Origin of the sequence: Burkholderia sp. BCC1640 (assembly GCF_902833125.1) — a bacterium.
In the GTDB taxonomy this organism is placed as follows: Bacteria; Pseudomonadota; Gammaproteobacteria; order Burkholderiales; family Burkholderiaceae; genus Burkholderia; species Burkholderia diffusa.
The window spans coordinates 1-230,686 of record NZ_CADFEF010000002.1 but is presented as its reverse complement, the minus strand read 5'-3'; the positions used below and the strand labels follow the sequence as shown (position 1 = coordinate 230,686).

At 67.9% G+C, this 230,686-nt stretch carries 179 protein-coding genes and 3 pseudogenes (1 of these 182 cut by a window edge); 100 read left to right on the top strand and 82 right to left on the bottom strand.

Annotated features, from left to right (window positions below; genetic code table 11):
* The 6 genes in view from HWX25_RS03460 to HWX25_RS03435 are tightly spaced (at most 50 nt apart) and all read right to left on the bottom strand, a layout consistent with a single transcriptional unit that may run on beyond the window.
* Positions 1-390, bottom strand: the beginning of a protein-coding gene (locus HWX25_RS03460; RefSeq protein ID WP_175907116.1) for a cytochrome c. 792 nt of this gene lie to the left of the window's left edge; 390 of the gene's 1,182 nt are visible here — the first part of the coding sequence; its start codon is at positions 388-390; its stop codon lies off the left edge, out of view.
* Between the two features lie 50 nt (positions 391-440).
* Entirely contained in the window at positions 441-1,265 is an 825-nt protein-coding gene (locus HWX25_RS03455; RefSeq protein WP_175907114.1) for an ABC transporter ATP-binding protein, read from the bottom strand.
* Positions 1,259-2,359, bottom strand: coding sequence for an ABC transporter permease (locus HWX25_RS03450; protein ID WP_175907112.1), 1,101 nt, complete (start codon positions 2,357-2,359; stop codon positions 1,259-1,261). The genes HWX25_RS03455 and HWX25_RS03450 overlap by 7 nt, the downstream gene beginning before the upstream one ends.
* Before the next feature lie 4 nt (positions 2,360-2,363).
* A complete protein-coding gene (locus HWX25_RS03445) occupies positions 2,364-3,398 on the bottom strand; it encodes an ABC transporter substrate-binding protein (protein WP_059689977.1) in 1,035 nt (344 codons plus the stop codon).
* A 36-nt stretch (positions 3,399-3,434) separates the two neighbouring features.
* Positions 3,435-4,280, bottom strand: coding sequence for a class II aldolase/adducin family protein (locus tag HWX25_RS03440; RefSeq protein WP_175907110.1), 846 nt, complete (start codon positions 4,278-4,280; stop codon positions 3,435-3,437).
* Between the two features lie 20 nt (positions 4,281-4,300).
* Positions 4,301-5,386, bottom strand: coding sequence for an LLM class flavin-dependent oxidoreductase (locus tag HWX25_RS03435; RefSeq protein WP_175907108.1), 1,086 nt, complete (start codon positions 5,384-5,386; stop codon positions 4,301-4,303).
* 427 nt (positions 5,387-5,813) lie between these two features.
* Between HWX25_RS03435 and HWX25_RS03430 the strand changes: the two genes are divergently transcribed.
* Complete coding sequence (locus tag HWX25_RS03430) at positions 5,814-7,133, top strand: acyl-CoA dehydrogenase family protein (protein WP_175907106.1); 1,320 nt, start codon at positions 5,814-5,816, stop codon at positions 7,131-7,133.
* A 61-nt stretch (positions 7,134-7,194) separates the two neighbouring features.
* Here HWX25_RS03430 and HWX25_RS03425 read toward each other — a convergent pair whose 3' ends face one another.
* Positions 7,195-8,118, bottom strand: a complete 924-nt coding sequence (locus HWX25_RS03425) for a LysR family transcriptional regulator (RefSeq protein ID WP_175907105.1) — start codon at positions 8,116-8,118, stop codon at positions 7,195-7,197.
* Positions 8,119-8,192: 74 nt separating this feature from the next.
* Between HWX25_RS03425 and HWX25_RS03420 the strand changes: the two genes are divergently transcribed.
* A complete protein-coding gene (locus tag HWX25_RS03420; RefSeq protein WP_059689982.1) occupies positions 8,193-8,759 on the top strand; it encodes a cysteine dioxygenase in 567 nt (188 codons plus the stop codon).
* A gap of 111 nt (positions 8,760-8,870) precedes the next feature.
* A complete protein-coding gene (locus HWX25_RS03415) occupies positions 8,871-10,496 on the top strand; it encodes a rhodanese-related sulfurtransferase (RefSeq protein ID WP_175907103.1) in 1,626 nt (541 codons plus the stop codon).
* 99 nt (positions 10,497-10,595) lie between these two features.
* Here the strand turns inward: HWX25_RS03415 and HWX25_RS03410 are convergent, their stop codons facing one another.
* The gene (locus HWX25_RS03410; protein WP_175907101.1) at positions 10,596-11,741 is read right to left on the bottom strand and encodes a glycerophosphodiester phosphodiesterase; all 1,146 of its coding nucleotides are present in this window, start codon (positions 11,739-11,741) and stop codon (positions 10,596-10,598) included.
* Between the two features lie 370 nt (positions 11,742-12,111).
* Between HWX25_RS03410 and HWX25_RS03405 the strand changes: the two genes are divergently transcribed.
* Both HWX25_RS03405 and HWX25_RS03400 read left to right on the top strand, forming a co-directional pair.
* The gene (locus HWX25_RS03405; protein ID WP_175907098.1) at positions 12,112-13,176 is read left to right on the top strand and encodes a phytoene/squalene synthase family protein; all 1,065 of its coding nucleotides are present in this window, start codon (positions 12,112-12,114) and stop codon (positions 13,174-13,176) included.
* 490 nt (positions 13,177-13,666) lie between these two features.
* Positions 13,667-14,887 (top strand): porin, encoded by a 1,221-nt coding sequence (locus HWX25_RS03400; protein WP_059689985.1) that lies wholly within the window; start codon positions 13,667-13,669, stop codon positions 14,885-14,887.
* Positions 14,888-15,042: 155 nt separating this feature from the next.
* Here the strand turns inward: HWX25_RS03400 and HWX25_RS03395 are convergent, their stop codons facing one another.
* The 8 genes from HWX25_RS03395 to HWX25_RS03360 form a co-directional block, all read right to left on the bottom strand.
* Entirely contained in the window at positions 15,043-16,521 is a 1,479-nt protein-coding gene (locus HWX25_RS03395; RefSeq protein ID WP_175907096.1) for an efflux transporter outer membrane subunit, read from the bottom strand.
* 10 nt (positions 16,522-16,531) lie between these two features.
* A complete protein-coding gene (locus HWX25_RS03390; protein ID WP_059689987.1) occupies positions 16,532-17,686 on the bottom strand; it encodes an ABC transporter permease in 1,155 nt (384 codons plus the stop codon).
* The gene (locus HWX25_RS03385; RefSeq protein ID WP_175907094.1) at positions 17,683-18,654 is read right to left on the bottom strand and encodes an ABC transporter ATP-binding protein; all 972 of its coding nucleotides are present in this window, start codon (positions 18,652-18,654) and stop codon (positions 17,683-17,685) included. The genes HWX25_RS03390 and HWX25_RS03385 overlap by 4 nt, the downstream gene beginning before the upstream one ends.
* Positions 18,651-19,616, bottom strand: coding sequence for an HlyD family efflux transporter periplasmic adaptor subunit (locus tag HWX25_RS03380; protein WP_175907092.1), 966 nt, complete (start codon positions 19,614-19,616; stop codon positions 18,651-18,653). The genes HWX25_RS03385 and HWX25_RS03380 overlap by 4 nt, the downstream gene beginning before the upstream one ends.
* Entirely contained in the window at positions 19,613-20,311 is a 699-nt protein-coding gene (locus tag HWX25_RS03375) for a TetR/AcrR family transcriptional regulator (RefSeq protein WP_175907090.1), read from the bottom strand. The genes HWX25_RS03380 and HWX25_RS03375 overlap by 4 nt, the downstream gene beginning before the upstream one ends.
* Before the next feature lie 255 nt (positions 20,312-20,566).
* On the bottom strand, positions 20,567-20,989 hold the full coding sequence (locus HWX25_RS03370; protein ID WP_175907088.1) for a cupin domain-containing protein: 423 nt from the start codon (positions 20,987-20,989) through the stop codon (positions 20,567-20,569).
* Positions 20,990-21,002: 13 nt separating this feature from the next.
* Entirely contained in the window at positions 21,003-21,440 is a 438-nt protein-coding gene (locus tag HWX25_RS03365; protein ID WP_175907086.1) for a carboxymuconolactone decarboxylase family protein, read from the bottom strand.
* 95 nt (positions 21,441-21,535) lie between these two features.
* Positions 21,536-23,017: a PLP-dependent aminotransferase family protein gene (locus tag HWX25_RS03360; protein WP_175907084.1), complete on the bottom strand. Its 1,482-nt coding sequence runs from the start codon at positions 23,015-23,017 to the stop codon at positions 21,536-21,538.
* Positions 23,018-23,178: 161 nt separating this feature from the next.
* Between HWX25_RS03360 and HWX25_RS03355 the strand changes: the two genes are divergently transcribed.
* The gene (locus HWX25_RS03355; RefSeq protein ID WP_175907082.1) at positions 23,179-24,096 is read left to right on the top strand and encodes a LysR family transcriptional regulator; all 918 of its coding nucleotides are present in this window, start codon (positions 23,179-23,181) and stop codon (positions 24,094-24,096) included.
* A 146-nt stretch (positions 24,097-24,242) separates the two neighbouring features.
* Complete coding sequence (locus HWX25_RS03350; RefSeq protein ID WP_059819009.1) at positions 24,243-24,992, top strand: SDR family oxidoreductase; 750 nt, start codon at positions 24,243-24,245, stop codon at positions 24,990-24,992.
* Positions 24,993-25,063: 71 nt separating this feature from the next.
* Here the strand turns inward: HWX25_RS03350 and HWX25_RS03345 are convergent, their stop codons facing one another.
* Together HWX25_RS03345 and HWX25_RS03340 are read right to left on the bottom strand one after the other, a co-directional pair.
* On the bottom strand, positions 25,064-26,719 hold the full coding sequence (locus HWX25_RS03345; protein ID WP_175907080.1) for a glycoside hydrolase family 32 protein: 1,656 nt from the start codon (positions 26,717-26,719) through the stop codon (positions 25,064-25,066).
* A gap of 166 nt (positions 26,720-26,885) precedes the next feature.
* Positions 26,886-28,472, bottom strand: coding sequence for a glycoside hydrolase family 68 protein (locus HWX25_RS03340; protein WP_175907078.1), 1,587 nt, complete (start codon positions 28,470-28,472; stop codon positions 26,886-26,888).
* Between the two features lie 168 nt (positions 28,473-28,640).
* Here HWX25_RS03340 and HWX25_RS03335 point away from each other — a divergent pair, with 168 nt between their 5' ends.
* The 5 genes from HWX25_RS03335 (at position 28,641) to HWX25_RS03315 (ending at position 33,851) form a co-directional block, all read left to right on the top strand.
* Positions 28,641-29,675: a substrate-binding domain-containing protein gene (locus tag HWX25_RS03335; protein ID WP_175907076.1), complete on the top strand. Its 1,035-nt coding sequence runs from the start codon at positions 28,641-28,643 to the stop codon at positions 29,673-29,675.
* Positions 29,676-30,089: 414 nt separating this feature from the next.
* A complete protein-coding gene (locus HWX25_RS03330) occupies positions 30,090-30,776 on the top strand; it encodes a type 1 glutamine amidotransferase domain-containing protein (protein ID WP_175907074.1) in 687 nt (228 codons plus the stop codon).
* A 144-nt stretch (positions 30,777-30,920) separates the two neighbouring features.
* Positions 30,921-32,030: an NADH:flavin oxidoreductase/NADH oxidase gene (locus HWX25_RS03325; protein ID WP_059819014.1), complete on the top strand. Its 1,110-nt coding sequence runs from the start codon at positions 30,921-30,923 to the stop codon at positions 32,028-32,030.
* Positions 32,031-32,191: 161 nt separating this feature from the next.
* The gene (locus HWX25_RS03320) at positions 32,192-33,262 is read left to right on the top strand and encodes an AI-2E family transporter (protein WP_175907072.1); all 1,071 of its coding nucleotides are present in this window, start codon (positions 32,192-32,194) and stop codon (positions 33,260-33,262) included.
* 214 nt (positions 33,263-33,476) lie between these two features.
* Positions 33,477-33,851: a hypothetical protein gene (locus tag HWX25_RS03315; RefSeq protein ID WP_175907070.1), complete on the top strand. Its 375-nt coding sequence runs from the start codon at positions 33,477-33,479 to the stop codon at positions 33,849-33,851.
* A 39-nt stretch (positions 33,852-33,890) separates the two neighbouring features.
* On the opposite strand, the gene HWX25_RS03310 is transcribed toward HWX25_RS03315, so the two are convergent.
* Positions 33,891-34,685 carry an SDR family NAD(P)-dependent oxidoreductase gene (locus HWX25_RS03310; RefSeq protein WP_059690000.1) on the bottom strand — a complete coding sequence of 265 codons (795 nt, stop codon included), beginning with the start codon at positions 34,683-34,685 and terminating at the stop codon, positions 33,891-33,893.
* Positions 34,686-34,846: 161 nt separating this feature from the next.
* Here HWX25_RS03310 and HWX25_RS03305 point away from each other — a divergent pair, with 161 nt between their 5' ends.
* Entirely contained in the window at positions 34,847-35,695 is an 849-nt protein-coding gene (locus HWX25_RS03305) for an AraC family transcriptional regulator (protein WP_175907068.1), read from the top strand.
* A 93-nt stretch (positions 35,696-35,788) separates the two neighbouring features.
* On the opposite strand, the gene HWX25_RS03300 is transcribed toward HWX25_RS03305, so the two are convergent.
* The 7 genes from HWX25_RS03300 to HWX25_RS03270 all read right to left on the bottom strand — a co-directional run bounded on the left by HWX25_RS03300 (position 35,789) and on the right by HWX25_RS03270 (position 45,600).
* Positions 35,789-36,394 (bottom strand): LysE family translocator, encoded by a 606-nt coding sequence (locus tag HWX25_RS03300; RefSeq protein WP_175907067.1) that lies wholly within the window; start codon positions 36,392-36,394, stop codon positions 35,789-35,791.
* Between the two features lie 94 nt (positions 36,395-36,488).
* On the bottom strand, positions 36,489-37,946 hold the full coding sequence (locus HWX25_RS03295) for a heavy metal sensor histidine kinase (protein ID WP_175907065.1): 1,458 nt from the start codon (positions 37,944-37,946) through the stop codon (positions 36,489-36,491).
* A complete protein-coding gene (locus HWX25_RS03290) occupies positions 37,943-38,638 on the bottom strand; it encodes a heavy metal response regulator transcription factor (protein ID WP_059450219.1) in 696 nt (231 codons plus the stop codon). Before HWX25_RS03290 ends, HWX25_RS03295 begins: the two co-directional genes overlap by 4 nt.
* A gap of 21 nt (positions 38,639-38,659) precedes the next feature.
* Complete coding sequence (locus HWX25_RS03285; RefSeq protein ID WP_175907319.1) at positions 38,660-40,165, bottom strand: efflux transporter outer membrane subunit; 1,506 nt, start codon at positions 40,163-40,165, stop codon at positions 38,660-38,662.
* Positions 40,166-40,170: 5 nt separating this feature from the next.
* The gene (locus HWX25_RS03280) at positions 40,171-41,403 is read right to left on the bottom strand and encodes an efflux RND transporter periplasmic adaptor subunit (protein WP_175907063.1); all 1,233 of its coding nucleotides are present in this window, start codon (positions 41,401-41,403) and stop codon (positions 40,171-40,173) included.
* A gap of 33 nt (positions 41,404-41,436) precedes the next feature.
* Positions 41,437-44,604: an efflux RND transporter permease subunit gene (locus HWX25_RS03275; RefSeq protein WP_175907061.1), complete on the bottom strand. Its 3,168-nt coding sequence runs from the start codon at positions 44,602-44,604 to the stop codon at positions 41,437-41,439.
* 228 nt (positions 44,605-44,832) lie between these two features.
* A complete protein-coding gene (locus HWX25_RS03270) occupies positions 44,833-45,600 on the bottom strand; it encodes a Crp/Fnr family transcriptional regulator (RefSeq protein WP_175907059.1) in 768 nt (255 codons plus the stop codon).
* A gap of 168 nt (positions 45,601-45,768) precedes the next feature.
* Here HWX25_RS03270 and HWX25_RS03265 point away from each other — a divergent pair, with 168 nt between their 5' ends.
* A complete protein-coding gene (locus HWX25_RS03265) occupies positions 45,769-47,421 on the top strand; it encodes an acyl-CoA synthetase (RefSeq protein WP_175907057.1) in 1,653 nt (550 codons plus the stop codon).
* Between the two features lie 39 nt (positions 47,422-47,460).
* On the opposite strand, the gene HWX25_RS03260 is transcribed toward HWX25_RS03265, so the two are convergent.
* The 4 genes from HWX25_RS03260 to HWX25_RS03245 all read right to left on the bottom strand — a co-directional run bounded on the left by HWX25_RS03260 (position 47,461) and on the right by HWX25_RS03245 (position 51,993).
* Entirely contained in the window at positions 47,461-49,443 is a 1,983-nt protein-coding gene (locus tag HWX25_RS03260) for a methyl-accepting chemotaxis protein (RefSeq protein WP_175907055.1), read from the bottom strand.
* A 139-nt stretch (positions 49,444-49,582) separates the two neighbouring features.
* Positions 49,583-50,014: a YqaA family protein gene (locus tag HWX25_RS03255; RefSeq protein ID WP_175907053.1), complete on the bottom strand. Its 432-nt coding sequence runs from the start codon at positions 50,012-50,014 to the stop codon at positions 49,583-49,585.
* 37 nt (positions 50,015-50,051) lie between these two features.
* Complete coding sequence (gene kch, locus HWX25_RS03250) at positions 50,052-51,227, bottom strand: voltage-gated potassium channel protein (RefSeq protein WP_175907051.1); 1,176 nt, start codon at positions 51,225-51,227, stop codon at positions 50,052-50,054.
* A gap of 124 nt (positions 51,228-51,351) precedes the next feature.
* The gene (locus HWX25_RS03245) at positions 51,352-51,993 is read right to left on the bottom strand and encodes a LysE family translocator (protein ID WP_059819023.1); all 642 of its coding nucleotides are present in this window, start codon (positions 51,991-51,993) and stop codon (positions 51,352-51,354) included.
* A 285-nt stretch (positions 51,994-52,278) separates the two neighbouring features.
* Between HWX25_RS03245 and HWX25_RS03240 the strand changes: the two genes are divergently transcribed.
* Positions 52,279-52,761: an Lrp/AsnC family transcriptional regulator gene (locus HWX25_RS03240; protein ID WP_006755380.1), complete on the top strand. Its 483-nt coding sequence runs from the start codon at positions 52,279-52,281 to the stop codon at positions 52,759-52,761.
* Between the two features lie 644 nt (positions 52,762-53,405).
* On the opposite strand, the gene HWX25_RS03235 is transcribed toward HWX25_RS03240, so the two are convergent.
* Entirely contained in the window at positions 53,406-55,058 is a 1,653-nt protein-coding gene (locus HWX25_RS03235) for an IclR family transcriptional regulator C-terminal domain-containing protein (protein WP_175907049.1), read from the bottom strand.
* 178 nt (positions 55,059-55,236) lie between these two features.
* On the opposite strand from HWX25_RS03235, the gene HWX25_RS03230 reads away from it, so the two are divergent.
* The gene (locus HWX25_RS03230; protein WP_059525310.1) at positions 55,237-56,196 is read left to right on the top strand and encodes an MBL fold metallo-hydrolase; all 960 of its coding nucleotides are present in this window, start codon (positions 55,237-55,239) and stop codon (positions 56,194-56,196) included.
* A gap of 182 nt (positions 56,197-56,378) precedes the next feature.
* Positions 56,379-57,746, top strand: coding sequence for an MFS transporter (locus HWX25_RS03225; protein WP_175907047.1), 1,368 nt, complete (start codon positions 56,379-56,381; stop codon positions 57,744-57,746).
* 141 nt (positions 57,747-57,887) lie between these two features.
* Here the strand turns inward: HWX25_RS03225 and HWX25_RS03220 are convergent, their stop codons facing one another.
* Positions 57,888-59,666 carry a sensor domain-containing diguanylate cyclase gene (locus HWX25_RS03220; protein ID WP_244138726.1) on the bottom strand — a complete coding sequence of 593 codons (1,779 nt, stop codon included), beginning with the start codon at positions 59,664-59,666 and terminating at the stop codon, positions 57,888-57,890.
* A gap of 270 nt (positions 59,667-59,936) precedes the next feature.
* Positions 59,937-60,737: an SDR family oxidoreductase gene (locus HWX25_RS03215; protein ID WP_175907043.1), complete on the bottom strand. Its 801-nt coding sequence runs from the start codon at positions 60,735-60,737 to the stop codon at positions 59,937-59,939.
* Positions 60,738-60,877: 140 nt separating this feature from the next.
* On the opposite strand from HWX25_RS03215, the gene HWX25_RS03210 reads away from it, so the two are divergent.
* Positions 60,878-61,837, top strand: a complete 960-nt coding sequence (locus HWX25_RS03210; RefSeq protein WP_175907042.1) for a GlxA family transcriptional regulator — start codon at positions 60,878-60,880, stop codon at positions 61,835-61,837.
* A 74-nt stretch (positions 61,838-61,911) separates the two neighbouring features.
* The gene (locus HWX25_RS03205) at positions 61,912-63,060 is read left to right on the top strand and encodes an epoxide hydrolase (protein WP_175907041.1); all 1,149 of its coding nucleotides are present in this window, start codon (positions 61,912-61,914) and stop codon (positions 63,058-63,060) included.
* A gap of 116 nt (positions 63,061-63,176) precedes the next feature.
* Here HWX25_RS03205 and HWX25_RS03200 read toward each other — a convergent pair whose 3' ends face one another.
* Complete coding sequence (locus HWX25_RS03200) at positions 63,177-63,668, bottom strand: 2,4'-dihydroxyacetophenone dioxygenase family protein (protein ID WP_059450233.1); 492 nt, start codon at positions 63,666-63,668, stop codon at positions 63,177-63,179.
* Positions 63,669-63,767: 99 nt separating this feature from the next.
* Positions 63,768-64,733, bottom strand: coding sequence for a LysR family transcriptional regulator (locus HWX25_RS03195; RefSeq protein WP_244135178.1), 966 nt, complete (start codon positions 64,731-64,733; stop codon positions 63,768-63,770).
* A 105-nt stretch (positions 64,734-64,838) separates the two neighbouring features.
* Between HWX25_RS03195 and HWX25_RS03190 the strand changes: the two genes are divergently transcribed.
* Positions 64,839-66,197 (top strand): aspartate aminotransferase family protein, encoded by a 1,359-nt coding sequence (locus tag HWX25_RS03190; RefSeq protein WP_175907039.1) that lies wholly within the window; start codon positions 64,839-64,841, stop codon positions 66,195-66,197.
* A gap of 50 nt (positions 66,198-66,247) precedes the next feature.
* Complete coding sequence (locus tag HWX25_RS03185) at positions 66,248-67,765, top strand: CoA-acylating methylmalonate-semialdehyde dehydrogenase (protein ID WP_175907038.1); 1,518 nt, start codon at positions 66,248-66,250, stop codon at positions 67,763-67,765.
* Between the two features lie 132 nt (positions 67,766-67,897).
* Here HWX25_RS03185 and HWX25_RS03180 read toward each other — a convergent pair whose 3' ends face one another.
* The 3 genes from HWX25_RS03180 to HWX25_RS03170 all read right to left on the bottom strand — a co-directional run bounded on the left by HWX25_RS03180 (position 67,898) and on the right by HWX25_RS03170 (position 70,598).
* On the bottom strand, positions 67,898-68,272 hold the full coding sequence (locus HWX25_RS03180; RefSeq protein WP_059468071.1) for a hypothetical protein: 375 nt from the start codon (positions 68,270-68,272) through the stop codon (positions 67,898-67,900).
* A gap of 344 nt (positions 68,273-68,616) precedes the next feature.
* Complete coding sequence (locus HWX25_RS03175; RefSeq protein WP_175907037.1) at positions 68,617-69,549, bottom strand: AEC family transporter; 933 nt, start codon at positions 69,547-69,549, stop codon at positions 68,617-68,619.
* A gap of 164 nt (positions 69,550-69,713) precedes the next feature.
* Positions 69,714-70,598 (bottom strand): LysR family transcriptional regulator, encoded by an 885-nt coding sequence (locus HWX25_RS03170; protein ID WP_175907036.1) that lies wholly within the window; start codon positions 70,596-70,598, stop codon positions 69,714-69,716.
* A 359-nt stretch (positions 70,599-70,957) separates the two neighbouring features.
* Between HWX25_RS03170 and HWX25_RS03165 the strand changes: the two genes are divergently transcribed.
* Complete coding sequence (locus tag HWX25_RS03165) at positions 70,958-71,335, top strand: nuclear transport factor 2 family protein (protein WP_175907034.1); 378 nt, start codon at positions 70,958-70,960, stop codon at positions 71,333-71,335.
* Positions 71,336-71,356: 21 nt separating this feature from the next.
* On the opposite strand, the gene HWX25_RS03160 is transcribed toward HWX25_RS03165, so the two are convergent.
* Positions 71,357-72,295 carry a helix-turn-helix domain-containing protein gene (locus tag HWX25_RS03160; protein ID WP_175907032.1) on the bottom strand — a complete coding sequence of 313 codons (939 nt, stop codon included), beginning with the start codon at positions 72,293-72,295 and terminating at the stop codon, positions 71,357-71,359.
* A gap of 87 nt (positions 72,296-72,382) precedes the next feature.
* Here HWX25_RS03160 and HWX25_RS03155 point away from each other — a divergent pair, with 87 nt between their 5' ends.
* Positions 72,383-73,822: a cytochrome P450 gene (locus HWX25_RS03155; protein ID WP_175907030.1), complete on the top strand. Its 1,440-nt coding sequence runs from the start codon at positions 72,383-72,385 to the stop codon at positions 73,820-73,822.
* A gap of 16 nt (positions 73,823-73,838) precedes the next feature.
* Here HWX25_RS03155 and HWX25_RS03150 read toward each other — a convergent pair whose 3' ends face one another.
* Entirely contained in the window at positions 73,839-74,639 is an 801-nt protein-coding gene (locus HWX25_RS03150) for a helix-turn-helix transcriptional regulator (protein ID WP_175907028.1), read from the bottom strand.
* A gap of 132 nt (positions 74,640-74,771) precedes the next feature.
* Here HWX25_RS03150 and HWX25_RS03145 point away from each other — a divergent pair, with 132 nt between their 5' ends.
* Together HWX25_RS03145 and HWX25_RS03140 are read left to right on the top strand one after the other, a co-directional pair.
* Positions 74,772-76,178: an APC family permease gene (locus HWX25_RS03145; protein WP_175907026.1), complete on the top strand. Its 1,407-nt coding sequence runs from the start codon at positions 74,772-74,774 to the stop codon at positions 76,176-76,178.
* A 52-nt stretch (positions 76,179-76,230) separates the two neighbouring features.
* Positions 76,231-77,340, top strand: a complete 1,110-nt coding sequence (locus HWX25_RS03140; RefSeq protein WP_175907025.1) for a P1 family peptidase — start codon at positions 76,231-76,233, stop codon at positions 77,338-77,340.
* A 138-nt stretch (positions 77,341-77,478) separates the two neighbouring features.
* Here the strand turns inward: HWX25_RS03140 and HWX25_RS03135 are convergent, their stop codons facing one another.
* Both HWX25_RS03135 and HWX25_RS03130 read right to left on the bottom strand, forming a co-directional pair.
* Complete coding sequence (locus tag HWX25_RS03135; RefSeq protein ID WP_175907023.1) at positions 77,479-77,691, bottom strand: hypothetical protein; 213 nt, start codon at positions 77,689-77,691, stop codon at positions 77,479-77,481.
* A 158-nt stretch (positions 77,692-77,849) separates the two neighbouring features.
* A complete protein-coding gene (locus HWX25_RS03130) occupies positions 77,850-80,033 on the bottom strand; it encodes an FUSC family protein (RefSeq protein WP_175907021.1) in 2,184 nt (727 codons plus the stop codon).
* A 192-nt stretch (positions 80,034-80,225) separates the two neighbouring features.
* On the opposite strand from HWX25_RS03130, the gene HWX25_RS03125 reads away from it, so the two are divergent.
* Positions 80,226-81,173: a LysR family transcriptional regulator gene (locus HWX25_RS03125; protein ID WP_059525343.1), complete on the top strand. Its 948-nt coding sequence runs from the start codon at positions 80,226-80,228 to the stop codon at positions 81,171-81,173.
* Between the two features lie 153 nt (positions 81,174-81,326).
* Here HWX25_RS03125 and HWX25_RS03120 read toward each other — a convergent pair whose 3' ends face one another.
* The 3 genes from HWX25_RS03120 to HWX25_RS03110 form a co-directional block, all read right to left on the bottom strand.
* Positions 81,327-81,629, bottom strand: coding sequence for a DUF4148 domain-containing protein (locus HWX25_RS03120; protein WP_059525344.1), 303 nt, complete (start codon positions 81,627-81,629; stop codon positions 81,327-81,329).
* A 223-nt stretch (positions 81,630-81,852) separates the two neighbouring features.
* A complete protein-coding gene (locus HWX25_RS03115; RefSeq protein ID WP_175907019.1) occupies positions 81,853-82,995 on the bottom strand; it encodes a porin in 1,143 nt (380 codons plus the stop codon).
* Between the two features lie 117 nt (positions 82,996-83,112).
* Positions 83,113-83,283, bottom strand: a complete 171-nt coding sequence (locus HWX25_RS03110) for a hypothetical protein (protein ID WP_175907017.1) — start codon at positions 83,281-83,283, stop codon at positions 83,113-83,115.
* Between the two features lie 21 nt (positions 83,284-83,304).
* Here HWX25_RS03110 and HWX25_RS03105 point away from each other — a divergent pair, with 21 nt between their 5' ends.
* The 4 genes from HWX25_RS03105 to HWX25_RS03090 all read left to right on the top strand — a co-directional run bounded on the left by HWX25_RS03105 (position 83,305) and on the right by HWX25_RS03090 (position 87,559).
* Positions 83,305-83,769 (top strand): VOC family protein, encoded by a 465-nt coding sequence (locus HWX25_RS03105; protein WP_175907015.1) that lies wholly within the window; start codon positions 83,305-83,307, stop codon positions 83,767-83,769.
* A 73-nt stretch (positions 83,770-83,842) separates the two neighbouring features.
* Entirely contained in the window at positions 83,843-85,084 is a 1,242-nt protein-coding gene (gene codA / locus HWX25_RS03100; RefSeq protein ID WP_175907013.1) for a cytosine deaminase, read from the top strand.
* Positions 85,085-85,259: 175 nt separating this feature from the next.
* A complete protein-coding gene (locus tag HWX25_RS03095; protein WP_175907011.1) occupies positions 85,260-86,594 on the top strand; it encodes a chloride channel protein in 1,335 nt (444 codons plus the stop codon).
* Between the two features lie 233 nt (positions 86,595-86,827).
* Complete coding sequence (locus HWX25_RS03090; RefSeq protein WP_175907010.1) at positions 86,828-87,559, top strand: class I SAM-dependent methyltransferase; 732 nt, start codon at positions 86,828-86,830, stop codon at positions 87,557-87,559.
* Positions 87,560-87,583: 24 nt separating this feature from the next.
* Here HWX25_RS03090 and HWX25_RS03085 read toward each other — a convergent pair whose 3' ends face one another.
* Together HWX25_RS03085 and HWX25_RS03080 are read right to left on the bottom strand one after the other, a co-directional pair.
* A complete protein-coding gene (locus HWX25_RS03085) occupies positions 87,584-89,002 on the bottom strand; it encodes a cytochrome c peroxidase (RefSeq protein ID WP_175907009.1) in 1,419 nt (472 codons plus the stop codon).
* Positions 89,003-89,103: 101 nt separating this feature from the next.
* Positions 89,104-90,777: an alkaline phosphatase family protein gene (locus HWX25_RS03080; RefSeq protein ID WP_175907008.1), complete on the bottom strand. Its 1,674-nt coding sequence runs from the start codon at positions 90,775-90,777 to the stop codon at positions 89,104-89,106.
* A gap of 401 nt (positions 90,778-91,178) precedes the next feature.
* Here HWX25_RS03080 and HWX25_RS03075 point away from each other — a divergent pair, with 401 nt between their 5' ends.
* Complete coding sequence (locus tag HWX25_RS03075) at positions 91,179-92,036, top strand: EamA family transporter (RefSeq protein WP_175907007.1); 858 nt, start codon at positions 91,179-91,181, stop codon at positions 92,034-92,036.
* Positions 92,037-92,084: 48 nt separating this feature from the next.
* On the opposite strand, the gene HWX25_RS03070 is transcribed toward HWX25_RS03075, so the two are convergent.
* Positions 92,085-92,558: an Lrp/AsnC family transcriptional regulator gene (locus HWX25_RS03070; RefSeq protein WP_006479071.1), complete on the bottom strand. Its 474-nt coding sequence runs from the start codon at positions 92,556-92,558 to the stop codon at positions 92,085-92,087.
* Between the two features lie 320 nt (positions 92,559-92,878).
* On the opposite strand from HWX25_RS03070, the gene HWX25_RS03065 reads away from it, so the two are divergent.
* The 6 genes from HWX25_RS03065 to HWX25_RS03040 all read left to right on the top strand — a co-directional run bounded on the left by HWX25_RS03065 (position 92,879) and on the right by HWX25_RS03040 (position 97,225).
* On the top strand, positions 92,879-94,264 hold the full coding sequence (locus tag HWX25_RS03065; RefSeq protein WP_059525363.1) for an amino acid permease: 1,386 nt from the start codon (positions 92,879-92,881) through the stop codon (positions 94,262-94,264).
* A gap of 43 nt (positions 94,265-94,307) precedes the next feature.
* Positions 94,308-95,510, top strand: a complete 1,203-nt coding sequence (locus HWX25_RS03060; RefSeq protein ID WP_059819044.1) for an amino acid aminotransferase — start codon at positions 94,308-94,310, stop codon at positions 95,508-95,510.
* A 130-nt stretch (positions 95,511-95,640) separates the two neighbouring features.
* Positions 95,641-96,039, top strand: coding sequence for a DUF488 family protein (locus tag HWX25_RS03055; RefSeq protein WP_175907006.1), 399 nt, complete (start codon positions 95,641-95,643; stop codon positions 96,037-96,039).
* 115 nt (positions 96,040-96,154) lie between these two features.
* Entirely contained in the window at positions 96,155-96,445 is a 291-nt protein-coding gene (locus tag HWX25_RS03050) for a DUF1488 domain-containing protein (protein ID WP_059525369.1), read from the top strand.
* A gap of 16 nt (positions 96,446-96,461) precedes the next feature.
* Positions 96,462-96,701: a hypothetical protein gene (locus HWX25_RS03045; RefSeq protein ID WP_059819047.1), complete on the top strand. Its 240-nt coding sequence runs from the start codon at positions 96,462-96,464 to the stop codon at positions 96,699-96,701.
* A gap of 170 nt (positions 96,702-96,871) precedes the next feature.
* A complete protein-coding gene (locus HWX25_RS03040) occupies positions 96,872-97,225 on the top strand; it encodes a metal ABC transporter ATPase (RefSeq protein ID WP_175907005.1) in 354 nt (117 codons plus the stop codon).
* 18 nt (positions 97,226-97,243) lie between these two features.
* On the opposite strand, the gene HWX25_RS03035 is transcribed toward HWX25_RS03040, so the two are convergent.
* The 3 genes from HWX25_RS03035 to lhpI all read right to left on the bottom strand — a co-directional run bounded on the left by HWX25_RS03035 (position 97,244) and on the right by lhpI (position 99,566).
* Positions 97,244-98,023, bottom strand: a complete 780-nt coding sequence (locus tag HWX25_RS03035) for a helix-turn-helix domain-containing protein (protein WP_059525375.1) — start codon at positions 98,021-98,023, stop codon at positions 97,244-97,246.
* A 17-nt stretch (positions 98,024-98,040) separates the two neighbouring features.
* Positions 98,041-98,448: a response regulator transcription factor gene (locus HWX25_RS03030; RefSeq protein WP_059690044.1), complete on the bottom strand. Its 408-nt coding sequence runs from the start codon at positions 98,446-98,448 to the stop codon at positions 98,041-98,043.
* Between the two features lie 182 nt (positions 98,449-98,630).
* The gene (gene lhpI / locus HWX25_RS03025) at positions 98,631-99,566 is read right to left on the bottom strand and encodes a bifunctional Delta(1)-pyrroline-2-carboxylate/Delta(1)-piperideine-2-carboxylate reductase (RefSeq protein ID WP_059525712.1); all 936 of its coding nucleotides are present in this window, start codon (positions 99,564-99,566) and stop codon (positions 98,631-98,633) included.
* 266 nt (positions 99,567-99,832) lie between these two features.
* Between lhpI and HWX25_RS03020 the strand changes: the two genes are divergently transcribed.
* From HWX25_RS03020 to HWX25_RS02990, 7 genes and pseudogenes are all read left to right on the top strand, one after another.
* Entirely contained in the window at positions 99,833-100,570 is a 738-nt protein-coding gene (locus HWX25_RS03020) for a FadR/GntR family transcriptional regulator (RefSeq protein WP_175907004.1), read from the top strand.
* 122 nt (positions 100,571-100,692) lie between these two features.
* Positions 100,693-101,814 (top strand): annotated as a pseudogene (locus HWX25_RS03015) (branched-chain amino acid ABC transporter substrate-binding protein).
* A 55-nt stretch (positions 101,815-101,869) separates the two neighbouring features.
* Entirely contained in the window at positions 101,870-102,781 is a 912-nt protein-coding gene (locus HWX25_RS03010; RefSeq protein ID WP_175907002.1) for a proline racemase family protein, read from the top strand.
* 198 nt (positions 102,782-102,979) lie between these two features.
* The gene (locus HWX25_RS03005) at positions 102,980-105,544 is read left to right on the top strand and encodes a transglycosylase domain-containing protein (RefSeq protein WP_175907000.1); all 2,565 of its coding nucleotides are present in this window, start codon (positions 102,980-102,982) and stop codon (positions 105,542-105,544) included.
* A 78-nt stretch (positions 105,545-105,622) separates the two neighbouring features.
* Positions 105,623-106,498, top strand: coding sequence for a PilZ domain-containing protein (locus HWX25_RS03000; protein WP_175906998.1), 876 nt, complete (start codon positions 105,623-105,625; stop codon positions 106,496-106,498).
* 227 nt (positions 106,499-106,725) lie between these two features.
* Entirely contained in the window at positions 106,726-107,055 is a 330-nt protein-coding gene (locus tag HWX25_RS02995) for a DUF4148 domain-containing protein (protein ID WP_059525394.1), read from the top strand.
* 271 nt (positions 107,056-107,326) lie between these two features.
* On the top strand, positions 107,327-107,731 hold the full coding sequence (locus HWX25_RS02990) for a lysozyme inhibitor LprI family protein (protein WP_059819053.1): 405 nt from the start codon (positions 107,327-107,329) through the stop codon (positions 107,729-107,731).
* A 51-nt stretch (positions 107,732-107,782) separates the two neighbouring features.
* On the opposite strand, the gene HWX25_RS02985 is transcribed toward HWX25_RS02990, so the two are convergent.
* Positions 107,783-108,430, bottom strand: a complete 648-nt coding sequence (locus tag HWX25_RS02985) for a response regulator transcription factor (RefSeq protein ID WP_059819054.1) — start codon at positions 108,428-108,430, stop codon at positions 107,783-107,785.
* Entirely contained in the window at positions 108,427-110,538 is a 2,112-nt protein-coding gene (locus tag HWX25_RS02980) for a PAS domain-containing sensor histidine kinase (protein WP_175906996.1), read from the bottom strand. The genes HWX25_RS02985 and HWX25_RS02980 overlap by 4 nt, the downstream gene beginning before the upstream one ends.
* A 319-nt stretch (positions 110,539-110,857) precedes the next feature.
* Between HWX25_RS02980 and HWX25_RS02975 the strand changes: the two genes are divergently transcribed.
* From HWX25_RS02975 to HWX25_RS02955, 5 genes are all read left to right on the top strand, one after another.
* A complete protein-coding gene (locus tag HWX25_RS02975; protein ID WP_059525714.1) occupies positions 110,858-111,328 on the top strand; it encodes a universal stress protein in 471 nt (156 codons plus the stop codon).
* Positions 111,329-111,684: 356 nt separating this feature from the next.
* A complete protein-coding gene (locus tag HWX25_RS02970) occupies positions 111,685-112,191 on the top strand; it encodes a cupin domain-containing protein (RefSeq protein ID WP_175906994.1) in 507 nt (168 codons plus the stop codon).
* 166 nt (positions 112,192-112,357) lie between these two features.
* Positions 112,358-113,383 (top strand): DedA family protein/thiosulfate sulfurtransferase GlpE, encoded by a 1,026-nt coding sequence (locus HWX25_RS02965; protein ID WP_059525400.1) that lies wholly within the window; start codon positions 112,358-112,360, stop codon positions 113,381-113,383.
* Positions 113,384-113,823: 440 nt separating this feature from the next.
* Positions 113,824-115,206 (top strand): amino acid permease, encoded by a 1,383-nt coding sequence (locus HWX25_RS02960; RefSeq protein ID WP_175906992.1) that lies wholly within the window; start codon positions 113,824-113,826, stop codon positions 115,204-115,206.
* A gap of 230 nt (positions 115,207-115,436) precedes the next feature.
* On the top strand, positions 115,437-116,372 hold the full coding sequence (locus HWX25_RS02955) for a universal stress protein (RefSeq protein ID WP_059700346.1): 936 nt from the start codon (positions 115,437-115,439) through the stop codon (positions 116,370-116,372).
* Between the two features lie 485 nt (positions 116,373-116,857).
* Here the strand turns inward: HWX25_RS02955 and HWX25_RS02950 are convergent, their stop codons facing one another.
* Entirely contained in the window at positions 116,858-117,268 is a 411-nt protein-coding gene (locus HWX25_RS02950) for a hypothetical protein (RefSeq protein ID WP_175906989.1), read from the bottom strand.
* A 555-nt stretch (positions 117,269-117,823) separates the two neighbouring features.
* Here HWX25_RS02950 and HWX25_RS02945 point away from each other — a divergent pair.
* Complete coding sequence (locus HWX25_RS02945; protein WP_059819058.1) at positions 117,824-118,078, top strand: DUF3562 domain-containing protein; 255 nt, start codon at positions 117,824-117,826, stop codon at positions 118,076-118,078.
* A gap of 218 nt (positions 118,079-118,296) precedes the next feature.
* A complete protein-coding gene (locus HWX25_RS02940; protein ID WP_175906987.1) occupies positions 118,297-120,096 on the top strand; it encodes a methyl-accepting chemotaxis protein in 1,800 nt (599 codons plus the stop codon).
* A gap of 54 nt (positions 120,097-120,150) precedes the next feature.
* On the opposite strand, the gene HWX25_RS02935 is transcribed toward HWX25_RS02940, so the two are convergent.
* Positions 120,151-121,188 carry a sigma-54 dependent transcriptional regulator gene (locus HWX25_RS02935; RefSeq protein WP_175906986.1) on the bottom strand — a complete coding sequence of 346 codons (1,038 nt, stop codon included), beginning with the start codon at positions 121,186-121,188 and terminating at the stop codon, positions 120,151-120,153.
* A 330-nt stretch (positions 121,189-121,518) separates the two neighbouring features.
* Between HWX25_RS02935 and HWX25_RS02930 the strand changes: the two genes are divergently transcribed.
* Positions 121,519-123,486 carry an ATP-binding protein gene (locus HWX25_RS02930; RefSeq protein WP_175906984.1) on the top strand — a complete coding sequence of 656 codons (1,968 nt, stop codon included), beginning with the start codon at positions 121,519-121,521 and terminating at the stop codon, positions 123,484-123,486.
* 100 nt (positions 123,487-123,586) lie between these two features.
* Positions 123,587-124,216 (top strand): DUF4142 domain-containing protein, encoded by a 630-nt coding sequence (locus HWX25_RS02925; RefSeq protein WP_175907317.1) that lies wholly within the window; start codon positions 123,587-123,589, stop codon positions 124,214-124,216.
* 7 nt (positions 124,217-124,223) lie between these two features.
* Here HWX25_RS02925 and HWX25_RS02920 read toward each other — a convergent pair whose 3' ends face one another.
* The 3 genes from HWX25_RS02920 to HWX25_RS02910 form a co-directional block, all read right to left on the bottom strand.
* Complete coding sequence (locus tag HWX25_RS02920) at positions 124,224-124,724, bottom strand: PRC-barrel domain-containing protein (RefSeq protein WP_059819062.1); 501 nt, start codon at positions 124,722-124,724, stop codon at positions 124,224-124,226.
* A gap of 66 nt (positions 124,725-124,790) precedes the next feature.
* Positions 124,791-125,222: a CBS domain-containing protein gene (locus tag HWX25_RS02915; RefSeq protein ID WP_059525418.1), complete on the bottom strand. Its 432-nt coding sequence runs from the start codon at positions 125,220-125,222 to the stop codon at positions 124,791-124,793.
* Between the two features lie 340 nt (positions 125,223-125,562).
* Positions 125,563-125,811: a hypothetical protein gene (locus HWX25_RS02910; RefSeq protein WP_175906983.1), complete on the bottom strand. Its 249-nt coding sequence runs from the start codon at positions 125,809-125,811 to the stop codon at positions 125,563-125,565.
* Positions 125,812-125,952: 141 nt separating this feature from the next.
* Here HWX25_RS02910 and HWX25_RS02905 point away from each other — a divergent pair, with 141 nt between their 5' ends.
* The 5 genes from HWX25_RS02905 (at position 125,953) to HWX25_RS02885 (ending at position 132,041) form a co-directional block, all read left to right on the top strand.
* Positions 125,953-126,252, top strand: a complete 300-nt coding sequence (locus HWX25_RS02905) for a hypothetical protein (RefSeq protein ID WP_059525422.1) — start codon at positions 125,953-125,955, stop codon at positions 126,250-126,252.
* 300 nt (positions 126,253-126,552) lie between these two features.
* The gene (locus tag HWX25_RS02900; RefSeq protein WP_044843100.1) at positions 126,553-126,864 is read left to right on the top strand and encodes a hypothetical protein; all 312 of its coding nucleotides are present in this window, start codon (positions 126,553-126,555) and stop codon (positions 126,862-126,864) included.
* A 206-nt stretch (positions 126,865-127,070) separates the two neighbouring features.
* Complete coding sequence (locus HWX25_RS02895; protein ID WP_059690225.1) at positions 127,071-127,949, top strand: MipA/OmpV family protein; 879 nt, start codon at positions 127,071-127,073, stop codon at positions 127,947-127,949.
* Positions 127,950-128,049: 100 nt separating this feature from the next.
* The gene (locus HWX25_RS02890) at positions 128,050-129,744 is read left to right on the top strand and encodes a VRR-NUC domain-containing protein (protein WP_175906981.1); all 1,695 of its coding nucleotides are present in this window, start codon (positions 128,050-128,052) and stop codon (positions 129,742-129,744) included.
* Positions 129,741-132,041 (top strand): ATP-dependent DNA helicase, encoded by a 2,301-nt coding sequence (locus tag HWX25_RS02885; RefSeq protein WP_175906979.1) that lies wholly within the window; start codon positions 129,741-129,743, stop codon positions 132,039-132,041. The genes HWX25_RS02890 and HWX25_RS02885 overlap by 4 nt, the downstream gene beginning before the upstream one ends.
* A 39-nt stretch (positions 132,042-132,080) precedes the next feature.
* Here the strand turns inward: HWX25_RS02885 and HWX25_RS02880 are convergent, their stop codons facing one another.
* The 3 genes from HWX25_RS02880 to shiA form a co-directional block, all read right to left on the bottom strand.
* Positions 132,081-132,851, bottom strand: coding sequence for an IclR family transcriptional regulator C-terminal domain-containing protein (locus tag HWX25_RS02880; RefSeq protein WP_059525428.1), 771 nt, complete (start codon positions 132,849-132,851; stop codon positions 132,081-132,083).
* Between the two features lie 267 nt (positions 132,852-133,118).
* Positions 133,119-134,420: a UDP-N-acetylglucosamine 1-carboxyvinyltransferase gene (locus tag HWX25_RS02875; RefSeq protein ID WP_175906977.1), complete on the bottom strand. Its 1,302-nt coding sequence runs from the start codon at positions 134,418-134,420 to the stop codon at positions 133,119-133,121.
* A 209-nt stretch (positions 134,421-134,629) separates the two neighbouring features.
* Entirely contained in the window at positions 134,630-135,937 is a 1,308-nt protein-coding gene (shiA, locus tag HWX25_RS02870; protein WP_175906976.1) for a shikimate transporter, read from the bottom strand.
* A gap of 356 nt (positions 135,938-136,293) precedes the next feature.
* On the opposite strand from shiA, the gene HWX25_RS02865 reads away from it, so the two are divergent.
* The gene (locus tag HWX25_RS02865) at positions 136,294-137,421 is read left to right on the top strand and encodes a VOC family protein (protein WP_175906975.1); all 1,128 of its coding nucleotides are present in this window, start codon (positions 136,294-136,296) and stop codon (positions 137,419-137,421) included.
* 29 nt (positions 137,422-137,450) lie between these two features.
* On the opposite strand, the gene HWX25_RS02860 is transcribed toward HWX25_RS02865, so the two are convergent.
* The 5 genes from HWX25_RS02860 to HWX25_RS02840 all read right to left on the bottom strand — a co-directional run bounded on the left by HWX25_RS02860 (position 137,451) and on the right by HWX25_RS02840 (position 142,782).
* On the bottom strand, positions 137,451-138,686 hold the full coding sequence (locus tag HWX25_RS02860) for an NADH:flavin oxidoreductase (RefSeq protein WP_175906974.1): 1,236 nt from the start codon (positions 138,684-138,686) through the stop codon (positions 137,451-137,453).
* 104 nt (positions 138,687-138,790) lie between these two features.
* Complete coding sequence (locus HWX25_RS02855) at positions 138,791-140,125, bottom strand: type II toxin-antitoxin system HipA family toxin (protein WP_175906973.1); 1,335 nt, start codon at positions 140,123-140,125, stop codon at positions 138,791-138,793.
* Between the two features lie 2 nt (positions 140,126-140,127).
* Positions 140,128-140,550: a helix-turn-helix transcriptional regulator gene (locus HWX25_RS02850; protein WP_059819071.1), complete on the bottom strand. Its 423-nt coding sequence runs from the start codon at positions 140,548-140,550 to the stop codon at positions 140,128-140,130.
* 172 nt (positions 140,551-140,722) lie between these two features.
* On the bottom strand, positions 140,723-141,847 hold the full coding sequence (gene ribBA / locus HWX25_RS02845; protein ID WP_175906972.1) for a bifunctional 3,4-dihydroxy-2-butanone-4-phosphate synthase/GTP cyclohydrolase II: 1,125 nt from the start codon (positions 141,845-141,847) through the stop codon (positions 140,723-140,725).
* On the bottom strand, positions 141,844-142,782 hold the full coding sequence (locus HWX25_RS02840; RefSeq protein WP_175906971.1) for an alpha/beta hydrolase: 939 nt from the start codon (positions 142,780-142,782) through the stop codon (positions 141,844-141,846). Before HWX25_RS02840 ends, ribBA begins: the two co-directional genes overlap by 4 nt.
* A 281-nt stretch (positions 142,783-143,063) precedes the next feature.
* Here HWX25_RS02840 and HWX25_RS02835 point away from each other — a divergent pair, with 281 nt between their 5' ends.
* A complete protein-coding gene (locus HWX25_RS02835; RefSeq protein WP_059525725.1) occupies positions 143,064-144,254 on the top strand; it encodes a LuxR family transcriptional regulator in 1,191 nt (396 codons plus the stop codon).
* A gap of 210 nt (positions 144,255-144,464) precedes the next feature.
* Here the strand turns inward: HWX25_RS02835 and HWX25_RS02830 are convergent.
* A pseudogene (locus HWX25_RS02830) lies at positions 144,465-144,647 on the bottom strand (cation transporter); the annotation flags it as partial.
* A gap of 268 nt (positions 144,648-144,915) precedes the next feature.
* Here HWX25_RS02830 and HWX25_RS02825 point away from each other — a divergent pair.
* The 8 genes from HWX25_RS02825 to HWX25_RS02790 all read left to right on the top strand — a co-directional run bounded on the left by HWX25_RS02825 (position 144,916) and on the right by HWX25_RS02790 (position 154,083).
* Entirely contained in the window at positions 144,916-145,926 is a 1,011-nt protein-coding gene (locus HWX25_RS02825) for a DNA-binding protein (protein WP_175907315.1), read from the top strand.
* 123 nt (positions 145,927-146,049) lie between these two features.
* Positions 146,050-146,670 carry a TetR/AcrR family transcriptional regulator gene (locus HWX25_RS02820; protein ID WP_059525468.1) on the top strand — a complete coding sequence of 207 codons (621 nt, stop codon included), beginning with the start codon at positions 146,050-146,052 and terminating at the stop codon, positions 146,668-146,670.
* 203 nt (positions 146,671-146,873) lie between these two features.
* Complete coding sequence (locus HWX25_RS02815; RefSeq protein ID WP_175906970.1) at positions 146,874-147,932, top strand: NADP-dependent oxidoreductase; 1,059 nt, start codon at positions 146,874-146,876, stop codon at positions 147,930-147,932.
* A 93-nt stretch (positions 147,933-148,025) separates the two neighbouring features.
* Positions 148,026-148,325 carry a putative quinol monooxygenase gene (locus tag HWX25_RS02810; protein WP_059525472.1) on the top strand — a complete coding sequence of 100 codons (300 nt, stop codon included), beginning with the start codon at positions 148,026-148,028 and terminating at the stop codon, positions 148,323-148,325.
* A gap of 136 nt (positions 148,326-148,461) precedes the next feature.
* Complete coding sequence (locus HWX25_RS02805; protein WP_059525474.1) at positions 148,462-148,917, top strand: (2Fe-2S)-binding protein; 456 nt, start codon at positions 148,462-148,464, stop codon at positions 148,915-148,917.
* A 1-nt stretch (position 148,918) separates the two neighbouring features.
* Positions 148,919-151,141: a xanthine dehydrogenase family protein molybdopterin-binding subunit gene (locus HWX25_RS02800; RefSeq protein ID WP_175906969.1), complete on the top strand. Its 2,223-nt coding sequence runs from the start codon at positions 148,919-148,921 to the stop codon at positions 151,139-151,141.
* Between the two features lie 15 nt (positions 151,142-151,156).
* A complete protein-coding gene (locus HWX25_RS02795) occupies positions 151,157-152,476 on the top strand; it encodes a cytochrome c (RefSeq protein ID WP_175906968.1) in 1,320 nt (439 codons plus the stop codon).
* 161 nt (positions 152,477-152,637) lie between these two features.
* Complete coding sequence (locus HWX25_RS02790) at positions 152,638-154,083, top strand: NAD-dependent succinate-semialdehyde dehydrogenase (RefSeq protein ID WP_059690083.1); 1,446 nt, start codon at positions 152,638-152,640, stop codon at positions 154,081-154,083.
* Between the two features lie 169 nt (positions 154,084-154,252).
* Here the strand turns inward: HWX25_RS02790 and tagH are convergent, their stop codons facing one another.
* Both tagH and HWX25_RS02780 read right to left on the bottom strand, forming a co-directional pair.
* Positions 154,253-155,665 (bottom strand): type VI secretion system-associated FHA domain protein TagH, encoded by a 1,413-nt coding sequence (tagH, locus tag HWX25_RS02785; RefSeq protein ID WP_175906967.1) that lies wholly within the window; start codon positions 155,663-155,665, stop codon positions 154,253-154,255.
* A gap of 47 nt (positions 155,666-155,712) precedes the next feature.
* Positions 155,713-156,099: a TssQ family T6SS-associated lipoprotein gene (locus HWX25_RS02780; protein ID WP_059525484.1), complete on the bottom strand. Its 387-nt coding sequence runs from the start codon at positions 156,097-156,099 to the stop codon at positions 155,713-155,715.
* Between the two features lie 632 nt (positions 156,100-156,731).
* Between HWX25_RS02780 and tssJ (HWX25_RS02775) the strand changes: the two genes are divergently transcribed.
* The 20 genes and pseudogenes from tssJ (HWX25_RS02775) to HWX25_RS02680 form a co-directional block, all read left to right on the top strand.
* Entirely contained in the window at positions 156,732-157,247 is a 516-nt protein-coding gene (tssJ, locus tag HWX25_RS02775; RefSeq protein WP_059690085.1) for a type VI secretion system lipoprotein TssJ, read from the top strand.
* Positions 157,244-158,626 carry a type VI secretion system baseplate subunit TssK gene (gene tssK / locus HWX25_RS02770; RefSeq protein ID WP_175906966.1) on the top strand — a complete coding sequence of 461 codons (1,383 nt, stop codon included), beginning with the start codon at positions 157,244-157,246 and terminating at the stop codon, positions 158,624-158,626. The genes tssJ (HWX25_RS02775) and tssK overlap by 4 nt, the downstream gene beginning before the upstream one ends.
* A 15-nt stretch (positions 158,627-158,641) precedes the next feature.
* Positions 158,642-159,961, top strand: coding sequence for a DotU family type VI secretion system protein (locus HWX25_RS02765; protein WP_175906965.1), 1,320 nt, complete (start codon positions 158,642-158,644; stop codon positions 159,959-159,961).
* 1 nt (position 159,962) lies between these two features.
* Entirely contained in the window at positions 159,963-163,592 is a 3,630-nt protein-coding gene (gene tssM / locus HWX25_RS02760) for a type VI secretion system membrane subunit TssM (RefSeq protein WP_175906964.1), read from the top strand.
* Positions 163,574-164,269 carry a type VI secretion system-associated protein TagF gene (gene tagF, locus HWX25_RS02755; RefSeq protein WP_175906962.1) on the top strand — a complete coding sequence of 232 codons (696 nt, stop codon included), beginning with the start codon at positions 163,574-163,576 and terminating at the stop codon, positions 164,267-164,269. The genes tssM and tagF overlap by 19 nt, the downstream gene beginning before the upstream one ends.
* Positions 164,270-164,334: 65 nt before the next feature.
* Complete coding sequence (locus HWX25_RS02750; protein WP_175906960.1) at positions 164,335-166,716, top strand: serine/threonine-protein kinase; 2,382 nt, start codon at positions 164,335-164,337, stop codon at positions 166,714-166,716.
* Positions 166,703-167,827 carry a type VI secretion system protein TssA gene (gene tssA, locus HWX25_RS02745; protein ID WP_175906958.1) on the top strand — a complete coding sequence of 375 codons (1,125 nt, stop codon included), beginning with the start codon at positions 166,703-166,705 and terminating at the stop codon, positions 167,825-167,827. Before HWX25_RS02750 ends, tssA (HWX25_RS02745) begins: the two co-directional genes overlap by 14 nt.
* Positions 167,828-167,886: 59 nt before the next feature.
* Entirely contained in the window at positions 167,887-168,441 is a 555-nt protein-coding gene (tssB, locus tag HWX25_RS02740; RefSeq protein ID WP_059525499.1) for a type VI secretion system contractile sheath small subunit, read from the top strand.
* Positions 168,434-169,951 carry a type VI secretion system contractile sheath large subunit gene (gene tssC, locus HWX25_RS02735; protein WP_059525500.1) on the top strand — a complete coding sequence of 506 codons (1,518 nt, stop codon included), beginning with the start codon at positions 168,434-168,436 and terminating at the stop codon, positions 169,949-169,951. Before tssB ends, tssC begins: the two co-directional genes overlap by 8 nt.
* Before the next feature lie 59 nt (positions 169,952-170,010).
* Positions 170,011-170,502 carry a type VI secretion system tube protein Hcp gene (locus HWX25_RS02730; RefSeq protein ID WP_059525502.1) on the top strand — a complete coding sequence of 164 codons (492 nt, stop codon included), beginning with the start codon at positions 170,011-170,013 and terminating at the stop codon, positions 170,500-170,502.
* A 16-nt stretch (positions 170,503-170,518) separates the two neighbouring features.
* A complete protein-coding gene (gene tssE / locus HWX25_RS02725) occupies positions 170,519-171,067 on the top strand; it encodes a type VI secretion system baseplate subunit TssE (RefSeq protein ID WP_175906956.1) in 549 nt (182 codons plus the stop codon).
* A 4-nt stretch (positions 171,068-171,071) separates the two neighbouring features.
* A complete protein-coding gene (gene tssF, locus HWX25_RS02720; protein WP_175906954.1) occupies positions 171,072-172,943 on the top strand; it encodes a type VI secretion system baseplate subunit TssF in 1,872 nt (623 codons plus the stop codon).
* The gene (gene tssG / locus HWX25_RS02715; RefSeq protein WP_175906952.1) at positions 172,940-174,064 is read left to right on the top strand and encodes a type VI secretion system baseplate subunit TssG; all 1,125 of its coding nucleotides are present in this window, start codon (positions 172,940-172,942) and stop codon (positions 174,062-174,064) included. The genes tssF (HWX25_RS02720) and tssG (HWX25_RS02715) overlap by 4 nt, the downstream gene beginning before the upstream one ends.
* A 12-nt stretch (positions 174,065-174,076) precedes the next feature.
* Positions 174,077-176,749 (top strand): type VI secretion system ATPase TssH, encoded by a 2,673-nt coding sequence (gene tssH, locus HWX25_RS02710; RefSeq protein ID WP_175906950.1) that lies wholly within the window; start codon positions 174,077-174,079, stop codon positions 176,747-176,749.
* The gene (tssI, locus tag HWX25_RS02705) at positions 176,746-178,950 is read left to right on the top strand and encodes a type VI secretion system tip protein VgrG (protein WP_175906949.1); all 2,205 of its coding nucleotides are present in this window, start codon (positions 176,746-176,748) and stop codon (positions 178,948-178,950) included. Before tssH ends, tssI begins: the two co-directional genes overlap by 4 nt.
* A gap of 15 nt (positions 178,951-178,965) precedes the next feature.
* Positions 178,966-180,231 (top strand): hypothetical protein, encoded by a 1,266-nt coding sequence (locus HWX25_RS02700; protein ID WP_175906947.1) that lies wholly within the window; start codon positions 178,966-178,968, stop codon positions 180,229-180,231.
* Positions 180,232-180,252: 21 nt separating this feature from the next.
* Positions 180,253-184,884, top strand: a complete 4,632-nt coding sequence (locus HWX25_RS02695; RefSeq protein ID WP_175906944.1) for an RHS repeat-associated core domain-containing protein — start codon at positions 180,253-180,255, stop codon at positions 184,882-184,884.
* A 1-nt stretch (position 184,885) separates the two neighbouring features.
* Positions 184,886-185,563: a hypothetical protein gene (locus HWX25_RS02690; RefSeq protein WP_175906941.1), complete on the top strand. Its 678-nt coding sequence runs from the start codon at positions 184,886-184,888 to the stop codon at positions 185,561-185,563.
* Positions 185,564-185,686: 123 nt separating this feature from the next.
* A complete protein-coding gene (locus tag HWX25_RS02685) occupies positions 185,687-186,022 on the top strand; it encodes a hypothetical protein (RefSeq protein ID WP_175906940.1) in 336 nt (111 codons plus the stop codon).
* Between the two features lie 487 nt (positions 186,023-186,509).
* A pseudogene (locus HWX25_RS02680) lies at positions 186,510-186,758 on the top strand (helix-turn-helix domain-containing protein); the annotation flags it as partial.
* Positions 186,759-186,842: 84 nt separating this feature from the next.
* On the opposite strand, the gene HWX25_RS02675 reads toward HWX25_RS02680, so the two are convergent.
* Positions 186,843-199,181 carry an LWXIA domain-containing protein gene (locus tag HWX25_RS02675; RefSeq protein WP_175906939.1) on the bottom strand — a complete coding sequence of 4,113 codons (12,339 nt, stop codon included), beginning with the start codon at positions 199,179-199,181 and terminating at the stop codon, positions 186,843-186,845.
* Between the two features lie 565 nt (positions 199,182-199,746).
* Between HWX25_RS02675 and HWX25_RS02670 the strand changes: the two genes are divergently transcribed.
* The 3 genes from HWX25_RS02670 (at position 199,747) to HWX25_RS02660 (ending at position 202,235) form a co-directional block, all read left to right on the top strand.
* The gene (locus HWX25_RS02670) at positions 199,747-201,003 is read left to right on the top strand and encodes a porin (RefSeq protein WP_175906938.1); all 1,257 of its coding nucleotides are present in this window, start codon (positions 199,747-199,749) and stop codon (positions 201,001-201,003) included.
* A gap of 331 nt (positions 201,004-201,334) precedes the next feature.
* Positions 201,335-201,826 carry a peptidoglycan-associated lipoprotein Pal gene (pal, locus tag HWX25_RS02665; RefSeq protein WP_059468012.1) on the top strand — a complete coding sequence of 164 codons (492 nt, stop codon included), beginning with the start codon at positions 201,335-201,337 and terminating at the stop codon, positions 201,824-201,826.
* 238 nt (positions 201,827-202,064) lie between these two features.
* A complete protein-coding gene (locus HWX25_RS02660) occupies positions 202,065-202,235 on the top strand; it encodes a hypothetical protein (RefSeq protein ID WP_175906937.1) in 171 nt (56 codons plus the stop codon).
* Between the two features lie 92 nt (positions 202,236-202,327).
* Here the strand turns inward: HWX25_RS02660 and HWX25_RS02655 are convergent, their stop codons facing one another.
* Genes HWX25_RS02655 through HWX25_RS02645 form a run of 3 tightly spaced genes read right to left on the bottom strand, consistent with a single transcriptional unit; the run spans position 202,328 to position 207,155 of the window.
* Positions 202,328-203,590: a cytochrome c gene (locus HWX25_RS02655; protein ID WP_175906936.1), complete on the bottom strand. Its 1,263-nt coding sequence runs from the start codon at positions 203,588-203,590 to the stop codon at positions 202,328-202,330.
* A complete protein-coding gene (locus tag HWX25_RS02650; protein WP_059819105.1) occupies positions 203,587-204,282 on the bottom strand; it encodes a (2Fe-2S)-binding protein in 696 nt (231 codons plus the stop codon). The genes HWX25_RS02655 and HWX25_RS02650 overlap by 4 nt, the downstream gene beginning before the upstream one ends.
* Positions 204,279-207,155 (bottom strand): molybdopterin cofactor-binding domain-containing protein, encoded by a 2,877-nt coding sequence (locus HWX25_RS02645; RefSeq protein ID WP_175906934.1) that lies wholly within the window; start codon positions 207,153-207,155, stop codon positions 204,279-204,281. The genes HWX25_RS02650 and HWX25_RS02645 overlap by 4 nt, the downstream gene beginning before the upstream one ends.
* Positions 207,156-207,657: 502 nt before the next feature.
* Here HWX25_RS02645 and HWX25_RS02640 point away from each other — a divergent pair.
* The 9 genes from HWX25_RS02640 to HWX25_RS02600 all read left to right on the top strand — a co-directional run bounded on the left by HWX25_RS02640 (position 207,658) and on the right by HWX25_RS02600 (position 218,123).
* Positions 207,658-209,208 carry a sensor domain-containing diguanylate cyclase gene (locus tag HWX25_RS02640; protein ID WP_175906932.1) on the top strand — a complete coding sequence of 517 codons (1,551 nt, stop codon included), beginning with the start codon at positions 207,658-207,660 and terminating at the stop codon, positions 209,206-209,208.
* A 268-nt stretch (positions 209,209-209,476) separates the two neighbouring features.
* Positions 209,477-209,755: a hypothetical protein gene (locus HWX25_RS02635; RefSeq protein ID WP_059819108.1), complete on the top strand. Its 279-nt coding sequence runs from the start codon at positions 209,477-209,479 to the stop codon at positions 209,753-209,755.
* A gap of 231 nt (positions 209,756-209,986) precedes the next feature.
* Positions 209,987-211,024, top strand: a complete 1,038-nt coding sequence (locus HWX25_RS02630) for a succinylglutamate desuccinylase/aspartoacylase family protein (RefSeq protein ID WP_175906929.1) — start codon at positions 209,987-209,989, stop codon at positions 211,022-211,024.
* A gap of 274 nt (positions 211,025-211,298) precedes the next feature.
* The gene (locus HWX25_RS02625; RefSeq protein ID WP_059525532.1) at positions 211,299-211,859 is read left to right on the top strand and encodes a GNAT family N-acetyltransferase; all 561 of its coding nucleotides are present in this window, start codon (positions 211,299-211,301) and stop codon (positions 211,857-211,859) included.
* A gap of 63 nt (positions 211,860-211,922) precedes the next feature.
* Positions 211,923-212,864, top strand: coding sequence for an ABC transporter substrate-binding protein (locus HWX25_RS02620; protein WP_175906927.1), 942 nt, complete (start codon positions 211,923-211,925; stop codon positions 212,862-212,864).
* A 38-nt stretch (positions 212,865-212,902) separates the two neighbouring features.
* Positions 212,903-213,952: an LLM class flavin-dependent oxidoreductase gene (locus tag HWX25_RS02615; RefSeq protein ID WP_175906925.1), complete on the top strand. Its 1,050-nt coding sequence runs from the start codon at positions 212,903-212,905 to the stop codon at positions 213,950-213,952.
* 7 nt (positions 213,953-213,959) lie between these two features.
* The gene (locus HWX25_RS02610) at positions 213,960-215,318 is read left to right on the top strand and encodes an LLM class flavin-dependent oxidoreductase (RefSeq protein WP_175906923.1); all 1,359 of its coding nucleotides are present in this window, start codon (positions 213,960-213,962) and stop codon (positions 215,316-215,318) included.
* A gap of 59 nt (positions 215,319-215,377) precedes the next feature.
* Positions 215,378-217,159 (top strand): amino acid ABC transporter permease/ATP-binding protein, encoded by a 1,782-nt coding sequence (locus HWX25_RS33690; RefSeq protein WP_175906921.1) that lies wholly within the window; start codon positions 215,378-215,380, stop codon positions 217,157-217,159.
* A 34-nt stretch (positions 217,160-217,193) separates the two neighbouring features.
* The gene (locus tag HWX25_RS02600) at positions 217,194-218,123 is read left to right on the top strand and encodes an ABC transporter substrate-binding protein (RefSeq protein WP_175906919.1); all 930 of its coding nucleotides are present in this window, start codon (positions 217,194-217,196) and stop codon (positions 218,121-218,123) included.
* 116 nt (positions 218,124-218,239) lie between these two features.
* Here the strand turns inward: HWX25_RS02600 and tssJ (HWX25_RS02595) are convergent, their stop codons facing one another.
* From tssJ (HWX25_RS02595) to HWX25_RS02555, 9 genes are all read right to left on the bottom strand, one after another.
* Positions 218,240-218,767: a type VI secretion system lipoprotein TssJ gene (gene tssJ / locus HWX25_RS02595; RefSeq protein ID WP_175906917.1), complete on the bottom strand. Its 528-nt coding sequence runs from the start codon at positions 218,765-218,767 to the stop codon at positions 218,240-218,242.
* Between the two features lie 12 nt (positions 218,768-218,779).
* Positions 218,780-219,898: a type VI secretion system baseplate subunit TssG gene (gene tssG / locus HWX25_RS02590; protein ID WP_175906915.1), complete on the bottom strand. Its 1,119-nt coding sequence runs from the start codon at positions 219,896-219,898 to the stop codon at positions 218,780-218,782.
* Positions 219,895-221,709, bottom strand: a complete 1,815-nt coding sequence (gene tssF / locus HWX25_RS02585) for a type VI secretion system baseplate subunit TssF (RefSeq protein WP_175906913.1) — start codon at positions 221,707-221,709, stop codon at positions 219,895-219,897. The genes tssG (HWX25_RS02590) and tssF (HWX25_RS02585) overlap by 4 nt, the downstream gene beginning before the upstream one ends.
* A gap of 12 nt (positions 221,710-221,721) precedes the next feature.
* Positions 221,722-223,302, bottom strand: coding sequence for a type VI secretion system protein TssA (gene tssA, locus HWX25_RS02580; protein ID WP_175906910.1), 1,581 nt, complete (start codon positions 223,300-223,302; stop codon positions 221,722-221,724).
* Positions 223,302-226,811, bottom strand: a complete 3,510-nt coding sequence (locus HWX25_RS02575) for an ImcF-related family protein (RefSeq protein ID WP_175906908.1) — start codon at positions 226,809-226,811, stop codon at positions 223,302-223,304. The genes tssA (HWX25_RS02580) and HWX25_RS02575 overlap by 1 nt, the downstream gene beginning before the upstream one ends.
* Before the next feature lie 98 nt (positions 226,812-226,909).
* Positions 226,910-227,200: a PAAR domain-containing protein gene (locus HWX25_RS02570; protein WP_175906906.1), complete on the bottom strand. Its 291-nt coding sequence runs from the start codon at positions 227,198-227,200 to the stop codon at positions 226,910-226,912.
* An 89-nt stretch (positions 227,201-227,289) separates the two neighbouring features.
* Positions 227,290-228,543, bottom strand: a complete 1,254-nt coding sequence (locus HWX25_RS02565) for a hypothetical protein (RefSeq protein ID WP_175906904.1) — start codon at positions 228,541-228,543, stop codon at positions 227,290-227,292.
* Between the two features lie 10 nt (positions 228,544-228,553).
* The gene (locus tag HWX25_RS02560; RefSeq protein ID WP_175906903.1) at positions 228,554-229,645 is read right to left on the bottom strand and encodes a T6SS immunity protein Tli4 family protein; all 1,092 of its coding nucleotides are present in this window, start codon (positions 229,643-229,645) and stop codon (positions 228,554-228,556) included.
* A complete protein-coding gene (locus HWX25_RS02555) occupies positions 229,642-230,355 on the bottom strand; it encodes a hypothetical protein (RefSeq protein WP_175906901.1) in 714 nt (237 codons plus the stop codon). The genes HWX25_RS02560 and HWX25_RS02555 overlap by 4 nt, the downstream gene beginning before the upstream one ends.
* Positions 230,356-230,686 lie beyond the last annotated feature (331 nt).

The following is a 230,686-nucleotide window of genomic DNA, read 5'->3' as shown; positions in this document are numbered from 1 at the left end:
GTTCGTGACGGAAAGCGGCGCGGGATTGCGCTGGAAACTGGTCGGCACCGCGGGTGCGAGCCACAGCGATGCCGGCGGCCACGGCGCGAACCACGCGACGGCGAGTGCGGCGATCGCCGATGCCGCCCGCCACTTGCGCGAAACGAGCGCGATGGCGCCCAGCGCCACGGCGAACGCGGTTGCCGCGCAAGCGACCGCAAGCTGTCGCGTGAGCCCGGCATCGATGCGCAGCGTTTCGAGCGCGATCCGGTGTGCCCAGGGCCACGCGGCCTGTCCGTCGGTGTCCCCGGTCAGGCCCGCCGCATGCAGCGCCCGGACGAACGCGATCTGCGCGCGATACAGCAGTTGCAGGAACAGCAGCGCCCAGTCGGCGAACGGCGGTGCATTCATCGGGGCGGCCTTTGCCGTGCGCGGGCCATCCTGCCAGCGGCACTCGGCATCTACCAGCTCGCATCGAGTCCGAGATGCCGCAGCGCTTCGTGGCGCAGTTCCGCGAGACGCGGATCGCCGCGATGGCGCGGATAGGGCAGGTCGACGCGCAGTTCCGCGACGATCCGCGCGGGACGCGGGCCGAACACGATCACGCGCTGCGCGAGAAACAGCGCTTCCTCGACATCGTGCGTGACGAGCAGCGCGGAAAAGCCGTCGCGTTGCCACAGCGCGGTCAACTCGGCCTGCATCGTCAACCGCGTCAGCGAATCGAGCTTGCCGAGCGGCTCGTCGAGAATCAGCAGGCGCGGATCGTTGACGAGCGCGCGTGCCAACGCGACACGCTGCGCCATCCCGCCCGACAACTGATGCGGAAACACGTTCGAGAATTCCTGCAGCCCGACGCGCGCGAGCGCATCGTCGACGCGATGTTGCGCGGTGCGAGCCACGCCGCGCGCCTCGAGGCCGAGCGCGACGTTCGCGCGCACGCGGCGCCACGGGTAGAGCGTCGGATCCTGGAACACGACGATGCGCGACGGATCGGGCCGCTCGATCGGCACGCCGTCCTGCGCGATTCGGCCTTGGCGCGCGGCGTCGAGGCCCGCGACGAGCCGCAGCAGCGTCGATTTTCCGCAGCCGCTCGGGCCGAGCAGCGCGACGAATTCGCCGGCCGCGACCGACAGCGTGACGTCGTCGAGCACCGGCAGCGGGCCGCCGGGGCCGTCGAACGCATGGCTCACGCGGCGAATGTCGATGCGCGCGCCGCGCGGCGCCGTGGCATCGGGCGTGGCGGGGGCCGTCGAGACGGACGATTCGAGAGCGGCGGCGCTTACCATTTGACGGTTCCTTTCTGCCACGCGAGCACGCGGTCGCGCACCGCGAACAGCAGCGCGATCAGCCCGGAAAACAGCAGCGCCATCACGATCAGCGCCGCATACATGTTCACGTACGATGCCCAGCCCTGCGCCCAGCTCAGGTACCAGCCGAGCCCCGACTTGACGCCCATCATCTCGGCGACGACGAGCACCGTGAACGATGCGCTCAGCCCCATGAAGATGCCGACGAACACGTGCGGCAGCGCGGCGGGAATCGCGACGCGCAGCACCAGGAAGCGCGCATTCGCGCCGAGCGTGCGCGCGACGTCGTAGTACTGCCGGTTCACGCTCGCGACGCCCGACCACGTCAGCACCGCGACCGGGAAGCCGGTCGACAGCGCGATCAGGAACGCGGCGGCCGAATAGCTCGTCGGGAAGAAGTAGAACGTGAGTGGCAGCAGCGCGGTGGCCGGCACCGGGCCGAGCACGCGCAGCACCGGATGCACCCAGTAGCCGATGCGGCGCGACCAGCCGATCGATACGCCGACCGCGAACCCGACCGCGACGCCGTACGCGAACCCGAGCGAAAGCAGCTTCAGCGTATTGCCGGCGCTGCCGGCGAGGCGCGGCCAGTCGTCGACGTAGACCTCGATCAATGCTTGCGGCGGCGCGAAGAACGGCGTCGGCAGCCAACCGGTTTTGGCCGTGACGATTTCCCACGCGGCAAGCACGAGCGGCAGTGCGACGAGCCACGGGCCGGCCGGGCGCACGCGGGCAAGTCGCGCGCGCGTGGCCGGCACGCGATGGCCGAGCGTCGCGGCGACCAGCAGCAGCGCGGCGATCGCCCACGCGGCGATGCCGAACGTGTCGGTGTATGCCCAGTCGGTGAAACCGACGACGCGGTTCGGCCACACGGCAGTCACCGCGCCGAGCGCGGCCCACGCGAGCGCCGCGACGACGCCGGTCGGCCAGGTACGCGCACGGCGGGCTTCGGCCGCGAGCGTCGCGTCGCAGGCCGTGCATGCTGCGCGGGACGTGGCAGGCGCGGCGGCGGTACTGCCGGTTGCGGTTGCGGATGCGGTGCGCGCTGCGGACGCGTGTTCGATCGTCGACATCGCGTCACCCCAGCACGTTCGCATAGACCTGCTGCGCGAAGCGCTGCGGGTCGGTGCTCTTCTTCAGCACGCTGATCCGGCGGAAATCGTCCGCGTAGAACGCGATTTCCTGCTGCAGATCGACGTTGGTCGGGTGGTGCGTGTAGGTCAGCGTCGCGTACAGCTTGCGCAGATCTTCCGGATTGATCTTCGGCGAATACTTCGCGAACGCCTTCGCGGCTTCGTTCGGGTTGTCGTGCGTGTATTCGGTTGCCTGCACGATCGAGCGCGCGAGCGCGGCGGCCGCCGGCCGGTCGTTGCGCACGAGGTCGCCGCGCGCGCCGATCACGCAGCACACCTTGCGCGCGTATTCGCCGGACAGGTTCGTCGCGAGTTCCGTATATGCGCCGTTGCTGCGCTTTTCGAGCAGATAGAGATTCGGGTCGCCGTCGGCGATCGCCTGGATCTCGCCCTTGTCGACCGCGACGCCGAGCAGATCGGCCGGATACTGCCGCCACGTGATGTCGCGTTCGGGATCGATGCCGTTCTTCGCGAGCAGGATCGAGAAGAAGTGCTTGCCGGGTGCCGCGAGATCGCTGACGCCGACCGTCTTGCCCTTCAGCGCCTGCAGCGTCGTCACGCCGGCCGTCTTCGCGCCGAGCAGCCGGACGCACCCGCCGTGCGAGCTGCCGATGATCTTCACGTCGAAGCCGGCTTCGAGCGGTTTCAGCCAGCGGTGAATCATCCCGACCGCCGCGTCGGCCTTGCCGGTCGCGATCGATTCGAGCAACTGGTCGGTCGATCCGCTGTAGTTGATCAGCTCGACCTTCAGCCCGTTCTTCTCGAAGAAGCCGTTTTCCTGCGCGACGACGATCGGCGTCAGGCAGAACGCGTTCTGGTTCCACGCGAACGTGAGCTTCTTCAGCGGCGGCGCGGACCATGCTTTGCGGCCGAGCGTGATCGCCGGCGCGGCGAGCGCGGCGGCGCCGGCCGCGCGCAGCAGCCGGCGGCGCTTGTCGTCATGGGCGCCGGTCGGCGCGGGTGCGGTGGGTTCGGTCATCGTGTGGTCTCCGGTTCCGGTCGTGCGGCAGGGCGCTCAGTCGAGCAGGTCGGGTTCGTCGGCGACGACGCGCGCGAACAGGCTGTCGAACGCGTGCAATGCGCCGTCGGGGCCGCCGATCTGGCCATGCGTGTGTCGCGCGGTCGCGTGATCGATCGGTTGCGGCGTGCCGGCCGCTTCGGCCAGCAACTGCGTGTGCGCGGCGTTGTCGAGCGCGATGTACCACCACGCGGCGGCCTCGACCGTCGGGCCGGCCGTCAGGATGCCGTGGTTCTTCAGGATCACGCCCTTATGCGTGGTTCCGTCGGGCTTCGCGAGCGCGTCCGCGATCCGTGCGCCTTCGCTCGTGTCGACGACCATGCCCGTGAAGTCGTCGAACAGCGCGTGATCCTCGTAGAACACGCACGCGTCCTGCGTCAGCGGGTCGAGCGGGCGGCCGAGCGTCGACCACGCCTTGCCGTAGGTCGAATGCGTGTGCGCGGCGGCGACGATGTGCGGATGCGCGTCGTGAATCGCCGCGTGGATCGCGAACGCGGCCTTGTTCAGCGGCCGGTTGCCGATCGCGGTTTCGCCGCGTGCGTTGACGAGCAGCAGGTCCGATACCTTGATCCGCGAGAAATGCACGCCGAGCGGATTCACCCAGAAGTGGTCGGGCAGTTCGGGGTCGCGCGCGGTGATGTGGCCGGCGAGGCCCGACGCGAAGCCGAAGCGCGCGAACAGGCGGAACGCGGCCGCGAGCCGCTCCTGCCGGTGGCGGCGCTCGGCGGCGACGTCGACGCGCGGCGCGGGCGGATCGAACCAGAAATGCTGGCGCGGCGTGTCGGCGAGGACGAGGCCCGACGCGGTGCGCGCGGGCGATGACGAAGCCAGGACGGCGGACATGATCGGCGTCTCCCTTTGCGTCAGGCCGCGCGGCGCGCCGCGTCGCGTGCGGCGACGGCGCTGCGCACGCGCGGAATCAGTTCTCGACCGTAGTCGATCGCATCTTCGAGCGGATCGAAGCCGCGGATCAGGAACGTCGTCACGCCGAGGTCGTAGTAGTCGAGCAGCGCGTCGGCGACCTGTTCGGGCGTGCCGACCAGCGCGGTCGAATTCGAGCGCGCGCCGGTGAGCTTTGCGATCTCGGTCCACAGCCGCTTGTCGACGCGCGAGCCGCGTTCGGCCGCGGCGAGCAGGCGCCGCGCGCCTTCGCTCTGCTGCGGGCCGCCGCTGCCGAGGCCGGCCGCTTCGCGCAGCCGGCGCGTTTCGTCGAGGATCCGGTGCGCGCGCGCCCATGCTTCGTCTTCGGTCGCCGCGAGGATTGGCCGGAACGACACGGAGAAGCGCACCTGCCGGCCGTGCTTCGCGGCTTCGGCGCGCACGCGGGTCGTCAGGTCGCGCACCTGGTCGAGCGATTCGCCCCACAGCGCATAGACGTCCGCGTGCCTACCGGCGACTTGCAGCGCCGCTTCCGAGGCGCCGCCGAAGTAGATCGGCACATGCGGCTGCTGGAACGGCTTCACTTCCGAAAAACCCTGCGTGAAGCGGTAGTGCGCGCCGTCGTGATCGAACGGCTGCGTTTCGGTCCAGATGCGGCGCAGGATGCCGAGATATTCGTCGGTGCGTGCGTAGCGTGCGTCGTGGTCGAGGAAGTCGCCGTCGCGTTGCTGCTCGCTGTCCGAGCCGCCGGAGATGAAGTGCACGGCGAGCCGTCCGCGGCTGAACTGATCGAGCGTCGCGATCTGCCGCGCGGCGAGCGTCGGCGCGGTGAAGCCCGGACGATGCGCGAGCATGAAGTGAATGCGCTCGGTCGCGGCGGCGGCGAACGCGATCGTCAGCGTCGCGGACGGGCCGGTCGAATGGTGCGGGACGAGGATCCGGTCGAAGCCGGCCGTTTCGTGTGCGCGGGCGAAGTCGCGCACGTAGTCGGGGTCGACGACGGGGCCGGCAGGTGGATGGATTTCCGACTGCTTCTGGCTCTGGATCATGCCGATGAATTCGACGCTCATCTGGGTCTCCGATACAAGGACGGCCCCACGCGGCCGGCAACGGCCGGCGGGGGCGGGAATGGAGCGCAGATTACCGCCGGGATCATGCGGAACGGAAATAATCAATCCCGATTTGAATATCAGATTTGCATGGTTTGGCCGCGTGTGCGTTGCGCATACGCTATGGGCTCGCGATGGCGTAGAAAGGGCGTCGGGGCGTGTCGGGCGGGGCTTTCGCGCCGGGCGGGAACCGGCTCGGCATGCGGCCCGGTGCGAATGCCGATGCGTGCGCACGCATTCGCGGCAAACGTCCGCGAACCGGCACGGCGCGCGAGTGCGCAACCGGTCGCCGCCGGCTTCACGCGCCGCTGCGCCATCCGCCGATCGATCTCTGCCATGAGCGCCGATCCGTTAGCCAGCTACCCAGTCACCGAGGGAATCCGTACCGATGTCCGCCAGCCTTGCCGCTTCCTCGCCGCTACCGCCGCAGTCGTCGCTGCGCCACCTGCCTGCCGACGATGCGCGCGTCGCGGCGCTGCTCGAGCGCCTCGCGCCCGAACTCGCCGCCGACGCCGCCCGTAACGACGTCGACGGCCGCTTCCCGCACGAGAACTTTGCGCGGCTGCATCGCGCCGGGCTGATCGCGCAGGTCGTGCCGCGCGAGCATGGCGGCGCGGGCGCGACGCTCGCGCAGGCGAGCCGGATCGTGGCCGCCGTCGCCCGCGCCGATCCCGCGACCGCGCTGGTGCTGACGATGACGTATCTGCAGCATCGCGCGCTCGGCCGTGCGGACAACCGCTGGCCCGCGCGCGTGCGGCGTGCGGTGTTCGACAGTGCGGTCGCCGAAGGCGCGCTGATCAACGCGTTGCGCGTCGAACCGGCGCTCGGGTCGCCGTCGCGCGGCGGCCTGCCCGAAACGATCGCGCGTCGCGACGGCGACGGCTGGCGGCTGTCCGGCCACAAGCTGTACAGCACCGGCATTCCGGCGCTGCGCTGGCTCGCCGTGTGGGCGCGCACCGACGAACCCGAGCCGCGTGTCGGCGTATTCCTCGTGCGGCGCGAGCGCGATGTGGAAGACGACGCAGGCATCCGCGTGATCGAAAGCTGGAATCACCTGGGCCTGCGCGCCTCGGGCAGCCACGAGGTCGTGTTCGACGACGTGCGGCTGCCCGCCGATCATGCGGTGGACGTGCGCGCGCCCGATGCGTGGGCCGTATCGGCCGCGAGCCATGCGGATGTCGACGCGCAGGCCGACCAGCAGGCGTGGATGGTCGCGCTGCTCGGCAGCCTCTACGATGCGGTGGCGCGCGCGTCACGCGACTGGCTGCTCGCGTTCGCGACGACGCGCGCGCCGAGCGGGCTCGGGGCCCCGCTCGCGACGCTGCCGCGCATTCAGGAGGCCGTCGGCGAGATCGAAGGGTGGTTGCACACAAACCGCGTGCTGCTTGACGAGCACATCGCGCGCACCGATGCGGGTGACGCGCCGACGGTGACGACGAGCGGCCTCGTCAAGCGAACCGTGACGGAGCAGGCGATCCGCACGGTCGAGCACGCGTTGAAGCTGTCGGGCAATCACGGGCTGAGCCGCCACAATCCGCTCGAACGTCATTATCGCGACGTGCTGTGCAGCCGCGTGCATACGCCGCAGGACGATGCGATCGCGGTCGCCGCCGGGCGTGCGGCGCTCGACGCCGCGGCGCGAAGCGCGAACGCGGAGACTGGCGGGACGTCGCGCGATGCACCGGCATCCGGTCGACGCGATGCGTGAGCGGGACCGCAGGACGGTCGGCGCAAACGGGACAGCGCGGTGCCGGCGTCGCCGGCCTCGGTCAAGCGGCCTCGTCGTGCGCGGCGGCATCCGCGGGCAGCGCCAATGCCGCGCGCGCATGCGCGCCCAAGGCCGCGAGCGGCGCCTTGATGCGCGCGGCGTCCTGCCGGTGCAGCAGCCACAGATCGATCTGCGGCTTGAAATCGGCGAGCGGCACGATCTCGACCGCGTCGCGCAGCGGGCTGCCTTCGACGAGCGGCAGCGGCATCAGCCCGATGCCGAAGCCGTTCGCGACGCTCTGCAATTGCAGGTCGCGACCATACACGTCGAGCGTGACGGGCATCGGCAGCCCTTGCGCGTCGAGCGCGCGGCGCAGGCCCGCGCGAAAGCCGCAGCCGTCGGGATTGAGCACCCAGCCGCGCGCTTGGCAGTCGGCGAGCCGGTAGCTGCGGCGCGGCCAGTCGCCCTTGCGGCCGACCGCGACGAGCCGGGTGGCCAGCAGCCGCTCGCCCTCGACGTGCGGCGGCAGCACCATCTCGCGGGCCAGAAACACCAGCGCCGCATCGAGTTCGCGGCGCGCGACGCGCTCGACGAGCATGCCGCCCCAGGCGGTCGTGACCTGCGTGGCGAGTGCGGGCCATTGCCCGGCGATCCGCGCGATCAGGCCGGGCAGCATCAGTTCGCCGAGGCCTTGCGTGAGGCCGACGCGGAATTCGCCGGCGGGCGGCCGCTGGCCGGCCATCAGTTCGCGCAGCGCATCGACCTCGCGCAGGATCGCGCGGCACTGCTCGAACACCTGCAGGCCGATGTCGGTCGGACGCGGCGGTTTCGTGTTGCGGTCGAGCAGCGTCGCGCCGAGCGCTTCCTCGAGATTCTGCACGCGCCGCGTGATCGCCGGCTGCGTCATCCCGAGCTCGGCCGCGGCCTGGCTCAGCGTCTGGCAGCGGACGACCGCTGCAAAAGCGTCGATATCGGTAATTTTCATGTTTGTTCTGCATGGTATTTCGGGTGCATCATGACGATCCATCATATTCGGCATCATATTCGAGGAGGCAGCCGATGAGTACGCTTTCGTTGCATCAGACGCCGCTGCGTCCGTTCGTCGACGGGCTGGGCGCGCTGCTCGCGTCCGGCGCGAACGAGGCGCGCATTCTCGACGAGGGCGGCGCGCTGCTTGCCGCGCTCGTCGCGCACGACGACTGGCTGCCCGATGCATTCGCGCAGCCCGATCCCGAGCGCTACCGCCAATACCTGCTGCATCTCGATCCCGACGAGCGGTTCTCCGTCGTCAGCTTCGTGTGGGGGCCTGGCCAGACGACGCCGATCCACAATCACACGGTGTGGGGGCTGATCGGCATGCTGCGCGGCGGCGAGTTTTCACAGCCGTACCGGTTCGACGCGACCGGCAAGCCGGTGCCGTCGGGCGATGCGGTGCGGCTGAAGCCGGGCGACGTCGAGGCCGTGTCGCCGCATATCGGCGACGTGCATCGCGTGACCAACGCGTTCGCCGACCAGGTGTCGATCAGCATCCACGTGTACGGCGCGAACATCGGCAAGGTCGAGCGCGCGGTGTTCCTGGACGACGGCACCGTGAAGCCGTTCGTGTCCGGCTATTCGAACGTGTGATCGAACGTGTGACGCCGCAACGCGCGCCCGTCCCGTTGCGAGCACACACGCCCGCAGCCCCGAGCTTCTTTGCTTTCTTCACCGACTTCAACAGAATCCGACAGAGACATCGTGACGCAATCCGTTGATTCCACTTCCCGTTTCCCCGTCGCGTCGTACCAGGACGTACGCGCACGCCTCCTGGCCCGCGACGAGCTCGCGCTGATCGACGTGCGCGAGGAAGATCCATACGCGCAGGGCCATCCGCTTTGGGCCGCCAACTTTCCGCTGTCGAAGCTCGAACTCGACGCGTGGACGCGCATTCCGCGCCGCGACACGCCGATCGTCGTGTTCGGCGAGGCCGACGGCGAGGATCTCGCGCCGCGCGCGGCCGCGAAACTTGCGCAGCTCGGCTATACCGACGTGCGGCTGCTCGACGGCGGTCTGGCGGGCTGGCTTGCCGCGGGCGGCGAGCTGTTCATCGACGTGAACGTGCCGAGCAAGTCGTTCGGCGAATGGGTCGAGGCGGAGCGCCATACGCCGTCGCTGTCGGCGCAGGAAGTGCAGGCGCTGATCGACGAGAAGGCCGACGTCGTGATCGTCGACGCGCGCCGCTTCGACGAGTATCAGACGATGAACATCCCGGCGTCGACGAGCGTGCCGGGGGCGGAACTCGTGCTGCGCGTGCGCGCGCTCGCGCCGGACCCCGCGACCCGGGTCGTGGTGAACTGCGCGGGCCGCACGCGCAGCATCATCGGCACGCAGTCGCTCGTGAACGCGGGGCTGCCGAACCCGGTCGCGGCACTGCGCAACGGCACGATCGGCTGGACGCTCGCGGGCCAGACGCTCGAGCACGGCGCCGCGCGACGCTTTCCCGACGACATCGAACCCGCGCAGCGGGAGGAAGCCCGGCGCGCCGCGCGCGCGGTGGCCGAGCGCGCCGGCGTGCCGCGCATCGCGCTCGCGGACGTCGCCGCGCTCGACGAGCCGGGCCGCACGCTGTATCGCTTCGACGTGCGCACGCCGGAGGAATACGAGGCCGGCCATCTGCCAGGCTTCCTGGGCACGCCGGGCGGCCAGCTCGTCCAGGAGACCGACCATCACGCGGCCGTGCGCGGCGCGCGCATCGTGCTCGCCGACGACGACGGCGTGCGCGCGGACATGACCGCGTCGTGGCTCGCGCAGATGGGTTGGGACGTGCGCGTGATCGAGCCGGCCGGCACGGCGACCTTCACCGAGCGCGGCCAGCCGCCGCGCGACGTGCCGGCGACGCCGCAGGTGGCCGAGGTGTCGCCCGCGACGCTCGCGGGCTGGCTGAAGGAGGCGGGGGTGGGCGAGATCACGATCGTCGACGTGACGACCAGCGCGAACTACGTGAAGCGGCATATTCCCGGCGCGTGGTTCGTCGTGCGCGCGCGGTTGCGCGACGCGCTCGCCGCGATTCCGCCGGCGAAGCGCTATGTGTTCACGTGCGGATCGAGCCTGCTCGCGCGGTTCGCGGCGGACGACGCGCGCGCGTTGCTGCCGGCTTCCGCGGCGATCTCCGTGCTGACCGGCGGCACGGCTGCGTGGATCGACGCGGGGCTGCCGCTGGAGCACGGCGAGACGCATCTGGCGTCGCCGCGCGTCGACCGCTACCGGCGCCCGTATGAAGGCACGGACAACGCGGCCGCCGCGATGCAGGCGTATCTCGACTGGGAATACGGGCTGGTCGACCAGCTGAAGCGGGACGGTACGCACCACTTCCGCGTGATCTGAGCGCGGCGCGGCATCCGGTGTGCGGCACGACATGCGCCGCGCCCGGTTGCCGCGCGTTCAGCGGCGCATCGCATGCCGCATGCGACGCGTTCGGTACGCTCACCGCTTGAACGTATCGACGGCCGTGCGGCCGACGGCCGGATCGTCGGTGAAGAAGCCGTCGATGCCCGCGCGCAGGTACGCCTGGATCTCGCGTACCGAGCCCGCGGTGTTGCGCGTGGCCGGCGTACCGCCGTCCTTCAGCGACGCGGGCAGGAAGTTGTTCTCCGGACGGAACGTGTACGGATGCACGACGAGGCCGGCTTCGTGCGCGTAGCGCACGTACGGCGTCGGCTGCTGCAGCGTGCCATCCGCGGCCACGGCGATGATCGACGTCTTGTACGGGCCGACACCGTTCGCATAGGACGCGATCTCGCGCATTCCGTCGCGCGTCGACAGGTCACCGTAGGTGCGCTTGTCGTTCGCCATCACGAAGTCGTACGGACGCTGGCCGGCTTCGTCCATCAACTGCACGAGCTTCCAGTTCGGCTGGCTCGACTTGATCCGGTTGCGGATCGCCTTCAGGTTCGCGACCTCGAACGACTGGATGTAGACGGTCGCCGTGCGTGCCGTGTACGGATCCTTCAGAAGCGCATCGACGAGACGGTCCTCGAGCGGCAGGCCGACCGACTGGAAGTAGGTCGGGTGCTTGGTTTCCGGATACAGGTGGATCGTGCGGCCGGTCTGCGCGGACATCAGTTTCGCGAGCGCGACGATCTCGTCGAAGGTCGGAATCTCGAACTGGTCGTTGTACGCGGTGTTCGCCGGGCGGACCTGCGGAATGCGCTCGCGGGCACGCAGCGTCTTCAACTCGGCGAGCGTGAAATCCTCGGTGAACCAGCCGGTCAGCTGCGCGCCGTCGATCGTCTTGGTCGCCTTGCGGCTCGCGAACTGCGGCAGCGTCGACACGTTCGTCGTGCCGGAGATTTCATTCTCGTGGCGCGCGACGAGCACGCCGTCGCGCGTCGAGACGAGGTCGGGCTCGATCACGTCCGCGCCGTCCTCGATCGCCTTGCGGTACGACGCGAGTGTGTGTTCGGGGCGCAGCGCGCTCGCGCCGCGATGGCCGACCACCTGGACCTTCGCGGAGATCGGCTGCGTCGAATCGGATGCCGACACGTCGTCGCCGCCGCAGGCGGCGAGCAGGAGGGCGGCGGCACAGGCGAACGGGATGCAGCGCAGGGCGGTCGGGCGCGTGAAGAGCATGTCGGTGAACCTTCGAAACGTAAGTCGGTGAAAGGGGCGTCGTTCCGGCGCTGCGGCCTGTCTCGGCGGGCCGCGTGGGATCGAACGGGACGCGATCGTCGCATCGAATAATTACATATGTATTACTCGCGCCTTTCTTTTGCGTTGCTGCACAAGACGCACGGGACGGGCGGATTGCGCGACCGTGCGAGCGGCGCGATCCGGCCGTCGCCGGGAGCCGGCGCGCCGGATGCACTAAACTTGCGGGACTTTTGCATCGCCGCGCCGGGCCGACGCCCGCCCGCGCGACGATGCGGCGACTCGCGGGCCGGCGCGGGCGCCCGGCGCCCGTGTGCGTCCGGGGCCCGCGCCGGCCGATTTTTACCGACCCATGACGACCCATACCGATCCCGCCTACCTGCTCGGCGACCTGCTGAAGAACGTTTCCCGCTCCTTCTACCTGACGCTGCGCGTGCTGCCCGTCGGCATGCGCGACCCGGTCGGCCTGGCCTACCTGCTCGCGCGCGCGGCCGACACGATCGCCGACACGGCGCTCGTCGCGCCCGATCGTCGCGCGGCGCTGCTGACCGACCTGCGCGACGAGGTCGAGCGGCTCGGCGACGGCGCGGCGCTGTCGCACGCGCTGGAGGACGTGACGCGGATGCAGACGGATTCGCACGAGCACGTGCTGCTCGGCTCGATGCAGCCGATGCTCGCGCTGCTGCGCGCGCAGCCGGAAGCGGATCGCGCATCGATCCGAAAGGTCGTCGCGACGCTGACGTCGGGGATGGAGTTCGACCTGCGCACGTTCCCCGACGAACAGTCGGGAGAGGTCGCGTCGCTGCCGGACCGCGACATGCTCGATCGCTACACGTATCTGGTCGCCGGCTGCGTCGGCGAATTCTGGACCGACATGACAGGCGCGCACACGCGGGCCGCGCGCGGCTGGGACCTGGCGGACATGCGCGAGAAGGGCATTCGTTTCGGCAAGGCGCTGCAGATGACCAACATCCTGCGCGACTGCGCGAAGGACCTGCGGATCGGCCGCTGCTATCTGCCGGACGACGTGCTGGCCGCGCACCGCGTGAGCGTCGCGGACCTGATGTCGCCCGATGCGTCGGCGCGCGCGCGCGGCGTGCTGGTCGACCTGCTGCGCGTGGCGCTCGATCAGTATCGCGACGCGTGCCGGTACACGCTGGCGATTCCGCGTCGTTTCGTGCGTCTGCGGCTCGCATGTCTGTGGCCGATCATGATCGGCCTCGAAACGCTCGAACGGCTGGCCGGCCATGACGCGTGGCTCGATCCGGCGAGGCCGGCGAAGGTGCCGCGCAAGCGGATCTACCGGATCATGGCGTCGTCGCTCGCGCTCGTCGGCTCGAACGCGGCGATCCGTGCGCGCATGAACGCGCTCGTCGACGCGGTGAACGCGCGGATCGAGCAGCCGGCCGCGCGCTGATTCTCGCTGAACGATGCCGGCGCGACAGGCGCGGGCATCGCCCCTCGGCCCGCATTCGCCGGGCCGCTTCCGTCCGATTCTCCCCACACGCACTGAAACGTTTTCACGATTTCGCTTTCCGAAACGTGGGTGTCATGAATGTCAGCGATCCTGCGCGGCGGCGTTGAATCGTGGCAGCCGCCGCGGTCGCGCATTTGTAAGAAGGTTGTTGCCGAAGGCGTCTGACGACATTGGACGGTCGCGATGCACCAGTAAAAATGTAAAGCTAGGGTTTTCACCGGGAAATGCCGGAAAGGCCCACCGCGTAAGCGTTTTCAGGTGTTATGTAACCGTTTGGTGAACCCCTGCGTTGCGTCGATCATACGATGACCGACTGCACATGTTGGGAAACGATTGGTAATCCGTCAGAATCGCACCGGCATGTACTCGCACATGTGTCAGTCATAAAACCACACCAGAAAAGAAATCATTCTTTGAGGACGGAGAATCAATGAAAAAGCGCGTCGCTTTCGCCATGACGGCAGTGGGTCTCGCAGCCGCTACCGCCGCCCACGCCCAGAGCAGCGTGACCCTGTACGGTATCGTCGATAACGCCATCGCCTGGCAGAACAACTCGTCGGCGACCAGCGCGGTTTCGGGCGGTCACTCGAAGGTCCAGATGGCCACCGGCATTTGGGCAGGCAGCCGCTTCGGCCTGAAGGGCAGCGAAGATCTCGGCGGCGGCACGAAGGCGATTTTCCAGTTGGAAGCCGGCTTCAACGCGAACAACGGCTCGTCGCAATGGACGAACGGCATCTTCACGCGTCAGGCGTGGGTGGGTCTGACCAACCCGACGTACGGTACGCTGACGGCCGGCCGCCAGTACACCGCGTACTACACGCTGCTGTCGCCGTATAGCCCGACGACCTGGCTGACCGGTTACTACGGCGCGCACCCGGGCGATATCGACTCGCTGGACACCAGCTACCGCGCGAACAACTCGCTCGTCTACATGTCGCCGAAGTTCTACGGCTTCACGGTCGGCGGTTCGTACTCGCTCGGCGGCGTGGCAGGCAGCTTCAACCGCGGCTCGACCTGGAGCGCGGCGATCCAGTACCTGAACGGCCCGGCAGGCATCGCGGTCGGCTATCAGCGCATCAACAACGCGACGCTCGGCGGCGGCGTGTGGGGCGCGAACTCGACCGCGCAAAACGGTCTGGATTCGAACGGCAACGGTGCCGAGCAGGCCGTGTCGTCGATCAACGGCGGCTACAAGACGGCACAGTCGCAGCAACGTGTCGCCGTGACGGCCGGTTACCAGTTCACGCCGGCGTGGGACATCTCGGTGTCGTACTCGAACGTCCAGTACATCCCGGGCAACCTGTCGGCATTCCACAATACGGCGATCTTCAACACGGCGGGCGCAGTGCTGCACTGGAAGGCAGCGCCGCAGTGGGACTTCGCGGCAGGCTACTCGTACACGCGTGCGACCCAATCGAACGGCGTCTCGAGCGCGGCCAAGTACCACCAAGTCACGCTGTCGCAGTACTACAGCCTGTCGAAGCGCACGGGCCTGTACGCGGTTGAAGCGTACCAGCACGCCAGCGGCAACACGATCAGCGGCCTGACCGGCGGCATCGTCAACGCAACGACGTCGATCGGCGACGGCGTGGGCGCAGGTTCGAAGCAGAACCAGATCGCTGCAGGCGTTGGCCTGATCCACCGCTTCTGATGTCGCGCGGCGCGCGAGCGCCGCTCACGGCATGCGGTATGAAAAAACCGGCCTTCGGGCCGGTTTTTTTTCGTGGGTGCGCGCCGCACGCGTGGCGCGGGTGCCCTCGTCGAGCGAGCAGTGTCCGACGACGTGTGCGCAAGCCGTCCCGATCGTCAGCGGCTCGAATCGTCCGACCAGTTCCCCGCCAGCGACTGAAACAGCGCCGCCGTATCGGCAAGCCGGTCTGCCTGTGCGCGCGTGCGATCGAGCGCGGTCTGCAGTGCCTGCCGCTGCGCGTCGAGCAGCGCGAACGTGCTGATCCCGCCTGCCGCGTAACGGTCGACGGCAATCGCGTTGCCTGCCGCCGCTTCCCGTGCAGCCGTGTCTCGTGCCTCCAGCTCCGCCGCATCGTGCTCGACCGCGCGCATCGCGTCGGCGACCTGCTGGAGCGCCAGCAGCACGGTTTCTCGATAGCTTGCGAACGCGGCGTCGTATGCGGCTTCGGCCGCGCGCTTTTTCGCGCGCAGTTCGCCACCGTGAAAGAGCGGCTGCGTCAGGCCGAGACCGACATTCCAGACATTGAGCCCGCTCACGATATCCGCGATGCGCGTGCGTTCCGAACCGATCCCCGCCGAAATCGAAAAACGCGGATACAGGTTCGCGGTCGCCACGCCGACGTTCGCGCTCGCCTGGTGCAGCACGGCCTCCGCCGCGCGGATGTCGGGCCGTTCGCGCGCGAGCGTCGACGGCAGCGCGACCGGCAACGTGTGCGGCAGGGCGAGCGCATCGAGCGTGAGGGCGGGCAGTGCGGCGTCGGACGGCGGCGCGCCCAGCAGGATCGCGAGCCGGTGGCCGGCCTGCGCGAAGCGGGCCGCGAGCGGCGGCAGCGAGGCCTGCGTCTGCGCGAGCAGTGTGCGCTGCGCATGCACGTCGGCCTGCGATACGCCGCCCGCCGCGAAGCGCGCTTCGACGATGCGCAACTGCCGCGCCTGCGCGTCGACGAGCTGGCGTGTGAGCGCGATCTGCTGCGCGAGCGACGCGCGCAGGATCGCGGTCGCGACGACGTTACCCGCGAGCGTCAGGCGCGCGGCGTCGAGCGTATATGCCTGATAGTCGACCTGGGCGCGCAGCGCTTCGAGCGCGCGCCGGTTGCCGCCGAACACGTCGAGGACGTACGACACGCTCACCGACGCGTCGTACAGCGTGAATGGCCCCGGATTCGGCACGTTGGCGGGCAGTCCGAACGCGGCGACGTCGACCTTCTGGCGTGTGGCGGACAGGTTCGCGTCGACGCGCGGCAGCATCGTCGCGCCGGATTGCGCCGCATGGTTCTGTCGCGCTTCGTCGAGCCGCGCGCGGGCCTCGGCGAGCGTCGGGCTGTTTTGCCACGCGGTATCGACGAGCCGGTTAAGCGGCGCCGAATCGAACCGCGTCCACCAGCGTTGCAGCGTGTGTGCGGCCGGCGCGAATGTCTGCGCGTCGCCGGCCGCCGTCGTCGCCGCGGGCGCTTCGTCGCGTGTGTAACGCTGCGTGGCCGGCGCGTCCGGCGTGCGGAAATCCGGCCCGACCGCGCATCCGGCGACGAGCAGCGCAGCGGCCGCCAATGCGCTGCCGCGGGCGGTGTGGGAGGCGTGACGCGAAGCCGGTTTCATCGCGCGGCCCCTAGTCGAGCGTGCGCCGGTAGAAGCGCAGCGCGATGCCCATCACGACGAGCGTGAAGAGCGCGACCGGCCACACGGACGGCCACAGGTCGGCCCAGCCGTTGCCTTTGAGCAGGATGCCGCGCACGAGGCGGTTGAAGTAGGTGAGCGGCAGCAGGTTGCCGATGAATTGCGCCCACCGCGGCATCCCTGCGAACGGAAACATGAAGCCCGACAGCAGGATGTTCGGCAGGAAGTAGAACACCGCGAGCTGCATCGCCTGGAGCTGGTTCTGCGCGAGCGACGACAGCGTGATGCCGACCGTGAGGTTCGCCGCGATGAACAGCAGCGCGGACAGGTAGATCGCGAACACGCCGCCGACGAACGGCACGTCGAACACGTAGCGCGCGGCGGCGAGGATGATCGACACCTGGATCAGCCCGATGAACACGTACGGGACGATCTTGCCGGTCATCACCTCCAGCGGCCGCACGGGCGTCGCCAGCAGATTCTCCATCGTGCCGCGCTCGCGTTCGCGCGTGATCGCGAGGCCCGTCATCATCACCATCGTCATCGTCAGGATCACGCCCATCAGCCCCGGCACGACGTTGTACTGCGTGATGCCTTCGGGGTTGTACAGGCGGTGCAGCACGACGTCGAACGCGGCCGGGCGGCCGTTCAGGTGCGCGAGCGGGCCGGTCAGGTCCTTGTCGGCGACGGGTTGCACGAGGCCCGGCAGCGCGCCGATCGCCGACGCGGTCGCGACGGGATCGGTCGCGTCCGCCTCGACGAGCAGCGCCGGGCGCTCGCCGCGCAGCAGCCGCTTCGAGAAATCGGCCGGCACGCTCAGCACGAACTGCACGTCGCCACGGGCAAGCGCATGCCGGCCGGCCGATTCGTCGGGCAGTGTCGCGACGATGTCGAAGTACGCGGAATTGCGCATCGCGGCGATGAAGCTGCGCGCGAACGGGCTCGAGTCGGCGACGATCACCGCGGTCGGCAGATGCTTCGGGTCGGTGTTGATCGCGAAGCCGAACAGCGCGAGCTGGATGATCGGCACGCCGACGATCATCGCGAACGTCACGCGGTCGCGGCGCAGCTGCAGGAATTCCTTCAGCACGATGCTCCACCAGCGCGCGACCGAGAAGGATTCGCGCAGGCCCGTCCACGCGTTCATGTCGCCGCTCCGCCGGGCGGCCCGGACGCGCGGCCCATCATGTAGATGAAGACGTCTTCGAGCCCGGTGTCGATCGGTGCGACCTGCAGCGGTGCGCGACCGTCCGTCTGCGCGTCGGCTTGCGACGCGACCTGCGCGAGTGTTGCATCGAGCAGCGCGCGATCGCGGCCGCTCACGTGCAGCGTCGAACCGAACACGACCGTCTGGTCGACGCCCGGCATCGTGCGCAGGCGCGCGGACAGTTCGGCCAGATGCCCGCCGGTGACCGAGCGTGTCGACAGGTGCTGCGACGCGACGATTTCCTCGGACGTGCCCTGCGCGAGCAGTTCGCCGGACGCGATGTACGCGAGCTTGTGGCAGCGTTCGGCTTCGTCCATGTAGTGCGTGCTGACGAGCACCGAGATGCCTTGCGCGGCCAGCCGGTGCAGTTCTTCCCAGAAGTCGCGGCGCGCGGCCGGATCGACGCCGGCCGTCGGCTCGTCGAGCAGCAGCAGTTCCGGCTCGTGCAGCATGCACGCGGCGAGCGCGAGACGCTGCTTCCAGCCGCCCGACAGCGCGCCCGTGAGCTGGTCCGCGCGGCTCGCGAGGCCGAGCCCGTCGAGCGCGCGCGAGACGGCCGCCCGGCGATCGGGCATCCCGTACACGCGTGCGACGAACTCGAGGTTCTCGCGGATCGACAGGTCTTCCCAGTACGAAAAGCGCTGCGTCATGTAGCCGACACGCCGCTTGATCTGCGCGCTGTCGCGCACGATGTCGTAGCCGAGGCAGGTGCCGCTGCCCGAGTCGGGCGTGAGCAGGCCGCACATCATGCGGATCGACGTCGTCTTGCCGCTGCCGTTCGGCCCGAGAAAGCCGAAAATCTCGCCGCGCGCGACGCGCAGCGACACGTCCTTCACGACATGCTTGTCGCCGAAGCGTTTGTTCAGGCGGTCGACGTCGATCGCGTACGGAGCGGGCGGCGCGTTCATCGCATCCTCACGGCGACGGGCTGGCCCGGGTGCAGCTTCGGCGCGTCGGCGACGGCGGGGCGCGCTTCGACCATGAACACGAGCTTGGTCCGGCTCTCGTTGCTGTAGATCACGGGCGGCGTGTATTCGGCCTCGCGCGACACGTAGGTGACGTGCGCGGGGACGTCGGCGGGGCAGCCGTCGCAGCGGATCGCGACGGTGCGCCCCGGGGCGATCGATGCGAGGGCGGCTTCCGGCACGAAGAACCGCACCTTCAGGTTTTGCGGCGGCAGCATCTGCACGACCGGATTGCCGGCCTGCACCCATTCGCCGACGCGGTACAGCGTGTCGTACACACGCCCGGCGGCGGGCGCGGCGACGCGCTTCTGGTCGAGCTTCCATTGCGCTTCGGTGACGGCCGCCTGCGCGGCATCGACTTGCGCGGCCTGGGCGGCCACCTGCTGCGCGCGTCCCGGCAGGCGCGCGACGTCGACCTGGTTCTGCAACTCGCGCACCTGCGCGGCGGTGGTCTGCGCGGACGTGCGCGAATCGTCGAGCTGCTGCTTCGACAGACCGCCGGCCGCGTACTGGCGCTCGTCGCGCGCGCGTTGCGCGGCGGCACGCGCGGCCTGTGCGGTGGCCTGCGCGAGCTGGGCCCGCGTGACCGCGACTTCCGGCGGACGCTTGCCGGTCTGCAGGTCGGCAAGCTGCGCGCGTGCGGCCGCGAGCTGATGCTGCGCCTGCAGCAATGCGGCCGTTTCGTTGACGGCTTCGAGCGAGAACACCGACATGCCGGCCGCGACGGCCTGGCCGCGTTCGACCGACAACTGCGTCAGCGTGCCCGCTTGCGACGACGACAGGTACACGAATTCGCCTTCGACATAGCCTTGATAAGTTGCCACGTCGTTCGCCGGCCGTCCGCAGCCGGCGAGCAGCGCGACGGCTGCGGCCAGTGCGAGCGGCGGCGGGCGGGACACGTTCACGACGGCCTCCGGGGCGAATGTGCGCCGGCATCCGGCACGGCGGCGGGCGGCTGCAAGCCGGAACCGAGCAGCGCGCGGACGTGGCGATGCAGCACGTCGCGATCGATCGGCGGCAGGCCGCGCGCGCTTTGCCACAGCTTCGCAGTGGCGAGCGGCAGCATCACGAGCGCAATGATCGAATGGAACAGGAATGCGGGTTCGAGCGCGGGGTTCAGCGTGCCGGCCTGCTGTGCGGCGCGGATGCGCTCGGCAAAGCGGCCGACGTGCTCGAGCGGAATGCGCCGGATCATCCGCTCGCGCAGCAGGCCGCCTTCGTGGACGATCTCGCGCAGCCAGATCGACGGCAGCCAGGGCATGCGATGCGTGACGTCGAAGAACCGGTCGACGAGTTCGGCGACGAGCGCGAACGGATCGTTTTCGATCTGCGGGGCGGTCGGCCGCCACACGAACGCGATGACCTGCGCGAGCCGCTCCTCGACGATCGCGTCGAGCAACTGCTCGCGATTCGTGAAGTAGTAATGGACCATCGCCGACGTGACGCCGGCGGCCGCGGCAATCTGCGCGACGGTCGTCGCCGCGATGCCGCGCTCGGCGAACAGCTGCATCGCGACGTCGAGCATGTGGTCGCGCAGGTCGAAGTCGTCCACCGACGGGCGGCGCCCGCGCGGCCTGGCGACGGTGGATTTCGCGTTCATGCAGACGACGCTAATTGACGGGTTAGTTAATTTCAAGGAAGGGTTTTCGCCCGCGTTGATCGAGATCAGGCGTACGTCGAACGGCGGTGCAGACGAGCGGGGTGGCGGCGTGACGACCGGGCGTATGCCAGTGGCGGAATGTAGGAAGCGGCTAATGGGGAAACCACGGGGAACCGGGGGAAGAAGCGCCCGAGGCCGGCGAGGAAGCCGTGCGTCGCGGGTGCGTGCCCGACACGGCACGCACCCCGAACGTCGTCACTGATCGATCGGCGACTTCAGCGGCTGGTGCTCGCCCGTCAGCCCGAACACGACGAGTTGCGCGGGCTCGGTCGCGCTCGCATTGCGCGACACCTGGTGGCGCGAACCGGGCGGCTCGTACCAGCCTTCGCCGGCGCGATAGCGGCGCACCGGGCCGTCGTTCACCTGCGACAGCACTTCGCCTTTCGACACGACCGCGAACACCGAGCCGAGGTGTTTGTGTGCTTCGGACGCCTGACCAGGCGCATAGTCGACGGTCGCGACGACGGCGAGCTTGCCGGGCGCTTCGGGCACGGCCTGTTGCATGATCGCGTGCACGTTGTCGCCGGCGTCGTGCGCAATGGCGGCGGCCGGCAGCGCGACGACGAGCGCGAGCAGCGTGCACAGCATCGCGCGGCGGAGCGTGAAGCGGGAGCGCATGATCGTCGTCTCCTTATTCGGGCATCTTGCGGAATGCGATCGCGAAGCGGTTCCACGTGTTGATCGTCGCGATCAGCATCGACAGTTCGAACAGCTCCGTGTCGTTGAAGTGCGGCTTCACGGCATCCCAGACGGCATCCGGCACGTGGTTGTCGGCGATCAGCGTCAGCGCCTCGGTCCATTCCAGCGCCGCGCGTTCACGCTCGGTGAAGAACGGCGTTTCGCGCCACGTGACGACGGTCGCGAGACGGCGGTCGGTCTCGCCGCCCTTGCGCGCATCGGTGGTGTGCATGTCGACGCAGAACGCACAGCCGTTGATTTGCGACGCGCGCAGCCGGACCAGTTCGGCGAGCGGCTTCTCGATCGAGCTTTTCGCGATGAATTCCTCGGCGTTGCGCATCACCTTGATGGCGTTCGGGCTGGCGGTATAGAAGTTCAGGCGCGGTTGCATGGCAGGTCCTTTTTCCGGTTGATGCGCACGGTGGCGCGACAGGACCCACTTTAAGCGTGGCACTGGCCTGCTTGAATGGCCAATTCCGGGAAAATTCAGGTAACCAGTGGTGCGCCGCCGATGTTGCCCGAGTCCAGCAGCGCGGCCAGTTTCGCGAGCGCGGCGTCGATGCGCAGCGCGTCGATCCCGCCATAGCCGAACAGCAGCCCCGCGCGCGCCGCCGAGCCGACGTGGAACGCCGAGATTCCGTACAGGCCGATGTCGTGCTCGCGGGCGGCGCGGACCAGCGCGGCTTCGTCGAGCCCCGGTTTCAGGTGCGCGGCGAGGTGGATGCCGGCAGTCGGAACGATCGGGTCGAACCACGGCGCGAGGTTGCCGCGCAAATGCGCGAGCAGCATCTTGCGGCGCGCGTCGTAATGCTTCTGCACGCGCCGCAGGTGTCGCGCGAAATCGCCTTCGTGCATGAAGCGCGCGAGCGCCGCCTGCGTGAGCGTGCAGGTATGCCAGTCGACGATCTGCTTCGCCTTGGCGAGCGCGCCGCGCAGCGCGCGCGGCGGAATCGCGTAGCCGATCCGCAGTTCGGGAAAGATCGTCTTCGAGAACGTGCCGACGTACGCGACGAGGCCCGTGCGGTCGAGGCTCTTCAGCGATTCCACCGGCCGGCCTTCGAAGCGGAATTCGCCGTCGTAATCGTCCTCGATGATCACCGCGCGGCGTCGCTGCGCCCATTCGAGCAGCGCGACGCGCCGGTCCAGCGTCATCGGCATTCCGAGCGGGAACTGGTGCGACGGCGTCACGTAGACGAGGCGCGCGTCGTCGGGCAGCCGGTCGATGATGAGGCCGTGCGCATCGACCGGCACGCCGATCACCGTCGCGCCGAGCGACGCGAACGCCGCGCGCGCCGGCGGATAGCCGGGATTCTCGACCGCGACGACATCGCCCGGCCGTACGACCACGCGCGCGATCAGGTCGAGCGCCTGTTGCGCGCCTTGCGTGACGAGCACGTCGTCCCAGCTGCACGCGACCGCGCGGCTGAACGCGACGTAGCGCGCGATCGCGCCGCGCAACTGCGGATCGCCGGCCGGATCGTGGTACTGGCCGGGGCCGCGCGCCTGCTGGCGCAACGCGTGATGCAGGCAGCGGCGCCACGCGTCGAACGGGAACAGCGTCTTGTCGGTCACGCCGCCGCGGAAGTCGAACGCGGGCGTGTCCTGCGGCGCGGGCATCGCGAGCGCGTCGGGCAGTTCGTCCCACAGCGCGCGTGCGTCGACGGCATGGACGGGCCGTGCAGCCTCGACGAGCGACGGCGTCGAGTTTGCCGCGTGCGGCACCCGCGCGAGGCCGTCGGCGACGAACGTGCCGTCGCCCGCGCGCGTGTTCAGGAAGCCCTCGGCGACGAGACGCTCGAACGCGTCGAGCGTCGTCTTGCGCGACACGCCGAGCTGCCTGGCGAGGTCGCGCGTCGACGGCAGCCGGGCGCCGCCTTCGAGCCGCCCGTCGACGATCGCGGTGCGCAGCTGCCGAAAGATTTGCCCGGTCAGGTCGTGACGGCCTTCGATGCGGATCGCGATGTCCATCGCAGTGGTTACCTCGAATAGGGCAATTTGATGTCGATGAGCATACCGGAAGTTCGTGGACGGCCCGGCATCCGCCGAACGTAGCCGCACGGCGCCATTCGATTGGACCGCCGCCCGCCGGTGCCTTACGATCCATCACAATCCCCGATCGGAGTGCCCTCATGCTGTCCGAAGACGAACTCGCGCTGCTCGATGCGATCCGCGCCACCGGCAGCCTGTCGCGGGCGGCCGCGCGGCTCGGCAAGGCGCCGTCGACCATCTCGCACGCGGCGCGGCAGCTCGAAACGCGCTTCGACGCGCTGCTGTTCGACCGGCGCGGCTACCGGCTGCAGCTCACGCCGGCCGGCCAGTTGCTGACCGACGAGGCGTCACGCCTCGCGCTGGACGTCGCGCGGCTCACGCAGCGCGTACGGCAGGTCGCGAGCGGCTGGGAGGACCGGCTGTGGATCGTCAGCGACGAGGTGCTGGAGTTCGATACGCTGCTGCCGGTCGTCCGTGCATTCGATGGGCTCGATTCGGGCGTGTCGCTGCGTTTCACGCACGAAGTGCTCGGAGGCACCTGGGAAGCGCTGCGCGACGGCCGCGCGGATCTGGTCGTCGGCGCGACCAACGAGCCGCCGGCGATTCCGGGTTTCAAATGGTTCGAGCTCGGCGCGATGGAATGGGTGTTCGCCATATCGCCGCGCCATCCGCTGGCCGCGGCAAGCGAGCGGCTGACCCGCGACGCGATCTGCGCGCATCGCGCGGTCGTCGTCGCCGATTCGTCGCGGCGGGCCGTCGGCCGCGCGTACGGGCTGCTCGGCGGGCAGGCGGTGCTCGCGGTGCCGTCGATGCGCGCCAAGATCCTCGCGCAGCGCGACGGGCTCGGCGTCGGCTGGGTGCCGCGCCGGCGGGTTGCTTCGCTGCTCGCGCGCGGCGAGCTCGTCGAGAAGGAAACGGCCGATCCGCGCGAGCCGAACGTGCTGTACGTCGCCTGGCGCGGCGACCGCGACGGCCGCGCGCTGCAATGGTGGCTGGAGCAACTGCGCGAACCGCGGCTCGCGCAGCGCCTGCTCGACGGGATCGACGTGACGGGCTGAGTGCGTCAGCCGTGCAACGGACGGACAGGTCCCGACAAACACGTTCGAAGATTTCGAACATGTCCGCCGCGCCGGTCGTACGGCAAGGGCGGGCGCCGCGCGCATCCTGTGTTCACGGTCAACTCACCGGTTCACAGGAGAACATCATGCAACGCTTCGAAGGAAAAACGGTCCTCGTCACGGGCGGCAACAGCGGCATCGGCCTGGCGGCCGCACGGGCATTCGCGGCCGAAGGCGCGCGGGTCATCATCACCGGTCGCGACGAGCAGACGCTCGCCGCCGCGCGCGCGTCGCTCGGCGACGGCGCGCTCGCGATCCGCAACGAGGCCGGCAGCGTCGCGTCGGCGCGGGCGCTGGCGGATGCGATCGCGGCCTCCGGCGCGCGGCTCGATGCCGTGTTCGTCAACGCGGGCGTCGCGAAACTCGCGCCGTTCGCGGATATCGACGAAGCGTTGTGGGATCTCGTGTTCGACACGAATGTGAAGGGCGCGTATTTCCAGATCCAGTCGCTCGTGCCGCTGCTGAACCGCGGCGCGTCGATCGTGATCAACGGCTCGATCAACGCGCATATCGGGATGCCGGGCTCGTCCTTGTACGCGGCGAGCAAGGCGGCCGTCAATTCGTTCGCGAAGACGTTGTCGACGGAACTGCTGCCGCACGGCGTGCGGGTGAACGTGGTGAGCCCCGGCCCGGTCCAGACGCCGCTGTACGGCAAGCTCGGGCTCGACGCGGCGACGCTCGACGAGACGGCCGAGAAGATCAAGGGGCTCGTCCCGATCGGCCGGTTCGGCACGCCGGACGAAATCGCGTCGACGGTGCTGCATCTGAGCGCGCCGGAATCCGCGTTCATCGTCGGCGCGGAAATCATCGCGTCGGGCGGGATGGGCTTGCTTTGAGCGGATGACCGGCGGGGCCGCACGACCCGACGCGAGGTCGGGCGGCGCAGCCCCGCCGGGCGATCGCATCGCTAGCGCGATGTGCAGGCGTCGCGAACCTCGTCGGCCCGATCGCGTCCGTGGAGCTGCGTCACCGTCAGCCCCGAGAACGTCGCGCTGCCGTGCTCGGCGAACACGGCGACGCGGTCCGCATCGAGCGGCGGAAAGATCAGATCCGTCAGCGCGACGCGGCCGCCGTTCGCGAACACCTCGACCGACCCGCGATCGACGACGATTTCGAGCCGCAGTTGCCCATGATCGAGCGGCAGATCGACGATGTGCTCGCGGCTGAACGTGCCGGCGAAATCCGTCGAGCCGGCGCGCGAGCGGTCGAGCGTCAGCGTGCGCTTCGCCGTGTCGTACACGATCCGGGTGCCGATCGAGCCATCCGCCGATCCTCGCACGATCACACCCGCGCGGGCCGCGTGCCGCGGCGCGATCGTCACCGTGATGCGCTGGACGACACCGCGCGTCGCCTCCGACAGCGCGCGGGTGGCGGACTCGACGTTCAGGTTGCCTTCGTGCACGGCGGGCCGCCCGTCGGCCCACGCATCGAACGCGGCGGCCGGCGTCACGACGAGCGTCGGTTCGCCGTCGATCGTCTTCAGCGCGAACTCGCGCGGCAGCGTCGTCGCGCCGCGCCAGGGCGCCGTCGGCACTTTCGCCGCGTAATCCCAGTTGCTCATCCATGCGATCGCGACAGGCCGCGCGCCCGGTGCGCCGGAGAACGTGCCGGCGGCGTAAAAATCGGCGCCGTGATCGACCCAGCGGAATCGCGCGGGATCGGAACCGGCCGGCGCGACCTGGTCGGGCGTGAACGTGCGACCGTCGAAGTCGCCGACGAAATACATCGCGCCGGAGCCGCCGGCGATCGACCACGGGTTGACGTTGACGATCATCACCCACTTGATGTGTCGCGGATCGTCGTCGACGGGCAGCGGCACGAGGTCGGGCATTTCCCACAGCACGCCCGCATGCGGCACGTCCGGCAACGTGAAGTCGCTCAGGAAGGACCAGTGAATCAGGTCATCGGATCGATAAAGCTTCACGACCTGCGCGTCCGCGACGACGGTCGTCATCAGCCAGTAGCCTCCCGGCGCGTACCACGACACTTTCGGGTCGCGGAACTGCTTCGACTCGGGATCGAGCGTGAGCACGGGGTTGTGCGCGTAGGGCCGCCACGTCGCGCCGTGGTCGAGGCTGTACGCGAGCGATTGCGCCTGCGTGCCCGGTGCGTGACCCGAGCCGTCCTTGTAGACGCTCGTGTAAAGCGCAACCAGCGGCGTCTCGCCCGGCGCGCCGAGGCCGGACGTGTTGCGCGTGTCGGCGACGATCGAGCCGGAGAAGATTTCCTCCGTCGCGTTCGCGCGCATCGCGACCGGCTGCTCGCGCCAGTGGACGAGGTCGGTGCTGGTCGCATGGCCCCACGACATGTTGCCCCAGTCGTGGCCGAGCGGGTTGTACTGATAGAACAGGTGATAGCGGCCGTTCTCGTAGACGAGGCCGTTCGGATCGTTCATCCAGTTGCGTTGCGGCGTGTAGTGCACGGCCGGCCGCCATTGCGGCGTGCCATGCTCGGGTGGTGCGTCGCAGGGCGCGGCGGCGGCGTGCGTGCAGGCCGCGCTTGCCGCACACGCGAGCAGCAGCCGGGTAATCAGGAGGGGAAAGCGAAGAAACGTCGATCTCATGCGGGGTTCCGTGCTTCGGCGCGCGAAGCGGGAAAGGTGGCGCATGCCGCTTGCGAAGGCAGCATGCGCGATTCTGCGAAAGAGGGAGGCGGCACACACGCGACACGCGCGATGTGCGCCGCCTCGACGCCGGCGGGCGATGCCCGCTGCATCCGTAGCGGACCCGTTACGGACGGGTGCCGGGGCCGCCGTTGTGGTCGGCGCCCGTCGCCGGCAGGTTTGCCGGGATGTCGCCGTAACCGCCGAGGCCGCTACGTCCGTACGCGCGGTCGACGGCCGTCGACGTGCCGTTGATGTTCACCTTCACCGTCGGCGCGAGCGTGCCGCCGCGACGCGGGCCGATCGCATCGATGAACGACTCGACGAGCCCGCCCGGCATCACGTAGTGCGAATACGACTGGAATTCGCGCGGGTTCTGGTTCGGGTCCTGCGAATACGGCGCGCCGGCCGGTGCGGAGAAGTCGGTCGGGTTGCCGAGCACGAGGCCGCTGCCGCCGTTCAGCGGCAGGAAGTCGCTGCGGATGCCGTTGCCGACGAAGCCGTAGACACCGTCCGGCCCGTCGACGCCCGCGGCCATCGTCGTGCGGTGGCTGATCGTGAACAGGTAATACTTGCCATCCTTCAGATAGATCTGCGGGCGCTCGGTCTGGTCGTCGACGCAGTTCGCCGACAGGATCGGCGGCAGGAACTTCCATTCGGTCAGTTGCGGGTTCGTCGCGACCGCCAGGCCGACGTTGGCCTTTTGATACACTGCGCCCGAGTTCATGACGGCGTTGAGGTCTTCCCGGTGCGGATCGTTCGGCGCGTAGCCGAGGTCGGCCTCGGTGCAGGTCCGGGCGCCGCGCTGGCCGCCGGTGTTGCCTTCGAACACCATGTAGGTCTTGCCCGGATGCGCGGGGTCGGTGAACACGAACGGATCGCGGAACGAGAAATAGGTGTTCTGCTGGCCGCTCTGGTAGTAGTTGCCGTCCGGTTGCAGCAGCGCCTTGTGATCGTCGAAGCCGCTGAACCACACGTGTTTGTCGTCGGCGTGGATGTGGCCGTCGGCGCGCGTGATGATCGCCTGCGGCGGCGTGATGTCGGCGCCGCCGGGGGCCGAGCGGTTGAACGAGGTCGCGGTGTAGTACAGGCTGACGTTGTCACCTTGCGTGAGGCGTGCGGAGCCCGACCATTCGGCGTTGTTGGTCATCGGCGACGTGCCGAACACCTTGGCGCTCGCGCCGTCCGGGAACAGGTGGCCGCCCCAGGTCCAGCCGCCGTTCACGGGACGCTGCGACGCGGGAATCCCGGCACGGCGATAGAAGAAGCCGATGCGCGCATGGACGTGACGATCGTCGAACGTGTAGCCGGCGTGCGGATCGGCCGTGAGCGAGAAGATCACTTCCCAGCCCTTGTAGCTGAGCTGGTTCGCGCGCAGGTCGGCCAGCGGCCAGGTATCCCAGACCCACACGTTCGAGTTGATCAGCGGGAAATCCTGCGGGATGTCCGGCATCGTCAGCGACTGCGGCAGCGAGTTCTTGTCCGCGCCGGCCGTGTGCGACTGCGCGACGATCTGGCGGATGTCCGCGCGGGTCCAGCGCATCGTGAAGTTGCCTTCGGGATCGTAGGCCTGCTGCGTATGCGGCGTGGGCGCGGGGGCGCCGGTGCTTTGCGCGTGCGCGACGGATGACGCGGACGCGAAGGCGGCCAGTGCCGCGCCAGCGAACAGCAAACGTTTGGCCGCGGTCGCGCGGCAAAAAGGAAAGTAAGTCATGTCGGCGTTGTTTCCGTTGACGGTGAAAAGGAACTGCTGAGGTGGCGTTGATATCCAAACCGGTTTGGATGCTATTTCAAACCGGTTTGGACGTCAAAAGATAAATATTTGACGGTAATAACTACCATTCGGAAATAATTGCCGCCGCACGCGGATTGAACGAATGGCATGCACAACGCGAGGAGCGACGTGAAGGTGAATCTGAAGGCGCTGTCGGATGCGCTCGGACTGTCGCGCACGACGGTCAGTCGGGCGCTGAACGGCTACGACGATGTGAGCGAGGCGACCCGCGAACGCGTGATGAAGGCTGCGCGCGAACTCGGTTATGTCGCGGATCCGACCGCACGGCGGCTGGCGACGGGGCGTGCCGATGCGATCGGCATCGTGTATCCGTTCGGAGCCGGCGATCTGGGCGACCCGCGCTTCGGTGAGGTCGTTGCGGGCATCACCGAGCGGCTTGGCGAGCGCAATCTCGACTTCATCATCGCGGCCGCACGGCCGAACGCCGAACTCGACTCGTATCGCCGGCTCGTCGACGGCCGGCTCGTCGATGGGCTGATCGTCGCGCGCACGCTGGTCGACGACCCGCGCCTCGCGTACCTGCGCTCGAATGCGTTTCCGTATGTCGCGTATGGCCGTACGCAAGCCGCCGAGCCTTACGCCTGGTTCGATTTCGACAACGAAGCGGGCGCGCGCGATGCGGTGCGGCGTCTGATCGGCTTCGGTCATCGACGGATCGCGATGATCAGTGCGCCGCTGTCGCTGAATTTCGCGATGCAGCGCCGCGCCGGCTATCTCGCGGCGCTGCGCGAGGCCGGCATCGAACCCGATCCGGCGCTGCTGGTCGAGTGTCCGTTTACGCGCGACGGCGGGCAGCAGGGCGCGCAGGCGCTGCTCGCACAGGCCGAGCGGACGACTGCGCTGCTCGTCGACAACAACATTTCGGGGGGCGGCGCGTTTCGGGCGCTGGTCGACAGCGGCTTGCGGCTGGGGCGGGACATGTCGCTCATCGTCTATGACGGGGTGCCGCCGGAGGTCGCGTACCCGCATCGGGTAACGGCCGTGGTGCAGCCGACCGGGCATGCGACCGGGCGTGCGCTGGCGGACCTGATGCTGGGCCTGCTCGCCGACGGCGTTCGCGGCCATCGGCTCGAGATGCCGATCATCGAGGCAGGCGATACGGACGGGCCGTTGCACGGCTAGCCGTGTCGGCGGCACGCCCCCCGTGGGGCGCGATCGGCAACGCACGTTGCGGGGCGCGCTCCGGTGCAAAAGCCATGACGGCGGCAGGGCTGAATGTCAGGTTTCTAGACGACCGGTCTAATCCGGGGCTATCATCCAGCCTCATGAATGCGACGTCGTTCCTGCCAACGGACGCGAAGATGCCATATCGCGCTGCGATGCTGGTGGTGCAGGAGATGCCGTCGTTTTTTTCGAGCTGCTTCTAGACGACTGGTCTAATAGACTTGAGCAATATTTTTGGCACGGGGCCGGCACGTTGACGCGTGCCGGCGGCCTAACCGGCAGGCGCGCCGTCGTCGCCGGCACGCGGCGTGCGTCGCGTGGGCTGCCGCCGCGACGCGGCCCCGTTCCCCCATTTCGAAGGAGTGTCCGATCATGAAGATTCTGGTTGTCCTGACCTCACACGACACGCTCGGCGACACCGGCAAGAAGACCGGCTTCTGGCTCGAGGAACTGGCCGCGCCGTACTACGCGTTCACGGATGCGGGTATCGAGCTGACGCTCGCATCGCCGAAGGGCGGCCAGCCGCCGCTCGACCCGAAAAGCAGCGATCCGGCCGCGCAGACCGACGCCACGCGCCGCTTCGACGCCGATCCGGCGGCCAAGGCCGCGCTCGCGGCCACGCGCAAGCTGGCCGACGTGTCGATGGACGATTACGACGCGGTGTTCTATCCGGGCGGGCACGGCCCGCTGTGGGATCTCGCCGAGGACCTGCACTCGATCGGCCTGATCGAGCGTGCGCTGGCGGCGGGCAAGCCGGTCGCGGCCGTGTGCCACGCGCCGGGCGTGCTGCGCCACGTGAAGGATCCGAAGACCGGCGAATCGGTCGTGCGCGGCAAGCGTGCGACGGGCTTCACCAACAGCGAGGAAGCGGCCGTCGAGTTGACGGAAGTGGTGCCGTTCCTCGTCGAGGACATGCTGAAGACCAACGGCGCGCAGTTCGAGCGCAGCGCCGACTGGGCGCCGCATGTCGTCACCGACGGGTTGCTGATCACGGGGCAGAACCCCGCGTCGTCGGAACCCGCTGCCGAGGCGCTGCTCGCGAAGCTCGGCCGTCAGTAAGCCGGCGCGGTGCCGGCATGACCGGCACCTGGCCGTTTCCGTCGTCGGGCGCATCCGGCCCGGCGACGGCCCGAACCGTTCCGTCGTGCGCACCGCACGGCGGCTCATCCAGTCGTTTCGTAGAACCAAGCAAAGGAGTGGTGGATGTCTGCCCTGTTCGAACCGTTCAAACTGAAGGATGTCACGCTGCGCAACCGCATCGCGGTGCCGCCGATGTGCCAGTACGTCGCCGAAGACGGCGTCGTCAACGACTGGCATCACGTGCATCTGGCTGGCATCGCGCGCGGCGGCGCGGGCCTCGTGATCGCGGAGGCGACGGCCGTGTCGCCGGAAGGCCGCATCACGCCGGGCTGCGCCGGGTTGTGGACCGATGCGCAGGCCGAGGCGTTCGCGCCGTCGGTCGCGGCGATCAAGGCGGCTGGCGCGGTGCCGGGCATCCAGATCGCGCATGCGGGCCGCAAGGCGAGCGCGAACCGTCCGTGGGAAGGCGATGACCACATCGCCGACGGCGATCCGCGCGGCTGGCAGACCATCGCTCCGTCGGCCGTGCCGTTCGGCGCGCATTTGCCGAAGATGCCGCGCGCGATGACGCACGACGACATCGCACGCGTGCAGGCCGACTTCGTCGCGTCGGCGAAGCGTGCCCGCGACCTCGGCTTCGAATGGCTCGAACTGCACTTCGCGCACGGCTATCTCGGCCAGAGCTTCTTCTCCGTGCATTCGAACCGGCGCGACGACGAGTACGGCGGTTCCGCCGAAAACCGCGGCCGTTTCCTCGTCGACACGCTGAAGGCCGTCCGCCAGGTCTGGCCGGAGCATCTGCCGCTGACCGCGCGTCTCGGCGTGATCGAATACGACGGCCGCGATGAGGAAACGCTCGCCGAATCCATCGCGCTCGCGCAGCGGATGAAGCAGGAAGGCCTCGACATGCTGAGCGTGTCGGTCGGCTTCTCGACGCCCGACGCGCGCATTCCGTGGGGCCCGGCATTCCTCGCGCCGATCGCGGAACGCGTGCGTCGCGAGGCCGGCCTGCCGGTGTCGTCCGCATGGGGGATCGACACGCCGCAACTGGCCGAGCGCGTCGTCGCCGAACAGCAGCTCGACCTCGTGATGGTCGGCCGCGCGCATCTGGCCGATCCGCACTGGCCGTACTACGCGGCCAAGCAGCTCGGCGTCGAGCGTCCGTCGTGGACGCTGCCTGCGCCGTACGCGCACTGGCTCGAACGCTATCGCGTCGCCGACAAGGTGGCCTGAGCGCACGTCGCACCGCGCGGCGCGCGCGACGTTCGCGCCATGCATTTGACAATGCTTGGCATCGCGTCCGCGTGCCGTGGCGGTATCGATGGATAGAATGGCGGTTCGCACCGGCCCTCGGGCCGCGCGAACCGCCATTTTTTCATTTCGACAGAGGTGCCATGCGCGCACATGTCTCGCCTTCCCAGGAATCCGCCGCGCGGCCGCGTGCCCAGCAGATCGCCCGCGCCGTGCTGTATGCGGCGCTGCTGGTGCTCGCGCTGTGGGTGATCCGCGATTTTCTTCCCGCCATCGCGTGGGCCTGCGTGATCGCGATCGCGTTGTGGCCGTTGCTGAAACGCTTCGAATCGGACAGCTGGTTTCGCGACCGGCCAACCCTGATCGCGACCGCGATCACCGCGGGCGTGTCGCTGCTGGTCGTGCTGCCGGTCGCCATCGCGCTGGGCCAGGCGATCTCGCAAGCGCATGACCTGCGCATCTGGCTGCACTCGATCCAGGACAACGGCATTCCGCTGCCGGACGTCGTCGGCCGGTTGCCGTACGGTGCCGCGCAGGTCACCGAGTGGTGGCAGGCCAATCTCGGTCATCCGCTGCACGCGGGCACCGCGATGCATGGCCCGAGCGGCGAGAAGTTCATCGCGTTCGGGCGGCAGTTCGGCACGAAGCTCGCGCATGCGCTGTTCGAGTTCGGCTTCATGCTGGTCACGCTGTTCGTGATCATGCGGGCCGGCCACAAGTTGTCGGGCGCGTTGCTGCAGGGCGCGCGGCGTGCGTTCGGCCGCGGCGGCGCGCACCTGATCGAACGGATGGTCGCGGCCGTGTACGGCACGGTGACGGGGCTGGTCGTCGTCGGGCTGGGCGAGGGCGCCATTCTCGGCGTCGCGTATGCGCTCGCGGGGGTCCCGCACGCGGCGCTGCTCGGCCTCGTCACGGCCGTCGCCGCGATGCTGCCGTTCTGCGCGCCGATCGTGTTCTGCGGCGCGGCGCTCTGGCTGTTCGTGCAGGGTGCGACCGCGTGGGCCGTCGTGGTGCTGGCGGTCGGCTTCGTGGTCGTGTTCGTCGCCGAGCATTTCGTGCGGCCGGTGTTGATCGGCAGCTCGACCCGCCTGCCATTCCTGCTCGTGCTGTTCGGCATCCTCGGCGGCGCCGAGACGTTCGGCCTGATCGGACTGTTCGTCGGCCCGGCACTGATGACGGTGTTGACGATGCTGTGGGCCGAGTGGGTCGCTTGACCATGAAGGCACCGCGCGGGCTCGCACACGCGTCAATGCCGTTGCGCCAATGGCCCGGATCGGCACACCGAGCCTCGTCGATCGGGCGCGAGCCGGGCGGCGCCGAGCGCGGCGTCGGACACAAGTCTCTACATTTCTTTTCGATCCGGACCCAAAGGTCTAGTAGCATGGGGCTTTCGATCACGCCGGCATGGCGCGGCAGATTCTTCCAAGCATGCGATTGATTCCGATGTACCGTCCTGCAGCGACGCTGTCGCTGGCCGCCAGCTGCCTGATGCTGCACGGTTGCGCGTGGTTCGACTCGTGGCTGCCGTTCTCCTATTCGCGCACGCCGCTGGCGCGGGCCGCGTCGCGGCACGGCGCGACGCGCGCCGACGTTGTACGCGCGGGCGGCAACCCGCGCAGCGTGTGGATGGTCCGTAACGGAAGCGGCGTCTGCTACAACTACTTCATCGAGCACGGCAACGATCACCGGGCGTACTTCGTAGTGTTCGACAAGGCCGGTGCCGTCACGCAATACGGCTTCGATACCTGCATGGACGCCGACCGCAAGGGCACGCTTCAACCGGACAAGGCGGCTTCGCGATAGCGCGGCCGCCATGCGCCGCGCGAGCGTGTCACGCAGTCGTCACGCGATCGTGTCGACCACGCCGCCGTCGACGCGCAATGCCGCGCCCGTCGTCGCCGAGGCCTGCGGCGAGCAGACATACACGACCAGATTCGCGACTTCCTCCGTCGTTGCCGGCCGCTGGATAATCGAGCTCGCGCGCTCGCTGCGCACGAAATCCACCGCGACGTCGTCGATGCTGCGGCCCGTCGCGTCGGCCGTTTCCTTCAGCAGCGCGCGCACGCCCTCCGACATCGTCGGCCCCGGCAGCACCGAATTGACGGTCACGTTGGTTCCGGCCGCGAGTTTCGCGAGGCCGCGCGCGATCGCGAGCTGCGCGGTTTTCGTGAACCCGTAGTGAATCATGTCGACCGGGATGTTCAGGCCCGATTCCGACGAAATGAACACGACGCGGCCCGTGTTGCGCGCGAGCATCCCCTTCAGGTAGTGCCGCGCGAGACGCACGCCGGACATCACGTTCATCTGGAAGTAATGGGCCCATTCGTCGTCGTCGATGTCGAAGAACGCCTTCAGCCCGTAGATGCCCGCATTGTTCACGAGGATGTCGGCCTCCGGCGTGTGCTGCGTGACGCGCGCGACGCCGGCGGCGTCGGACAGGTCGGCGGCGACGCCGTCGACGTCCGCGCCCGGTACCGCGCTGCGCAGCTGCGCGAGCGCGGCATCGACCGACTTGTCGCTGCGTCCGTTGACGACGACACGTGCGCCCGCCTGCGCGAGCCCTTCGGCGATCGCCAGCCCGATGCCGGCGGTGGAAGCGGTGACGACCGCGGTTTTGCCTGTCAGATCGATGTGCATGAATGTACCGGTTGGAAGAGGGGAACGGAACCCGCCGCGTCTGCCGTGGCGGCCGAAATCAAAGCTTAGGCGATCCGGCCGCGGAGCGTCGGTTCGCGGTTGCATCGCGCCGCGCAGTCTTGTACGGTGTGCGTTCGCCATCCGATCCGGGAGCCCGTCGCGTGAGCCGTTCCGCCAAACCCCTCGCCGTGCCGTCGCCGTTCTGGCGCGACGCCGCGCTGCCGTTCATCGAGGCGCGCACCGTCGACGACGGTCGGACGATCTGCTACGCGAAGCACACGCACGACACGTTTTCGCTCGGCGCGATCGTCGGCGGCACGAGCACTTACCTGAACGGCGCGACGAAGGAGCACGTCGGGCGCGGCGTGCTCGTGATCATCGATCCGGAACAGGTGCATGCGTGCAACCCGTATGGCCCCGACGCGTGGGCGTACCGGATGGTCTACGTCGACGTGCCTTGGCTCGCGCGGCTGCAGCATGCGCTCGGACGCGACCCGAACAGCGATTACCACGGGTTTTCGCCGAAGTTGACGGAGCGGCGCGACCTGTTCGCGCAGTTCGGCGGCTTTTACCGCACGCTCGTGGCACCCGGCGTCGATCCGCTCGGCAAGGAAAGCGCGGCGGTCGAATTCTTCACGCGGCTGCACGGCGCGCTCGATCGCGAAGCGCCCGTCGATACGCGGCGCGGGACCGACAACGCGAAGCTCGCACGCGCGGCCGACTACATCGCCGCGCATTGCCGTCAGGCCGTCACGCTCGATGCGATCTGCGCGGCCGCCGACCTGTCGCCGTCCTACCTGATCCGCGCGTTCAACGCCCGCTACGGGATGACGCCGCATGCGTTCCTGGTCGACCGTCGCGTGCAGTACGGCCGCACGGAACTGCGCCGCGGCCGGCCGATCGCCGAGGTCGCGCTCGATGCGGGCTTTGCGGACCAGGCGCATTTCCAGCGCGCGTTCCGACGCATCGCGGCCGCCACGCCGGGCCAATATCGAAGCGCCGCGAACTGAGCGGGGAAGGGCCGGCCCATGCCGGCGCCGCTGCGGGCGGGCGACGGCTCGCACCGCCGCCGCCCGCAGCAACACCCGTTCGAAGCGACGACGCTAGACGTCGAGCAGATAAAGCGCGCTGCCCGCGAGCAGCAGCGCCATCGCGCGGTTGAACAGCCGCATCCGCCGCGCGTTCGCGAGCCAGTGCCGCAGCGACGCACCCGCATACCCCCAGCACGAGATCGACGCGAAGCAGATCACCAGATACAGCGCCGCGAATTGCCACACCTGCGCGCGACCGCCATCGGCCGCATACGCGCCCATCGCGGCCACGCATGCAAGCCAAGCCTTCGGGTTCAGCCATTGCATCGCCGCGCCGGCCGCCACCGACGGGCCGGCGACGTTTGGCGCGTCCGGATCGGCCGGATCGGTCGACAGCCGGCCGTCGTCGAGCGCCAGCCGCAGCGCGAGGTAAAGCAGGAACGCGATCCCCGACCATTGGGTGGCCGTGGTCAGCATCGGCCAGCGGGCGAGCGCCACGTGCAGCCCGAGGCCGATCAGCAGAAACAGCGCGACGAAGCCGAGCGTCGCGCCGGCCGCATAGCGCAGGCTCGCGCCGAGACCGTGGCGCGCACCCGCGCCGAGCGCGACGATATTGACGGGACCGGGCGTAATCGACGACGCCAGCGCGAACGCGGCCATCGAAATCAGCATGCTCATCATGTGTCTCCATGCGAATGTGAAAGTCGCATCGAGACTAAAGAAGCCGCGCGTGTCCGTATTGAAGAAAACTGCCCTGGGCGGCGCGGTGCCGTCAGTGCATCGCGCGCGGCGCGTGCGTCGGCCGCAGCACCTGCGGGTCGCCCGCGTCGCCCGCCTCGGCTGAGCGTATCGGGCCGACGCTGCACGCCTGCGTCGACACCGAGAAGCCGAACGTATTGACGCCGCCCGAGCACGCGACGAACACGCTGCCGCCGTGCATCTCCGCGACGGCCTTGACGATCGACAGCCCGAGCCCGTGGTTCTCCTTGCTGTTCGCGCGCGCTTCCTCGAGCCGGTAGAAGCGCTCGAACACGTGCGAGCGCTGCACGGGGTCGATCGGCTCGCCGGGGTTGGCGACCGACACGTCGACGAGCGTGTCGCGCGGCGTGATCGTCACGTTCAGCGTCGCGCCGGGCACCGAATGCTGGATCGCGTTGATCAGCAGGTTGGTCATCGCGCGGCGGAACAGCGACGGGTCGACGGCCGCGCGCGCATCGCCGTGCAGTTCGGCGCGCAACTGCGCCTCGTCCAGCGGAATCTCGAGGAAGTCGAGCATGCGCCGCACTTCGTCGGCGAGCGACACGTGCTTCAGGTCGGTCGCGCGCTCGCCGCGATCGCTGCGCGACAGGAACAGCATGTCGTTGATGATCACGCGCAGACGCTCGAACTCCTCGAGGTTCGACTGCAGCGTCTGGCGCATCCGGTCGACGGAGCGGTCGCGGCTCGTCAGCGCGACCTGGGTCTGGCCGATCAAAATGCTGATCGGCGTGCGCAGCTCGTGCGCGACGTCCGCGTTGAAGGCCTCGAGCCGCGCGTAGGTCTGCTGGATGCGCTCGAGCGCGCCGTTGAACGACGCGGCCAGATCGCGCAGCTCGGTCGGCAACGCGTCGGTGTGCAGCCGCTGGCGGCGGTTGGTGGCGTTGATCGCCGCCGCGTCCTGCGACATCCGTTCGAGCGGCGCGAGCCCGAAGCGCGCGACCGCGCGGCTCAGCAACAGCGTGACGACGGTGGCGATCGCGATCAGCGCGGCGAGCGTCCACACGAAACGGCGCAGCATCCGCTGCGTGCGCTCGCACGACGACGCGACGATCAGCTTCAGGTCGGGGCGCTCGCCGCTGCCCGCGATCGGGACGGTCTTCGTCATCACGTCGTAGCTGCTGTGGTTGAGCGCGTATTGCTGGAACGCACCGAACGGCTTGCCGACGGGCACGCCGTCGACCGGATGACCGAAGCGGAAGTTGGCGTCGGGGCTGTCGATCTGGTAACGCGTCGACCCGTCGGGCGGTTCGAGATCGGCGAGCTTTTCCTGCATCAGGCGGCCGCGCGCGGCGGTGGTCGCGTGCGACACGATCATCTGCGCGACCTTCGCGCGCGTGTCGATCGTCGCGCGCAGTTCGGCAAACAGCTGGCGCTCCATCATCACGAACAGCCCGCAGCCGACCAGCGTGAACACAAGCAGCGACACGATGCCGAACATCGCCGACAGACGCAGGGTGATCGAGCGCTTCATGCGTGCCTCTCGCTGTCGGCGTCCTCGCGCGCCTCGAGCACGTAGCCCATGCCGCGGATCGTGTGCAGCAGCTTCTCCGCGAACGGGCCGTCGAGCTTGGCGCGCAGGCGCTTGATCGCCGTCTCGACGACGTTCGCGTTGCTGTCGAAGTTCACGTCCCACACGAGTTCGGCGATCGTCGTCTTCGACAGCACCTCACCGCTGCGCCGCGCGAGCACGCCGAGCAGCTGGAATTCCTGCGCGGTCAGGTCGAGGCGCGTGCCGTCGCGGGACGCGCGCCGGCCGATCAGGTCGACGCGCAGGTCGCCGATCGAGATCAGCGTCGATTCCTGCACGCGCGCGCGGCGCGTGAGCGCGCGCAGCCGCTCGATCAGTTCGAGGAACGAGAAGGGCTTGGTCAGATAGTCGTCGGCGCCGCCGCGCAGCCCGCGCACGCGATCGTCGACGCGGTCGCGCGCGGTCAGCATGATCACGGGCGTCTGCTTCTGCGCGCGCAATGCGCGCAGCACGCCGAAGCCGTCGAGCTTCGGCAGCATCACGTCGAGCACGACCACGTCGTATTCGAATTCGACGGCCTTCCACGCGCCGTCCTCGCCGTCCAGCGCGGTATCGACGACCCAGCCTTCCTCGGTCAGGCCGCTCTTCAGGTATTCGACGACTTTCGGTTCGTCTTCGACGATCAGGACCTTCATGGGTGTGTCCTTGTAACCGGGTTAGGGGCCGACGCTCGCGGCGGGCCGGAGGGTTGCCGCCGCGACGTCGGTCGGCGTGGCGCCGCCTGTCGCGCCGCCGTCCCAGCCGCCGCCGAGCGCCTTCGCGAGAAACACGACGAGCGCCGCACGCTGGCCCTGGATCTGCACGGCCTGGCGCTCGCTCGTCAGCAACTGCTGCTGGGCCGTCAGCACGTCGATGAACGGCGTGAGGCCGCCGGCATAACGGTCCTGCGCGAGCGACACGAGCTTGCGCGCGTCGTCGACGGCCGCCGACGCCTGCTGCGCGGCTTCGGCCAGCACCGCCAGGCCCGTCACCGCATTCTGCACCTCCTGGAACGCGGTGAGCACGGTCTGCCGGTAACTGGCCTGCGCGGCCACGTAGCCGGCCTGCGCGAAATCGACGCCGGCCTTCAGCTTGCCGCCTTCGAACAGCGGCTGGCTGACCGACGCGCCGATCGACCACAGCAGCGCCGGCACGGTGAACAGCCCGGAGAAGCGCGTCGCGTCCCAGCCGATGTCCGGCGACAGCGCGATGCGCGGGAAGTACGCGGCGCGCGCGATGCCGATCTGCGCGTTCGCGGCGGCCATCGCGCGCTCGGCCGACGCGACGTCCGGGCGCCGCTGCAGCAGGTCGCTCGGCATCCCGGTCGGCAGCGCGGGCGCGTTGATCGGCACCACGCGCGGCGGCAGCGAGAATTCGGGGGCCGGCGTGCCGACCAGCGTCGCGATCGCGGTCTCGACCTGCGCGCGCTGCTGGATCAGCAACTGCGCCTGCGTGCGCGTCGCATCGAGCTGCGCGCGTTGCTGCAGCAGGTCGAGGCCGGACACCGCGCCGAGGTCGTGGCGCGCGCTCACATAGTCGAGCGCCTTCTGCTGCAGGTCGATCGAGCGCTTGACGACGTCGATCTCGCTGTCGAGCTCGCGCAGCGCGAAGTAGCTGGACGCGAGATCGGCGGTCAGCACGAGGCGGGCGTTCGCGAAATCGTCGCGCGCCTGCTCGGAGCTGGCCTGCGCGGATTCGACGCTGCGCCGCACGCGGCCGAACAGGTCGAGTTCGTAGCTGACGCTTGCGCCAACCTGGATGTCGTTCTGCACGGTCGACATGCTGCGCGTCGCGTAGTTGGTCTGCGGCCGGTCGGCGGAGATCTTGAAGCGCTGGCCGCTCGCATTCAGGCCGACGGCCGGATACTGCGCGGACGCGACCGACGCGAGCGTCGCCTTCGCCTGGTCGTAGCGTGCGGCAACGGCCTTCAGGTTCTGGTTGTTGCGCAACGCGTCGGCTTCGAGCGCGTCCAGCTGCGCGTCGCCGAAGGCGGTCCACCAGGCCGGATCGAGCGGCGCACGGGCGGGCGCGGCCGGGTGCCAGTACGCGTCGGCCGGGTCGAGCCGCCACGCGGCCGGCGTCTCGACGGCGGGGCGCCGGTAGTCGGGGCCGACCGTGCAGCCGGCAAGGGCCGCGACCGCGACGACGGCCAGGACCGCGGCGGGGCGCAGGCGGGCGCGCATCGCGCTCACGACTTCGCTCCCGCGGCGGCGGACGCCGGTTTCACGGCCGGCGGCGCCTGCACGATGACGGTGTCGCCGTTCGCGAGCGCATCGCTCGGGTTCGCGACGAGGCGGTCGTTCGGCGTGAGCGGGCCGTCGACTTCGAGCGTCTGGCCGATCGTGCGCGCGATCGTCACTGCCTTCAGGTGCACCTGGCCGTTCGCGTCGACGGCTGCGACCGTCGGTCCTTCGGCGCGGAACAGCAGCGTGTTGGCCGGAATCTGCAGGCGGCCGACCGGTGTCATCGGCAGCGTGGCCTGCACATACGAGCCGGGGAGCAGCCGTCCGTCCGGGTTCGGCAGCGTGATCTCGATCTGCAGCGAGCGCGTCGCGACGTCGATCGCCTGGGACGTGCGCGTGATCGTGCCGTCGAAGGTCTGGCCGGGCAGCTCGGCCTGCGCGACGCTCACGTGCTGGCCGACCTTCACCTGCTGCGCGTACGCCTGCGGCACCTGCACGTACAGGCGCAACTGGTCGGCCTGCACGACCGTGAACAGCGAGCGGCCCGCGTTGCCGGAATTGACGAGGTCGCCGACGTCGACGTTGCGCTGCGTGACGATTCCGTCGATCGGCGCGACGATGCGCTGGAAGCCCTTCAGTTCGGTGAGCCGGCGCATGTTCGCATCGGCCGCGGCGAGGTTCGCGCTGCCCTGGTTGAACGCGCCTTGCCGGTCGTCGAGTTCCTGCTGCGACACCGCATCGCGCTGGCGCAGCTGCTGCGCGCGGTCGAACGACGTCTTCGCGAGCGCGAGCGCGGCCTGCGCCTGCTGACGCTGCGCGGTGGCCTGCGCGAGTTCCTGGTTGAGCTCGGGCGTATCGAGCTCGGCGAGCAGTTGCCCCTGCTTCACGTGCGTGCCGATGTCGGCCTGCCAGCGCAGCACGTAGCCGCTCGCGCGCGCATAGATCGGCGCCTCGACGAAGCCGCGCAGCGTGCCGGGCAGCGTCAGCTTGCCGCCCGTGGCCGCATCGACGGGATGCACGACGTTCACGTACTGGCGCGTGTTCTGCTCGGCCACCGCGTCGAGCCGGTTGCGGTTCAGCACGTTGACGACGATCGTGCGCGCGGCGCCCGCGGCCAGCAGCACGCCGACCACGATCAGTACGACCCGCCCGCGCCGCGACACCGACGTGCGCGTCGGCAGGTGCATGCCGTGTTCGTCCACCTGGATGCCGACGGAGCTGTGATGTTTCTCTTCCATGAATTGACCGGGTCTAAAGGCTAGGGGCGAAAGTCAGTGTCCGGCCTGGCGCGCGCGCCGGCGGGCCAGCCGCGAATGCACGCCGCCGAACACGAGCGGCACGAACAGCAGCGTCGAAACGGTGGCGAACAGCAGGCCGCCGATCACCGCGCGGCCGAGCGGCGCGTTCTGCTCGGCGCCTTCGCCGAGACCGAGCGCCATCGGCACCATCCCGATGATCATCGCGAGCGCCGTCATCAGCACCGGGCGGATCCGCGTCGCGCCGGCCTCGAGCGCGGCCGTGAGCGGCGGCGCGCCGGCGGCGAGGCGCTGGCGCGCGAACGACACGACCAGGATGCTGTTCGCGGTCGCGACGCCCACCGTCATGATCGCGCCCGTCAGCGCGGGCACGCTCAGGTGCGTGCCGGTGATGAACAGCATCCACGCGATGCCGGCGAGCGCGGCCGGCATCGCGCTGATGATGATCAGCGGATCGAGCCACGACTGGAAGTTCACGACGATCAGCAGGTAGACGAGCACGATCGCCATCGCGACGCCCGCGCCGAGACCGATGTACGACGTGCGCATCGTCTCGACCTGGCCGCGCACCGTGAGGTCGGTGCCGCGCGGCAGCGTCGCGCGCGCGTCGGACACGATCCGGTCGATCGCGCCCGCAACCGAGCCGAGGTCGCGGCCCTCGACGCTCACGTACAGGTCGATCGCCGGGCGGATGTTGTAATGCGTGATCACGGCCGGGTTTGAGACGGGGTGGATCTGCACGAGGTTGCCGAGCAGCTGCAGCGGCATGCCCGTGCGCCCGCTCGCGGAAATCGGCGTGCCGAGGAGGTCGTCGATCGACGCGATGTTGTATTGCGGGGTCTGGATCTGCAGCGGGTACTGGACGCCGGTGCGCGGGTTGATCCAGAACGACGGGGTCGTCTGGGAACTGCCGGACAGCGAGATCAGCATGTTCTGCGCGACGTTCTGCGCGGAAAGGCTGAGCTGCTGCATGCGCGTACGGTCCATATCGGCCACCAGGGTCGGTTCGTCGTTGCGCTGCAGTACGTGCACGTCGACGGTGCCGGGGATTTGCCTGATCTTTTTCATCAGGCTGCTCGCGATAGCCATGTTACTCGCGAGATCGTTGCCGAGCACCTGCACGTCGATTGCGGCCGGCTGACCGAAGTTGAGGATCTGCGTGATGATGTCCGACGGCTGGAAGAAGAACTCGACGCCGGGGAAGCGCTGCGGCAGCAGCGTGCGCAGCGTCTGCACGTAGTGCTGGGTCGAGCGGTGGCCCGGCTTCAGCGCGATCATCAGTTCGCCGTCGAGCGTGCCGATCGTGCCGCTGTTGCTGTACGACAGGTTGATGCCGCTCACCGGCAGCCCGAGGTTGTCGACGATCGCGCCGAGTTCGTCGGGCGGCACGACTTCACGGATCGCGCGCTCGACCTGGTCGGCGAGGCGCGCGGTTTCCTCGATCCGGTAGCCGGTCGGTGCGCGCATGTGCAGCCGGATGTTGCCGGAATCGGCGTTCGGGAAGAAATCGCGGCCGAGCACGAACACGAGGCCGGTCGACAGCAGGCAGAAGCCGAGGAAGCACGTCGCGTAGAAGCGGCGGCGCACCAGCAGGATGCTGAGCAGCACGATGTACCACGCGCGCAGCCGCTCGAACGCGGCGTTGAACGCGTGATGGAGCCGCGCGAAACGCGACGTCGAGTGCTCGGGGCCGGTGCTCGCCTGCTGCGGGCGGAACAGCAGCATCGCCAGCGTCGGCACGAGCGTGCGCGACAGCACGTAGGACGCGAGCATCGCGAACACCACGGCTTCGGCGAGCGGCACGAACAGGAAGCGCGCGACGCCCGTCAGGAAGAACATCGGCACGAACACGATGCAGATGCACAGCGTCGACACGAACGCGGGCACCGCGATCTCGCCCGCGCCTTCGAGAATCGCGTCGTGCAGGTTGGTGCCGAGATGCAGGTGCCGCTCGATGTTCTCGATGGTGACGGTCGCGTCGTCGACCAGGATCCCCACCGCGAGCGCGAGCCCGCCGAGCGTCATGATGTTGATGGTCTCGCCAAGCGCGGCCAGCGCGATCAGCGACGTGAAGATCGACAGCGGAATCGAGATCGCGATGATCAGCGTGCTGCGCCAGTTGCCGAGGAACAGCAGGATCATCATCGCGGTCAGCACGGCGGCGATCAGCGCCTCGTGGATCACGCCCTGCACGGCTGCGTTGACGAACACCGACTGGTCGAACAGCGGCGTGATCGTGAGCCCTTCGGGCAGCGTCGGGATCACCTTCGGCAGCAGCGCCTTCAGGTCCGACACGACCTTCAGCGTCGACGCGTCGCCGGTCTTCAGGATCGACATCAGCACGCCGCGCTGGCCGTTCTGGCGCACGACGTTGGTCTGCGGCGCGAAGCCGTCGCGCACCGACGCGACTTCGCGCAGGTAGGTCGTCGCACCGTTGACGGTCTGCACCGGCAGGCCGTTGATATCGGCGACCGTGTCGGCCGACGCGTTCGTGTCGATCCGGTATTCGGTCTGACCCATCTTCGCGGTGCCGGTCGGCAGCACGAGATTCTGCGCGTTGACCGCGTTGACGATGTCGGCGGGCGTGAGGCCCTTCGCGAGCAGCGCCTGCGGGTCGAGGTCGATCGCGACCACGCGCGTGCGGCCGCCGTACGGAAACGGGATCTGCGCGCCCGGGATCGTGATCAGTTGCGGGCGCAGGAAGTTGAGCGCGATGTCGGCGAGCGACTGTTCGCTGAGCGTCTTGCTGGACAGCCCGAGCTGGATCACCGGGATGCTCGACGCGGAATAGGTGATCACGAGCGGCGGCGTCGCGCCCTGCGGCATCTGCCGCACGATCGCCTGCGCGGACGATACTGTCTGCGCGATCGCGGTCTGCACGTTCGCGCCGGGCTGCAGGAACACCTTCACGACCGCGATGCCGGGCAGCGAGGTCGACTCGATGTGCTGGATGTTGTTGACGGTCGTCGTCAGGATCCGTTCATGAACGGCCGTGATCCGGTTGGTCATCTCCTTCGCGGAGAAGCCGGTGTAATTCCAGATCACGCTGATGACGGGAATGTTGACCGCCGGCAGGACGTCGACAGGCGTGCGCATCAGCGCAAGCGGGGTGGCCAGCACGATCATGATGGCCATCACGATGAACGTGTAGGGGCGCCTGAGCGCGAGATTGACGATCCACATGGAGGCAGCGGGACAGGCGGTGATCAGGCGTCGATGAAGGGAACCCGAATGATAGGCGTCGGGGCGGAACGGGTCACTGGCGCGAAACTGGCGGAATTGTCAGGTTGGGGCGGGGCGGCGCAAGGTCGATTCGTCGGATGAAAGGTGCGCGGACGCGGGTGCGCGGAAACCGCCGCCGGACCGCACGTGCATGCCGCATCGGCGGCGGTTCCGCGCATCGGACGCCGCTCAGATCTGTTCCATCCCGACCCGCGCGAGCGCGGCCAGATCGACGACCTCGATCTGGTTGTACGCGAGCCTCAGCACGCCGAGTTTCTCGAGCTGCTGCAACGCCTGGTTGATCCGCTGCCGCGACACGCCGACGAGCATCCCCAGTTCCTCCTGCGAGATCGCGAGCGACGGGCCGGTGTCCGGGTACAGCGCGGGGTTGAACAACTGCGCGAGCGCCTGCGCGACGCGCGCGTCGACATCGAGCAGCCGGCTGTTCTGGATCGACGCGATGAATTCGCCCATCCGGTTGTTCAACTGATGGATCACGAAGCGCGTGAACGGCAGGCTCGTGTCGAGCAGCGCATGGAACGTGTCGACCGGGACGAACAGCACGATCGAGCGCTGGACGGCGACGACTTCGTATTTGCGCAACTCGCGCTTGATCACGCTGCCTTCGCCGAACCAGCCGCCCGACGGCACGCCGGAAAACGTGCAGCCGCGGCCCGACGCGTTGAAGATCGCCAGCTTCAGCAATCCGCGATGCACACCGATCCAGTATTCGGACGGCGCGAGCCGCTGCGCGATCACGTCGCCGGCTTCGCGCCGTTCCGCGTGGGACTGCGCGAGCACGAGCGCCTGGTGTTCCGGCGCCAGCGCGCGGAACCACGCGCACTGGCTGAACAGCACGGACAGGGCCGGCAACGGGCCCGGTTCGAGCGGCGGGTTGGCCGGCGAGTGGTCCGGCGTATCGGCCGCGTCGGGCGGTGCAACGGAGTGGTCGTGCATGGGTGCGGGTTTGCGAGGATAGGGATAACGCGCAGCGTTCATCGGGCACTCTGTCGTTTCGATGACAGACGGCTCACAATAGCGCCCGTTAGGCTATCGGCAATTGAACCACATCAAAACCGATCGGGGTGCATGCGCGCCGGCCGGCAGAAAACGGGAGACAGGATCATGACGCAGATGTTCGAGGCCGGACTCGGCCGCCGCGATGCCAACTACGTGCCGCTCACGCCGATCGACTTTCTGGTCCGCGCGGCCGAAGTCTACGGCGAGCGCCTCGCGATCGTGCACGGCGACGTGCGGCGCAGCTGGGGCGAGACCTACAAGCGCGCGAAGCAGCTCGCGAGCGCGCTCGCGCGGGCCGGCGTCGCGCGTGGCGAGACGGTCGCGGCGCTGCTGCCGAACATCCCGGCGATGGTCGAGGCGCACTTCGGCGTGCCGATGGCCGGCGCCGTGCTCAACACGATCAACACGCGGCTCGACATTTCGTCGGTGCTGTTCATGCTGCGTCACGGCGAAGCGAAGGTGCTGATCGTCGATACCGAATACGCGGAGCTCGCGCATCGCGCGGCGCTCGAAGTGCCGGGCCTGAAGATCGTCAGCGTCGCCGATGCGATGCCGGCCGACCCCGCGCGCTTCGCCGGCGCGACCGACTACGAGGCGTTCGTCGCGGGCGGCGACCCGGACTACGCGTGGACACTGCCCGCCGACGAGTGGGAGGCGATCGCGCTGAACTACACGTCCGGCACGACCGGCGACCCGAAGGGCGTCGTCTATCACCATCGCGGCGCGTATCTCGCGGCGATCAGCAACATCCTCGAATGGGACATGCCGAAGCACGCCGTGTATCTGTGGACGCTGCCGATGTTCCACTGCAACGGCTGGTGCTTCCCGTGGGCCGTCGCGGCGCGCGCGGGCGTGAACGTCTGCCTGCGCAAGTTCGACGCGAAGACGGTGTTCGACCTGATCCGCCGCGAACGCATCACGCATTACTGCGGCGCGCCGATCGTGCAGAGCGCGATCGCGAATGCGCCGGCCGAGTTCCGCGCGGGCATCGATCATACGGTGCACGCGATGGTCGCCGGTGCCGCGCCCGCACCGGCCGTGATCGCGAAGATGAAGGAGATCGGCTTCGACCTGCTGCACGTGTACGGACTGACCGAGGTCTACGGCCCGGCGACCGTATGCGCGAAGCAGGCGCACTGGGACGACCTGCCCGACGACGAGCGCGCGCGGCTCAATGCGCGGCAGGGCGTGCGCTATCACCTGGAAGCGGGCGCGACGGTGCTGGACCCGGACACGATGGCGCCGGTGCCGGCCGACGGCGAGACGCTCGGCGAGATCATGTTCCGCGGCAACATCTGCATGAAGGGCTACCTGAAGAACCCGCACGCGACGGACGAGGCATTCCACGGCGGCTGGTTCCACACGGGCGATCTCGGCGTGCTGACGCCGGACGGCTATATCCGCATCAAGGATCGCCGCAAGGACATCATCATTTCCGGCGGCGAGAACATCTCGAGCATCGAGGTCGAGGATGCGCTGTACCGGCATCCGGCCGTCGAGGTCGCCGCGGTGGTCGCGATGCCCGACCCGAAATGGGGCGAGGTGCCGTGCGCGTTCGTCGAGCTGCGCAACGGCATGAGCGCGACCGAGGAGGAAATCATCGCGCACTGCCGGCAGTTGCTCGCGGGTTTCAAGGTGCCGAAGGTCGTGCGCTTCGGCGAGCTGCCGAAGACGTCGACCGGCAAGATCCAGAAATTCCAGCTGCGCAACGCGGTCGGGTCGGACAAGGCGATCGACCTGGCGGGGGACAAGAAGTGATCGACGCGACCGGGCGGTTGCCCGGTCGTTCGTCGTGCGTCACGCGTCGCGGGCCAGCCGGAACACGCTGACGGCTTCCGACAATTGCGCGGCCTGGTCGCGCAACGCGACGGCCGCGCGTTCGGCATCCGAGATCAGCGTCGCGTTCTGCTGCGTCGCCTCGCCGATCTGCGTGATGGCCTGGTTCACCTGCTCGATGCCGGTCGATTGCTCGCGCGACGCGGCGCTGATCTCGCCGATCAGCGTGCTGACCTGATCGACGCGCTGGACGATGTCGCGCATCGTGCCGCGCGCGGCGTCCGCGATCCGATAGCCCTGTTCGACGGTCGTCGACGATTCGGCGCTCAGCGCGTCGATTTCCTTGACCGCGGCCGCGCTGCGCTGCGCGAGCGCGCGCACTTCGGCCGCGACCACCGCGAAGCCCCGACCGTGCTCGCCCGCGCGCGCAGCCTCGACGGCAGCGTTCAGCGCCAGGATATTGGTCTGGAACGCGATGCCTTCGATCGTGCCGGTGATTTCGGCGATCCGGCGCGTCGCACGGCCGATGTCGTCCATCGTCGCGACCACGCGTTGCACCGCCGTGTCGCCGTCGGTCGCGGCGGCCGATGCGTCGGCGACCAGCGCGTTCGCCTGAGCCGCATGTTCGGCGTTCTGCTGCACGGCGGCCGTGATCTGCTCCATGCTGGCTGCCGTCTGTTCGACGCTGCTCGCCTGCGTCGCGATCCGCGCGGCGATGTCGCCGCTGCCGGCCGCGATGCCGACCGTGCCGCGCGCGATGTCGGACGAGCCGCTGCGCACCTGCGCGACGATCCGCGCGAGGCCGTCGCCGATTCCGTCGACCGCCTGCACGAGCCGGCCGATCTCGTCGTTGCCCGCCGCGCCGCGCGCGGCGGCGCCGTCGCGGATGCGGATGCTGAGGTCGCCGGCCGCGAAGCGTTCCGACGCACGCGCCGCCGCATCGAGCGGCCGGCTCACCACGCGTCGCACGACGACGAGGAACAATGCCGCGAACGCCGCGACGAGCACGGCCCCGATCATCAGGAAACGGTTGCGGACGGTGCGCATGCTCGCGAGCAGTTCGTCGTCGAGCGCGATGCCGCCGACCAGCCATTGCCACTGCGGAATCGTCGTGAACGACACGAATTTGGCGGTGGGCCCGGTGTCGTGCGCGGCCGGATCGGCCGACGTGTAAGCGAGCCGGCCCTGGCCGGCGGCGAGCATCTGCGTGTACGGCGCGCGCGCGTCGTCCGCGCGCTGGCCGGCCGCGTCGGGATGGACGACGAAGGTGCCGCGCGATGCACCCGGCGACGCATCGAGCACGAAGTAATAGCCGTTTTCACCGATCTTCAGCGCCCGGATGCCGTCCTGCACGACTTGCAGCTCGGCACCGACGTCGAGGCCGACGAACAGCGCGCCGATCACGCGGCCCGTCGCGTCCGTGACCGGCTTGTACTGCGTGATGTACGGCCGGCCGAACAGTTTCGCGAGGCCCGTATAGCTGCGTCCGGCGACGAGCGGCGCGTAGGCGGGGCTTGCGCGATCGAGGCGCGTGCCGACCGCGCGCGTGCCGTCCTGCTTCTTCAGCGACGTCGTGATGCGGACGAAATCGTCGCCGTCGCGCGCGAAGATCGTCGCGATCGCGCCGCTTTTCTTCAGGAACTGGTCGGGAATCGCGTAATCGAGGTCGAGCGGCTGGCCGCCCGCGGAGAGTGTCGGCGCGGCGACGCCGCCGATGTCGACGGTGCGGGCCGGGTCGAGCGCGAAATCGGCCGGCAGGAAACTGGCGAACAGCGCCATCGAGCGCGTGGCTTCGGCGGACAGCGCCTTGTCGAACATCTCGACCATCGCGCGGATCGACTGCTCCTTGTCCGCGATGCGCGCATGGGCCTCGTCGGCGAGTTGCTGGCCGGCGAAATGGGCGAGCGCCCATGCGAAGGCGGTAAACAGCAGCGCGACCAGCACGCATGCCAGCGCGGCCAGGCGCGCGCCGACGCTCGCCCGGCCCAGTTGGGTCAATCTCATACGAATCCTGAGTGGAGAGGGAGAGAGGCGGAACGCACGCGCCACCGCATACCGTAAGGAATACGGCAGGTTCGGCGAATTCTTTAGCGGTGCGAAGCCGCAAGGGGCGAGCAGGTTCGCCCGACGCGGGCGGGCGGCGTCAGTGCATCACGAGCCATGCGACGGCCAGATACCGCCCGACCTTCGCGATCGTCACGATCGCGAGGAAGGTCGGCAGCGGCTCGCGCAGCACTCCGGCGATCATCGTCAGCGGATCGCCGACCACCGGCGCCCAGCTCAGCAGCAGCGACCAGCGGCCGTGGCGCGCATACCAGCGCTCGGCGCGCGCGAGCGCGGCCGGCTTGACCGGGAACCAGCGGCGGTCGCGGAAGTGTTCGATGCCGCGGCCGAGCGCCCAGTTGACCGCCGAGCCCGCGACGTTGCCGACGCTCGCGACCAGCACCAGCGCCCACACGGGCTCGCGTCCGGCGAGCAGCAGGCCGGCGAGCACGGCTTCGGACTGGAGCGGCAGCAGGGTCGCGGCGACCATCGACACGGCGAACAGGCCGCCGTAAGTGAGCAATTCGGACATCGCGCGATTGTACCGGCCGCACGCCGGCCGGCACCGGTCACGCGGCGGCGTCGGTGCCGAACAGCAGGTGCGAGATCACCGACTTGTCGACCGGTTCGTCGTTGAGCGTGCTGGCGAGCAGTTCGCCCGCGAGCTGCTGCGGCGAGAACACCATGTCCGGCTTCAGCAGGCGCAGCCGCTCGAGGTTGCGTTGCTGGTTCACGAGCGCGACGGTACGCACCGTCGATGCGATCTCGCGGATCGCGAGGATGATGAACGCATTCTCGGCATCGTCGGAGCGCAGCGCGAGCACCGCGCGGGCCGTGGCCGCGCCGGCGCTTTCCAGCACCGCGTGGTCGGTGGCGTCGCCGACGATCAGGTCGGTCGCGCCCGCATAGTTGTGCTCGACGCCGGCCGGCACGATGACGGTCACGGCGTAGCCGCGCTTGCGCAGCCCGTCGTGCACTGCATGCGCGACGGGCGTCGCGCCGACGATCAGGAAATGATGCTTGCGGATCACGTTCGAAATGCCTCCCTTGACGATCCGTTTCAGGCTGCCGCCGATCACCGGCCCGATGACCGCGCTGATCGACGTCGCGAACACCGTGATGCCTAGCACGATCACCGACGCGGTGAACAGGCGCGCGGTGGGTGCGTGCGGCACGATGTCGCCGTAGCCGACCGTCGACATCGACACGATCGAGAAGTAGACGGCCGTGGCGAGGTCGTGGACCGGCGGCGTGAATTCGTCGCCGAGATACAGCACGCCGAAGGTCGCGTAGATCAGCAGCGACACGATGCTGAGCAGCGCGAACAGGCTGCTCGCGGCGACGCTCGCGCGGTCGAAATGGCGCCAGTAGCAGATCAGCGTGACGGCGAGGACGGCCGTGTACACGAATACCGCGTTGCTGCGGTAGCCGCCGAGGATGCTGATCGCGGCGGCCGCGACCAGCAGCAGGATCGACAGCACCCACGCGACGCGGGCACGCAGCACGATGCCGATGGCCATCGTCGCGAGGCCGGCCGCGACGACGACCTGCGGCAGCACGACGAGGCCGGCATTGTCGACGAGGTTCAGCGCATCGGTGAGCCAAGCATGATGCGCGCCGAGCTTCGCATGGGCGACGACGGGGCGCAGCACCATCAGTGCATCGAGCGCGAGGAGGAGAGCGAGATACCCGTGCAGGCCGATCGGCGCGAACAGGCGCCGCAGGCGGGTAGTGACGTGCTTCATGCAATCGCCCGGGCGAGCCGGGCATGTCCAACGAACCAGCCGCTACCCTAAAGCATTCGGCGATCCGCTGCTTTTTCGCGGGGCACGGGGCTGACCCGGCACCCGCGCGTGAGGCCGCCCGGTCTCAGTTCCAGCCGGCCATGATCGCGCCCATGCCGACCAGCAGCCCGCCCGTCACGCGATTCATCGCGCGCATCCGCGCCGGACGCTGCAGCGCACGGCTCAGCCGGTGCGAGAAGAGCGCCATCGACGCGACGCCGCCGGCGAACAGCAGCGCGAAGGACGTCGCGAGCAGCAGGAACTGCGCGTTCAGGCTCCAGTCCGCGTTCGGAACGATGAACTGCGGAAAGAACGACGGAAAGAACAACAGCGTCTTCGGATTCAGGCCGGAGGTAGCGACGCCGCGCCAGAACAGCGCGCGTTCGCTGTCATCGGATGTGGTGCTGCCGGGTTGGGCCGACGTGGTGGACGCGGCGATCGGCGTGCGGCCGAGCCATTGCTTGCAGCCGAGCCACACGAGGTAGGCCGCGCCGGCCCAGCGCAGCACGTTCAGCGCGTGCTCGTCGAGACGGACCAGCGAATTCAGGCACAGCGCGGTCAGCGCGAGCTGCAGCAGCACGGCGAGCGTGCCGCCCCATACGCACGGCAGCGCGCGGCGCCAGCCGGTGCGCAATGCCTGGTTCATCGTGAGGAGGTTGACGGGGCCGGGGGCATAGATGAGGACGGCGGACGCAGCGAGGAACGACAGATAAAGCCTGAACGACATGACGGGATGTGCGAAAAACGATGGATCAGGCGCCGGCCCGTGCAGCCGGATAGGCGCGCGGGAGGCGGGACACCGCATGCCTGCGTGTCCGGCGCCGCAACTCGTGATTGCGGCCGGGCGTCCCGGCGCGAAGGGGTTGTCGCGGGGAGCGTGCCGGACAACAGGCATGGAGAAAATGTATCAAGCGGGCCGGTTAAAAGGATTCCTGTTTTCCAGCAAAACGCACCCGAAACCGGAATCCTGTTCAGATAGAATGCCGATTTTCAGTAGAAGATTCTTTTCATCATGGCTACCCGCGAACGCACGCCGAAAACCCTCGACAACCAGGACCGCAAGATCCTCGGTGCACTGCAAAAAAATGCGCGTCTGTCGAACGCAGAACTGGCCGAACAGATCGGCATGTCGACCACCGCATGCTGGAACCGCACGCGGCAGCTCGAGCTCGACGGTTACATCGACGGCTACGTCGCTCTGGTCAACCAGCGCATGCTCGGCTACGCGGACATCGTGATCCTCGAAGTCACGCTCGATCGCCACGAGGACGACGCGCTCGCGCGTTTCGGCGCCGAACTCGCGGCGCTGCCCGAAGTGCTCGAGGCCTACCTCGTGTCGGGCGAATACGACTACTGGATCAAGGTCGCGGTGGACGGCACGGCCGGCTACGAGCGCTTCTTGCGCGAGAAGCTGTACAGGATTTCGAGCATCCGCCACAGCCGCTCGATGTTCGCGCTGCGGTGCATGAAAGACGTGCCGTCGATCCAGGTGTGACGACAGGGGGAGACGGCACGCGGATCGTCGTGACGACGAGATTCGCGGGTGTGCCGGAGAGGAGCGGCAATCGGGCTGTCGCGTCGAATGGGCGCGGCCCGGAGCCGGAAACAGGCGGGAAATGCCTGCGGGGCCGGAAAACGGATGAATCTTCCGTCGGCTTTTGCGGCGCTCATCCGCCACGCCGATGCCGGGTGCGGCGGCCTTACGGCGCGCGTCCCGGCAGGCGGGTCAGACGGATGATGTGACGCTGCGCTCAGCGCGGCAGGCGTGCGTGCGCTTCAGCGATGACTTCGCAGTTCTCGAGGTGCAGTGCCCATGCTTCTGCAAGCAGCTCGCCAACACGTGCGAGCCAGCCAGCGGATTGGGTGGAACGATCGGAGACATTAGACGTTTGCATGACGAAGCCCCATGTAGGTGGCGAGTTAGGGATAACCCTAATCATAGAGGAACGTCACCGTGCTGTGAAATGCGATTTCGTTATATGAGAATTACTGACAATTTGTGTTGCTGCTGCGCAACATGAATTGCATCTGCTTCCGCGTGGCGGACGCGCGTGACGAAGCCGTGGCGAGCACGGCCTCGCATTGACGGGCGGAAGGGGAAGTCAGGCGCGGAGAAAGGGCGCGGCGGCGGGGCGGCGCTTACCCGCCGATCCATCCGAAGCGCCACGACAGGCGGCGCGTCGCGGCGCGCAGCGCATGCGCGAGTTCGCTGTCCGGCCCGCGCGGGAAGCCGCGCGACGAGCCGATGATGGCGATCACGAGCCGGATGCTGCCGGTGTGATCGAACACGGGCGCGGCGATCGTCCCGATGCCCGGCACCGGCGCATCGAACGCGAAATCGAGCGCGTCCGCGCGGATCGTCGCGAGCCGCGCGCGGAACGCGTCGTCGACCTGCGTCGCGCGGCCGGCGAGGCGCACCGGCTCGTCGGCCAGCAGGCCGGCCAGCACGTCGTCGGACATGCCCGCCGCGAAGATCCGCCCGATCGCGGTATTCACGAGCGACATCACGGTGCCGACCTGCAGGCTCACATGTTGCGGCCGCGCGGATTCCTCGAGACGAATCACCGTCGGCCCGAGCGGCCCGAGCGTCGCGGCCGCCACGCTCATGTCGGTCGCGGCCGCCAGCGCGACGATCTCGGCTTCCGCATCGCGCGTCGGCGACACGCGCTGCATCGCGATCAGGCCGAGCGCCTGGGCGAGCGGCCCGCCGCCGAAGCAGCCGGCGTCGTCGCGGCTCAGCAGGCCGATCTTCTGCAGGCTCACCAGATGCGGAAACGCCTTCGCGGCCGGCATGCCGGCCGCCGCCGCGAGATCGCGCAGCGGCAGCGCACGGCCCGCCGACACGAGCGCCAGCAGCAGTTCGCCCGTGCTGTCGAGTGCGTTGATGCCGCGCTGCGCTTTCGTATCGTCGGCGAGCGCGGGCGGCATGCGCTGCGTGGCCGGCGGCATGCCCGGCGCGACCGGCGGGGCATCGCGTCCCGCGCCGAGCGAGGCGGTGGCTTGCCGTGCCGCATCGCGCAGCGCCGTCGCGATCGGGCCGTCCCAGCCGACATCGATCGATCCGGTCGAGCCGATCACCGTCAACGCGAGTTGCAGGCGTCCGTCCGCGTCCAGCACCGGCACGCACATCGCGCTGACGCCGGGGCTCGGCCGGTCCACGCCGCGCTCGATCCCGCGCGCGCGGATCGCGTCGAGTTCGGCCTGCCACGCGCCGGCGTCGGACGTGGGCTGCACGCCTTCCGCGCCGGCGAGCGTGTCGCCGGCGCCGGCCTGACTGGCCGCCATCGCGTCGAGCTGGGCGGGGTCGCCGAACGCGCGGAACACGCGGCCGGTCGCCGTCGTGTCGAGCGACATCACCGATCCGACGTGCAGGTTCACGTGCAGCGGATAGCCGCCGTGCTCGATGCGCACGATCGTGGGCCCGAGCACGCCCGGCACCGACAGCGCCACGCTCAGGCCGACCGCTTCCGCGAGCCGCGCCGCGTGCGGCAGCGCCGCGCGATAGGCCGGCTGGCGTTCGATCGACATCAGCCCGAGCCGCAGCGACAGCGGCCCCGGCTCGTAGTTGCCCGTGAGCGCGTCGCGTTTCACGAGCGCGAGCCGCGTCAGGCTGACGAGATAGGTGTGCGCCTGCGCGGTCGACAGCTCGGCCGCGGCCGCCAGCTCCGACAGCCCGAGCGGCTTGCGCCGGCGCGCGAGCGCGTCGAGCAGCCGGCCGCCGACCTCGACGCTCTGGATTCCGCGCTGCGCCTTGGGCGGCGCGTCGTCCGCGCTGACTTCGTGGTTCTGCACGCGATGATTCTTCCGTTGACGAAACCCCGCATGGTATCCGACGCCATTTGACGCGCCAGCCCGCAGGTTTACCCGTATTGGACAATAGCAAGCGCATTTGTCATTGACAAATAATCGACGCGGGCAGATGATCCGCCTCACTCCCCTCAACACATGGCTCGCAGCCACGGAACGCAACATGGCCAAAGCATTCGCCTCCCAAGCCGATCTGGAAGAGAAGAAAGTCACCTGGACGCAGCTGTCCGAGAACGCGTACGCGTACACCGCCGAAGGCGACCCGAACTCGGGCGTGATCATCGGCGACGACAGCGTGCTGATCGTCGACACGACCGCGACGCCCGCGATGGCGCAGGACCTGATCGCGAAGATCCGCAGCGTGACCGACAAGCCGATCAAGCACGTCGTGCTGTCGCATTACCACGCGGTGCGCGTGCTCGGCGCGTCCGCGTATTTCGCCGAAGGCGCGCAGCACGTGATCGCGAGCCGCGGCACGTACGAGATGATCGTCGAGCGCGGCGAGGCCGACATGAAGTCGGAGATCGAGCGCTTTCCGCGCCTGTTCGCGGGCGTCGAGACGGTGCCGGGCCTGACCTGGCCGACGCTCGTGTTCGAGCGCGAGATCACGCTGTTCCTCGGCAAGCTCGAAGTGAAGATCATGCACGTCGGCTCGGGCCACACGAAGGGCGACACGATCGTCTGGCTGCCGTCGCAGAAGGTGTTGTTCTCCGGCGACCTGGTCGAATACGACGCGGCCTGCTATTGCGGCGACGCGCAGCTCGAACAATGGCCGGCCACGCTCGAGGCGCTGCGCGCGCTCGGCGCGGAAAAGCTCGTGCCGGGCCGCGGCCCCGCGCTGTTGAACCCGGCCGAGGTCGACAAGGGCCTCGACTACACGAAGGATTTCGTGACGACGCTGCTCGCGCAGGGCCGCAAGGCCGTCGAGCGCAAGCTCGACCTGAAGGCGTCGATGGCGCTCACGCGCGAAGCGATGGATCCGAAGTTCGGCCACGTGTTCATCTACGAGCACTGTCTCCCGTTCGACGTGTCGCGTGCGTTCGACGAGGCGAGCGGCATCACGCATCCGCGCATCTGGACCGCGCAGCGCGACAAGGAAATGTGGGACGCGCTGCAGGACTGAGCGGCTCACCGCGGCGCGGCGTCCAGGCGGGCGCCCCGCCGTTTTTCTGACGGCGCCTGAACGACGGCGGCATTGGGCCGCGGTTCGGGGCGCCGGCTTCCGGTCTCACAAGAAAGCAGGGCGCACGTACGCCCTCGGAGACTGCTGCGCGCTCGAATCGCGCGGCCCGTTTGGAGAGAGACATGCCCCAATCGCTTCCCGCCGAAGCGACGATCGCGCACGCGAGTGTTGCGACGTCGCCTTCCGCATATGAATCCACACCGGCGTCGGACGCCGGCGACGCGCTGCTGTTCCGCAAGATCGCATGGCGGATCGTGCCGTTCCTGTTCCTCTGCTACGTCGTGTCGTTTCTCGACCGCATCAACATCGGCTTCGCGCAGTTGCAGATGAAGCACGACCTCGGCTTCAGCGATGCGATGTACGGCCTCGGCGCCGCGGTGTTCTACGTCGGCTACGTGTTCTGCGAGGTGCCGAGCAACCTGCTGCTCGCGCGCTTCGGCGCGCGCCGCACGTTCACGCGGATCATGCTGTTGTGGGGCATCGCGTCGACCGGGATGATGTTCGTGTCGCAGCCGTCGCATTTCTACGTGCTGCGCTTCCTGCTCGGCGTGTTCGAGGCCGGCTTCTTTCCCGGCATCGTGCTGTACCTGACCTACTGGTTTCCGGCGAACCGTCGCGCGGCGGCGATCTCGGTGTTCTTCGCGGGCGTCGCGGTGGCCGGCGTGCTCGGCGGCCTGATGTCGGGCTGGATCATGCGCGACATGAGCGGCGTGCTCGGATTGCACGGCTGGCAATGGATGTTCGCGATCGAAGGTGCGCCGGCGATCGTGCTCGCGTGCTTCGCGTTCGCGTATCTGGTCGACCGGCCGCAGGACGCCGCGTGGCTCACGTCCGACGAAAAGGCGCGCGTCGCCGCGCTGTGCGGCGACGGCCGTGCGCATGGCGCGCACGACACGCGCAGCCTGGCGGCCGCGCTCGCGAACCCGCGCGTCTATCTGTTCGCGTTCATCTATTTCTCGCTGACCTGCGCGTCGCTGACGCTCAATTTCTGGATGCCGCTGATGATCCGCGATTTCGGCGTGACCGACGTCGTGGCCGTGAGCCTCTACACGGTCGTGCCGAACGCGGTCGGCGCGGTGGGACTGATCCTGATCGCGCGCCGCTCGGACCGCACCGGCGAGCGCCGCAAGCATTTCGCGTGCTGCACGATCGGCGGCGGGCTCGCACTCGCGGCGCTGACGCTGCACCTGCACAGCTTCGCGGCGATGCTCGCGTGCCTGTCGATTGCGGCGACGCTGATCTTCGCCGCGCTGCCGATCTTCTGGGCCGTGCCGACCCGCTATCTGTCGGGCAACGCGGCCGCGGCCGGGATCGCGCTGATCAGCAGCATCGGGATCACGAGCGGCATCGTCAGCCCGTGGGTGATCGGGCTGATCCGCACGCGCACCGGCAGCATGGATCTCGCCGTGTATCTGCTGGCCGCGCTGCTCGCGCTGAGCGGCGCCGCGCTGATGCTCGGCGTGAAGGGCGAACCTGCGCGGCGGGCCTGAACCACGGCCGGGCGATGATCGTGATCGCGCGGCGCCCGGACCGCAAGCGCGAGCGTCGCTGGCACGTCGCCGCGTGCGCATTCGGCGGCGCGGTCGCGCGCGCGTCGCGTTGATCGGGGGATGCGCCGGCGCGGTGCGCGGCTAGGGGCGATACACCTCGACCCGGTTGCGGCCGCGTTCCTTCGCGACATACAGCGCCTTGTCCGCGCGCGACAGCGCCTGGTACGCGCCGAAGTCGGACGTCCGCATCGCGTCGATGCCGATGCTGACGGTCAGCGCCAGCACTTGGTCCTCGTGCACGAGCCGCGCGTCGGCCGCGCGCTGCTGCACGCGCAGCGCGAGCGCGCACGCCGCATCGATCCCGGCGTGCGGCAGCACGATCGCGAATTCCTCGCCGCCGATGCGCCCGACGATGCCGTCCGGCCCGATTTCCGCGAGCAGCAGCCGCGCGAAATGCCGGAGCGCGCGATCGCCGACCGGATGTCCCCAGCGGTCGTTCAGCGCCTTGAAGTGGTCGAGATCGAGCATCAGCACCGCGGCGTCCTGGCCGGTGGCGCGCACGCGGCGCAACGCGGCTTCGCCTTGCCGCATGAACGCGTGGCGGTTCGACAGCTGGGTCAGGTGATCGGTCGTCGCCATCCGGTGCAGCTCGGTCTCGATGTGCTTGCGCTCGGTCGCATCCGTGATGAAGCCGTGCCAGACCGTGCCGCCGTCCGGCGTGCGTTGCGGGCGCGCGTCGCCTTCGCGCCAGCGCATCCCCTGATCCGGCAGCAGCACGCGGTATTCGAGCCGCCACGGCGTCAGTCGCTCCGCCGACGCCAGCAGCGACTGGCGGTACGCGACCAGGTCGGCCGGATGAATCCGGGTCTCGACCGCGTCCGCGTCGCGGGAGATCTGCTCGGGCGTCAGTTCGTAGATGTCGCGCACGCCCGCGCTCGCGTACGAAAAGAATCGGCGACCGTCGGCGGTCTGCCGCAGCTGGAACACGAGACCGGGGACCTGGTCGGTCAGGTTCGTCACGAGTGTGACGGAGTCGCTCAGCCGGCCGGCGAGTTCGCGCAGCGCGGTGATGTCCGTGGTCGTGCCGACCATGCGCAACGCACGCCCGTTGTTGTCGCGGGCGATGACCTTGCCGCGGCTGCAGATCCATTTGTACGTGCCGTTCTTGCAGCGGATGCGGTGCTCGACCGCATAGCTGTCGGTGCGGCTTTCGAAATGCGCGAGCATCGCGGCCTTCACGTCGGCGACATCGTCCGGGTGCAGCCGTTCGTACGCATCCTCGATCCGGCTCGTCAGTTCGTGGGGCTCGTAGCCGAGCAGCGCCTTCCAGGCCGCCGAATAATGGATCTCGCCGGTTTCCACGTTGCGGTCCCACATGCCGGTGCCGCTTTCGGTCAGCGCGAGCGTGGTCAGCGCGCTGCGTTCTTCTATGCCGCCGAGCCGTTCGTGCAGCGCGGCCTGTGCATTCGCGCGGGCGATCGCGTGTTCCGCGAGCGTGGCCAGGTCATGCAGGAAAGCCCGTTGCGCGGCGTCGAGCATCAGGCCCGCGTCGCCGACGATACACAGTGCGCCAGGTGTGGTGCCGTCGGCCGCAATCAGTTCGCAGGCCGTGACGACGTGCGGCGCGTCGAGCGGGAGCCCACTCGCCTCGGGTGTGATGAATCGGCGGTCGGACGCCGAGACGCGCTCGACACGCGGCGGGAAGTGCACGGCAGGCAGCGTGGCGGGCAGCGTTCCGTCGGACGCCGCCACGCGCTGCGTGCCGGCTTCGGCGAAAGTGACGAACGCGCCGGCCGTGCCGACATGCGCGCGGGCGAGCCGGCACACGGTCTCGAGTTCTGGCAACGGCGCGAGCGCCGGGCGATCGTCGGCGGGGACGCGAGAGGAGCCGGGTGTGTCGCCGGCCCCGGAGGTGAACATTCGGAACCGCATGGTCGAATTCCGCGACGGTCGATTGCGCCGATCATCGGACGAATGTCGCGTGGCGCTGCTTCGGGAGTTGCAATCGCGAAGCTTATCGTCGCGGAAAATGCGTGGCAAGCGGGGTGAAACCGGCTTTGGCGGGAACGCAACGCAGGGTCCGGAATGCGTCGCGGCGTCGACGGCTGCGGTGGCGCAAGCGCCGTCGACGCGCTTCGATTCGCAAGCGTCGCGCCCGGACAGCACGGGCGCGACGCGGGTACTGCGCGACTAGCGCGCAACCGTATAGCGCGGCGCCGGCGAATCCGTCGACAGGTGCGGCGCCATCGTGCGGCGCGCGGCCTCGTACGCATCCCATTCGCCGGCCGCGTGCAGCGACGGAATCGACACGAGTTCGCCGCGATCGAAGCCGACCAGCGCCGCGTCGACGAGGTCGGACGCCGACATCACGATCTCCTTCGGCAGGTGTTCGAGCGGCAGGCCGCCGGTCTGCCAGAACTCGGTCGCCGTCGCGCCTGGCAGCACGGCCTGCACCTGCACGCCTTGTTCCGCGAGTTCGTGGTGCAGCGACTGGCTGAACGCGAGCACGAATGCCTTGCTGCCGCCGTAGACGCCGTTGAGCGTTTCCGGCGACAGGGCGACGATCGACGAGATGTTGATCACGGCGCCGCGGCCGCGCGCGACGAAACCGGGCACGGCGGCATAGGTCAGGCGCGTGAGCGCGGTCACGTTCAGGTCGATCATCCGCGTCATCGCGTCGACGTCGCTGTCGAGCAGCGGCGCGTGCGTGCCGACGCCCGCGTTGTTGACGAGCAGCGTGATGCTCGCGTCCTGCTTCAGCTTCGCCTCGACGGCGGCGAGCGCCGCGCGGTCGTTGAGGTCCGCGCCGACGATCTCGACGCTGCGCTGCGTGTCGTTCGTGATGCGCTCGGCGAGCGTGGCCAGCCGGTCGCGGTTGCGCGCGACCAGGATCAGGTCGTAGCCGCGGCGCGCGAGGCGATCCGCATAGATCGCGCCGATGCCGGACGATGCGCCGGTAATGACGGCGGTACCGCGATGTGCTTCAGTCATGATGTCGCTCCATGTCGAGGAAAGGGTGAGTGCGTGAAGGCATTCTGGCCTCGAATCGCGGCGACACAAATGACGTAGATGGGTATGATTTCGGACATCGGGCCGGTCGTCACGATCATGCCCCGCTACTGGAGATACGCATGCACCGCATCGGTTTTCTGATCAGCGACGGCTTCCAGATCATGGCGCTCGCCGCGCAATCGGTGTTCGAGTACGCGAACATGATCGCGGGCGAGCCGTTCTATGTGATGGACAACTATTCCGTCGACGGCGGCGGCGTGCCTTCGTCGCTCGGATTGCCGGTCGCGACGCGCGCGCTGCGCGGGCGGATCGACGTCGATACGTGGATCGTCGCGGGCGTCAACGATCCGCTCGCGTCGCCGGCGCCGGCCGGCGTCGTCGCGTTCCTGCGACGCGCGAACGCGCGCGCGCGGCGCATCGCCGGCATCTGCACGGGCGCGTTCGTGCTCGCCGAGGCCGGGCTGCTCGCGCAGCGCCGCGCGACGACGCACTGGGCGTACGGACGCGGCATGCAGCAGCAGTTTCCGGACATTCGTGTCGAGGAGGACCGGATCTACATCGTCGACGGCCCGATCTGGACGTCCGCCGGGATGACGGCCGGCCTCGACCTGGCGCTCGCGATGGTGGAGAAGGATCTCGGCGCGGACACCGCGCGCTCGGTCGCGCACAAGCTCGTAATGCATCAGCGCCGTGCGGGCGGACAGTCGCAGCATTCGGAAATGCTGGACCTCGCGCCGAAATCGGACCGGATCCAGAACGCGCTCAACTATGCGCGGCGGAATCTCGGCCGCGCGCTGACCGTCGAGGAACTGGCCGACGCCGTCCACCTGAGTCCGCGCCAGTTCAGCCGCGTGTTTACGCTCGAAACTGGGCAGTCGCCGGCGAAGGCGATCGAGCGGCTGCGGCTGGAAGCCGCGCGGCTGATGATCGAGCAGAGCCGGCATTCGCTCGATGTGATCGCGAAGGAGAACGGTTTCCGCGACCGGCGCCACCTGCGCGATGCGTTCGTGCGCGGCTTCGGCGTGCCGCCGCAGGCCGTGCGGCGCGACGCGCGGGCGGACGAGCGCGAAACGGGCTGACGCTCGCGGGCGCGCCGCCAGCGCGGGTCGGAAAAATCGCGCAGAATCTCCGGCATTCCTCGCGAGGAGACACCATGCACGCCGCCCCGTTCAGCATTGCGATTCCCGATCACGCGCTCGATGACCTGCGTCGGCGCCTGCGCGACACGCGCGCACCGGTGCTGACACCCGCCGCGCCGTGGCAGCAGGGTGTGGATGGCGCGTGGCTGCACGAACTGGTTGCGTACTGGCGCGAGGGCTTCGACTGGCGGGCGGCGGAGCGTGCGCTGAACCGGCAGCCGCAGTTCGTCGCGGACGCAGACGGGCAACGCGTGTATTTCATCCATCGGCGTGGGGCGGGGCCGAAGCCGTATCCGCTCGTCATCACGCACGGCTGGCCGGGCTCCGTACTCGAATTCGACGCGCTGATCGATCGCCTGTGCGATCCGGCCGCGTTCGGCGGCGATCCGCACGACGCGTTCGACGTGGTCGCGCCGTCGCTTCCCGGCTTCGCGTTCTCGCCCGCGCCCGCGGCACCCGGCATGTCGGCATTTCAGGTCGCCGACCGCTGGGCGACGTTGATGTCCGGGCTCGGATATCGTCGCTTCGGCGCGCAAGGCGGCGATCTCGGCGCGGGCGTGTCGATTGCGCTCGGCGCGCGACATGCCGACGTGGTGAACGGCATCCATCTGAACTACCTGCCCGGCAACTACGAGCCGCCGACCGACGCGGCTTCCCCGCTGACCGAGGACGAACGCGCCTTTGTGACGCAGCGTGGAGAGTGGGTTGCGCTGGAGGGCGGATACGCGCACGTGCACATGACGAAGCCGCAGACGCTGGCCGTCGCGCTCAACGATTCGCCAGCCGGGCTGGCCGCATGGATCGCCGAGAAATTCCGCACGTGGAGCGATTGCGACGGCGACGTCGCAAAGCGGTTTTCGCACGACACGCTGCTGACCGGTATCTCGCTCTACTGGTTTACCGGCTGCATCGGCTCGTCAATGCAGATGTATTGGGAAAACCGGCTGCAGCCGATGCGCTTCGCGGCCGGGCAGCGCGTGGCGGTGCCCGTCGCATTTGCGCGCTTTCCGAAGGAAATCAGTCGTCCGCCGCGCAGCTGGCTCGAACGCGTGTTCGACGTCGTGCAGTGGACCGACATGCCGAGCGGCGGCCATTTCGCCGCGATGGAGGAGCCGGAACTGCTGGCCGACGATATTCGCCGATTTTTCCGGCGCTTTCGGTAATGCCGCCGGGGGCGGCTTGGGTGGTGAAGTGCGCCGGCAGTCATTCATGCGCGTGTTGGCGAGTGCCGGCGCCGTGCGGATCGTGATGCGACGATGTCGCCCGTCTTGCCGCGCGATTACCGTGTGACGAACGGCGCCGCATCGTGCGGCGCGGTGCGCGCATGCTTGCGCTGGCGCAGCAGCGCGACGCGGCAATTCTCGCGCGCGGTCTCGCGGCCGTCGTCGTCGAGCAGCACCAGATCGCCGCGCATCACGTTGAGCGTAATCACGTCGTCGCCGGGTGCGCCGAGCGTTTCCGGCGTATGCACCGACCCGGCCGGTTCGAGCACCGTCGAGCCGGCCTGCGCGATCCACTCGTATTCGCGGTAGCGCCACGCACCCTGCAGCGTATGGACGAAGACCTCGCCATCGTGGCGATGGCGCGGCAGCGTGCCGCCGGCCGGCATCTTCAGCAGCGCGGTCAGCGTGTCTTCCGCCGCATTGATATGCAGATACTTGATCGCGAGCCCCGGCAGGTCGGCGCTCATCGGCAGCCATGGCAGCGCGTCGCCGGGCAGGCACGAAATCGGCGGCAGGTCGGTCGGGAGCGGGGCGGACGGCTGCGTCATGGCGGGAGGCGAGCGGAAACGGGAAGTGCGCATTATCGCAGAGCCGGATCGGGCCGCAGCCTCTGGGCGGACGGCGCCGCCCGCGAAACCTGAACGCGGCTACGCGTCGCTGCCGTCGTCGCCCGGCCATGCCACCGCATGTGCCGCTTCGAGGCACGACTGGAACAGCAGCGCTGCCCGAGTCGGTCGCGGCGAGCGCCGCAGCAGGCTCACGAACCGGCACCGGTAGTTGAAGCGGTGCGGCGCGATCGGCTGCATCAACCCCTTGTTTTCGAAGCTCTCCGCGTAATGGTCGGGCAGGAAGCCGAGATAGCGGCCGGACAGGATCAGCGTCGCGATCGATTCCTGGTCCGATGCCGTCGCGCTGCGCGTGAGCTTCGCGCGATGGCTCAGCTCCATGTTCGGCGAATGGAAGCCGAGGCCGGCGAACGCGTGGTTGCGGATCGTCGTCCACGTGAGCTTGCCGTGCGGCGCGTCAAAGAGCGGATGCTGGCGGCCGCAGTACAGCAGCATCCGTTCGTCGAACAGTTCCGAATACACGAGGCTGCCCGAGCTGCGGTGCGCGGGGATGATCCCGACCTGATAGCTGCCGTCGATGATCCCGCGCTCGACCTCGTTGATCGACGCGACATGCAGGTTCAGCGCGACGTCGGGCGCTTCGTCCGTGAACTGGCGGATCGCGTCGCCAAGCCGCGCGTTCGGGTTGGTGGCGGTCTTGTCGAATACGGCGACGTGCAGTTCTCCGCCCATCTTGTCGTGAATGCCATCGATCCTGCTGCGAAATGCCTCCATCGACGCAAGCAGTCGCAAGGTTTCCTCGTACACCGTCTGTCCCTCGGCGGTCAGCGTGAAGCCCGCGCGGCCGCGCCGGCACAGCACGAGGCCGAGGCGCGTTTCCAGATCCTTCACGTGCCGGCTGATCGTCGAGATGCCGATATTCAGCTCGAGTTCGGCCGCCGCCATCCCGCCGCACTGCACGACGCCCTTGAAGACCCGCAGCAGCCGCAGATCCATGTCGCTGAGCTGCCCGAGCAGCGCGCGGCTCTTCGGTTTCTTTGCTTGCATAATTGCGCAAGTGAACATTGATATTGCGATATTGAAGAGACTAATTGGCCTCCCGACAATGCGCAACATCATCACAAGAAGGAGGGGCGCGCCGCGCCGACCGACATGACCGACACGATCACCGCCAGCCAGCAGGACGAGACGAACCTCCGCACCGACGCCGCCTGGCTCGACGCCCACTGGATGCCGTTCACGGCGAACCGCCAGTTCAAGTCTGATCCGCGCATGATCGTGTCGGCCAAGGACGCGTATTTCACGGATGGCGAAGGCCGCAAGATCTTCGACGGCCTGTCGGGCCTGTGGTGCACGGGTCTCGGTCACGGCCGCACGGAAATCACGGAAGCCGTGAGCCGCCAGGTCGCGCAGCTCGACTACGCGCCGGCGTTCCAGTTCGGTCATCCGAAGTCGTTCGAGCTTGCGAACAAGATCAAGGACCTGACGCCGGCCGGCCTCGACTACGTATTCTTCACGGGCTCGGGCTCGGAAGCGGCCGACACGTCGCTGAAGATGGCCCGCGCGTACTGGCGCGCCAAGGGCAAGGGCACGAAGACGCGCCTGATCGGCCGCGAGAAGGGCTATCACGGCGTGAACTTCGGCGGCATCTCGGTCGGCGGGATCGGGCCGAACCGCAAGCTGTTCGGCCAGGGGATCGACGCCGACTTCCTGCCGCACACGCAACTGGCCGAGAACAAGTTCTCGCGCGGGATGCCCGAGCACGGCGCCGATCTGGCCGACCGCCTGCTCGACCTGATCGCGCTGCACGACGCATCGAACATCGCGGCCGTGATCGTCGAGCCGTTCTCGGGTTCGGCGGGCGTGGTCGTGCCGCCGAAGGGCTATCTGAAGCGCCTGCGCGACATCTGCACCGCGCACGACATCCTGCTGATCTTCGACGAAGTCATCACGGGCTTCGGCCGTGCCGGCGCGATGACGGGCGCCGACGCGTTCGGCGTGGTGCCGGACATCATGAACTTCGCGAAACAGGTGACCAACGGCGTGCAGCCGCTCGGCGGCGTGATCGCGACGAAGGAAATCTACGACACGTTCATGGCCGCGGGCGGCCCCGAATACATGCTCGAGTTCCCGCACGGCTACACGTATTCGGCGCACCCGGTCGCGTGCGCGGCCGGCGTCGCGGCGCTCGACCTGCTGGTGAAGGAAGACGCGGTGGCCCGCGTGCGCGATCTCGCGCCGCATTTCGAGGCGGCCGTGCACGGGCTGAAGGGCCAGCGCCATATCACGGACATCCGCAACTATGGGCTGGCGGCCGGCCTGACGATCGCGGCGCTGCCGGGCGAGCCGGCACGGCGCCCGTACGAGATCGCGATGCGCTGCTGGGCGAAGGGTTTCTACGTGCGCTACGGCGGCGACACGATCCAGCTCGCGCCGCCGTTCATCTCGGAAAAGCGCGAGATCGACAACCTCGTGAACGCGCTGTCCGACGCGCTGAACGAAGTGAACTGAGCGCGGCCCGTGCTGCGCGACAACCGAATTCACGAGACAGAGCCAGAAACATGAAACACGACAGCAATGTGACCTCCACCGTCGGCCATCTGATCGACGGCAAGCGCGTCGACGGCGGCAGCCGCGTCCAGCCGGTGTTCGACCCGGCCACCGGCGAATCGCACAAGAGCGTCGCGCTCGCCGACAAGCTGACCGTCGAAGCCGCGATCGCGTCCGCGCAGGCCGCGTTCCCGGCGTGGCGCAACACGCCGCCGCTGAAGCGCGCACGCGTGATGAGCCGCTTCAAGACGCTGCTCGAGGAGCATGCGGACGAGCTGTGCGCGCTGATCACCGCCGAGCACGGCAAGGTGCTCGCCGACGCGATGGGCGAATTGCAGCGCGGCATCGAGAACGTCGAATACGCGACCTACGTGCCCGAGTTGTTGAAGGGCGAGCACAGCAAGAACGTCGGCCCCGCGATCGATTCGTGGAGCGAATTCCAGGCGCTCGGCGTCGCGGCCGGCATCACGCCGTTCAACTTTCCGGTGATGGTGCCGCTGTGGATGTGGCCGATGGCCGTCGCGTGCGGCAACACGTTCGTGCTGAAGCCGTCGGAGCGCACGCCGTCGTCGACGCTGCGCATGGCCGAGCTGGCGCTCGAGGCCGGCCTGCCGCCGGGCGTGCTGAACGTCGTGAACGGCGACAAGGAAGCGGTCGACACGATCCTGACCGACCCGCGCGTGAAGGCGGTGAGCTTCGTCGGCTCGACGCCGATCGCCGAATACATCTACGCGACCGGCTGCGCGCACGGCAAGCGCGTGCAGGCGCTCGGCGGCGCGAAGAACTTCGCGGTCGTGATGCCCGACGCCGACATCGGCAACGCGGTGAACGCGCTGATGGGCGCCGCGTACGGCTCGTGCGGCGAGCGCTGCATGGCGATTCCGCTGGTCGTCGCGATCGGCGACGAAACGGGCGACAAGGTGATCGACGGCCTGAAGGCCGAGATCGCGAAGATGAAGGTCGGCCCGGGCGACGGTGCGGGCGTCGACATGGGGCCGCTCGTCACGAAGCAGCATTTCGAGAAGGTGACGGGCTTCGTCGACGCGGGCGTGGAAGCGGGCGCGACGCTCGTCGTCGATGGCCGCGGCGTGAAGGTCGACGGCCACGACGGCGGCTACTACCTCGGCCCGTGCCTGTTCGACAACGTGAAGCCCGGCATGCCGGTCTATCAGCACGAGATCTTCGGGCCGGTGCTCGGCGTGATCCGCCTGAAGTCGCTCGACGAGGCGATGGCGCTGATCGACGCGCACGAATACGGCAACGGCACGTGCCTGTTCACGCGCGACGGCGAAGCGGCGCGCTACTTCAGCGACAACATCCAGATCGGCATGGTCGGCATCAACGTGCCGCTGCCGGTGCCCGTCGCGTATCACTCGTTCGGCGGCTGGAAGCGCTCGCTGTTCGGCGATCTGCACGCGTACGGCCCGGATGCGGTGCGCTTCTACACGAAGCGCAAGACGATCACGCAGCGCTGGCCGTCGGCCGGCGTGCGCGAAGGGACGGTGTTCAGCTTCCCGTCGAACCGCTGACGCGTGATCCGGCCGCGACGTGACGCCATGCGGCCGGCGTAAAGACGCACAGGCCCGCCCCGGTCGACGACCGGGGCGGGCCTTTTCACACGTGCGGCGGCCGTGCCGACACCGAAGACGGGGAAGGCACGTTTACGGCGCGACCACGTGCCACATGTTCTTGAAGTTGTCGCCGTTGCGGTCGCCCTGTTTCATGTCCTTCGCGAAGAAATACAGCGGCTTGCCCTTGTAGGCCCATTGCGGGCTGCCGTCGTCGCGCTTGACGATCGTGTAGGGGCCGACCGGGACGTCGGTCGCGCTGGCCTTGTAAGGCGGCCAGATCGATTCGCATTGGCCCGTGCAGGCGCTGGTGCCGGCGTTGGGCTTGTCCTTGTCGAATGCGTAAACGGTCATGCCGTTCGCGGCGACGAGCGCGCCGTTTTCGACCTTGGTGATCGAGCCTTGAGCCGAGGCTGAAACGGACGCCATGGCGAGCACGGCGGAGCTGACGAGCAGCACGGCTTTCATGATTACCTCCTTGTGGTCCGGTGGGCGGCGCAGCCGCACGCATGGCCGGGCGTGCGCGCGACTGCGGGGAATGGTGCCGGAACGCGGCGCCGTGGCCGCCGGTGCGAGCGACGTGAAGTCGAATGGCGGAGGCACGGACCCGCTTCATTCACCATAGGCGGTTTTTGGCGGGGCTGCGAGAAGAACGGGGGGCGCATCGGCGATGCGTGTATCTCGCGCAACGACGCGGCGGTTGCACCCGTGCGGCGGGATTTGCCATCCGTCCCCGAACCTTCGTGAGTCGAACGGGCCTCCTGCGGCCGCGCTCCCTCGACAGGTCAGCGACGCGCCGCAATGCCGGGCCGTCAGCGAAACACCGGCGCCGACGCGAGCGCCGTCAGCACGGCCGGCATCGCGAGCGCGGCGGCGATCGTCTGGAACGCGGTGATGCCGGCCATCAGCGGCGCGTCGCCGCCGAGCTGGCGGGCCATGATGTACGACGAGGACGATGTCGGCAGCGCCTGGAACAGCAGCGCGATGGTCAGCGCGGCATCGCCGAGCCCGAACAGGCGGCCGGCCGCGAGCGTGGCGAGCGGCATCGCCATGAACTTGAACGCCGACGCGATGCACATCGGCTGCATCCATTCGCGCGCCGCGTCGAACTTCAGCGCCGCGCCCACGCACAGCAGGCCGAGCGGCATCGAGGCGGCGCCGAGCGCGCGCACGGCCGGTTCGACGGCGGCCGGAAACGCGATGCCGGCGACCTGCATCGCGATCCCCAGCGCGCACCCGACGACCAGCGGATTCGACAGGATCTGGCGCACGAGCGCCCACGCGCCGAGCCGCGTGTCGCCGTAGCGCGCGAACACCAGCACGCACATCAGGTTCACGGTCGGCACGATCGCCGCGACGCACACGGCCGCGAGCGCGATTCCGTGCGCGCCGAAGAGTCCGGCGGCGAGTGCCGTGCCGACATAGTTGTTGAAGCGCACCGCGCCCTGGAACACCGACGTGAACCCGGCGCCGTCCACAGAAACGAAGCGGCGGACCAGCAGCAGAAGCGCCGCGACGAGCACGGTCGAACCGACCAGCGCCGCCGCGAGCGGCAAGACGGGCAGTGCCTGCAGCCGCGCATTCGCGAGGCTGTTCGCGAACAGCGCGGGCAGCAGCACGTAGTAGCAGAGCCGCTCGGCGTGCGGCCAGAACGCATCGCCGATGAAGCCCGTGCGCCGGAGGCCGTGGCCGAGCGCGACCAGCAGCGCGACCGGCGCCAGCGCGAGCAGGATCGGGCCGATCATCGACGCGCCTTCAGGCGACACGGGCCGGACGGCAGGCGCGAGAAGCGGCGGAACGAAGCGGGAATCCATCCGGCGGGCAACATGGCGACACGCAATCGAAAGAGTGACGATGCCCCCAAGTTAACACGCAGACGCAGCAGGAATAATGGTTAATTATCGGGCGTTCAATGAGAAATTCTCATTGATGACGCGGTGACTTCGGCGGCCAGCGCACGCGCGAAACGCTCGGCCGGCCGTGACTGATGTTCGAGCAGCACGACCTCGCGGCCCATCTGCGGCTGGCCGAACGGCAAGCGCGTGACGGGCGGCAGCCGCGCGAGCGTCGAGTCGGGAAGCGCGACGATCGCCGCGCCAAGCCCGCGCGCGACCATCCGCGCGATCGTCTCCGCGCTGTCGAGCACCATCTCCTCGCGTACGCGCACGCCGATGCGGCGCAACTCGGCGGCGATCATCCGGCCGGCCCACGCCTGCGCGTCGAAGCGGATGAACGGCAACGCCTCGAGCAGCGTGCCCGCGTCGCGCTCCGCATGCTGCGGCGGCGCGAGCAGCCAGAAGCGGTCTTCGTACAGCGTGGTCCACGTCAGCTCCGCCGGATGCGGGCGCACGGGGCGCGTCGTGATCGCGGCGTCGAGTTCGCCGGCCGCGACGCGGTTCGCCAGTTCGGCCGACATGCCGGCCGATACGTGCACGCGCAACGACGGGTGCGCGGCGCGCAGCGCGAGCAGCGCGTCGGGCAGCGGGCCGGACAGCGCGGTCTGGATCGCGCCGATCCGCAGGCGGCCGACGAGCTTCTTCTCGTCGCTGAGCGCATCGGGAATCCGGTCGACCATCGCGAGCACCTGCTCGGCCTGCGCGACGAGGATGTTGCCGGCTTCGGTGAGTACCGGCTGGCGGCGCGAACGGTCGAACAGCCGGACGTTGTATTCGCTTTCGAGCGTCTTGATCTGCAGGCTCACGGCCGATTGCGTGAGTCCGATCGCTTCGCCGGCGCGCGCGAAGGTGCGGTATCGGGCGATCGCGACCAGCGTTCGGAATGCGCGTAGTGACATGGACTCGGTGAGGTGAGCGGCCGGGGCCGGCACGCGGATTGCTCGGTGATGCCGGAGGCGGCGCATGGGCGGCAAGCCGATCGCGGCGCCGACGACCGCCGAAGCCGGCGGCCGCGGCCGGCACGCTGGCGGACATCATGCCCGTGCGTGCGGAAACGGGCAACCGCGGCATCGGCGCGCGCAGGCGGTCGCGGCGATCGCCCGGTGCGGGTTTTCGTGAATGGCATCGGGCCGGGCGTGCGCGCATAGGTGCCTGCGGGGGCGGTCGTGGTCGGTCGTGCCGCCCGCAAGCGTTTGATCGATGCCTCGGGGCGACGCGGGCTGTCGCGTCGGCCCCGTCCTTCGCGGAGGTAACGACAATGACAGACGACCCCGGTGACGTTGCGCGCGCCAGCTATCGCGCGTACGTCGACAAGGACCGCGACGCGATCGAAGCGCTGATCGCACCGGACTTCCATTTCACGAGCCCGCTCGACAACCGGCTCGACCGCGACGCGTATCTGGCGCGCTGCTGGCCGAACAGCGCGATGCTCGCCGGTTTCGAGTTCGTCGACGTCGCCGTGCATGGCGAATACGTGTTCGTGGTGTACGAGGCCGACACGACAGCCGGCAGGCGGTTCCGGAATGCGGAGCGGTTGCGTGTCCGCGATGGCCGGATCGTCGAGGCCGATGTGTATTTCGGCTGGTACGTGCCGCACCAGGCGCCCGAGGGCGGGTTCATCGAATCGGGCGGCTGACGCGTGACGGGGCGCGGCCCGTCACACCCAGAGCCGGTACATCCAGAACGATTCGTCCTCGGCGAAGCGTCGTACGAACTCGGTCGGCGAGAAGCCCGTGATGCGCCGCGTCGCGCGGCTCAGGTGTGCCTGGTCGGCGAATCCCTCGTCCAGCGCGAGCGCGGCCCAGTCGACCGGCTGCCCGGCGTCCTGACGGTCGCGCGCGGCGAAGAACACGCCTTCGGTGCGCACCAGCGTTTGCCAGTCGCGCAACGAGCGACCGCTGTACGACTTGATGCGCCGTTCGACCTGACGCGGGCTGTGGGTGTACCGCCATTCGCGCGCTTTCGACGCGAGACGCCCGACCCAACTGCGCCCCGCATCGCGCAGCGACGACAGCGGCGACACGCTGCCGCGCAGCGCATGCCAGCGCGGCGCGAGGTGGCGGTCGAGCGCGGCCAGCGCGTCGTCGTCGTGTTCGGCATCGGCGAGCGCATCGAGCAGCGGCCGCCAGCTGTCGTCGAGACATGCATGCGCGTCGACGAAGGTGTCGTGGATCGCCGGCAACGCGACGCCGAACAGCGCGCGTGCCGCATCGGCATGCAGGCAGACGATGCCGCCTTGTCCGCTCGTCGGCGCCCAGCTCGCGACCGGCATCGACTGGCTGCCCGACAGCGTCGCCGATGCGCCGAACGGCCGCCATACGGGCCCGTCGCCGGTGCGCCGGACGAGCCCGACGTCGAGGCCGCGATACCACGACAGGCAGACGATCGGCGACGCGGGGAAATGCGTGAGCCGCTGCGCGTCGCTCAACGTGAAGCCGCGCGTGTCGCGCGTGATGATCGCGACGACCGCGCCTTGCAGCGCAGCCGGCGGCTGATACAGCCGCGTGGGCGGCGACCGGCCGTCGCACAGCACGCGCGGCGCACGCGCGAGCGGATCGGGACACGGCGGCAATGTCGGAGACGGACCGAAGGGCATGACGCCGGAGTATAGGGACCGGCGCCGCACGTGTCGATGTCGTTTGCGTTCAAGACCCGCAGCGCGTCGATCCGGACAATCCGGCGCATGAACACACGATCCTCTTCCCGATGCCCGTTTGATGCGGACGCCGCCGATGCGGCGCCCGCGCTTCACCCGCCCGGCGTATGGCCGCCGGGGCCGCGTGCCGGCCTGACGGGGTGGCGGCTCCTGCGCGCGATGTCGCGCGACCTGACCGGTGCGCTCGCGGGCTGGCAGCGCGCGCATGGCGACGTCGTGCACCTGCGCATGTGGCCCGAACATGCGGTGGTCGTGACCGATCCGGCGCTCGTGCGCGCGTTGCTGGTCACGCATCACGATGCGTTCGTGCGCTGGGAGCGCGGCATCCGCGTGTTTTCGCAGGTTCACGGGCACAGCGTGCTGATTGCAGAGGGCGACGCATGGCGCGACAAGCGGCACGCGCTGCAGCCGAATTTCATGCCGAAACCGGTGCAGGCCTTCGTGCCGTCGATCGCCGCGACGGCCGGTCATGCGCTCGCGCAGTGGCCCGCGCACGACGCGCACTGGCCGATCGAAAGTGCACTGACGTCGCTTGCGATGGACGTGATCATGCGCACGATGTTCTCGGATGCGATCGGCGCGGACGCGCGCGTGGCCGAGGCAGCCGTGCGCACGGTCAGCGCGGCCGCGAACGCCGAGTTCTACCAGCCGGCCAGCGTGCCGGACTGGATGCCGTGGAAGCGCGGCAAGGCGAGGGCGCTGGCGGTGCTGAACGGATTGATCGACCGCCAACTTCATGCGCGTCTGGACATGCCGGAGCACGGCTGGCCGGACGATCTGCTGTCGCGCCTGTTGCGGCTGCACCGCGCCGACGTGCGCGCCTGGCCGCTGCAAGCCGTGCACGACGAGTGCATGACGGCGTTCCTGGCCGGTCACGAGACGGCCGCGGCCACGCTGACCTGGTGGGCGTGGAACATGGCCGCGAATCCGGCCACGCAGGCCGCCGCGCGCGACGAAGTCGTGCGCGTGCTGGGCGGCCGCGCGCCGACCGCCGACACGCGCGCCGCATTGCGCTATCTGACGCAGACGCTCGAGGAAACGATGCGCCTGTATCCGGCGGCACCGATCCTGATCAGCCGTCGCGCATCGCGGCCGGTCGCGCTGGGCGCATGGCAGTTTCCGGCGCGAACGCTGTTCATGCTGCCGATTCAGCTGATGCATCACGACGCGCGGTGGTTTCCGGAACCGCAGGCATTCCGGCCCGAGCGCTTCGCCGACGACGCGCCGGCGATTCCGCGCGGCGCGTACCTGCCGTTCGGCACGGGGCCGCGCGTATGCCTCGGGCAGCATCTGGCGATGACGGAAATGACGGTGGTGGCGGCCATGATCCTGCAGCGTCATGAATTGTCCGTGCCGCCCGGCATGGCGGCGCCGCGCGCGACGCTGAACGTGACGCTGCGGCCCGAGCGCGCGCTGCACCTGGCGATCGCGCCGACACGACGGGCGGCGGCGGTCGGACCGTCGTGACGCGGCGGCATCGCGCTCAGCCCGCCGCATCCTCCCCCAACGCCTGAATGAACCGCGAAAACAGCTCCGGCTGCGACGAGATCCCGAGCTTCGCGTAAAGATGGCGCCGATGCACCTTCACCGTCTCCGGCGAAATCGCCAGCCGCTCCGCGATCGCCTTCGACGAATTGCCGCGCAGCACCATTCTTGCGATCGACATCTCGCGATCGGTCAGCACGCCCGCGCCGAAGCGCGCGAGCGCCTGCTCGACGCGCGCGCCGAGATCGTCGTCGGGCGTCGTGCGCGCGGCATCGCCCACCAGCCGCCAGTGCTGCCGGATCGTCGCGAGCACCCACGGCATCGCGGCCGTCAGCTTGCCGAGCGGCTCGACGTCGAAGCGCGCCGACGCGCCGAGCGACAACGACAGCAGCAAGTCGGGGTTCGGCCGCAGCAGGATCTGGATTTCGTCGTCGCCGACCGCATCGCGGAAGTAGCTCAGGAAATACTCGCTTTGGCGGAACAGGTCGGGCGCGACTTCCTCGAGCCGGTAGCAGCCGTCGGCGAGCCCGTCGTGCGCGGCCTGCAGGAACGGGTCGAGCAGATATAACCCATTGAGGTAAAGCGGCACCGGCGACGCGCTGTCGGAGCCGCCCGTGTCGTATTCGTCGAGCACGAGCGGCACGCCGTCGCGGCCGATCGCGGTCGCGAGCGCGTTGTCGAACGGCACCATTTCGTTGAGCAGCAGCACCAGGAAGCGCCAGAAGCGCGGCTGGCCCAGATGATCGATCGCGCGGCCAAGCGCCTGGTGCATCGCGATTTCGGAGAAGAGTCGATCCATACCACCACCGAAGGGTGTAACACGAAGGGGGAATAGCGGTCCTGAATTTGGCTTCCTAGACTGCCACGCAATCAATCGGGCCCGAGTATGGGTGTTCAAAAAAGTGCAGGGTAGGAGCAACAGGAGAACGAAATGGCGATGATGTCGGAATCGACGGGCACGCTGCAAGCGACGCCTGCCACGGAACACGCGCCGCGCGCGCTGTCGCAGACGCTCAGCGTGCGCGATGCGGTGATGATCACCGTGTCGGGCGTGACGCCCGCAAGCTCGATCTTCGTGATCGCGCCGTTCGCGATCCAGCAGGCCGGCAGCGGCGCGGTGCTGTCGTTCCTGCTCGGCGGCGTGCTCGCGCTCGCGTTCGCGCTCTGCTACGCGGAGCTCAGTGCCGCGCATCGCAGCGCAGGCGGCGAATACGTGATGGCCAAGCGCGTGTTCGGCACGCTGCCCGGCTACCTGACGTTCATCACGGTGCTGTCCGTCAGCGTGTTCATCCCGGCCGTGCTCGCGAGCGGCGCAGCGCCGTACCTGAACAACGCGCTCGGCACGCACTTCGGCAACCAGTCGGTCGCGCTCACGATCGTCCTGCTCAGTTACGTGCTCGGGATGCTGAACATCAAGACGAATGCGTGGATCACGGGCGCGTTCCTCGTCGTCGAGATCGGCGTGCTGATGCTGATCGCGGGGCTCGGCTTCGGCTCTCCGCATCGCGGCGCCGACGCGCTGATCGCGCCGGTCGTCGCGAGCGGCAATGCGCTGGTGCCGGCCACGCTCGCGGCGATCGTGCCCGCGATCGGCACGGCGATCTTCTGCTACAACGGCTTCGGCTCCGCCGCCTATCTCGCGGAAGACCTGCGCGGCGGCAACCGCAACGTCGCGAAGGCGGTGATCTATTCGCTGCTGGTGATCCTCGTCGTCGAGCTGATTCCGCTCACCGCGATCGTGCTCGGCGCGCCGTCGCTGACGGAGCTGACGAAGAGCGCCGACCCGATCGGCTATGTCGTGCGTTCGCTGAGCAACCCGGCGGTGTCGCGGGTGGTCAGCGGCGGGATCTTCCTGTCGGTGTTCAACGCGATCATCGCGATCGTGATCACGATGGGGCGCCTGCTGTACAGCAGCGGCCGGCATGCGCTCTGGTCGCGCACCTGCAACCGCGCGTTCTCGACGATCCATCCGCGCTTCGAGTCGCCGTGGCTCGCGACGCTCGCGCTGGCGGTGCCGTCGTCGGGGCTGGTGTTCGTGTCGAGCCTCGACGAGCTGACCGCGTTCACGGTCGACCTGCTGCTGCTGATCTACCTCGTCGTCGGGCTGGCCGCGCTGGCGAGCCGGCTCGTGCGGCGCGACGTCGAGCATCATTACCGGATGCCGCTGTGGCCCGTGACGCCGCTCGTCGCGGTCGCGGGCGCCGCGTACACGCTCTACACGACACTGGCGACGGCGACCAAGCCGACCGACCTGATCATCATCGGCGGGCTGCTGGTGGCCGCGCTCGTCATGTATGCGGTCTGGGCGCGCCACAGCGATGCGTTCCGCTCGCTCTGACCATATCGACACATCGAACTATCGAACCATCGAAAGACGGAGGAATTGCATCATGCGCACGAGGGATCTCGGCATCCGCATCGGACTCGGCACGCCGGGCCGCTTCAACGCGATCACGGACGTACCGGGCGTGCGGGTCGGACATTGCACGCTGAACGTCGAGAACGGCGATGCGTCGATCCGCACCGGCGTCACGGTCATCGAGCCGCGCGCCGGCGCCGCGCACGATTCGCCGTGTTTCGCGGGCGTCCATGTGCTGAACGGCAACGGTGACGCGACCGGGCTCGAATGGATCCGCGAAGCCGGCCTGCTGACGACCCCGATCGCCTATACGAACACGCACAGCGTAGGCGCGGTGCGCGATGCGCTGGTCGCGAACGAGCGCGAAGCGGCGGCCGGCCGCGTGTACTGGTGCATGCCGGTCGTGATGGAAACCTACGACGGCCTGCTCAACGACATCTGGGGGCAGCACGTGAGCGCCGCGCACGTGCAGCGCGCGCTGGCCGCCGCGCAGTCGGGGCCGGTCGCCGAAGGCGGCGTGGGCGGCGGCACCGGGATGATCTGCCACGAGTTCAAGGGCGGCATCGGCACCGCGTCGCGCGTGGTCGCGGCCGACGCGGGCGGCTGGACCGTCGGCGCGCTCGTGCAGGCGAACTACGGCGTGCGCGAGATGCTGCGCGTGGCCGGTTATCCGGTCGGCGAGGTGTTGCGGCACGTGCATTCGCCATTTCGCGCGCCCGATGCACAAGGCGAGGCCGGGATGGGTTCGATCGTCGTCACGATCGCGACCGACGCGCCGCTGCTGCCGCATCAGTGCACGCGCCTCGCGCAGCGGGCGAGCGTCGGGCTGGCCCGCGTTGGCGGCGGCACCGAGGATTCGAGCGGCGACATCTTCCTGGCGTTCGCGACGGGCAACGACGGGCTGCCGGCCGCGAACTATGGCAGCAAGGGCGTGCCGACGACGGCCGTGAAGATGGTGAACAACGACCACATCTCCGCGCTGTTCGTCGCGGCGGCGGAAGCAGTGGAGGAAGCGATCGTGAATGCGCTGGTGGCGGGAAGCGACGTCGAATCGCGCGGCGCGCGGGTCGAAGGGCTGGGGCAGGCGCGTTTGCTGGATGCGTTGCGCGAGGTGGGGTGGCGGCCGGGGCGCGGCGCCTGAAACGGCATGCGCCGCTTCAATCGAAGCGGCGTGGCGGACAGTGTCGTTGCGGCGATCGGCCGGCGCGTCGTGCGCGCGCGCATGTAATGCGTGCGATGCGTGTGCGGCGGGCCTGACCGTGGCGACGCGGCGTCATGCTCAGCTGCCGAAGTAGACGTTGCAGAAGCTGACGGGGCCGACGCATGCGTTCGGGTCTTCCTGCTTCGATTGCGCACGATCGACGCGGCCCGCGGCCCGGACGGCTTCGGCGCGGTTCGCCGGTTGCTGCGCGGCGTCGACCGGCGCGGGCTGGGCATGCGCGACGGCGGCGGTCAGCGACAGGGCAACGAGGGCGAGGTGCAGCGGCTTCATTTGGGTTTCTCCTGGGTCAGTGCCAGTCTCGCTGGCAGTGAGGAAACTATAGGCTCGCACTGCTTAGAGATTAATCACCGCGGGTGCAGAGCTTATTTCCAATCGGAACAAGGATGACGTTGCGCGCGCATCGATCGCCGCCGCCCGCCCGTCGACGGTCAGTGACGATGGCGATTGAACGGTGCGTCCTTGTCCAGCAGTGCGCTGCGGATGAAGTGCAGGCAGCCGACGATGCGCTGCATGCGGCGGCGCTCGTCGGGCACCGCGTACCACGCGTGCAGCGTGTGCTGGGCGGCGCGGATCGCCAGATTCACCGATTTCAGCGTGCGCGCATGGTGGCCCGTCGTCGGATCGTCGAAGAAGCGCGGCAGCTCGCGCAGCACCGCATCGATCGATGCGGTCCAGTGCTGCGTCTGTGGCGGTTTCGATTCGCAGAACCCGTGCAGCTCGTCGCGCAGGTCGATCACCGCATGGCCGACCTCGAGCGTCGACAGCATCCAGCGCAGCGCGTCGCGATGCTGCCGCGTGCGCTTGACGAGCAGCGTGCGCAACTGCGCCATCAGGTCGTGCGTGCTTGACTGGAAGCGTGCGGCGAGGCCGTCGCGCGTGCCTTCGCATGCGAGCGTGACCTGGCGGCGCAGGTCGTGCGCGATGCGCGACGTGAGCCACGGCATGTGGGTCGGAAACACCACGGCGAACACGATCGAACACGCGAGCATCGCGACGACGATGGCGAAACCGTTGTTGATCAGCACCTCGGGCGTATACGCGATCGCGTTGTCGGGGCCGGCGAGCAGGCAGAAGAACACCGCGAAGCCAATCCCGTAGCCGGACAGGCCCGGACGCATCGCGAGAAACGCGCCGAGGCCGAGCACCGGCGCGAGCGCCGCGCACAGCAGCGGAAAGCCGTCGATGTTCGGATAGACGTAGCACAGGAACACATAGCCGACGGCCGTCGCGAACGCCGCGCCGACGCCCATCTGCGCGACGAACTTCGGCGCACGCGGCGACGTCGAGCTCAGCGCGCACGCGATCGCGGTGGCGATGACGGCGAGCGAGCCGCTCGGCCATTCGGACGCGATCCAGAACGCGCTCATCGCGCCGACGGCGACGAGCGTGCGCAGGAACGTGAAGCCGACGAAGAACGCATTGGTTTTCACCGCGTAGTGCGTGACCGAGCGTTCGAACGCATGATCGTCGCGGTCGAGCGACGCGTTGGTGTCGGCATAGCCGAGATACTCGCCGATGAAGCGATACATCAGCTCGATCGCGGTGTCGAAGTCGAGCAGGCCGCCGGCCGCGTGATCCTCGATCTCGCGGCGCGACGCGCGCGCGGCCTTCGGCAGCGCGCCGTGAAAGCGGCGCAGTTCGAGCAGCGCGCCGGTGGTCGACGCGATCCCGCGCTGCCGCTCGTCGCGCAACGCGGTCACCCGCTGCGCGAGCGCATCGATGTGCGGCGCGAGCGCATCGAGCACCGCGTCGGACCGGTTCGCGCGCAAGCGTTTGACGAGCTGGTGCAGCGCATGCAGGCGCGTGCAGGCATTCATGAACTCGCTGTTCAGGCGCGCGAGCCGGCGGCTGCGCGCGCGTATGTGCGGATCCTCGAACGACGCGAACGCGCGGTTGGCCTCGAAGCCGACGATCTCGTCGACGAAATCGGCGAAGCGCCGCTCGAAATCGCCGCGTGCGAGATCGCCCGACAGCGCGCTGGCCGCGAATGCCGCGAACTTCACGTGACGGGCGGTCAGCGAGCGCATCAGCGCCTTCGCGGAGCTGAGGGGAAGAATCAACGCGCTGACCGCGCCGGAGCACGCGATGCCGAGCGCGACTTCCGCGGCGCGCGTGAGCGCGGACTGGAACAGCGTCTGCGGCGTCATCACCGCGGGCAGGCCGATCAGCGCGGCCGTGTAGCCGGCGAGCACGAACCCGTACCAGCGGAAATGGCGGTTGCGGACCGCGAGCGCGATGCAGCCGCCGATCCACAGCGTGATGCCGGCCATGTACAGCTCCGGCTGCTGCGCGAACAGCCCGCCGAGCGCGAGCGCGCCGACGAGGCCGGCCGCGGTGCCGAGCACGCGGTAGAAACTCTTCGCGAACACCATCCCCGACAGCGGCTGCATCAGCACGAACACGGTCGTCATCGCCGTGCGCGGCTGCGACATCTCGAGCCGCATCGCGATCCCCATCGCGAGCAGCGCGGCGAGCACGGTCTTGGCGAGATGCAGCCAGATCAGGCCGTCGCTCGCGGCCCAGTCGCGCGCGGCGCCGCCGAGCGGATCGAGCCAGGTTCTCCATCGTGCCGGTTCGATGGAAGGTCGCTCGATCGCAGGTTGTGGCTTCATGAAGAAAGAGGGGGGCGCGTGCGGTGTCGCGGCGCGTCCGGACGGGTCCATTCGACTGATGAGGCGCCGATTGTAGGAGTGCGGCGCGCGGGCATTAACGCAGCTGCAGGGAAACGATAGTTGCAGGGCGCGTAACAATCTGTCGCATCCGCTGGAGGAAAATAGCGGCTCCGCTACAGGTGGCTCACAGGAATGGATACCCTACAAAACATGCGGGTGTTTACGCGCGTCGTCGAGACGGGCAGTTTCACCGCGGCCGCGCAATCGCTGAATTCGACGACGGGCGCGATGTCGCGCGCGGTGTCGGAACTCGAGGCGCGCCTGCGCACCCGTCTGATGAATCGCTCGACGCGCCGCCTCGCGTTGACGTCGGCCGGCGAAAGTTATCTGCGGCGCTGCCGCCAGATCCTCGCCGACGTCGATCGCGCCGAGGAAGAGGCGAGCTGCGCGCACGAGCGGCCGGCCGGCGTGCTGCGCATGCACAGCTTCGCGAGCGTCGGTCATCACTACGTGATGCCCGCGCTCACGCGCTATCACACGCAATATCCGGACGTATCGATCGAGCTGTCGCTGTCGCAGCGCATGCCCGACCTGTTCGACGGCACGAGCGACATGGCGGTCGTGACCGCGTCGTCGCTGCCCGATTCGGAGCTCGTATCGCATCTGCTCGGTTCGACCTTCAGCATCCTGTGCGCGTCGCCGGAGTATGTGAAGCGTCATGGCACGCCGGCGCGGCCGCAGGATCTCGGCGCGCATGCGTGCCTGACGCTCTGCACGCCGGCGTTTCCGACCCACGAATGGGTGCTCGAAGGCGCCGAGGGCGTCGAGCAGATCCATGTCGCGGGGCCGGTGCAGACCAACACGGCGGAATCGCTCGCGCTCGCGATTCGCGACGGCATCGGGATCGGCATGCTGCCGCTCTATGCGGCGATCGACGCGTTGCAGGAGGGCACGCTCGTGCGTGTGCTGCCCGGTCACATCCTGCAGAAGATGAACGTGTATGCGCTGTATCCGTCGCGCCGCTTCGTCGACGCGAAGGTGCGCACCTGGGTCGAGATGCTGCGTGCGCAGGTGCCGGGAATGATCGCGCACGACGTCGAGATGCTGAATGCGATCGAGCGGGAACCGCAGGCCGCCTGAGGGCGAATACGCCGAATACGCGACTACGTAAAAAGATGGCCGCGTGCCCGACGGCACGCGGTCCGGGCGCATCCGTCGTCACGGACCGGTTCGCGCGAACTACGTTGCGCCCGCAGGACACGTGTCATGCGGGCGCGGCGTGGCGTCATGCATTCACAGCGCGGGCTTGACGGCCACGCCCGATTCGGTTGCGCCCGCACCGGCCGGGCCATATGCGGCATGCGCGGCCTTGTGCTCGGCGAGCCGTTTTGCCGCCAGGCGTTCCTGCGCGGCCATGATGTCGTCCGGATAGTTGCCGGCATCGCCGAGCGACGGGTTGTAGCCGACCGATTCGAGGTCGTAGAGCTCCTGCAGCACCTGCGCGCGCGTGACGGGCGACTTGGCGGACTGAGCGAACGACAGGGCCGGTGCGGCAAGCAGGACGGCAGCGGCGGCGGTAACGACGAGCGATTTCACGATGTTCTCCTGTAGACGGGGTGTGAGGCCGGTCCGGCGATCGATGGGTGATCCGAACCATCGATGCCAGTCTATGCAGCGCACGCGGGCGCAAAAACCCCGATTCCAGGCAAGCAGATTTCCAGATGGAACAACATTGATGCACGTCGCCCGCGTTGCACGAACCCGTCCGTCAAGACAGGTTCGCGGCAGGCGGGCGACATGCGGTCCTGCGGCGCCGAACTCAGAAGCGCGTGCGCATGCCGATCGTGCCGACGATCTGGTTCGCGGTGCTCGATGCGCCGCCCGACGTGTTGATGAACGCCTGGTAGCCGCGGCCCGACGCGTGCTGATACATCGCTTCCGCGTACAGGTCGGTGCGGCGCGACAGCTTGTACACCGCCTGCAGGTCGACCTGGTGCCACTTCGGATCGGTGCCGTGCTTGCTGTCCGGGTTCGACACGCTGGCGTCCGTGTATACGTACGCGGCGCCGAGGCTGACGGCCGGCGTCACCGCGTAGCGCACGTTCACGTCGTAGTTGTTGAATGCGACCTGGCCGGTGGAACCGAACGAGCCCGAGTTGTCGTACTGCGAACGCGTGTAGACGAAGCCGACCGTCGCCGGACCGAACACGTAGCTGACGCCGCCGCCGTAGCTGCGCATGCGGTCCGCGCCCACCGACCAGCCGCCCTGGCTCACGCTCTTCGCTTCGGCCACGTCCGTCGCGCCCGGGCTCGCGCTCGTCGAGCCCTTCGTGCCGTTCATCTGCAGGTAAGCGCCGGCCAGCTTCAGCGGGCCGTTCGTGTAGCTCGCTGCGACGCTGTACGCACGGTTGCCAGCGAAGTTCGTCGAGTTCGAGAAGCCGTACAGCGCGCCGACCTTGAAGCCCGCGATCGTGTCGCTCGTGTACTTCACCGCGTTGTTGATGCGCACCGAGTGGTTCAGGTTGTCGTTGTCGAACGGGTGCGCGAAGCCGGTATCGCCGAAGTCGCCGGCCGTCGCGGACAGCGGCGCGACGAAGTCGACCATCGTGTCGTACTGGCGGCCGAGCGTCAGCGTGCCGTAGCCGCTGCTGGTCAGGCCGACGTACGCGTGGCGGCCGAACAGCTTGCCGTCCTGGCCGAGCGCGCCGTTGTTGACGTTGAAGCCGTTCTCGAGGACGAACAGCGCCTTCACGCCGCCGCCGAGATCTTCCGTGCCGCGCAGGCCGAAGCGGCTGCCGTTGACGGTGCCGCTGGTCATGCGCCACAGCGATGCGCCGCCCGCGTTGTTCGTGTACGCGATGCCGGCATCGATCAGGCCATACAGCGTGACCGAGCTCTGTGCATGCGCGAGCGGGGCGAACAGCGCGGTGGCGGATGCGGCGGCAATCAGGGTTTTGTTCATGTAACTGCTCCTGCGTGTGGGACGAGTGACCAAAGTTCGGCGCAAGTGTAGGGGCGGGGTCGCGCGATTGCGGCCGCCGGCGCGCGAGTGCACCGTTGCGAGTTGCGCAAGAGTGCGTCACATGGCGTTCACAAATCGATGCGGAGGCCGGATGGCGTGAGTTTTCGTCGACGGCGCGACGCGAGATGCAGGCCAGCGGCGTTCGCCGTGTCGCGCATTGACAACACGGGCGTCACCGGTGCGGGAGTTGATTGCCGCGCCGCGCGCGTGGAGAATGAGCAGACCCATGCCGAGATCCGGAGACATCCGATGACCACGCCTCGCCGTCCGTCGTTCAGTTCCGCGCTGTGCTACCGCAACCCGAAAGCCGCGCTGGCATGGCTCGAACGGGCATTCGGCTTCGAGCGCTCGATCGTCGTCACCACGCCGGAAGGCGACATCGCGCATGCCGAAATGAAATTCGGCGACGGCCTCGTCATGATCGGCGGCACATGGGCCGACTTCATCGCGTCGCCGGAAGACATCGGCGATCGCAACACGCAGCACGTCCACGTGCACCTTCCCGACGACGCGGACATCGACGCGCACTGCGAGCGCGCACGTGCGGCCGGCGCGGAGATCCTGCAGGCGCCGGCCGACCAGTTCTACGGCGATCGCATGTATCGCGCGCGCGATCCCGGCCGGCATGTGTGGACGTTCGGCAAGCACGTGCGCGACGTGACGAACGACGAGATGAGCGCGGCCACCGGCCTGACGATCAAGGATTTCAACTAAGCGCGGCACGCATCGCCGGAGCCGGTTTTCCCCACCACGCGGCGCGCTGGCGCCGCATGACGCCTGGACCCACATGAATCTCTTCAATGCACGCCTGCGCGGTCGCGACGGGCTGTTCACGATCGGCATCGACGGCGACAGAATCGCGCGGATCGACGCGCAAGCCGCGCCGGTGGCCGCCGTCGGCGCCGGCGATGTCGATGCGGGCGGCCGGCTCGCGATTGCTCCGCTCGTCGAACCGCACATCCATCTCGACGCGGTGCTCACGGCCGGCGAGCCGGCCTGGAACATGAGCGGCACGCTGTTCGAGGGAATCGAGCGCTGGTCCGAGCGCAAGGCGACGATCACGCATGCGGACACGAAGACGCGCGCGCATGCGGCGATCGGCATGCTGCGCGATCACGGCATCCAGCACGTGCGCACCCATGTCGACGTCACCGATCCGACGCTGGCCGCGCTGAAGGCGATGCTCGAAGTGAAGGACGAGGCGCGCGGGCTGATCGACCTGCAGATCGTCGCGTTTCCGCAGGAAGGCATCGAGTCGTTCGACGGCGGCCGCGCGCTGATGGAACAGGCGATCGAGCTTGGCGCGGACGTCGTCGGCGGCATTCCGCATTTCGAGAACACGCGCGAGCAGGGCGTCAGCTCGATCCGCTTCCTGATGGAACTGGCCGAGCGCACCGGCTGCCTCGTCGACGTGCACTGCGACGAGACCGACGATCCGCAGTCGCGCTTTCTGGAAGTGCTCGCGGAAGAAGCGCGCGTGCGCGGGATGGGCGCGCGCGTGACGGCGAGCCACACGACCGCGATGGGTTCGTACGACAACGCGTATTGCTCGAAGCTGTTCCGGCTGCTGAAGCGAGCGGGCCTGAACTTCGTGTCGTGCCCGACCGAGAGCATCCATTTGCAGGGGCGCTTCGACACGTTTCCGAAGCGGCGCGGCGTCACGCGCGTCGCGGAACTCGACCGCGCGGGCCTGAACGTGTGTTTCGGACAGGATTCGATCAAGGATCCGTGGTATCCGCTCGGCAACGGCAACATCCTGCGCGTGCTCGACGCCGGGCTGCACATCTGCCACATGATGGGCTACCAGGACCTGCAGCGCTGCCTCGACTTCGTGACCGATCACAGCGCGACGACGATGCATCTCGGCGACGGCTACGGGATCGCGGTCGGACGGCCGGCGAATCTGGTCGTACTCGACGCGGACAGCGACTACGAAGCCGTGCGCCGGCAGGCGAAGGCCACGCTGTCGGTGCGCCACGGGAAGGTGATCATGCGGCGGGAGCCGGAGCGCATCACGTATCCGCAGTAGTGCGATCGGGGCGGCGGCGCGCACCGCCATGGGTCGCCGCCGCTCGTGCATTCGAAAAATGCATGAGTTGATCAGAAAAATACGTTTGTCTCATGAGAGGCCGAAGCCTACGATGCGGTCCTGACGGCGGCGTGCATGGTGCGCGCCGTCTTGTCGATTCTCGTTCGCCGACCTCATGCGCCTCGATCTCCCGTCCGCTCCCGCTTCTTCTTCGCCGTCGGCCAGCCCGTTCGCGCGGATGGCTGCCGTCACGGTCCTGACCGGCGTCGGCGCAGGCGTCGGCGGGATGCTGCTCGCGTTGCTGCTGCACGCGATCCAGCATGTGGCCTACGGCTACAGCCTGGCGCACGTCGTCGGGACCGAGAGCTTCCTCGCGGGCGTGACCGGCGCCGAGCCGCTGCGCCGGCTCGCGGTGCTCGTCGTCTGCGGGCTCGTCGCGGGCGGCGGCTGGTGGGCGCTTTACCGGTTCGGCCAACCGCTCGTCAGCATCCGCCGGGCCGTTCGCGCCGCCGATCCGCGGATGCCGTTCGTCAGCACGACGGTGCACGCGCTGCTCCAGATCGTCACCGTCGCGCTCGGTTCGCCGCTCGGCCGCGAAGTCGCGCCGCGCGAGATCGGCTCGCTGCTGGCCGGGCGGCTCGCGCACCGCGCGGGGCTCACGCCCGCCGATTGCCGGCTGATGGTCGCGTGCGGCGCGGGCGCCGGCCTCGCGGCCGTCTACAACGTGCCGCTCGGCGGCGCCGTGTTCGTGCTCGAAGTGCTGCTCGGCACGTTCGAACTGCGGGCGCTGGTGGTGGCCGTCGTCACGTCGGCGATCGCGGCGGCCGTCGCATGGATCGGGCTCGGCAACGAACATCAGTACACGGTGCCTGCGTTCGCGCTGAGCGCGCCGCTGGTCGCGTGGTCGATCGTCTGCGGGCCGCTGTTCGGTTTTGCCGCCTACGGCTTCGTGCGGCTCACGACTCGCGCGCGGGCGGATGCGCCGAAGGGTCGCCTGCTCCCCGTGCTCGCGCTGGTCAACTTCGCGGTCATCGGCGTGCTCGCGATGCGGTTTCCGGAGCTGCTCGGCAATGGCAAGGGGCCGGCTTCACTGGGCTTCGACGGCACGCTGACGATCGGCGTCGCGGCGACGCTGCTCGTGCTGAAGGTGCTGATCGAGGCGGGCAGCCTGCGCGCGGGGGCGGAGGGCGGGCTCCTGACGCCGGGGCTCGCGAACGGCGCGCTGCTGGGCGTCGTGCTCGGCGGGATGTGGAGTCTCGTGTGGCCGGGCGCGTCGATCGGCGGATGCGCGCTGATCGGCGCGACCGCGTTCCTTGCCGCGTCGATGCAGATGCCGATCACGGCCGTCGTGCTGCTGCTCGAGTTCACGCGTGTGAATCACGACAGCCTGGTGCCGATGCTGCTGGCCGTGGCCGGCTCGCTCGTTGCGTATCGGTTCGCGCAGCAACTGGCGGAGCGGCGGATGGATGCCGCCGCAACCGTCGGCACGCCGGCGACGGCGACACGGTAGCCAGCGCGCGCCGTCGCAATCCTTGCCGTTTCCCGTTTCCCGGCTTCCGCGCAAGCGCCTGGCGCCGGTCTCGGCCGCGGCCGCTGCACGAGCCGCAGCGTGTCCAATTCGCCACCGGTGTGCCAAGGTGCGGTTAGCTCGCAGCCTGTCATGAATGATCGGCACCTCGAACGTCGCCAGCAGCACGCCGATCGTGCAGAATCGAGCCTCCGATTCCCGCCGACGGATGCCGCATGACCGATCCGAACGAACCATCCGCACGCCGCGTGTATGCGAGCTTCGCGCAACGCTACGCGGACATCGCGCCGACCAAGGCGCACAACGCACTCTACGAGCGCCCGGCGACGATGGCGCTGCTCGGCGACGTCGACGGCCTGACGGTCCTCGACGCCGGCTGCGGGCCTGGCATCTGCAGCGAGCATCTCGCGCGCCACGGTGCGACCGTTCATGCGTTCGACATCACGCCCGAGATGGTCGCGCTCGCGAGCGCGCGCTGCGCGGGGCTCGCGGTCGACGTCGCCGAGGGCGATCTCGCGGCGCCGCTCGACTGGCTGCCCGACCACGCGTTCGACGCGATCCTGTGTTCGCTCGCACTCGACTACGTGCGCGATCTCGCGCCGACGTTGCGCGAATTCAGGCGTGTCGCGCGGCCAGACGCGCCGCTGGTGTTCTCGATGGCGCATCCGATGCGCGACTGGATGGACGAGCGTACGCGCGGGGACGGCACGTACTTCGATACGAGCCGTTTCGGCTTTTACTGGTCGGGTTTCGGCGAACCGAAGCCCTACGTCGAAGCATGGCGCCGGCCGCTTGCCGACATCCTGAACGCGCTCCCCGACGCCGGCTGGCGGCTCGAGCGATTCGTCGAACCGACGCCGCTGCCGGCGATGAAGGCCGTGTCGGAGCGGCTCCATGCGGAGCTGTCGCTGGCTCCGGCGTTCCTCTGCATCCGCGCGCGCCGCTGACGACGCGCGGCGGACCGCCGATGCTCAGCGTGCCGGCGCGTCGGTCAGCGTGCCGAGAAACGCTTCGATATCCTTGATGTCCTGCGCGGTCATCGCGGGCTTGTCACCGGGTTTGCGGTCGAACGGCGCATCGGTCACGTCGACGTTCGCGCGGTACTTCGGCGGAATGTCGTCATATTCGTCGACCTTGCCGTCCGCGCCGCGCGAATAGAACTTCTGCGGCGAGATGCTGCGCTCGTTGTAGAACGCCATCACCTGGTCGAGCGTGTGGAACACGCCGTTGTGGAAGAACACGTGGCGCGTCGCCGCGTTGCGCAGCGTCGGCGTGAGGAACATCGCGCAGTACTGCGTCTGGTCCTTGAGATCCTCGCGGAACGGCCCGCACACGCCGAGATCGTGGAACGCCGGGTTGCGGTTCTGCTCGAGCGCCATGTTGCGCGGCGCACCAAGTGCCTCGTACTGGTAGTCGGTAAACATCGGCGGCAAGCCGTCCTTGCCGGGCTTCGACAAGTGGCAGCCCGCGCAATTCGCCTTGTCCGGATCGTTGAAGAGCCGCAGCCCGCGCAATTCGGCCTGCGTCAAGCGCGCACGGCCTTCGAGCCAGCGGTCGTATTTGCTGTCGTACGGATGGAACGACGGATCCTCGACCTGATAGCGCGCGATCGCGAACATCGCCTCCGACACCAGAAGCTGCGGGCTGGAGAACACGCGCGCGCCGAACAGTTGCTCGAACTGCGCGCGATGCGACGACTGCGCGAGCTTGCGCGCGACGTCGTCGATGCCCGCATTCGCCATCTCGACCGGGTTCAGCAGTGGCCCGAACGCCTGCTGCTGCAGCGTATCGGCGCGGCCGTCCCAGAACATCCCGCCCTGCGGCACGAGCTGCGGCGCGGCCGACGCGCCGGCCACCTTTTGCGCCTTGACGACCCCGGCCGCCGATGCCGCCTGCTGCGCGACGCTCGGCGCGGCGTCGTTTTCGCCCGCATCGGGGCCGATGCTGAAGTTCGGCTGACGATACAGATACATCAGCGACGGCGGCGGGCGGTAGCCCTGCTGCGTCATCGCGAGGCCGCCCGGCTGCACGTCGAGCCCGTTCGGCGGCCCGTACGCATGGTCGGGGCTGTGGCACGACGCGCACGACTGCTTGCCGGATGCCGACAGCGACGGATCGGCGAACAGCGCACGCCCGAGCTGCGCGACGGCCGACAGCGGCTGCGCGGCCGGGCGCTGCAGCACGACCGGATGCGGATTCGCGCCCGTCCAGTCGGCGACGACGTCGCCGATCGCCGCCGGCGTGCGGGCCGGAAACGCGATCGCGAATGCGCCGTAGCCGAGTACGGCCGCGCCGAGCGCGAACGCCGCGCGGCGCACCGCGCGGGCAGGAGAACGCGGCGCGGCGGCGCCGGATGCGTCGGGAGACGGGAACGCGGGACGAGCTGTCATGCTGTCGGTCGAAAGTCGGGCGCCGCGTGAAAGCGGCGCGTCAAACGGAAACGGCCGGCGCACGATGCGCCGGCCAGCTGCTGCCGGTTACGCGATGCCGGTCAGATCGACGGCGCCGCGCTCAGCACGGTGCCTTGCGTCGGATCGAGATACAGCGGCGCCGTATTCGGCTTCGACGAGAAGTCGAACAGCCCGCGCAGGTCGCCTGCCGTCGCATCGAACGAACCGCCGCCGATGCGCTGGCCGCCGAGCCAGTTGTCCTCGATGAAGCGCACGACGGACGCCTGGTCGATCATCGTGTGGTCGACGTAGTTCTGCTTCGCATACGGCGAGATCACGACGAGCGGGATGCGCACACCCGGACCGCATCGGCCGTTCACCGTGCCGCCGTTCACGCCGGTGGTGCCGCCCGAGCCGCACACGCCGTTGCCGTTCAACTGGTCGACCGCGTCGGACGACGAATGCGTCGGCGCCGTGTATGCGTGGTCGTACCAGCCGTCCGAGTCGTCATAGGTGACGATCACGGCCGTGTTCTGCCAGTCCGGCTGCTGCTGCAGGAAGTTGACGACCTTCGTCACGAACGCCTGCTCGTCGAGCGGATCCGAATAGCCCGCGTGCGCGTCCTGCGCGGCCGGCGCCTTCAGGAAGCTGACCGACGGGAAGTTGCCGGCCTTCACGGCCGCGAAGAAGTCGTCGCTGTCGTACTGATGGTTCGCCGGTTCGGCCGTCTTGCCGTCGGCTTCGAAGCTCGAACCGATCGCCGCGACCGCGCTCGGCCGCGTGTGCTGCGGGTTGGCGGTCGACGCGTAGTACTGGAACCAGTTGTGGTGCGGGATGTAGTCGGCCGTCGCGGCGTTCACGGCGGTGGCGACGGTGCTGCGGCTACAGCCGGTCGTGCCGTTGCTGTTGGTCGTCGACAGGTTGAAGCCGCCCATGAAGCCGCCCCACGTGATCTTCGCCGCGTTCAGCAGGTCGCCGATGTTCTTGCCGCTCATCATCGCCTGGTCGGTCGTGCTCGAGCACACGTCGTAGCCGGGGTCGACGTCGTTGATCATCGTGAAGCCGCCCTGGCCGTCGTTGATGTAGTACGACGTGGCGGCGAGCGTCGACGGCTGCTTCGACGTCTTGACGATCTGCATCCCGTTGGTCTGGCCCGACACGACGTTCAGCGCGCCCGGCGTCGACGGGCCGTAGACCGTCGTATACGCGTTGTCGCTCATCGCGAAGCGCTGCGCGTAATTCCACAGCGCGGTCACGGTGTTGCCGTCGAAATAGCCCATCACCTGGCCCTTCGTGCCGAACGCGCCGGCGCCGCCGGACGAGCCCTTGCCCGTGTATTTCGGGAACAGGTCGGCGAGGCCGTTGTCCTCGGCCTGCTGCTCGGCCGTGTACGCGTGGTTCTGGTCGGCGGTCGCGGCTTGCGTGCGGTCCAGGCGGAACGGGTTCGCGGCGTCGGTGCCGTTGGCCGTGTTCGTGAAGTTCGGGTTCGCGGTGAGCAGCGTGCCCGTCAGCCCGTTGATCGTCGGCGTGCCGGGCTTCGCGGTGAACGCCGGTTCGCCGGACGGGTTCGACGCGTTCGGGTAGGTGCCGAAGTAGTGGTCGAACGACACGTTCTCGCCGTAGATCACGACGACGTGCTTGATCGGCGTGGCGGTCTGCAGCGCATCCTGCGACGACACGGCGGGCGTCGACGAGGGGTCGTCGCTGCCGCCGCAGGCGAACAGCGCAAGCGCCGCGCCGGCGCACGCGGTGACGAGCAAGGCTTGACGGAACATCGGGAAACTCCAGGTAGGTTTTCGATGGTGGAGCGCGGCCCCGTTGCCGTGTCGGTTCGGCGCGAAGCTCGCGATAGAGCACCGGCATTGAAACAGTCCGGTATGAAGATATGGGGGCGGAGCGGTTTCGCGACGGTTGCGCCGCGGTATCGATTTCATTACGGCGCGACGCGGCGCGAAAGAAAGCGGAAAGGGACGGAGCGGATGCAACCCGGGCGACACATTCGGCGATCGGCACGGCCATGGCCGCGGATGTCGCGCGGGGCGGGCGATGGCGCACGGCGGGCCGGTTCGTCCGGGATGCCGGGCCGCGTTCCTTTTTGACAATCGGGTGACGCATTCATACGATGGTTGGCTCGCGGTGACGATTTCGCGTTGCCGCCCGTCAGCGAGTGTTCAGCGTGCCGATCCCCGTTCTATTTGCCGTCCTGTGCGCCGCCTTCCTGCATGCGGCGTGGAATGCGCTCGTGCGCAGCAGCGGCGACCGGCTGCGCTCGGCCACGGTGCTGCAGATCGCGATCGGGCTGTTCGCGCTGCTGTTCCTGCCGGCCGCCGCGCCGATCACGCCCGCGAGCTGGGTTTGCGTCGTCGCGTCGGCGGTGATCCACGTCGTCTATACGCTGCTGCTAGTGCGCGCTTACGAGCACGGCGACCTGACCGTCGCGTATCCGGTCGCGCGCGGCACCGCGCCGCTGCTCGTCACGCTCGGCGCGGCGGCGTTCGCGGGCGAGCGCCTGAACGCGGGCGCGCAATGCGGGCTCGTGCTGATCTGCGCGGGCATCATGGCGATCGGGCTGGAGCGGGGCCGCGGCGCGCGGCACCGGATGACGCAGGTGTTGCCGACCGCGTTCGCCACCGGCGTATCGATCGCCGCGTACAGCGTGGTCGACGGGATCGGCGTGCGGGAAAGCGGCAGCACGGTCGGCTATACGGCGTGGATGTTCGTGCTGACCGGGTCGCTGATGGCCGCTTACTACCGGCTGCGCACGGGGCCGCTGCGGCTCGCGCAGGATGTCGGCGAAACGGCGAAGGCCGCATGCGGCGGTGTCTTCGCGGCGCTTGCGTACGCGATCGTGATCTGGGCGATGGATCGCGCGCCGATGGGCCCGGTGTCGGCGCTGCGCGAAACGAGCGTGGTGTTCGCGGCGTTGATCGCCCGCGTGTATCTCGGCGAGCGGCTGACGCCGCGTCGCGCGGCGGGATGCATGGTGATCGCGGGCGGCGCGCTGCTGATCAGCGCGTTCGAGGCGGCGCGTTGAGCGCGGCAGCCGAAGGTCGCACCGCCCGGCCGATTGTGCGGAGTCGTGTCAGCTTTCCACCGGCATCGCGCTCGTGCACTTGATCTCGTCGAGGCACACGCTGGAATGCACGCCGCTCACGCCGGGAATCCGCATCAGCGTTTCGAGCAGGAACGTGGACAGCCCCTTCAGGTCATGCGCGACGACCTTCAGCACGTAGTCGATATCGCCCGTCACCGAGAAACATTCCTGGATCTGCGCGAGATCCGACACGAGCTTCTGGAACTTCGACAGGTCGCGGATATGCCCGCGCTCCATCGTCACGTGCACGAACGCGGTGACGCCGAACCCGAGCGTGTCGGGGCACAGACGGGTTTCGTAACGGCGGATCGCGCCAATTTCCTCCAGCCGCCGGTGGCGTCGCAGCGTCTGCGCGGGCGACAGGCCGACGGCCTTCGCCAGGTCGAGGTTCGACGCGCGGCCGTTCTCCTGCAGCACCGACAGCAAGTGGCGATCGATGCGATCGAGAACCGGTTCAGGCATTTTTGTTTCCTCATCTGTCTCCCGGATGCAATCTTATCTCATAATGTAGGGTTTGCATGAGCGGGTTACGCAACCCGATTTCGCCGTCGCGACGCTAAACTGACGCCGGATTTTCGTGTGCGCCCGCAGCAATGCTGGCGAGGGCGACGGTCGGCGGCCGGTCTGGCGGGCCTGCCGACAGGAAGCGGGTGTTGCCGCGCGAAGATTGCAGTCCCCCAACCCGGCGGCTCCACGAACGGCCGCCGGCACAGCAAAACAGCGCCCGGCACACCGAGGCGCGCCGCACCGCTTCCGGCGGAGGCGGGCAGAATGGAGAAGACATGGTTTCTGGAAACGAGAAGGACGGCCTGAAGCGGGGGTTGAAGAACCGGCACATCCAGCTGATCGCGCTCGGCGGCGCGCTCGGCACGGGGCTGTTCCTCGGCATCGCGCAGACGATCAAGATGGCCGGCCCGTCCGTGCTGCTCGGCTACGCGGTGGCCGGCGTCGTCGCGTTCTTCATCATGCGCCAGCTCGGCGAGATGGTCGTCGACGAGCCGGTCGCCGGCTCGTTCAGCTACTTCGCCGACAAGTACGTCGGCCACTTCACCGGTTTCCTGTCCGGCTGGAACTACTGGGTGCTGTACATCCTCGTCAGCATGGCCGAGCTGTCGGCCGTCGGGATCTACGTGCAGTACTGGTGGCCCGGCGTGCCGACCTGGGTGTCGGCGCTGGTGTTCTTCGTCGCGATCAACCTCCTGAACCTGGCGAGCGTCAAATCGTACGGCGAGACCGAATTCTGGTTCTCGATCATCAAGGTCGCCGCGATCGTCGGGATGATCGGCTTCGGCGGCTGGCTGCTCGCGAGCGGCCATGCGGGGCCGGAAGCCAGCATCGCGAACCTGTGGCAGCACGGCGGCTTCTTCCCGAACGGCGTGTCGGGGCTCGTGATGTCGATGGCGGCGATCATGTTCTCGTTCGGCGGGCTGGAGCTGATCGGCATCACCGCGGCCGAGGCCGACGATCCGAAGCACAGCATTCCGCGCGCGACCAACCAGGTGATCTACCGCATCCTGATTTTCTACATCGGTGCGCTGGCGGTGCTGCTGTCGCTGTATCCGTGGGAAAAGGTCGTCACCGGCGGCAGCCCGTTCGTGCTGATCTTCCACGCGCTGAGCAGCAACGTGGTCGCCAACGTGCTGAACGTGGTCGTGCTGACGGCCGCGCTGTCGGTCTACAACAGCGGCGTGTACAGCAACAGCCGGATGCTGTTCGGCCTCGCGAAGCAGGGCAACGCGCCCAAGGTGCTGTGCTCGGTGAACAAGCGCGGCATTCCGCTCGCCGCGCTCGGCGCGTCGGCGCTCGCGACCGGCGCGTGCGTGCTGGTCAACTACTTCATGCCGGGCAAGGCGTTCGAGGTGCTGATGGGCCTCGTCGTGTCGGCGCTGATCATCAACTGGGCGATGATCACGCTGATCCACCTGAAGTTCCGCCAGGCCAAGCGCATCGCCGGAGAGCAGACTTCCTTCCGCAGTCTGGGCTATCCTTTCACGAATTACCTGTGCCTGGCGTTCATGGCCGGCATTCTCGTCGTGATGTACCTGACGCCGGATCTCCGCCTGTCGGTGTACCTGATTCCCGTATGGCTCGCGGTGCTCGCGATCGGGTATCGCTTCCGGCAGAAGAATGCGGGCTACGCGATCCGCGACGGCGCGTCCGCCGGCTGACACGGGCATCACGACCATTCTTCCAAACGAGACCGACATAGCCATGTTCGAACACATCGACGCGTACCCGGGCGATCCGATCCTGACGCTCAACGAGAACTTCCAGAAAGATCCGCGCGATCAGAAGGTCAACCTGAGCATCGGCATCTATTTCGATGCCGAAGGCCGGATTCCCGTGATGGGTGCCGTGCGCGAAGCCGAAACCGCGCTGCAGCGCGACCTCGGCCCGAAGCCCTATCTGCCGATGGTCGGCCTTGCCGCGTATCGCGACGCCGTGCAGGCGCTCGTGTTCGGCGCCGATCACCCGGCGCGTGCGGCCGGCCGGATCGCGACCGTGCAGACGCTCGGCGGCTCGGGCGCGCTGAAGGTGGGCGCCGATTTCCTGAAGCGCTACTTCCCGGACGCGCAGGTGTGGCTCAGCGATCCGAGCTGGGAAAACCACCGCTTCATCTTCGAGCGCGCGGGCTTCACGGTGAACACGTACCCGTACTACGACGAAGCGACGGGCGGCCTGAAGTTTGACGCGATGCTCGCGGCGATCGACGCGCTGCCGGCACGCAGCATCGTGCTGCTGCACGCGTGCTGCCATAACCCGACCGGTGTCGATCTCGACGAAGGCCAGTGGGAGAAGCTGATCGACGTGATCGAGGCGCGCGGGCTGCTGCCGTTCGTCGACATGGCGTACCAGGGCTTCGGCGCGGGCCTCGACGCGGACGCGTTCGCGGTGCGCGAACTGGCGCGCCGCGGTGTGCCGACGCTCGTCGCGAACTCGTTCTCGAAGAACTTCTCGCTGTACGGCGAGCGCGTCGGCGGCCTGAGCGTCGTCTGCGAAGATGCGGCCGCGGCCGAGCGCGTGCTGGGCCAGCTGGCCGGCGCGGTGCGCTCGAACTACAGCAATCCGCAAACCTACGGCGCGAAGGTCGTGGCGACCGTGCTCAACACGCCCGCGTTGCGCAAGCAGTGGGAAGAAGAGCTCGCCGCGATGTGCCGCCGCATCGCGCGGATGCGCCAGTCGATCCACGACGGCCTGCGCGACCACGTCAGCGGCGAAGCACTGACGCGTTACGTGAAACAGCGCGGGATGTTCACGTACACGGGCCTGACCGAATCGCAGGTCGAAGCGCTGCGCGAAGTGCACGGCGTGTACATCCTGCGCTCGGGGCGCATGTGCGTCGCGGGGCTGAACGATTCGAACGTCGGCATCGTCGCGGATGCGATCGGCAAGGTGCTGAAGAGCGGCGTCTGACGGCGCGCCCGCGGGCGCACGATCGCATCGCCGAAACCGGCTGTTTCCCTCGCGGAGACAGCCGGTTTTTTCTTGCGCGGCCGCGGTGCGGCGGTACGATGGCGGATCGAACGCATGGTGAAGGAGCGGCATGGCTATTCGAATCGTACGGCTCGGCACGCCGCGCGCGGCCGGCGAGGGCCTGAGGATCGGTACGGTGCGGCGACCGCCGCGCGGCGTACCGAAGGCGGAATTCGCATCGCGCGACTACTATGATGTGTGGTTGCCGACGCTGTCGCCGAGCCCTGAGCTGGTCGCGCAGGCGCAGGCCGCCGAAACCGACGCAGAATGGCGTGCGTTCACGCGCCACTTCCGCGCGGAGATGGCGCATGGCGACGCGCCGAAGGTGCTGGACCTGCTCGCCGCGCTGTCGGCGACGAGCGCGTTTTCGATCGGCTGCTACTGCGAGGACGAGCGCCGCTGCCATCGCAGCGTGCTGCGCGAACTGCTCGCGGAGCGCGGTGCGGCGCTCGACACGGATGCGGGCTGAATCCCGTCGGGCGGCACGACGGTGAGCCGCCTCGTGCGGCGCAGCGAGCCGGTTGACGTGGGTCAAGCGTGCGGCGGCGTGGGCCGTTATGCTCACGTCATGAATCGTCCCGACGATGACAGGCGGACAGATGCAGATAGCCTTTCCACCGGAACCGCCCGAATATTGCGCACGCGATCTGGTCGTGGCGTTTTCGGCGCTGGTCGACGGCCGCTGCGTGCAGTGCGCGATCACGGCTGAAGCGCTGGAAGACCATTTCGGCGCGCCGTCGCTGCTCGAACGGGATTTGCTGCATGCGTTCGAAGCGCACCGGTCGGCGATCGAGGCGATGGCACGACGGATGCTCGACGAAATCGGCGGCCGGCCGGTGTTGCTGCACAGCGGTCACTTCCGGATGGATGACTGATTCCGCAGGAGGATGCATGACACTGCAAGGCACGATTCATGAGCGCGACTGGTCGGTCGAGATCGAGACGCGGCAGTGCGAATCCGGCGAATTCCGGTGCCGCGTGACGGTCGAGCACGGCAGCGGGCCGGCGCGCTTTCACCACACGTTCGAGCACAGTCATGCGTACCCGACCGAGCACGAGGCGGCGATCGAAGGGTTGCGGGCCGGGATGACATGGATCGAAATGAAGGCGTCGCAGACATTCAACGTATGAACCGCATCGTGCCGATGGCGGCGCGAATGCAACGCTGCCAGGGCAGTAATCGCCGCGGCCGTCATCGCGCTGCGTGAAGCAGGATCGTGCCGCGCGCAGGACACCGAGGCACGGAGACACAGGAACAGGCAACGCCGCCGACGAGCGGCGACCCCGTCAGGAGGAGCGCCATGGGCGTGGGCATGCAGATCGTCTGCGTCGGATTCGCGGGTTCCGCCGCGCTGGAAGCAGAAGCGGGGGTGCAGTTGGTGCGGCTGGAGCGATTCCGCGCACGGCTGGAGGATTGCCGTCTGGTGATCGAATCGCGCCCGCGCATGGACGGCGGCCTGGCCTACGACGTGCGGCTCGAGCTGACCATGCGCGGCCGCTCGCCGGTATCGCTGCCGTGCAGCACCGGCGACGACCTGGTCGACGTGCTTGGCCGCGTGTTCACGCGGGCCGAGCAGGCACTGTCCGCATGGCAGACGGGCGAATCCGAAGCGGTCGCGCTGCACGCGGCTACGCCAGGCGCCACCGCGCAATGACGCGCGACGCGCCGTGCGTCACACCTGCGCGAGCGCCTGTGCGTCGATGATCCGCACGCGCTTGCCGCGCGTTTCGACGAGGGAATCCCGATGGAATCGCGAGAACATCCGGCTGACGGTCTCGAGCTTCATGCCGAGATAACAGCCGATCTCCTCGCGCGTCATCCGCAGGTTGAATTCCGATGCCGAATAGCCGCGCGCCTCGAAGCGCGACGACAGGTTCAGCAGGAAATGCGCGACGCGCTGCTCGGCCGACATCGTGCCGAGCAGCAGCATCTGGCTCGACTCGCGGACGATCTCGCTGCTCAGCATCTGGTAGAGGAAATGCTGCATCGGCTTCATTTCGCGGCACGCCGCCTCGAGTGCGCCGAACGGGATGACGCACACGACGCTGTCCTCGAGCGCGATCGCGTCGCAGCAGTGCTGGCCGCCGCCGATGCCGTCCATGCCGAGCGTTTCGCCGGCGATCTGGAAGCCGGTCACGTGCTCGCGGCCGTCGCGATGCATCATCACCGTCTTGAATGAGCCCGCGCGCACGGCGTAGATGCTGTGAAACGGATCGTCGGTTCGGAACAGCGCGTCGCCCTGGCGAACCTGGCGCGTCGAACAGATGATCGCGTCCAGGCGGCCGTATTCGGCGGCGGTCAGGTGCGGCGGCAGGCACAGCGAGCGCATCAGGCAAGCCGAGCAGCGCGCGGCGGGATGCTTCGCGCCGTCGTTACGTGAGATCGCGGGAAGCGGAATCGTTGGCCGAGGCGCTACGGATGGGTCGGCGGCGCAGGCGGTGGCTGTGGACATGAGTCACTCCGGCTCGGTCAGGGGCGGTGCGCACGAGCGCGCACCAGGGATTCGATGACGTGGCATGCGGCGTCGAATTCGGCGGTCTTGTCGAAGAAATAGTCGGCGCCCGCCGTCGCGCATGCCTCCCTGAATGCCGGCGCCGAGTGGTTCGTCAGCACGATCGTGACGATCCGCGGCGCAGCCTTCGACAGCATCCCGATCAGGTCGAGACCGCTGCCGTCAGCGAGCCGCAGGTCGACGATCACGACGTCCGCGTGGCTGCCGCGGATGTGCGTCAGTGCGTCCTCGCCGTCTTCCGCCTCGCCGACGACCACGACGCCGCGGATCGCGCCGACGAGCAGCGCGATCCGTTGCCGGACGGCAATGGCGTGATCGACGAGAAACACCCGGAGTGCGACGGCGGGCGACAGGCTGGCATTCATGCCGGCAGTATCGTGTTGCGCCGCCGAAAATGAAATCGGCCGAATTGGAAGTTTGTGTAGGCCGCTGCGACGCGTTGTAGGGCGTTTCCTACAACGCGTACGGGAAAGAGGCGAGGCCGTGTGCGGGCGACACCGGGTGCGGCCCGCGCAGGGGGGGCGGATCGGGGGCCGCTGCCGCGGAATCAGCCGGCCGCGCGTGCGTCCAGTGCGTCGCGGGCCGTGCGGCACGCGGCCAGATCCCACGCGGCGCAGCCGACCGTTTTGAACAGCAGCGGCCCGCTGCGCTCGAACGCGCCGCGCAGCACGTCGGCGAGCGACGCGACCTGCCGCCAGTCGACTTGCGCGACGATCAGGTCGCCGGCCTCGTGGCGCGCGCCGGCCGGGTCGTCGACGACGAGCCGGCTGTGGCGCACGGTGTCGGCGTCGATCTCGGCGGCATCCGCGGTGAACGCGCCGACGCCGACCACGAGACGGCCTTCGCGCGCCGCTTCGCGATAGACGGGCGTGCGGCTCGTCGTCAGCGTGACGACGACGTCGATCGCATCGGGAATCGCGTCGCCGTCGAGCGGCACGAGCTGCGGCGCCTGCGCGCGGTGCGCGGCGCAGAACGCGGCCGCGCTGTCGGCGCGCGAGCCACGCACGTGCAGGCGCGCGTCCGGGAAGATTGCCGCGAGCGCTTCCGCGTGATTGGCCGCCTGCTTGCCGGTGCCGATCAGCAGGATGTCGCGCGGCGCGGCGCCGTGCAGCGCCTGGATGCCGAGCGCGGTAATGGCTGCCGTGCGGCGCCCGGTGACCGTCGGGCCGTCGAGCACGAAGCGCAGCGCGCCCGTCGTCGCGTCGTATGCGCTCACCTGGCCGAGGATCGTCGGCAGTCCGCGCGCGCCGTTGCCGGGGCACACGTTCACGAGCTTGTGGCTCGCGAGGTCGCGTGCGCTCGACGGCATCGACAGCATCACGCCGCCCGCCTGCAGCGGCACGACCAGGCGTTCGGGGCTGACGATCTCGCCCGCCGCGTATTCGGCGACGGTGTGTGCGAGCGTGGCGAGCAGCGCGGGGTAGTCGAGCAGCGCGGCCGTTTCGGCGGCGTCGAACGCGGGAATCCGGGAGAGAGCGGTCATCGTGTCGGTCGGTGTTGTGTCGGTGGGCGGGGACGACGTGCGCATGGCGCACTTGCCCCGGAGGCTGCCGAATATCGAGACGGCAGTCATTCTGGATCGAATCTATACCAGTTGCCCGCCGACAGGCAAGCCGGAAAAGCCAGCAGACGGTCGATTTTGGTTCTAATATCCGTCCAGATGGGCGTCGCATACACCGGCGCCGGTATCGCTCCGGTATAGTGCGAACCCGTTTCCCCGTCCACCACCCGACCGGGCAGGAGCCCAAGATGATGTCCGCACGTCCCGAATCGCTCGAAGCCGGTTTCCGGCCGTTGCAGATCTACGAACAGGTCGCCGAGAAGATCCGCGACGAGATCCGCGCGGGGCGCTATGCGGCCGATTCGAGGCTGCCGTCGGAGCGCGAACTCGCGGCGCTGTTCCAGGTCGGCCGGCCGGCCGTGCGCGAGGCGCTCGGCGCGCTGCAGAACGAGGGGCTGGTGTTCACGAAGCGCAATTCGGGCACCTACGTCGTGTCGGCGCCGCTCGACGTGCTCGCGCAGCGCGGCGACACGCACAGCGTGCCCGACGCCGACTTCAGCCCGACGTCGACGCTCGACGTGCGGCTCATCCTCGAGCCGGCGATCGCGCGCCTCGCCGCCGCGCACGGACGCGCCGATCCCGTCGCCGAAGGCTATCTCGCGCAGATGGAAACCGTCGCCGACATCGACGATCCGCAGCAGCGGGCACTGTGGAACGAGAGCGACCGGCTGTTCCACCGCCAGCTCGCGTTGATGACCGGCGACGCGCTGATCGTGAAGATCGCGGAGGAAGTCGCGAAGACGATGGACCAGCCGCTGTGGAAGCGGCTGAAGGACGACGGCATCTACGACGCGGGCCGGATCCGGCTCTACGTGTCCGAGCACCGGCTGATCTACGAGGCGATCGTGTCGGGCGACGCCGATGCGGCCGCCTTCTACGTCGAACAGCATATTCTTCGTGTTCGGCGCGACATCACGCCGAAATGACGGGTATCACGCCAGTCTGGTCTTGAAAGTGACCAGAAGCGCAAAAATCATTTTGAAATTGCTTGCATACTGACCACTTGTGTCCTACATTGGTTCCACACAAAACCAATCAGGAGACAACCATGCGACACTTCGTTACCGCGCTCTCGGTGGCCGTTGCCGCCGGCGCGCTGACTTCCGCACACGCGCAGGAAGTCGTGATGATCGGCCATTCGGCACCGCTGACCGGCCCGCAGGCCGCCAACGGCAAGGACAATGAAAACGGCGCGCGCCTCGCCGTCGACGAGCTCAACAAGTCCGGCGTGAAGGTGGCCGGCAAGACGGTCACGTTCAAGCTGGTGTCCGAGGACGACCAGGCCGACCCGAAGGCGGGCGTGTAGGTCGCGCAGAACCTGGTCGACAAGGGCGTCGTCGCGGTGCTCGGGCCGTACAACTCGGGCGTCGCAATTCCGGCGTCGCGCGTGTACAGCAACGCGGGCGTGCCGATCCTGCCGGTCGCGTCGAACCCGGCGCTCACGCGGCAGGGTTTCAAGAACATCTTCCGGATCGGCGCGAGCGACGAACAGCTCGGCGGCACGATGGCGACCTTCGCTGCGAAGACGCTGAACGCGAAAACCGCCGCGGTCATCGACGATCGCACCGCGTACGGGCAGGGCGTTGCGGAGCAGTTCATGAACGTCGCGAAGGCGAACGGGATCAAGATCGTCGACCAGGAATACACGAACTCGTCGGCGACCGATTTCCTCGGCATTCTCACCAAGATCAAGGCCAGCAATCCCGACGTGATCTTCCTCGGCGGTTATGCGGCGCAGGGCGCGCCGATGGCGAAGCAAATGAAGCAGCGCGGGTTGCGCGCGAAGCTGCTCGGCGGCGACGGCATCTGCTCGGCCGACATGGGCAAGGTCGCGGGCGAGGCCGCGTCGATCGTCTACTGCGCGCAGGGTGGCGTCGCGCTCGAGAAGACGCCGGCCGGCCGCGAATTCCTGAAGAAATACCACGACACCTATCACACGGACACGCAGGTCTACGGCGTCAACTACTACGACGGCATGAAGCTGCTCGCCGACGCAATGGTCAAGGCCGGCACGACCACCGACAAGGCGAAGCTGATCGCGCAGCTGGCGAAGTCGAACTACGCGGGCGTCGCGGGCACCTATTCGTTCGACGAACGCGGCGACCTGAAGGGCGCGCCGACCACCGTCTACGTGATCCGCAACGGCCTGCCCGAGCCGTACGCGAAGTAACCGTCACCGGACGGCGTCGCGGCGCCGTCCTTCGTCTTCACGCCTTCGATCCTCCATGAAAATTTCCCGATCCCTTTCCACCGTCGAGGTCCACACCGGCGGCGAAGCCTTCCGCATCGTCACGAGCGGCTTGCCGCGCCTGCCCGGCGACACGATCGTCCAGCGCCGCGCATGGCTCAAGGAGAACGCCGACGAGATTCGCACGGCGCTGATGTTCGAGCCGCGCGGCCACGCCGACATGTACGGCGGCTACCTCACCGAGCCGGTGTCGGCGAACGCGGATTTCGGCGTGATATTCGTGCACAACGAAGGCTACAGCGACCATTGCGGACACGGCGTCATCGCGCTGTCGACCGCCGCGGTCGAGCTCGGCTGGGTGCGCTTCGTCAACGTGCCGTCGTTCATCTGGGAGCGCGACGTGTCGGTCGACACGCCGTCGTTCGGCATCGTGACCGGCGACATCGCGTACGGCGGCGCGTTCTATTTCTACGTCGACGGCGCGCCGTTCGACCTGCCGGTGCGCGAAGCGGCGGTGGAAAAGCTGATCCGCTTCGGCGCCGAGGTGAAGGCCGCCGCGAACGCGAAATATCCGGTCGTGCATCCGGAGATCCCCGAAATCAACCATATCTACGGCACGATCATCGCGAACGCGCCGCGCCATCCGGACTCGACGCAGGCGAACTGCTGCGTGTTCGCGGATCGCGAGGTCGACCGCTCGCCGACCGGCTCCGGCACCGGCGGGCGCGTCGCGCAGCTGTACCAGCGCGGGCTGCTCGCGGCCGGCGACACGCTCGTCAACGAGTCGATCGTCGGCACTGTGTTCAAGGGACGCGTGCTGCGCGAGACGACGGTCGGCGACATCCCGGCCGTGATTCCGGAAGTGGAGGGCAGCGCGCACATCTGCGGGTTCGCGAACTGGATCGTCGACGAGCGCGATCCGCTGACCTACGGTTTTCTCGTGCGCTGAACGACGGCGCACGGCACCCGGGTTGTACCAGGTTTGGCGCGCGGTCCCGCTGCGGGGCGCGCGCCTTTTTTGTTGTAAAAATGCGCGATCCGGCACCGTTCGCACGGGCCGGGGACGGCCGCCGGCCGGTGGGCCGCGCGAGTTTTGGTACGATGCAGCCTTTCCAGCAGATCCCCCACCCGCGTGAATCGCCGAAACGTGTCGTCAGTGCGTGACCTCTGTGCCAAATGGGTCGCGCGCGCCCAACCCGTCGCGGCCGCTGCCGCCGTGCCCGTCAAGCGTGTCCTGGCCAGTGCCTGGCACCATCTCCGTCATCCGACACGCCGCGGCGTGCTGCGCGCGGCCGCCGCCGTGCCGGTGCTGTTCGTGCTGTACGTGCTGGCGCTGATTCCGTTCACGCCCGGCATCGGCGACATTCGCAAGGCGCGCGTCGACCAGCCCGCGCAGGTGCTGTCCGCCGACGGCAAGGTGCTGGCGGAATTCAAGCCGTCGAACCGCGAATGGGTGTCGCTCAAGCAGATCTCGCCGCACATGGTCGACGCGCTGATCGCGACCGAGGATCATCGTTTCTACGAGCACCACGGCCTCGACTGGAAGCGCACGGCGTCGGCCGCGCTCCATACGTTCTCGGGCAGCCGCCAGGGCGGCTCGACGATCACGCAGCAGCTCGCACGCAACCTGTATCCGGACGAGATCGGCCGCGCGCCGACGCTCACGCGCAAGGTGAAGGAGGCGATCACCGCGCTGAAGATCGAGGCCGTGTACAGCAAGGATCAGATCCTCGAGACCTACCTGAACACGGTGCCGTTCCTGTACAACGCGTACGGCGTCGAGATGGCCGCGCGCACCTATTTCGACAAGTCGGCCGACGAGCTCGACGTGCTCGACAGCGCAACGCTCGTCGGGATGCTGAAGGGCAACAGCTACTACAACCCGGTGCTGAACCCCGAGCGCGCGCTGCAGCGGCGCAACACGGTGCTCGGCCAGATGGTGAAGTACGGCAAGCTGTCGCCCGCGCAGTTCGCGCAGTTGCAGCGCCGGCCGCTGCGCATCGATTTCGAGCGCCAGAAGGAACCGCCGGGGCCCGCGCCGCACTTCGCGCAGCAACTGCGCAAATGGCTGATCGGCTGGGCCGACCGCAACGACTACAACATCTATTCCGACGGGCTGATCGTGCGCACCACGATCGATTCGCGGCTGCAGCAGATGGCGACCCAGGCGCTGACGCTGCAGGCGAACCAGTTGCAGGGCATCGCGAACAACGCGTGGAGCGGCCGCGACGGCTGCGGCACCGACAACGAGGTGTTCCGCGCCTTCATGCGCGAGTCGCCCGAGTACAAGGCCGCCCAGGATGCCGGCAAGAACGATGCCGTCGCGATGAAGCAGCTCGCCGCCGATCGCGGTTTCATGCGTGCGCTGTGCAAGGCGAAGACCGACGTGCAGGCCGGCTTCGTCGCGATCGATCCGCGTGATGGGCAGATTCGCGCGTGGGTCGGCAGCCGCGACTTCACGAACGAGCCGTTCGACCACGTCGCGCAGGCGCGGCGTCAGCCGGGCTCGACCTTCAAGCCGTTCGTCTATGGCGTCGCGTTCGCGAACGGGATGAAGCCGGACGACACCTTCGTCGACCAGGCAGTCGAGATTCCGCTGAAGGGCGGCGAGATCTGGCGGCCGAACGACGACGCGCCGCCGTCGGGCAAGCCGATGACGCTGCGCGACGCGGTCGCGCTGTCGCGCAACCGGATCACCGCGCAGGTGATGGAGAAGGTCGGACCGGCGGCGGTGGCGCGGCTCGCGCGCGACATGGGCGTGCGCGAAAGCCCGCTCGAGCGCGTGCCGTCGCTCGCGCTCGGCACGAGCCCGGTGACGCTGAAGGAGATGGTCGCGTCGTACGCGACGATCGCGAACGGCGGCCTGTACGTCGAGCCGCAGATGGTGACGCGCATCGAGAACCGCCAGGGCGACGTGCTCGCCGAGTACGCGCCGGCACCGCCCGAGCGTGCGCTCGACGTCGAGACCGACAAGACGCTGCTCGGCGTGATGCGCGACGTGGTGACGCGCGGCACCGGCAGCAGCATCCGCACGCGCTTCGGCATTCGCGGCGACGTGGCAGGCAAGACCGGGACCACGCAGGACAACGCGGACGGCTGGTTCATCCTGATGCAGCCCGGGCTGGTGGCCGGCGCGTGGGTCGGTTTCGACGACGGCCGCGTGACGCTGCGCAGCGACTATTGGGGGCAAGGCGCGCACAGCGCGCTGCCGATCGTCGGCGACTTCTTCCAGCGCGCGCAACGTGCCCGGATCGTCGACACGAAGCTGAAATTCGATACCGAGCCGTCGCCCGGCTGGTTCTCGTCGGTGCGCGAACGCGTGACGGATCTGTTCGACGGCTGGTTCGGGCCCGAGCCGAAGCAGGTGCCGGCGCCCGTCAGGACGCAGCGTATCGAGCGCCAGCCGGAGGCGGACGCCGCCGCGGCGTCGGCCGCATCGGCTGCGTCGGCGCCCGAGGCGGCATCCGGCGGCATCGTCGAGGAGTGGGTTCCGGCGTCCGAGGTGGCGGCATCGGCCGCCGCGCTGTCGGCGGGCGCGTCGCAACCGCAGGCCGCGCAGCCGCCGGCGACGGGAGGCAGCGCGACGCCTGCGGGCAACACGGGCGGCGGGGGCCTCGGCTCCGCCCCGGCCGCCCCTTCGGCCGTACCGGCTCCGTCGGCGGCGCTGGCCCCGGCGCCGGTTTCACCCGGCGCGACCAGCGGTTCGGAGTAACGAGACGTTCAGATTTCGCGCGATGCTGCCGTAATACCGTTGTCACGACAGCTCGCGCGGTTGCTCCGCGCCTTTCCGATGCGGCTCATCACCGATCACGTCGCGCTCGCGCGCGATGACGTCTCCGCCGGCGTCCCGCTCGGCTTCGATCTCTACGATGCGGGCGGCGCCGCGCTGCTGCCCGCCGGCACGACGCTGCACGATCCCGCGCAGCATGCTTTCCTGTTCGATCATTTCCGGCCCGTCCGCCGACGTGGTGACGCCGAGCCCGCCGCGCCGGCATCCGACACCGTGCCGGCGGCCACGCGCATGGGGCTGTCGGCCGGCGCCGCGATCGGCATCCGGCGACGGGTCGGCACGACCCGCGTGCTGCAGCGCTGCCGGTTGATCGGGATCGGCGCATCGGGCGCGCTGTTCGTCGAGCCGCAGCCGGCGGTCGTGCTCGACTTTGCCCGCGGCGACGACGTCGAGGCGGTCGCGATCGGCCGGTCGGCGGTGTCGCGTTTCGGTGCGACGGTCGAGGCGGTGCAGGCAGCGGGGGCCGCGCCGTTCATGGTGCTTTCGCCGCCGGGCTTCGTCGACCGGCTGCGCACGCGCGCCGAGCCGCGCGTCCAGGTGCGGATTGCCGCCCGCTGTACGGGCGGGCCGGTGCAGGCGGAGGGGATCGGGATCGTTCGCGATCTCAGCCTGAACGGGCTGTCGATCGCGGTCGACCGGGCGCTCGCGGCGGCCGGCGATCCGCTGCACGTGCAATTGCCATATACGGATGGGGACCATGTGGCGTTGCTCACGCTCGACGGCACGGTGCGAGCGGTGCATGCCGATCCGGCGGTGCCGGGCTGGGCGCTTCACCACGCGGCGTTCGACGAAACGGCAGCCGACGACCGGATTCGCCTCAAGGCGTTGCTGTTCGACCTGTCCATGGCAGCCACGGACGCGGATCAGGTCCGCTGATGCGTTGAACCGGGCAAACGTGGCAGCATGCTGCCGCATATTGGGTTCCGATGCGGCCATAATCCTCTGACGATTCGGCCGAATGCGCGGCAATTGTACGGATTCGGTCAACAGTGAATTTGCGATTTAAGTATTTACCCTGATAGCCAGGCCTCCTAGACTTCCATTCATGCGCAACGACTACCGAGTCGGAAGCGCCTGACAAAACAATCTGGAGGTAACGCATCATGAAATCGCTGATCAAGGCAGTTGCACTGGCCGCTCTGGTGGCCGCACCGATCGTCTCGTTCGCCCAATCGAACCAGCAGCCGCTAACGCGCGCGCAAGTGCGTGCCGAGCTGGTCCAGCTCGAAAAGGCCGGCTACAACCCGAACGACTGGATGAACTATCCGGAAAACATCCAAGCTGCACAGGCAAAGATCGCCGCGGCACAGAACACCGGTGCGCAGGCTGACGTAACGGGCTACGGCTCGAACCCGGTCGCGACGTCGCAGTCGGGCCAGCGCGTGACCGTACCGGCAGCAGCCGATCGTTCGTCGGTGTACTTCGGCCACTGAGCAAGCCGTTCGCCGAGCGGCCGTCGGGCCGCCTGCAAAGCCGTACCAAAAGGCCTGCACTCGTCATGAGTGCAGGCTTTTTTGCATGCGCGGCACGCGTGGCGCGGGCTGACAATCGATCGCGCGTGCGCTAGCATCGCGGTCGGCATTGCCGCGCTGCGGCGGCCGCGACGGAAGTCGCGCCCGTCCGCCTGCGAAGTCGCGCACCGAGGCGCGGCGGCAAGCCGGGCATCACGTTCCACGACTTCAACGAAAACAAACAGGAGCATCCATGCGTGTCTTGACCGGTCTGCTGTGCGCGCTCGCGCTGACGGCCAACGTTGCCCATGCGCAGGCGAATTGTGCGGACGCGACGGATCAGGCGGCGATGACGGCGTGCGCCGATCGCGCGTACAAGAAATCCGACGCGGACCTGAACCGCACTTACCAGGCCGTCACCGCACGGCTGCGCGATGCGAAGCCGCTCGCGGAGAAACTCGTGAACGCGCAGCGCGCGTGGATCGCCTACCGCGACGCCGAATGCAGCTTCTCCAGCGCGAACGCCGAAGGCGGCAGCGTGTATCCGATGGTCGTGTCGACCTGCCTCGACGATCTGACCAAGACGCGCAACGAGACGCTGAAGGGTTATCTGTCCTGCGAGGAAGGTGACCTGGCCTGTCCGGTGCCGGGGAAGTAAGGCCGTGCAACGTCCAGCCGGCCCGCGCGTCGCGCGGCCGGCACGGTGCGCCTAGACGTCGTCCGTTTCGTCGAGCAGCTTGTGCCGCATCGCGTAGCGGACCAGCGCCGCTTCGTGCGGCATCTGCATCTTTTCCAGAATCCGGGTCTTGTAGGTGCTGACCGTCTTCGCGCTTACGCACAGCGCCTGCGCGATCTCGGTCAGCGTCTGTCCGGCGGCGATCCGGCGGAACACGTCGAACTCGCGATCGGACAGCCGCTGGTGCGGCAGCGTCTCGGCCGGTTCGTTCAGGCTCTGCGCGAACTGCTCGGCCATCGCGAGACTCACGTAGACGCCGCCCGATGCAACCTTGGTCACCGCGCCGACCAGTTCGGCGCTCGCGCTTTCCTTGGTCAGGTAGCCCGACGCACCGGCGCGGAACGCGCGCACCGCGTATTGCTGCTCCGCATGCATGGTCAGCACGAGCACGCGCAGCGTGGGCTTCTCGTCCTTGATCTGCTTGATCAGTTCGACGCCGTTGCGGCCCGGCATCGACAGGTCGAGCACCAGCACCTGCGCGGGCGTCGAACGAATCAGCGCGATCGTCGACGGCCCGTCGCACGCTTCGCCGGCCACTTCGAAGGCGGTCGCGTTCTGGAGAATGTGCCGCAGACCGTCGCGCACGAGCGTATGGTCGTCGGCGATGAGCACCTTGATCATGTGAGGGTGGTTTCCTGTTGAACGGTGCCGAGCGGGAACGCGACCGTGATCGAGAAGCCGCGCGCGAGCGCGGTATCGATCGTCACGCTGCCGCCCAGCATGTGTGCGCGTTCGCGAATGCCGATCAGGCCGAACGACTTGTCCTCGTGGGCGGTGCCGCCGGGTGCCGCGCCGCGGCCGTTGTCCGCGACGCGCAGCACGCAGAAGCCTTCCTCGATGTCGAGCCGCAGCGCGACGCGCGTCGCATCCGCATGGCGCGCGACGTTCGTCAGCGCTTCCTGGACGATCCGGAACAGCGTGGTCGCCCCGGTGCTGGTGAACGTGAGCCCGCCCGTTTCGATGTGGCGTTCGACGTCGATGCCGTAGCGGTTCGTGAAGTCGTTCGCCAGCCACTCGATCGCGGGCACGAGGCCGAGATCGTCGAGCATCACGGGGCGCAGGTCGGCTGCGATGCGCCGCACCGACGCGACGGTCGCGTCGATCAGCCGGCGCATGCCCTGCAGTTGCGACAGCACGTCGTCGTCGGGTTGCGCACGATTCGGCGCGCGCAGTTGCTGCTCGATGACCGACAGATCCATCTTCAGCGCGGTCAGCTGCTGCCCGAGGTCGTCGTGCAATTCGCGCGCGATGCGGGTCTTTTCCTCCTCGCGCACGTTCTGCAGGTTCGCCGACAGTTCGCGCAGTTCCTCGCGCGACTGCTTCAGCGCATTCTCGGCGCGCTGCCGCTCGGTGATGTCGCGCAACATCACCGTATAGAGCTTGCCCGACGCGTCGCGGATCTGCGAGATCGACGCCTCGATCGGGAATTCCTCGCCGTTGCCGCGCAGCCCGAACAGCACGCGCTGACGGCCCATCTGCCGCTCGGATACGCCCGTCACGCCGAACTGGTCGACGTGCTTCGCATGTGCCGCACGAAACCGCTCGGGGATGAAGCGCGACAGCGGTGCGCCGATCGCCTCCATCGCCGACACGCCGAATACCTGCTCGGCCATCGGGTTGAAGATCACGACCGTCTGCTTCTCGTCGATCGTGATGATCGCTTCCATCGACGAACGGATGATGCCCATCATCCGCGCCTCGTTCAGGATGCCGCGGCTGCTGGCGCCCGTATCGGCGGTGCCGGCGCGCCCGCGCAGCAGCGCATGGACGAGTGCCGCGAACGCGAACGATGCGATCAGCCCCGCCGCGAGCACCGTGCCCGCCGCGCGCTGCGCGCCGGTTGCGCTCGGGCGGCCGTCCGCGGAATAGGCGAGCGTCAGCACGGTCCCGCCGAAAATCAGCTGGTCGGTGCGCCGCATCAGGTCGGGCGACGCGGAGGCCTCGTCGGTCGTCGTCTCGGCGCTCGCGATCGGCCGAGGATCGTCGCCGGCGCTGATCCGCAGGTCGAGCCCGCGTTCCGCGTCGAGCGCGCGCTCGATCAGGCGATTCGGGCTCACTTGCGCGAACAGCACGCCGTCGGCGCCGGTTTCATGGGCGCCGGCCGGTGCGGCGGTCGTGCGCTGTGACGCCGTCGCGGGCAGGAACAGCGTGAGGGTGCGCGCATCGCGGGAGGTGTCGTCGTCGGCCGAATGGATGCCGAGTGCGACATCGCCGGTCCGCAGCGCGCGCGCGAGCGGGGCCCGATCCGGCGAGCCGAAGCGCACGCCGGCCGAGCTCGACGCGGGCGCGCCGAGCGTCGCCACCGCGAGCGGGCCGGCCGGCATCGGCGCGTGACCGGCGAGGGCGCTGCGCGCCGCGGGCGACAGCGGCGCATAGCCGAACTGCCGGATCGGCGAACGCCCGCTGTCGAGCTCGAGCGTGTCGGCATAGCGGCGCCATTGCTCGGGCGTCATCTGCGGCGCGAGCGCGAACGCGCCGCGCGTGCTTTCGAGCACGGCGACGCCGGCTTGCAGCTCGTGGCGCAGCATCGCCGTCACGTGCGTGGTGCGTCGCTCGAAGCGCGTATGGACGGCGCCTTGCCACTGCTCGCGAACGAGCAGCGCGACGCCGAGCGACAGCGCCGCGCCGGCGAACAGCGTAACGACGCCGGCCGCGAGCGGCTGGCGTAACATGATCTGGAAGCGCGTGGGCCCTCGGGCGTCACGCGGCGGGGTTCCACTGGCGGTCATTCGATGGCCATTCTGGTGTCGGGGCCGCCCGTGGCACTCGGGCGGCGCGGCATAACCGGGAAAAATCGCACCGGCCGCGTGCGGCGTCTATTTTCAAGATGAAATTGTGCGCGTTTTATGCGTTTTTTGTAATAGGGTCAGCTAAAAATGAGATAGCCGGGCGGTGCAGCGGGCGTCCCGGCCGCGATTGACACGCGTCAACCGGCGTGTCGGCACGTGGGGCAGACTGTTCGGCAGGCGAGCCGGCATCGGGCCGGCTTGCGATGACGGGGGCGTCGTGCGCGCGATGCGCGACGCGCGCCCGGTCGGAGGGTGGACCATGTACAAGCGGATTTTCGTCGGGCTCGATGGCAGCCCCAGTGCGCGTCTCGCGCTAAACGAAGCGATCAGGATCGCGGCGGCGTCCGGCGGAGAGGTGACGTGCGCGTATGTCGTCGAGCACCGGCCGCAGCTCGTCGACGTCGATGCGGGCTTCGCGGCCGAACACGACGGCGACGCGGCGGCAACCGATGCGGCGACACCCGTGCTCGACGATGCGAAGGCGGCGCTCGCGCAGCGGAACGTGCCGGGCACCGTGCGCGCGCTCGACGCATACGGCGAGGACATCGCCGCGGTGCTGATGCGCACCGCGGCCGAGGCCGGCGCCGATCTGATCGTGATGGGCACGAGCGGGCGGCACGGCCTGCGCCGGCTGCTGCTCGGCAGCGTCGCGGAATCGCTGCTGCGCGCGGCCGACCGGCCCGTGCTGCTGGTGCGCCACGACGAGCCGGCCGCGGCGGCATCCGCGTGACGGGGCGGTGCGGCGTCGCGCCGTGAGCGGCGGGCAGGCGGCCGCCGCGCGGATGGCGGTGCGATGGCGGGTGCGGCGGTGCGTCCGCTGCATCGATCGACGCGCAGCCGATATCTGGCGTCGCGACATCGCTGCGGTGCGACCGCGCAGCGCCGGTTGCATCGCGGCCCGCACTTCTGGCAGCATCGGCCGGTGTTCGCTTCATCGTCGCGCGCCGCGTTTCGCGCGCGATTCAGTCGCCGCGTGCATGGTCGCGGCGATCGACGCAGCGGCACGCGACGTCGGCCGACGGGATTCCCGAACGGCCGGGGCGTGTGCCGCGTGCCCGGTTCATTCCTTCACCGACGTCATCCGCCATGCCGATCTCCGCCGCCGACCTGATTCACCAGTTCGATCTGCAACCGCACCCCGAGGGCGGCTATTTCCGGGAAACCTACCGCGCGGCCGACACGGTCGTGCGTCCGGCCGACGGCGCGCCGCGCGCGGCGTCGACCGCGATCTACTACCTGTTGTGCGACGGCGCGTATTCGTCGTGGCACCGGATCCGTTCCGACGAGGTCTGGCATTTCTACGCGGGCGATCCGCTCGAAGTGTGGGTGCTCGACGAGCGTGACGGCCTGACGATCCACCGGCTCGGCAACCCGCTCACGCACCCCGGCACCGTATTCCAGGCGGTCGTGCCGGCCGGGCGCTGGTTCGGTGCGCGCTGCGCGTCGCCGGAGCATGTCGCGCTCGTCGGCTGCACGGTCGCGCCGGGGTTCGAGTTCGCGGAATTCGAGCTTGCGGACGCGACGGCGCTGGCCGCCGCGTTCCCCGAGTACGCGGAATACGTCGGGGCGCTCGCGCAGCGCCCCGACGCGTGAGCGCGGCGGCCGCCTCCAACGGTAGCCGTTGCGCGCGGTCCCGGCCAAACCCGTTTAGAATGCACGATGGTGCGGGATCGGCCGCGGACGTACCGCGGCGGTCGCTGCCTGCCGTATCGACGGCCGCCTCCGTCGCACGGTCGCCATGTCTTCCAGGAGCGCCGTCGTGTGGCACTTTCCCATTGCGATTCCCTCGTCGCTCGGCCCGTGGGCCGTGTTCGCGAGCGTACTGATCACGCAGCTCGGCGTGCCGGTGCCGGCCGTGCCGATGCTGATCCTCGGCGGTACGATGGCGGCGATGGGGCAGGCGTCCTGGACGAGCATGTTCGCGGCGGCGATCGGGGCGACGATGCTTGCCGATTCGCTGTGGTTCTTCATGGGCCGCACGCGCGGCCGGCGCTTGCTGAACGGGCTCGTGCGATTCTCGCTGTCGCTCGACACGACGCTGCGCTTCGCACGTAACGTATTCGAAAGATACGGCGCGCCGCTGCTCGTCCTTTCCAAATTCCTGCCGGGTCTCGGCCTCGTGTCGGCGCCGCTGCTCGGCACGACCGCGATCGGCATCGGCGTGTTCCTGTTCTGGGATCTGGCCGGCGCGTCGCTGTGGGCTGCGTTCTGGCTCGTCGGCGGCGCGGCCGTGCATGACCAGATCGTGCAGTTCGTGCTGTGGGTGCGCGCGAGCGGCGGCACGATCCTCGATGCGTTCCTCGCGATCTTCATCACGTTCCTGCTGTACCGCTGGGTGCGCCGCGTGCAGTTCCGCCGCTATCTCGCGCAGGTGCGCATCTCCCCGCCGCAGCTCGTCGAAATGATGACGTCGAGCGAGCCGCCGCTGATCTTCGATGCGCGACCGCGCGCGATTCGCGAACGCGAGCCGTACCGGATCGCCGGCGCGGTGCCGGTCGATCTCGATTCGCCGGACCTGCTGGATCCAGAGCTGCTGAAGCGGCCGATCGTCGTGTATTGCGTGTGCCCGAACGAGGCGACCGCGAAGCGTCTGATCGCGAAGATGCAGCGCAAGAAGATGATCCACAACATCCGCGCGCTGAAGGGTGGCCTCGATGCGTGGGAAAAGCACGGCTATCCGGTCGAGCCGCTGCCGGCCGATCTCGATTCATCGCGGTATTTCGTGCGGCCGGAACATGCGGCGCTCGCAGGCGAATATACGGTGCGGGCGACGTTGTCGAAATAAATCGTGCGCGGGATTCCGCGCACATCCCGATTTCACCTCCGCTTTTACGCTTCGCATTCCCGCTAAAATCGGCTGGCGAGAAGCCACCGATTATTCTTATAATCCCGCCTGCATATTGCGTGCGCTTGACCGCGCACATTCGACACGCGTTTGTTCGCACCGAAAGCGATTGATCCCGTTGCTGCCCGTCACGCGCACAGCCGCGTCGCGCGGGCTAGACGGGCGTATTCCGTGAAAGGCCCGATCCGTTTTCCGGATTGTTCCGGAAAATGCCGATAATCAGCGGCGATTCCAATCGGAGTGATGCAATATCCGCAACGTTTTTCACCGAAAAACAGCGGGTTGGATTTTTCGTTTTCGGTTTGCCGGTATCGGCATGAACGGCCGCGCATTGACAGCCACAATGACGGCAGCCCGTTCGCGGCTGCCAGGAGACGGACTTGAAACAACCAGAAGACCAGCTGCACCGCGGGCTGGAGGAGCGACACATCAACCTGATGGCGCTCGGCGCGACGATCGGCGTCGGCCTGTTCCTCGGCTCGGCCACAGCGATCCGCACGGCCGGCCCGGCCATCCTGCTGACCTACCTGTTGGGCGGCATCGCCATTTTCCTGATCATGCGCGCGCTCGGCGAAATGGCGATCTCCAATCCGGTCGCCGGCGCGTTCAGCCGCTATGCGCGCGACTACCTCGGCCCGCTCGCGGGCTACCTGACCGGCTGGACCTACTGGTTCGTGTGGATCGTCACCTGCATGGCGGAGATCACCGCGGTCGGCGTCTACATGCACATGTGGTTCCCAGGCGTGCCGAACTGGATCTGGGCGCTCGCGGCGCTCACGGCGATGGGCGCGGTGAACTTCGTCGCGGTCAAGCTGTACGGCGAATTCGAATTCTGGTTCGCGCTGATCAAGATCGTCACGATCGTGCTGATGATCATCGGCGGCGGCCTCATGATCGCATTCGGCATCGGTAACGGCGGCGTCGCGACGGGCATCTCGAACCTGTGGGCCCATGGCGGCTTCATGCCGAACGGCATCGACGGCGTCATCGGCGCGCTGCCGATCGTGATGTTCGCGTATCTCGGCGTCGAGATGCTCGGCCTCACGGCCGGCGAGGCGCGCAATCCGGAGAAGTCGCTGACGAAGGCGGTGAACTCGGTATTCTGGCGCGTGCTGATCTTCTACATCGGCGCGCTGTTCGTGATCATGTCGCTCTATCCGTGGGACCAGATCGGCACGCAGGGCAGCCCGTTCGTGATGACGTTCTCGCGACTCGGGATCCCGGCCGCCGCCGGCATCATCAACTTCGTCGTGCTGACCGCGGCGCTGTCGTCGTGCAACAGCGGCCTGTTCAGCACCGCGCGGATGCTCTACAACCTCGCGCAGCAGGGCCAGGCGCCGGCCAGCCTCGGTCGCGTGAACCGCAACGGCGTGCCGGTGTACGGCGTCGCCGTGTCGGTCGCGCTGCTGCTGATTGGCGTGCTGCTCAACTATCTGGCGCCGCAGCAGGTGTTCACGTGGCTGACGTCGGTGTCGACGTTCGGCGCGATCTGGACGTGGTGCGTGATCCTGATCGCGCAGATGCGCTTTCGCCGCACGCTGTCGGCCGACAGGATCGCGCGCCTGCCGATCCGCGTACCGTTCTATCCGCTCGGCTCGTTCGTCGCGCTCGGGTTTCTCGCGCTGGTCGTCGTGCTGATGGCATTCACGCCGGACACGCGTGTCGCGCTCGTGATCGGCCCGGCGTGGATCGTGCTGCTCGGCATCGCATACGCGGTGTTCTACGCGAACCGAGCAGGAGCGCCCGCGTCGACGAAGTCGTAAGCGGGCAGGGCAAAAGTCGCCGCGCCGCGCATCGCGGCCCGCACGGGCATTGATTACGATCATGCACGTGCGGGCCGGACGACATATGCTGTCTGAATCGCTTGTCCGCGCTTCGCGTGGCCGTCCGCCCATCCCTGCGACCGCGTCGGCCGTTCGTCCGCCGCGCGCCGCTGCCCGCGCGAAGCTCCGGTCGTCGTCCGCGACGACGCGTCCGCCAGGAGATCTTCGCCATGCCATCCAGCCCGACCATCCCGCCGCTCGCCCGAATTTCGCTGGCCGTCGACCTGACGCCGGAGTCGCTGGCCGCCGCGCGCTACATGCGCACGCTGCTGCGTCCCGGCATGCAGGTGCGCATCGTCTGCGCGATCGACAATCCGCGTCTCGTGCTGCCCGACATTCCGCGCGTCGACGCGCTGCTGACCTCGGCGCGCGAGGAGATGACGCGCGAGGCGCAGGCGACGCTCGAGCGCATCGCGGCGCTGTTCGCCGGGAGCGGCGCGGAGATCGAGCAGGTGATCATCGATACGTCGGTCACGGGCGGCACGGTGGCCGATGCACTCGCGAACGACACGTCGGCATCGCGCGCCGACGTGCTCGTGGTCGGCGCCAATCCGCACCATGGACTGCTGCGGCTCGTCGAGGGCGCGGTGTCCGACACGCTGGCCTCGCGCGCACGCTGCGCGCTGCTGATCGTACCCGCCGACTACACGCGGCCTTCGGAGGGACCGCTGCAGCGCCTGATGTTCGCCGTGGACGGCAGCGAGCCGTCGCTGCATGCGGTGCGCGTCGGGCTCGGCTTCGCGGCGCCGACGACGCTGCTGTATGCAGCCTATGTCGTCGATCGGGCGGTTCGTCTGACGGATCTCGTGCCGGTGCGCGCGCTCGAGGATGCGTATCGCGCGGAGGGCGAGGATGCACTGGCGCGCGTCGGCCCGCTGTTCCATGCAATGGGGAATCCGACCAAGCGCGGCATCGTCGAAACCCGTCCGACCAGCGACGACGTCGCCCATGCATTGATGCGCGACGCGGTGCACTGGCATGCGGAACTGCTGGTGGTCGGCACGCATGGCCGGCGCGGCATCGCGGCCTGGCTGATCGGCAGCGTGGCGCGCCGGATCGCACATCTCGCGCAGGTGCCGGTGCTGCTCGTGCGCGGCGCGGAGTGAACGTCGCGACGCGATGGTGGCGAAGCGGCCTTTCATTGACCTGCATCAGAATCGCCGTGCACCTCGCATGAGATAGTGACAGAACGTCCGTCGTCCTGTTTTGGGGCGCGACGATTCGATACGTCGGGTCCAGAACCGCGCGAACGGGCGCATATCCGACGCGGTTGCGCCCGCTTCAACCGATTTCCGGCGCCGTGCCACGCAGCGCGTGGCGCATCGCCGATCACGAACTCTCTGGCGCGAGGGTAGGCAGCCGACGGCTGCCTTGGAATGACGGACGGGGTGATTTTCACCCCGTCCGCTTCCTGGCCCCGTGCAGACTACTTTCCTCGCAGGTACTTTTTGGTCGATATCGCCGTGCGGAACGGCGTGTGGCGGCACGCGATGTGCCGTCGCGCGGTCGGCGCGCGGCGGTCGCCGCCGATTGAGGTGACAGCCTTCGCAACCATCGCGCGGCCTCGTGCCGCGTCGGCTGCGTTCGGCTTTTACGCGAGGCGAGGCGCTCGCAGGTCGTGCCGACTGCGGCCGCCGCGGCATCCGCGTGCGCGCCGACGCGCGCCATTCAGCCGTCCTCGTCCGCCCGGCGTGCGATTGCGCAGCCGTGGCCAGCCGGGGCGCGCCTTGCGGCGCGGCCTGACGACGACCGGTGCGTCGGCACGGGCCCGCGCGCAAAGGGCGGCGGCGAAGCGCTGCAGCGCGAGCACCGATCCCATGACGCTCTGGTATTTCTCGCGGCCGATCTGCCCGTCGAGCGTGACGAGCAAGCCCGATTCGCGCGCGAGCGCGAGTAACGCGTCGAGATCGTCGGGCGGGCGGATTGCGACCGGCACGGCAGGCGCGGACAGCATGCGCGTGCGCCGCTGTCCGTCCCGCGCCGGGAAGTTGCGATGGGCCATGATGGTCTCCTGCGCCCGACCCCGCGTGCCGGCTCGATGGCCGGCTGAGCGATGACCGGGTATGAACGCTTTGTTCATGACGTCAGTATCCGCCGCGCAGGCCGCGCTGCCAATCGGCGCGCGCTGAAGTCGCTGTCAGACATTGCGTGCGAGGTATCGGAATCCGCTGACAAGAACGGACGGCACGCGATGTGCGGCGCCCCGATCCGGTGCATTCGAACAGACGAATCGCCGCCGGCGAGCGTCGCTTGACGCAGGATTTCGGCCGGTCTAAGTTTCTGAGTGCATCGCCGTCGCGCGACGGTCGTCTTCCGCGCAATCGGCGACGCCGCGCCTCGGGGGGCGTGGGCAATCCTTCCAGTCGTTCGCGGGCCACGCGCGCCGCGAATCCTGCGCGCGAGCCGATCCAGCGACGGATCGGCGCGGCGGCACGCAACGTGCCGTTGATCGCGCGCAAACACGCTTCGGCGCATCGCACGCCGAGCGGCTATCCAGTCTCTAATCTTCCGGTAAGTCATCTTTGCCTTTCGTTCCTCGACCGCCAGGAGCCCGTCGATGTCACAGGACAATCTGCTTGATGCTTTGAAGGCCGTCGCCGAAGCGCGCGCGATCGGCGCCGACCAGTTGCGCACGATGCTCGACGACGAAGTGCGTGCGTTGTCGTCCGATGCGCGCGTGCACGACTACATTCACGTGTTCGCGATCCGCCACTTGCGCGAACGCATGCGCAGACAGGACGACCTCGAGCGCGACACGCCAGCCAGTACGCCGAACCGGGAGCCGGACACGAATACCAGTCGCCGTCTGTGAAGGGGGGCCGGCCGCGGCCGGCGCCACCACCGCCGACGCGCCATGCCGCATAGGCAACCGCCGCGCGCAAGCTTGCGGACAACGCCCCTGTGGCCGTCGGCGTTTTTCGTCATACGTTTCATCGAATCGACACAACGGCCTCAAGTAAGCGGCGCGAATGCCGTTTACCCGGTGAATCCGTCCACCGGGCGTTCGCGCTCCCTTACCGAGTCGTTGCCATGTTCTCGTCCATCCGCACCCGCATTCTTGCAGCGTGCGTCGCCATCGTCGTATTCGCGCTCGTCGCCACCACGCTGATCAATTACTTCATCGCGCATGCGTACAACGACGATGCGATCGACCGCAACCTGAAATCCGTCGCCAGCGGCCATGTGGTCGGCATCGGCGACTGGGTTGCGACCCGGAGCCGGATGATCGCATCGCTGCAGGACGCCGCGCTGTCGCCCGATCCGCTGCCTGTGTTCAAGCAGATGGCCGCGGCCGGCGGCTTCACGAACGTCTACGCGGGCTATGCGGACAAGGTGTTTCGTTTCTCCGACCCGACCGGCATCCCGCCCGACTACGACCCGACCGGCCGCCCGTGGTACAAGCAGGCCGCACAGGCCGGCAAGCCGGTCGTCACGCCGCCGTACGTCGATGCCGGCACCGGCAACCTGGTCGTCACGTTCGCGGTGCCGATCCTGCGCGACGGCGCGCTGAAGGGCGTCGTCGCGGCCGACGTCGCGATGGACAGCGTGATCGCGAACGTGAAGTCGATCCGCCCGACGCTCGCGAGCTTCGGGATGTTGATCGACAGCAGCGGCCACGTCGTCGCGCATCCGGATGCGAAGCTCACGCTGAAGCCGGTCGCCGACGTGTCGCCCGACCTCGGCGCTGTGAGCGCCGCGTCGCTGGCCGCGGCCGTCGCGCCGGTCGAGGTGCAGGTGGGCGGCGACGCGAAGCTCGTGCGCGCGCAGGCCGTGCCCGGTACCGACTGGTACGCGCTGGTCCTGCTCGACAAATCGGAAGCGACGGCAGGGATGCGCTCGCTGCTGACCGCGTCGCTGATCACGCTGGTGGTGATCGTCGGCGTCGCGTCGCTGATCGTCGGCGCGATCACGGCAACCGCGTTCCGCCGGCTGTCGCAGGTGCGTCAGGCGATGGCGTCGATCGGCTCGGGCACCGGCGACCTGACGCAGCGCCTGCCGGCCGACGGCCGCGACGAGGTGGCCGACATCGCGCGCTCGTTCAACAGCTTCGTCGACAAGCTGAACGACGTGATGCGGCAGATTCGCGATGCGAGCGAATCGGTGCGCACGGCCGCGAACGAAATCGCCGCGGGCAACCAGGACCTGTCGTCGCGGACCGAATCGGCGGCGGCGAGCCTCGAGCAAACGGCCGCATCGATGGAAGAGATCACCGCGACGGTCGGCCAGTCGGCCGCCGCCGCCGGCCAGGCCGACGAACGGGCGGCCGCGGCGTCGCGGATCGCGTCGCACGGCGGCGTGGTCGTATCGGATGTCGTGTCGACGATGGGGAAGATCGAGGAGGCGTCGGGCCGGATCGGCGACATCATCGGCGTGATCGACGGGATCGCGTTCCAGACCAACATCCTCGCGCTGAACGCGGCCGTGGAAGCCGCGCGTGCCGGCGAGCAAGGGCGTGGTTTCGCGGTCGTCGCGCAGGAAGTGCGCAGTCTCGCGCAACGCAGCGCGCAGGCCGCGCGCGAGGTGAAGGTGCTGGTCGAGTCGACGGTGGCGAGCGTGTCGGCCGGGTCGGGGCAGGTGCGCCAGGCCGGCGACACGATGCGCGAAATCGTGTCGAACGTCGCCAACGTGACGACGATCATCTCCGAGATCACGCACGCGGCGAACGAGCAGACGCGCGGCATCCAGGAAGTGAACCGCGCGGTCACGCAGCTCGACGAAATGGTGCAGCAGAACGCGGCGCTCGTCGAACAGTCGACCGCGGCCGCGACCGCGCTGCAAACGCAGGCGAACGCGCTCGCGACGACGGTCGGGCAGTTCAAGGTCGCGTGACCTGCATCGGTTGATGCAGGTCGAGCGCGCCACGCGCGACGCCCTCGGCGATGCTCAGCCGTTGCCGCCGTCGCGCATCAGCGCCAGCCGGTTGTAGAGCGTTTTCAGGCTGATGCCGAGCGCTTTCGCCGCTTGCGGCTTGTTGCCGTCGAAGTGCTGCAGCGTCGCCGCGATGAAACGCTGCTGCGCGTGGTGCAGCGTCGCACCGAGCGGCAGCGCCATCGCATCGTCCGACGTATGGTCGGGCAACGTCGTCGGCTTCGGCAGCGCGACATCGATGCCGTCGTCCGCGAGGATGTACGCGCGCTCGATCGTGTTGTGCAATTCGCGCACGTTGCCGGGCCACGAATATGCGCGCAGCGCGGCGATCGCCGCGTCGGTCAGACGCTTGTGCGAGCGGTGCCGCACGTTGAGCACATCGACGAACTCGTGCGCGATCGCCTCGACGTCGCCGTTGCGCTGGCGCAGCGGCGGCACGTACAGCGCGAACGCGGCGAGACGGTAGAACAGATCCTCGCGCAGCCGGCCGTCGCGCACGGCTTCGGCGGGATTGTGGCGGGTCGCCGACACGATGCGCACGTCGAGCGGAATCGACTCGGTGCCGCCGACCCGCACGATCGTGTTCGATTCGAGCGCCCGCAGCAGCTTCACCTGCAGCGACGCGGGCATCTCCGCGATCTCGTCGAGCAGCAGCGTGCCGCCGAACGCGGCTTCGAAGAATCCCTCGCGTTGCGCGATCGCGCCGGTGAAGCTGCCTTTCTCGTGGCCGAACAATTGCGCTTCGGCGATGTCCGCCGGAATTGCGCCGCAGTTGACGGGGACGAACGGCCCGTTGCGTTGCGCGCTCAGGTCGTGCAGCCGCCGCGCGACGATATCCTTGCCGACCCCGCTTTCGCCGGCAATCATCACGCTGGCGCGGGTCGGAGCGATTTTCTCGATACGGCCGAGCAGCGTGCGCATCGCCGCGGAGCGGCCGGACAGCCGGCGCGCGTCGGCGCGTTGCTTCGGACGGTTTGCGGATTCGGCCATAGGCGTCAGCGGGCCATTTTGAAAATCGGCACCGCGCATCCCCTTCTTTGCAATATCTATCATCGACAGCGAAACCGCGCGGAAGGTGCCGCGATTTAGAAATTTCCAATGCCCGGTGCGATGACGGAAGAAATATGCGATCGCTGGGGCACGATGCCGCCGCCGGTGCTTTTTTACAGCCGACGAATGAGAAATTGAAAGATATCTGCCATCGCGTTCCCCCCAAGCACGGCAGGCCGCTGAGCGACGCGACGCGACGGCACGCACACCGGACTTTGCCGCGAAGTTGCCGGGCGCGATGCGGCGGGTACGCGCATTGCGGCGTTCATAGGCTCGCCCGGTCCGCTCGGCGGCATGCCTTCGAGCGACGGTCGCAGGCGATGCAGGGAAACGATGAGAACTTTTACCCGCGAGCTGTTTCGGCAAGGCGCATGGGTCGCGCTGGCCGTCGGGCTGGCGTCCGCGCTGCAGGCGTGGGCGATTCAAGTCGTCGGCATGCGCGAACCGGTTGCACCGCTGCCTTTGTACGTCGGTGTCGCGGCTGCGGCCTGGCTGACTTCGTTCGGCGGCGGTCTGGCGGCGACCGCCGCCAGCGCGGTCGTGATCGGCGCGTTGTGGTGGCGCGACATGCCGCTGCCCGCGCTGCTCATGCGGGCCGGCGTCTTCGCCGCGATCGGCTTCGTCGAGTGCATGCTCGTGCTGGCCGTCAAGCCGCTGCTCGCGAGCGACCGGCTGCGCGGGGCCGACGATGCCGACGGGGATGACGCGCGCACGCCGAGCCGCGAACCGGCGCCCGCGCCGCGTGCACTCGACGACATCCTGCTGCGCCGCGTGGTCGAAGCATCGCCCGACGCGATCGTCGGCGTCGATGCCGCACGGCGGATCACGAGCTGGAACCCGGCGGCGCGGCGCCTCTTCGGCATGGAGGTCGCGGCGGTGATCGGACACGACGTCACCACGCTGATCGCGCCGCGCTGGCTGCGGCTGCATCCCGTTCCCGCTTCGTTCGCGAACGCGCGCGCGCCCGCCGGCCCGCTCGACGTTCTGTGCGTGCGGCGCGACGGCGGCCGGTTTCGCGCGACTTTCGCGGCAGCGCCGATCGTCGACGCACAAGGAAACTGCACCGGCCTGTCGATGACGCTGCGCGAGGCGCACGAACGCCGCCGCGACGAGCGGCGCTATCTGCGCTCGCTGCGCGGCGCGCGCGACGCGCGCGTGCAGGCCGACGAATCGAACCGGTTGAAGGACGAACTGCTGGCCACCGTGTCGCATGAATTGCGCACGCCGCTCAATGTGATCTACGGCTGGGTCGAGGTGCTGCGCAACGCCGACGGCCAGAACTTCGCGCACCAGGCGATCGACGCGATCGATCGAAGCGCGCGGTCGCTGTCGCGGATGGTCGGCGACTTGCTCGACGCGTCGTCGCTCGCGACGGGCCGGATGCGGCTCGAACGCACGCCCGTCGATCTGGTGCGCGTCGTGAACGAGGCGGTGCGCGAGCTCGGCGCGACTGCGGAGGCGAACGGACTCGAACTGTCGACCGCGTGCGCGATGTCCAACTGCGTGATCTACGCGGACGGCGAGCGCATCCGTCAGGTGCTGTCGAACCTGCTGTCGAACGCGATCAAGTTCACGCCGCCGGGCGGCCACATCAAGGTGTCGCTGACCCGGGCCGGCGCGCGCGTGCGGCTGTCGGTCGCCGATTCGGGGCAGGGCATTTCCGCGGAACGCCTGCCGCATCTGTTCGATACGTTCAACCGGCCGGAAGGCGCGTCCGCGTCGCCGAAACGCGGCCTCGGGCTCGGCCTGTCGATCGTGCGCAACATCGCGCGGCTGCATGGCGGCGAGGTTGCGGCCACGAGCGAAGGCGCCGGGCGCGGCACGACCGTGACCGTCATGCTGCCGGTGGAATGGGGCGCGGACAATCTGACCGGCCAGCCGTTACGTCCGAGCGGCGCGTCGACGGCGGTCGCACTCGACGGCCAGCGCGTGCTGGTGGTCGACGACGACGCGACGTCGCGCGCGAGTCTCGCGGCGGCGCTCGAAACGCTGGGCGCCCACGTGTCGACCGCACAATCGGGGCGCGACGCGCTCGACGTGGTGGCGCGGCAGCGCCCGAGCGTCGTGCTGTCCGATCTCGCGATGCCGGACGGCGACGGCTTCTGGCTGCTCGACCACATCCGCCATTTGCAGAACGGCAGCGGGCGTCTGCCCGTCGTCGCGGTGACCGCACACGCGGGCACGGCGGACCGGAACCGCGTGATGGCCGCCGGCTTCGACGCGTATCTGTGCAAGCCGGTCGACATGCCGACGCTGGCCCGCGTGATCGTCGACGTGGCGGGCGCCGGACGGCACCGCTGACGCACGGCGGCCTCCGCAACACCCACCGGGAGGCACGATGAAGCGATCGAACAACACGCGGCGCGACGACGCCGGCGGCAAGCCGGCGCGCGCCGGGCGCATGCCGTTGATCGTGCGGATCTCGTTCGCCGGCAACGCCTGCTTGCTGGTATCGGGCGTGCTCGCGGCGTTCTGCGCGTCGGCATTCACGCCGGCGCATGCGCAGGTGCCGTCTGCATCGTCCGTTCATGTCGCGCCGGGCGTCGTCCATCCCGGCGAGACCGCCGACGAGGCGGACATGACGCGGCGGCCGAACGGCATCGACGCGGAATTCGTCGACAAGGCAGGCATCGTCGGCAAGACGGAACTGCAGGCGAGCCAGCTCGCGCTCGATCGGTCGTCGAATCCGGACGTGAAGGCCTTCGCGCGCCGGATGATCGACGATCATGTTCGCGTCGCCGCGGAATTGCGCCGGCTCGGCGCGCAAAAAGGCTTGCCCGTGCAGACGCGCATGCTGGTCGATCCGGCGCTGACGGCCCTTCGAACCATGAGTGGCGACGCATTCGACAAGGGGTACATCGCGCTGGCGGGACCGAACGCGCACGAGGCGGCGCTCAGGCTCTACGAAGCCGAAGCGCGCAACGGCCACGACCCGCAGCTTCGCGCGTTCGCGGCCGACACGCTGCCGACGCTGAAGGCGCATCTGGGCGCCGCGCGCGCGCTCGAGCGTTCGATCGCGGCCGCGCACTGATCCGCGATCAGTGCCGCCGCGTGTCGTTCTCGGGGCCGCCCGGCGAGGCCTCGTACGGCGGCGAGTCGAGCGCCGTTTCGCCTTCCTCGATCAGCCAGTAAGGCGACGCGCCGTAGTGCGCATGCAGCGCCTCGGCCCACGCGGGATCGGCCATCGTCGGCCAGCGGTCCTTCTCGAAGCCCGGTGCGTCGCGCACCCGCTCGGTCGGCACGGGCAGCACGAAGCAGCGGCGCTCGACGTCGAGCGTCAGCACGCTCCACGGCACCGCGAGCAGCTTGTCGCCGATCCCCGCAAATCCGCCTGACGATACGACCGCGTACGCGATCCGGCCCGAGCGGATGTCGAGCATGATGTTCGTGACCTTGCCGATGTCGTCGCCGTCCATCGTCAGCACGCGATCGTTTTCCAGCGTGCCGGCGGCCATTACGTCCGGCCCGGGCCCGCCGGCCGAACGGCCGCGGTCGCCGACAATGCGCGCCTGCGTGCGCGACGGTCTGTCCGTTGTCATCGCTTTTCTCCTGTTCGAAGCGGCGCGGCGCACACGGCGCGCGGGCAGCGCGGTTGGGGTGGCCGCTCAGCGGCGGCGCGGCAGGGACACATCCTCGAGCGTATTCGCCAGCTCGTCGCGTGCCGGGCCGCCCGCGCGCGTCGCGATGTCGCCGAGCGACACCATGCCGACGATCTGGTGGTTGGCGTCGAGCACCGGCATCCGATGCAGCTGTATGTCGGCCATCCGCTGCTGCACGTCGCCGACGCCGTCATCCTCGACGCACCACTGCACCGGCGCCGAGGCGACCACTTTCACGGGGGTGTCGGGCGGATGCCCGTGCGACAGCGCGCGTATCGCGAGGTCGCGGTCCGTCACGATCGCGACGAGCCCGCTGCCGTCGCACACCGGCAGCACGCCGATGTCGAAGCGCTGCATCAATTCGGCTGCATGGCGAATCGTGTCGGTGGGCGCGACGCACACTACGTCGCGCGACATGATTTCATTGACGCGATACATGAACGCCTCCTTCGTGAGGGAGACGATGCGGAAGCAGGACGCGTGCCGCGTTCAATCGACAGGCGCGGGACCTGCGCAGCCGTGCCACGGAGAAATTTGCCAGCCGGGTTGTACATCTTCCACGGCGGCAGCCGTGGCCGGGCCGCGTGCCGCGCTCAGTGGCCGACCCCCGTCATCACGACGATGGCGAGGACCAGCGCACTCTCGATCGCGGCGAGCGCTGCGACGCCCGCGGCGCCGCTGACTTCGTGCCATGCACGTTCAATGCGTTTCATCATTTCACTCCGGTTGTGCCGGCCCGTCGCCACGCTGCCGCGCATCGCGGGCCGGGGTGCCGCCGTCAGCCGTGATCGCGGGGCGGTGGCGGGGCGTCGGGCGCGCGACGGTCGCGTTCGCCGGACGGCTTGCCGGGGTCGATGCGGGTCGCGCCGCCGACGGCGGGCGGATCGCTGGCCGGGAATGTCTCCTCGAGCCCTTCGTCGATGCGTTTCTCCGTCTTGTCTTCGGACGGTTTGCGCGACGCGGCCAGAGAGAGCGGGCCGGCAGCCGGTGACACGGCGCTGCGGCTGTCGGGGGCGGATGCGGTCATGATCGAACCTCCTTACGGGTACGACGGCCGCAAGCGCCGTGCCTGCGCGGCAGGGGCGGCATGACGCTTGCAGTCGTCGAGGCGGCCGGACGGGCGCAGATGCGGGCGGCCCGCCGCCTGTGTGGACGAGAGGACATCGTGATGATTGAACCCAGGAAAAGGATACGTTACGACGCGAACGTGTGCGGCGGCGATTTCCGCGATGTGCGCGAACGGTTCGACACGTGGAAGCGTGAGTCGCGGATCCATCGGCCCGAGCGGCGCGTGTTCGACGGGAAGGACGAAGTCCGCGAGCTGAACCATACCGTCTACGCGGGGCCGGAAAGCGCGCAGCGGGCGCTGGTCGCGCGATGCGCGCCGTCCGATCCGTTCGCGCTTGCGGTGCGGCTCGCCGCCGAAGGGCGCACCTTGTGGCTGGTGATGGCGGCATACGACGCATGACGGCGTGCGCGGTTGCGCCGCCGGGCAGGCACACCGGTTGCGCGCGCTCGCCGCGCCAATCGACACGCGCGAGCCGCCGCGCAGGAGTGACATGAGCATGCGATCCACGCTGCACCGACCCGAGCCGACGCCCGACGTCGATCCCGACCCGGCGCTGCCCGAGCACGACGATCCGTTCGATCCGCCCGTGCCCCCGGGGCTGCCGCAAGGCGATCCGCCGTCGCAGCCGCCGCCGATGCGAATGCCGGGCGGGCGCAGCCAACCACGGCCGGCCGCGCGATCACTGAAAGGAGGACCATCATGGACATTCACGTGCAATCGCCCGACAAGCGCGCGATCGCCCAGGTGCTGGGCCGCTATTTCGAGTCGCGTTCGCTGCGCTATCACATCGAGGAGTTGCCGGGCGGCGTGCTGCATATCGGTTTTCGCGCGAGCGGGCGCCCGGTTGCCGTCACCGTGTCGTTCGACGACACGGCCTACGACACCTACACGCACTGGGACGCGAGCCAGAAGCAGCTCGCGCTCGGGCGTCTCGCCGACGGCTTCTCGCGCATGATGGCGAAGCGCAGTCCGGCCGCGCTGGCCGGCGACTATCACGTCGAGCGTTTCTGATTCCGCAATCCTGCGCCCGTTCGTACCGAAAACCGGCAAAGTGCCCGTGCTCAACGGGCGCTTTGCGGCTACGCGCGCGTCGCGTAGGATGTTCACTATTCAGCGCACGCTACGTTCGCGCCGTCGGCTGCCTGCCGTTGCAGCCGATCGGGATGCGACGCGCTTTCCCTCAGGTTCGTTTCATGCAACCGACGGAGACCGCCTTGATGACCGTTGCCCGCCCGTTGTTGTCGCCCGGCGCTCGCCGGTTCGTGTCCGGCCTGTCGGCCTTCGCCGCGCTCGCAGCGGCGGGTGCGCGCGACGCGTCGGCGCAGACGCCTTCGCCGCTCGGCGAATGGCAATACTCGGCGGGCGTTCCGCTGCAGAAACTGTTCAGTCCGACGGTCCCGACGTGGCAGGTCAGCGTCGGCGCGGCGATGACGCTCCAGCCGCGCTACGCGGGTTCCGACCGCTACCGCGTGATGGGCGGCCCGAATGTCGACGTGCGCTATCGCGACCTGTTCTTCCTGTCCACGGGCGAGGGGCTCGGCGCGAACGTGCTGCGCGGGCCCAACTGGCGAGTGAGCCTGTCGGTCGGCTATGACCTCGGGCGCCGCTCGGCCGACGACCTCGACCACCTGAACGGGCTCGACAACATCAACGCGGCGCCGGTGATGAAGCTCGCGGCCGATTACGTGATCTCGAAGGAATTTCCGCTCGTGCTGCGCGCGGATGTCCGGCGCAGCATCGGCGGCTCGAACGGCTGGGTCGGCGATTTCTCCGCGTACATGCCGATGCCGGGCAGCAACGAACACTTCTTCTGGTTCGCCGGGCCGACGGTGTCGTTCGCCGATTCGCGCTACATGAACAGCTGGTTCGGCGTGAATGCGGGGGCGTCCGCCCGTTCGGGGCTGCCGACCTATTCGTCGGGCGCGGGGATGAAGTCGTTCGGCGCGGGCGTGACGATGGTCTGGTTCATCGACAAGCACTGGTTCGTGACGATGGACGGCGCGATCGAACAGCTCGTCGGCCGCGCGCGGCGCAGCCCGGTCACGCAGCAGTCGACGAATGGCGTGTTCGACATGTCGGTGAATTACCAGTTCTGATCCGGACCGGCGGGGGCAGCCGTGCGCGGCGCGGCATGCGGTATTTTTCGTCACATTTGATATGATTCCGACCTGTACAAACGTACAGTGATCGATCCCCGTGACGCCTGCATCGCCGACGCCCCCGGCGTTTTACTACCTGACCAATTTCGAACGCGCGCTGGCCTGGCTCGGCGAGCGCTACGACGACCTGCTCGATGCGCGCGAACACGCGTTCCTTCGGGATTTCGCGCAGTTGCCAAAAGCGTCGCGCGCGTTGCTCGTGCGGATGCTGATGCGCAGCGGGTCCGACTTCCGCGCGAGCAAGCTCGTGTACGACGAGATCGGCAGCACGCTCGACGCCGCCGCGCCGCTCGTCGAACTCGGCTGGGTCGATCCGGCGCCCGCGCTCACGCTCGACGAGCTGTTCGCGCTGTCGACCAAGGCCGACCTCCTGAAGGTATTCCCGTCGCTCGCCGCGCACGCGGGCGAGCGCAAACCCGACTGGCTTGAGCGGCTGCGGCCCGCGCATGACGTGGCGCAGCCGCTCGACGCATGGTGCGCGCAGGCCGACGATCGCGTGCTGCGCGTGACGGTCGGCGCGCTGTGCGACCGGCTGCGGTTGATGTTCTTCGGCAATCTTCATCAGGACTGGAGCGAATTCGTGCTCGCCGATCTCGGCGTGTTCCAGTACGAAAGCGTGCCGTTCGCGCCGTCGTCGCGCGCGTTCCAGCAGCGCGACGACATCGAGACGTATCTTGCGCTGCAGACCTGCCGCGAAGCACTCGATGCGTGGCCCGACGACCTGCCGTTCGACGCGCTGCTGCAGGCGATCGACGCGGTCGGCTGCGTGCAGCCGTGGCTCGCGACGCGCCGCGCGAAGCTGCTGTTCACGCTCGGGCAGACCTGCGAGCGGCGCGCCGACTGGACCGCCGCGCTCGACGCATATGCGCGCAGCGCGTGGCCGGGCAGCCGGCACCGGCGCATTCGCGTGCTCGAACGCTGCGGACGCGACGACGATGCGCTCGCGCTGGCACTCGAGGCGCGTGGCGGCTTCGAGAGCGACGAGGAGCGTCAGCGCGTCGAGCGGATGCTGCCGCGCCTGCAGCGCCGTCTCGGGCAGCGGGTTGAACGCGCGGGCAGCGCGCCGGACGTGCCGCGCGAAACGCTCGTGCTTGCGCGCCCTGAAGCGTTCGTCAGCGTCGAATACACGGTGCGCGACTACCTGGCGCAGCCCGACGCGCCGGTTCACTACGTCGAGAACACGCTGATCAATTCGCTGTTCGGGTTGCTGTGCTGGGAGCCCGTGTTCGCGGCCGTGCCCGGCGCGTTCTTTCACCCGTTTCAGCGCGGCCCGGCCGACCTGCACGCGCCCGATTTCGCGGTACGCCGCACCGCCGCATTCGCCGCGTGTTTCGCGCAACTCGATTCGGGTGCGTACCGCGACACGATCCGTCGGCACTACGCGACGAAGATGGGGCTGCAATCGCCGTTCGTGTTCTGGGGCGTGCTGACCGACGAACTGCTCGACGAGGCGCTGGCATGCCTGCCGGCCGAGCACCTGCGGCTGTGGTTCACGCGCCTGCTCGCGGATATCCGCGGCAATCGCTCGGGGCTGCCCGACCTCGTCCGTTTCTGGCCCGGCGAGCGGCGCTATGAACTGATCGAGGTGAAGGGGCCCGGCGACCGGCTGCAGGACAACCAGACGCGCTGGCTCGCGTACTGCATCGCGCACGGCATGCCGGTGCGCGTCGTCGATGTCGAATGGGCGAGCGCGGGCGTCCCGCAGGACGAGGCGGCGGGGTTGTCCGCATGAGCTATGTCGTCGCGGTGCGGGCGATGTGCGAGTTCACCGCGCGGCGCGGCGATCTCGACTTGCGCTTCACGCCCGCGCCGACCGCGCTCGAAGGCATCGCGGGTCACGGCGCCGTCACGTCGAAGCGCGGCGCACGCTACGAAACCGAGATTCCGCTGACCGGCACGTGGGGCACGCTCACCGTGCGCGGGCGCGCGGACGGCTACGATCCCGTCGCGAACCGGCTCGAGGAGATCAAGACCTATCGCGGCAGCCTCGACGCGATGCCGGCCAATCATCGCGCGCTGCACTGGGCGCAGGCGAAGGTCTATGCGCACCTGATGTGCGACGCACGCGGCCTCGCGGAAATCGACGTCGCGCTCGTGTATTTCGACATCGTGTCGGAGCGCGAGACCGTGCTGACGGAGACGCTCGGCGCAAGTGCGCTCGCCGCGTTCTTCGCCGAACAGTGCGCGTGCTTCGTCGGCTGGGCCGAGCGCGAGACCGCGCATCGCGCGGCGCGCGATACGGCGCTGCGCGCGTTGACGTTCCCGCACGGGCAATTCCGCAGCGGTCAGCGCGAGCTGGCCGTGTCCGTCTATCGCGCGGCGCGCGACGAACGCTGCCTGATGGCGCAGGCGCCGACCGGCATCGGCAAGACGCTCGGCACGGTGTTCCCGCTGCTGAAGGCATGCGGCGAGGGCGAGCTCGATCACGTGTTCTTCCTGACCGCGAAGACGCCCGGCCGGGCGCTCGCGCTCGAAGCGGCGACTACGCTCGGCGCCGGCACGCCGGCGCTGCCGCTGCGCGTGCTGGAGCTCGTCGCGCGCGACAAGGCGTGCGAGCATCCGGATCGCGCGTGTCACGGTGAATCGTGCCCGCTCGCGCAAGGCTTCTACGATCGGTTGCCGGCGGCGCGCGACGCGGCGATCGGCGCCGGGCTGCTCGATCGCGATACCGTGCGCGAGGCGGCCCTCGCGCATGACGTCTGTCCGTACTACCTCGCGCAGGAGCTTGCGCGCTGGTCGGACATGATGATCGGTGACTACAACTACTACTACGACGGCAGCGCGATGCTGCATACGCTCGCGCTGCAGAACCAGTGGCGCGTCGGCGTGCTCGTCGACGAGGCGCACAACCTGCTCGATCGCGCCCGCAAGATGTACAGCGCATCGCTCGACCCGTTCGCGTTCGCGGCCGCGCGCGAAGCGGCGCCCACGGCGCTGCGCAAGGCGTTCGACCGGCTCGCGCGCGCGTGGGGCACGCTCAATCGCGCACAGGCCGAGCGCTATGCGGCGTATCCGGAGATTCCGGGGCCGATCGTGACGGCCGTGCAGAACCTCGTCGCGGCGATCGGCGAACACCTGACCGATGCGCCGCGTGCGAACGGCGATGCGCTGTTGCGCTTTCATTTCGAGGCGATCCAGTTCGGTGTGCTCGCCGACGCATTCGACAGCGCGTCGATCTTCGACGCGACGCTGTACGGCGAGCCGCTGCCGCGCCAGTCCGGGCTCGACGGCGTCGCGCCGGCCGCGCGCCGGCGCCGCATCCAGTCGACGCTGTGCGTGCGCAACGTGATTCCGGCCGGCTTTCTCGCGTCGCGCTACGAAGCCGCGCGCGCGACCGTGCTGTTTTCCGGCACGCTGAGCCCGTTTCATTTCTATCGCGACACGCTCGGACTGCCGGCCGACACGGGCTGGCTCGACGTCGACGGACCGTTCCGTGCCGAGCAACTGACCGTGCGCGTCGCGAGCCACGTGTCGACGCGCTGGCGCGACCGCGACCGTTCGCTCGAACCGATCGTGGACCTGATCGCCGCGCAGTATGCGACGCGGCCCGGCAACTACCTCGGTTTTCTCAGCAGCTTCGACTATCTCGGGCGCGTCGTCGCGCTGATGCAGACGCGCCACCCGGACGTGCCCGTATGGGCCCAGGCGCCCGGCATGGCCGAAAGCGAGCGCGACGCGTTTCTCGCGCGCTTCGACGCGGGCGGGCGCGGGGTCGGCTTCGCGGTGCTGGGCGGGGCGTTCTCGGAGGGCGTGGATCTCGTCGGCGAGCGGCTGATCGGCGCGTTCATCGCGACGCTCGGGCTGCCGCAGGTCAACGACGTCAACGAACAGATGCGGCGCGCGATGGATGCGCGTTTCGGCAACGGATACGACTACATGTATCTGTACCCCGGCCTGCAGAAGGTCGTGCAGGCGGCCGGGCGCGTCATCCGCACCGAACATGACGAGGGCGTCGTGCATCTGATCGACGATCGTTACCGGCGGCGCGAGGTGCGCGATCTGTTGCCGAGGTGGTGGCGGATCGGGTGACCTGCCGGACGGGCGTCGTGCGCCCGCTTGCGCGAATTCTTAAAGCACGTTCAGCATCGCGAGCGCGGCTTCCTGCAGATGCGGCAGCACGCGCCGCACGGCCGCGTCGGTCGACTCCGCACCGATCGGCATGTTCGTGCTCAGCGCGGCGACGACTTCGCCGTGACGGTTCTTCAGCGGCACCGCGATGCCGCGCACGCCGACCTGCAGTTGCTGCTCGATCACCGCGAAGCCCGCGTCGCGCGCGTGGTCGACCTGTTCGAGCAGGCGTGCCTTGTTGGTGATGGTGTGCGGCGTGAAGGGCGCGAGCTCGGTGGCGTCGAGCCACGCGCGGACGGCCTCGCGATCCGGATGATGCGCGAGCAGCACGACGCCCGGCGACGTCAGCGGGGCGGGCACGCGCGCGCCGAGCACGAAGCCGGTCGTCATCACGCGCGACACGCCGTTGCGGGCGATGAACACGAGTTCCCAGCCATCGAGCACGCTCACGTACGCCGATTCGTTCAGCGACGCGCTCAGTTGCTGCAGATAGGGCTGGACCGTGCGCGGCAGGCGCGCCGAGTCGAAGTACGACCAGCCGACCCGCAGCACGCGAGGCGTGAGGCCGTACAGCTTGCCGTCGGTGTACACATAGCCGAGCGATTCCAGAGTCAGCAGGTAGCGTCGCGCGGCCGTGCGCGTGAGACCGGTGCGGGCGGCCGCCTGGGTGGGCGTCATCCGCGCGTGCTGGCTGTCGAATGCTTCGAGGATCATCAGGCCCTTTTCGAGGCCGGCAATCCAGTCGCGTCGGTCGAGGTCGGGCTTTTTCATCGTCGGTGGCGCACGGGTGGGCGCGCGGTGTTCGCGCGGGAATGCGCGATTATCGCGCAGTCCGAAATCGCGCGAAAGCGATCGACGGACGTGCGATGGGTGACGAAGAGGGGGAATGTGCCGGGCGGCGACGGTACGGCCGGTTGGAACCGGTGGCCGCTGTCCTTGTTCGTCAGGGGTGCGCGGCGGATTGCCGGGGCGTCCGGTGAATGCGGGGGAGGCAGGATACGCGGCGCGGACATTGTCCACGCCGCATCCGGATCGACGTTACTCGCTGCTCGTCCACTCGACGTTCGCCCCGACCGAACGCAGATTTTCGACGAAATGCGGGTGCGCGCGGCGGATCGGCAGCGCGTTCATGATTTCGGAGCGCCCTTCGATGCTGGCGGCCACCATCAGCAGCGCGATCGCGACGCGGATGATGTACGGGCTCTCGACGCGCGCCGGCGTCAACTGCAGCCCGCCGAACGTGATCAGCCGGTGCGGATCGGACAGCAGCACGTGCGCGCCGAACTTCGACAGTTCGCCGGACCAGCCGAGCGCGCCGTCGTAGACCTTGTTCCAGAACATCGCGCTGCCTTCCGCGCGCACGCCGAGCGCGATGAAGATCGGCAGCAGGTCGACCGGCAGGTACGGCCACGGCGCGGCTTCGACCTTGGTCAGGATGTTTTGCGTGAACGGCCGCCGCACGCGCAGCGGGCCGTCGCGTTCCGCGCGCGACCAGCCGTCGCGGTGCGTGACGGTCACGCCGAACTTCGCGAATGTGCGGTCGATCAGCGGGAAATGCTCCGGCGACGAGTTGCGCACGGTGATGTCGCCGCCCGTGATCGCGCCGAGCGCGAGGAACGTCGCGATTTCGTGGAAATCCTCGGCGAAGCGGAATTCGCCGCCGCCGAGCTTGCCGCCGCCCGTCACGCACAGGCGCGACGTGCCGATGCCTTCGATCGCGACGCCGATCATCGCGAGGAACTGGCAGAACTCCTGCACGTGCGGCTCGGACGCCGCATTCATCAGCGTGGACGTGCCGCCTGCCGCCGTCGCGCACAGCGCGAAGTTTTCGGTGGTGGTCACCGATGCGTAGTCGAGCCAGTGATCGTTGGCGGTCAGCGGGCCGTCGGCACGGACGATCAGCGAATCGGGCGTGCGCTGGATGTGTGCGCCGAAGCGCTCGAACACTTCGACGTGCGGATCGATTTCGCGCACGCCGAGCGTGCAGCCCTTCACGTCGTTCTCGAGGCGCGCGACGCCGAAGCGCGCGAGCAGCGGCGGAATCAGCATGATCGACGAGCGCATCGCCTCGGGCAGGCGGTGCACGGCCGGGTCGAACGTCGTGTGGCGATGGTGGAGATCGAGAATGCCTGTCGTGAAGTCGACCGACACGTCGCTGCCGAGCGTGCGGAAGATGTCGAGGATCTTGCGCACGTCGGTGATGTCAGGCACGCCGACGAGGCGCAGCGGCTGATCGGTCAACAGGGTGGCGCACAGAATCGGCAGGACGGCGTTCTTGTTCGCGGACGGCTTGATGTCCCCGCGCAGCGGAGTGCCGCCGTGGACGATGAGATTCGACATGATATGGGGGCGTATCTGTGACTGACGTAGGCCCATATGATGCCATTGGTCGGCGGGTGGTGTGGAATGTTCAGAGGGGAAAAGGGGCTTCTGCCCGCGGGATTGACCGTGTTTGACGTTGGGCGGGCGCGATCCGCTTGCTCGGCCGGCGACGGCAGCCGGTGCGGAAACGGCCGGCGCGTATCGCGGCCGGCCATCCGGTCATGGCATCACTGCGCCGCCCGCATCCGCGCGGCGACCACCAGCGAGATCAGGCAGCCCACCGCGAGATAGCCGGCGACGAAGTGCCACGAACCGCCGGCCATGCTGACCAGCGCCACCGCGATGAACGGCGTGAACCCGCCGCCGACGACGCTCGCGAACTGATAGCCGACGCCCGCGCCGCTGTAGCGGTATTCCGCACCGAACAGTTCGGTGAAAAGCGGCTGCTGGACGCTCACGACCATGTCGTGCGCGGCATTGGCGAGCAGGATCGAGAAGACCACGATCCACGCGATCGAGCGCGATTCCAGCGCGACGAAGAACGGCACCGCCGACGCCAGACCGATCAGCGCGCCGATCAGGTAGATGCGGCGCAGGCCGAAGCGGTCGGCGAGCCACGCGAAGCACGGGATCGTCACGCAGCTCACCGCGCCGACCAGCAGGCCGATGTTCAGGAACAGGTCGCGTGACATGCCGAGGTTCGACGTCGAATAGCTGAGCGCGAATGCGGTGACGATATACATCGTGAACAGCTCGGCGAGCCGCAGCGCGACGATCAGCAGGAACGCCTTCGGATGACGCGTCAGCGCCTCCAGCACCGGCAGGCGCAGCTTACGGTTGCCGTGTTCGACCTTCTCGACGAACTCCTGCGACTCGTCCATGCTCTTGCGGACCCACAGCCCGATCAGCACCAGCACGATGCTGAACACGAACGGCAGGCGCCAGCCCCACGACTTGAACGCGGCCTCGCCGAGCGTATGGCTCAGGATCGACACGATCCCCGTCGCCAGCACGAGGCCGACGCCGTAGCCGACCTGCACGCCGCTGCTGTAGAACGCCTTCTTCTGCTTCGGCGCGCTCTCGACGGCCATCAGCGCCGCGCCGCCCCATTCGCCGCCGACGGCGAAGCCCTGGATCGCACGCATCAGCACCAGCAACACGGGCGCCCACCAGCCGATCGTCGCGAAGCTCGGCAGCAGACCGATCGCGACGGTCGACAGCCCCATCAGCATGACGGTCAGCACGAGCATCCGCTTGCGGCCGAGCCGGTCGCCGTAATGGCCGAACACGACGCCCCCTAGCGGGCGGAACAGGAAACCGACGCCGAAGGTCGCGAACGCCGCGAGGGTGCCCATGGTCGGGCTGACCTTCGGAAAGAATTCGGAATTGAAGACGAGTGCGGCGACGATCCCGTACAGCAGGAAGTCGTACCAGTCGACGACGGCGCCGACAAAGCTGCCGATCGCGGCCTTGCGCGCCTGGCTGCGCGCGCGGGCGCCGGCAGCGGCGTCGAGGGTGTCGAAGGTTGGGGTCATGGCGATGTCTCCTGGCACGGCGCATCGTGGAATCGTGGCGGCGCCGCGTCCGATGCTGCATTGAAGTCGATGAGTGAACGGAGAATAGGGCGCACGCCGCACGGCGGCAATTGGCCGATCGGCCAAAATGCGCGATTATCGTTCAGTTGTGTGCGATTATCGAACGCTTTCCGGGTTTGCACTAGGCGCGGCACCCATATCCCGTTCAGCCAGGGTGTGCCGCCGTGAACGATCTGGTTAAAATCGGGACCATCAAAACCTCGCCCGAATCGGGCGGATGTCCGGCCGTCACATCGGTCGGGCGTGCCGCGCGAGCCGGGCGTCATCCCATCGACCGCATGCCTCCGGAGACTGGAATGCCCGGCAATTCCCACCCCCTGTCCAGCGATACGCCGCCCGTTGCCGATCCGGCCGCCAATCCGCTCGGGATGGCCGGACTCGAATTCGTCGAGTTCGCGGCGCCGGTGCCGGACGCGCTCGCGCAACGTTTCGAGCAACTCGGCTTCAAGGCGATCGCGCGCCATGTGAGCAAGAACGTCACGCTGTACCGGCAGGGACAGATGCAGTTCCTGATCAATGCCGAGCCCGATTCGTTCGCCGCGCGCTATGCGGAGGAATACGGGATGGGCGTCTGCGCGATCGGGCTGCGCGTGGCGAGCGCGCGCCGCGCGTTCGAGCGTGCGATCGAGCTCGGCGCGTGGGCGTTCGAGGGCGAGCGGATCGGGGTCGGCGAGCTGAAGATTCCCGCGATCCAGGGGATCGGCGATTCGCACCTCTATTTCGTCGACCGCTGGCGCGGGCGGGACGGCCAGCGCGGCGGCGTCGGCGACATCTCGATCTTCGACATCGATTTCCGGCCGATCGACATCGCGACTGCCCATACCGATGTCGAGTGCGTCGGCACGGGCCTGCAGCAGGTCGACCACTTCACGCAGACGGTCGGCGCGGGGCGCATGCGCGAGTGGCTGGACTTCTATCACGACCTGCTGCACTTCCGCGAAATCCATGAAATCGACGCGCACTGGCATGTGTCGGAAGAATCGCGCGTGATGGTGTCGCCGTGCGGCGCGGTGCGGATTCCGGTCTACGAGGAAGGCACGCGGCGCACCGAGCTGATGCACGCGTATCTGCCCGACCACCCGGGCGAAGGCGTCCAGCACGTTGCGCTCGCGACCGACGACATCCTGGCGAGCGTCGATGCGCTGCGTGCGAACGGTGTCGAATTCATCGAGCCGCCTGCGCGCTATTACGACGAAATCGATGCGCGGCTGCCGGGGCACGGCGTCGATCTCGATGCGCTGCGCCGCCGCGCGGTGCTGGTCGACGGCGAGATCGGCAGCGACGGCGTGCCGCGCCTGTTCTTCCAGACCTTCGTGAAGCGCCGGCCCGGCGAGATCTTCTTCGAGATCGTGCAGCGGCAGGGGCACCACGGATTCGGGGAAGGGAACCTCGCGGCGTTGGCCCGCGCCCGCGACGCCGGCTGAGCGGCAGGCGCACGATCGGCCGCGTAACCTCAAGCGCCCACGGCCGGCACGCGGTTCGGCGCCGGGTCGTTCGGTGCCTTGAGCACGCACGCGGTGCCGCCCGGCGTGTACATCGACACGACGCAGCGGTTGCATGACGTGCAGCCCGACTGCGCGAGCCGGCCGTCATGCAGGCCGTTCACGAAATCCGGCTCGAACACGAGCGCGCGGGCAAGCGCCACCGCGTCGAATCCTTCGCGCATCGCCAGCGCGACGTTCTCGCGGGAACGCACGCCACCGAGATACGCGAGCGGCATCCGGACGGCCGCGCGCACCTGCTTCGAATGCTCGAGGAAATACATCTCCTGAAACGCGCCCATCTTCGGCTCGGTGAGCTTCTGCAGCGCCATCGCGGCGCGCACGATCGCGTTGTCGGCGTTCGCGCGCGCATCGCCGGGCAGCGGGCTGCCGAACAGCTGCCACACCGACTCGACGTTCATCCCGCCGCTCAGCACGAGCAGATGCGCGCCCTCGGCCTCGAGCCGCCGCGCGATCTCGCACGCGTCGTCGGCGGTTCCGCCGCCGCGCACGCCTTCGGTCACGCCGATCTTGCAGACTACGGCGAGATCGCGGCCGACCGCGTCGAGCACGCGGCCCAGTACCTCGACGGGAAACGCCGCGCGGCGCGCCGCATCGCCGCCGTACGCGTCGCGACGACGGTTGTACAGCGGCGACAGGAACTGGCTCAGCAGATAACCATGCCCCATGTGGATCTCGACCGCGTCAAAGCCCGCGTCGCGCGCATGTCGCGCCGCCCGGGCGAATTCGTCGGCGATCGCGGTCATCTGGTCGCGCGTCATCGCCTGCTTCAGGAAACGGCCGCTCATCACGCCGACCTTGTTGAAGCCGCCCGATGCGCTCAACGGCCGTTTCGTCGACAGCGACGGCAGGAACGTGAAGCAGCCGCCATGCGTGATCTGCGCGGACGCCGCCGCGCCGTGACGATGCACCGCGTCGGTCAGCGCGCGGAATTGCCGGACCGTCGGCGCATCGAGCCGCGCCTGGTCGACGAACGTGCGGCCGTCGTCGCTGACCGCACAGTACGCGACGGTCGTCAGCGCGGCGCCGCCTGCAGCGATGCGCTCATGAAACCCGACGAGCGCGCGCGACGGCACGCCGTTCGGCGTCATCCCTTCGTTGGTCGCGGATTTGATCAGCCGGTTGCGCAGCGTCAGCGGGCCGATCTGCAGCGGGCTGAATGCGGTATCGAGCGTGGCGGGTTGCATGTCGGGTGGGCATCGGGAATGGGCACGGCGACCATTGTGCCGAGTCGGTGCGGGGCTGCATCGTCCACGTGGACGACCCGCCGCCGGGGCCGTGCCCGCACCGCCTACTCGGCCGTCCTCAGCTTGCTCGCCTGACGACGCATCCCGTCGAAGATCGCATCGGCCACGTCCGCCGGGAAATCAGCCGGAATCCGCGACGCGACGGTCGCGATCACCGGTTCGGTGCGCGCGGCCACATCGGCCATGGCCGTGCGCACGTCGTGTTCGGTCAGACCGACGCGCGCGCCTTGCGCGATCCAGTGACGCGGCTGGATGTCGCCGATCACGTAATGGCGATTCTTCCCGCACACGGCCATCGCGAGCCGTGCGCGTCGCGGCGGCAACTGGTTGCGTCGCGTGCCGATGATCGGATGCGCGGACAGCACGTCGTACAGCGGCGTGCTGCGATACGTGTTGCCCGGCAGGTGCGCGATGCTGAAATTCTTCGCGTGGCCGTCGATGGCCGCGAGTACCCAGAACACGAGCTGCGTAACGAAGAAATTCCTCCGGTCCTGCGCGGCATCGGCGGAATTCGCGAGGATGCCCATGATCGTCGCGATGCCCGGGCCGCCGTCGGATTCGTATTTGGCGCCCGACGGCGTGCCGGTCGCCTGGCACATGTCCTCCTGCGGCAGCCGCAGGATCCACGTGCCGTCGCGGGACGGGCGGCGGTCGAAGCGCTCGACGATCAGCGCCTTCTGGTCGTCGAACCGGCCGATGTCGCACGCGGCGACGGGCAGGCCATACGCGGCGACGATCTTCGAGCACAGCCATTCGTTCTCGACCGACGTGCGCATGTCGGCCTGCATGTTTCCGACACGCCCCAGCGGCAGCTTGAAGATATGCGTGGTCGGTGTGCTGCCGGCCGGCAGCAGCCAGCGCTTGCCGTCGCGCAGCAGCGCGGTCTTTTCCTGCGCGCCGGCGATCGACAGGCGCAGCTCGCCGTCCGGCTCCGCGTGGCCGGGCAGCGGCGCGGCGGTCGCGTGGCGCAGCACGTCGGCCACGGCCGCGTCGTCGAGCGCGGTGCCGTCGATCGATTCGAGGTCGACCGGGGTTTCGTCGGGCGGCAGCAACTGCAGCGCCCCGACGCAATCGCGGCCGATCGACGCGAGCAGTTCGAACGGCGCCGTCGATCCGAGCCGGTAGCGCTGCGCGATGCGGCGGCGGATCGGCTGGCTGTCCGGCAGCAGGTTGTCGAAGTAATCGGCGACGATCGCGCCCTGATGCGGCTGGTTGCCCGGCGTGAACGGCAATGACAGCGACAGCGGACGGCCTTGCGGATCGTCGACCCACGCCGGCAGATAGACGAGGCGCTCGACGCCGCGCCGGGCTTCCCAGTATCCGACCGGGATGCCGTTCATCCAGAGGTCGAGGCGGTCGTGGCGGGGGCGGCGGGCCATCGTCACCAGTCCTCCCGCGTGGGGTTCCGAGATTTGCCGGGTGTCGCCGCGGCAGGCCGTTTCCGCGCGGCGGCGGATGGAGCCTTCGCGGCGGCCGGCGGGCGGGCCGGCACATCCGACGAACCGGAGGAGCCGGACGACCGGCCGCGCGCGGCCGGTGCGCGCTTGAGCGCCGGCGCGGTGTCGTCGGGCGCCGTTGTGTCGTCCGGGGTGCCCGGCACGAGCGTCAGGCGAACGCCGAGCACGTTCAGCACCTTGAAAAGCCGTTCGATGCTGACCGCGGACGGATTGGCTTCGAGCTGCGCGTACGACTGTTGCGTCACGCCGAGGCGGGCGGCGAGTTGCGCCTGCGTGAGCCCCGCCGACTTCCGGAAGCCGACGAGGATCGGGCGCAACTGGCTCAAGGTCTGGACTGGGAATGCCATGGGCTCTCCGCGAAATGACAGGCGATCGCTTGTAATCGAAAAATACAGTCTATGGTATGTATCGTCAAAATACAAACCCAAGACTGTAAATCATAAAAACAAACGATAGCCTGTCACGCGGAAACCCGTGGATCGGTGAAAGGGCCTGCGGCGTGCGTTCGTCAGCCCGCCATCACGCCACCCGCAGCGGGCTGGCGTGGGCGGCGCGCGCGCTTTCCGGATCGTCGTCGCCGAGCGGGATGAACGCCATGATTTCCAGGTCGTGCCCCGACAGCGCCGGCAGCCGGAACGGGCTCGACAGCACGTTCAGCCGCCGTACGCCGAGGTCGCGCAGGATCTGCGATCCGATCCCCGTCACGCGGCCGTCGCGGCGTGCGTGGCCGGCGGGCGTTCGCATCGCGTCGCCGCGCATGTCGCAGTCGAGCAGCACCGCGACGCCGCAGCCGGCCGCATCGATCCGCTGCAGCGCCGCGTGCAGCGGCCACGAATGCGCGGACGGCTCCGCGTCGAGCAGGTCGAGCAACGAGTGGCATTCGTGCACGCGCGTCAGCACGGGCGTCGACGGATCGGGCTCGCCTCGCACCAGCGCGAGATGCGGCGCGCCATGCACGGTGTCGCGATATTCGATCGCGCGGAATCGGCCCCACGGCGTATGCAGCGGCCGTTCGCCGACACGTTCGACGAGCGACTCGTGCTCGCGGCGGTAATGGATCAGGTCCGCGATCGTGCCGATCTTCAGCCCGTGATGCGCGGCGAACGTCTGCAGCTCGGGCAGCCGCGCCATCGTGCCGTCGTCGTTCATCACCTCGCAGATCACCGACGCGGGCGTGAGCCCGGCAAGCGCCGCGAGATCGCAGCCGGCCTCGGTGTGCCCCGCGCGCACCAGCACACCGCCCGAGCGCGCGGCGATCGGAAACACGTGGCCGGGCTGCACGAGATCGTCGGGGCGCGCGCCTGCACGGACTGCCGCGCGGATCGTCCGCGCGCGATCGGCCGCGGAAATGCCGGTCGTCACGCCTTCGGCCGCCTCGATGCTGACGGTGAAAGCGGTGCCGAACGGCGTGCCGTTGTGATCGGCCATCGGCGGCAGGCGCAATTGCTCGCAACGCTCGGCGGTCAGCGTCAGGCAGATCAGCCCGCGCCCGAAGCGCGCCATGAAGTTGATCGCGTCGGGCGTCACGTGATCGGCCGCGATCACGAGGTCGCCTTCGTTTTCGCGATCCTCTTCGTCGACGAGCAGGACCATCCGCCCCGCGCGAAGCTCGTCGACGATTTCCAGCGTGCTGGCGAGCGTCATTGCACCTCCGTCGCGTCGAATGCGCGACGCAGCGCATCGGCGCCGAAGGTCAGCGCGCGATCGGCCGCGTCGACCGCGCCGAGCATGCTCGCGAAGCCGTGCAGCTGGCCCGGCCAGCGCACGAGCGAGACCGGCGTGCCGGCCTGCGCGAGACGCAGTGCATACGCTTCGGCCTCGTCGCGCAATGGATCGAATTCCGCGCTCACGATCGTGGCCGGCGCCGCGCCCGACAGATCCGCCACGGCGAGCGGGCTCGCGAGCGGCGATGCGCGGTCGGCGTCGTCGTCGAAATACTGGCGCTTGAACCAGCGCATCGCGTCCGCCGTCAGGAAATAGCCTTCACCGAGCGATTCGTATGACGGATGCTCGGTCGCGCAATCGACGACCGGATACAGCAGCAACTGGTGCGCGATCGCGATGCCCGAGCCGCGCAGCTGCAATGCGGCGACCGCGGCCAGGTTGCCGCCGGCGCTATCGCCGGCCACGGCGATCGCACCGGCGCGCGCACCGAGATCGCGCGCACTGGCGGCGGCCCAGCGCACGGCATCGCATGCGTCCTGCGCGGCCGCCGGGAAGTGCGCTTCGGGCGCGAGCCGGTAATCGACCGACAGCACGAGCGTGCGCGCCCGTCCGGCAAGACTGCGGCACAGGTTCGCGTGCGAGTCGATACCGCACGCGACGAAGCCGCCGCCGTGGAAAAACACGGTCAGCGGCAACGGCCCGTCGGCATCGGGCCGATACAGCCGAGCGGACAACTGACGACCCGGTGCCGGGATCTGCCAGTCCTCTTCGGCGGCAATCGCGTCGCCGGGCGCGAACGCGCTGCCGCCGGCGAGGCTCGCGCGGTACGCGGGCACGGTCAGTTGATCGAAATCGATCGCGGGCGCTTGGGCGAGCGCGGCGAGCAGCGCCTGCGCCTGAGGGTCGAGCGGCATTGGAACTCCTGTCTGAATCGGATGCGGTCTGAATCAGGTAAACCCGCATCGCGGTTTTCCCTGAGCCCGCGCCGGACGCTTGTCGGCACGGCCTGACGGGCATTCCAGCGCAGCGGGCAGGGCGCCACATCATCCGATCGGACGATGGTTCGCGCGTCCGATTGGCCAAAGCTCACCATTCAGTGAATGTCCCGATGACGCCGGAATTAAGACGCGTCTTAATCATGGCGGCGCGGATGAATCGCACCGACCACAAGTTGCATGGAGGATGGAGCGTGCTGATGGAGACGAGATGGGCTCCGCAAGAGAGCCAGTCAACAAGCGAGGAGGCCGACATCGGCGTCGCGGATTTCAGCGAGCTGATGGCGCGCATCTACCAGGGACCGTTGGAAACGCCGCCGTGGGCGGGGGCGCTCGAGCTGGTTCGCCGGTTGCTGCAGGCCAACTACGTGACGCTGATCCTGCGCGCGGCCGCGAGCGACCGCCGCGCGCCGCTGTCCGTGCACGCTTCGGAATACGGCCCGGTCGTGCCGGGTGACGGCGAGGCGTCGTACAACAACTACTACTATTCGCTCGATCCGTTCGTCGGCCTGCCGGCCGATCGCGTGGTCACGGTCGACGACGTGTTCGGCGACACGGGCTGGCTGTCGAGCGAGTTGTACAAGCAGTTCCTGAAGCCGCAGGACGTGCGCTACATCCTCGGCGCGGACCTGCGCACGCCGTCGGGCGTCGAGTGCCGGTTCCGCGTGTGCCGCAACCATGCGTCGAAGCAGTTTTCCGCGCGCGACAAGGCGATCTGCGCGCTGCTGCTGCCGCATCTGAAGCGCGCGGTCGAGCTCCATTCGCGGCTCGACACGGCCGAGGTCGAGCGGTCGATCTACGCGAACGCGATCAACCGGATGCAGATCGGCACGATCACGCTCGACGAGAACGGCACGATCATCGACATGAACAGCGTCGCCGACGAGATCCTGAAGCAGAACAACGGTCTGACGATTGCGCGCGGCACGATCGAGGCGACCGATGCGCAGGAGAACCGCACGCTCAAGCGGCTGATCCGCCACGCGGTGATGGGACATCACGGCACGGCGGCGGCGACCGTCGAGGCGATGCCGATCACGCGCAGTTTCGACAAGCCGCGTCTCGGGCTGCTGGTGCGCACCGTGCTGCTGTCCGACTGGTCGGAGGACAACAAGCGCCGGCCGGCCGTCACGCTGTTCCTGCGCGACCCGGACCGCAAGCCGCAGGGCGCGCAGGAAATCATCCGCAAGCTGTTCGACCTGACGCCGGCCGAGACGTCGCTCGCGCTGCTGCTGACGAACGGGCTGACGCTCGAGGAAGCGGCGGAGGAGTCGGGGATCAGCAAGAACACGGCACGCACGCACCTGCGCGCGATTTTTTCGAAGACGGGCGTGACGCGCCAGGCGACGCTCGTGCGGATCCTGCTCGGGAGCGTGGTGCCGCTCGGTTGATCGGAGCGGCACGTCGTAGACAGCCGCATTGGGATCGTGCGGAGCCGTTTGCCGATACATCGACCGCGGTCGGCGCGTGCGGTACGTTGCGGCGATCACGGCATCATGAACAAGAGGCTCGCGCAGTGCAGGCCTCTTTCATTTCATGCGCAGTCACTGGCGGGCATCGAGCATTTCGAGTCACCACGCCTAACGATGCCGCACACATCGTCATGACTCGCGCGTCGAGCGACTCGTCGTCCACGCCGGCAATGCCGGCCATTGCACGCAACCGCGCCCGATGCATCCGACGCCCGTCCGGATCGCGATCGCACCGATCGTGAATGCGGCCAGCAGCGTGGACAGTGCGTCGGTGCGCAGATGCCAGCCGCTCGCTTCGCGCAGCGCCGAGCCGAGCCGGTTTCGCATGGCTTGCGCAGCAGACAGCAGCGGGGGCGCCGGATCGGCAGGTCACTGCGATCAAATCAACTTTCGAGGCGCAGTTTCACCGGCGGTTGTCGACAGGAACTTGATGAGGTGGCGGCGAGCCACATTCGGAAATAACGAAGCGCGCCCCAAAAACCGCAACATTATAGAAATAATGTCAAACCAAAAGAGGCGCATGATTGGATATTTGACGGTTTACGTTATATTATTAACGAAACTACTGACTCAACCCGCCATGCCCGACCTCACCCCCGACGATTCCCGCCTGATCGCCGAAATCGACCGCCTGAAGGCCGATTTCCCGAAAACCCGCGAGCTGTATCGCGAGGTCTGCGCATTGATGTTCTTCCGCTTCGGCATCACGCCCACCGCGAACCGCCTCTACCAGCTCGTGCGCAAGGGCAGCATGAGCACGCCGACGGCGGTTCTCGGCGAGTTCTGGGCCGAGTTGCGGGAGAAGAGCCGGGTGCGCATCGAGCATCCAGACCTGCCGGCCGACCTGCAGGCTGCGGCCGGCGAGCTCGTCGCCGCGTTGTGGAGCCGCTCGACGACCGATGCTGCCGCAGCGCTCGATGCACTGCGCGCCGAAGTCGAAGCTGAACGGGCGACAGCGAAGGCGGAAGTCGCCGCATCGCAGGCCGACCTGTCCCGCACGGAAACCGCGCTGGAGCACCGCACGAGCGCGCTGCTGGCGGCCCAGGTGCGCATCCAGGAGCTCGAGCAGGCAAGGGCGGCCGACGAAGCATCGCGCCGCGCGCTGCATGCGGAGGTCGAAAGGCTGAAGTCCGACAATGCGGACGCCGATCGTGCGCTGGCGCAGGCGCGCGCCGACTTCACGTCACAGCTCGACCGGTTGCGCGACGACGCAGGCCGGGCGGAGGAACGCTTGCGTGCATCGGAGAAGCGGGCGCTTCAGGAGATCGACCGCGAACGGCTCGCGGCCGCGCGCGTTCAAAAGGAACTCGACGCGGCCGCGACGCGCGCTGAACAGCGCGAGATGCAGCACCGCAAGGATCTCGCGGCGCTGCAAGCGCAATTGGCCGACGCACAGCACCGCTGCGGCGTGCTCGAAGGTCAGCTCGACGGCGCCCGCGCGGCCAATGTCGCGTATGTCGGCGAGCTCGACGCATTGCGTGCCGAACGCGCATCACGCCCGCCCGTGCGCAGGGCGCCCGGTCGGCCGGCGGGCGGCAGCCTGCGCGCGGCGAAACCGGTCGCCAGGAAGCGCATTCCCAAACCCGCGTGACATGGACGCCACGGTGCGGCGGCAACGCATCCGCGGCGCGGCGCGATTCGGGTAAAGTGCCGCTCAACTTGCCGGCTCGACGTTACTAGACGACCGGTCTAATCGTTGCTAAGATACGCCATCATGAATGCATCTTCAGGCGCGGAAGTCCGCCAGCACATCCTGAATATCGCGAAGCCGATCATGCTCCACAAGGGGTTCTCGGCGGTCGGTCTGAACGAGATTCTCGCCGCGGCGGGCATCCCGAAGGGCTCGTTCTACCATTACTTCGGCTCGAAAGAGGCGTTCGGCGAGGCGCTGCTCGAATCGTATTTCGAAGGCTATCTCGCGCATCTCGACAACCTGCTCGGCCATCAGGCCGGCACGGGCGCGCAGCGCCTGATGACGTACTGGGGCAACTGGCTGCACACGCAGTGCGCGGACGATCCGGAAGGCAAGTGCCTCGCGGTGAAGCTCGGCGCGGAAGTGTCCGATCTGTCGGAGGCGATGCGCGCGGTGCTACGGCGCGGCACCGGCCAGATCATCGAGCGGCTCGCGGGCGGGATCGAGGCCGGGCTGGCCGACGGCTCGCTGAGCGGTGTCGACGATCCGGCGCATACGGCCGCGATCCTTTACGAGCTGTGGCTGGGTGCGACGCTGCTGGAGAAGATTCACCGGAATCGCAAGCCGCTCGAACGCGCGATGCTCGAAACGCGGCGGATGCTGAACCTGCCGTCCTTCGAGCCAGATGGAGCGCAGTCGTAACGTGGGCGCGCGCAGGCGCGCCTTGTTTTTTGAATGAGCACTAGACGACTGGTCTACTTACGCTGAAATCCCGTTGCCTTACCCGCGAGGCTGAGGCGCCGCCGGCCGATTGGCCGGCACGGCCTGCAGCCTCGCGCATCACGGTTGTCCAAGTTGATCCGATCGTGCCCAGTGCACGTCCCTTCCTGTTGACGGAGGTTCCCATGCCGCAAAGCAAGGCAGCAAACCGCAGAATCATCCTGAACGCGCGCCCGGTCGGCGCGCCCACCCCGAACGACTTCCGTGCCGAGACCGGCGACGTGCCGGTGCCCGGCGCCGGCCAGGTGCTGTTGCGCACGGTCTGGCTGTCGCTCGACCCATACATGCGCGGCCGGATGAGCGACGCGCCGTCGTATGCACCGCCGGTCGAACTCGGCGACGTGATGGTCGGCGGCACGATCAGCCGTGTCGTGGCGTCGAACCTGCCCGTGTATCGCGAAGGCGACCTGGTCGTCGCCGGCGGCGGCTGGCAGGACTATTCGCTGTCCGACGGCAGCGACCTCATTCCGCTCGGCCGCGACTTCCCGCATCCGTCGTATGCGCTTGGCGTGCTCGGCATGCCGGGGTTCACCGCGTACACCGGGCTGCTGACGATCGGCGAGCCGAAGGCCGGCGAAACCGTGGTCGTGGCCGCCGCGAGCGGGGCCGTCGGCGCGGTGGTCGGCCAGATCGCGAAGCTGAAGGGCTGCCGCGTGGTCGGCGTCGCGGGCGGCGCCGACAAGGTCGCGTACGTGAAGGGCACGCTCGGCTTCGACGAGTGCGTCGATCACCGCGATCCGCAATTTGCCGCCCGGCTGAAGGACGCCTGCCCGAACGGCATCGACGTCTATTTCGAGAACGTCGGCGGTGCCGTGTTCGACGCGGTGTGGCCGCTGCTCAACGATCACGCGCGCGTGCCGGTGTGCGGAATCATCGCGCATTACAACGACGCGGCGTACGACGACACCGCGGTATCGAGCGGCCGCGACCGCGTGCCGGCGTTGATGGGCACGATCCTGCGCAAGCGCATCCGGATGCAGGGGTTCATCATTCTGGATCACTATGCGACCGGTTATGCGTCGTTCCTCAAAGAGATGAGCGAGTGGGTCGCGCAGGGCAAGGTGAAGACGCTTGAAGATGTGGTCCCCGACCTGGCTGACGCACCGCAAGCACTGATCGGCTTGCTCGCCGGGAAGAATTTCGGCAAGGTCGTCGTGCGCGTGGGCCCGGACGAACTGGCCTGACACTGGCGCAAGACGACACACAACGATTGCACGCTGGCGTCGCGAGACGCCGGCTTGTGGCATGCTCGATTCCGTTTCGAAAGGAGTGACAAGATGGCGCTTCACGTGATTGCTTCCCTGTTCCTGAAACCCGAACACGCGCAGGCCGCCGAGGCCGAATTGCGCAGCATGGTCGCCAAGACGCGCGTCGAACCGGGCAACCGGCGCTACGACCTGTTCCGCGAGCAGGACGGTTCGCCGAACCTGCACCTGTACGAAATCTACGACGACCAGGCCGCATTCGACGCGCACCTTGCCAGCCCGTATTTCGCCGAATTCCGCGTGAAGTCGGCCGACTGGTTCGCGGCGCCGCCCGTCATCAAGGTGCTGTCGGGCATCGACGTGGCCGAGTAACGACGCAGCACCGTCGTCGCGGCTCGCTCCCGCCCCGGCCGCGCGGCAGCCGTCACGCATGACGCGACGGCAATGACAACGACAACGCGGTGCATCGTTCGCGCCGCTTCCCCAATACATCGGCCCCGGAGTCTGAATGGTCACCCTCAATATCAACGGCGAGAACCGCACGGTCGACGCCCCCGACGACATGCCCCTGCTGTGGGTCCTGCGTGACGTCGTGGGTCTGACCGGCACGAAATTCGGCTGCGGGATCGCGCAATGCGGCGCGTGCACCGTCCATCTCGACGGCGTCGCCGCGCGCTCGTGCGTGCTGCCGGTCGCGGCCGTCGCGGGCCGCAGGATCACGACGATCGAAGCCGTCGGCGCGACCCCGGCCGGGCAGAAGGTTCAGGAAGCGTGGCGCGAGCTCGACGTCGTCCAGTGCGGCTACTGCCAGTCCGGGCAGGTGATGGCGGCCACGGCGCTGATCGCGTCGAATCCGAACCCGAGCGACGCCGACATCGACGCGGCGATGGCCGGCAACATCTGCCGCTGCGGCACGTACAACCGGATTCGCGCGGCCGTCAAGCAAGCTGCGAAGGGAGCGTGACATGTCGCGAGGACTCATCGAAGCAGGTAAGGCGGCCGGCGCGGGCGTGTCGCGCCGTTCGTTTCTGAAGGCGGGCATGTCGCTCGGCGCGGCGGCGGGCGGCGGCTTGCTGCTCGGTTTCAGCCTGCCGGCGGCCGGCGATGACGCACGGCGCTCGGTGATCGGCGGCGATGCGGACGAAAGTGCGCGCGCCGGCGTATTCGCGCCGAACGCGTTCGTGCAGATCGACCGCAGCGGCAAGGTCACGCTGGTGATGCCGAAGGTCGAGATGGGGCAAGGCGTCTACACGGCGCTGCCGATGCTGATCGCCGAGGAGCTCGAGGTGCCGCTGTCGAACGTCACGCTCGACCACGCGCCGCCCAATGAGAAGCTGTTCCTCGATCCGCTGCTCGGCGGCCAGTTGACGGGCGGCTCGACGTCGGTGCGCTACGCGTGGGAACCGCTGCGCCGCGCGGGAGCGACCGCGCGCACGCTGCTGGTTTCCGCTGCGGCGAAGCAATGGAACGTCGATCCGGCCACCTGCCGGGCGGAAAACGGCGAAGTGCGGCACACCCCGAGTGGCCGGCGCGCATCGTACGGCCAGCTCGCGGACGCCGCGTCGAAGCTGCCGGTGCCGAAGGACGTCGCGCTGAAGCAGCCGGCCGATTTCAAGCTGATCGGCAAGCCGGTGAAGCGGCTCGATTCGCCCGAGAAGGTCGACGGCACCGCGCAGTTCGGGCTCGACGTGCGTCTGCCGGGCATGCTGTACGCGGTGATCGTGAACAGCCCGGTGTTCGGCGGCACGGTCGCGAGCGTCGACGAGTCGGCCGCGAAGAAGATTCCGGGCGTGCGCCAGATCGTGCGCGCGGACAACGCGGTCGCGGTGGTCGGCGATCACACGTGGGCCGCGAAGCGCGGCGCGTCGGCGCTCGTCGTGAAGTGGAACGAAGGTGCGGGCGCGAAGGTATCGACCAGGGATATCGTCGCCGATCTCGCGCAGGCCGCCGCGAACGGGAAGGGCGCGGTCGCGCGCAAGGACGGCGACGTCGGCCACGCGTTCGCGAATGCGAAGACGCGCATCGACGCCGTCTACGAACAGCCGCTCCTTGCGCACGCAACGATGGAGCCGGTGAACTGCACGGTGCACGTGCGCGCCGACGGCTGCGAGATCTGGGTAGGCACGCAGGTGCCGACGCGCGCGCGCGACACGGTGCAGCAGCTCACGGGCTTTCCGCCGGAAAAGATCGTCGTGCACAACCATCTGCTCGGCGGCGGCTTCGGCCGGCGGCTCGAAACGGATATGATCGACCAGGCCGTGAAGATCGCCAAGCAGGTCAATGCGCCGGTGAAGGTCGTGTGGACGCGCGAGGAAGACATCCAGCACGACATGTATCGGCCGTATTACTACGACCGGATTTCGGCCGGTCTCGACGCGAACGGCAAGCCGATCGCGTGGCAGCACCGCATCGTCGGTTCGTCGATCCTCGCGCGCTTCGCGCCGCCCGCGTTCAAGGACGGCGTCGACCCCGACGCGGTCGAAGTCGCGACCGACCTGCCGTACGACCTGCCGAACCAGTTGATCGATTACGTGCGGCAGGAGCCGCGTCACGTGCCGACCGCGTTCTGGCGCGGCGTCGGCCCGACGCGCAGCACCTTCGTCGTCGAGAGCTTCATCGACGAGCTCGCCGCGCAGACCAAGACCGATCCCGTGCAGTACCGCCGCGCGCTGCTCGGCAAGACGCCGCGCGCGTTGAACGTGCTCGACGTTGCGACGAAGGCCGCCGGATGGGGCACGCCGCTGCCGAAGGGGCAAGGACGCGGCGTATCCGTGATGCACGCGTTCGGCAGCTTCTTCTCGATCGTCATCGACGTCGCGGTGGAGGGCGGCGAGGTGCAGGTCAAGCGTGCCGTGTGCGCGGTCGACTGCGGGATGGCCGTGAATCCGGGCACGATCGAGGCGCAAGTGCAGGGCGGCATCATCTTCGGGATCACGGGCGCGCTGTATGGCGAGATCACGATCGAGGACGGCCGCGTCGTGCAGAGCAACTTCACCGACTACCGGATGATGCGCATCAACGAGACGCCGCCGATCGACGTGCATCTCGTGAAGAGCGCCGAGGCGCCGGGCGGAATCGGCGAACCGGGCACCGCTGCGACCGCGGCGGCACTGTCGAACGCGATCTTCGCGGCGACCGGCACGCGGCTGCGCAAGCTCCCGGTCGGCAACCAGCTGAAGACGGCTTGAGGGGAGACACACACCATGCGAAACCTCACCCCGAACAGCCTGAATCGCGCCGCTCGCACGCTCGGCGCATCGTTGATCGCGCTGTCCGCGTCGATGGCCGGCACGGCGGTGCATGCCGCGCAAACGGCGCCCGCCGACAGCGCGTTGGTCGCACGCGGCGCGTATCTCGCGAAGGCCGGCGATTGCGTGGCGTGCCACACCGCGCCGCGCGGCGCGCCGTTCGCCGGCGGCCTGAAGATGGTCACGCCGATGGGCGCGATCTACACGACCAACATCACGCCCGACCCGGACACGGGCATCGGCGGCTATACCGAGGCCGAGTTCGCGGGCGCGCTGCGCTCGGGTGTCGCGAAGGACGGCCATCACCTGTATCCGGCGATGCCGTATCCGTCGTACGCGAAGCTGCGCGACGACGACGTGAAGGCGCTTTACGCGTACTTCATGCACGGCGTCGAGCCGGTGAAGCAGTCGAACCGCGCGTCCGACATTCCGTGGCCGCTCAACATGCGCTGGCCGCTGGCGCTGTGGAACGCGGTGTTCCTCGACACGACGCCGTACACCGACAAGCCGACGAAGGACGCGACGTGGAACCGCGGCGCGTACCTCGTGCAGGGGCTCGGGCATTGCGGGTCGTGCCATACGCCGCGCGGCGTCGGCTTCCAGGAGAAGGCGCTGGACGAAAGCGGGGCGGCGTTCCTGTCGGGTGCGCCGATCGACAACTGGTTCGCATCGAACCTGACCGGCGAGCACAATACCGGGCTCGGCCGCTGGAACGATGCGGATGTCGCGCAGTTCCTGAAGACCGGCGCGAACCAGCATGCGACCGCGTTCGGCTCGATGGTCAGCGTGATCAACCACAGCACGCAGGAGCTGACCGACGAGGATCTCGCGGCGATCTCGCGCTATTTGAAATCGCTGCCGGCGGCGGGTGGCACGGGCGCGCCGCCTTACCGTTACGACCCGAAACCGACGCAGGTCGCGTTGGGCCGGCCGGCGAACGATCCGGGCGCAAAGGTGTATAACGCTTTCTGCATGAATTGCCATGGCGCGGACGGTCGCGGCTACGCGCCGCTGCTCGCGCCGCTCGCGGGCAATCCGAACGTGCTCGAGGCCGATGCATCGTCGCTGATCAACGTGACGTTGAACGGCAGCGAGTCGCTCGTGATCGGCGGCGTGCCGTCCGCGTATCCGATGCCGGCGTTCGCGAACCAGCTGAACGACCAGCAGATCGCCGACGTGCTGACGTTCATGCGCGCCGGCTGGAACAACGGCGCGCCGGCCGTGCAGGCGGCGGACGTCGCGAAACTCCGCAAGGCGACGGCGGCCGCGCGCTGAGCGCGGCCGAACGTGGCGGATGACGACGGGCATGCGTGCTGCGTGCGCGTTGTCGAAGGTTGCCGGGGGCAGGGCGCCCGGCAACATAGTGCTTTCTGTCAACCGGCGTGCGGCCGTACGCGGCAGCGCGCGTTTTATCGACGCAAAACTGGGGTGTCTGGATGGCTAACGTGACTTATACGGATACACAACTGCTGATCGACGGCGAGTGGGTCGACGCCGCGAGCGGCAAGACGATCGACGTCGTGAACCCGGCGACCGGCAAGACGATCGGCAAGGTGGCCCACGCGGGCATCGCCGATCTCGACCGCGCGCTGGCCGCGGCGCAGCGCGGTTTCGAAGCATGGCGCAAGGTGCCCGCGCACGAGCGCGCGGCGACGATGCGCAAGGCGGCCGCGCTGGTGCGCGAGCGCGCCGACACGATCGCGCAGCTGATGACGCAGGAGCAGGGCAAGCCGCTGACGGAAGCGCGTGTCGAAGTGCTGTCGGCAGCCGACATCATCGAATGGTTCGCGGACGAAGGCCGCCGCGTGTACGGCCGGATCGTCCCGCCGCGCAATCTCGGCGCGCAGCAGACCGTCGTGAAGGAGCCGGTCGGTCCGGTCGCAGCGTTCACGCCGTGGAATTTCCCGGTCAACCAGGTCGTGCGCAAACTGAGCGCCGCGCTCACGACCGGCTGCTCGTTCCTCGTGAAGGCGCCGGAAGAAACCCCGGCGTCGCCGGCCGCGCTGCTGCGCGCGTTCGTCGACGCGGGCGTGCCGGCCGGTGTGATCGGTCTCGTGTACGGCGATCCGGCGGAAATCTCGTCGTACCTGATTCCGCATCCGGTGATCCGCAAGGTGACGTTCACGGGCTCGACGCCGGTCGGCAAGCAGCTCGCGGCGCTCGCGGGCCAGCACATGAAGCGCGCGACGATGGAGCTGGGCGGCCACGCGCCGGTGATCGTTGCCGAGGACGCGGACGTCGCGCTGGCAGTGAAGGCCGCCGGTGGCGCGAAGTTCCGCAACGCCGGCCAGGTGTGCATTTCGCCGACGCGTTTCCTCGTGCACAACAGCATTCGCGACGAATTCACGCGCGCGCTGGTCCAGCATGCGCAGGGGCTGAAGATCGGCAACGGCCTCGAGGAAGGCACGACGCTCGGCGCGCTGGCGAATCCGCGCCGGCTGACCGCGATGGCGTCGGTCGTCGAGAACGCGCGCAAGGTCGGCGCGAGCATCGAGACCGGCGGCGAACGGATCGGCTCGGAAGGCAACTTCTTCGCGCCGACCGTGATCGCGAACGTGCCGCTCGAAGCGGACGTGTTCAACAACGAGCCGTTCGGCCCGGTCGCGGCGATCCGCGGTTTCGACAAGCTCGAGGACGCGATCGCCGAAGCGAACCGTCTGCCGTTCGGGCTGGCCGGCTATGCGTTTACGCGCTCGTTCGCGAACGTGCACCTGCTGACGCAGCGTCTCGAAGTCGGGATGCTGTGGATCAACCAGCCGGCGACGCCGTGGCCGGAAATGCCGTTCGGCGGCGTGAAGGATTCGGGCTACGGGTCGGAAGGCGGGCCGGAAGCGCTGGAACCGTACCTCGTCACGAAGTCGGTGACGGTGATGGCGGTCTGACGACCGTTCGACCACGTGCGTGCCGCCGTTTGCGCGGTACGCACGCGGCGTGGCGTTGCCGAAGGCCGGGCGTTCTGCCCGGCCTTGTTGTTTCTGCGTCGTTGGCGGTCGGCTTCGCCCGGGAATGGCGGTCGTTCCCGTCGCGCCCGGGGCCTGCGACACCCGCCGCTCAATGCCGGCTGCTGCCGCGATAGCTTTCCACCTCCGCGTCGTACGCGGCGAGAAACGCCTTGCCGAACACCGACGCGAAATCGTCTTCGATCGCGAACACCGTGTCGCGATGCGTCGCCGCGTAGCGGTCCCACATCCTCGCCTTGTACAGCGCGGGCACGCGCTTCTCGTACCAGCGCATCGCATCGTCGCGCTCGCGCAGCCGTTGCGGCGAAAAGCGCGTCAGCAGGTCCATCAGCGCGGCCCGCATGCCGGCGACCATGCCGATCTGGTGCGCGTGCAGATCCTGGAACGCGTCGCTGACCGCGCTCTGCGGCGACATGAAGCCGGGCAGCGGCAGCCCGAACATTTGGCGCAGCACGGCGCCGCCGTCCGGCAGCAGCTTCAGCGGATTGTTCTCGCGATCGAGCAGCATCGTCATGTGCGCCTTCACCTCCCGCTTCAGGATGCTGCGCGACGACAGCAGCTCGACCGTGCCGTTCGCGAACAGCGCCAGCAACTGCCCCGCGATGTACAGCTGTTCGGCCGACCATTGATGCGACTCGGCGGCGGTATCGAGTCCGGCGCCTTCGAAGAACGCGTTCAGCAATTCATCGGGCGTCGGCGCGCGGTTCGCCTGCGGTGCAGGCTCGTCGGCGGGACGTGGCTCCGCATGCGGCGTCGTCGGTTGCACACGCACGTGCTGCGTCCACTCGGGCGCATGATCGGCTTGCGTCGCGGACGACGACGCGGCGCGATCCGCCTCGCCGCGTTCGGGCGGAGACGTCGAACCCGATCCACCGATATCGGGCGACGACTGTACAAACAAGTCGAGCGGGTCGGTCGACAACTGATTCAGGTCGCGTGGCGACGGCGCGGCCGGCGTGGCGCGGCTCGCGGGCTGCGCCGCCTCCCTGCGCGCCGCCGTGCCGGATCGCGTGCCGGTGTCCGCTGCCTTGCCGCGCGGAGCGAGGCGATCCTGCAGCAGGCCCCACAACCGGTTGCCAGTCGTCTTCGCGTCGACGTGCGCGTGTGCGGCGGTTCCCGACGTGCCTCGCGGGTCGGCGCTCGCGCTGGAGGCGGTGGGCATGTCGACGACCGGCGCGTCATGTCCGTCGTCACGCTCGGCACGCAGCACGTACGGTCCGATGCGGATGATGTCGCCGGTATTGAGCGGGCGCTCCTGTGCATAGCCGACGGGCTCGCGGTTCACCTCGATCGTCGACACGCTGCTCAGGTTCTTCAGCAGGCACGCATCGTCACCGACCTGCAGCAGGGCCTGCAGCCGGGAAATCTGCCGGGTGTCGTCGCGCAGCACGAGATGGTTGTCGGTTGCCCGGCCGATGGTGCCGCCGGGCGGGTGGAACACGACGGCGTCGTAGGTGTCGCTTTCGACCGGCTCGCCGGCATGTTCGATCACGATCAGTTGCATGTCATACGTCGCTCGGTAAGGAAACGCTGGCGGGGATTCCGGTTCGGTCAGGATGACGACGCATGCCTGCGGCGCGCGAACTCGAACGCGGGCCCCCAGATCGGATGTCCCTTCTCGGCGGGGGACAAGTCGAAGCGCGGGTTGAGGTCGAGAATCTTCGAGAACTCGGCGCGGCACTGCGCGATGCGGTTCGTCACGCAATAGCTGAACGCGAGCAGCTTGTGCGCGGTGACCTGCGTGTCGGTATCGGCCCCGTCGATCTCCTTCGCTCGGCTCAGGACCGCGATCGTGCGTCCGTAGTCGCCGGCACCATACGCCGCGCGCGCGCTGTCGACCGCGGCGCGCGCCGCCGATTGCGTGGGGGACGTGCTGCACCCGCCGATTCCCAGCAGCAAGGCGCCGAGGAAAATCACGATCGATGAACGGCCTTTCATTCTGAAATGAAATATGTGCGTTATTGGAGGGTGGTGCACAAGCGCTGTTGGATTCTAGTGCCAATCAAGGCGGTCGATGTTGCCGTTACGTTTTGTTTCATTTTGAAAATTGCGTTCGAGTTTCCGCTCAAATCGATTCCGGGTTTTCGACTTGTTAATCCATAAAATCGATTCTATAGTTCGCTGTGCTTTTTGGGATTCGTCAGTTGTTTGCCCGGCACCGGTCAATGATCGGAAAATCCGGCCCTCCGTTCGGGCAGCGCAAACAGCGTGACATGACCCGCAGGGGCGTAGCCACCGACCGCCGACGGCCGTCAGGCTTGGGTTCAACGTCCATATCGCAAGTGAACCTGCAATAGAACCGGGCCGCCGTGGCGAACCGGTCGGATTAACGCGCCTTTTCAAAATGACAGAAATCAATCCAATTCATCGCCATTTCCCCAATTTCGATCTCGTTCCGTAATTGGCGATTTGACCCGTCTTTTTCCAAGAATAAATTGCCGAATGAAATTTAAGCGGAAGGATATGCAAGTCACATAATTACCGGTCAATTAATTGTCCCCTTTTAATTAGAGGTGTCGGTTTCGCGTACGGAAATCGACGGGGGAATTATTGCGCTGCGAGGATGAAATATGCGCTGGCGGTCGAGCGGGTTCATCGTATTGGGATGTGCATTGCTGTTGCCCGGATGCGGCGCCACCGAGCGTGCCGCCGCTGTGCCGTATGCGATCACCGTCGACGTGGCGCCCGACGTCAATCCGGACCTCAACCGCAAGCCTTCGCCGATCGTGCTGAAAGTGTTCCAGCTGCGCGCGGCATCGGCGTTCGACGGCGCCGACTTCTTCTCGCTGCAGGACAAGCCCGAGAACATCCTCGGCGCGGACCTGCTCGGCACCGACCGCGTGATCCTGCGCCCGGGCGAGTCGCGCACGTTGCATTACCGCGGCAACGTCGAGGCCGGCGCGGTCGGCGTGATCGCCGAATACCGGATGCTCGACAAGAACCGCTGGCGCCTGACGGTGCCGCTGCCGCGCGCGAAGCAGCTCAACGTATACAAGTTCTGGCAGACGTCGCCCGGCGAGCTGAAGCTGTCGATCGCGGTCAGGAACGGCGGTCTCGCGCTGAACGACACGCGGGGGCGCCCATGACCGAACCGACGATGTCCGCGACGCCGGTCGCCGCACTGCGCCAGCGCGTGGTGTGGACCGAAGGGATGTTCCTTCGGCCGCAGCATTTCCAGCAGCTCGAACGGCACTGGGAGCGCTACGTCGCGCTGCGCTGCCTGCCGCTGCAGGGCTTCTACTGGGGCTTCGACACGCTCGAGATCGACCGGGAGCAGCTCGCGCTCGGCAAGGTCGCGCTACGCGCGGCGGCGGGCGTGATGCGCGACGGCACGCCGTTCGACCTGTCGCATCCCGACGATCTGCCCGAGCCGCTCGACGTGCCGCCGGATGCGAAGGACCAGCTCGTCGTGCTCGCGTTGCCGTTGTGGCGCGGCGGCGGCGAGGAGGTGTCGTTCGGCGGGAACGCAAGCGGCAACGACGGCGCGGACGTCGCGCGCTACGTCGTTCGCGAATACGAAGTGGCCGATGCGAACGCGGTCGCGCTCGGCCCCGCACTGCTGCAAACGGGGCGCCTGAACGTCCGGCTGATGCTCGACACCGAGCTGACCGGCGACTGGCATGCGCTGGGCGTCGTGCGGATCGTCGAGCGGCGCACCGACGCGCGGCTGCTCGTCGACGACGGCTACATTCCGCCGCGCCTGGTCGCACAGCGCGACGCGGCGTTGCTGGCATACACGCGGGAGCTGCACGGATTGCTGACGCAGCGCAGCGACGCGCTGGCCGAGCGCCTGTCGGAGCCGGGGCGCGGCGGCGTATCGGAAGTCGCGGATTTCCTGCTGCTGCAACTGGTGAACCGCTATCTGGCGCTGACCTGGCACGCGCAACAGGACGTCGCGACGCATCCGGAGGCGCTGTTCCGCGACTGGCTGAAGCTCGCATGCGACCTCAGCACGTTCACGGCGGCCGGCCGGCGCCCGCAATCGCTCGCAGTCTACGTGCACGACGACCTGCGCACGAGCTTCGCCGAATTGATGACGGAACTGCGCCGGTCGCTGTCGACGGTGCTGGAGCAAAACGCGATCCAGATCGAGCTGCGCGACGCGGGCAACGGCATCCGGGTCGCGACGCTCGCCGATCCCGCGCTGCGCGACACGGCCGGCTTCGTGCTGGCCGTGCGCGCGGACGTGCCGGCCGACAGCCTGCGCGCGCGGTTTCCGGCGCAGGCGAAGCTCGGCCCGGTTGAGCGGATCCGCGACCTGGTGCAGTTGCAACTGCCGGGCATCACGATGCGCCAGTTGCCGGTCGCGCCGCGGCAGATCCCGTATCACGCGGGTCATACGTACTTCGAGATCGACAAGGGCAGCGAGCTGTGGAAGCAACTGGCGCGCTCCGGCGGTCTCGCATTTCATTTCGCCGGCGAATTTCCGGGGCTCTCGATGGAGTTCTGGGCGATTCGCGGGTGACGGCGGGGCAGCGCGATGAATTCTTCCTCCGATTCGATTTCCGCCGGCGCAGGCGGATTCGTGCCGCCGAATCCGGGCGGCATGCATCCATCGGCTGCGTCCGGCGCGGCCGGGCCGACGGCCACGCAGCCGCGCCCCGGCCGCTGGGCCGCGAGCGGCACGAATCCGCTCGTCGCGGCCGCCAACCCGCTGCTCAATCTCGTGCCCCAGATCCGCTCGACCGTCCATCATCCGAATCCGGCGTGGCTGCGCGAGCATCTCGTCGTCGAGATTCGTCAGTTCGAGGCGCGCGCGCAGGAAGCCGGCGTGCCGTCGGAGGCGATCATCGGCGCGCGCTACTGCCTGTGCACGGCGCTCGACGAAGCAGCCGCGCTGACGCCGTGGGGCGGCAGCGTGTGGTCGTCGCACAGCCTGCTCGTGTCGTTCCACAACGAAACGTGGGGCGGCGAGAAGTTCTTCCACCTGCTCGAACGTCTGTCCCAGCAGCCGCGCCAGCACCTCGACCTGCTGGAGCTGCTGTATTTCTGTCTCGCGCTCGGCTTCGAGGGCCGCTATCGGGTGCTCGACAACGGTCATGCGGAACTCGACGCGCTGCGCTGGCAACTGGCTCACACGATCCGCTCGGTGCGCGGCGAATTCGAACCCGCGCTGTCGCCGCACTGGCGCGACGTCGTCACGCGCGACGTGTCGCGTCGCTTCGTCGTGCCGCTCTGGGTCTGCGTGGCGCTCGCGCTGCTGATCGGCTTCGGCATGTTCGTCGGGCTGCGCATCGCGCTGGCCGGGCATTCGGACCGGCTGTTCGCGTCGATCGACGCGCTGCACGTGCCGAAGCTGCAGCCTGCTCAGGCACCGCCGCGCCCGGCGGCGGCGCCGCGCGTCGCGAAGTTCCTGGCGCCGGAGATCGCGGCCGGCCTCGTGTCGGTGCGCGACGACGCCGATCGCAGCGTGATCGTGCTGCGCGGCGACGGGCTGTTCAAGTCCGGCTCGACGTCGGTGATCGACCGTTACGCGCCGGTGCTCGCACGCGTCGCGGATGCGCTCAACCAGGTGCCCGGCAACGTGCGCGTGACCGGCTATACCGACGACACGCCGGTGCACACGGCACGCTTCGCGTCGAACTGGGACCTGTCGCGCGAGCGCGCGGAGGCCGTGCGCGGCATGATCGCCGCGCGCCTCGACCATCCGGAGCGACTCGCGGCCGAGGGGCGCGGCACGCTCGATCCGGTCGCGCAGAACGATACGCCCGCGAACCGCGCGCTGAACCGGCGCGTCGAGATCACGCTGCTGCCGGCGCCCGGCAGTGCCGCCGTCGGCGCGACGCAGGGAGCGCACTGACATGAACCAGGCTGTCGCGCGTTTCGTCCGGCCGTTGCCGTCGCGGGAGATCTGGACCTTCGCCGGTCTCGTCGTGCTCGCGTGTTTCGTGTGGCTCGCCGGGCCGCTGTTCGCGTTCGCCGAGATCCGCCCGCTCGAAAGCGGCTGGGCGCGCACGGTGACGATCGCGGTGCTGTTCGCCGCGTGGGGCGCACGCGTGGCGTGGCGAAGCTGGCACGCAAGCCGCTTGAACGCGCAGTTGCTGAACCAGTTGCGCGAGGCCGCGCCCGGGCCGGCGAACGCCGACGATCCGGCCAAGGCCCAGCTCGACGAGCTGCGCAGCCGCTTCGACGAGGCCGCGGCGCTGCTGAAGAAGGTCCGCTTCGGGCAGGCGGACACCGCACGCAAGGGGCTGGCGCGCTGGTTCGACCGGATGTCGCGCCAGTATCTGTACCAGTTGCCGTGGTACGTGTTCATCGGCGCGCCAGGCTCGGGCAAGACGACCGCGCTCGTCAATTCCGGGCTCAGTTTTCCGCTCGCCGAGCAGTTCGGCCGTGCCGCGATTCGCGGTGTGGGCGGCACCCGGCACTGCGACTGGTGGTTCACCAACGACGCGGTGCTGATCGACACGGCCGGCCGCTACACGACCCATGAAGGCAACCGCGCACTCGACGAAGCCGAGTGGAAAGGCTTCGTCGAACTGCTGAAGAAGTACCGCACGCGCCAGCCGCTGAACGGCGCGATGCTGACGATCAGCGTCGCCGACCTGGTCGGCGCGTCGGAAGCCGAGCGCACGCAGCACGCGATGGTGCTGCGCAAGCGGCTGCTCGAGCTGCGGGCGCAGCTCGGCATCCGGTTTCCCGTCTACCTGCTTGTGACGAAGGCCGACCTGCTGGCCGGCTTCGCCGAGTATTTCGGCGGCTTCGGCCGCGCGGAATGCGCGCAGGTGTGGGGTTTCACGTTCCCGCTGGCGCAAAGCGAGGCGCCGGGCTTCGACCTGCGTGCCGCCTTCGACCGCGAATACCGGCTGCTGCACCAGCGGCTGAACGACGGACTGCCCGAGCTGCTCGCCACACAGACCGACGCGCGCCAGCGCGAGATGGCGTATCTGCTGCCGCAGCAGGTCGCCGACCTGCAGGACATGCTCGGCCAGTTCGTCGCCGAAGTGTTTTCCGTGTCGAGCTTCGAGCCGATGCCGATGCTGCGCGGCGTATACCTGACGAGCGGCACGCAGGAAGGCACCGCGTTCGACCGCGTGATGAGCGGCATCAAGCGCTTCCTGAAGATCGAGGGCGTGCCGCCGGTTGCCCAGGTCGGCTCGACCGGGCGCAGCTTCTTCTTGAAGTCGTTGCTGCAGGAGCACATCTTCCGCGAAGCCGCGCTCGCCGGCAGCGACCTGCGCTGGCATCAGAAGCGGCGCGTGTTGCAGATCGCCGGGTATGCGCTCCTCGCGCTCGCGAGCGTGGTCGTGCTGGCCGCCTGGCTGCGCAGCTATGCGAACAATCGCGCGTATCTCGACCGGATCGCGCAGCAGGTGCCCGCCGTCGATGCGCAGATCGCCGGTGCGAAGTTCTCGGATGCGGCCGACATCGCGCGGCTGCTGCCGGTGCTCGACGCGCTCGGCGGGCTCGCGAATGCCGGCGGCGTCGACCGCTCGCATCCGCCGCTCGCGTACCGCTGGGGGCTGTTTCAGGGCGAGAAGATCGACGAGGCCGTCGACGCCGTGTACCGGCGCGCGCTCGACGACGTGCTGCTGCCGATCGCCGCGCGCCGGATGGAGGCCGCGCTGAGCGATGCGCGGCCGGACGAAACCGACTACGCGTATGCGGCGCTGAAGGCCTACCTGATGCTGTACGACAGCGCGCATTACGATCCCGCGTTCGTGCAGGCCGTCGTCGACCTGGAAATGGAGCGCTCGCTGCCGCCCGATTTCTCGCCGGCCGAACGCTCGACGCTGCGCGCGCATCTCGCCGCGCTGTTCGGAAACCGGGTGGCCGTGTCGCCGTATCCGATGAACGAGCGGCTCGTGGCCGACGTGCGCGACCGGCTGCGGCAAGTGCCGTTCTCGCAGCGGCTGTATCGCCAGCTCACGCGCACGCTGCGGCCGGCGACGTCCGCACTCGATTTCAGCGTCGCGCGCGCGGTGGGGCCCGACGCGTCGCTCGTGTTCCGCCGCCAGAGCGGCAAGCCGCTGTCGGAAGGCGTGCCGGGCCTGTACACGCGCAACGGCTATCGGAACGTGTTCGCGCCGCGCCTCGCGGGCGAGGTCGACGCATACGGGCGCGAGGAGGTGTGGGTGCTGAATCTCGGGCTGTCCGAGATCCCCGGGCCGAACGACGCCGCCGCATGGGCGCGCGACATCCGCCAGTTGTACCTGAACGATTATCTGAAGATCTGGGACGACTATCTCGCCGACATCAAGCTGCAGCGCACGGCGACGCTCGCGCAGAGCATCCAGGTCGCGCGCGCGCTGTCGTCGGCGGATTCGCCGCTCACCCGGCTGATGATCGCGCTCGCGCGCGACACGGCGCTCGGCGATGCGCCGGGCGGCGCGCGCAATCTCGCGTCGCGCGCGCAGGACAAGGTCGACGAGGCGCGCAGTTCGCTGTCGCAGATCTTCGCGGGGCAGGGCGCGAGCGACGCGAATCCGTCAGCCGTGGCGCCCGCGAGCCCCGAGCAGGTGGTCGACAGCCACTTCGCCGGGCTGCGCGCGTTCGCGCCGGGCAGCGGCGATCAGGCGCAGGCGTTCGACGCGGTGCTGAAGTCGATCGACGCGCTCTATACGTACCTGACGGCCACCGACGATGCGCTGCGCAGCGGCGCCCAGCCGCCGCCGTCCGACGCGCCCGCGCGGCTGCGCGCGCAGGCCGGGCGGCTGCCGACGCCGTTCCGCGACGTGCTCGACGACCTGTCGAACGTCGCGAACGGCAGCGTCGCGACCGTTGAGCAGCGCAGCGTCGCACAACGGGCCGGCGCGAACGTCGGCGATTTCTGCCGGCAGGCGATCGCGGGCCGCTATCCGTTCGCGCGCGGATCGTCGCGCGACGTCGCACCGGCGGATTTCGCGCAGATGTTCGCGCCGGGCGGCCTGATGGACGATTTCTTCCAGAAGAACCTGCAATCGATCGTCGATACGACGTCGCATCCGTGGCGTTTCGCGAACCGCAACGCGGACGCCGATCCGGCGGCGGCCGCGATGCTTTCGTCGTTCGAGAAGGCCGCAGTGATTCGCGACGCCTATTTCGGCGGCGGCGCACGTGCCGCGCAACTGAAGGTGCAGATCCAGCCGCTCGAAATGGACCCGTCGCTCACGGAGATGGTGCTCGACGTCGACGGCCAGATCGTCCGTTATGCGCACGGCCCCCTCGTGCAGAGCGCGGTGGACTGGCCGGGCACGCGCGGCAGCAACCAGGTCCGCCTGCAGGTGTCGGGGCAGGCCGGCGCGACCGACGGCTTCACGACCAACGGGCCGTGGGCGCTGCACCGGCTGTTCGACCGCGCGGCCGTGTCGGCCGGGCGCGGGTCGGACCAGATGGTCGCGCGCTTCACCGTCGACGGCAAACCGCTCGTGCTGCAGGTGAATGCGGGCAGTGTCCGCAATCCGTTCAGGCTGCCCCAGATGGAGTCCTTTACATGCCCTCCGAAGCAATGAGCCGCCTGCCGCCGCTCACGCGCGCCGATGGCGACGCCCCGGCCTGGTACGGAAAGATCCCCGGCGCCGGCGACTTCGTGAACAGCCGGCTGCCGCATGCGCTCGCGCAGTGGTGGGAACGCTGGCTTCAGCAGGGGATGGCCGCGATGCGCCAGCGCGGCCCGGACGAGATCGCGCGCCACTACACGGTCGCGCCGGTCTGGAATTTCCTGGTGCCGGCGGGCGCCGGCGCGTCGTGCGTGCAGGCAGGTTGTCTCGCGCCGAGCTGCGACCGCGTCGGGCGTTACTACCCGGTGATCGTCACGCTGCCGATGCCGGTGGCCGATTACTGGAACGGGCTGCCGGACGCCGCCGACGCGTTCTACTGGCAGATCGGCCATGCGCTGCTCGACGCGATTCGGCATGCGCGCGCGCCGGTCGACCTCGAGGAGACGCTCGACCGCGTGCGGCTCGCGCCGGGCGGCGGGCCGCCGGCGGAAGTTGTCGACGGGATGCCGGCGACGCTGCCCGAACGACCGGCGCTCGCCGCGTGGCCCGGGCTGTCCGGTTATTTCGATCCCCACGGCGGGACGAGCTTCTGGTGGACCAATCGCGCCGACGGCTCGCCGCTGCGCACGCATGCGCATACGGGCGCACCCGACAACGCGCTGTTCCTGACGCTGTTCGGCGGTAGCTGACGGTGCCGGTCGGCGGTCGGCGCCAGGCAACGCAGGCAATACGGATGCGGTATCGCGAGGTAGACATGAAGGACCCTTCATCGAGAGACAACGAGCACGACACGGCGACCCGCGGCAACGCGCCCGAATTCACGGTGCGGCCGCTGCCGCTCGGTCATCGCTTGGGCGAGCTGCAGCTCGACGAGGTGCTGGGCATCGGCGGTTTCGGCATCGTCTATCGCGCGTTCGACCGCACGTTGCGGCGCGCGGTCGCGATCAAGGAATACATGCCGTCGATGCTCGCGACGCGCGGCGGCGACTACACGGTGTCGCTGCGCTCCGAGCGGTTCGCGCAGGCGTTCGACGCGGGACGCGGCGCGTTCCTCAACGAGGCGCGCCTGCTCGCGCAATTCGACCATCCGGGGCTCGTGAAGGTGCTGCACTTCTGGGAGAGCCACGGCACCGCATACATGGTGATGCCGTTCTACGAGGGGCGCACGCTCAAGCAGCTGCTCGACGGCGGTGTGCGGATGAGCGAGACGCAATTGCGCAATATCGTCGGCGCGCTGCTCGGCGCGCTCGACACGCTGCATCGCGCGCAGTGCTTCCATCGCGACGTCGCGCTCGACAACGTGTTGATCCGCCCGAACGGCAGCGCGATCCTGCTCGACTTCGGCGCGGCGCGCAAGCGGATCGGCGATCTCGTCGACGACGGCGCGATGATGATCAAGCCCGGCTACGCGCCGATCGAGCAGTACACCGACGACCCCGCGTTCAGCCAGGGGCCGTGGACCGATCTCTACGCGCTCGGCGCGGTGATGCACGCGTTGATCACCGGTGAACTGCCGCCCGCGGCCGTCGTGCGCAGCATCAAGGACACGTACCGGCCGCTCGCGTCGCGCGAGTTGCCGGCCGGCGAGGTGTACAGCCCGGCGTTCCTCGCGGCGATCGATCACGCGTTGCAGTTGCGGATCCCGGATCGGCCGGAGTCGGTCGCGGCGTTCGCGGCGGAACTCGGGTTGCGCGATCTCGAACGGACGGGCGGCGGGTATGGTGCGGCCGTTGTGTCGCCGGCCGCCGATGCCGGCGGCGGCGGAGCAGGGAAGGTGGCTTCCGGTGTTTTGGGGGCGGCAGCGGTGACGGGCGATGCAACACCGGATGTGCGGCCGTCGCAGCCTGAGCGGGCGGAAGGCCGGACGAGCACTTCCGATACGGCGTCTATCGCGTCCGCCGGGGCTGGCGACAAGCCGAACGATGGCGGGACTTTGGCGTCGACGGCGGCTGCGCAAGCCCTGCATTTATCGACTTCGCCCACGTCTGCAACTGCTTCGTCATCCGTATCGCAGGCGTTGTCGGCTTCCGCGAAAACCGGGCGATCCGACGGACGTGAAGGTGATGAGGAGCGTGCAAAGGAAGGGGCGAACGACGAGCGGTCGGCTTCGAAGACCGAAATGCATGACGATGCCGGCATGCGATCGAGAAGCGCCGGGGCGGACAGCGGGCAGGGCCGTGCAACGGATACAGGAAACCTGAACGGAACGGCGGTGCCAATTGCTGGCGCTGCTGGCGCTGCTGGCGCTGCTGGCGCTGCTGGCGCTGCTGGCGCTGCTGGCGCTGCTGGCGCTGCTGGCGCCTCCACATCCACGCCGTCGCCGGGTGCATCGCCTCCGATCCACCCGCCGCGCCGCCCATCGTTCATCGCGGCGGGCAACCGGCGCACGAAGACCTACGTGGGTGGCGCGCTGGCAGCAATGATCGTCGTTGGCATCGCCGCGACCTATCTGTCGCGTCCCGCGAAAGTCGCGGGCGAACCGGAAGCGGGCGCAAGCCAGCCGCTGGCGGGCGTTGCATCCTCGGGCGCGGCGTCGGACGCGATGCTCGCGCAGCGCGGCCCGACGCCGATCGTCGTGCCGCCGTCGAGCCTGCCGGCCGGATCGTCCGCGCAGGTGCCGCCGCCTTCGCTGGCCGCCGCGCCGGCCAGCACGCCCGCTGCGGGGGCGGCCATTCCCGCGCCGCAGGTCGCGACGACCGCCACGGACATCGCCGGCGTCACACCGTCGCAAGCGGGCTCGAGCGCGACCATCGCACCGGCCGGCAGCCTCGACACATCGGAGCGCGTCGTCAACGTGCCGCCGTCGGAGGCCGCTGCGCCGCCGTCGACCGCACCGGTGCCCGCGCCGGCGTCGCCATCGGAAGCGGCGACGGCCGTTGCCGCGATCAACGCGCCGGCCGTCGAGCAGCGCCCGCCGAAGCAGGAGACCGTCCAGGTCCGTTTCAACGTGCGTCCGTGGGGCGACGTGTACGTGAACGGCGCACGGCGCGGCGCGAGCCCGCCGCTGCGCTCGGTCTCGCTGACGCCGGGCGTCTATCAGATCGAGATCCGCAACGGCTCGCTGCCGCCGTTGCACCGCACCGTGGCGATCGACTTCGGCAGCAAACCGGTCAACATCGACTATGCATTCGAATGACGTCAGCCAGGCGGCGCTGGCTGCCGCCGCATTGTCCTCGCCGTCGCCCGGTTTGCCGGCCGCGACGCCGCGCGCCGAGTTGATCGGCCGGCTGCTGGCGGCGGTCTCGCCCGAAGCCCCGTGCGGTCCGAACCTCGAATACGACGCCGACTTCCTGCAGCTTCAGGAGCGGGCGACACCGCGCGCCGAGCAGCAATACGGCGACACCGTGATTCCGGCCGAGACGCCCGACTGGCGCGCGGTCGAGCGCCTTGCGCTCGCGCTGGGCGAGCGGACGAAGGACTTGCGTGTCGCCGCGTATCTCGCGCGCAGCTGGACCGAGCAGCACGGCATTCCGGGCTACGCGGACGGGCTCGCGGTCGTCGCCGGCCTGATCGGGCGCTGGTGGGACAACCTGCATCCGCGCCTCGACGCCGATGGCGAACCGGATCCGACATTGCGGATGAACGCGCTCGCCGATGTCGCCGGCGCGCACGAATGCGCGCGCGCGGCGCGGCGCCAGCCGCTGTTCGACGGAGGCCCGAGCGTGCGCGACGCCGAACGCGCGCTCGACGGGCGCGACGAAACGGGCGGCCCGGCCGCAGTCAGCCGCGACGGCCTGGTCGCCGCGCTGTCGATCGCACGCGACGACGGCCGCGTGCCGATCGACGCGGTGCGCGCGGTGCTGGGTGCGCTGAATGCGATCCGCGCGCACGTCACGGACCGGCTCGGCAGCGAATGGTCGCCCGATGCGAGCGACACGGAAAAGGCGTTGCAACGGATCGTGCACGAAATGCCGGAGCCGGCACCGGTATACGCGGCACGGCCGGCGGACGGTTCGATTCCGGCGGCGCCGGCCGCATCCGGCGCCGCGCACGCCGCGTCCACGCCGGCCGCGTTGCCGAACGGGCAGGCCTGGCGCGATGCCGAGGTCGCGAGCCGCGACGACGTGCGGCTCGGCATCGACAAGATGTGCCGCTATTTCGAACTGCACGAGCCGAGCCACCCGGCGCCGCTGCTGCTGCGGCGCGCGCAGCGGCTGCTCGCGCTCGACTTCTACGAAATCATCCGGGATCTCGCTCCGGAGAGCCTGCCGAAGCTGGACCTGCTGAGCGGCGAGCGGAGCGAATGAGGCAAGCCGCCCGGCGGCGGCGACGTACACGCAATCTGATCGATGTGAAGGAGCGGACGATGACGGACAGAACCAAGGCGGCAGGCAGCGGACAGAAGTTCATCGCGCGCAATCGGGCGCCGCGCGTGCAGATCGAGTACGACGTCGAGACCTACGGCGCCGAGCGCAAGGTGCAGCTGCCGTTCGTGATGGGCGTCATCGCGGACCTGGCGGGCAAGCGTGCCGAGCCGCTGCCCGATTTACCGGAGCGCAAGTTCCTCGAGATCGACGTCGACAACTTCGACGAGCGGATGAAGTCGGTCGCGCCGCGTGTCGCGTTCCAGGTGCCCAACACGCTGACGGGTGAAGGGATGCTCAACGTCGACATGACGTTCGAGCAGATCGACGATTTCTCGCCGGCGGCGATCGCGCGCAACGTCGACGCGCTGCGCCGGCTGCTGGATGCGCGCACCGAGCTGTCGAACCTGCTGTCGTACATGGACGGCAAGCACGGCGCCGAGCAGCTGATCGAGCGCGCGATCAACGATCCCGACCTGCTGAAGACGCTTGTGCGCGAACCGCGCGCCGACGCGCAGGCCGGCGACGCGACCCAACCGGAGGCCCGCGATGAATGACCCCGTCCAGTCCCGCGCAGAAGCTCGCAACACCCGCGACGCCGCGCAGCCGGCCGTCGCGCACGGCGAGTTCGCCGCGCTGCTGCAGAAGGAGTTCAAGCCGAAGACCGCCGAGGCGCGCGAGTCGGTCGAGCGCGCGGTGCGCACGCTCGCGCAGCAGGCGCTTGAACATACGGTCGGCATGACGACCGACGCATACGGCAGCGTGAAGCAGATCATCGCGGAGATCGACCGGAAGCTGTCCGAGCAGATCAACCAGATCCTGCATCACGACGAATTCCAGACGCTCGAAGGTGCATGGCGCGGCCTCCATTACCTCGTCACGCATACCGAGACCGACGAGCTGCTGAAGATCAAGGCCTTGCCGGCGTCGCGCAACGAGGTTGCGCGGATGCTCAAGCGCTACAAGGGTGTCGCGTGGGACCAGAGCCCGCTGTTCCGCAAGATCTACGAGGAGGAATACGGGCAGTTCGGCGGCGAGCCGTTCGGCTGCCTCGTCGGCGACTTCTACTTCAATCACAGCCCGCCGGACGTCGAGATGCTCGGCGAGTTGTCGAAGATCGCGGCGGCCGCGCACGCGCCGTTCATCGCGGGCGCGTCGCCGGAACTGATGCAGATGGATTCGTGGCAGGAGCTGTCGAACCCGCGCGACCTCACCAAGATCTTCCAGAACACCGAATACGCGGGCTGGCGCAGCCTGCGGCAGTCGGAGGATTCGCGCTACGTCGGCCTCGCGATGCCGCGTTTTCTCGCGCGGCTGCCGTATGGCGCGCGCACCAATCCCGTCGACGAATTCGACTTCGAGGAAGACACCGACGCCGCGAATCACGACCGCTACACGTGGGCGAACTCGGCTTACGCGATGGCCGCGAACATCAATCGCTCGTTCAAGCTGTACGGCTGGTGCTCATCGATTCGCGGTGTCGAGTCGGGCGGGGCGGTCGAAGGGCTGCCGAGCCACACGTTCCCGACTGACGACGGCGGCGTCGATCAGAAATGCCCGACCGAGATCGCCATCAGCGACCGCCGCGAAGCCGAACTCGCGAAGAACGGCTTCATGCCGTTCGTGCACCGGAAGAACTCGGATTTCGCGGCCTTCATCGGCGCGCAGTCGCTGTACCAGCCGGCCGAGTATCACGACCCCGACGCGACCGCGAACGCGCGGTTGTCCGGCCGCCTGCCTTACCTGTTCGCGTGCTGCCGCTTCGCGCACTACCTGAAATGCATCGTGCGCGACAAGATCGGCTCGTTCCGCGAGCGCGACGACATGGAGCGCTGGCTCAACGACTGGATCATGAACTACGTCGACGGCGACCCCGTGAACTCGTCCCAGGAAACCAAGGCGCGCAAGCCGCTGGCGGCCGCGCAGGTGGTCGTCGACGAGGTCGAGGACAACCCCGGCTACTACACGTCGAAATTCTTCCTGCGGCCTCACTACCAGCTCGAAGGGCTCACCGTGTCGCTGCGGCTCATCTCGCGGCTGCCATCGGCGAAGGCGGCGAACGAGTGAGCCGCACGCGGCATTCGATACGGCATTCAACGTGATTTCGCACCGAAACGGAGACGGCAATGGGCGTGGCAATGTTTATGAAGGTGGACGGCGTGACCGGCGAATCGGCGGACGCGCAGCACAAGGGCTGGACCGACATCGAATCGTTCACGTGGGGCGCGAGCCAGCCGGGCGCGATGGCGAGCGGCAGCGGCGGCAACGCGGGCAAGGCGAGTTTCAACGATCTCGTCGTGGCCGCGTACATGGACAAGGGCGCGCCGGCAATCGTCAAGAACTGCGCGAGCGGCAAGCACTTGCCGAAGGTCGAGATCTCCGCGTGCAAGACCGGCGGCACGCAGGTCGAGTTCATGCGCGTGACGCTGCAGGAAGTGCTCGTCACGTCCGCGCAGGTCGCGGGCATCGACCCCGGCGACGCGGCCGACCGGCTGATGATGCACTACGGCTTCCAGGCCGCGAAGGTGAAGAAGCAGTACTGGCAGCAGAACGACAACGGCGGCAAGGGCGCCGAGGTGTCCGTCGGCTGGAACATCAAGGAAAACACCGAGATGTGACGGCGGAGCGATGACGATGGACGACCCGCAAGCCCCCGCCGGCCGGCACGCCGGAGTGCGCGACCGGCTGCAGCCCGCGCTGCTCGACCGGCTGACCGACGACGCGCCGCAGCGCACGGCAGATCCGCCCGGCACGCAAGGCGTCGGCGCCGAGCGCCTGCGTGCGGCCGTGCTGCGCGATCTCGCGTGGCTGCTCAATACGCGCAATGCCGAGGACGGCTTCGTCGACTGGGCCGCATTCGCGTACGCGCAGGCCTCGGTGCTCAACTACGGGATGCGGCCGCTCGTCGGCAAGCCGATGTCGGGCGTCGAGCGGATGTCGGTCGAGGCGTCGATCCGCGACGCGATCGTGCGCTTCGAGCCACGCATCGCGCCGGACAGCGTCGAGGTCCGCAGCGTCGCCGATGCATCGGACGGGCGTGCCGGCGAACGGCGTCACAACGTGCTGCTGTTCGAGATTCGCGGCACGCTGTGGTCGATCCCGCATCCGGTCGAATTCGTGCTGCGCTCCGACCTCGATCTCGAGACAGGCGCGATGTCGCTGCGGTCGGCGGCGGGAAACTGACACGATGGATACGCGCCTGCTCGACTACTACAACCGCGAACTCGCGTACCTGCGCGAGCTCGGCGACGAATTCGCGCAGCAGTTTCCGAAGGTCGCCGCACGGCTGCGGCTCACCGAATCCGGGCCGCCCGATCCGTACGTCGAACGGCTGCTCGAAGGCTTCAGTTTCCTCACCGCGCGCGTGCAGCTGAAGATGGACGCCGAGTTTCCGCGCTTCACGCAGGCGCTGCTGGACGCGGTGTATCCGGGCTATCTCGCGCCATTGCCGTCGATGGCGATCGTGCGGTTCGCGCCGATGCTCAACGAAGGCAGCCTCGCACAGGGCTGGCGCCTGCCGGCCGGCACCGCGCTGCGCGCGCGGGCCGCCGCGTCCGAGCAGACCGCGTGCGAATTCCGTACCGCGCACGACCTGACGCTGTGGCCGCTCGAGCTGACCGATGCGGCCGTCACCGGCGCGCCGTCGTGGCTGCCGCGCGGCGCCGTGCCTGCGCGCCAGGACGTGCGCGGCGCGCTGCGCATCCGGCTCAAGGCGCGTGGCGGCGCCAGGCTGTCGCAACTGCCGCTCGAGCGGCTGACCTTTCATCTCGCGGGCCCGGAACGCGATGCGCTGCACCTGCTCGAACTGATCGCCGCGCATGCGCTCGGCGCTGTCTGCCACGACCCGGGGCAGCCGCCGCGCTGGCTGCATGCGCTCGACGCCGATGCGATCGTCCATGAGGGTTTCGATCCGGCGCAGGCGATCCTGCCCGACGACGGGCGCAGTTTCCACGGCTACCGGCTGCTGCGTGAGTATTTCGCGTTTCCGGCGCGTTTCCTGTTCTTCAGTATCGGCGGGCTGCGCGCCGCGCTCGCGCGCGCCACCGGCGACGAATGCGAGCTGACCGTGCTGTTCGATCGCCACGACGCCGCGCTCGAAGCGGCCGTCGATGCGCGGCATCTGGCGCTGAACTGCACACCGGCCGTGAACCTGTTCGCACGTCGCGGCGACCGCATCCTGTTGCAGCCGGGCGCGCGCGAGCATCATGTCGTCGTCGACCGCAGCCGGCCGCTCGATCACGAGGTCTATGCCGTGCAGCGGCTCGCGAGCGAACAGCGCGACGATGGCCAGTCGCGCGAATTCAGGCCGTTTCATGCGTCGTTCGCGCGCGACGACGGCAACTACGGCGCGTACTACACGGTACGGCGCGAGCCTCGGCTGGTGTCCGCGCAGGCACGCGCGAACGGCACGCGCACCGGCTACGTCGGCAGCGAAACCTACGTGTCGCTCGTCGACAGTCAGTGCGCGCCGTACGACGAGACGATGCGCTACCTGTCCGTCGACACGCTGTGCACGAACCGCGATCTCGCGCTGCTGCTGCCGCCGGGCGACGCGAACGCGTTCACGCTGCGCATTTCGGCGCCCGTCGAGCGCATCGTCGCGATTCGCGGCCCGTCGCGCCCGCGCCCGCCGATCGCCGACGCGCAGACGGCCTGGCGGCTCGTCCGTCATCTCGGGCTCGCCCGGCAAACGCTGACCGATCTCGACGACGACGAGGGCGCACATGCGCTACGCGAGCTGCTCGGCCTGCATGCCGACCCGGCCGATGCCGCGATGCGCCGGCAGATCGACGGCGTGCGGCGCGTCGCGTTCTCGCCGGTGTTCCGGCGGCTGCCGGCGCTCGGCCCGCTGATGTTCGGGCGCGGCGTGCAGGTCGACGTGACCGTCGACGATCATGCGTTTTCCGGCGACAGCCCGTTCCTGCTCGGCGCGGTGCTCGAACAGTTCTTCGCGCGGCATGTTTCGATCAATGCGTTCGCCGAATGCGTGCAGACCAGCGTGCAACGCGGCACGCTCGCGCACTGGCCCGCGCGCATCGGCCGGCGGCCCGCGATATGAAGCACGACACGCCACCCGGCGCTCGATCGGCCGTCGAATCCGCCCGCCGAGATGCGTGGTGGGCGCGACTGCGGGCCGCGCCGCATGGCTACGACCTGTTCCAGGCGTTGCGCTGGCTCGATGCGCTGTCGTCCGGCCGCGCACCGCTCGGCCATGCCGCTCGGCCGCGCGACGAACCGGTGCGGCTCGGGCAACAGCCGTCGCTGGCGTTCGCGGCGTCAATGGTGGCCGGTGCATACGATGGCGACGGCAGCGCCACGCGGCCGCGCATCGCGATCCACGGTTTCGGGTTGTTCGGACCGAACGGTCCGCTGCCGACCCACCTGACCGAATACGCGCACGAGCGCGCGGCCCAGCACGACGACCCGACGTTCGCCGCGTTCGCGGACCTGTTTCATCACCGGCTGATCCTGCTGTTCTACCGCGCATGGGCCGACGCGCAACCGACGGTGAGCCTCGATCGTCCCGGGCGCGCACGGTTCGACGCGTATGTCGCGAGCCTCATCGGGCGCGCCGCGCATGACGACAGGCCGGCCGCGCAGGCCGATGCGGAACGCACGGCCGCCGACACGCTCGCGCCGCATGCGCTCTATTTCCACGCGGGTCATCTCGTGCGGCACACGCGCAACCCGGAAGGGCTCGTGCAGATCCTGAGCAGCCATTTCGGCGTCGACGCACGCATCGTCGAGCACGTGCCGCGCTGGGTCGCGATCGAGCGCACGCAGCGCTGCGTGATCCGTGCGACGCGGCCGACCCTGCGCGTCGGCGGCGTCGCGCTCGGCATCGCGGTGCGCGACGCGCAGTCCCATTTCCGGATCGTGCTCGGGCCGCTGTCGCTCGACGCGTACCGGCGCTTCCTGCCGGGCGGCCCGCACGCGCGGCAACTCGCGCACTGGGTCCGCGAATACGTCGGCATCGAGTTCGACTGGGACGTCCAGCTCGAACTGGCGGCCGACGCGGTGCCCGCGATCGCGCTCGGCGCGCCGCAGGGCCTCGGCCGTACCGCGTGGCTCGGGCAGCGGCTCGACGCGGGGCCCGCGCGCGATCTCGTCGTCCGTTACGACGCGCGCCGTGGCGGGCCGCCGCGCACCGGCGCCGTCCCTCATCGCGAAACCGCCTAAACGGGAACCGTCATGTCCGATATCGGCCGCGTCAACCTGTTCGGAAAGCTCAACCCGCTCCTCTACGAAACGCTCGAGCAGGCGACCGGATTCTGCCGGCTGCGCGGAAATCCATACGTGGAACTCGCGCACTGGATCAAGCAGCTCCTGCAGCGGCCCGACGGCGACCTGCAGCGCGTGCTGCGCCGGTTCGAGATCGACGAGGCCGCGATCGAGCGCGGCCTCGTCGCGTCGCTCGATCGGCTGCCGCGTGGCGCGGGATCGGTGTCGGACCTGTCCGTGCACATCGACGACGCGGTCGAGCGCGCGTGGGTCTATGCGACCTTGAAATACGACGCGACGCGGATTCGCGGCGCGGTCCTGCTGCTCGCGATCCTGAAGACGCCGCAGTTGCGCAACGTGTTGTACGCGATCGCACGCGAGTTCGAGCGCATCGTGCCCGACGTGCTCGCCGACGAACTCGCATCGATCGTCGACGGTTCGCCCGAGGCGCAACCGGCTGCGCGTGCCGATCCGGGCTCGGGCACCAGCTCTGGCGACGCCGCGATGCGCGGTGTGCCAGCCGCGGAAGGCGCGGCCCTGGCGCGCTTCGCCGTCGACCTGACCGCCCGTGCGCGGGCAGGCGAGATCGATCCCGTCGTCGGGCGCGACGCGGAGATCCGCCAGATCGTCGACATCCTGCTGCGGCGCCGGCAGAACAACCCGCTGCTGGTCGGCGAGGCCGGCGTCGGCAAGACCGCCGTCGCGGAAGGCTTCGCGCTGCGCATCGCCGCCGGGGACGTGCCGCCGTCTTTGCGAGACGTCGCGCTGTACCTGCTCGACATCGGGCTGCTGCAGGCCGGCGCGAGCGTGAAGGGCGAATTCGAGAGCCGCCTGCGCGGCGTGATCGACGAAGCGATGTCGTCCGAGCGGCCGACGATCCTCTTCGTCGACGAAGTCCATACGCTCGTCGGCGCGGGCGGGGCGGCCGGCACCGGCGACGCCGCGAACCTGCTGAAACCGGCGCTCGCGCGCGGCCTGCTGCGCACCATCGGCGCGACCACGTGGTCCGAGTACAAGCAGTACATCGAGAAGGATCCCGCGCTGACGCGGCGCTTCCAGCTCGTCCACGTGCTCGAACCCGAGGAGGCCGCCGCCGTGACGATGCTGCGCGGCCTCGCCGCGAAGCTCGAAGCCCATCACCGCGTGCTGGTGCTCGACGATGCGCTGCAGGCCGCCGTGACGTTGTCGCATCGGTATATTCCCGCGCGGCAGTTGCCGGACAAGGCGATCAGCCTGCTCGACACGGCCTGCGCGCGCGTTGCGGTCAGCCAGCACGCGGTGCCCGCGCCGATCGAGGATGCGCGCCGACGCATCGACGGCCTGCGCGTCGAGCGGGAACGGATCGCGCGCGAGTGCGCGCTCGGCAGCGGCGACACCGCGCGGCGCGACGCGATCGATGCCGAGCTTGCCGCCGTGCAGACGGAGCTCGATCGGCTCGAAACGCGCTGGCAAGCCGAGCGCGACGCATTGGCCTCGATCGTCGAATCGCGCGCGGTGCTGCTCGACGACGCGCCGTCGAGCGCGCTCACCAGCGACGCACGCGCCGATGTCCTGTCGCGCCTCGCTGCCGCGCAGCAGGCGCTCGCCGAGATGCAGGGCGACGCACCGCTCGTGCTGCCCGCCGTCGACACGCATGCGGTCGCCGCCGTCGTCGCCGACTGGACCGGCATTCCACTCGGCCGGATGGTGCGCGACGAGACGCAGGCCGTGCTCAAGCTCGCCGAGACGCTCGGCGAACGCGTCGTCGGCCAGCACCATGCGGTCGAACTGATCGCCGAACGGATTCAGACCGCACGTGCGAAGCTCGACGACCCGACCAAACCGCACGGCGTGTTCCTGCTGTGCGGGCCGTCGGGCGTCGGCAAGACCGAGACCGCGCTCGCGCTGGCCGACACGTTGTACGGCGGCGAGCGCAACGCGATCACGATCAACATGAGCGAATTCCAGGAGGCGCACACGGTATCGACGCTGAAGGGCGCGCCGCCCGGCTATGTCGGCTACGGACAGGGCGGGGTGCTCACCGAGGCCGTGCGTCGTCGGCCGTACAGCGTCGTGCTGCTCGACGAGATCGAGAAGGCGCATCGCGACGTGCACGAAATTTTCTTCCAGGTGTTCGACAAGGGCTGGATGGAAGATGGCGAAGGGCGCGACATCGACTTCCGGCATACCGTGATTTTTCTGACGTCGAACGTCGGCGCCGATCGCGTGATGCAGCTGTGCCGCGACCCCGAGCGCCTGCCCGACATGCAGACCCTTGCCGATGCGCTGCGCCCGCCGCTGCTCGACGTGTTCCCGGCCGCGCTGCTCGGCCGGCTGACCGTCGTGCCTTACTACCCGCTGACCGATGCGACGCTCGCGCGCATCGTCGAGTTGCAGTTGCGGCGCTTCGAGAAGCGGATCGACCAACATCACGGGATCCGGCTGCGCTGCACCGATTCTGCGACCGCGCTGATCGTCGCGCGCTGCAGGACGATCGAATCCGGCGGCCGCATGGTCGACGCGATCCTCACGCATACCGTGATGCCGCGCATCGGCCGCGCGATCCTCGAGGCCACGCTCGAAGGCCGCGCGCTGACGTCGATCGAGGTGAGCGCCGCCGGCGGCGAATTCGCTTACCGGTTCGACGAGGAGGGAACGACGTGAATCGCGTATTCACACTCGACAGCCCGCACGGTGACGACCTGAAGTTCCACACGCTCGACGGCAGCGACGAACTCGGCCGCCTGTTCGAATTCCGGATCGAGGCACTGGCTGACAGCCACAGCCTGTCGCTGAAGGACATGCTCGGCAAGCCCGTAACCGTGCGGATCGAACAGCAGGACCTGTCGACGCGCTATCTGAACGGCATCGTCGCGCGCGCGACGCTGGCCGGCCGGCGTGCCGAGCGGCACTACGGTTACGAACTGGTCGTGCGGCCGTGGCTGTGGCTCGCAACGCGCCGCTCCGATTGCCGGATCTTCCAGAACCGCACCGTGCCCGACATCGTGCAGGAGGTGCTCGCGCCTTACGGCTTTCCGATCGAGAACAAGCTGACCGATGCGTACGTGCCGCGTGAGTTCTGCGTGCAATACAACGAGACCGACACCGCGTTCGTGATGCGATTGATGGAGTTCGAGGGCATATATTTTTATTTCCGGCACGCGGCCGACAGTCACACGCTCGTGCTGTGCGACGCGATGTCGTCGCACGTCGCGTTGCCCGGCTACGAAACGATCCCGTACATCGCGCAGGATCGCACCGCGATCGCCGACGAGGAGCACATCGACGGCTGGCTGCCCGCGCAGGCGGTGAGCGTCGGCAAGCATCAGACGACCGACTACGACTATACGAAGCCGCGCGCCGATCTTTCCGCGCAGAAAGTCGATCCGCGTGGGCATGATCACGACAGTTTTGCGTCTTTCGAATGGCCGGGCGGGTACCGCGACGATGCGCCTGGTGCGCATTACAGCCGCGTGCGGCTCGAGGAGCAGCAGGCCGAACATGAGCGGGCGAGTGCAGATACCGACGTGCGCGGCGCCGCGCCGGGTTATCTGTTCACGCTTGCGCATTGCCCGCGTGCCGATCAGAACCGCGAGTACCTGATCGTGCGGTGTCGGTACCGTTTCCAGGAGAACGCGTATGCAAGCGATCAGGGCGCGGAGGCTGTGGTGCATCAGACGATGATGCTCGTGCAGCCGTCGAGCCTGCCTTATCGATCGCCGCGTGAAACGCCGCGGCCGCGGACGAACGGGCCGCAGACGGCTACCGTTGTCGGGCCGCCGGGCGAGGAAATCTGGACCGATCAGTATGGGCGGGTGAAGTTGCAATTCCGCTGGGACCGATACGGGCAGAGCAATCAGGATTCATCGTGCTGGGTACGGGTGTCGAGTCCTTGGGCCGGCGGTGGGTTTGGTGGCGTGCAGATTCCGCGTGTCGGCGATGAGGTTGTCGTCGATTTTCTCAACGGCGATCCGGATGAGCCGATCGTGACGGGGCGCGTTTACAACGGCGAGAAGATGCCGCCGTGGGGATTGCCGGGCAGCGCGACGCAGAGCGGGCTGCTGTCGCGGTCGTCACCGGGCGGGACGACCGACCATGCCAACGCCTTCCGGTTCGAGGACAAGAAGGGCGCCGAGCAGCTGTGGATGCATGCCGAGCGCAATTTCGACGCGGAGACGGAGGCCGATCACACACTTTCCGTCGGGAACAACCATACGCATACCGTCGGGAACGACGAAACGATGCAGGTGAAGAACAATCGACAACGGAGTGTCGGGCAGAACGAGACAGTGAATATCGGGCAGAACCGGGTCGCGCAGATCGGGGTGGACGAGACGCATGGGGTGGGGGGAAACCGGACGCGAACGGTCGGCAAGAACGAAACCGTGACGATCGCCGCGAATCGCGACGCGACCATTGGTGGAATACATACCGAGACGGTTGCGAAAGCCAAGACGGAAACGATCGGTGAAGGCAAGACGCTGAACGTCGGACAGATGTATCAGACGACGTCGCAGGACATGAAGACGCTGGTTGCGTCGTCGCATACCGAGGAGATCGGCACGCGCACGTCGACGATCGCCAATGCGCATACGCACACGGTCGGCGGCGAACACACCGTCAACGTCGGTGCGAACCATACGACCAACGTACAGCATCAGGTTCTCGTCAATGCCGGCGACCAGCTTTCGCTCGTCTGCGGGATGTCCAGCATCGTGATGAAGCGCGACGGCACGATCACGATCCAGGGCGTCAACGTCGCTTCCGCCGGCACCGAAAGCCATACCGTAAACAGCAAGAAGGTGACGTCTTCCGCGTCGGTCGAGCATACGGTCGAAGGGACGATCCTGAAACTGAATCCGTGACGGAGGTTCGCACGAATGCAGAACTGGCAGCCGACCAATCCGGTGGAGCGCAGGTTCATGGATGCGCATTCGGACTGGATGAGTTTCGCGAAGGAACCCGACGCGAGATTGATGATCTGGCAGACCGACGAGACTGATGCGGAACTCGTGCGGCTCTATTTTCAGGTACAGGACGAGACGTCGTGTGCGGTCAGGACGATGCGCGCGTCGTTCGTCAATGAAGCGAGTTATGCGAAGGCGCTGACGGACGAACTCATTGCGTTCTATGACAGCCGGCGTGAAGGATCCGATGCGCATGGCGTGCGGGCCGATTGGCAAGCGCCGTACGACGATGGCAAGAATCCGTTGCTGTATCTGTTCGCGGTTGCCGACAGCTTGATGCAGCACCATCCGGATATTTTTCCGGCGATGGTATTCGTGCTGGAACCGGCCAAAGTGCGGGATGACACGGCATGGGTGCGATGGCTCGACGATTTGCTGTCGATCATTGCGGTCGCGCCGCAGCTTGCCGAGCGCGTGCGTTTTGTCGTGCCGCGTACGGATATCGTGCCGTTTGCTGCGTTGATGCAACGGCATCGTGCCGCGGTGCGGGTCGTGCACGGCAAGTACTCGATGGCGAGCGTGCCACGTGAATTGCTGGCGGAATCGGGCGAGCGCGGGCCGAGCGGAGAGTTTCGACGGCATTTCGTGATGCTGACCGAGATGATCGAAGGCGGTAATCCTTCTCGGCTGGAGGAATTGCGTGCGGCGGCGCTGAAGGTTGCTGAGCGCGAGCAGTGGTTTGATCAGTGTGTTGTCGTGCATTTGATTGCGGGGGCGGCTTATCTGAAGTGGCGGGATCGGGAGCGGGCGATCGATGCGTATCGGAGCGCGGCCAGCAGCGGGATGCGTGCAGTTGAGGCTGGGCATCCGGCCGGACACAAGCTCATCGCGAACGGATTGTTCGGCGAGGCGAGCGTGCATTTGACGCATAAGGACTATGCGCACTCGGCTTATTGCTACGAGCGTGCGGTCGCGTCGACCACGGCGGCGAAGGATGGACTGATGACGGTCGAGGCGTGGCGGATGAGCGCCGTGTGCTGGGAGCGGGCAGGGGAGCGCGAACATGCGCTGGAGGCCGGATTCAATGCGCTCGATGCGGGATTGATGATCGACGAGCCGATGCGGGCGAACAGCAATCTGCCGATGGTCGTCGAATGGATGGTGTCGCAGCTGGGTGCTCAGGACCGGCGGCGCAGCGCGTTGAGCGAGAAAGTCGCGGCGTTGCGTGGTGGGCGCTGAGCCCGAACGAGGGCTGAAATCGTGGCACTCCCGGCCGTCAAGCATCTCGATCCAGTCGTTGGCGTCGACGTTCATTCGGTACTGGTCACGCCCGGTACGCCACCCGTGTTCCTGCCGCACCCTCATGTCGGGTTCATGCTCGATCTGCGTGAGTACGTTCAAGCGGCAAAGGCCGTGGTCGGCTGCATTGCAATGATGATCGTGCAGGACAAGGTGACCGAATACATCGAAGATCATCCCGAAGATGTGGAGAAGCTGGCGCATCTGGCCGATGAGGCGAACCAGCAGGTCAATGACTTGATGGGCGGCGGCAAGCTGCCGGACTTCAAGGACGACCCCAACGTCGCTGAGGGGATGCGGCTGGCGAAAGAGGCCAACAAGATCAAGAACCGCATAAGCGATGATCTTGGTTCGAACGTCGGGTCGGGGGGGAGCAGCGGCAGGCCGATTTTTGTGAACGGGATGATGCGGGCCACGGCCGGGACGCATGCTTATCACGTACCGGGGTTGCATTTTCCGCTTGGGGAATCGTTTGCGCCGCCTGACAAAGTTGAACCGTCGAACGACGGGGAATCGTTCATGGGCAGCAAGACGGTGCTCGCCAACAACGATCCGATGTCGTACATGGCGCTGGAGGCGTTGAGTTGCTGGTCGGTCGGAATGGAGCCGCCGCCGCATAACAGCGCGCATACCGATCGGACTTATCCGTCGATGCCGAGTTCGGTGATGTTGCCGATTCCGGCAGGGCGGCCCGTTTTGGTGGGCGGGCCGCCGATCATGAACATGGCTGCGGCGGCGAAGGGGTTGTTCAAAGCGTTTCGGGGATCGAAGTGGGCGAAGACGTTGGCGGATAAGCTGAAATTGAAGTCGGGGTTCTTGCGGTGCAATGTGTTGAAGGCTGAACCGGTGGATGTTACGACGGGGGAGGTTGTCGTTCAGCAGCGGGATTTCACGGTGGCAGGGCGGTTGCCGCTCGTATGGGACAGGCATTACACGAGTCACAACGTTCATGATGGAGCAGTCGGTGTCGGTTGGCAGACGCCGGCTGACATTCGATTGGAACTGACGCGGCACGACGGCAAGACGGGCACGGTAGCCTATTTTCAGGACCACACAACTGCATTCGATACGCTACCCACATCAGAGGGATGGTCGGCACGCGTGTATGACTGGCAGTATGGATATGCTCTGTACAGACAAGACAGTCAATTAGTGTTGCGTACGCGAGAGAGCGTCGAGTATAGATTTTCGTTCTCGCGGCAGTGGGTGCAGATGATCGCGGCCCTGCAAGACAACGCTCGATTGACGTTGTATGTCGAACGTATTTCCGACCTCAACGAGAACGCATGGTTGTTTGAGCGAGACGAACATGGGTTCGTCACGCATATTGTGGAATGGACGTGCGGCGGGGCGACACAACGCGTAATCAAGTGCGACCTACGAGACTTTGCACATGCCGATGCGAGCAGTCAGGGTAATGTGAATCTGGTGATCGGCTTGACGCTTCTCGATGGCGAGAGCCAAGCTCATCCGCTGGTCACGTATGAGCACGATGACGAACGGAACTTGCGCGCCTCCGTTGACGCGATGGCGCAACCACACCGTTTCGACTATGAAAACAATCACCGGATGGTGAGCCACACGAGCGCACGAGGCGTATCGTTCTACTACCATCACAGTGTCGGTTCTGACGGTGTTTGGCGCGTAGATCATGCGTGGGGTAACGGCGGGCTATTAGACTATCACTTCGGATACGATCGCGAGCGAATGGAGACGCGCATTGTCGATTCACGCGGACATACGTCGGTAATACAATTGAATGAACGCGTCATGCCCGTGGCCGAAATCAATCCGCTCGGCGGCGTAACCGGCTTCCGGTACGACGCGCAGGGGCGAACGACCGCAAAAATCGATCCCGCCGGCCACACGACCGCTTGGGCCTACGATCAGTATGGCAATCTCATCACGCAGACACTGCCCGATAACAGCACGATCCGCACGGAATGCAATGCAGATCACTGGCCCGTCTGCGTGACGTTACCAGGCGGAAGGCAGTGGCGCTACGAGTGGGATGGGCACGGCAATTTGCTTACACGGATCACCCCATCGGGGGCGACGTCACGCTACGCGTATGACATCTACGGGCAGCCTGTCGCGTACAAAGGGCCGCGGGGTGCATTGACGCTTCTGGAATATGATCAGCATGGCAATCTTGCTGCTCTGACAGATGCACTCGGTCATCGCACGCAGTACCAATACGATGCGCGTGGAAATGTCGTCGAGGCTGTCGATGCGCTTGGGCGGACGAGTCGCTACGAGTGCGACCGCAACGGTAACCTGATACGAGCTATCGAACTGGGCGGGTGCGACGTGCATTGCATGTACGACCCGGATGGGAACCTGATTCAATATCGCGATGCGATGGGCCACGTGACACAGATGGCTTATTCTGCGCTTGGGCAGGTCACTCGACGCATTGCGCCGGATGGTACTTCGATCGAATATCAGTACAACACTGAGGAGCAGTTGATCGGCGTCGTCAACGAACGCGACGAGTTGTACTCGTTAGATCGGGACGCGTTGGGGCGCATCATTGGAGAGACTGACTACTGGGGACAAACGCGACGTTATCGGTATGGCGCGACGGACGAATTGCTCGACAGTATCGATCCGCTCGGGCGAACGATCCAATACCAATACGATCGGCTCGGCCGACTGACGGAACGGCGAACACCCATAGCGGCGCATGCGGCCGCCGAGCACATCGATCGGTTTGAGTACGACCGACACGGTGATCTCGTACTCGCTGAGAACCCATCTTGCCGCGTTGAGTTTCGCTATAACGTGGACGGCCGAGTGATTGTGGAACGGCAGGGCAACGACTTCACGATTGAAAACGATTATGACGCTGCCGGAAACAGGACAGAACGCAGGACGCGGCTCATCGTAGGCAGCGGCGTCGTCGAGCACACAGTGCGCTACCAATACGACGTGCTGGATGCCGCGACGTCGATCAAGATAGACGATGCCATGCCGATCATGCTTGAGCGCAATACAATCGGGCAGGTGTGCGTCGAGCAATTGAATGCAGATTTGCGTCGAGAGCTATCATATGAGTCAAGTGGTCAACTCGCCTCGCAGCAAACTGTGCTGGCGAATACCGGTGTGCTGTTTGCGAGTGAATATGCGTATGACGCGAACGGCGAACTGATTGAAAAGCGCGATTCACATCTAGGTACGGAGCGCTTCCTTTACGATCCCATGGGCCGGGTCACTGCGCGCATCGATCCTACTGGACAGCTGCGTCGATTCCTCCGTGATCCTGCCGGTGACCTGCTAAAAACCCGTATCCGCGAGCGTCGCCCGATTGGTGCAGTCGATGTACTCCAGTCTAATACATGGGTGCGCGAAGGTGAATATGATGGCTGCTATTACTCATATGACCGCGCAGGAAATTTAACGCGTCGGCAGGAGTCTAGGCAGGATCTAACACTGAGTTGGGATGCGTTTGGGCAACTGGTTGAAACAGTGGCAGTTCGAAGAACTGCGATGTCAACTGGTAGTGACCAAAGCCATATCTACGCACAGTATGAGTATGATCCGTTCCAGCGGCGAGTTCGCAAGATCGTATATGCAGGTACAACGGCCGCCGGAGCGCCTTCGCGTATCACCCGATTTTTCTGGGATGGCAATACGCTTCTAGGGGAGCACAGCAGTGCTGAAGGCGAAAAGGCCATCGCTGACCTCGAAATAGATCAGTGCGGTGGATCGCGCGCCACCATCGACCACCTGTGTGAGTGGATCTATTATCCAGAAACGTTCGAGCCACTGGGGGTTGTACATAGTCAAGTAGCGCCAAGTGGAATGTCGGCGAATATAACTGAGCAGCCGATTTACTTCACGTCGACGATGTATTTCCACCAGAACGATCGGAATGGAGCACCACTACGCATGCACGATGCCAGCGGTAACGTAGTTTGGGAGTGCAACTCAACAGAGAAAATTGCATATCCCAACTCCAAATTTGTCGGCCAGCCGATCAGATTGCAAGGGCAATATCACGACGAAGAAATCGGATTGCATTACAATCGATACCGTTATTTTGATCCGCAAGTAGATTGCTTTATCTCACAAGATCCGATTGGCCTATACAGTGGCATCAATCCCTATCAATTTTCACCCAACATAATGGGATGGATCGATCCGCTTGGGTTAACGGCTGACAAACTAGCCAGAAATTTGGCGGCCGCGGGGCGAGTTGTTGCTGCCGGGCAAACGCCGCACCATATAGTCGAGGAAAATAGTGGAAAATCAAAATACTCGAGGCTCAATCGAGAGATATTAGATCGAAATGGTGTTGACATAGATGCAGCGGAGAATGGGGCGCGACTTTGGGGAACTGCAGCCACCCAGGTTTCGGTGCCATCTCACCCCGCATATAACAGTGGAACACCCAATAGATCTCTTGCGCGAGCGACAGGCGCTTACCATGGAGGCGATCATCTCCATGGCCCAAAACAACAGAAATTCCTGCACCGCATATTAAGTAATGCGGAGAAGAAGGGTCTCGATATTTCTGCGATTCTCGAGGGCATCGGTCGAAGAATGGAGGCAGGCTCTTGGAGAGATACATTTAAAGGTTGCGGAGGATAGCATGGCAACGACTGACATCATGAACATAGATTTCATCCAGATGAAATCAGCAGAAATTCAGGAAAAATATAATGCCAATGGTAATGATTTGGCTCTCATGGAAGAATGCCGCATTACACTTTCAACAGTAGATGACTGGAGATATTCTACTGGCCCCGTTTTTGACGAGCCTCCATATCAGATGGAGCTCATGGGTTTCTCGAGCGGGAAATTGTTAAAGAAGAAATACCCGAATTTTTTCGAGGCACGACTTCATGGCGCGTATAGCTCTGGATTTTCTGACAATCAACACTTAATAACAGTAGCTCCATCAAAACCACAAAATAGCCCCATCAACACATCCAGATTTAACAAGTCAAATGGAGAAGTGACAATTGTCCATGGTTATCACCATATCGACTCAAATTTTAACATTTTAAAGCCAGCAAAACTCATTAGCCTTAGCTCAATATTTTATCTGGACAAAAATACGCAAGCCGCCATTACAATCGGCAGAAATGAAGCAAAAAGCATATATCTATATTATCGCAATGACCTTGGTCTAATAAAATCCGTTCACCTATGGACGACTGGCGCCTCGGCACAATCAAATTATGATTTTTACTACGACACCGATGGAACACTAAAAACAATAAAATCAGGCGAAAGCATAATTTGGGCATCAAAAGGTGCTGTATGAGTAGTTAATTCTTGAGCAACGGTTTGGCCCTGATAGCCTGGCTGTAGCGATCATGATCTGCGAGGCGACCGACGTTCACTCTCAAGGCAGGGACCGTCCGCAACGCTCATCAGCTACCAAAGCGTGAACAGCACGCCGGTCCAGTCGCTGCAGCATCAGGATGCAGGGCAGATCTTCGATGTACAGCCAACGGTGATGGCCGATGTGATCCAGTTCGAGCTGCAAGAGCAAATGTCCAGCTTCGTCGCGACAACAACCGGCGTGAATAATTCGCCGACGAAGAACACGCGGCAGATGCAAACAACAGTGAGCATGAAAGACAGTGAGGTGATTGGTGCTGGGCGCAAGACACGGATAGCCACAACAGTCCCGGCTGGTTGTCGCGCTTCCTCGGGTGACCGGAGCTTGTCGCAGGGCCGTAGGGAATTGCTGTTGGTGTTGCAGGTGCTTCGGATTTAATTCTTGTCGACCACACTCCAGCCACGGATGTAAAGTGCGAAGCTGCGTCGGCTTGAGAGATAATGCAGCGCGTGTCCGCCAACCCATGCGAGCATTTCGTCGGGTGGCACATCGGGCGCGTTTGGATCGGCCGGGATGTTCGCTTCGATGGCAGACGCGAATCGGGGCTGTGTGTGTCTGGTGTTGTTGGCGTGGCGGGCTGGTTGGCATTCGAGCGAATGCAGGCGTAACACTTGCACCTGGTTCGACGGGATGGGCGAACGCCCAGTGAGGTAGTTGCGGATGGCGCGCGTGCAGCAGCGTAGGATTTCGGTGATGCAGGTGATGGACGGTTTTGTTATCAACTACATTTTACATAACGTGAATTATCGGCAATTTAGGTTGTAGTGGCTAAGTTGTAATGTCCGCTTCTAGCCAAGTTCAAATGTCCGCTTTTCGACTCATCGTAAGCTGATCGGCCGCTGGGAATCCAGCGCCGGAGGCTTTGATGGCTGGAACGGAACGGATCACGATGACGATGCGCGAGCTGGACCGATTCAAGGTCATTCAGGACGTCGCGGACGGCAAGCTTCAGCCGTGGCGCGCGGCCGAGCGACTCGGGCTGACAACGCGGCAGATTCGGCGACTGGTCGGCCGATTGCGTGAGCACGGGCCGCGAGGTCTCGTGTCTCAACGACGCGCGAAGCCCAGCAACAATCGATTGGACAGCACGACGGCTGGTCGGGCGTTGTCTATCACGCGGGCTTGTGGCTCCCACGTCGACAGCGACCGCATATGCGCCGCGGGACGGCAAGACACCGCCCGCGCTCCACCCGCCCCTTCACCCGACAATCACCTGCTGCCCCGGATTGATCTCCCCCGGATTGCTCGCCAGGTTCCGGTTGAGCTGCAGGATCTCGTTCAACGCGACGTTGATCCGCTGACCGTCCGACATCCGCTGCTGTTCGTCGGCCGGTATGCGAGCGGCTGCAAGCAACGATCCTTCGTGAGTTTCCGCAATGGTCCACAACGAATCGCCGGCGACGACGTTCACCGTCAGCAGAGTTGGCGTCGGGCTCGGCGAACCCCTCGACGGCTGCGCGGGTGACGACGGTGTCCCCGACGGTTGCCCAATCGGCGTCGATGACGCGGACGGACTCGGCTGAGCCGCCGGCGCCGTCGTCGCCCCGGGCGTCGGTGAGAGCGAGGCCCCGGGCGTCGGCGTCGTGCTGCTGGAACCCGAAGGCGTCGGCGACGGACCGGAACCCGGATGCTTGTTCTTATCGTCCGATCCCGTCAACGCCGAGATCACGCCGTACCCCTGCATGATCCCGAAGATCGCCACCGGAAACAGCGCGATGCCGGTCGGCAAGCGCGCGAGCCACGGCGTGGCATTCGGGAATTGCGTATGCAGACGCCCGGCGCCCAGCAACGCGCCGGACATTGCACCGAGCATGCCGGTCATCCCCTCGCCGAACGTATGCGCGGCCATTGCGCCGTGGATACCGCTTGCCAGACCAACGGCCGATGTCACGTAGTCGCCGGTCGCGCTCGCGATCCGCGCCAGCTGACTGCGATTCTCCGCATTCACGCCGCGCGAACCACCCTTGTAGACAATGCCGGTAGAGATGGCGCTGATGATCCCGCCCAAAGCCTGCCCGCCGGCCAGCCCGTCGCCATGGAGGAACTTGGCGCCGTTGATCGTGATCGAGCCGCCGTACCCTCCCAGTGCGAGCAGCCGCCCGACCCGACCAACCGAGTGCCGCGGGCTGCCATGGTGCAGCAGTTTCAGCGACGTCCCGCCGACCACGCCCTGCATCTGCGCGAGCATGTCGGCAGCGATCGCCTGCGTGTGCGTCGCGGTTTCGTCGAACGACAGCGTCCCGTCCTCGTTGAGCGCGCGCAGCTGCGCGGCGGCGGCCTTGCCTTCGTGTGCAATCTGTTCGAGCTGCGTGCCGCGCGCGGCGGCGTCGAACCCGTTCGCCTTGAGTTGCTTCTGCAGCCCGCGCACGAGGCGGTCGACGGCCCGATCGAACGCGCGCGGATCGCCGTTCTTCAGGCTGGCGACCGCGCCGTGATGCAGTGCCTGGAACACGCGACCGACCCGCAGGCCGGCGTACAGCGAATTCGTCGCGGTGCCCACGAATTCGTTGCCCGTCGCGACGAGCGCACCCGCGGCGGTCCCGCCGGTCAGTGTGGCCGTGGTCATTTCGCCGGCAATCCGCCGTCGCGACGGCGGGCGTCGGGTCGTGCCGATCGGCTCGTCGTGCACGCGCAGTGCGTGCAGCTCCGCCTGCGCGCGCTTCGCGTCGGGAATCTCGACCTTGGCGAGCTGTGCGGTCTCCCGCCGGCTTGTGCCGATCGGCTTGGTGCCATCGTTGATCAGCGCGGGATCGCGCACGACCGCGCGCCAGTGTTCGGCCGGGTCCGCGGCGGATGGCTGCGCGCGCGTGGTCACGCGGTCGGGCACGCTGTCGCCGTATTGCTTCAGCCAGCGTGCGGAGAACGTGCGCGCGCCCTTCTCCGTCTTGTTGCCGGGCCCGTTGCCGTCGCCCTTCCAGTGTTCGGTCGCATGCTCGATCGTCGCCTTGCGCGCCTGGTTCAGCCACACGGTCGTGTTGCCTTCGTAGAGCTTCTGGCGCAGCGCGGCCACTTCGGCGGGCGTCATCCCTTGCGCGGCACCGATCCGCTCGACCTCCGCGAACAGCAGCTGATGCTGATTCGCCAGCGTCTGCCGGTCGACGCGCTCGAACACGCGCGTGAGCGCATCGGCACCGTGCAGGCGATCGATGATTTCCGGTCGCGCGCGGTTCTCGACGATCAGTTTCGCGAGCGCGCCGGTCAGGTCCTGGTTGCCGATGAAGTCGGCGCCGTGCGTGCCGAGCGACAGCCCGACGTGGACCCATTCGAGCCCCTCGCGTTCGAGCACGGCGCGCAACAGCTTCTCGTGCCCTGCGCCCGGCACCGATTCGGGCACCGCGTCCCAGCCGTGAAACGTGACCATCACGTTGGGCGCCGTCGTGTCGGGATGTTCGTTCGACCACTTCTCGAGCGCCGTCATGACGCGCACGTAGTCGTGGTATGCGTCGTTGGTGCCCGACTGGTAGCGGTAGTCGGTGCCGGACACGAGCGCGCGCGACGGCGCCGTTTCGAGTCGGATCGCGAAGCCGGTGCGCGCCGCCTCGTCGAGCCAGCGATTCAGGTGTGCGAGATGATCGAGCGCGAGCGCCGTCCCGTCCGTGCCGGGCGCCGGATGAATCATCCCGTTCTCGCCGTCGAACACGGCGTGCTTCTGGTCGCCGAGCGCCTTCACCGCACGCAGGAAATCCGGGTCGTGCGCCTTGCCGAGCACGGCCGCGAGCAGATGCGGATCGACCACGAGCGTGACGACCGGCGTCACACCGCCGTATTGCTCGACGATCTTGCGCATCAGCGCCGGATCGTCGCTCAGCGACAGCGAACGTGCCATCGGCACCATGCGGTCTTGCAACGCTTCGCTCGAGCGCGTGAAGAAATACCGGATCCGCTGATCGGCGACGGTGGCAGCGCCCAAGCGCCGGGTGCGCGCGCGCAGCTTGCCCGGCACCGGCAGGAAGCGCGACGCCGACGTCGACACGTCGCGCCCGACATACAGCTTGTTGAGCAGCGTGCGCCACATGCCGGGGTCGACCATCACGGCCTGCGGCTCGCCCTTCAGCACGAGATTCACGTTGCCGGCGCGCTGTGCCTGCTTGTTGTAGGCCTCGATCTGGTCGTGCGTCGCGAAATAGTGCTCGGTCTTCGCGGCACCGTTGCGCAGGTTGAACGCGACGACGGTCGACGACGACAGCCCGGGCTGGTAAGGCTCGATCGACAGCGGCGCGGGTGCGGTGCCGCTGCGCCGCAAGCGCTGCAAGTCGTTCAGCACCTCGTTGTAACCGTGCCGCGTCCGGGCCGCGAGCGCCCTGAACGGCGCCGAATGCTGGCCACGCGCTTCCGCGTCGGTCAACTGCTCGCGCAGCGCCTTCGCGCGCGCCTCGAGCGCCGCGACACGCGTTGGCCGCGCACTCCGCATGAACGCGCGCGGCGGCAGTTGCGTGAGCAGGAAATGCACGTCAGTGCCGAACCGGTCGTTGCCGATCGGCATTTCGTCGAGCGGTATGCCCTGATGATTCGGGTTGTTGGCGTGCCGGACCGCGTCGAACCACCGCATCTCGCCGTTGCGCGCGGCGATCACGCCGACCGGATCGTCGAGCGCCTCGGCCACGGCGCCGTCCGTCCTGAACACGTAGATCACGTGCTGGTTGCCGTCGACCGCACCGTTCCGGATCGCGGTCAGCAGGTGCGGCACGCTGTTGCCGCTGAAATCGACCGCGTTGAGCGCGGATGTGCTCGACGGCAGCAAGTGCGGATCGACCGGCGGCCGCGTTGCCGTGTTGCTTTCACTCCCCTGCTCCGCCTGCGTGAGCGGCCGGCGAAGCGGCACCTTCGACTGGAAAAGATCGCCGAGCGAACGGTGCGGCGGTTTCTCTGCCGCGGTGGCTTCCTTCGCCGGCCGGAAGCCGCCGATTCGATCGACGGTTTCCGGCTTGACGTCGCTGACGACGAACCGGATGCCGCGTCGCGGTGAGCGCAGGACCGGAATGCCGCCCCTGCGCCGTCGCCGGAACACCGTGCGCAGATCCTGCTCGGGAATCTCGGTATCGCCGAGCGGCGCCTTCTCGTAGTACTTCCATTCGTGGTTCGTGTTGCGCTCCGCGTAGCCGAGCACCTTGCCCGTCTCGTCTTCGACCACGTGAATCCAGCGCTGCTCTCCCTCGACGGCACGCACGGCCTGACGCGGCCGCTTGAAACCCGGTGCGTCGTGCAGTTTCGCCACGTCCGCGGCGAGCGCGGTGTCGACCGGATGCCCCGACGCGGTCACGGACCACGACGACTTGCCGTCCCGCGTCTCGATCTTCGACGCGCCGCCGAACTGCATCAGCTCGTCGTGCGCGACCGGCGACACGAAGAAATCGAACTGACGGCGCGCCGTGCGCCCGCTGCTGCCGGTCTTCACGAGCGCCTTGCGCAGCGCGCGCGGCACGCGCTTGCCGTCCAGCATCCGCACGGGGCCGAGCGCGCCGTGCTCGTCCGTCTCGAGCACCGCGACGAATGCCGGCGCCGCGTGTTCGGCGTCGGCGGCGGGCGCGTCGGTATGCGCGGTGATCAGCACGTGCGCGTTCGGGCCGAGCTGGCGCCCCAACCCGTCGAGCGTCGGCGCGCGCTGGCCGTCGACGCGCGTGAGCGTGCGCCGGCCGAGGCTGTCGAGCCACGTCGCGGCAACCGCCTGCGGATCGCTCGCTTCGGCCACCGCGGCGCCCTCCGGCACGGCCGGCGGGTTCGCATGACCGGATACGGCGGCAGGCGCCGCCGCGCCGGACGATTCGCCGGCCGTACCCGCAAGGCGGCCGGCCGCCGGCCCCGCGTGGCCGATCGTCGGCCAGGTCGGGCGGCCGTCGGCCGCCCCGACCGCACGCATGCCGCCCGCGTGGACGGCCGTATAGCCTTCCGGCAAGCCCGAGCGATCGATGCCGACGAGCCGGTACGACACCTCGCCGGTCGCCACGTCGCGGGTGCGCACGACGTACATGTCGACGCCGGCCGGCTTGACCAGCTCTCCGCCATCGGGCGTGGTGATGCGCAGCGCGCGAGACGGATCGTGGCCGAGCGCCGACAGCAGCACCACGTCGGTCGGTGCCGCGCCCTCGACCGCGGCGAGGTTCGCGGCTGCGCCGGCCGCGACGCGCTCCTGCGGCGTCAGGTTGCCCTGTGCGAACGCGGTGCCGTCCGGCAACGCGTCGGTTTGCACGTAGGCGTGGTTCCGTGGGCCGGTATGCGCGGCATCGATTGCCTGCCCGAGATCGTCGTGCGCGACCGTCCGCGCGCCTTCCGGCAACGCGAGCCGGGCATCGGCCGCCGAACGGGACGGCGCGTGCGTGGCGGCGGTAGCCGGTGCATCGGGCACCGTGCCGCTGAACCGGAACCAGCCGTCCTCGGGATCGAGCGCGCCGAAATCGGTGCCGCTGCCGAGTTCGATGCTGCCGTCGTGCGTCACGAATTCCACGCGCAGGTTGGTCAGCCCGGCCGCGTCGAACGCCTGCATCACCCCGTCGATCACGCGGGTCGGCTCGGGGCCGTCGAGGAAGTAGCTCGGCCAGCGCTGGATCACCGTGCCGCCGGGTTGCGTCACGCGCGCCGCGTCGCCGATCACGCCGGGCCGGTCGGCCAGCGCGGTGCGGAACGGATGATCGAGCGTGACCGATTCGAACGTGTCGTCCGGAATCGCGGTGAAATCGTAGTCGGGATCGGCAAACGTCGGATCGGCCACGCGCGGCACCGTCGGGCGCGGCGGCGGATCGCCGAGCGGGCGCAACGCGGTACGTGCGGTCGTCGCGGCCGGCTCCGCGTCGCGGCCAGCGGGGAGCGCCGGCCGGCCCGCGCGTGCCGGATCGCCGCGGAAGCTTTGCATCGGCAGGCGATCCTTGTCGACCTGGCCGGTCAGTCGCGTGCCGCGTACCGTGGTCGAACCGTCGGGCTCGACGAGCAGGATGTCCGGCGGCGCCCAGACCGATGTCGGCCGTCCGGTCAGCTCGGACAGGCGCTGCGCGAGTGCCGCCGCGAAGGTCGTGCTGGCCGCTCGTACTTGCCCGGGCGCGATGCGCAACGGATCGTGCTTGTTCGAACCGCCGAAGCACGAATACAGCGTGACGTCCTGCCCCGGTTCGAGATGCGGCGCCACGCGCTCGGCCACCTCGTCGGGCGTGAGCGGACGGCCTTCCGGGCCCAGCATCGCGTCCGCCGATATCCCGTGGCCGAACACGACGTGATGGCCGGGCGGCGACATCAGCCCGCGCGCGCCGATCGGATGGAGCGGATCGTCGGGCGGCATCAACAGCGTATCGGCCGGACGCAGGAACTCGGGATGTTGCGTCGCGTCGACGCCGGTCACGTCGTCGAATCCGGGCTGCAGCACCGACTGACCATGAACCGTCGTCGTGATGACGCCGTCGTTGGCGATCCTGCGGTCCGTATAGACGTGGCTGGTCTTCGGATAGATTTTCTGCGTTTTCCCCGACAGGCCGTCGTCGGCCTCGGCTTCGGCGGCCTGCTCGACGTGTGTGGCCCATTCGTCGGCCGTGAAGATCTGCCCTGGCCCGACTTCGACGAGCGGAGTCGGCTCGTAGACGGGCGGTTCGCCGGGTTCCGCATCCGGGGCGAGCCGAGGATGCGCGGGCCCGCCCGGCGTCACGCGCTGGCGTCCGCCATCGCCTTGCGTACCGCCGACGCCGCGTCGGCCGCTGTCCGAGTCCGGATCGATCTGCGCGTCGATCGGCCGCACCGGCTCGACTGGCGTGTCGTTCTGCGCTGCCGTGCGCGCCGCCGGTTCACCGCGCTGGGCGAACACCATCGGCGGATCGCTCGCGTCGGGCGCCTCGGGCAAATGCAGATAGAGCCGCGTCGCGACGTCGGGATCGTTTGCCGGCAGGATGATCTTGTCGTCGATCGGATACAGTTCCAGCGCACCGGTGCCGCGCACGGAGTTGGACGTGATCGACGCGATCACGGGCACCTGCAGTTCGTACGCGAGCTCCTGCGCGAACGAATAGCCGCCGGCGCCGAGATAGCAGCCGGTCAGCAGCACGCCGTTGCCTTCCGTATAGGCCGGATCGTCGAGCAGCTTGCGCGCGAATTGCCGCGGCGAAATCGCCTTGCCGCCTTCCGTGACGGCGGCCGCGCTGTCCAGGGTCACGTCGCGCGGCGCCGTGCCGTGCGACTCGGCGATGTCGAACCCCGACACCTTCAGGAACTGGCGCGCGGTCGCATGGCCGAGCAGGTTCACGATGCTCGAACCCGGCACGGGTCGCAGTTCCAGAGGATTGATCCGAATCGGCTGCGCGCCGCCCGGCGAGAACTTCCCGTTCACGTCGGGCTCGATCTCGAAGCGCGCAAGCCGGCGGCCCGGATTGGGCAGCGCCCGCCGCCATCCGGCCGCGTCGTCGTCGCCCAACCGGCCGAATACCGGCGCCTGGATCAGATCCGCGAATTCCTGCAGCAACTCGGGATTGGCGCCGCTGTGCGGCCCCTCCAGCGCGATCGGCGTGCCCGGCGTATAGCCCTTCCACGCCAGCTCTTCCAGCGCATGCGTCATCTCGAGCGCGCTGGCCGACCGGCCGCTGCGCGGATTGATGATCGAGCCGCGTTTCGTCAACAGGCGCCACACGTACACGCCGATCGGCACGCGCGCATCGCCCGTGGTGGCGCTGCCGCCCCACTGGTTCGATACCGGCCGCGGCGCGACGCTGCTCCAGTTGACCGGATGCGCCCCCTGGTCGATGACCGCCAGCGCCGGCGAGAATCGGTACGTACGCGGTTCGCCGCTGACCGAATGGTCCGGCACGCCGGCCTGATCGGGCGCGCCGGGCTCGATCAGGATACCGCCCGTATAGCCGGAGTCGGGGCTGCCGTCGGCCCGATAGCGCGGCGAACGCCATGCGACGAAACCGCTTGCGCCGTACACGTCCACGCCCAGCACGTTCGCGAGCAATTGCGCGAGCGGACTCACGCGCGTGCCGGCGCCGCACGCATAAAGAATGACCGGCGACTTGCCGTCCCAGCCGCTCTGGCGAATCAGCGCGGCCATGTCTTCGGCGCTCATCGCCTTGCCGGTCGCGCTCGCGAAGGCGTCGGCCCATGCATGCGCGTACACGGCGAAGTAGCCGGGCGGCACCGGCATCAACGGCCGCTCGCCCGCCGGCAGCCGGTTCTCGGGCTGGTTCGGGTTGTCCGAATAGATCGCGAGGTCGGCTTCGCGGCGCGGATACGCAGCCCACTGCGTTTCGCGCATGCCGAATGGCGCGTTGATCACGTCGACGCGCCGGCCGCCCTCGTAGCGAATCAACGGCTTTTGCGGATCGAAGCCGCGCGGGTACACGACACGCAGCGTGCGGTCGTACGCATCGTTCATCGACAGCTTGAACGCATCGCCGGCGTCGGTCAGCCCGACGTGGCCGACCACCGCTTCGGGCGGCACCGAGCCGTCCGCGGCGAGCGCGCCGTGATCGACCAGCGCGATCCGGTAGCGGCCGCCCGCCACGCCATCGGCGCCGACCATCAGCGCGTCGTGATACGTCGTGTAGCGCGTCACGCCGATCGTGCCGCCTTCGTCGGGTGCAACCGCCGCCCGCGCCTTTGCATCGTCGGCCGCGTTCGCGCGCCGCTGGTCCGCCCGCGCCGCGCTCAGGTCGTCGACGATGTTGCCCTTTTCGGTCGCGGGCAGCCCGTGTTCCTCGGGGTTGCGTACGTTACCTTCCGGATCCTCCAGCGCGTACACGTAGTACTCGACGTCCTCGAGCCGGTTGCCGCTCTCGATGATTCCACCGACCACCTCGCTCAGCATCGCCGGATCGGCCGCCACATGCGCGGGGATCTCCCAGGACGCCGGATGCGCGCCGTTTGCCGGCATGCCGGCCCTGGCCGTCGATGCCGCGTCGCCAGCCAGCGCATCGGCGACGGCCGGCGTCGCTTCGCCGTCGGGCGCGAGCCGCGGCACGATCGCGGCATCGTCCGGCGTGCCCTGCATGCGGTGCGCGCGAAACCACGACGCGATGCGCGCCCGCAGCCCCTTGTCGGCCGGCGCGACCGCGCCGCCGTCGTCGACCGGTTCGCCGAAGCTGTTCGCCTGCTCCTCCGCGTGCTGCCACGGATTGCCGATCTCGCCGACCGCGAGACGCTGGTTCGCCAGCCCGTTGCCGTACAACGTATCGACGACGTTGATCGCGACCGGCCGCGACATCGTCGACGGTGCGGGCGTCTTCGTGATCGCGCGAATCGGCCGCTCCATCAGCGTGTGCGAGCCGAGCCCCATCTGCGCGATGCCGATGCCGAGGTTGAGCAATTGCTGCGCGCGATCGGAATCGGACATCGCGTCCCAGTTCTTGACCAGCGACACGCTCTGATCGGCCATCTGGTAGCCGCCGATCACGCCGCCCGTGACATTGAATACGCCGGCGGTCTTGCCCGTCGTCTGCGCGAGCGACTGGAACGCGTCGGCTTCCTGCGTGAAACGGCCGAGGCCTGCCACGTCGGCCGCGGCGCCGTCGCCGCGCGATGCGACCGTCAACAGGTCGGAGACCCGCCCCGTCGTGCGCAGCAGCGACGATGCCTCCGCGAGCGACTTCGCCGCCACGCCGAGCCCGCCGCCGGCGATGCCCGCGCCGCTGCCGATCAGGCTGATCCAGTCGCCGCGCGCCTGTTCGTTGCCGAAGCCGATCGACTGGCCGTGATCGCTCAGGTTCTTCAGGTCGCCGATCGCGGCAGGCACGCCGACGGCCATGCCCGCGCCGACGGCAGTCCACGCGGCACCGAGCATCAGGCCGCCGACCGGCGCCCCGATGCCGCTCGCGACCAGCACGACGCCACCGGCCGCGGCAAGAATGCCGGCGCCCATTTCGAGGATGTGTTCGGCGTGCTGGTACCACTCCGTCTTGTGCGCATCGATCGGCTGGTATTGCGAGAAACCGCCGGACGCCGGACCGTTCGTCAGGCTTTTCGGCACGTACAGCTTGCCGTCGTCGGACAGCGCATTGTTGTGCTGATAGTCGTCGACGGAGTCGTACTTCCAGCCGCGATCGTCGATCAGCTTGTACTGGTCCGGATGCCCCTCCACCTGCACCTTGAACAGCGCGCTCGGCGCGGTGCCGGTCCCCTTCGACACGTAGTAGATCGGCACCAGCGACACAACCGCGTGGTCGCCGCCGACCTTGCGGATCTGATCGACGACAGTCTGGATCATCTGCGTCGCGGCCGAATTCCTCGCGTACAGCGACTGACTGTTAACCGCCGTGCCATTCTGCAACTGCCCGTTGCCGACGATCAGTTGCTCGAACATCGCCATCGACGGCACGTCGTTCCGGTCGGTCGGCGTCACGCCCGGGTCGTCCGGCTGAATCCCGAGCCCGGCGCCGACGAAGTTCGTCATCTGATTGGAGCCGGTGGTGAACGTATAGGACTTGTCGTCGAAGTGCTTCTGGAAGTCGTCGAAATACGCCTTCAACTGCTTGTCCGGATCGGCCTGGAACAGCTTGTAGCTGGCGTTGGCGGTGTCCTTGTTCTGCTTGTCCTGGGCATTCTTGGTGCCCTGGTCGTAACGCAACTGGAAGTCGTTCGCGAAGCCCGAACGGAACCGGTCGTCGTTCTGCATCTTCGACAGCAGCGCCTTCGACAACGCCGGATCGACGCCCGACGACAGCGCCTGCCGCACGCCGTCGAACCCGTAGCCGGCGTCGCCGCCGCGCAGCGTATAGATCATCGTCTTCGCGTTGCCGTTGGCGTCGAGCAGCCAGCTCGCGACGTCGTCCTCGCGCTGCACGGGCACGCCGCTCGCGGTCGGCTGCTGATCGGCGAGCCCGACCGCCGTGCTGAGGCCCTTGTAGAACTCGATGCCGTCGCCGTAAGGCTGCGGCCTGCCCGTGTTCGACTGCGTCCACTTGTTGCCGAAATCCTTCTCGACGGTATCGAGCACGACGCCCGCGAATTCGGGCGGCGCATTGGCGAGGATGTCCTGCATCCACTTGCCGGCCTTGTCGGCATTCATCCGGCCGTCGACACGTGCCTGCATGCTGGCCTGGTCCGTCGCTTGCGAATCAGGCTTCTGCATCAGCGGATCGATCTGCGAATGGATGAAGTTCGCGTTGAAATGCGGCTGGCCCGCCTGCGTCCACAGCGCCTGGCGTTCGTCCAGCGAGAACGACGCGTTCATGTTGGTCTTCAGCACCTGAAGCGCCGCGCCCGGATTGCTGCCCGGATTCTCCATCAGCCGCGCGACCTGCTGCTTCGTGTACTGCAGCCGCACCTCGGGCGCCGCCGCAAGCAGCGTCTGGATCTTCTGATAACCGGGATTGTTCTTGTCCGCCTGCGCCTTCGCCATCGCGTACGCGAACACACCGCCCGCCTGGTTGATCTGCGCGTTCAGTGCGTTGGCGTCGGCGTCGCTCAGGCCGTCCGTGCCGACCTTGATACCCGTCAGCTTGACGAACGCCTCGGCGAGCGGATTCTGCTGGGCGAGGAGCTTCTCCTGCGACGACAGCTTCGGATCGTTCGGATCGACGGTCACACCCGTGTCCTGCATCAGCGCGAACGTGACCGGGTCGGACTGCGCGAGCTGTTTCATCTGCGGCGACAGCGACGGATCGTCGGGATTGATCGTCGCGATCGTGCGCTTGAGCTGGCTCTCCTCGCCCAGCGCGTCGACGAGGCCGGTGTACCACATGCCGTCGTGATTCTGCTTCACCGACGCGACGACCTGCTTCTGCTCGTCGGCCGTCACGTAGGTCAGCGCGGTGTCGTCGCCGCCCGTCACGACCTTGTCGTACTGGCTCTGCGCCTGCGACAACGCCTGCGTGATGTCGGCCTCGTCGGCGCGGCGCAATCCGCCGGGCTCCTTCTGCCACGCCGCATAGTCGGCCTTCGCGTCGTTCAGGCGCAGCGTCGCGGCCGACGTGCTGTATTCGTGGCGCAATGCGGTGGTGAGCGCCGTGTAGGCGTCGTTGGCGTTCGTGTCGGCCGTGGTGGCCGCCTGGCGCAATTGCGCGCCGGCGTCGGGATCGGCGCGCCGGATGCCGCCCGGCAACGCGTTGTAGCGCTGCACGTCGGCGTTCGCGTCCTGATCCTTCTGCATCGCCACCGCGAACTGGAACGCCTTCACGTTGGTCGCCCGCTCGGGCGCCGATTCCGCCGACACCGCCTTTTGCGCATCGTCGAGCACCGAGCCGAGCACCGGATCGTTCGGCGACGCATTGCGCAGATCCGATGCCACGCCCGCGATCGCCTTGTTCGTGTCGCCGCCGCCCTCCGCCGCGACGCGCATCTGGTTCTCGACGGCCGCCTGCACCGAGCCCCATGCGGCTTCGGCCTTCTTCACCTGGTTGTCGAGATCGGCCTGCGACGCGCCCTGGTCGTGCAGACGCTTGAGCGCCGCCATTTCGGCCTGCGCGAGCTGCAGCAGGCGCTGCGTCTCGGCCTGCGCGGCCGCGAGGGCCTGCTGCTCCGGCGTCTGGGCCGGCGGGGCGCTGCCGGCCCCGTTCGTCGGTGCCGGATTGTCGTCATTCTGCGGCTGCGGCACGTTCACCGGTCCGCCCCCGCCCACAGCCATCAACACCATATCCGTTCTCCCGCGGCATGCGTGACGTGCCGGCACAGCGGCAGGCGGGCCACGCGCAATAGTCCATTGTGCAGAACGGCCGCGCGTGAAAAAGTCGTGCATTACGTAGTCGCCGGCCGGGTTGCGGCGGCGCGGGAAGGTTCATGCTACGAACGCAATGAACCCGATGCGGCGATTCGGCCCTTGCCGTTTCGGGCGGAAAATTTTGCTGGTCACCGCGCGTGACGTCAGAAATACATGGCGCCTCCAACGGGCAACGCGGCAATGCACGACCTTGCGCGCTGCAACATCACGCGGACGGCTCCTGAAAATGCCGACGCTCACGCTGAACCGCCTCGTAAATGCCGAATCCTTCCGCACACGCGATGGTTCCATTCCGTGCCGATTCGACGAAAACACCCTGCGTCGAACCGCCGCGATTCCACGCTATTTCGCAGAGGACCTTTCCTGTGCAGCGCCTTAATCGACGGTCGCGCGATCTCCAATAATGGCCGCTCGATCCGTCGGCCGGCGCGCCGACGCGACCCACCGGCGATCGGGCCGGAGACCAACGATAAAAAATCCTATGCATTCCTATAAAACCATGCGGCCCGTCAACGCGCGCGTTGCCACGCCGCATGCCGTCCGCCGCGGCCGTCGTACCGGCGTGCTCCCGGGGACCGTGCTCGCCGCCTGCGCGGCCGGCCTGATTCCGTGCGTCGCGCACGCGCAGAGCAACGTGACGCTGTACGGCCTGATCGATACGTCGATCACCTACGCGACCAACCAGCGTACGCAAGGCGCCGGTTCGCCCGGCAGCGGCAGCGTCGGGCTGACGAGCGGCGCGTTGAACGCGTCGCGCTGGGGGCTGCGCGGCCGCGAGGATCTCGGCGGCGGGATGGCGGCGGTCTTCACGCTCGAGAACGGCTTCTCGGGCACGACGGGCAAGCTGTCGCAGAAAGGCGTCGACATGTTCGGCCGTCAGGCGTGGCTCGGCGTAAGCTCGCGCACGGCCGGCACGCTCACGTTCGGCCGCCAGTACGACCTGATCCTCGATTTCGTGACGCCGCTCGGCGCGTCGGGCCCCGGCTGGGGCGGCAACCTCGCGGTGCATCCGTACGACAACGACGACTCGAACCGCAACCTGCGTATCAACCACGCGGTGAAGTACACGAGCCCGACGTATCGCGGGCTGACGTTCGGCGCGATGTTCGGATTCTCGAACACGGCCGGCGCGTTCTCGAACAACGCCGTGTGGAGCGCGGGGCTCGGGTATGCGAACGGGCCGCTGAAGCTCGGCGCCGGCTACCTGAAGATCAGCCGCGACCGCAATGCGCCGAATCCGGACGGCGCATTGAGCACGGTCGACGGCTCGGCGACGATCACGGGCGGCAACCAGCAGATCTGGGCCGTGGCCGGCCGCTATGCGTTCGGCCCGCATTCGGTCGGCGCCGCGTGGTCGCACTCGGCCACCGACGGCGTGAGCGGCGTGCTTCAGGGCAGCGGCATCACCCCGTTGAAGGGCGAATCGCTCGTCTTCGACAACTTCTCGGTCGATGGCCGCTACTTCGTCACGCCGGCATTCAGCGTGGCCGCCGCGTACACGTATACGATGGGCCGTTTCGACACACGCACGGGCCAGACGCGCCCGAAATGGAACCACGTGGTCACGCAGGCCGACTATGCGTTCTCGAAACGCACGGATGCGTATCTCGAAGCCGTCTATCAAAGCGTGAGCGGCGGCAACGGCAATCCCGCGTTCAACGCGACCGTCTGGACGATGACGCCTTCAGGCAACAGCAACCAGCTGGTGGTCGCGCTCGGGTTGCGGCACAAGTTCTGACGCCCCGCGATGCGTGACACGCCCGCACCGGCACGGCACATCACGCATCGCCGTGCATGCCGCGGTTTCCGCGCAAGCAAGAATGCGTCCTGCGTCGTTCCCGTGTGAAAAATGAGAGAAACTGGTCACGCTGTGACATTTTTCCTAATCTAGTTGCAGCGGCGCCGTGCTTCGGCGTTCCGGCCGAGACAATCTTTCATATGGCGCATCGCCGGCTTACGAAAGCGCATCGCGCACGGAAGCCGGCACTTTCGCGCCGTCTCGCCGGATGCGTGACGCGGCAGTTCGCGCGCACCACGCTTTCCTCGCAGTCAACCGCAGGAGACGCACGATGAGCAAAACGAACCGATTTGCGGTCATGGCAGCCTTCGCGCTGCTGGCGGGTTGTCACCACGCGGCGAAAACGCCGGAGAATGCCGAGATGGCGCCGGCGCCATCGAGCGAAGCGGTCGCGACGGTGGCGGCCGACGATCTCAACAATCCGAACAGCCCGCTCGCGAAGCGCAGCGTCTACTTCGATTTCGACCAGTACTCCGTGAAGCCGGAATACCAGACACTGCTGCAGGCGCACGCAGACTATCTGCGCAGCCACCCGTCGCGCCGCGTGCTGATCCAGGGCAACACCGACGAACGCGGGACATCCGAATACAACCTCGCGCTTGGCCAACGCCGATCGCAAGCCGTGATGAGCGCGCTCGAGACGCTGGGCGTGCAGGCCTCGCAACTCGAGGCGGTGAGCCTCGGCAAGGAAAAGCCCGTCGCGCTCGGTCACGACGAGGATTCGTGGGCGCAGAACCGCCGCGCCGATCTCGTCTATCGTTGACCGGAGGCCGCCGCGACGGCGGCATTCCGGCTACGTATCCCGTGATGTAGCGAATCTGCGGGGGCGCGCCGCGCCCCGGCGGCGTGCGCGTGCGAACGCGTGCGCCGCTCCGTTTCGCCTTGTGCCGAACGCAAAAAGCATGGAATAAACCGCCCGCCGGAAACGTTTCGTCATCGCGCGGTCGCCGGTTCACGCGAACCGCCCTGCCGCGCGGCCTTCTCGGCGAAAGGAGAGTGAAATGAGTTCCGCAAGATTGGCCGCGGCGCTGCTCGCGGCGCTGATGCTGGTGCTGTCGGCCGGATGCACGTCGTCGGGTGGCGGCATGTCGCAAGGCCCCGGCATGAGCCGGTATGGCGGCGCGGGCGGCAGCGGAGGTGGCGGTGGCGGCGGAGGGGGCGGCGGCTACTGAAGCGCCGCCGGAAAGGCTCGAGCGGGGCGCCACGCACGAGCGCAGCCGGAAACCGGCTGCCTCGCGCGCGACGCCCCACTTCGTCGCACGACTTACTGACGCATGGCCTTCACGTCGGCCGGCGTGACGCTCGCGGGCTGGCCGCCCCACGTCGCGCGCAGGTAATTCGCGAGCTGCGCGAGTTCGTCGTCGCTCAGCGTGTGCGCGAAACCCGGCATCGGCTGGAGGTTCTCGAAGCCGGCGAACTTCTGCTCGTCGATGCCGTCGAGCATCGCGACCAGCAGGTTGCGCGCATCGCCCTGACGCAGCGTCGAATTGCCGTTCATCGGCACCGCCACGTGCGGCTTGCCTTCGCCGTCGAAACCGTGACAACCCGCGCACACCGCGAGATACACCGAGCGGCCGGCCGCGAGCTGCGCGGCATCGGCCGACACCGGCTTCACCGGCTGCGGCGCCGGCGGCGTATCGCCGAGCAGGTACACGGACAGCGCGCGCAGATCGTCCTTCGTCATGTATTGCGTGCTCAGATGCACGACCGGATACATTTCGCCGAACGCCGAGCCTTGCGGTGCGATGCCGACGCCGAAGAACGTCTGCAGGTCGGTGCCCGTCCAGCCGCGCGCGGCGAGGCCGGCCGGCGTGATGTCCGGCGCGGCCACGCGGCCGAGCGCGGCGCCCGCGAACGGCTTCGCGCCGTCGAGCTGCCCCGTGAACGCACGCGGCGTGTGGCATTCCGCGCAGTGGCCGAGCGCGCCCGCCAGATAGCGGCCGCGCTGCCAGTCGGCGGACTGGCCGGTCGATGCGTCGGGCAGGCTGTCCTTCAGGAACGCCATGTCCCAGAACCCCATGCCGAAGCGCAGGTTGTACGGGAACTTGAGTTCGTGCGCGCGGTTTTCCTGCGCAACCGGCTTCACCGTCTTCAGGTACGCGTACATCGCGTCGGTATCGGCGCGCGTGAGCTGCCGGTACGACGTGTACGGCATCGACGGATACAGACGCTTGCCCGGCGCCTTGCCGTCGTGCAGCGCGGCGTAGAAGTCGTCCGCGCTCCAGCCGCCGATCCCGTGGTCCTTGTCGGGCGTGATGTTCGAACCGTAGAACGTGCCGAACGGCGATTCGAGCGGCGCACCGCCGGCGAACGGCGCGCCGTCCTTCGCGGTGTGGCACGCCGCGCAGTCCGCGGCCTTCACGAGATAGCGGCCGCGCGCGATCTGGTCGGCACCCGGCGCGCCGGACGCCGCGTTCGAAGCCGGCGCGTCATGGCCGCCGCAGGCGGCGAGCAGCAGCGCGCAGGCGGCCGCGAGTGCGGGCAGGCCCGCGGCCCGCGCGGCACGATGGGCGAATGTGCGTTTCATGCGGCGTCCTTCACGAGTCCCGGCGTCGTCAAGATCACGTCCTTCACGGCTTCGTAGTAGCGGACGTAACCGGTGCAGCGGCAGATGTGCGCGTTCAGCGCGTCGGTGATCGTGCGCTCGACGTCGGCCTTCGCGACCGGCTCGCGCTTCAGGCGTTCGATCAGCACCGTCGCCGCGTTGACGAAGCCCGGCGTGCAGTAGCCGCACTGGAAGCTGAAGTGCTCGAGGAACTTCTGCTGGATCGGCGACAGCTCCACCACTTCGCCGGCTTCGTTGCGCTTCGCGTGACCTTCGATCGTGCGGATCGAACGGCCGTGGAAGAAGTGCGCGCCGGTGATGCACGTGCGCATTTCCTCGCTCGTGCCGTCCGGCTTGTCGACGATCACGACGCACGCGTGGCAGATGCCCTGCCCGCAGCCGAGCCGCGAACCGGTGAGGCCCGCATACTCGTGCAGGAACTCGATCATCATCAGCCCTTCGGGTACCTGCATCGGGCCGACGGACTTGCCGTTGATGTTCACCGACAGCGGTTTCTGCTGAAAGCGGACGAGCGGACGCTCGACGGCGGCCGATGCGGCAGCGGGTGCCGCGGGTGCGGATGCCGGGGTGGCCGAAGCCGCATTCGGCGCGGATGCGCCGGTCGCGGCCGCGCTGGCGCTCGCGGCCGACGCGGCGGTTTGGGCGGTCGTCATGCGAGCACCTCCTGAATCTTTTGCGGGGTCACCGGCAAGTCGGTGAAACGATGGCCGATCGCGTGCGCGATGCCGTTCACGATCGCGCCGACGACGGGAATCATCACCACCTCGGCGACACCCTTCGGCGGATCGGTCTCGGACAGCGGCGGCAGGATGTCGCCAGTCTGCGACCACACGGCGACGTCGGTCGCGCGCGGCAGCTGGTAGCGGTTGAAGTTCCACGTGCCGTTGCCGGGGCCGTCTTCGTAAAGCGGCAGGTATTCGTGCAGCGCATGGCCGATGCCCATCGCGAGGCCGCCCTGCAACTGGCCCGACACGAGCTGCGGCGAAATCTGGTTGCCGCACTCCATGACCGAATGATGCGTGAGCAGCTCGACCTTGCCGGTCGCTTCGTGCACGGCCAGCTCGACGAGCGTGCCGACCGCCGTGTAGTACGTGACGGCCGCGTTGTTGCGGCTCGTCGGCGGGATGAACACGCGTTTGCGGTCCAGCACGCGATAGCCGTTCGCGGTCGGCGCCAGCGTGCCGTGCATCGCGGTCGCGCCGGCCGGCGCGGCGGTGCCCGGCATCGGGCCGTCGTCGCCGGTCTTCGGCGCGCCGACTCGCAGCGACAACCCGTCGATCGGCAGACGATCGACCGCGCCGCCCACGTCGAACTCCGCGTCGGTCCATTGCCAGCGGTTGAACACGTGTACGACGGCGCCGGTCGGCAGGCCGAGCGCATGCGCCTGCTTCGCGAGCTGCTCGAACGTCAGCGGCTCGAGGCCGTCGGCGGTCAGCTTGCCGTCGACCCAGCGCGCGTCCTCGATGCGGATCGTGTACGGCGCGGCCTGGCCGCCGCCGAGGCCGCGCGTCCAGATCGACATCGCGGCCGGCCACAGCCCGTAGCGGAACACCGCGCGCGCGGCTTCGCGCGTGCTGTGCGTGAAGTAGTACGCGGAGTTCGTCGCGCTCGACGGCGACGCATAGCCCGGCGACCAGCGTGGATTCGCGCTCAGCCGGTCCTGGTCGGCCTGTGACATCAGGTACGGATCGCCGCTCGTCTCGACCGGCAGATCGGGCCATTCGGTCACGGCAACACGCACCTCGGTCGCCGGGCGGCCGAGCCACTTCGCGACCGCGACGGCCTGCGACGTCGACATCCCCGTGCCGATCTCGGCCGCCGTGTGATGCAGCGACACCTTGCCGTTCTCGTCGAATTCGACCTTCGCGAACGATGCCTCGGCACCCGTGCCGAAGTCCTTCTGCACGCACGCGAAGCCGACGCCGTAGCGCTTGCCCGGGTTCGTCGCCTCGAATTCGGCCTTGCGCGCCGCACGGCGCGTCCATAGCGGATGCTGCCTCGCGCGCTCCAGCACTTCGTCGACGCGCAGCGCGCCGGCGGGAATCGCGCCCTGCGTGTTCTTCATCCCCGAACGCAGCGCGTTGCGCAGGCGGAACTCGATCGGATCGAGGTTCAGTTGCGCGGCGATCTCGTCGACCGCCATCTCGGTCGCGGCCATGCTCTGCAGCGTGCCGTAGCCGCGCGCGGAGCCGGCGTCGATCGCGCGCGACGCGATCGCGACCGCAGCCAGGTCGCTCTTCGGGAAGTAGTAGATCGATTGTGCGGCCGTCGCACCGACCATCGCCACCGACGGCGAGAAGTTCGAGCGCCCGCCGCCGTTCGCCTCGAAGTCGCCCTTGAACGACTGCATGAGACCCGTGTTGCGATCGACCGCGATCCGGTAATGCATCTTGAACGCGTGACGCTTCAGCGATGTCTGGAACTGCTCGTAGCGGTCGTTCGCGAACCGCACCGGGCGGCCGTCCGCGTAGAGCGCGCAGACGAGGCCGTAGAACGGCACGTTGCAGTGATCCTTCGAGCCGTAGCCGACCGTGTAGCACGGATGCACGAACAGCTTCTTCACCGGGAAGCGGCATTTCGCGACCATCGCGGCCGCGTTCTCCGCCACTTCGAGCGGCGACTGGGTCGGCACGACGAGGTGCATCGACTGCGTCGCGGCGTCGTACCAGCAGTTCGCGTTGTCGGGTTCGAGCGCGGCGGTATCGACCGACTGCGTGCTGTACTCGCGATCGAATACGAGCCAGTCGGCCGACGGACGATCGAGCTCGGCGGCGATCTGGCCGGCCAGGAACATCCCCTGCTCGTCGAGCCTGCCGTGCTCCTTGCCGTCCGGCCAGACCGGCAGGTGCTTGCGCATCATGCTCGGGAAGATCGGTGCATCCTTCAGGCTCGAATAGACATCGTCGTCGTAAGCCGTCTTGCCGCCCACCCGCACGTAGCGGAACGTGCCCCACGGATCGCGCTCGAGCGGGCCCGTGACCGCGCCGTAGCGGATCACGTCGTCGCGGAACTTGAGCGCGTTCTTCGCGAAGCGGAAGCGCGCGAAGTCGTGATAGATGAGGATCGCGACCGCATGGCCAAGATACGCAGGGGTCTTGCCGGCGGGCAACAGCATGTCGTCGCCGTAGAACGTCGGGAACGCGACGCCGTCGCGTGCGAGATCGTCGGCCGTGACCACGCGGTCCGGCTTCAGTTCGTCGCCGAGCAGCGACAGGTCGAAGCCTTCGTAGATGCGGTCGGCCTGCGTGGCGCGGAGGATCAGCGCGTGCGACTGCTGCTGCGGCCAGTGCGGCATGTCGGCTGCGCGCACGTCACGGGCGAACACTTTCGAGCCCGTGACCTTCGCGATGCCGTCGATGCGGAATTGGGGGATGCCGGTGACGCTATCCCATTTGACGGGGGTGAGGAGTTTTTCTTCGAAGAGCGCCGCGAACGCGCGGCTGCCGATGGGCGCGACGTAGACCGCGACGCCCGCCAGCACGCTGGCTTTCAGAAAACCCCGCCGTGACAGGCCGTGGTTTTTCATGTGGGGGGGAACCTCCTGATGCGGCTCGGACGGCGATCGGGTGTCGCGGCGTTCGGAGCGGCGCGCATTCTGGCATTGTTTTCGATATATCGCCTATAGTATTTCCCACATGAATTACTTATTGAATTTCTTATAACGGGATTCAGACGGGCTGCGGCGTCCGGTCGCGGGCGACATACGGGCGCGATCGGGCGGTGTCACGGCGGGCGCATCGATCGCCGCGGGCCGATCGCCGCCATGGGCGAGCCATGTGCGGCGCGCTGAAACCGGTCCGCGGGCGGCCGCCCGAGATCGTCCCGTGGGCAACGACGCCTGCCCCCGCGTCGGCGAGTGCGCAAGGCGCGCGCCGGCGTGGTCGACGACGACTCGCCGGCGCCCCCGCACGACACGCGCGGCCGACGTTTCATGGTAATGTCGTGCGCATCCGGCTCGCCGGTCACTCCGCCACGTGCCGTGCGGGGCGGCCGGCAATGCGCCGCATCGTGTCGAGGTCAAAATAGCCATGGCAGTCAAGGCAAGCCTCCTGAATGCCGTTCTCGCCACTCCCCCCTGCGGCAATCACCGCGTGACGGCCGCGCTGCGCCCGTCGATGCTCGTCACGCTGTTCGAGGACGTGCGCCCGATGGCGCTGTCCGGCCTCGCCAGCGCGTTCGTCGCGGCGATCGCGCTGATCCGGCTGCAACAACTCTGGTGTTTCGTCTGGCTCGTCGTCGACGTCGGCCTGCTCGCCGCGCGGCTCGCAATCGCGCGCGCGTATGCCGTGCACCGTGCCGCCGGCGACGATCGCGCCGAATACTGGGCGCTGCGCTATGCGCCTGTGTCGCTCGCTGCGTGCTTCGTGCTCGGCCTCGGCGTGATGGGCTGCGTGGAGGCGCCCGACGCCGAGCTCGGCACGCTGTCGGTGATGGTCGCGGGCGGCGTGTTCGGCGGGATCGCGTCGCGCAATTCGGCGCTGCCCCGGCTCGCGATGACCCAGGTCACGCTCGGCGTCCTGCCGATCGGCCTCGGCGCGGTGCTGGTCGACCGGCCCGGCGCCTGGCTGCTGCTGCCGCCGCTCGCGATCTATCTCGCGGCCATGCGCACGGTCGTCCAGCGTCATTACCGCGTGCTGGTCGCGCTGATCGCCGCGCGCCAGCGCAACGCCGAGCTCGTCGCGCGCTTCGACGCCGCCCTCACCTACATGCCGCACGGCCTGTGCATGATCGACGGCGAGAGCCGCGTGATCGTCGCGAACCGCCGCACCGCGCAATTGTTCGGCTCGCCGCGCGAGATCATGCTCGACACACCGCTGCCCGACGTCGTCGCGGCGCTCGGCGCGAACGCGGTGGCCGATTCCGACGGCGCAGGTCTCGCCGCGCAATGCGACGTCTGGCTGAACCATGACGAACCGGTGCCGCTCGACATCACCCTCGCCGACGGCCGACAGCTGGAGCTGACCCGCCATCGCGTGCCGGACGGCAACGCGGTGATCATCGTCGAGGACGTCACCACGCGCCGCCGCAGCGAGCAGCACATCCGGCACCTCGCGCGACACGACGCGCTGACGGGTTTGCCGAACCGCCACGAACTGCATGCGCAACTCAAGCGGATGCTCGCGCACCGGCCGCACCTGCCGAGCGCCACGCTCGCCGTCATGTATCTCGACCTCGACGGCTTCAAGGCAATCAACGACCGGTTCGGCCATCAGGCCGGCGATGAAGTGCTCACGCAGGTCGCCGAGCGGCTCGGCAAGACGCTGCCGCCCGGCGAGCTGGCGGCTCGGATCGGCGGCGACGAGTTCGTCGTCGCGCTCGACGCCACCACGATGCACGCCTGCTCGCTCCTCGCCGCGCGGATCATCCGGCAGATCTCGGCGCCGTATACGTTGTCGATCGGCGAGACCGTCAGCTTCGGGATCAGCATCGGCATCGCGCTCGACGACGGGCACGGCTCCCCCGACGAACTGATCCGCCAGGCCGACAGCGCGCTGTACGACGCGAAGTCGGCCGGCAAGGGAATCTACCGCTTCTATTCGGCCGGAAGCAGCCGAGTGACGCCCGCGACCACGAGCTGAGCGCGCGCCGTTCGCGTTGACGCCGGCGGCCTCCGCGCGTCCCTTCGCTTTCCGCGATTCATTCCCGAAACGCTTTGCGTGACTTCGCGCATACGCGCAGGTGTTCCGCCGCGCGCGCCCGTGTCACGTGACGTGTTCCGTAACATCGGCCCGCGCCGCGCGTCACGTTCGCCGCAGAAGCCCGCACGATCGGGGCGGCGCACGGTATTTCATGGCTGGCACCCTTATTGCTCCTTGACTGGGAAACAGGATGTCAGGGAGCCCAAACATGAATACCGTCGAAGTCCTCAGCCATGCGGAAGCGAGCGATCAACTGGACGTGATCGACGGCGCCTCGCTGATCCGACGGCTCGTTTCCGAGCACCGCGCGCCCGCCGCGCGTGAAGCCGCGTGCGTCGTCGACAATCCGCCGCTGACGCTGTACGGCGCATATCGCCAGGGCGTCACCGATCACGCGGCGCGACGCGCAAATCCGTATCGCGCCGGCAGCCGTTTCTGGGCGCTGTGGGAAGAAGGACGTATCGAAGCTGAAACCTCCGGTCGCTGACGCGATCGCGCGCGCCGGCCCCGTCGCGACAAGGGGCCGACGCGCCGCACGGCATGTGCGCGCCGGCATGCGTTTCAGCGCTGCAACATCGCGTGCGGCTGCTCGCGTTGCGGATGTCGCGGGTTCGCACGCGGGCCGGTTGACGGCGTCCGGCATTGCCCGCACCACGCACGCCGCGCGGCGGTCGTTTCCCGATAAGATGGCAGATTCCGTTCATCGAACGATGCCGCCATGACCGCCTCCTCCTCCTCCCACCGAAATCCCATCCACTGCGAAATCGATCTCGATGCGCAAGGCAAGCATGCGGGCTATCTGCGCCTGCCGCATTCCGTGCATCGCTCCGCATACGGCTGGCTGCCGATCCCGATCGCGTCGATCCGCAACGGCGACGGCCCGGTCGCGCTCGTGATGGCCGGCAATCACGGCGACGAATACGAAGGCCAGATCATCGTGTCGCAGCTGATGCGCGAGATCGATCCGGAGATGGTCAGCGGGCAGTTGATCCTGCTGCCGATGGCGAACTTCCCCGCGGCCGACGCCGGCTTGCGCGTGTCGCCGCTCGACGAGGGCAACCTGAATCGCAGCTTCCCCGGCGACCCGGCCGGCACGCCGACGCAGATGATCGCGCATTACATCGAGCATGCGCTGCTGTCGCGCTCGCAGTATCTGGTCGACCTGCATTCGGGCGGCAGCTCGCTGCTGTACCAGGGCGGCAACATGCTCGCGATCGACCCGCTCGACGACGACGAGGCCGCGAAGCTCAACGGCCTGCTGGTCGCGTTCGGGCTGCCGAACGCGCTGCTGCACGCGCCGAACCCGGTGCACTCGGCATCGGCCGCGCGTCGGCAGGGCGCGATCTCGATCGTGACCGAACTCGGCGGCGCGGGGATGGCCGATCCGTCGCTGATCCGGCTCGGCCGCCACGGGCTGCTGCACTACCTCGGCCATATCGGCCTGCTGCACGGCGCGCTCGTGCCCGACGCGCCGCCGACCGTCACGCGCTTCCTGCGTGTCGACGGCGATCGCCACTTCGTCTACGCGTACGAGCACGGGCTGTACGAACCGCTCGTCGAACTCGGCGACCAGGTGAAGGCCGGCCAGCCGGCCGCGTGGGTGCACTTCCCCGATACGCCGCTGCGCGAACCGGTGCTGCACCGCTTCAACGGCGACGGCGAAGTGGTGTGCAAGCGCGTGCCCGCGCAGGTGCGGCGTGGCGATTGCCTGTTTCAGCTGGCGGAGGCGTCGACGCCTCCGCGCGTCATCGGGTAATGCGCCTGATCGACTATGGCTTCTTCGCCCACCCCACTCCCCCCTGCAAGCCTTCTGACGCTCCCCGCGAAATCCTTATCGAAATTGCTTCGTTCGTCTTTGCCGGCCGCGCCGCTAACGTGTTCGAAACGGCGGCGGCACGCCGGATGCAGCGCAGGAAGCACCGCGGCCGCCGTCATCACGACAACCGCGTCGCGATAACGGAGCAGACCGGACGGGCCGTGTGGCAGGCCCCCGCCAGGAACGTCCGCATCGCGCGCCCTTCGCGATGCCCATGGCCACGAACGACCGCCTCATCGACACGACACCGCTCGACGTCCGCGCCCAGCCGCTGGTCGACGCGCTGATCGACGAATACGCGACGCGCTACGACGCGTATCGCCCCGACAGCCGCGCGTCCGCACGCGACGAACTCGCGCGCTACCCGGCCGAGCTGTTCGCGCCGCCCGAAGGCGCGTTCGTGCTGCTGCTGCGCGACGGCGAAACGATCGGCGGCGGCGCATTCAAGCGCTACGACGCGCAGACCGCCGAACTCAAACGCATCTGGACCCGCGCGGACCTGCGCCGCCAGGGGCTCGCGCGCCTGATCGTCGATGCGCTCGAACTGCGTGCCGCGCAGCAGGGCTATCGACGCGTGTACCTGACCACCGGCTTTCGCCAGCCCGAAGCGTGGGCGCTGTACGACCGCACCGGCTATACGCGGCTGTTCGATTCGTCGATCGATCCGGAAGCGTATTTCCACCTGCGCTTCGGCAAGGATCTCGCCGATCCGTCGCGCACGTCGACGCTCGCCGACCTGTGGGCGCCGCTTCCCGAAGCCGTGCTGCCGCGCTGAACGCCCCGCGCCACCCGATTCCGCTCTCCCGTTCCCCAAGACACGAAACGACAGGACACATCCATGCAACGAGCCGTACCCTTCACGCCGCGTGCGCTCCGCACGCTGGCCGCCGCGCTGATCGGCGTGACCGCGATCGCCGCGGCCGCCGCGACCTTCGACCTCAGCCCCGAGCAACGTGGCCGCCCGCGCGGTGCGGCCGATGCGGCCGTCGAGCGCGCGGTGCCCGCGTCGTTCAGGTTCGCCGAAGCCGGCACGCTGACGATCGGCGTCGCGCCGAGCCTGCCGCCGATCAGCTCGTATGCGACCGACGCGCGCACGGTGATCGGCTTCGACGCGGACGTCGGCCAGCTCGTGTCCGACAGCCTCGGCCGCAAGCTGAAGATCGTCCCGCTCGCATGGGCCGACTGGCCGCTCGCGCTCGAATCGGGGAAAGTCGACGCGGTGATCTCGAACGTAACCGTCACCGAGGAGCGCAAGCAGAAGTTCGATTTCTCGACCTACCGCAAGGACCAGGTCGGCTTCTACGTGCGCAACGACAGCAAGATCCAGTCGATCCGCGAGCCGAAGGACGTCGCGGGGCTGCGCATCGTCACCGATGCCGGCACCAACCAGGAAAAGATCCTGCTCGCATGGGATCGCGAGAACGTCGCGCACGGCCTGAAGCCCGTTCAGGTCCAGTACTACGACGACCAGGCGATGCGGATCGTCGCCGTGCAGTCGGGCCGCGCCGATGCCGTGTTCAGCGTGAACTCGGTGCTCGCCTACCAGAGCGCGCAGCAGGGCAAGACGCGCCTCGTCGGCGCGATCAGCGGCGGCTGGCCGCGCACGGCCGACATCGCGATCGCGACGCGCCGCGGCAGCGGGCTCGCCGATCCGCTGACGGTCGCGCTGAACGGGCTGATCCGGAACGGCCGCTATCAGCAGGTCCTCGACCGCTGGAACCTCGCCTCCGAAGCGATCGACCAGTCGCGCACGAATCCGCCGGGCTTGCCGAAGAGCTGAGCGCCGCCCGTCCACGCCCTCGCAGGAACGCCGACACCATGTCTTATTCGCTTTCATTGCTGGACAAAAGCCCGATCGCCGACGGCGCGACCGCCGCCGACGCGCTGCGCTTCACGACGACCCTCGCGCGGCGCGCGGAACAGCTCGGCTACGAGCGCTTCTGGGTCGCCGAGCATCACGGCGCGCCGGGCTTCGCGAGCTCCGCGCCCGAGATCGTCGTCGCGCACCTGCTCGCGCACACGTCGCGCATTCGCGTCGGTTCGGGCGGCGTGATGCTGCAGCACTACAGCCCGTTCAAGGTCGCCGAGTCGTTCAAGCTGCTCGCCGCGCTCGGGCCGGGCCGCGTCGATCTCGGCATCGGCAAGGCGCCCGGTGGATTGCCGCTGACCACGCGCGCGCTGCAGTGGTTTCACGACAAGGCGAAGAAGCCCGACTTCGCGGGCCAGCTCGCGGAACTCGACGCGTTCCTCGGCTGGGGCGTCGCCGAGGATCATCCGCTCGCCGGCGCGGTCGCGATGCCGGTGCCGCCGCACGCGCCCGAACGCATCCTGCTCGGCGGCTCGCCCGACAGCGGCGCGCTCGCCGCCCGCCACGGCTGGCGCTTCTGCTACGCAGGACACTTCAACGGCGACGACGCGAACCTCGAACGCTCGCTGGCGGCGTACCGCGACGCGGGCGGCACACGCCCGATCGTCGCGTTGTACGCCGTCGCCGCGCCGACCCGCGACGAAGCCGAGCAACTGATCGGGCCGCTGAAGATCTTCAAGCTGCAATTCGCCGGCGGCCAGAGCTTCAATCTGCCGAGCGCGCAGGCCGCCGCCGAATTCGCGCGACAGAGCGGCGCGTCCGACTACCGGATCGACGAGTTGCGCCCGACCGTGCTGGCCGATACGCCCGAACGCGTGCACCGCGCGCTCGACGTGCTGAGCCGGCGGCTCGACGTCGATGCATTCGTGATCGACTCGCCGGTGACCGACTACGCGGCGCGGCTCGCGTCGGCCGAATGGCTCGGCGGCGCGCAATCGATCACGCCCGTGCAGGCGGCCCTGGCCGCCGAACGTTTCCCTTCCCCCGACCAGAACGCCTGACGCTCCCATGACGACCCGACGATCGATTCCCTTCGGCCTGATGCTGCAAGGCGCAGGCAGCCACATGAACGCGTGGCGGCATCCGAGCAACCCGCCAGACGCGAGCATCAACCTCGACTTCGCGATCGGCATCGCGCGCAAGGCGGAAGCCGCCGGCATCGCGTTCGCGTTCGTCGCGGACGGCCTCTACATCAACGAGAAGTCGATCCCGCACTTCCTGAACCGCTTCGAGCCGCTCACCGTGCTGTCGGCGCTCGCGGTCGCGACGAAGAAGATCGGCCTCGCGGGCACGATCTCGACGTCGTACAGCGAGCCGTTCACGGTCGCGCGCCAGCTCGCGTCGCTCGATGCGATCAGCGGCGGGCGCGCGGGCTGGAACGTCGTCACGACGCCGCTCGAAGGCACCGCGAAGAATTTCGGCAAGGCGCATCCCGATCACGAACTGCGCTACGAAATCGCCGACGAATACCTCGACGTCGTGCAGGGGCTGTGGGACAGCTGGGACGACGACGCGTTCGTGCGCGATCGCGCGAGCGGGCGCTTCTTCGATCGCGACAAGCTCCATACGCTCGATCATCACGGCCGCTTCTTCCAGGTTGCCGGCCCGCTGAACATCCAGCGCTCGCCGCAGGGGCAGCCGGTGATCTTCCAGGCCGGCTCGTCCGACACCGGCATCGGGCTCGCGGGCAAGTACGCGGACGCCGTGTTCACGCATTCGCCGTCGCTCGACGAAACGGCCGCGTTCACGCGGCGCGTGAAGCAAAGCGCGGTCGAGCACGGGCGGCAGCCGGGCGACGTGAAGATCTTCCCCGGCGTCGGGCCGATCGTCGGCCGCACGGCCGCCGAGGCCGAAGACAAGTATCAGGCGATCCGCGACCTGCTGACGATCGACGAGGCGCTCGCGTATCTCGGCCGCTATTTCGATCACCACGATTTCACGCAGTACGCGCTCGACGCACCGTTCCCCGAACTCGGCGATATCGGCCGCAACAGCTTCCGCTCGACCACCGACCGAATCAAGGCCGACGCGAAGCGCAAGCGCCTCACGCTGCGCGAGACGGCACTCGCCGTCGCGACGCCGCGCCCGAACTTCATCGGCACGGCCAAGCACGTCGCCGACGAGCTGATCCGCTGGCACGACGCCGGAGCCGGCGACGGCTTCATCCTCGGCTTCCCGGTGCAGGCCCAGGGCGTCGACGATTTCGTCGAACTCGTGATTCCGGTGCTCGAGGCGCGCGGCCGCTACCGCCGCGACCTGCCGGGCAGCACGCTGCGCGACCACCTCGGCCTGCCGCGCAAGGCGAGCCGCCACGCGGCGCCCGGCGCGGTGCAGAAACAAGGCGACGCGGCCGAAGCGCACGCCTGACGCCTGCGCGCCGCCTCGCGCGGCGCATCCGGCCAACTCGATCGAGGACCCTCACCGACATGAGCGACACGACCCATCTCGGCGGCGCACTGCCGCCGCTCACTTCCTCCCCCGCCCGCGACGCCGGCACGCGCCCGCGCATCGTGCCGGCCCGGCACAGGTCGCGCACGGTCGGCACCGTGCTCGCGCTCGTGCTGATCGCGCTCGCGCTGCATTCGATTCTCGGCAACCCGCAATGGGGCTGGCCGGTGTTCGCCGAATGGTTCCTGTCGCCGCCGGTGCTGTCCGGGCTCGCGCGCACGCTGGTGCTGACGCTGCTCGGCGCGGTGTTCGGCTTCGCGCTCGGTGCGCTCGTCGCGCTGGCCCGGCTGTCGCGCTCGCGCCTGCTTGCCGCGAGCGCGTGGACGTTCGTGTGGCTGTTCCGCTCGATTCCGCTGATCGTGCTGCTGCTGATCCTGAACAACCTCGGCTACCTGTACGAACACGTGCGGCTCGGCGTGCCGTTCACCGACATTGTGTGGTTCGACACGCCGACCACCGACCTGATCAGCCCGTTCCTTGCGGCCGTGCTCGGCCTCACGCTGAACCACGCGGCGTTTTCCGCGGAAGTGATTCGCGGCGGCATTCTCGCGGTCGACCAGGGGCAGCTCGAAGCGGCCGCCGCGCTCGGCCTGCCGCGCGGCCGCCAGACCACGCGCATCGTGTTGCCGCAGGCGATGCGCGCGATCCTGCCGACCGCGTTCAACGACCTGATCACGCTCGCGAAAGGCACGTCGATGGTCTACGTGCTCGCGATGCCCGAACTGTTCTACACGGTGCAGGTGATCTATCGCCGCAATCTGGAAGTGATTCCGCTGCTGATGGTCGCGACCGTCTGGTACCTGATCATCCTGACCGTGCTGTCCGCGATCCAGGTGCAGGTCGAGCGCCACTATGCGCGCGGTGCGCTGCGCAATCCGCCGCCGTCGGCGCTGACGTTCGTGCTGGCGCGCATCGGTGCGCTGCGGCGGCGTGCGGCGACACACAGCGCGACGGCCGATGCGACGTTTCAGGGCAACGCTGATGCGCCCGTGCCGCGCACCGGCGGCGAGGTCGCCGTGCACAACGTGTCGAAGCAGTTCGGCATGCAGCGCGTGCTCGACAACGTGTCGTTCGTCGCGCCGCGCGGCAGCGTGACGGTGATCGTCGGGCCGTCCGGCTCGGGCAAGTCGACGCTGCTGCGCACGATCAACCATCTCGAACGCGTCGACGACGGCGTCATCGACATCGACGGCGAGCTGATCGGCTATCGGCGCGACGGCGACGTGCTGCACGAGCTGAAGGAGCGCGACGTGCTGAAGCGGCGCACGGCGGTCGGAATGGTGTTCCAGAACTTCAACCTGTTTCCGCACCTGACGGTGTTCGAGAACCTGATCGAGGCGCCGGTCGCCGTCGGCGGCGTCACGCGCGAGGCCGCCGAGCGCACCGCGCGCACGCTGCTCGCGCGCGTCGGCCTCGCGGACAAGGCCGATGCCTACCCGCGCCAGCTGTCCGGCGGCCAGCAGCAGCGCGTCGCGATCGCGCGGGCGCTCGCGTTGCGCCCGAAGGTGCTGCTGTTCGACGAGCCGACGTCGGCGCTCGATCCCGAACTGGTCAACGAAGTGCTCGACGTGATCAAGGAGCTGGCGCGCTCGGGCACCACGCTCGTGATCGTCACGCACGAGATCGGCTTCGCGCGCGAGGTCGCGGACAACGTGCTGTTCATGGAGCGCGGCCGCATCGTCGAGTCGGGCCCGCCCGCCGTCGTGCTCGACGCGCCGGCCCATCCGCGCACGCGCGCGTTCCTGTCGCGGGTGCTCTGATGCGCGCCGCTCACGACTTCCGAGGCAACCGACGATGATCGACCGACGCCAGTTCATGACCGCCGCGCTCGCGGCCGCCGCCGGCCTCCGGTGGCATGCGGCCGACGCGGCCGCGACCGCCGATCTCGATCCGCGCCAGGCCGGCCGGATCCGCGCGTCGCGCGACGATGCGGCGATTCGCGCGGCAGGCAACTACCGCTGGGTACGCGACGGCGCGTTCACGGTTGCGATTTCGCCGCACGCACCGCCGGTGTCGACCTATGCGACCGACGCGCGCACGGTCGTGGGCGCCGATCCCGACTATGCGCAGCTCGTCGCGGACGCGCTCGGCCGCACGCTGGTGCTGGTGCCGATCGCGTGGGCCGACTGGCCGCTCGGGCTCACGTCGGGCAAGTACGACGCCGTGATCTCGAACGTCGGCGTGACCGAGAAGCGCAAGGAGAAATACGATTTCACGACCTATCGGCTCGGGCTGCACGGCTTCTACGTGCGCACCGCGAGCCCGATCGCGAAGATTGCCGAGCCGAAGGACGTCGCGGGCCTGCGCGTCATCACGGGTGCGGGCACGAGCCAGGAGCGCATCCTGCTCGAATGGAGCCGACGCAACGTCGCGCAAGGGCTGAAGGCGACCGAACTGCTCTATTTCGACGACGATGCGGCAGCCCGCGTCGCGTTGCTGTCGGGCCGCGCCGACGCCGAGCTGAACCCGAATGCGTCGCTGGCTTACGAGGCCGCGCGCGACGGCAAGATTCGTCGGGTCGGCGTCGTCAACGCGGGCTGGCCGGCGAATGCGGATGTCGCGATAGCGACGCGTCGCGGCAGCGGGCTCGCGCCGGCGCTGACGCTCGCAACGAACGCGCTGATCGGCAACGGCCGCTACGGGCAGGCGCTGGCGCGCTGGGGGTTGCAGAGCGAGGCGGTCGCGCGCGCGGAGACGAATCCGCCGGGGTTGCCGTCGTTTTGACGGTGCGGCGTCATGGCGGGCACGCCATGCGGTGCCGAACCTGTCACGGACAACGTTGCGCCACGACCAGTTTCACGTCCGTCGTCGCCACCTGATTGCCGTTCACATGCAATTGATCACCGGGATGCATTCTCAGATGCACTGGCAGAAAGCAGAAGCTGATCGACCAGTTCGAGCTTCAACGGCTTGTCTGCGTCGAGCTTCTTCTTCTCGATCACGACCTTCCAGTCATCGCCGCTTCCAGGGTTGCGGTAGAACGCAACAATCGCGACATACTTGGTATCGACCTGCATCGGCTGCGAGAGGCTCGCGGCCGCGCCCGGATTCAGGACCGTCGCCATGTTGGCCTGCAGATCCTGCACAAGCATTGTCCGATCGTTCTTCAGCAGGTCGTTGTAGGACGCGCCATCGAACATCTTGCGGTCCTTCAACTGATACACGCGCACCGCAACCGACGTCGGGCGGCCGGCGTCGTCCGGATTCAACGCCTCGCGTGCCGACAAATCGATGTTGAGCACCTTGACCTGCTTGAAGAAGACAGTGCGGTAGGCGCTCGACGAGGCATCGGAGACGGTTTGCCATGCGCCGCATGCCGACAGCAGCAGAACGGATGCAAGGGTCGAAACGGCGAAGCGGATAGTCATAGTCTTCTCTGGTCAAACATGTTGTGTCAGGTGTGGATTGGTCCCGGGCGCAGGAAACGCTTCATAGACGCCGAGCGCGATGTTGATCACGCGCTCTTCGTCGGCGGGCAGCACGGTCGTCCAGCCGAGGCGCGGCGCCTGATCAGCATGTGCCGGACCGATCGCGGGTTGCGGCGCATGACGTGACGACAATTCCATGCGCAGGTGCACGTCGGCCTTGACGCCAACATACAACTGCACGAACGCCATCAACTCACGATGCAGCCACGCGCCAGGCAGGAGATCGCGGGCCTGCTGCGCATCCGCTGGCCGTAGCGTCACACGCACCGCGCGACTGCGATAGGCCATCCGTTTGCCCAGCACGTAGCCGCCGCCGAGGCCCCGGCGCCTGCCCTCCGCCGATGAACCGGCAAACTGGCCCGACGTCAGCGGCTGCGCTTGTCCGACGCGCATAGCCACTGGAAAGAACTCGTCGACGCGAACCTCGATACCGGGTACGGCCAGTGCGATGACGCCGGTCAGGCCTTCGGGCGTGCGCGTGTGCTGGATCAGCAACCCCAGCAGCGCGAGCAATCGCGAATCCGGCAGGCCGGCGCGCCGCGGCTTGTCGCCCCACCCGAAGCCGGCCAGGCACAGCAGGTTGCGCGAATGCGCGTCGCTGCCGCCCGGGCGGAAGCTTTCCGGATAGCGGTATTTCTTCCACGCGCGGTACAGCAGCGTGACGTACCGGTGATTGAACTGGTCAAGAAACGCTTCGACGACCTCATGCCCCTCCTCGCGCAACACGATCTCGTCGATCATGTGCGGCGGCATCGCCGCGTCGACACCATACAGGCCCATGAACGTCGTGCGTACGGTCGGCGGTGCATCGGGACGCTCGTCGTCAAACTCTACCGCCGAGATTTCTCCCGCCGGAAAGCCGACGCGCGGCCGCGGCCGGAAGCGCACGCGCTCATGCTCGGCCGTGTCCTGCGTGCCCAAGCCCGGCGAGTCAGGCACCCGCACCTCGAGCAGCCTGCAAAGCTGCATGAAGTTCATGCGTGGCGCGCGGGCCAGCAGCGACGCGACCAGCGGCTCGAGATTCGGCAACGCGTCTCCCAAGGAGACATCCTGCGGGGCGTGCTGCTTCATAGCGGCGCCCGTTGCGCCTTGCTGCGCGGCCACACGGTGCGGGCCTGCGACGGCAGGCTGATGATCGACAGCTTCGTGAACAGGTTGATCTCCGCGTATTGTGCAAAGAAGCGATGCAGCAACTCGCCGAACAGCATCACGTCACCCTCGCCCGCGAACGCATGCGAATCGAGCGTCACCTCGATCAGCACGCCGCGCTCGACCGAGCCACCGGTTACTTCCTCGAGCAATTCCTGCGAAACCCACAGAATGCCCGCCAGCCGCCGGCGGTTCAGCTCATCGTCGGTCCAGTCGTACAGCGCGAGCGCCCCGCGCAGCACTTCCGCGTTCATCATCGACAGAAAATTCGGCGCTAGATGCGACAGCACGCGCCACTGGAAACGGTCCTCCGTCGGCGGATACAGCGGCAGCGTCGGCGACACGAGATTGCGCACGCCCGCGACGTTCGGCGTGCTGGCCGCGAGTTCGTCGAGACTGGCTTCACGCAGCCCCTTGCGCGGCAACAGGCCATTCGTTCCCGTCACGCGCAGCGACAGGCTTTCTTCCGGCAGCGTGTCCATCGTCTCCCACGCGTGTCCGCCGAGAATCACCCAGGTTTCATGCAGCCCCGACACCCCTGGTCGCACGCGCGCGTGGAAATAGCGCTCCGGCGCCTCGTGTCGCAGCATGCCGCCGCGGTGCCGGAACGTCGCGAACGGCACATATTCGTATCGTTCGGCCGAGTCGTGGTCGAACGTCGCGATCGCGTCGACCGAATAGGTTTCGACGTGCTCGCCTTGATGGCCTGCCGGCACCACGCGGTATTCGGTTTCGTGATGGTCGATCTCGATCGGCTCCGCATCCAGCTCGAACAGGTTGATCACGGGCGAGCAGAACAGCCGCACGTTCTCCGCGGTGAAGCGCTGGTCCGACGGATAGACATGCGTCAGTACGATCTCCAGCTCGAAGCGGGTCGAACTTTCGGGCAGCTTCGCGATGTCCAGTCCGCACAGGTCGACGAAGAGAAATTTCTCGCGGAACGTGAAGTATTCGAGCAGCATCTGATAGCCGGAGAAGGCCGCATCGGCCTTGGGCCACAACCGCTCCTCGGCCGAGAAACCGGCCGGCTCGATCGTCACGCCGGCGAGCGGCACCGCTTCGCCGTCGCGGACTTCCGGAATGCGCCACTGGATCGCATCGACCTGCCGCGTGAGCGCGAGATGCATCGCGAACGCGGTCGGCAGATCCGCATTCAGGTGCAGGCGCAGCCGCGACAAATCCGTTTCCTTGCGAAGTGCCGAGCCGTCCAGCGCAAAGCCAAGCCGGATCACCGACCGTCCGTCATAACGGACGAACGGTCCGGCGTGCGTAATGGCGACCGGTTGTAGCGCGACAGCCTGCGTGGTTCGGTACTGGCACTGCACGGTTCTCGGTGTCGTGCCCTCGGCGCCGGGTGCAGGCGGCACGGTGATCGGCGCGGCACGCACGGGCACGCCGGCCGGCACCACCTCGGTCTTCTGAAGCTTTTCCGCGAGCGGGAGAAGTTCGACCACCGACAGCGACGGGATCATCCGCAGATAATGCGGCCAGAGCAGGCTCACGAGCCCTTCGGTGAGTTCCGGCAGTTCGTCGTCGAGCTTCTGCCGAAGCCGGCCGGTCAGGAACGCAAAGCCTTCGAAAAGCCGCTCGACATAGGGGTCGCGATCGCCGACGCGATCGAGGTTGAGCAGGCGTGCGCGATCAGGATGCGCCTTCGCGAATTCCTTGCCGGACTCGCGCAGGTAGCGCATTTCCGCTTCGTAGTAGCGCAGAATCGGGTCGTCGTTTTGCATTGATCTTCGTTCTTATGAGAGGGTCAGGGCGCGCGCGGGGTCCAGTACGGTCAGTTCCGCCTGCAGTTCGCCGATGCGGCGCGCAAGTGCCGGTTTGTCGGCATCCTTGCGGTTGCTCATCGCTTTCAATGCACGAACGAGCTGTTGCTTGACCTCGAACACCAGCGCCGGCTCCCAGCGCATCAGCGGCAGCGACCGGGATGACGTATCGAGCTCGGCAAGCAGCGCGAGCGCCGTATCAGGACGACCGGCATGATCGGCAACGCGCGCCATCACGAGCCGTTGCAGATAGCGGTGACGTTCGGTCTTCATGCCCGGCAGCGCTTCGAGCCACGCGAATGCGGCCTCGACGCCCTCACGCGCGGTCGCGTCGCGCGCCTGCGCCTCGATTTCCGGCCAGTCGCCGGCGGCATCGCCCTCGCTGTCGGCCGATACGGGCAGTGGGACGACGGCCTCACCCGCTTCGAGGTCTCGCACAACCGCGTGCCGCGCGATCCATTCGAGCGTCGTGTCGTCGGCGAACGGTGTGCCGTCGTTGAACGCCAGCCGCTCGATGCCCGGCAAGCGTTCGAGGAACAGCGCGAAGTCCGCGCGCAGCAGTTCGCGCCATGTGTGGTACGGCGCACCGACGTGGTCGAGTGCGACATGCTGGAAGTACTGCAGGTCGAACCACAGGTGATTGACGCCTTCCATGAACGCGCCTTCGACGCGTTCGAGCAGTTCGTGCCACTGCTTCTGCAGCACGAGACGTTTCATTTGCTGCCTCAGTTCGCCGCGTGGTGGTACGAGCCGTGTATGCGATGCTGCGTCCGCCGGCGGCACCTCGTGCAGCGTGTCCCAGCGGATGCTGCGTACGAGCCGCACCGACGGCAGGTAGCCGTTCTCCTGGCTGCGCAGCCATACCGCCATCGTGCGCGCCTGCTCCAGCAAATCGCGTGTCGACGCTATCGCGCCGGATGTCGTCGACGCGGTTGTGGTTGCTGACGCAACCGTCTCGGTTTCCATGCTGCGCGGCGCTTCGCCATTGCGCTCGAAACGAGAGACGAGCGGCTGCAGGTTCGGGCGCGCTGCGTCTGGCCACGCGCCGGTGATGGCCACCAGCACATCGAGCGCGGCGAGCGCCCGCTCGAGATCGGCGGGCGCGAACTCGCCGCGGCTTTCCAGCAGCTCGAGCACGCGCGCGGTTGCCAGCATTTCGAGCGCGCCCTTCTTTGCCTCGGCGCGCGCGGGCAGCACCGCTTCTCCGAACCGGTCGACGAGCGCGGCCGCCAGCTCGAGTCCGTCCGCGAAACCGGCGGGGCCGTCCTGCCGCAACCGCGCAAACGCGTGGTAGCCCGCCAGACGCAGATCCTTGCCGGTTTCGTTGAGAAGCTGTTCGCAGGATCGGACGATCAGTCCGTCATCGATACCGGAAAGCTTTTGCGTTTCTTCCCGAAGCGCGAAGAATACGTCCTCGTAGCCGGGATCGCGGCCGACCCCGCTCTCGCCGGCAAGCGGCTGCAACCATGCACTCCATGTGTCGAGCCGTGCACGCACGAGTTGCTCGGCGTCGTCGCGCGCCGGAAAGAGGCTCTTGAACAGTCCACCCAGCATTATTCGGTCTCCGAAAACGTGCCACGCGGCAGGGGCACCGCGGCGTGCTTCGCCGCCGCGATCATCGATGCCGGTAACGGCGGTGGATTGCTGGACGAAAGCTTCGGTCCCGATTTTGTCGAGCCGGTCACGAAAATTCGCGTCGGCAGCGTGAAGTTGCGCAACTGCAGCACGTCCAGCGGCCCCGCGCCCGCCTCGCTGCGTAGCTGCACCCTGAGTGGAATGCCTTGGCTCGTGTCCGGCGTCCAGGTCAGCAGATAGCGCGCGCCGTCCTGCTGCGACACCTTCGCACGCTCCAGCAGCCGGATCAGGCCGAATCGGCCCTGCGAATCCAGCGCGGTACGCAAGCCACCCTGCTCGGTCTGCCATTCGATGTGCGACAGGTTTTCCAGCGACTGGCCCGGCCACTCGAACGGCGTCCACTCCTGCTTCTGGTTGAAGTAGTGCAATTCGCGTCCGGACAGCACGAACCGCATGTCGGTGACGCCCGGTGTCGGCACCGCCTGCAACTCATAGCGCACGCGCGCGTCGCCGGACGGGAACAGCACCGTCGAGATTCGCGTGAGCTTGTTCAGGCTGGCGAGGAAGCCCGGATCGATCGTCAGCGCGCCGTGGCCGGCGCCCTGCGCGGCCACCCACCGGTCGCCCTGCCGCTCGATGACGCCAGCCAGCTGCGTCGTGACGAACTGCGTGATCACGCCGTTGTCGGGGCGCATGAAGCGTGCCATTTCGGGTAACGACGCATCGTTGTCGGAGTCGGCGAACGGATAGCGGCCGCCGAATGCCCTGTTCCAGTCGGCCAGGATTGCGGTGCGCCAGATCTCGTTCAGGCTCGCGGCGGCCGGCTGCACGACGACCTGCCACGACTGATCGAACGGCGCGCGGAACAGTTCGCCGAACCCCGACCACTGCTCGCCCAGGCTGGCGGCCAACCGGCTTGCGTAGTCGCGGCTGTCGGCGATGTCGGATGTCTTGCCCTGCAGCACCGACTGCGCGGCCAGACGCGCCATCGCGTCCGGATCGGCGCCGGAAACGATCTGCGACGCCTTGAGCCGCATCGCAGTGACCCGCTCGAGGTAGCGCGCGAGACTCAGGTCTCCAGTCGCGGCGAGCTGCGCGGCGGCTTTGCCGTTGCCTGGCGCACCTGACACCAGATCACTGCCGGTCAGGCGCAAGATCGGGCCGAACGCCGTGGCAAGCGGCGCAAGCTGCGGCTGAGCCTGCTTCGACGGGTCCTTCTCGCTGCCGCCGACAAGTTGCTGCGCCTTGTTGATCAGGTTGTCGGCCAGCGACTGCGCATTCGCGCCCGTGCCAGCCTGATAGACGATCGCGTTCATCAACGCGACGAGCGGCGAGCGTTGCGGGTCGCCAAGCAGCGTCAGCTGGTCGGCCGTGGCCGACAGCGTTGCGGCGGGTTGCCAGCGCAGGCCGTTGAGGAACAGCGCCCAGGCGCGCGCGTAGTCGTCGAAGTAACGCTGGCGCAGGTCGGCCTTCAAGGTCGACGGGGTGGCCTGGGTAGTCTTGACGTCGGATAACACCCAGTCGCCCGCAGCGTTTTGCCGCTCGCTCGCTTCGTCGATCGCCTTCGCGATCCGTTCGTCCCATGCTGCGCGCGTGAACACGCACGGGACCGTCGCCGTCGTGTTGAACAGGCCGCGGCTGGTCGTATCGCCTAGCAGTGTCGCGAGCGACACGGGCGGATATTTGGCCTTCGCGTCGTCGAGGATCTGCTGGTACACAGCGTCGGTCGAGTTCTGGATGCCGCGCACGCCAATGACCGTCTGGCGGGTCGAAGCAACGAGGCCGAGATCCGGGGTGATTGCCGGCAACCCACCGCGGCCCAAATGGTCCGCAAAGAAGGCAATCGTGTGCTGGCGAAGGTCTTCCCAGGCGCCCGACGATAGCGGCGAGTTGCCCGGTCGCACGGGTGCCGCCGTTGCAGCGAGCTGCGGTGTCAGGAATGACGCGACAGCGCGTTCGGGCTTCGCGAGCATCAGGTAGGCCTTCAGCGTGTCGTAGGCGGCCTGCACCTGCGCATTCCCGCCGCTGGCGATCTCGGCATCCGACAGCGACGCAAGCTGATGCAGGCGTTCCTCGAGCTTCTGACGGATCGGTGCAACGAGGATGCGGCTCGCCACGTTGGCGTAGCGCGGCCACAGTGCGTCGAGCAGCGCGCCGTCGCGGTTCAGGCCGAAACGGGTCAGCCAAGGGGCACCGTCGCGCCGATGGACTTCGAGCGTGTCGATCTGCTTGTCGAGACGGTCCAGCGTCAACATCGCCAGGGTGCGATCCTGCGTTCCCGACAGCTTCGTGAGCGTGTCCCCGGCTGCCTGAATCGTCGCGCGGTTCGTGAAGCCCGACACCATCGTGCCGACGATCCACAAGCCGATCAGGGTCGTGGTGAGCCAGGCGGCCGTCGTCGACAGCGAGAAGCCGACCCGGCGGCCGTGGATCTTGCGACTGTGCTCAGCGACCATCTGCCAGATCGTTCGATGTTGCGGGCCGAGCGGCAACTCGTCGTCTTCCGGGGCGCCGGATGCCGGAGGTGCCAGTTCCCGCGCCTTGAACAGCGGTGCGAACAGGACGCCATGAACCGCGTGCCGCCAGACGCGGGACTGGGCGGTTTGCAGCACCAATCCCGACAACGCGACGCGCAGATCCGAAATATGCCGCGACAGCTCGGCGGGATAGCGGTCACCCGCATCCTTCGTCAAACGCACGACGCCCACGTCCGCGAGGTTGTAGGCGAGGTCGCCCAACGAAGCGTCGATCTCGTCAGCCTTGATGCGCGCGTTCGCCCACGTGAAGCCGATCGCCTCGTCGAGACTCGACGTTTCGTCGCCGAAATCCGTGACGTTGAGCAGATATGCGGGCGCCGCCCAATGCAGTGCACGTGCGTGACGGGCGAGCCGCTGCGAGAGATTGTCGGCGTCGAACGGCGCATGGGCCGAGCTGCGGTTGCGCGTCACCGCGACGATCGCGTCGACCGGGCGGCGACGGCGCAGGCGGCGGATTTGCTCGAGCCAATCCGTGTCGAGCGTGTTGCTCGTTTGTTTCGCGTAGAGCAGGACGGTGTCGCCTGTGATCGCGTAGCCGGCGTCGGCGAGGCCTGGTGCCAGGCGCTTGACGAGCGGTTCGTCGCCGGCAACCAGCACCCAGCGATCCCGGTAGCGCCAGCGCCAGCCGTGGCGATCGCGAAGACAATTACGCAACGCAGCACCGCGCGAGTCACCGAGCGGGGCATTGGCATCGCGCGGCTCAGATGATGAATCGATCTGTTTCGCGACCCAATACCGAATACGCCGCGCTGCCACGGCTGGGCGGGACGAAGCGTCGAAGCTGAACCACAGATACAGCACGACGAAGACGATGCACAGCGCGACAAGTCCCATCGCGCGCTGTTCGGCCGAGCGCAAGCCGACCCAGTCGCCCTTGAACCAGATTAGCAGCCCAGGCAGGATGACCACAATAACGACGCTCAGAATGTCGATCCGGAACTTGCGAAGCATATTGAATAGAAATTGAACCGAGTTTGCTCATACAGATGCAGGCGCGTTGGTAAGCGACGACGCGAATGCGGTTTGTTGCTGAAGTCTTTCGCCTCAACTCAGATGTCCACATAAGACGACTGCTGGGATGGCAGCAGTCGGGGCGGCGGATCGCACTTGCATACGCATAGATCATCGCTGAGCGCGCCTTCCCGACCGTCCGGCCCCCGCATCGACAAGCGCGGGCCTTGGCACACAATTTTTCCCACCGCCTGGCATGCGGAGCACCAGACATCGTCGCGCTCGTACGCCTGTTCGCGATCGCCGACCCGGTCGTTCGAATCGCCTCCCAATACCGTGCCGTCCGATGTTGTCTTGTCGCCTTTCAAAATGTCGTACCGCCTGACCATGATTTAATCTCCTGAATTCCTGGGGGGCCGAGTGTTGCCCTGTGCGCTGCCGCGATGCAAAGAGCGGAAAAGACACCCGTGCCCCCCCTTCATTGCGGGTCGACATTCCGCAAAACAGTGAAGCAAGGTCCTTTCTTGCCGGCGGTCACAACCAGCTGGGCCGAACCATCCTGTGCCGCTGCCTTGGCTGCACACGCCACACCCAGCCAGGACGCGACTTCGCCTGCATGCCCGACCATGTAATCGATGTTCGCGGGCTTCGCGGCGATACCAGCCTTGACTACGGCCGTACTCGCCTCATTTGCTGTGACTGACTCGAGACCGCTTTGCCAGATACGATCGACGGCCGCGGGCTCCACGCGCCCCCAACGCAACGCACGTGCGAGGGCAACATCTACTGGGCATGTGTCAGTCTCGTTTGGTCGATGCAACCAGGCAATCGGCTGTATTTTGAATTCCCGCTGCACCCGCTCCGGTGCGACCAGAAGCGCAATGCCAGCCTCCGCGCTTCCTTCCGGCGGAAGCGCCTGAAGAATGGAGTTCAACCGAACGAAGACAAGCAGACGTGCCTCGTGATCTCGCTTCTGGTTGATTCGATCCAGCCACGCGTCAAGAGCCATCAAGTCGGGAGGCGCTGGCAGTATCTTGGCTTTGAGTGACCGAAGATCGGATTTCGCCCATTGCTTGTTCCATGATGCCAACGCTTCATCCGCGTCCACCGTGTCCGGCAATACCAACTGGATCGCCAGCTTCGATTCCGACGGCAATGAACGCACCACCTCAGCGACATCTTGGATCAGCGCCCCGAACACCCACTCGCGCACGTGACGACGTCGCTCCTCATCGATCATGAATCGCTTCCCGTCTTTGCCTGCGTCGGGCTGCTCGAACCAGCGTGCGTTCACCGGAGGCGTATCCGGTTTCGGCGCGGTCCGCGGTTCGAGTTTGATCGAACCATCCAGCAATTTGTCGAACGACTCTTCTTTCGCATCGCTCGCAAACCGGTATGTAGCAGCAACAAGCGCAAGCGGGCAGCTGGCCTGCTCGAATACGCTATTCACGTGCTTTCCTCGCGCTGCGTTCCACTCGATGGCGTCCAGCCGACGCCCCTCGTAGACGCTATAGCGCCGCAACACGAAGAAGGCTGCAACGCCAACCGGATACACGGTGACGCATATCCAGAACCATAGGGTTCGCGTTGACTCGCCTTTCGGCCAGAACAGCAGGACGGCGAAAACTCCGGCCAGCACGATGACGGAAAACACGACCGTCCAGACGATGCGCGAAGGCGGTTTGTCTGGTTCCGCCTCTTCGGGCGGAAGTTTGGTGAAGTCGACGGGCATCGTGATCCCTTCAGAATCCGTTCGGACGCGGCCGCAAAGTACGAGAGATGACATCCCACACCGCGATCGCTTCGCTTTCCGTGAGTGAGGCTCTTTTTAGGCCGTATCCCGTGAAGTTATTGACGCCCCCATTGTTCATCTCAAATACGAGATAGGGTGTCTTGGCACCGCTGACCGTGATATTTGCCTCGATCCTGAAAAGGTGCCCGGGGACCCTAGCCGCTGTTGTAGCGGAAACCAGCAGCTCATCAGTCTGGATGCCACTGAGGGTGACAGGTCCGGTCCGGATAATTCGGCCACTAATATCCTTCAGGTCCGCTCTTATTTGGGGCAGACGATTCGGAAGCGAATTTTTCTGCGATTCCCGTAAATCGGTGTCAGTTGTCAAGTCAAAGAACACATCAGGGCGCCCCTTCAACGCAAAGAGGATACTGACATCCTCCCCGGTGGCTGCTTTGCGCGGCAGAAAACCATCCTTGAAGCACACACCAGGCTCGCCAGGAATCTCGTCGTCCGCGCGGCCACGAACGCTCGCGGCAAAGTTGAGAACCAGACGGGTTTTTTCGGGAACGTCGTTCACCTTCCAGTCTTTCATTTCATACGGCGTACCCTTCATCCTAACTTCGAATTCGGAATGAATCGAATCAGTCGCCTCAATTCGAAGTTTTATTTGGTATCCGGCATCCCATTTGTACGCTTCAACGGCACGGCCTAGGTCAGCGGTGTCGTCAAGATCGCTCAACGTAACGAAGTAGCGGCTATTTGGCGTGTCCGGCACCTTCCCATAGTCGTACAACACCTGATAGCCAGACATGTTTTTTTTGTCCTTCAGGCTCGCCTCGTAGGCGTTCATTTCCCGGGCGAACTCCTCAATCGACATGCGCTTCGTCTCGAACGTGACTCCCTGAATGGTCACGTTACCTGTCGATAGCGCGTCCTCCGGTACGTCGATCAGGTAGCGTCCCACGCACCGGGGTTTCAAATTGGCGGCTATTTCGGTCACTGTACTTTTCTCCTGTTCAGTCAGCGGCGGAGGATGTTTTCTGCATGCGACAATCGGCACCATCACCAGCGCGATCAAGGCAAGACGACGAAGATTCATTTCCTGTATTCCAGCGTCGTACCCGCGACGTTCTGCAGGATCTTCACTATTCCCCACAACGTAAATTTCTGTTGCGGCAGTTTGGTATACGCAGCGCCGTGATCGACCCCTGGGTAGCCGACAGCGGCACGCGCGTAGCGGGCTGGCGCCACACCTGACCGAATAGGCACCGTGCCGTCGCCGTTCTCGACAGCCGCCTGCAGTTCAAAGGTCTTGTGAACATCTATCGGACCAAGGTTTCCGGCCACCACGTCGATTGTTCCCATCAGGGTATCTGTGTTGACTGGTTTGTTCCGGACGTCATACGCATCACTGTTCCAAAGGGACGAAGCTTGTGTGCGTTTCCACACCACGTCTCCCCAGGTTTTGTGTTCCTTGTCGTCCCCCCAGAAAGCGTAGGTTTGCGGGTGGTATTTCCCGCTGATCGCCTGATGGAATTCTCGAACATCTTTGGCAATCAAGTTCTTGAAATTTGCCAAACTCTGATCCGGTGAAGACTTCATCCCTGGGTCTATCAGATTCTCGTCTATAAGGCTCCACCATGCGCTGCGCTTTGTGTATATCTCATCGTATGGATTACCTTTTTGTGGCAGAGAGAAAAAGCGGCCACCGTCCCTGATCTGTAGCCACCCCTGACCATATTCGGGGCTTGGCAGCAACTGTAGGGGACCGGGAGACTGTGCGAAAACGGGCATCACCTTGCTTGACATGTTCCCCAAAATGAGACTTGTCCCGTAGCTGCTAACGTTTCCGCCCGGTTCGGTACCCGCTTTTACGCGCCGATACGCCGTAGCTGATCCGGTCGCGGGCATCACACCATGTACGATACCGAGAATCTTGTCCCGGTACCCAGGTAGTACCTCGGCACAAAAACGCGATACCAAACCGCCCATCGAATGCGTCACCAGGATGACTTGGCGGTTTCAAGGGCGAAGTGCAACACCTCGCGGGTTACTGAACAGGAGCGCGATCCGTGGGGTTAGCCAGAATCTGAGCAAGGATTTCCAGAGGCGTGTGCCAGTTCAGCGTGGCCCGCGGACG

Coding starts and splice junctions, on each gene's coding strand:
- HWX25_RS03455 (WP_175907114.1), bottom strand. CDS start 1,265: ATGGTAAGCGCCGCCGCTCTCGAATCGTCCGTCTCGACGGCCCCCGCC.
- HWX25_RS03450 (WP_175907112.1), bottom strand. CDS start 2,359: ATGTCGACGATCGAACACGCGTCCGCAGCGCGCACCGCATCCGCAACC.
- HWX25_RS03445 (WP_059689977.1), bottom strand. CDS start 3,398: ATGACCGAACCCACCGCACCCGCGCCGACCGGCGCCCATGACGACAAG.
- HWX25_RS03440 (WP_175907110.1), bottom strand. CDS start 4,280: ATGTCCGCCGTCCTGGCTTCGTCATCGCCCGCGCGCACCGCGTCGGGC.
- HWX25_RS03435 (WP_175907108.1), bottom strand. CDS start 5,386: ATGAGCGTCGAATTCATCGGCATGATCCAGAGCCAGAAGCAGTCGGAA.
- HWX25_RS03430 (WP_175907106.1), top strand. CDS start 5,814: ATGTCCGCCAGCCTTGCCGCTTCCTCGCCGCTACCGCCGCAGTCGTCG.
- HWX25_RS03425 (WP_175907105.1), bottom strand. CDS start 8,118: ATGAAAATTACCGATATCGACGCTTTTGCAGCGGTCGTCCGCTGCCAG.
- HWX25_RS03420 (WP_059689982.1), top strand. CDS start 8,193: ATGAGTACGCTTTCGTTGCATCAGACGCCGCTGCGTCCGTTCGTCGAC.
- HWX25_RS03410 (WP_175907101.1), bottom strand. CDS start 11,741: ATGCTCTTCACGCGCCCGACCGCCCTGCGCTGCATCCCGTTCGCCTGT.
- HWX25_RS03405 (WP_175907098.1), top strand. CDS start 12,112: ATGACGACCCATACCGATCCCGCCTACCTGCTCGGCGACCTGCTGAAG.
- HWX25_RS03400 (WP_059689985.1), top strand. CDS start 13,667: ATGAAAAAGCGCGTCGCTTTCGCCATGACGGCAGTGGGTCTCGCAGCC.
- HWX25_RS03395 (WP_175907096.1), bottom strand. CDS start 16,521: ATGAAACCGGCTTCGCGTCACGCCTCCCACACCGCCCGCGGCAGCGCA.
- HWX25_RS03390 (WP_059689987.1), bottom strand. CDS start 17,686: ATGAACGCGTGGACGGGCCTGCGCGAATCCTTCTCGGTCGCGCGCTGG.
- HWX25_RS03385 (WP_175907094.1), bottom strand. CDS start 18,654: ATGAACGCGCCGCCCGCTCCGTACGCGATCGACGTCGACCGCCTGAAC.
- HWX25_RS03375 (WP_175907090.1), bottom strand. CDS start 20,311: ATGAACGCGAAATCCACCGTCGCCAGGCCGCGCGGGCGCCGCCCGTCG.
- HWX25_RS03370 (WP_175907088.1), bottom strand. CDS start 20,989: ATGCGCTCCCGCTTCACGCTCCGCCGCGCGATGCTGTGCACGCTGCTC.
- HWX25_RS03365 (WP_175907086.1), bottom strand. CDS start 21,440: ATGCAACCGCGCCTGAACTTCTATACCGCCAGCCCGAACGCCATCAAG.
- HWX25_RS03360 (WP_175907084.1), bottom strand. CDS start 23,017: ATGGACATCGCGATCCGCATCGAAGGCCGTCACGACCTGACCGGGCAA.
- HWX25_RS03355 (WP_175907082.1), top strand. CDS start 23,179: ATGCTGTCCGAAGACGAACTCGCGCTGCTCGATGCGATCCGCGCCACC.
- HWX25_RS03350 (WP_059819009.1), top strand. CDS start 24,243: ATGCAACGCTTCGAAGGAAAAACGGTCCTCGTCACGGGCGGCAACAGC.
- HWX25_RS03345 (WP_175907080.1), bottom strand. CDS start 26,719: ATGAGATCGACGTTTCTTCGCTTTCCCCTCCTGATTACCCGGCTGCTG.
- HWX25_RS03340 (WP_175907078.1), bottom strand. CDS start 28,472: ATGACTTACTTTCCTTTTTGCCGCGCGACCGCGGCCAAACGTTTGCTG.
- HWX25_RS03335 (WP_175907076.1), top strand. CDS start 28,641: ATGCACAACGCGAGGAGCGACGTGAAGGTGAATCTGAAGGCGCTGTCG.
- HWX25_RS03330 (WP_175907074.1), top strand. CDS start 30,090: ATGAAGATTCTGGTTGTCCTGACCTCACACGACACGCTCGGCGACACC.
- HWX25_RS03325 (WP_059819014.1), top strand. CDS start 30,921: ATGTCTGCCCTGTTCGAACCGTTCAAACTGAAGGATGTCACGCTGCGC.
- HWX25_RS03320 (WP_175907072.1), top strand. CDS start 32,192: ATGCGCGCACATGTCTCGCCTTCCCAGGAATCCGCCGCGCGGCCGCGT.
- HWX25_RS03315 (WP_175907070.1), top strand. CDS start 33,477: ATGCGATTGATTCCGATGTACCGTCCTGCAGCGACGCTGTCGCTGGCC.
- HWX25_RS03310 (WP_059690000.1), bottom strand. CDS start 34,685: ATGCACATCGATCTGACAGGCAAAACCGCGGTCGTCACCGCTTCCACC.
- HWX25_RS03300 (WP_175907067.1), bottom strand. CDS start 36,394: ATGAGCATGCTGATTTCGATGGCCGCGTTCGCGCTGGCGTCGTCGATT.
- HWX25_RS03295 (WP_175907065.1), bottom strand. CDS start 37,946: ATGAAGCGCTCGATCACCCTGCGTCTGTCGGCGATGTTCGGCATCGTG.
- HWX25_RS03290 (WP_059450219.1), bottom strand. CDS start 38,638: ATGAAGGTCCTGATCGTCGAAGACGAACCGAAAGTCGTCGAATACCTG.
- HWX25_RS03285 (WP_175907319.1), bottom strand. CDS start 40,165: ATGCGCGCCCGCCTGCGCCCCGCCGCGGTCCTGGCCGTCGTCGCGGTC.
- HWX25_RS03280 (WP_175907063.1), bottom strand. CDS start 41,403: ATGGAAGAGAAACATCACAGCTCCGTCGGCATCCAGGTGGACGAACAC.
- HWX25_RS03275 (WP_175907061.1), bottom strand. CDS start 44,604: ATGTGGATCGTCAATCTCGCGCTCAGGCGCCCCTACACGTTCATCGTG.
- HWX25_RS03270 (WP_175907059.1), bottom strand. CDS start 45,600: ATGCACGACCACTCCGTTGCACCGCCCGACGCGGCCGATACGCCGGAC.
- HWX25_RS03265 (WP_175907057.1), top strand. CDS start 45,769: ATGACGCAGATGTTCGAGGCCGGACTCGGCCGCCGCGATGCCAACTAC.
- HWX25_RS03260 (WP_175907055.1), bottom strand. CDS start 49,443: ATGAGATTGACCCAACTGGGCCGGGCGAGCGTCGGCGCGCGCCTGGCC.
- HWX25_RS03255 (WP_175907053.1), bottom strand. CDS start 50,014: ATGTCCGAATTGCTCACTTACGGCGGCCTGTTCGCCGTGTCGATGGTC.
- kch (WP_175907051.1), bottom strand. CDS start 51,227: ATGAAGCACGTCACTACCCGCCTGCGGCGCCTGTTCGCGCCGATCGGC.
- HWX25_RS03245 (WP_059819023.1), bottom strand. CDS start 51,993: ATGTCGTTCAGGCTTTATCTGTCGTTCCTCGCTGCGTCCGCCGTCCTC.
- HWX25_RS03240 (WP_006755380.1), top strand. CDS start 52,279: ATGGCTACCCGCGAACGCACGCCGAAAACCCTCGACAACCAGGACCGC.
- HWX25_RS03230 (WP_059525310.1), top strand. CDS start 55,237: ATGGCCAAAGCATTCGCCTCCCAAGCCGATCTGGAAGAGAAGAAAGTC.
- HWX25_RS03225 (WP_175907047.1), top strand. CDS start 56,379: ATGCCCCAATCGCTTCCCGCCGAAGCGACGATCGCGCACGCGAGTGTT.
- HWX25_RS03220 (WP_244138726.1), bottom strand. CDS start 59,666: ATGTTCACCTCCGGGGCCGGCGACACACCCGGCTCCTCTCGCGTCCCC.
- HWX25_RS03215 (WP_175907043.1), bottom strand. CDS start 60,737: ATGACTGAAGCACATCGCGGTACCGCCGTCATTACCGGCGCATCGTCC.
- HWX25_RS03210 (WP_175907042.1), top strand. CDS start 60,878: ATGCACCGCATCGGTTTTCTGATCAGCGACGGCTTCCAGATCATGGCG.
- HWX25_RS03205 (WP_175907041.1), top strand. CDS start 61,912: ATGCACGCCGCCCCGTTCAGCATTGCGATTCCCGATCACGCGCTCGAT.
- HWX25_RS03200 (WP_059450233.1), bottom strand. CDS start 63,668: ATGACGCAGCCGTCCGCCCCGCTCCCGACCGACCTGCCGCCGATTTCG.
- HWX25_RS03195 (WP_244135178.1), bottom strand. CDS start 64,733: ATGCAAGCAAAGAAACCGAAGAGCCGCGCGCTGCTCGGGCAGCTCAGC.
- HWX25_RS03190 (WP_175907039.1), top strand. CDS start 64,839: ATGACCGACACGATCACCGCCAGCCAGCAGGACGAGACGAACCTCCGC.
- HWX25_RS03185 (WP_175907038.1), top strand. CDS start 66,248: ATGAAACACGACAGCAATGTGACCTCCACCGTCGGCCATCTGATCGAC.
- HWX25_RS03180 (WP_059468071.1), bottom strand. CDS start 68,272: ATGAAAGCCGTGCTGCTCGTCAGCTCCGCCGTGCTCGCCATGGCGTCC.
- HWX25_RS03175 (WP_175907037.1), bottom strand. CDS start 69,549: ATGATCGGCCCGATCCTGCTCGCGCTGGCGCCGGTCGCGCTGCTGGTC.
- HWX25_RS03170 (WP_175907036.1), bottom strand. CDS start 70,598: ATGTCACTACGCGCATTCCGAACGCTGGTCGCGATCGCCCGATACCGC.
- HWX25_RS03165 (WP_175907034.1), top strand. CDS start 70,958: ATGACAGACGACCCCGGTGACGTTGCGCGCGCCAGCTATCGCGCGTAC.
- HWX25_RS03160 (WP_175907032.1), bottom strand. CDS start 72,295: ATGCCCTTCGGTCCGTCTCCGACATTGCCGCCGTGTCCCGATCCGCTC.
- HWX25_RS03155 (WP_175907030.1), top strand. CDS start 72,383: ATGAACACACGATCCTCTTCCCGATGCCCGTTTGATGCGGACGCCGCC.
- HWX25_RS03150 (WP_175907028.1), bottom strand. CDS start 74,639: ATGGATCGACTCTTCTCCGAAATCGCGATGCACCAGGCGCTTGGCCGC.
- HWX25_RS03145 (WP_175907026.1), top strand. CDS start 74,772: ATGGCGATGATGTCGGAATCGACGGGCACGCTGCAAGCGACGCCTGCC.
- HWX25_RS03140 (WP_175907025.1), top strand. CDS start 76,231: ATGCGCACGAGGGATCTCGGCATCCGCATCGGACTCGGCACGCCGGGC.
- HWX25_RS03135 (WP_175907023.1), bottom strand. CDS start 77,691: ATGAAGCCGCTGCACCTCGCCCTCGTTGCCCTGTCGCTGACCGCCGCC.
- HWX25_RS03130 (WP_175907021.1), bottom strand. CDS start 80,033: ATGAAGCCACAACCTGCGATCGAGCGACCTTCCATCGAACCGGCACGA.
- HWX25_RS03125 (WP_059525343.1), top strand. CDS start 80,226: ATGGATACCCTACAAAACATGCGGGTGTTTACGCGCGTCGTCGAGACG.
- HWX25_RS03115 (WP_175907019.1), bottom strand. CDS start 82,995: ATGAACAAAACCCTGATTGCCGCCGCATCCGCCACCGCGCTGTTCGCC.
- HWX25_RS03110 (WP_175907017.1), bottom strand. CDS start 83,283: ATGGGTCTGCTCATTCTCCACGCGCGCGGCGCGGCAATCAACTCCCGC.
- HWX25_RS03105 (WP_175907015.1), top strand. CDS start 83,305: ATGACCACGCCTCGCCGTCCGTCGTTCAGTTCCGCGCTGTGCTACCGC.
- codA (WP_175907013.1), top strand. CDS start 83,843: ATGAATCTCTTCAATGCACGCCTGCGCGGTCGCGACGGGCTGTTCACG.
- HWX25_RS03095 (WP_175907011.1), top strand. CDS start 85,260: ATGCGCCTCGATCTCCCGTCCGCTCCCGCTTCTTCTTCGCCGTCGGCC.
- HWX25_RS03090 (WP_175907010.1), top strand. CDS start 86,828: ATGACCGATCCGAACGAACCATCCGCACGCCGCGTGTATGCGAGCTTC.
- HWX25_RS03085 (WP_175907009.1), bottom strand. CDS start 89,002: ATGACAGCTCGTCCCGCGTTCCCGTCTCCCGACGCATCCGGCGCCGCC.
- HWX25_RS03080 (WP_175907008.1), bottom strand. CDS start 90,777: ATGTTCCGTCAAGCCTTGCTCGTCACCGCGTGCGCCGGCGCGGCGCTT.
- HWX25_RS03070 (WP_006479071.1), bottom strand. CDS start 92,558: ATGCCTGAACCGGTTCTCGATCGCATCGATCGCCACTTGCTGTCGGTG.
- HWX25_RS03065 (WP_059525363.1), top strand. CDS start 92,879: ATGGTTTCTGGAAACGAGAAGGACGGCCTGAAGCGGGGGTTGAAGAAC.
- HWX25_RS03060 (WP_059819044.1), top strand. CDS start 94,308: ATGTTCGAACACATCGACGCGTACCCGGGCGATCCGATCCTGACGCTC.
- HWX25_RS03055 (WP_175907006.1), top strand. CDS start 95,641: ATGGCTATTCGAATCGTACGGCTCGGCACGCCGCGCGCGGCCGGCGAG.
- HWX25_RS03050 (WP_059525369.1), top strand. CDS start 96,155: ATGACAGGCGGACAGATGCAGATAGCCTTTCCACCGGAACCGCCCGAA.
- HWX25_RS03045 (WP_059819047.1), top strand. CDS start 96,462: ATGACACTGCAAGGCACGATTCATGAGCGCGACTGGTCGGTCGAGATC.
- HWX25_RS03040 (WP_175907005.1), top strand. CDS start 96,872: ATGGGCGTGGGCATGCAGATCGTCTGCGTCGGATTCGCGGGTTCCGCC.
- HWX25_RS03035 (WP_059525375.1), bottom strand. CDS start 98,023: ATGTCCACAGCCACCGCCTGCGCCGCCGACCCATCCGTAGCGCCTCGG.
- HWX25_RS03030 (WP_059690044.1), bottom strand. CDS start 98,448: ATGAATGCCAGCCTGTCGCCCGCCGTCGCACTCCGGGTGTTTCTCGTC.
- lhpI (WP_059525712.1), bottom strand. CDS start 99,566: ATGACCGCTCTCTCCCGGATTCCCGCGTTCGACGCCGCCGAAACGGCC.
- HWX25_RS03020 (WP_175907004.1), top strand. CDS start 99,833: ATGATGTCCGCACGTCCCGAATCGCTCGAAGCCGGTTTCCGGCCGTTG.
- HWX25_RS03010 (WP_175907002.1), top strand. CDS start 101,870: ATGAAAATTTCCCGATCCCTTTCCACCGTCGAGGTCCACACCGGCGGC.
- HWX25_RS03000 (WP_175906998.1), top strand. CDS start 105,623: ATGCGGCTCATCACCGATCACGTCGCGCTCGCGCGCGATGACGTCTCC.
- HWX25_RS02995 (WP_059525394.1), top strand. CDS start 106,726: ATGAAATCGCTGATCAAGGCAGTTGCACTGGCCGCTCTGGTGGCCGCA.
- HWX25_RS02990 (WP_059819053.1), top strand. CDS start 107,327: ATGCGTGTCTTGACCGGTCTGCTGTGCGCGCTCGCGCTGACGGCCAAC.
- HWX25_RS02985 (WP_059819054.1), bottom strand. CDS start 108,430: ATGATCAAGGTGCTCATCGCCGACGACCATACGCTCGTGCGCGACGGT.
- HWX25_RS02980 (WP_175906996.1), bottom strand. CDS start 110,538: ATGACCGCCAGTGGAACCCCGCCGCGTGACGCCCGAGGGCCCACGCGC.
- HWX25_RS02975 (WP_059525714.1), top strand. CDS start 110,858: ATGTACAAGCGGATTTTCGTCGGGCTCGATGGCAGCCCCAGTGCGCGT.
- HWX25_RS02970 (WP_175906994.1), top strand. CDS start 111,685: ATGCCGATCTCCGCCGCCGACCTGATTCACCAGTTCGATCTGCAACCG.
- HWX25_RS02955 (WP_059700346.1), top strand. CDS start 115,437: ATGCCATCCAGCCCGACCATCCCGCCGCTCGCCCGAATTTCGCTGGCC.
- HWX25_RS02950 (WP_175906989.1), bottom strand. CDS start 117,268: ATGGCCCATCGCAACTTCCCGGCGCGGGACGGACAGCGGCGCACGCGC.
- HWX25_RS02945 (WP_059819058.1), top strand. CDS start 117,824: ATGTCACAGGACAATCTGCTTGATGCTTTGAAGGCCGTCGCCGAAGCG.
- HWX25_RS02940 (WP_175906987.1), top strand. CDS start 118,297: ATGTTCTCGTCCATCCGCACCCGCATTCTTGCAGCGTGCGTCGCCATC.
- HWX25_RS02935 (WP_175906986.1), bottom strand. CDS start 121,188: ATGATAGATATTGCAAAGAAGGGGATGCGCGGTGCCGATTTTCAAAAT.
- HWX25_RS02930 (WP_175906984.1), top strand. CDS start 121,519: ATGAGAACTTTTACCCGCGAGCTGTTTCGGCAAGGCGCATGGGTCGCG.
- HWX25_RS02925 (WP_175907317.1), top strand. CDS start 123,587: ATGCCGTTGATCGTGCGGATCTCGTTCGCCGGCAACGCCTGCTTGCTG.
- HWX25_RS02920 (WP_059819062.1), bottom strand. CDS start 124,724: ATGACAACGGACAGACCGTCGCGCACGCAGGCGCGCATTGTCGGCGAC.
- HWX25_RS02915 (WP_059525418.1), bottom strand. CDS start 125,222: ATGTATCGCGTCAATGAAATCATGTCGCGCGACGTAGTGTGCGTCGCG.
- HWX25_RS02910 (WP_175906983.1), bottom strand. CDS start 125,811: ATGACCGCATCCGCCCCCGACAGCCGCAGCGCCGTGTCACCGGCTGCC.
- HWX25_RS02905 (WP_059525422.1), top strand. CDS start 125,953: ATGATTGAACCCAGGAAAAGGATACGTTACGACGCGAACGTGTGCGGC.
- HWX25_RS02900 (WP_044843100.1), top strand. CDS start 126,553: ATGGACATTCACGTGCAATCGCCCGACAAGCGCGCGATCGCCCAGGTG.
- HWX25_RS02895 (WP_059690225.1), top strand. CDS start 127,071: ATGACCGTTGCCCGCCCGTTGTTGTCGCCCGGCGCTCGCCGGTTCGTG.
- HWX25_RS02885 (WP_175906979.1), top strand. CDS start 129,741: ATGAGCTATGTCGTCGCGGTGCGGGCGATGTGCGAGTTCACCGCGCGG.
- HWX25_RS02880 (WP_059525428.1), bottom strand. CDS start 132,851: ATGAAAAAGCCCGACCTCGACCGACGCGACTGGATTGCCGGCCTCGAA.
- HWX25_RS02875 (WP_175906977.1), bottom strand. CDS start 134,420: ATGTCGAATCTCATCGTCCACGGCGGCACTCCGCTGCGCGGGGACATC.
- shiA (WP_175906976.1), bottom strand. CDS start 135,937: ATGACCCCAACCTTCGACACCCTCGACGCCGCTGCCGGCGCCCGCGCG.
- HWX25_RS02865 (WP_175906975.1), top strand. CDS start 136,294: ATGCCCGGCAATTCCCACCCCCTGTCCAGCGATACGCCGCCCGTTGCC.
- HWX25_RS02860 (WP_175906974.1), bottom strand. CDS start 138,686: ATGCAACCCGCCACGCTCGATACCGCATTCAGCCCGCTGCAGATCGGC.
- HWX25_RS02855 (WP_175906973.1), bottom strand. CDS start 140,125: ATGGCCCGCCGCCCCCGCCACGACCGCCTCGACCTCTGGATGAACGGC.
- HWX25_RS02850 (WP_059819071.1), bottom strand. CDS start 140,550: ATGGCATTCCCAGTCCAGACCTTGAGCCAGTTGCGCCCGATCCTCGTC.
- ribBA (WP_175906972.1), bottom strand. CDS start 141,847: ATGACGCTCGCCAGCACGCTGGAAATCGTCGACGAGCTTCGCGCGGGG.
- HWX25_RS02840 (WP_175906971.1), bottom strand. CDS start 142,782: ATGCCGCTCGACCCTCAGGCGCAGGCGCTGCTCGCCGCGCTCGCCCAA.
- HWX25_RS02835 (WP_059525725.1), top strand. CDS start 143,064: ATGGAGACGAGATGGGCTCCGCAAGAGAGCCAGTCAACAAGCGAGGAG.
- HWX25_RS02825 (WP_175907315.1), top strand. CDS start 144,916: ATGCCCGACCTCACCCCCGACGATTCCCGCCTGATCGCCGAAATCGAC.
- HWX25_RS02820 (WP_059525468.1), top strand. CDS start 146,050: ATGAATGCATCTTCAGGCGCGGAAGTCCGCCAGCACATCCTGAATATC.
- HWX25_RS02815 (WP_175906970.1), top strand. CDS start 146,874: ATGCCGCAAAGCAAGGCAGCAAACCGCAGAATCATCCTGAACGCGCGC.
- HWX25_RS02810 (WP_059525472.1), top strand. CDS start 148,026: ATGGCGCTTCACGTGATTGCTTCCCTGTTCCTGAAACCCGAACACGCG.
- HWX25_RS02805 (WP_059525474.1), top strand. CDS start 148,462: ATGGTCACCCTCAATATCAACGGCGAGAACCGCACGGTCGACGCCCCC.
- HWX25_RS02800 (WP_175906969.1), top strand. CDS start 148,919: ATGTCGCGAGGACTCATCGAAGCAGGTAAGGCGGCCGGCGCGGGCGTG.
- HWX25_RS02795 (WP_175906968.1), top strand. CDS start 151,157: ATGCGAAACCTCACCCCGAACAGCCTGAATCGCGCCGCTCGCACGCTC.
- HWX25_RS02790 (WP_059690083.1), top strand. CDS start 152,638: ATGGCTAACGTGACTTATACGGATACACAACTGCTGATCGACGGCGAG.
- tagH (WP_175906967.1), bottom strand. CDS start 155,665: ATGCAACTGATCGTGATCGAACATGCCGGCGAGCCGGTCGAAAGCGAC.
- HWX25_RS02780 (WP_059525484.1), bottom strand. CDS start 156,099: ATGAAAGGCCGTTCATCGATCGTGATTTTCCTCGGCGCCTTGCTGCTG.
- tssJ (WP_059690085.1), top strand. CDS start 156,732: ATGCGCTGGCGGTCGAGCGGGTTCATCGTATTGGGATGTGCATTGCTG.
- tssK (WP_175906966.1), top strand. CDS start 157,244: ATGACCGAACCGACGATGTCCGCGACGCCGGTCGCCGCACTGCGCCAG.
- HWX25_RS02765 (WP_175906965.1), top strand. CDS start 158,642: ATGAATTCTTCCTCCGATTCGATTTCCGCCGGCGCAGGCGGATTCGTG.
- tssM (WP_175906964.1), top strand. CDS start 159,963: ATGAACCAGGCTGTCGCGCGTTTCGTCCGGCCGTTGCCGTCGCGGGAG.
- tagF (WP_175906962.1), top strand. CDS start 163,574: ATGCCCTCCGAAGCAATGAGCCGCCTGCCGCCGCTCACGCGCGCCGAT.
- HWX25_RS02750 (WP_175906960.1), top strand. CDS start 164,335: ATGAAGGACCCTTCATCGAGAGACAACGAGCACGACACGGCGACCCGC.
- tssA (WP_175906958.1), top strand. CDS start 166,703: ATGCATTCGAATGACGTCAGCCAGGCGGCGCTGGCTGCCGCCGCATTG.
- tssB (WP_059525499.1), top strand. CDS start 167,887: ATGACGGACAGAACCAAGGCGGCAGGCAGCGGACAGAAGTTCATCGCG.
- tssC (WP_059525500.1), top strand. CDS start 168,434: ATGAATGACCCCGTCCAGTCCCGCGCAGAAGCTCGCAACACCCGCGAC.
- HWX25_RS02730 (WP_059525502.1), top strand. CDS start 170,011: ATGGGCGTGGCAATGTTTATGAAGGTGGACGGCGTGACCGGCGAATCG.
- tssE (WP_175906956.1), top strand. CDS start 170,519: ATGGACGACCCGCAAGCCCCCGCCGGCCGGCACGCCGGAGTGCGCGAC.
- tssF (WP_175906954.1), top strand. CDS start 171,072: ATGGATACGCGCCTGCTCGACTACTACAACCGCGAACTCGCGTACCTG.
- tssG (WP_175906952.1), top strand. CDS start 172,940: ATGAAGCACGACACGCCACCCGGCGCTCGATCGGCCGTCGAATCCGCC.
- tssH (WP_175906950.1), top strand. CDS start 174,077: ATGTCCGATATCGGCCGCGTCAACCTGTTCGGAAAGCTCAACCCGCTC.
- HWX25_RS02700 (WP_175906947.1), top strand. CDS start 178,966: ATGCAGAACTGGCAGCCGACCAATCCGGTGGAGCGCAGGTTCATGGAT.
- HWX25_RS02690 (WP_175906941.1), top strand. CDS start 184,886: ATGGCAACGACTGACATCATGAACATAGATTTCATCCAGATGAAATCA.
- HWX25_RS02675 (WP_175906939.1), bottom strand. CDS start 199,181: ATGGTGTTGATGGCTGTGGGCGGGGGCGGACCGGTGAACGTGCCGCAG.
- HWX25_RS02670 (WP_175906938.1), top strand. CDS start 199,747: ATGCATTCCTATAAAACCATGCGGCCCGTCAACGCGCGCGTTGCCACG.
- pal (WP_059468012.1), top strand. CDS start 201,335: ATGAGCAAAACGAACCGATTTGCGGTCATGGCAGCCTTCGCGCTGCTG.
- HWX25_RS02660 (WP_175906937.1), top strand. CDS start 202,065: ATGAGTTCCGCAAGATTGGCCGCGGCGCTGCTCGCGGCGCTGATGCTG.
- HWX25_RS02655 (WP_175906936.1), bottom strand. CDS start 203,590: ATGAAACGCACATTCGCCCATCGTGCCGCGCGGGCCGCGGGCCTGCCC.
- HWX25_RS02650 (WP_059819105.1), bottom strand. CDS start 204,282: ATGACGACCGCCCAAACCGCCGCGTCGGCCGCGAGCGCCAGCGCGGCC.
- HWX25_RS02645 (WP_175906934.1), bottom strand. CDS start 207,155: ATGAAAAACCACGGCCTGTCACGGCGGGGTTTTCTGAAAGCCAGCGTG.
- HWX25_RS02640 (WP_175906932.1), top strand. CDS start 207,658: ATGGCAGTCAAGGCAAGCCTCCTGAATGCCGTTCTCGCCACTCCCCCC.
- HWX25_RS02635 (WP_059819108.1), top strand. CDS start 209,477: ATGAATACCGTCGAAGTCCTCAGCCATGCGGAAGCGAGCGATCAACTG.
- HWX25_RS02630 (WP_175906929.1), top strand. CDS start 209,987: ATGACCGCCTCCTCCTCCTCCCACCGAAATCCCATCCACTGCGAAATC.
- HWX25_RS02625 (WP_059525532.1), top strand. CDS start 211,299: ATGGCCACGAACGACCGCCTCATCGACACGACACCGCTCGACGTCCGC.
- HWX25_RS02620 (WP_175906927.1), top strand. CDS start 211,923: ATGCAACGAGCCGTACCCTTCACGCCGCGTGCGCTCCGCACGCTGGCC.
- HWX25_RS02615 (WP_175906925.1), top strand. CDS start 212,903: ATGTCTTATTCGCTTTCATTGCTGGACAAAAGCCCGATCGCCGACGGC.
- HWX25_RS02610 (WP_175906923.1), top strand. CDS start 213,960: ATGACGACCCGACGATCGATTCCCTTCGGCCTGATGCTGCAAGGCGCA.
- HWX25_RS33690 (WP_175906921.1), top strand. CDS start 215,378: ATGAGCGACACGACCCATCTCGGCGGCGCACTGCCGCCGCTCACTTCC.
- HWX25_RS02600 (WP_175906919.1), top strand. CDS start 217,194: ATGATCGACCGACGCCAGTTCATGACCGCCGCGCTCGCGGCCGCCGCC.
- tssJ (WP_175906917.1), bottom strand. CDS start 218,767: ATGACTATCCGCTTCGCCGTTTCGACCCTTGCATCCGTTCTGCTGCTG.
- tssG (WP_175906915.1), bottom strand. CDS start 219,898: ATGAAGCAGCACGCCCCGCAGGATGTCTCCTTGGGAGACGCGTTGCCG.
- tssF (WP_175906913.1), bottom strand. CDS start 221,709: ATGCAAAACGACGACCCGATTCTGCGCTACTACGAAGCGGAAATGCGC.
- tssA (WP_175906910.1), bottom strand. CDS start 223,302: ATGCTGGGTGGACTGTTCAAGAGCCTCTTTCCGGCGCGCGACGACGCC.
- HWX25_RS02575 (WP_175906908.1), bottom strand. CDS start 226,811: ATGCTTCGCAAGTTCCGGATCGACATTCTGAGCGTCGTTATTGTGGTC.
- HWX25_RS02570 (WP_175906906.1), bottom strand. CDS start 227,200: ATGGTCAGGCGGTACGACATTTTGAAAGGCGACAAGACAACATCGGAC.
- HWX25_RS02565 (WP_175906904.1), bottom strand. CDS start 228,543: ATGCCCGTCGACTTCACCAAACTTCCGCCCGAAGAGGCGGAACCAGAC.
- HWX25_RS02560 (WP_175906903.1), bottom strand. CDS start 229,645: ATGAATCTTCGTCGTCTTGCCTTGATCGCGCTGGTGATGGTGCCGATT.
- HWX25_RS02555 (WP_175906901.1), bottom strand. CDS start 230,355: ATGTCAAGCAAGGTGATGCCCGTTTTCGCACAGTCTCCCGGTCCCCTA.